The sequence below is a fragment of the Rhodobacter sp. JA431 genome (genome assembly GCF_900217725.1).
Lineage (GTDB): Bacteria > Pseudomonadota > Alphaproteobacteria > Rhodobacterales > Rhodobacteraceae > Rhodobacter > Rhodobacter aestuarii.
In genome coordinates, this window is the sequence record NZ_OBMP01000003.1 from 166408 (window position 1) to 392192 (window position 225785).

The following is a 225785-nucleotide window of genomic DNA, read 5'->3' on the forward strand; positions in this document are numbered from 1 at the left end:
CTCCCTGATCCTCTTACCCTGCCGCAAGTCGCCGCCCTGTCCAGCCTGCCATGCTGCACCGCAACGCGCGCGGCCACCTTTGTTTGCAAGGCCCGAAGCGAAGGCTCGCCGCGGTGCTGGCGAAAGCTTGCCACGAATTTGCGCCCCGAGCGCGCAAAAACCTTTTGATCGCCGCGCGCGCGGTTGCACCCTGTGGTCAGCCCCGCGCCCAAGCGGGGAAGCTCTGGGAGGAGAGAATGTTTCACAAGATCAAGCTGGGCGCGGCGCTGGCCGTTGCCCTGAGCACGGCGGCGCCGATGGCGCAGGCGGGCGACTTCATCAATGTGCTGACCGGCGGCACCTCGGGCGTTTACTACCCGCTTGGCGTGGCGCTGTCGGATATTTACGCCAAGGGGATCGAGGGCGCGCGCACGCAGGTGCAATCGACCAAGGCCTCGGTCGAGAACCTCAACCTGTTGCAGCAGGGCAAGGGCGAGATTGCCTTTGCGCTGGGCGATTCGGTGAAATACGCTTGGGAGGGCAATGCCGATGTCGGCTTCAAGGCGCCGCTGGGCAAGCTGCGCGCGATTGCGGCGATCTATCCCAACGTGATCCAGATTGCCGCGCTCGAGGACACCGGGGCCAGCACGGTCGCCGATCTGAAGGGGCACAGCCTCTCGGTCGGCGCGGCGAAATCGGGCACCGAACTCAATGCGCGGGCGATCTTTGGCGCTTCGGGGATGAGCTATGACGATCTGGGCAAGCTCGAATATCTGCCCTTCGCGGAATCGGTCGAACTGATGAAGAACCGCCAGCTCGAGGCAACACTGCAATCCTCTGGCCTTGGCAATGCCGCGCTGAAGGATCTGGCGTCCTCGCAGCCGATCCGGTTCCTGTCGGTGCCCGCCGAGGTGGCGGCAAGCCTTGGCGCGCCTTATGTGGCGAGCACGATTCCGGCGGGCACCTACGAGGGCCAGACCGAGGATGTGCCCACCATCGCGGTGGTGAATTTCCTTGTCACGCATGAGGATGTCTCGGAGGAGACCGCCTATCAGATGACGAAACTGCTGTTCGAGAACCTCGATGTGCTGAAGGCGGCGCATGCGGCGGCGGGGGGGATTTCGCTGGAGGCGGCGGTGCAGGGCTCGCCCATCCCGATGCATCCGGGCGCCGAGCGGTTCTACAAGGAACAGGGCCTGATGTAAGCGGCCAAAGGCGCGAAACGGCGGCCTGACTCTCGGGCCGCCGTCATGCCGTGGGGAGGCGACATGAAACCGAGCACGCATATCCTGCCCGAGGAAGACCTCGGGCTGCACGATCCGCTGGCCGAGAATTTTCCGCACACGCTGGAGGGCCGGGCGCTGTTCGGCCTTGCGATCGCCTTTTCGGCGTTTCAGATCGCGATTGCCGCGCATCTGCTTGATCTGCCCAGTCAGGTGGTGCGCGCGGTGCATGTGGGCTTTCTGATGGCGCTGGGCTTTCCGCTGCTGGCGATTGCCCGCCATCGCGGCCCGCTGATGAAAGGGCTTTCCTACCTGCTGGCGGCGGCGGGCATTGCCGTCGCGGGCTATCAATGGCTCGACTACACCGATCTTTTGATGCGCGCGGGCGACCCCTTGCCCCGCGACATCGCGATGGGGGTGCTGGCGCTGGTCACCGTTTTCGCGGCGGCGTGGTTTCTGATGGGGCCCGCGCTGCCGATCATCTCGGGGGTGTTTTTGTCCTACGCGCTCTGGGGCGAGCATCTGCCCGCGCCGCTCGACCATCGCGGCTATGACGTGGCGCAGGTGATCGAGCATCTGACCTATGGCACCGAGGGCATCTACGGCATCCCCACCTATGTCTCGGCGACCTATATTTTCCTGTTCATCCTGTTCGGCGCCTTTCTGGAAAAGGCGGGGATGATCAAGCTTTTCACCGATGTCTCGCTGGGGCTGGTGGGGCATAAAATGGGCGGCCCGGCCAAGGTCTCGGTGCTGTCTTCGGGGCTGATGGGCACGATTTCGGGCTCGGGCGTGGCCAATGTCGTCACCACCGGGCAATTCACCATTCCGCTGATGAAAAGCTTCGGCTACCGCCCCGCCTTTGCGGGTGGGGTCGAGGCCACCGCCTCGATGGGCGGGCAGGTGATGCCGCCGGTGATGGGGGCGGTCGCCTTCGTGATGGCCGAGACGCTGGGGGTCGATTACGCCGAGGTGGTAAAGGCGGCGGTGATTCCGGCGGTGCTCTATTTTCTGGGCGTGTTCTGGATGGTGCATCTTGAGGCGGGCAAGCGCGACCTGCGTGGCCTTGCGCGCGATCAACTCCCCTCGGCGGGCGCGGCTTTGCGCGAGGGCTGGTATTTGCTGATGCCGCTTGGCGTGCTGATCTACCTGCTGTTTTCGGGCTACACGCCACTTTTCGCGGGCACGGTGGGGCTGGCGCTGACCGGGCTCTTGATCCTTGGCGGATCGGTGGCGCTGGGCTTGCCCGAGGGCGTGTTGCGCGTCATTTTCTGGGTGTTTCTCGGCCTGATCGCCGCCGCTTTCTTCCAGTTCGGCCTGCCGGTCGTGCTGGCCGCGCTGGGCGTGCTGATCGCGCTCAACGCCTTGTCCAAAGGCGGGCGCGAGACGCTGCTTTTGTGCCGCGACAGTCTGGCCGAGGGCGCCAAGACCGCGCTTCCGGTGGGCATCGCCTGCGCTTTGGTCGGCGTGATCATCGGCGTGATGACCCTCACCGGCGCCGCCAACACGTTTGGGCAATATATCGTCGGCGTCGGCCAGACGAGCCTCTTTCTCTCGCTGGTGCTGACGATGATCACCTGCATCGTGCTGGGCATGGGGATCCCTACGATCCCCAATTACATCATCACCTCGTCGATCGCGGGCCCCGCGCTGCTGGCGCTGGGGGTGCCGCTTCTGGTCAGCCACATGTTCGTGTTCTACTTCGGCATCCTCGCCGATCTGACCCCGCCGGTGGCGCTGGCCTGCTTCGCCGCCGCCCCCATCGCGCGCGAAAGCGGGCTCAAGATCAGCCTCGAGGCGGTGAAGATCGCCGCGGCCGGTTTCGTCGTGCCCTTCATGGCGGTCTACACCCCCGCGCTGATGCTGCAAGACGGCGGCGCGCTCGCCGCAAGTATCGGCTACCTGCCCGCCGTCGCCTATGTGGTGACCAAGGCGCTGATCGCGCTGGGTCTTTGGGGCGTGGCGGTGATCGGCTGGCTGGGGCGTCCGCTGGCGCTGTGGGAAAGGGCGCTGGCGATGGCCGCCGCCTTCACGCTGGTTGCCGCGCTGGCGCTGACCGATGAAATCGGCTTTGCCCTTGTCGGGGCCTTCTTCGGGCTGCACTGGCTGCGCCGCCCGGCGCGAAAGACCAACGCATGAGCGCCTGCCTGATCGCGGGCGCGCTGGTCGTGGCGCTGGGGGCCGAGGGGCGGTTCGCGCTCGAGTGGACCCATTCCGTCGAAAAGCAGGTCTGGCGCGAGGAGTGGCAGGTGCAGGGCGCCCAAATGCACCTGCGCCGCGCCGCGGTGAAGGGTTCGGGCGCGGGCATGGAGCCCGGCCCCGGCGGCTGGTTCGAGGCGGGCTGGTGGGTCTGGGAGCCCGACACGCCCCCGGTTTCCGCGCTGCACCTTGCCGCCTCGGGCGCCACCGGATCGGGCTGGCGGCTCTGCACCGGGGCGCAAAGCTGCTGGCCCCTTGGCGAAACGCCCGGCGCGGCCTTAGACTTGCGCCCCTGCGCCGAGTGACCAAAAGGGGAGGGGCCGCGATGCGCGATCAGACCGCCGGCCTGCGTCGGGCAGCACCTTTGGTGCCGCTTCTGGCCGCCTGCCTGATCGCATTGGCGGCGGGGGCGCTCGCTTGGCGCATGTCGCTGCGCGAGATCGACGCGCGGCTTGACCAGACCCTGATCCTCACCCTGCGCGCGCTCGAAACCGAGATCGACCGCTTTCGCTACCTTCCCCGGGTGACCGGCGAAGATGCCCGGGTGCGCGCCGCCATCGCGCGCTCCGGTGACCCCGCCACCATCGAGGCCGCCAACCTTTATCTGCAAACCGTGACCCGGCTGGCCGGCGCGAGCCATCTTTACCTGATGGATGCTTCGGGCCGCACTTTGGCCGCCTCGAACTGGGATGTGGCGGAGAGCTTCGTCGGTCAAAGCTACGCCTTTCGCCCCTATTTCCGCGAGGTGGTCGAGCGTGGCGCGGGCGGGGTCTATGCGATTGGGGTGACCACGAAAACGCCGGGGTATTTCCTGTCCGCCCGGGTCGATCTGCCGGGCGGGGAAATCGGCGTGCTGGTGGTCAAGCTCGATCTGATGCCGCTGCAACAGGCCTGGGTCAGCGCCTCGCAGGCCACCGCCGTTGCCGATGCCGACGGGGTGGTTTTTCTCTCGGGCGTGGCCGATTGGGTCTATCGCCCGCTACGCCCGCTGAGCGCCGATGCGCTCTCCCGGTTGCAGGCCGAGCGCACCTATTCCGGCATTGCGCTCGACCGCGCCGCGCCGTTGCAGGCGCGCGGCGCGAAATGGCTGTTCGACGGCGCGGGCGAGCGGTTGCGGGCGGGGGCGGCTCCCTTTGGTCGCGACTGGCAGGTGATCGCCGCCGCCCCGGTGCAGGCCGCGATCTGGAGCGCGGCGGGTTGGGGCGCGGGGGCGGCGCTCGCCTTCGGGCTCGGGCTGGGGCTCGCCAAGATCCAGCGCCAGCGCCGACAGTTGATCCGCCTGCAACTGCTTCAGGCAGAGGTGCTCGAGCAGAAGGTGGCCGAACGCACCAATCGCCTTGCGCGCGAGATAGAGGCGCGGCGCGAGACCGAAAAAGAGCTGCGCGCGGCGCAGGAGGGGTTGATCCAGTCCGAGAAGATGGCGGCGCTGGGGCGGATGTCGGCGGCGATCGTGCATGAGATCAGCCAGCCCTTGGCGGCGATGGAGGCGACGCTGGCGGCGGCGGAACTTTCGCTGGAAAGCGCGCCGGAAAAGACTGCGCCCCGCATTGGAACGGCGCGTCAGCTGATCCACCGGATGCAGCGCACGATCAAGCATCTGAAGTCGTTTTCGCGCAAGGAAAGTGGGCCGCGCAGCCTGATTTGCCTCAGCCCCATTCTTGACAGCGCGCTCGAACTGGTGGCGCCGCGCGCGCGGGTGGTCGGCGTGGTGCCTGAGCGCGCCGAGGTCGAGCCGGGGCTCTTTGCCCATGCCGGGCAGGTGCGGCTGGAGCAGGTTCTAGTCAATTTGCTGCTCAACGCACTTGATGCGGTCGAGGGGCAACCCGGCGCACGGGTCTGGCTTGAAGCGCGGCGGCGGGGTGGCGAGATCCGGCTTGAGGTGCATGACACCGGCCCCGGCATCGGCGCCGAGGATATGGCGCGGGTGACCGAACCGTTCTTTTCCACCAAGACGCACAGCGAGGGGCTGGGGCTGGGCCTCGCCATCTCGCAGGCGATTTTGGCCGAGTTCGGCGGGCGGATCGAAATCGCCAGCCAGCCCGGCGCGGGCACGGTGATGGTGGCGGTGCTGCCCGCCGCCGAACAGGGGAGGCGCGGATGAGCGGGTTGATCCATGTGGTCGAGGACGATGCCGACCACCGCGCGGCGCTGTGCGATCTGATCGAGGCGGGCGGCTATTGCGCCACGGGTTTTGCGGGCGGGGCCGAGGCTTTGGAGGCGCCCGAGCGCCCCGATCTGCTGATCACCGATCTGCGAATGCCGCAGATGGACGGCTTTGGGCTCCTTGACGCGCTCAAGGCGCGTCAGCCCGACCTGCCGGTGGTGCTGATCACCGGTCATGGCGACGTGCCCCATGCGGTGCGCGCAATCCGCTCCGGCGCCGAGGATTTTCTGGAAAAACCCTATGATGCCGCGCATCTGCTGGCGGTGGTCGGGCGCGGTCTGCGGGCCTCGGCGATGCGGCGCGAGATCGCGCGGTTGCAGGCGGAACTCGACCGGCGCGAGGGGGCCGAGCTGCTGGGTCAATCCGCGCCGATCCGCCGGTTGCGCCAGCAGATCGCGGCGCTCGCCCCCCTTGGCCTAGATATCATTCTGCGCGGCGAGACCGGCACCGGCAAGGAACTGATCGCCCGTGCGCTGCATGCCGCAAGCCCGCGCGCCACGGGGCCCTTCGTCGCGCTCAATTGCGCGGCGCTGCCCGAGGCTTTGTTCGAGATCGAGGTCTTTGGCCATGCCGAGGGTGCCTTTCCCGGCGCGCGTGAAAAGCCGGGCAAGCTGGAACTGGCCTCGGGCGGAACTTTGGTGCTCGACGAGATCGAGGCGCTGCCCGCTTCGGTGCAACCCAAGCTTTTGCGGGTGCTGCAAGAGCGGCAGGTGGAACGTTTGGGCGAGCATCGGCTGCGCACGCTCGATCTGCGCATCGTGGCGCTGACGAAAACCGACCTGCGGCCGCTGACGCTGGATGGCGGCTTTCGCGCCGATCTGTTCTATCGGCTGGCGGGCGCCGAGATCGTGCTCGAGCCCCTGCGCGCGCTGGGCGAGGATATCCCCCTGATGTTTGCCCATTTCGCCGAACGCGCGGCGCGGCGGCATGGCGGGCAGGTGCCGCCTGTCGGTTATGGGCTGAGGCAACAATTGCTGCGCCGCCCCTGGCCCGGCAATGTGCGCGAATTGCAGGCTTTGGCCGAGCGGTTCGCGCTGGGCCTCGATCTGCCCGAGGAGGCCGCGCCGGGGCTGAGCGCGCCCGAAAGCCTGACCGACAAGGTCGCCGCCTATGAGAGCCGCGAGATCAGCGCGGTGCTGGAGCGCTGCCGTGGCAACACCGAGCGCGCGGCGCAGATGCTGGGGATCGCACGGCGCACCCTGAACGACAAGATGCGCCGCTACGGGCTTTGAGCGGGTTACATCGGGCCCGGCGGTAAAGTGCGATGAAGACCTGACCAACGTGCTGTGCCGGCCCTTACCGGCCGGTCGAGCATGGATTCACGCGACGGCGCCGCTTCCCCGAAGCGGCCGTCGATAGTACGGCGCAGCAAAATCCCGGGCCGAATGTCGCTTATGGTCATTCCTGCCGTTCAACGCGCGTGCGAACGGGCTATCGCGTCGCAACGGAACCGGGACCAGGAGAGGTGGAGATTGCCGTGGCCGCCACGGGGCTCAATTTCCGCGATGCAATGCTTGCACGTGGCCTCCTGCCCGAACGTCTGCTTGACGGGGGTTCATCCAAGGCGAGTTTGGGCATGGAAGTTGCGGGACGCGTGCTGCGCAGCGGCCCCGGTACGAGCCTGAGCGTTGGGACAATGATCACAGGCTTTGCCGCCGAGGCTTTCAGCACGCATCTGACGGTTTCAGAAGCCGCGCTGGTACCCTTACCTGACGGCTTTTCGCCGGAAGTTGGAGCAAGTTTGCCTGTCGCCTTTGCCACGGCTTGGGAAGCGTTGACGCGCGTCGCGCATCTGCAAGCGGGCGAATGGGTGCTTGTGCATGGTGGCGCGGGCGGCGTCGGGCTCGCCGCAATTCAAGTGGCGCGGCTCTTGGGGGCGCGAGTCATTGCCTCCGCCTCAAGCCCGGAGCGACGGGCCTTGGCAAAAGCGTCCGGCGCGGAGGTGGTGGTTGACAGCCGCGATCCGGATTTTGCGCGCGCGGTCCGCGCCTCCACCGACGGGTGTGGCGTTGATGTAGTTCTCAACAGCCTCTCCGGAGCGATGATGCAAGCCTCAGTCGGCTGCCTCGCCCCATTCGGGCGGTTCGTGGAACTGGGTAAGCGCGACTTTCTGGAAAGGACACGGCTTAATCTTTCGCCCTTCGCGGCTGGGCTCAGCTATCACAGTTTCGATCTCGACCGCCGTTTAGCGCGCGACCCACAAGGTGTCCGGGCGAGCCTTTGCGCCGTGATTTCGGCGCTGGAAGAGGGGCGGCTAAGGCCCCTTCCGGTTACGACTTGGCCCGCTACAGACATCGCAGGCGCTATTCGACATATGCTGGCGGCACACCACGTCGGTAAGATCGTGCTCACCCCACCCGCATTGGCCTCTCGGCGAAAAATGCACCCAGTGCCAGTACGCGATGATTGGGTGATCCTTGGTGGGACCGGCGGGCTTGGCCTAGCGCTGGCGCGCGCGCTTATCGATGCGGGGGCAGAGTGCGTGCATTTGGTGTCGCGCAGTGGGAAACCGGGACTTGGCAGTGGCGCAGACGGGATCTGGGCGGAAACCGCGCCAGAAGTGCAAATCCATGCCGCGGATGCCACGGACCCGCAGGCCCTCGCGGCTATCCTCAATCAGATCGCCAAGGCATCGCATCGTCTTGGCGGGGTGATCCATGCCGCGATGATCTTGCATGACCGTCTAATCCGCGATCTTGACCCGGTAGAGACGCGGGCCGTGCTTGATGCCAAACTTGGTGTTGCCCGCGCGCTCGACAAAGCGCTGCGCAATAGCGCGCGGGTTCCCGATCATCTGCTGTATCTTTCCTCAATGGCGGCTTGGGTCGGGAACCCGGGCCAATCAAGCTACGCTGCCGGAAATGCGGCTATTTCGGCGTTCGCCGCCGCGCAGCGTATTGCGGGTCTTCCGACGCAAGTGATCAGCCTCGGTGCCGTTGCGGGCGGTGGGGTTCTTGCGCGCAATGCCGCGCTTGAAGCCCGCTTGTCGCGGCAGGAAGGGATGGCGCTTATGCCACTCCAGACCGCCGTGGCTGAGGTGATGACCGCAATCAGCCGCCCTCCCGCAGAAGATCACCTTTTCACCTGCGTGGATTGGGCGCGTCTCGCACCATTGATACCAGCGATCACGACGACGATTTTCGAACAAGTTATTCCTGTTGGCGCAGCTTCGCGGCGTGCATTGAGCGATATATCTACCCAGATCAGAAAGCTTGACCGGTCTAAGGCATTGGTTCGCGTCGAGGCAGAGCTTGCCGAAATTCTCTGCGCGATTTTGCGTCTTCCGGTTGAGGACTTTGATCCCCACCGGCCCTTTGGTCGCTACGGCATCGATTCCCTGATGGCGATGGAACTACGCCTCGACATCGAACGGCGCTTCGGGCTCGCGCTCGTAAACCTTCCAATTTCAGAGGCAACACCCCCCGCAGGCCTCACAATCGCTCTGCTGGAACAGCTGCACCGTGATGCGGAAGAGAACCATGACTAAGCCTCTGCGAATCCTTTTTTTGCATCGCAATCAGCCCGCACAATTTGAGTTTTTCGGTCGATGGCTGGCGCGCAATGGTTGGGAGGTCATGTTTGCCCATGTCGGCACCCATTCCGATACAACCGACGCGGACGGGATCCGAACTCTGCGGTTCGAGGTGCCACAAAATGACCGCCCCGCGGAAGATTATCGCTATGCGCTCGATCACGCCGCACATACCGCCTTGGGGGCAACGCATCTTTTCATGCGCTTGCGCGATCAGGAGGGATACCACCCCGATCTCGTCATCGCTCATGTTGGATGGGGGATCGGGCTCACGGTAAGGCAAATCTGGCCCCAAACCCGATACATCGCCTATCACGAATGGTATTACACCGATGTCGATTGGGTACGCGGCAGGCGCGAGCGCCCAATGACCGCAGAGGCGATGGTGACCAATCGCTTGCGCGACTTGCCTATTTCAGCCGAATTCGACAGTGCAGACCGTAACTGGTGCCCGACTGAGTTTCAGGCAAGCCGCTTTCCGCCCGCGCTTAAGAAGCGGCTCGAGATCGTGCCGGACGGTGTCGATTGCACCCTACACCGGCCAGACCCGGAGGCACAGATCAGTTTTGACTGGTTGACACTCCCTCCCCGGCAGCGGTTGCTTACCTATACCACCCGCGGGCTGGAACCGCTGCGGGGCTTTCCGCAATTCATGCGCGCAGTCGAACTTCTGCAAAACCGCCGCGAGGATTTTGAAACACTCGTCATCGCGCAAGATAGCGTATCTTATGGCCAACGCCTGCCGAAAGACGACGGATGGGGCAAGCGCGCCCTCAAAGCACTCGACCTTGATCAAACGCGATTACACCTGCATGGGCTCAAACCGCGCGACGAATATCTAAAGGTCCTGCAAGCCTCGACCGCGCATGTCTATTTTACTGAACCCTTCGTAACGTCGTGGTCCCTCTTGGAGGCTATGGCTGCGGGCTGCCTAGTGATCGGCTCCAATACCGCTCCTGTCCGCGAAAAGGTCGACGATATGGAAACAGGGATTTTGGTCGACATGGATGACCGCGACGAGGTCGCGGAGATGATCGAATGGGTCTTTGACAATCCGCTCGAAGCAGCGGAAATACGCGCGCAGGCGCGCGAATTCGTGCTGGAGCATTTTGATGCGCGTAAAGTTTTTGCGAAAAAGGCAGAATATTTACGTGCGCTGGTGGCACTCGACTAGGCGCCAGGCTTCGGAAACGGATTTCTGTCGATCAATTAAGTTCGCCCACGAGATTTGAATCCGCTCGCGGGTTTAGCGTTGGTAGGCCGCCTTAGCGGAAACGCACGGCCCCGAAATCCGCCCTTTCACAACCCCAGTGTCGATCGCGCGGTTTCTCGTGCTCGGCCCAAAGCGGCCCCCCGTCGATTACTTCAGATGCAGTAACAGCACCCCGCTTTGCGGACATTGGCTTCCGTGATCAGTGCTTCTATCATCAGCCGTAGATCCAAGAGGTACGGGCTGTTGGCTCATGTCGCCAACCATTTCGAGCTCGATCCCTTCGATGGCGCCATCTACGTGTTCCGCTCGCGCCGCGCGGACCGGCTGAAACTGCTGGTCTGGGACGGCACCGGCTTGGTGCTGACCATGAAGCGCCTGAACGGCGGGCGGTTCACCTGGCCGAAGCCGCAGGCCGACCCGGTGGTGCTGAGCAAGGTGCAGTTCGAGGCCTTATTTGAGGGGATCGACTGGCGCGCCGTGACGGCGGCATCGGTGCGCAAACCCTCGTTCCTCTGACCAATCCGGAGACCTGAAGATCGCCACCCCCGCAAGGCCCGCGTTGGGCGCAAAGGCGCAGAGCTGTCCCTGATAATCGGAACCGATCACATCCTTTCGCCGATAAAGGGGCTCGTTCCCCTCGGCCAAGGCCTGCTTGATCGGAGCCAGCCCCGAGCCAAAAGCCGTGGCTAGACCAAAGGCCGCCAGCGGGATCATCGTTCAAGGCCAAGCGGTTCGGGCACCAGGGATACGCCCAGACAGGTCAGAATGGCGCGCAGCGAGGCCGCTTCGAAGGAAGCGTCGGCAAGGATCAGATCGTCGCCGTCGGTAAAATACTCTTCGTCGCCCAATTCGTGTTCTGCGTCCTGGCCCAGAGGCCAGAAGGCGCCAAAGGCAGAGGCCAGCAACAACGCATCTTCCAGATCCGAGCCGGGCATTGCCTTGGCGCAGCCCGGGATTTCCAGCCGCTCGCCTTGCCAGACCTCTCCCGCGGCGCCGCCAAGCCAGAACGGATCGAAGGGCTGGGCTGGGCCGTTTCCCGCGCCGTGCAACTCCACCCCTGCCACGGCGGTTTCGAAATCGACGCCTGACCAGAGCGCCCGGGCCTGCGCCGCGTCGCCGTCCAGCGCGTCAAGCAACCGGGCATAGCCTGCGGGATCGGCATTATGCAGGCCGACGGCGATGCGAGTGGAGATCACCAGAAGATCAGGCGGCAGGGACGAGGGCGATTGCAGATGCAGCGCCACGCCTGCCCGCTCGGGCAAGGGCTCGGCGTGGCAGGCAAGCCCCCGCAGCCCCAGAAAGCCGTGCGCGGCCAAGTTTTCGATATGCCGCATCGCATCCCCGACCTTCTCGGCCAGCCCCGCCGCGCGCCCGGTGGCGGCGAAGTCCGCACCGTAGCGCAGCACGATCGCGGCGCGCTCGAGTTGGGCCGGCATCGGCGTGGCGGCGATCTTGCGAGTGTATTTCTGCGTCGTCATCTCAGGCGTCGAACCTCCCATACCAGGCTTCAAGCCGGTCCAGCCCGCTGTTGTCGATCGCACCGCCAAAAAAGGCCTTGCTCGCATAGGGCCAGTCTGCGCGGACCGGGCGCAAGGCGTCGGCAACTGAGCTATAAAGGGAGATGTCCTCTGCTTCGTTCACATCGCCCCAGATCGGCTGCGGCCCCGCCGTGATCGAGGTGAACCGCTCCGAGGCAACGACGCTTAGCCCTTCGGCCCCGGCAAGTCCCGCAAGATCGGGCAACCGTTCCAGAAACTCGCGCCCGACGAGGGTGCGCCAGCCGATATCAGGCACCGAAAGGACCGGCGTCTCGCCAAGGCGCAGCTGCTCGAACGAGGCCTCGCGGCGCAGTGCGCTCTCGACCCGGTCCGGCTGCACTTCGATCGCGCAACGGTAGCGCGTTGCGACACGGGGCAACAAGAATATCAGGCTGTCCAGCGCCACCGGCTGGAACATCCCATAGCCCATTACGCCCCAGATTACGGGCAAGTCAGCGACAATCTGCTGAACCCTTTCGGCAAATATGACGCAGCGGGGGTCATCTGGCGGAAGCTCGATCTGGATCGTCGCAAGATAGGCGCGTTGCTCGAGACGGATGTGCGGCGGACCGGAACAGTCGAAATCATCGAACCAGCGCGCGAACCGTAACGTCGAAGGCCATTGCCATTCGGTTTCGGCGGCCCATTTGACCGCTTTGGCGATCACCTTGTCGTTGATGTATTCGGCGCCCAGTTTCTTGATCCGCCCCCCGGCATGCCCGAAGATCATGTCGGTGTGATCGAGCCCCTCGAGAAACAGTGCGAGCAGCTTGCCCGCGGCGTGCTTCATCGACGGGTCACCCAGCGCGCGATCAATATGCAGCAGAATACGAAAACTCGGGAGCGCATAGACGCGCTCACCATCGCGACGCAAAGGTCCGGGTGTCGTCATGAAATGGGGCCTTTCTTACCAGGTTTACGGTCACATTCGCAGGTTTCGTTATCGACTTTCTCGGGCTCCACCCCGTCAGGCAGGGCTTTCTCATAGGCCTGTTCCTGCATCTGTTTTTCCTGCCAGTCGTCTACATAGCCTGTCTGCGGGGCATCGAATTTGAAATCATAGATCTTTTCCAGCCCGCCCTCGTCGTTCATCACCGCGAAATCCGGTTTGACCTTTATCGCGGTGTCAAAGATCGTGTCGGCGCCCTTGGGATCGGTGCGAAAGCTGTGGGTGCAAAGCGGGTCTGACGCGGATCGGTGCCCTCGGGCGTCAGTCGAGGCAGATCGGTACCCTCGGTAGGGGCATCGCCCAGCCCCAGCGGATTTTCGGCAACCTCAGGCCCGCCAAAGCTGCTGCGCCAATCAAGCGGCACCGGCGCCAGCGGCTGCGCCGCCAATTCGGCCCGCCCGTCGCGCCAGCGCCGCGCTGGCAGCACCTGCACCGCCTTGCGCCAGCCTCCACAGCGCGCCTCGGCCAGCCAGCCGGTCTCGGGGCAGGCGGTGGCGGGCGGCGCGGCGGTGCCGGACACGATCAGATCGACCATCGGACGGGGAAGCCCCGTCTCGGCCTCGGCGATAAGATGCGGGCCGTGGTAAAGCGGGGCCGCGAGCAGCGGCGGTTGCGGCGCCAAAAACAACGGCGCCTGCCCCGGACGCAGCCGGAAATGCGCTTTCAGATGCAGGCTCCACAGCGTACGGTCCTGATGATCGCGCTGGAAACCGGCGTGATGCGGAAAGGGGCTGCGATTTTCGACCTGCCACATGGGCCTGCCTCAGTTCAGATCGATGAAGGCGCCGCGCAGGGCCAACCGCCCGGCACTGTCAAGCGTCACGTCCTCGGCCTTGATCCGAACGCGGCCATCGGGATGCAGCCTGATCTGCGCCTTGCCGGTGCCGATCTCCAGCCAGCCGTCATCGGACGGGCTTGTCTGCGCCTGCGCCACCGCCCGCACCGCCGCCGCGCCTACATAGCCCAACACGACCACTTTGCCCGGCAGGTCTCGACACACCGCAATCTGCCCCGGCACGGGGGTGACCTGCGGCGCAAGATCAAGGATTTCCGTCTCGGGCAAGACGCCGACAAGCAGCGGGCAGCCCGTGCCGGCTCTGCCCAGAACCGGACGCAAAAGCAGATCCGTCGTGGCAGGTTTGGGCAGCGGGGGGGCAAGGGGGGCGATCTTCACACTCGGCTCTCCTGTCTTGGCGGTAGGAAAAGGATCACATCCGGTCGCTGAGCAGCACATAAAGCCTGCCGTCCGGCAGCCGTGACAGCGTGATGCCTGCACCGCTGACGGGATCAAAGCCGATTGCAATTTCAAGACCTTGCCGTGCGGTTGCATCGAACACATCGGGCCATATCCGAAACAGCTCTTCGACCGGCACCTCCTCGGGCGGCGCATAACGGGCAAAGCTCCAGCCCGGCAGCGCCGTTGCCGGATCAAGCTGCACGGCCGCAATCATGTCGCTGCTATAGGCGGTCTTCAGGCAAAGAGGCTCCGCGACAAAGGTCGGCACAGCGCCCAGAACCCGCTGCAACCGTTGTTTAAGGACCGAGCGATTGCCCTCGGTGCAGGGAAGTGCGTTCATCTCTGTCTCCTCGGTTGTCAGGGGCTGGCTTTCAAAGACAAGTGTCCCAATCAACAGCAGTGGCAAGCCGAACAGGAAAATCCGAAAGAGTGGTTTTGCATGGCTCATCGGGTGGTTCCTTCACTGAGCTTGTCCTGATCATTCGTGAATGCTCCGCCCCGGGCGATCATCGCCTTGATCAAGGCGACTTCCCAGTTCTCGAGGGTGTTTCCCCGACGCCGCTTGGTTTTCTTCGGGCCATTGCCCCGGTCTGCCATTCTGAACCTCCCTGATCATGCGTCGCGGACGCCCCGCCGAACACACAAGATACTATTTTCGGGGGATGGCTTCAGAGGCAAGCTTGAGTTCGATCCGTCACACATTGCGGGGGGATTCAGCGATCATGACAGTGCCATACTGCGCGGAGGAACAGGATGGATATGGCCCCCCGCCCTGTCGAATCGGATCCTCGATCTAGCCTAACGGACACGATCTTGGCCGGGCGCGCTCCACAAATAATCCGGATACTAGGGGCGTTTCGGGGGCCTTTGCACCGCTTATTCGAGGGCCACATCACCCCCGAATCATCTGGGTGTGCAAGCTTATGGTGCATTGGCAAATATTCCGCGTTATCTCAATTCATTACGGAATTTTATGGTGCGCTTTGGCGATCTGTTCGCCACGTTGTCTTTCGGTTTCGTTCCGCTGATAAACTCGATTCCCCGCAGCCATCCGGTCGCGGATCGACGCCTATCTATGCTGTGGCACGTCCGAAGGGGGCTTCTACCTGGTGACCACACCAACAACATGCGCCTCCGCCCCAGCCTGCGCCAGTAATTCACGGCCGATGCGGTTGCGGTATCGCGGGCGGATTACGGCCTCGCTTCCATGCCAAACTCTCAAGCCGCTTTGGCCACGCCTTCAAAGATCAGCCCTTCCAGCGGATCGGCGCCGTTCCACGTGCCTTCCGAACCCGTCACCCGCAGCCGGGCATACATATCTTCGGTGAACCATTTGTCGTCATAGGCGGAGCGGATCGCTTGGCCATGCGGGGTTTCTCCGCGTGCGAAAGCGTCCATCGTGGCGCGGTTCGGCCAGATCGAGAAGGTCATCTGGAAGAACAGCGGAAATTCCCCAAGGCCCAGCTTGAAGCGCACATTCGGATCGGCGCCGATCATGGTTTGAATTTTCGGCACGCGGCTCCAAAACGCGACCGCCGAGCCCGGGCGCACTTGCGCTCGGGTCAACGCGACCACCGGGCCATCGGGGGTCATCGCATCATCGGGCACCGGGCGCAGGCGTTCCGCGCCGCCCCATTTGCCACGCGCGCGGGTGGGTTCCATGAACACCGTCCAGCTTTCCGCCGCGCGGCGACGGTAGGCGTTGAAGAACGGATGCGTCATCACCTGTTTGCGGGCGATTTCTTCATCGGGCCAAACGGTCAAAATGCCCCAAACGGCGGTGTTGGGAATGGGGGTGAAGCCCTCTTGCGTGCCTGAGCCCATCAGCCGGTAGAATTCGAGCCCCTTCATCCGCGACAAAGACCAATGCCCCAAGGCCATTTGCCCAACCGCCCAAAGGCGATCCATCACTTTTGGGAAACGAAACACGGTCAAGCAAACAACTTGCATCAAACACCCCCTGCTGATGATTTGCCCCACCCTGTCAACTTCGCCCCCTGAAAGAAAGCGCCGCCCCCGTGATCTGGGCGCGGCATATTGCCGTGTCACCATGTGACAAAGCTCATAGATGGGGCGCGTTTGCGGATTTGGTTCGGCGGAGATGACGCAGCGCGGCGGGGCGCAGAAACCTTGATCGCACGGTTAAATCGCGCGACCCTGCGCCCAATCATTCTCTTGCTCTTTTCGATGCTACCCATTCGGAGGTTTCATGCTGCGCTTTCTTGCCTTGCTGCTTTGTTTGTCGCCCAGCGCGCTTTGGGCTCAGGCACAACCATCGGCCCCCGATGCTCCGCCCGCCACGATCTTGGTGCTTGACGGCTCTGGCTCGATGTGGGGGCAAATTGACGGCGTGGCAAAAATCGAGATTGCGCGCAATGTGATGGCGGATTTGGTCACCAGCCTGCCCGCTAATCAGGCGCTGGGGCTGATGTCTTACGGGCATCGGCGCAAAGGCGATTGTTCGGATATTGAACTGATCTTGTCGCCCGGAACGGATCGCGGGGCGATTTTGTCCTCGGTGAATGCCATCACGCCGAAGGGCAAAACCCCGCTGACGGATGCGGTGATCGCGGCGGCAGAAGCGCTGCGCTATACCGAAGAAACCGCCTCGGTGATTTTGGTCTCGGATGGGATCGAAACCTGCGACCGCGACCCTTGTGCCGTGGGCCGCGCGCTGGAAGCCGCGGGCGTAGGCTTCACCGCGCATGTGATCGGCTTTGATGTGGCCTCAGACCCCGCCGCACAGGCGCAGTTGCGCTGCTTGGCCGAAGAAACCGGGGGCCTTTACCGCGATGCGGGAAACGCCGCAGAACTTGGCCAAGCGCTTGAGGAGGTCGTGGTGGTGGCAGAGCCGCCCAAAGCGGTGGAAGCGCGGCTCAGTTTCCGCGCGATCGAGGGGCCAAATGGCCCGGTCATTCACGAGGGCATCGCTTGGACCGTCACGACCGAGGCGGGTGGCACGCTGCTTTCTGGCTACCCGATGGCGGAACCGACCCTAACGCTGACCGAAACCACCGGCAAAGCCACGGTCATTCGGATGGCGGATGAGGCCGTGGCAGAGGCGAGCTTTACCGTGCCCTTTGCCGGGGGACCGCAAACGATCACGCTTGTCTTGCCCGAATTTCTGCCGCCTGCGAGTGTGTCGGGCCCCGCAACCGCGCCAGCTGGCAGCCGCATCATGGTCGATTGGACCGGGCCGAATGCACCGCAAGACAAGGTGATGATCGTTGCCGTGGGGGAGACCTCTGATCCGCATACCGATCAGGCTTTCACCGCGAAAGGTAGCCCGGTAGAATTGCGCATTGCCACAACGCCCGGGCAATATGAGTTGCGCTATGTCATGAATGCGCGCGGCAAAATTCTGGCCCGTCAGCCGATCACGGTGACCGCCGTAGAGGCCGCGCTCAATGCGCCCGACACAGCGCCAGCGGGCACCGATTTGGAAGTTAGCTGGACCGGGCCGAATGCGAACCGTGATTATATCGCCTTGGTTCCCGCCGGGGAGGATTACCGCGCGCGTGTCGCCTATGCCTATACCGGCAACGGCAACCCGGCGCGCTTCCGCGCCCCGCCCAAGCCGGGAGCCTATGAACTGGTCTATGTCCTGAATGACAATGGCGCCCGCGAATTGGCGCGCCGCCCGATCACCTTGGTCAACGTTGGGGCCACGCTCAGCGCGCCCGCCACAGCCGCGGCAGGCGAGAAAATCCAAGTTGGTTTCACGGCGCCGGGGGATAATCTTGACCGGATCATTCTTGTGCCCGCCGACACCCCGAACGTGAAAGAGGAAGATACCGCCTATCCGCGCACGGGCAGCCCGGTCGATCTGACCATGCCGCTCACCCCCGGTGCCTATGAAATCCACTATATGCTGGGCGGGCTTAACGGTGAGGTCATTGCGAAAGCGCCGATCACCGTTACCCTGCCGACGGCGAACCTTGTCGCACCCACCGCGCCCGTCGCGGCGGGCAGCCGCTTCGAGATCGCCTTTTCCGGCCCCGCTTTTGCCAATGACCGGATTGCGATTGTGCCTGCTGGCGCAGAAGCCAAGGCAGAGGTGGAAAACACCCGCGCCAACCGCTCAAACCCGGCCAAGCTGACCGCACCGAAGACGCCGGGCAACTATGAGGTTGTTTATGCTTTGGGCGGGAAATACGGCCCCGTGCTGGCGCGTGTGCCGCTGACCGTGGAGTGAGGTGAGCGCGGAGTGAAGCGCCAAATCAGCGCGCGGGCACATGCCCGCGCTTTGATGTGCGAAATGCGCAAAATCCGCAAAACAGAGAGACGACCCAAAACGCAAGAAGCGCCGCCTTGTGGGCGACGCTTCCGCTATGATGGTGGGCGATAACGGATTTGAACCGCTGACATCTTCGATGTGAACGAAGCGCTCTACCGCTGAGCTAATCGCCCGGTAGCGGGGCTTTTAGACTCAGTCTTCGCCCTCTGCAAGGGGGTCTTCACCGGAAATTTCATCCTTTTTGTCCGCCGCGCCCGAACCGGGGCGTTTCAGCTTCAGATGAAGCACATCCGCGCCGCCGCGTTCTGCTTGCCGCTGCACCGTGAGTTTGCCCAAAGGCGGCAAAACCAGCGTTTCGCCTGCGGCAAGCGCCTCGGCCAGAACCGCCAAAACCGCATCAGTCATGTCACGCGCCACAGCCTTCTTCGCACCCGAACGCAGGGCGACACGTTCAACAATCTCACGTTTCTTGACTTGCAGGCTCAGCGTGACGGGCGCGGCCTCATCCGCCGGGGGGGCAACGGGCAAAGCCGCCAGCGCCTCAGAAAGGTTTTCGGAAGGGATAGGTTGATCTGTCACCACCGCCAGTTTGACGGGGGATTTGGATTTTGTGCTCGATTTCTTGGATTTGGCCATGTTTGCCCCATCGGTTCAGTTTCTGGCTCAACCTACGGCCCCAGCGCCCAACAATCCATAAACATCCAAAGGAGCGGCCAAAAAACGAAAGGCGCGCCCGGGTGAGGGCGCGCCGTGATTGCGTTCTTGTGCAAAGGCTCAATGCGCGGTTGCGCCTGCGCCCTCAGCTTTGCTCGCTGCAGCCGCTGCGGCCGCCGCTTCTTCGGCGGCTTCGTCCCATTCGACCGCCTCGGGCATCCGCACCAGCGCGCGTTGCAACACTTCGCGCACATGGGTGACGGGAATGATTTCCAGCCCTTCCTTCACATTGTCCGGAATATCGGCCAGATCTTTCTCGTTTTCCTCCGGGATCAGCACGGTTTTGATCCCGCCCCGCAGCGCTGCGAGCAGTTTTTCTTTCAGCCCACCGATCGGCATCGCATTGCCGCGCAAGGAGACCTCGCCCGTCATGGCGATGTCTTTGCGCACCGGGATGCCGGTCAGCACCGAGACGATCGAGGTGACCATCGCCAAGCCCGCGCTCGGCCCATCTTTGGGCGTTGCGCCATCGGGCACGTGGACGTGGATATCGACCTTTTCGAACTTCGGCGGTTTGACCCCGATTTCGGGCGCGATGGAGCGCACGTAAGACGAGGCCGCCTCAATCGATTCCTTCATCACATCGCCCAGCTTGCCGGTCGTCTTCATCCGCCCTTTGCCGGGCAGTTTCAGCGCCTCAATGTGCAACAGATCACCGCCAACCGAGGTCCAGGCAAGGCCCGTCACCACGCCCACCTGATCTTCCGCCTCGGCCAAGCCATAGCGGTGACGTTTCACGCCAAGGTACTCGCCCACCTTTGCCGCATCGACGGTGATCGACTTCACCTCGCCCTTGGCCTTGATAATCTCGGTCACCGCCTTGCGGGCGAGTTTCGCGATCTCGCGCTCAAGGTTCCGCACCCCCGCCTCGCGGGTGTAGTAGCGGATGATGTCGTTCAGCCCTTCGTCGGTGAGGGTGAATTCGCCTTTTTTCAACCCATGCGCCTTGACCTGTTTTGGGATCAAATGCTGCTTGGCGATCTCGCGTTTCTCATCCTCGGTGTAGCCCGCAAGGCTGATAATCTCCATCCGGTCGAGAAGCGGGCCGGGCATGTTGTAGCTGTTGGCCGTGGTCAGGAACATCACGTTCGAGAGGTCATATTCCACCTCAAGGTAGTGATCGACGAAGGTCGAGTTTTGTTCCGGGTCCAACACCTCCAGCATCGCCGAGGCCGGGTCGCCGCGGAAATCCTGCCCCATCTTGTCGATTTCATCGAGCAAGATCAGCGGGTTCGTGGTTTTCGCCTTTTTCAGCGCCTGAATGATCTTGCCGGGCATCGAACCGATATAGGTGCGGCGGTGGCCACGGATTTCGCTTTCATCGCGCACGCCGCCAAGCGAAATGCGGATGAACTCGCGCCCCGTTGCCCGCGCAACCGAGCGGCCAAGCGAGGTTTTCCCCACGCCGGGCGGGCCGACAAGGCACAGGATCGGGCCTTTGAGCTTGGTCGAACGCGCTTGCACAGCAAGATATTCAACGATCCGCTCTTTCACCTTTTCAAGACCATAGTGATCGGTGTCGAGCACTTTCTCAGCCCCGATCAGGTCTTTCTTCACCCGGCTTTTCACGCCCCAAGGCAGCGCCAAGATCCAATCAAGGTAGTTGCGCACCACCGTGGCCTCTGCCGACATCGGGCTCATGGAACGCAGCTTTTTCAGCTCGCCTTCAACCTTGTCGCGCGCCTCTTTCGACAGTTTGGTGGCGGCGATCTTCTCTTCGAGTTCGTTGATCTCGTTTTGACCGTCTTCGCCGTCGCCCAACTCGCGCTGGATCGCCTTCATCTGTTCGTTGAGGTAATATTCGCGCTGGGTCTTCTCCATCTGGCTCTTGACCCGGCTCTTGATCTTTTTCTCGACCTGAAGAACCGAGACCTCGCCCTGCATCAGCCCATAGACTTTTTCCAGCCGGGCGCTGACGTCGAGCGTTTCCAAAAGTTCCTGCTTTTGCGCCACATCCAGACCAAGATGGCCCGAGACAAGATCGGCCAGCTTGTCAGCCGCAGCCGTTTCGGCCACCGCAGCCATCGCCTCTTCGGGGATGTTCTTCTTGATCTTGGCGTAACGCTCAAATTCTTCTGCGACCGAGCGCGACAGCGCCCGGATCGTTTCGACATCGCCTTCGGTTTCTTCGAGGGCTTCGGCCGTCGCCTCAAAGAAGGCGTCATTGTCGATGAATTCGGTGATCTTCACCCGCGTCTTGCCCTCAACGAGCACTTTCACCGTGCCATCGGGCAGTTTGAGCAGTTGCAGCACATTGGCCAGAACGCCAGTGCGGAAGATGCCATCGGTGGTGGGCTCGTCCACGGAAGGGTCGATTTGTGCCGCCAGCAGGATTTGGCGATCCTCGGCCATCACCTCTTCCAGCGCACGCACCGACTTCTCGCGGCCCACAAACAGCGGCACGATCATGTGCGGAAACACAACGATATCGCGCAGCGGCAGGACCGGATGAGAAATGGAATGGGTATCGGTCATATGAGTTCCTCTGTAGCGAAAGGTCCGGCCCCGTTCTTGGCAGCCCGCACCTCCCCTTTGCCCATATCTAGGGGGGGGCGGAGCGCAGTTCAATGCCAGCAACCCCGCGAGACCGCCTCGCCTTCATCGAAACGTTACACTGCGGCACAAACGCCCAGCCCACAAGCGCCGCATCGCTCGAATGCTATGGATAGGTGCAAACTGCGGACCAAGGCGTTTCGTGAGGCTCCCGCGAAGAAGATCCCACGCGGAGCAGTGCAATTCTCAACGGTTCCTTAAAACTTTGGTGTCAATGCTAACGACTGTGTTTCGGGGTATGGTTGTGAGCAGCCGAGGGGGGAAGATAAAATGATGCACGTCGCACTGGTTCCGGACATTTCCCAACCTGTGCACCTCTGCCCCGCTTGTCGCGCGCAGCCAGCGGACAGTTTTCAAAAGCGTGGAGTTGCCGTGAGCGAACCCCTTTACATGAGACTGCCTCCGGGCTGGTGGATTTTGTTCGCCTTAGCCTTTGGCGCGGCCTTCTGGACCGGTCTCTTGATGCTGCTGCTCTAAAGCCTAAAGCGGCAAGATCAATTCCGCAGCAAGTCCCCCCAGTCGCGTACTTTCGCCCAGTTGCAGGCTGCCGCCATGGCCGCGGGCAATATCTGCCGAGATCGCAAGCCCCAAGCCGACGCCTTGACCGCGATCTTGGTTGCGCGCGGGGTCGAGCCTTGTAAAGGGACGAAGTGCCTCTTCACGGCGATCCGGGGGGATGCCGGGACCATCATCTTCCACCACAATCCGCAGACTGCGCGCCCTTGGTGCCAGCGTGACCTCTGCCAAGCTGCCATAGCGCACGGCATTGCCGATCAGGTTTTCCAACGCCCGCCGCAGCGCATCGGGGCGCACCGTCACCTCAACCGGTTCTCCGGGCGCATCGACTAAAGAGACCTTATGACCAGCGCGCTGCGCATCCCCGACCACCTGCGTCACCAAGGGGCCGATATCGATCCGCTCGGCCTCGCCAGAAACCGCTTCTTCCCGCGAAAAGCTCAAGAACGCATCGATCAGCTTGCCCATATCCGTGACGTCGCGTTCCATTGCACGCACCTCGTCACGGGTTTCCTCGTCCTCGGGCAGCATCGAAAGCCCCAGTCGCAAGCGGGTGAGCGGGGTGCGCAGGTCGTGGCTGATCCCCGACAGCATCATCCGGCGTTGTTCAATCTGCCGCTCAATCCGGTCACGCATTTCGATGAAAGCGCGCCCCGCCGCGCGCACTTCCAAGGCTCCCGTCGGCCGATAGGATAGGATTTGCCCCTTGCCAAAGGCCTCTGCCGCGCGCGCAAGCCGTTGGATTGGGCGTAACTGGTTGCGCAAAAACAGATAGGCGATCACCGTCATCAACACCGAGACGAAGACCATCAGCACCAGCAACTGATGCGGGTTAGACGCCGAGACCCAGCCACGTGGAAAACGAATAGAGAGCCAGCCGTTTTGTGTCACGGTCCAAAGCTGCACACTGCCGCCATTGGTCAGATCAATGGCGCGCAATTCTGGCAACCCCTCGCGGAGCGTCTTCATCACAGTGACGCCCGTAAAATCAGCAAATTTACGCGCGTCGCCCGTGGGCACTGGCCCCGGCGCAGGCAGGTCGAGCCTCAGATCCAACGCCTCTTCCAGCGCCCCCATCTGCTTTTGTGCAGAGGCAAGGTCAGGGGCGCTATCGGCACGCTCAATCACCAACACAATTTCGCGCAGCATTGAGCCTGTCATCTGCTCGGTAACGCGTTCGAAATGTCGTTGGATGAAAACAACCGAGACGACAAGTTGGATCGTGATGACGGGCAGCACGAGGATCAACGCGGCACGCCCATAAAGCCCGCGTGGCAGGATGTGTTTGAGCCAGACGAAATTCATGGCACAAAGCCTATCGGGGCATGCGACGGAGGGGAAGCGAAATGGCACTGGAACGGTTGGCGCAAGGTATCCGGCGGATCGTGGCGCCCAATCCTTCACCACTCACCTTCCGTGGCACCAATACCTATATTCTCGGCACTGGCCGTGTCGCGGTGCTGGACCCAGGGCCAGCTATTTCGGAACATCTTGAGGCGATCCTTTCGGGGCTAGAGGCCGAGGAAAGCGTGGCGGCGATTCTGGTCACCCATGCCCATCTTGACCATTCCGAAGGCGCACGCCCCTTGGCACAGAAGACAGGCGCCCCGATCTTTGCCTTTGGTGGGCCGAAGGCGGGCCGGTCGGAGGTCATGCAACAGCTCGCAGCAGGCGGTTTGGCGGGCGGTGGCGAGGGGGTAGATGCCACGTTCACCCCCGACCACCTGCTGGGTCACGGCACGCGGCTTTCGATTGCGGACTGGGCGGTGACCGCACTTTTTACGCCCGGGCATTTCTGTAATCACCTAAGTTTCCGCATGGGGCGGGCGATCTTTACCGGCGATGTGGTGATGGGCTGGTCCAGCACGCTTATCTCCCCGCCGGATGGCGATTTGGGGGATTATTACGAATCGCTTGATGTGTTGGCGGCCGAAAACGCCGAAATGTTCTACCCCGGCCATGGCGACCCAATTGCTGCTCCCGCTACGCGGCTCGCAGAATTGCGTGCGCATCGGCAAGGGCGCACCGAACAAATTCTCGCCGCGCTCGCGCAAGGCCCGGCCTCGGCTTTCGATCTGACCGCCATGATCTACACGGAAACGCCCGCCCCGTTACAGGCGGCCGCGGCACGCAACGTCTTCGCACATTTGGTGGAATTGGAAAAATCAGGCCAAGTCATCGCCGCCCCCGCGCTTGGTGCAGAGGCAATTTTCACCCTGCGCAAAGAAGGCTAAAAAAATCGCATCCCCCCCCTTGCGCAGCCCAAAGACCCTAGCTATACCCCGCCTCGTGTTCCGGCGTAGCTCAGCGGTAGAGCAGTTGACTGTTAATCAATTGGTCGTAGGTTCGATCCCTACCGCCGGAGCCATCTAAACCACTGCAATCATTGGTTTTTCTCGAGAGTGTGTCCAGCGCTCTCGGGCGTTTTCCCCCCCAGTGTGTCCAAAAGTGTGTCCAGAAATACGTGCATTTTTGCTGCTTTTGTCCGACACACTCCTCCAATTACGCCTTGGAATCCGCGAGCAAAACGCTTCCCCAAATAGCGACCTTGCGGCCGAAATTTCCAGCAAGCGTCTGTCCGTTTTGGCGCACAGAGGTCGCGCTAAGTAATTGATATTATGTTTTTTTTCGTGGAGGCGCCACCTTTGACAGCTGCGTCCTGGTGAGCCGATTTTGTCCCCCAACCGAAGCTCGTCGTCGTCACTCAGGGACGACACTCTTCGTTCTCAAAAGCTGTTGGGATGGGCCCAAAGATAGTGTGTCTGTAATCAAGCGTTTCCGGGCATTTTTCGTGCCCAAATCGGACGCCAAAACTATCGCTATGCGTGTGCGGGAAATCAAGGTCGGGTGCTCGAATCACTCAGTTGTTGAGCCTTGCGGGATCTGGAAAGCGCACCGCTCCCACAGCTCACACATTCGGCCGAGCTCATTGGTTTTTTGGCATCAAGAAAATCTTGGCAAATGCAAAGATCACGGTCGGCCAGCTGGGCATCTGCGGTTGTCAGGTTCGTCATCGTTTTTACTTGTTCGAGCGAGCACTTTTCAACCGGAGGTTGGTGTGCCCAAAGTGTGTCTGACCTAGAGTCCCGAAAGTGACCAAAACGGGCCTTTTGTCTCTCAGCCGGAAATCTCGATTCTCAATGGTTTCAGCGGGTTAGGAGGCCGGTAGCCCGTAGGCTCACTACACGACTAATCAATTGGCTGTAAGGTCCATTCTGGCTGCTAGAGGTAAAATCTTAAAGTGTATCAGTGGCTTAATGGGCGCCTCAGCGAGGTGGCTCGGGGGATGTGTGGCATTAGCAAGCAAGTAGTAGGCGGCAGCCGAAACTTGTGAATAACTTCCTAGATCAGCGTAGGCCGCTTAGTTTCAGTGGAGCGCACGCCGATATGTTCGAAGTGCCGATACTCGGGGGGCGCTTGCTTTTGGTCAATCCGGCGGCAATCCGCGCAATCTCGCTCGTTTCAGATGACATTATTGAGATGCCCGCCTTTGACCTCAGTCTGGAACATGACTTTCCAGAAGCCCATCAGGCGAGCGAAGATGATTGCCCATTTGACGGTGATGCCGACGAATACGCGGCGCAAGCAGAGACTTTCCGCGTTACGTTCATTGACGGCAGGTGCTTGTTTTCATGGGAGGGGGAGGGTTGGGCCTGATCGCCACGACACACAGCCCCAAGACCGTCAACGCGGCTTGAGGGAAGGTGGGGATGCGGGGAGGGTGAGAGGGAAGACGACGCCCAAAAGCGTCATCAGTATCTATAAGAGAGGGAAGCTTAGGCTTGGAGCTCAGGCTGGGAAAGCGCAGCGCAACACTGAGCCAAAGCATCAGCTTTGCTGACGATGAATACCATGGGGAGGTGATACGCAGGCAAACGCATCTTGGGGTGGGCCTTGGGCGATAGACCTCCCCATCCCCGCACAATCAAACCCGTTGAGGAGATCGCCCTAGCGGCCTCAGCCAGAAGACCTCACCGCATTGGGTGTCGCTAGAAGATCAACGCTGGCCGTGTGCTTCATGGCTGGGTGGTTGAGGCGAGACCCTGCCACACCACCCCCATCAGGTCTTCCATCCCCAGATTGGTGAGATTGAGGGGACGGGAAGTGGTCAAATTCTCACTATAGCTCAACAGGTTTTTGACTAGATCGGGGAGCCACGGCAACCAACGCCGATCAGGATTGGTCTCATTCCGCGCCGCCAAAAGCACCGTCCGCGCCTCCTGCAGCGTGTAGGAGCGCTCCCCTTGGGGCACATCGTCTTGCTTCACGGGGGGCTGCACAAGCTGCAGCGGATGGCCTGCCGGGAACAGATCGCCCAAGGCCTGCTTGCGCCCCCATTCAATGACGGTCTTGAGGTTCATCAACCGCTGCCGCACCGAGTTTTGGCTTAGGCTTCCTTCATCAAGCATCTGATCAAGCCAAGCTTCGGCCTCTCGCGGCGTCACCGAGGCGACAAGCGGGCTTCCCCGGAACTTCACGAAATCTGCAGCCGCACGGCGATATTTGTCCACCGAGCGCTTATCCATCGGTTTGCCGCCCCGGCCCGTCGCACGGCGTTTGATCTCAGCATCAATGATCTGATCGAAGGTGAGGCCAATCCCCGGTGTGGCGGCAATCTCGGGCTTCGCGGCCTCGCGCTTGAACTCGGGGTAGCGCTTCGTCTCGCCGCTTTCGGAATAGTCGCCTTCGGCCTTTTGCTTGTTGATCCGGGCCGCTTCGATCAGCGCCTTGCCGAACTCAATCATCAACTTCTGGCGGGAGGCCTCATCAGTGACGACACGGTGCCGCTGCAGAATCACATCCACAAACCCGCCAAACCGCGTCTCAAGCGCCTGTGGGTCGATCTGCGTTGATTGTGCCTGCTTGCCCACCATGAGGGATTGCAGAGCGCTGGGCTGAGGCTGCAACACCGCGCGATCCGTCTCCATGACCCTTTCCCAGAGTTCAGGGCTGCCGGGGTCTTCATCCAGCACATCAATGAAGGTGCGATAGATTTCGCCAGCCAGCGCCAGCGTGTCTTTGTGGCTGAGCGGCTTAGGGCCAGCCCTGACAGCATCCCAATGGGCGTTTACTTGGGCCAGAACCGAGGCGTGGCGGCGTTTGGCTTCGGCTGTATCGCGGGTGCGCAAAGACAGCTTGATATCTTCGCCCACAGAAACGCGGACGGGCCGCCCATCAAGTTCGATCTGGAGTGTGGTGCCGCGAACCTTGCTCAAAATATCGGCAGGAACCCGGACTCGGAACAGACAGTTTCGCTTTGCTGTCGCTTTGGTCGGCGTCGGCATCATAAGACCCATGTGTACCACCTCTGTGTCTCACTAGAAGCGGTGCGATCCCCAATGGGGTATAATGTCTTTTGTTTTCAACGGTTTAGGGTGGTGGGTGATGAGAGACTCGAACTCCCGACATCCTCGGTGTAAACGAGGCGCTCTACCAACTGAGCTAATCACCCGACGCGGGTCTGATAGCCTGTGCGAGGGCTGCTGCGCAAGGGCAAAGGTGGCGCGGCGGTGGTGATGGTGGGGCCGTCGGCACGGGGGCGAGAGGGCCAAGGCGCTTGTTGGTCACGCGCCTTATCTGTGGGGGCCGGTCCAGTCAGGAAAAACGGCTAACAGTGGGTGCTCTTGATGAGACGGCCCTAGAACCATTGCCCGGGTTCCATCAGACCAAGGTCCATCAATTGCTGCCCGGTCCAACTGAAGCGTTCGGAATTATGCCAAACGAAGCTCGGAATGTCATAGGTTGAGCCCGGGTTGCGTTTGAGCGCTTTCGCCACGCGGAAAGACACGATCGCCGCCGTCAGGTTGTTGTGCCACGGGCAGGCATAGGTGTTCAGTTCCTCATTGTTCAGTCTGTGGTCGGGGCGCAGTTCCAACCCCGGTGCTGTGCGAAAAAGCGCGATCCGGTCGATTTTGCGCCGCGCCGCGGGAATGTGCTCGTCAAACCGCCAGCGCAACCCGCCAAAGAAATCCAGTTGGCGCTCGCGCGGGTGGTTGTGGTTCGCGGGATCTGGGCGGCCAAGCGCGTAATAGCCTGCGCGGTCCAGCATCGCCTCATCCAAGTTCACCCCATTGGGGTTCTTTACAAGGTCGGGGGCATAAAGGTCGACCACATAGGTCAGCATTGCAAAGCGGCGTTCCTCGGTGTGGAAGGCCAGCATTTCGCGGACGTTGCGGTGTTCGCAAAACGGGTGGAACAGATATTCCGCGTTGAAGCAGTAATAGAGCCATGTGCCGGGGGGCGCCGCCGCAATCAACGGGTTGAGGGCGGCTGTCAGCGCGCCTTCACGGTGCATGTCCCACGGGATGCGGTGGATTTGCGCAGACAGATCCTCGGGCAGCACCAGCGCTTCGGGGGCGTAAACCACCATGGTGCGAAAGCCCGCCGCCAGATGATGGCGCAAGGTGCTTTCGACCTCGACCAAATCCTCCACAAGCACAACCGCCATCGGTCCCTTGGCAAGGGTGGTCTTGGCCGTGGCCAGAAAAGCGCTTTGCGAGGTGTAATCCATTTTCTGCTCGGTTGACCCGTTTGCGCCAATCTCGCCAAAGCTGGGCCTGATTGCAAGCGGCGAGGGGTCGACACGGCCCGTGCGGTGGCGGTTGCGACAGCAGGCCGTTTGCGGTATCGAGCCGCGATCACGGAGAGCCCTTATGACCGATGCGCAAAACGAGCCCAAAAAGCTCTTTATCAAGACCTATGGCTGTCAGATGAATGTCTATGACAGTGAGCGCATGGCCGAGGCCATGGGCGCGAAGGGCTATGTGCTGACCGAGGCTCTGGAAGACGCCGATCTGGTGCTGCTCAACACCTGCCACATTCGGGAAAAGGCGGCCGAGAAGGTCTATTCGGACCTTGGCCGCTTGCGCCCTTACAAAGACGCCAAGCCCGATCTGAAAATCGGCGTGGCGGGCTGTGTCGCGCAGGCCGAGGGCGAAGAAATTTTGAACCGGATGCCCTTGGTTGACTTGGTGGTGGGCTCACAAAACTATCATCGCCTGCCCGATATGGTGGCGGCGGCCGAGCGGGGCGAGCATCCGGTGGATACCGAATTTCCAGCGGAGGATAAGTTCGATCTTCTGCCCGAGCGCCCGGTGCAGGTGCGTCCGACGGCGTTTTTGACGGTGCAAGAAGGCTGCGACAAATTCTGCGCCTTTTGCGTGGTGCCATATACCCGTGGGGCGGAGATCTCGCGCCCGGTGTCGCGGATTTTGTCCGAGGCGCATAAGCTGGTGGAAAAGGGCGTGCGCGAAATCACGCTCTTGGGGCAAAACGTCAACGGCTACCACGGTGAGGGGCAGGGCGGTGCTTGGGGGCTGGGCCGCTTGGTGCGGGAACTGGCGAAAATCGACGGGCTGGACCGCATTCGCTATACGACCTCGCATCCCAATGACATGGCCGATGATCTGATCGCGGCGCATGGCGAAGAGCCGAAACTGATGCCCTATTTGCATTTGCCGGTGCAATCGGGCTCGGACCGGGTGCTGAAAGCGATGAACCGTAAGCACACCGCCGAGGAATATTTGCGCCTGATCGAGCGTATTCGGGCCGCGCGGCCTGATATTATGCTTTCGTCTGATTTTATCGCCGGTTTCCCCGGGGAAACGGATGCCGACCATCAAGCTAGCCTCGATCTGATCCGCGAAGTGGGCTTTGGTGCGGCCTATTCGTTCAAATATTCGCCGCGCCCAGGCACTCCGGCGGCGGGCCGCGAAGGTGTGCCCTCTGAGGTGGGCGATGCCCGGCTGCAAGAGTTGCAAGCGCTGATCACCGCGCAACAAAAGGCCACGCAAGAAAGCATGGTGGGCCGCACTGTGGGCGTATTGTTCGAGAAACCGGGCCGATTGGAAGGCCAGTGGATTGGCAAATCTGATTACCTGCATGCCGTCTATGTGAAGGCCGAGGGGATCGGGCAGGGCACGCTCGCGCAGGTGAGAATCACGGCCGCTGGGCCAAATTCCTTGGCGGGTGAGCTGCTCTGATCTGCTTCGAGCTGCGCGTCGCAAGAGCAAGCGGTGCCGCAATCTGAGGCGGTAAAGTGGTTTCGTCTGGCACCATTCGTGCCAATTTGTCCCCGGTTTGTTTGCGGATCAGACACAATAACAAGGCAAAGCCCCTTCCTTTGTCGCAAGGTTTTGTTACTGTGTGCCAAATTCGTTACCGTTTTGCGCAGTCAAAACGGGTGCTTTCGAGGAGGCTTGGTGGGGATGACTAGATTGATCCGCGAATTCAAACCGGCGGCTTTGCGCCTTGGTGCGGCGGCGGTGGCACTGGTGGCCACACTGGGCACGGCTTCGGCTGATGAAGCCTATGTTCCGACGATCTGGGTTGATCCCGATGGCTGCGAGCATTGGGCGATGGATGACGGGGCGGAGGGCTATATGGACGCCCGTATCACCCGCGACGGTCGCCCGGTTTGCCACCGCGATGTCTGCGGCGTGCTACCCACCGACCAGCTGTTTGCCACCGATAGTTCGCGCATCACCGCGCAAGGCCGTGCCACGCTGCAAAACTTCTTCCAAACCGCACAGGCGCGCAGCTTCATCATCTCGGGCCATACCGACAGCCGCGCCTCGGATGAATATAACATGCGCCTGTCGAAGCGCCGCGCCGAAGCGGTTGCAGGTGTTGCGCAGTCGATCGGGGCGCCGGTTCTCGCGGTCAACTGGTATGGCGAGCGGATGCCGCGCGCGACCAATGGCACTGCCGCGGGCATGGCGCAAAACCGCCGCGTCGAAATCATTTGTGTGAAGTGAGGGCAAGAACATGAACGGTACGAAATACCTTCTGATGGGTCTTGCCGCTGTTGGGTTGGCCGCTTGCGATGATGTTGGCCCCGACAAAAGCTACGACCGTGGTGTCAACGCCCACCATCTGAGCCAGCTTGAGGCCGGGATCTGGATCGACCCGGAAGGCTGCGACCACTGGATCATTGACGATGGCGTCGAGGGCTACCTGACTCAGCGCGTTGACGATTACGGCAAGCCGATCTGTTCGGGCGCTGGCGCCCCCTCGACCGCCGTGGGGCCGTTTAAGCAAGGCTCGCCGATCGCGGACCCGCTCTAACGCGAGTAAAGGGCGCGAAATTCAGCGCCTGCTCAAAAAATAAGGCATTCAGGCCGCGCGATGCTTCGCGCGGCCTCTTTCGTGACGTCTGCGTGAATTTTGGGTCATTGCGCGCGGATTGTGCAAACCATGTCTTGCGTCATTTAAGGGGTAGGTGCACCATATCTTTACCAACGCCAGCCAGGGAGACGCTTTTGGGCTTTAGCGCGATCACCCCCCCGCCCAGCACTCAGGATGCTTACGAGACCCTTCTCGAGTTTCCTGACAACCGATTGCTGATCGACCTTTGCGGAGAATTTGATCGCAACCTCGCGCAGATCGAACACAAGATGTCGGTCCATATCCTGCGCCGAGGGAACCAGCTGGCCGTGGTCGGCACGCCCGAAGCGCAAGAACAAGCCGCCGCCGTGCTCAACACGCTTTATGCGCGGCTTGAACAGGGCAAGGCGATTGATGCGGGCGAGATTGATGGCGCGATCCGGATGTCGGACCTTGGCCACGATGGCGTCTCTGTGGACGAACAGCTTGAGATGTTCGCCGCCGGAAAATACGAAATTCGCACCCGCAAGAAACAGATCGAACCCCGGACCGAGGCGCAAAAAGCCTACGTGCGGGCGCTTTTTGAAAATGAGCTGGCCTTTGGCATCGGTCCGGCGGGCACGGGCAAAACCTATCTCGCCGTTGCCGTGGGCGTGACCATGCTGATTGGCGGGCATGTAGATAAGATCATCCTGAGCCGTCCGGCGGTGGAAGCGGGCGAGCGGCTTGGCTTCTTGCCCGGCGACATGAAGGAAAAGGTCGATCCTTACATGCAGCCGCTTTACGACGCGCTGAATGATTTTCTGCCCTCGAAACAGCTTGCCAAGCTGATGGAAGAAAAGCGCATCGAAATTGCGCCCTTGGCCTTTATGCGCGGTCGCACGCTGTCGAGCGCCTTTGTGGTGCTGGATGAGGCACAAAACGCGACCACCATGCAGATGAAGATGTTCCTGACCCGTCTGGGGCAGGGGAGCCGGATGGTGATTACTGGCGACCGGACGCAGATCGACCTTCCGCGCGGCACGGCCTCGGGTCTGCAAGATGCCGAGCGCATCTTGGACGGGGTGAAGGGAATCGCCTTCAACTACTTCACCGCTTCCGATGTGGTGCGCCACCCGCTCGTGGCGCGGATCATTGATGCTTATGACAAATCCGAAATCGCCTAGCCCGGTTCAGCGGTTCTTTTTGGCGGCTTTGCCCCCGCGCTGGGGGCAGAGCATGATGCGTTCTTCTGAAGCTTGGAAGATGATCTGCCCCAATTGTGGGCATGCGGTTTCGGTTTGGGAGAGCGGCGGCATTCGTTGGGGCGCAAAATCTGTTGGCAAGAGGGTGGCCGGGCGTTGCCCCGCTTGCGGCACGGCAGGCATGATGCCGCTTGAAAAGCGCCCCTGAGCTGGCATGCTTTTTGTCTTGCTGTAACCCCGGGGGCAGAGTAACGCGCGCAGATGCAGATTGAAGTTGATATCGAAGATCCGCGCTGGGAAACCCTTGACCTTGCCGCGCGCAGTGAAGTGGCCGCGCGCGCGGTGCTCGCCGATTTGGGGGTGGCGCCTGAGGGCGTGACGCTTTCGGTTTTGGGCTGCGATGACGCCCGAATTGCTGAATTGAATGAAGAGTTTCGCGGCAAGCCCACGCCCACGAATGTGCTAAGCTGGCCCGCCGAAGAGCGCGGCGCAGAAGCGCCGGGTGGCGTGCCGGAGTGTCCGGTGGCGGATGTTTTTGGTGAGATTGAGCTGGGCGATATTGCCATCGCCTATGAGACCTGTGCGCGTGAAGCCCAAGAAGCGGGCAAATCCGTTCACGATCACGTCACACATTTGATGGTACATGGTGTTTTGCATCTTCTGGGCTATGACCATATCCGCGACGCAGACGCGCAGTTGATGGAAAGCTGTGAAGTGCGTATCTTGGCGGCTCTGGGAATTTCTAATCCCTATGAGCTTTAGCGGCAAAGCCGCTGCATTTGGAAAGGTAAGATGGGACAAGTCGCAGACGGAAGTAATTCCGCCGCCGTGCCCGCTTCGGACCCCGAAGCTGGCGAGAGTAGTTCTGAGCCGCAGTCTAGAGGGTTGTTCGGGCGCATATTTGGCGCGCTTGGAGGCAACTCGGATGACACTGACACAATCTACCATGATGGGGCCGCCAACAGCGCCGCCACGCCTGTAGGCCCGCCGGGGCTGGGCAACCTGCGCAAAATGCGGGTGGGCGATGTCGCTATTCCCAAGGCGGAGATTGTCGCAGTGCCCATCACCACAACCCGTGATGAGCTGGTTGAGGTGTTTCGCGAGCAAGGCTATTCGCGGCTGCCCGTTTTCAAAGAAACGCTCGATAGCCCGATGGGGCTTGTTCACCTGAAAGACCTTGCCCTTGGCTGGGGCTTTGGCGCGGGCTCGGGGCGGTTTTCCCTGCGCAAATTGCTGCGCCCGCTGCTTTATGTGCCGCCTTCGATGCCGATTGGTGTGTTGCTGCAAAAGATGCAGGTGCAACGTATCCATATGGCGCTGGTGATTGATGAATATGGCGGGGTCGATGGGCTCGTCACGCTCGAAGACCTGATCGAACAGGTGATCGGCGAGATCGAAGACGAGCATGACGAGGCCGAGGACGGGCTTTGGAAGCTTGAAAAGCCCGGCCAATGGATCGTGCAAGCCCGTGCGCCGCTTGATGAATTTGAACCCGAGATCGGGATGCAATTGGCCGACCCAGAAGAACATGGAGACGTTGATACGCTCGGCGGTCTGGTTGTCACGCAAATCGGCCGTGTGCCTGCGCGCGGCGAGGTGATCGTGGCCGAAAGCGGCGTTGAATTTGAAGTGGTCGATGCCGATCCGCGCCGCGTGAAGCGGTTGCGGGTGCGTTTGCCTGGCGTGGCCCCGGCTGAGTAATACCTGAATGCGCGTACCTGCTGGCTATAATCCGATTTGGCGTCCGCTTGTCTGGGGGCTCGCCGCCCTTCTTGGTGCCGGTGTGGCGCTTGGGCAGGCCCCCTTTGGGCATTGGTGGCTGGCGCTCATTGCCTTGACCTTCCTCTTCCCGCTCGCGTTGCGCACCGCGCCCTTTAAGGCAGGGCTTGCGGCGGGCATGGGCTATGGCCTTGTGACGATGTTTTGGATCATTGATCCTTTCTTCGTTGAGCCAGAGATTTATGGCTGGATGGCGCCTTTTGCCCTTTTCTTCATGGCGTTGGGCATGGGGGTGTTTTGGGCGCTTGGTATGGTGCTCGGGGCCAAACTTGGCGCGGGTGAACCCTCGCGCGCGCTGGGCATGGTGCTTGGCCTATTTGCCGCCGATTTCGCGCGCAGCTACATCTTTACCGGCTTTCCTTGGGTGCTGTTCGGCCACATCTGGCTCGATACGCCCGTGGCGCAATGGGCCTCGGTCGTCGGGGCCTTGGGCTTGGGGCTGTTGACCTTGGGCATTGCGGCGGCCCCTTGGCTTGTGCCGGTGCCGGGCAAGCGCTGGCTGGCGGATTTGGTCGCAGCGGTCGTTTTGGGGCTTCTTTGGTGGGGTGGCGAGGCGCGGTTGAACGACCCGCTGCCGGAGCGTGAAACGCCTATCAACCTACGCATCTTGCAGCCCAATGCGCCGCAAGACCTGAAATGGGACCCGGACTACGCCGAAGAGTTCTTTTTCCGGCATCTGGACCTGACGGCAGAGCCGCCCGCCGAAGGTAAGCCCAAGCCCGATTTGATCTTGTGGCCGGAAACGGCTGTGCCCTTCTTGCTCAATCGCCCCGGCGCAGGGCTTGAGATGGTGGCCGAGGCGGCGCAAGGCACGCCGGTCGCGCTGGGCATCCAGCGGGGCGAGGGGATGCGCTACTATAATTCGCTGGCTGTGGTGGGGGCGGGCGGCACCGTCAGCGCCACTTACGACAAGGTGCATCTGGTTCCCTTTGGCGAATACATCCCCTTTGGCGATGCGTTCGCGAAAATCGGCATCACCGCCTTTGCCGCGCAGGCGGGCAATGGCTATTCAGCGGGGGCGAACCGCACGCTTTTGGACCTTGGCCCACTCGGCGTGGTGCAACCGCTCATTTGCTATGAGGCGGTCTTTGCCCATGAAATCCAAGGCAAGAACCCGCGCCCCGATTGGCTGTTGCAGATCACCAATGATGCGTGGTTTGGCACCTCTTCCGGCCCCTATCAGCATCTCGCCCAAGCGCGGTTTCGCGCGATTGAGTTTGGCCTGCCGCTCGCGCGTTCGGCCAATACCGGGGTGAGCGCGCTCATTGATGCGCGCGGACGCATGGTCGAAAGCCTGCCCATGGGGGAACAGGGGGTGATTGACGCGCCTCTGCCCCCCTCTGCTCCGGCGACGATCTATGCCGGAATGGGGGATTACCCGTTTCTCGAAGGGCTTGCGATCGTGGCTCTGACACTTTTTGCCACTGCGCGCTTTGCGCGCGTTGACCGCCGTAAAAAGCAGGTCTAGGCAGGATTATCCGTTCCAACGGCTTCCTGGCGGGACGGAGCATTTCTCTAATGGAGCACTTCTCAATGTCTCGCACGAACTACGTTTTCACCTCCGAATCCGTTTCGGAGGGCCATCCCGACAAGGTCTGCGACCGCATCTCTGATGCCGTCCTCGACGCCTTCCTTGCCGAAGAACCCAACGCCCGTGTCGCCTGTGAAACCTTCGCAACCACCAATCAGGTGGTCGTTGGTGGCGAAGTGGGGCTTTCGGACAAGACGCGCCTTGCCGAATTCATGACCCGTATCGACGGGATCGTGCGCGACTGCGTGAAAGATATCGGCTACGAGCAAGATGCCTTCCACTGGGCGACGCTGAACTTCGCCAACTACCTGCACCCGCAATCGGCGCATATCTCGCAAGGCGTCGATAAAGACGGGGCGGGCGACCAAGGCATCATGTTCGGTTACGCCACCGATGAAACCGAAGCGCTTATGCCCGCGCCGATCCAATACAGCCACGCGATCCTGCGTCGCTTGGCCGAGGTGCGCAAATCTGGCGAGGCGGCGACGCTTGGACCGGATGCGAAATCGCAGCTTTCGGTGCGCTATGAAAATGGCAAACCCGTCGGCGTGACCTCGATCGTGCTCTCGACCCAGCACAAATACGAAAGCCAAACCTCGGATGACATCCGCGCCATCGTGGAACCCTATATCCGCGAAGTGCTGCCCTCGGGCTGGATCGACGAAAAAACCGAATGGTGGGTGAACCCGACCGGAACGTTTGTGATTGGCGGCCCCGATGGGGACGCGGGTCTGACAGGCCGTAAGATCATCGTCGACACCTATGGTGGCGCGGCGCCGCATGGCGGCGGGGCGTTCTCGGGCAAAGACCCGACCAAGGTGGACCGCTCGGCCGCTTATGCCGCGCGCTATCTGGCGAAAAACGTTGTGGCTGCGGGTCTGGCGAAAAAATGCTGCATCCAAGTCAGCTATGCGATCGGGGTGGCGAAGCCGCTGTCGATCTATGCCGACACCTATGGCACGGGTGAAGTGCCCGAATCCGAGATCGAGCGGATCGTGGCCCAATGCATGGACCTGACCCCGCGCGGCATCCGCGAGCATCTTGAACTGTGCAAACCGATCTATGCCCGCACCGCCGCTTACGGCCACTTTGGCCGCGCGCCCGAAGCCGACGGCGGCTTCTCGTGGGAGCGCACCGATCTGGTCGAGGCGCTGAAAACGGCGCTCTGATCTGATCAGCCATGTGATCGAAAAGGGGGCCTCGGCCCCCTTTTTCTTTGCGCGTATTGAGGCAGTGCGAGGCGCAACAGCGCAGTATCGCTTGCCTCAGCGCCGCAGTTCAGCAAGCCTTGCCATGGGAGAAATGGGAGGTGCGCATGGGCGAGAGCTTGCGCTACGCGGCCGTGATGCTGGTCGCAGGTATTGGAATTCCGGTTTTGGCGGCGCTCAATGCGCAACTCGGCACACGGATCGGCTCGCCCGTGGTGGCGGCGGTTGTTTTGTTTTGCGTCGCTTTAACGGGCGCGGTGGTGGTGATGCTGGTCACCGCTGGGCCAACGGCGCTGCGCGACGTGCCCGCACAACCGCGCCATCTGTTCTTGGCGGGGCTGCTGGTTTGTTTTTACGTGCTCTCTGTCACCTTTGTTGCGCCGCGCTTTGGCGTGGGAAATGCGGTGTTCTTTGTGTTGATGGGGCAGATGATCTCCGCCGCGCTGATCGACCAATTCGGTCTTTTCGGGGCGATTGCACGCCCGATCAGCCTCGCCCGCGCGGCGGGTCTTGGCCTGATGGCGAGTGGGCTTTTCTTGATCATGCGCGGATAATGCGTCAAATCCCGGGGGCGTTGCCCCGCGCGCCTTGAGGCAAGTCTAAGAGCAGGAGGTGCCTCTATGGCGAACCGATGGAACGTCCCTGCATGGCTTGAGGCAAAGGTGCGGGCGCGCGACCAAGTCTGTGTTTACTGCGGAACGGGTTTCACGCGCTTCAAAGTCTCTGCAAGATCTGCGCCGAGTTGGGAGCATATCATCAATGACGCGACGCTCATCGGTGAGGACAATATTGCGCTTCGCTGCCGTGGCTGTAACGCGAGTAAAGGGCAAAAACGCGTGTCAGATTGGCTTGTGACGCCCTATTGCAAAGATCGAGGGATTTCTGCTCAGACGGTGGCACCAATCATCCAGCGCGCGATCTGCAACGGTCAATAGTTTCAAGAGAGAAGCCGTGGCCCTGCCAAAGCAGCGATTTCAACATTTTAGAAGGTAAAGATTTTATGGAACGCACTGATACATCTGGTTTGACCCAATTGGGCCAATCTGTCGCCGCGCCGACCTCCCCGGAAGAGGCCGTGTTGGAGCGTGTGCCCGCCTCGCATCCGGGCACCGATTACACCGTGCGCTTGACCGCGCCCGAGTTTACCTCGCTGTGCCCGCTCACCGGCCAGCCCGATTTTGCGCATATCGTGATTGATTACATCCCCGGCGACTGGCTGGTGGAGAGCAAATCGCTCAAGCTCTATTTGGCAAGCTTCCGCAATCATGGCGCGTTTCACGAGACCTGCTCGGTCGAGATTGCGCTGAGGCTGGTCGAGCTGCTCGCGCCGAAATGGCTGCGTATCGGCGCCTATTGGTATCCGCGCGGGGGCATTCCGATTGATGTCTTTTGGCAAACCGGGGCGCCGCCCGAAGGCGTTTGGATCCCCGATCAGGGTGTGGCCCCGTATCGCGGGCGCGGTTGAGAAGGCTTGACCGAGGCGCAACAGCCCCCTAAAGGCGCGGCCATGAGCGAAGAGACCAACATCCCCGAGGAAACCGCCGCCGCCCCGCAACCGGAGTGGCGCAATTTCTATGGCCGCCGCGCAGGCAAAACGCTGCGCCCAAGCCAAAAGGTTTACTTGGGCGAAGACCTCGACACGCTGACCCCGCAGGGCTTTTCGCGCGATGAAAACCCCGAGCGGGATCTGGTCGATCCGGCGACGATCTTTGGCAATGATGCGCCGTTTTGGCTGGAGGTTGGCTTTGGCGGCGGCGAGCACATGGTGCATATGGCCGCCACCTATCCGGGGATCAACATTCTGGGCTGTGAGCCGTTCATCAACGGCGTGGCGATGCTTTTGGGCAAAATCCGCGCGGCGGGCGTGGAAAACGTCGCCGTTTGGCCGGGGGACGCGCGTGATGTGATGGATGTGCTGCCCGAGGGCTCGGTTGCCAAAGCGTTTTTGAACTATCCCGACCCTTGGCCAAAGCGCCGACATCATCGCCGCCGCTTTGTCACGCAAGACCATCTTGTGCCGCTTTATCGGTGCCTTGCGCCGGGGGCGGAGTTCCGCGTCGCCACCGATATTCCGGATTACATGCGCCAAGCTCTGCGCGAAGTGCCGAAAGCGGGCTTTGAGCTGACCGCGCATTCCGGCACGGCGTGGGAGGATTGGATCTCGACCCGCTACGAACAAAAGGCGCTGCGCGAAGGCCGCGTGCCCGATTACGCCACTTTCCGCAAACCTTAAGCCGCCCCTTGGGGCTTTTAGGCGGGCGCGGCTTGCGCTATGGGAGGCCGAACCATCAGGGAGGCTTTTCATGTCCGGTCACGGCGATCCTATTTTGATGACCGCGCGCAAGGGCGGGCCGCTTTCGGGCGTGGCCGAGGTGCCGGGCGACAAGTCGATCTCGCATCGGGCGCTGATCTTGGGGGCGCTGTCGGTTGGGCGCACCGAGATCACCGGGCTTTTGGAAGGCCAAGATGTGCTCGATACCGCCAAGGCGATGCAGGCGTTTGGCGCCACGGTCACCCAACATGGCCCCGGCGCTTGGTCGGTAGAGGGCGTGGGCGTGGGCGGCTTTGCCGAACCCGAGGCGGTGATTGATTGCGGCAATTCGGGCACCGGGGTGCGGCTGATCATGGGGTGCATGGCGAGTTCTGCGCTGACCGCCACTTTCACGGGCGATGCGAGCCTGCGCAAACGCCCGATGGGCCGGGTGACGGACCCGCTCGCGCTCTTTGGCGCGCGGGCTTATGGCCGTGAAGGCGGTCGTTTGCCGATGACGGTGGTCGGTGCGGCAGAACCTGTGCCGGTGTGCTACACCACGCCGATGGCCTCGGCGCAGGTGAAGTCTGCGGTGCTCCTCGCGGGGCTCAATGCGCCGGGCGAGACCGTGGTGATTGAGAAAACCCCCACCCGCGACCATACCGAGCGGATGCTGCGCGGCTTTGGCGCCGAGGTGACGGTGGAAGAAACGCCCGAGGGCAACCGGATCACGCTCAAGGGCCAGCCGGAACTGACCGCGCAAAAGGTAGCCGTGCCGCGCGACCCGTCGTCTGCCGCTTTCCCGGTCTGCGCCGCGCTGTTGGTGCCGGGCTCTGACATCATGGTGCCGGGCGTCAGCCAAAACCCGACCCGTAATGGGCTCTTCCTGACGCTCAAGGAAATGGGCGCAAATATCGAATTTCTGAACGAGCGCGAAGAGGGCGGCGAACCGGTCGCCGATCTGCGCGTACGTTATTCGGAGCTGACGGGGATCACCGTGCCCGCCGCGCGCGCGGCAAGCCAAATTGACGAATATCCGGTGCTGGCGGCAGTGGCGGCTTGTGCGCGTGGCACCACCACCATGCCCGGTGTGCATGAGTTGCGGGTGAAGGAAAGCGACCGGATCGACGCGATGGCGCGCGGGCTTGAGGCTTGCGGCGTCAAAATTGAGGAAGACGAGGACACGCTGATCGTGCATGGCCTTGGGCCGGATGGCGTTCCGGGCGGCGCGACGGTGGCAACCCATATCGACCACCGTATCGCGATGAGCTTTTTGGTGCTCGGGCTTGCAAGTCAGCAACCGATCACGGTGGATGACGGCTCGCCGATTGCGACCTCTTTCCCGGTGTTTGAAGAGCTGATGCGCGGGCTCGGCGCTACGATCACGCGCGCAGAGTAAGAAAGCGAGACGTTCTGTGGGGCTATTCCGGCAAGCTGAAAGTGTTTTTCATCTTGCCATAAATATCCCTGCCGGAGGCGCTGCGGAGAAAACGAGAGGGCCGTATGCAGTTCACAGTCGCGATTGATGGGCCCGCCGCGGCGGGTAAAGGCACGCTGTCGCGCGCGGTCGCGGAAAAGTTCGGCTTTGCGCATCTTGATACCGGCGCGCTTTACCGCGCCGTTGGGGTGAAGGCCGAGGCAGAGGGGCTGGACCCGGTCGCGGCCGCGCGCAGCTTGACGCCTGCAGACCTTGCGCGCGCGGATTTGCGCACGCTTGCAGCGGGGCAGGCGGCTTCCAAGGTCGCGGTGATCCCCGAGGTGCGTCAAGCCTTGCTTGACTATCAACGCAATTTTGCCCGGCGTGCGGGCGGTGCGGTGCTGGATGGTCGCGATATTGGCACGGTGATTTGCCCCACGGCGGAGGTGAAGCTCTTTGTCACCGCCTCTGCCGAGGTGCGGGCGCATCGCCGCTGGCTGGAACTGGGGGGCGATGAGGCGCAGGTCTTGGCCGAGGTCCGCGCCCGCGATGAGCGGGATATGAACCGCGCCGATGCGCCACTCAAACCCGCCGAGGATGCGGTGCAGATTGATACCTCTGACATGAGCATCGAGGCCGCCGTGGCCGCCGCTTGTGATTTGATTGCAAAGGCGATGGCGTGAATCGTCGCCAAACCAAAAGATAAAGAGGGTTTCATGAAGGGTATTGGGTCTTCCGTTCTGCTTTGCGGGCTCGCAGCGGCGCTTTCGGCTTGCATGGAGGCGCCATCTGCCCCCGCACCGGTGACCGTGACCCCGCCGCCTGTAGAGGTTGCCGAGCCTCCCGGCACCAGCCCCGCCAGCGCCATTCCGGCCAGCAGCGTTGCCGCCGAATATGCCTATGTTTCGGCGCACTTCCCCGGCTGGCAGGTGCAAACGCAGGGGCTGATGATGCAACCCTCGGGCCGCGCGGTGGATGTGCTGACGCTGGAAAAGGCGGGCGAGAACCGCGATCTTTACTTCGATATCTCCAGCTTCTTCGTGACCGGGCTTTAAGCCTAACTCTGTGCCGCCGCGCATGGGGTCCGTGCGTCATTGCGCAGAACTTGCCATTGTGCGGTTTTTGGGTGCGTCTAATCTGCGGCTCCTTCCAAGATCGCGCAATAAGGACCCCTCATGCTGATCGACACGCTCAACTGGCGCTACGCCACCAAAAAGATGGACCCGGCCAAAGCCGTGCCGGAAGAGAAGGTGGCCCGCATTCTGGCTGCGGCGCAGCTTGCGCCGACCTCTTCGGGGCTGCAGCCCTTTGAAATTTTGGTGATCACCAATGCCGATCTGCGCGCAAAACTGCGCGGGGCCGCCTATGATCAAGCTCAAGTCACCGATGGCTCGCATCTGATCATCTTTGCCGCTTGGGACAATTACACCGACGCGCGCATTGATGCGGTGGTCGATCACACCGTGGCGGAGCGCGGTATTCCGCGCGAGATGGTCACGCCGTACTACGATAATCTCAAGGCGCAGTTTCTGCCTCGCCCGGCGGAGGTGAACTTCGACCATGCCGCGCGCCAAGCCTATATCGCTTTTGGCATCGCGCTGGCCCAAGCCGCCGAAGAAGAGGTGGATGCGACGCCGATGGAGGGCTTTGACCCCGCCAAGGTCGATGAAATCCTTGGCCTGCGCGAAAAGGGCCTGCGCTCGGTCACGTTGATGCCGCTGGGCTACCGCGCCAATGAGGGGGATTGGCTTTTGGGCATGAAGAAAGTGCGCAAGCCGCTGAGCGAGCTGGTCACGCGGATCGACTGAGCGCGCAAAGCCCCTTGTTTTACGAGGCGCTGCCGCAAGGTGGCGCCTTTTATATTGCGGTGTTGCGCGGCAGGGGGATTCGCCACTAGGCTAAACTGCGGCTTGAAGGATCGCGTTCACCCCCGGCAAAACGGAGGAAAATTCTTCATGCCAACCACGCATATCGCACGTTTCACCCAAAAAGTTTCGGCCGCCGCTCTGACATTGGGCTTGGTCTTGAGTTCTATGCCGGTTGCGGCACAGGGCCCTGCGACCCAGATGATGAATGGCCGTCCGGTTTTGGCTTGGGAGGTTGGGCATCCAGAACGGAAAATTTGGTCGACGCGCCTGCGTGAGCGAATTTACAAATACCTCGATAAAATGGGCACACCCGCCGATATTGCAGATTATTGCCCCAATTTTGCGGAGCTCCCGCGCGCGCGCCGGGTGGATGTGTGGGCGCAGATCGCCGTGACGATTGCCGGACAGGAAAGCGACTTCGTGCCCGGTTTGGTGGTGCCTGCGAAATCGCCCCGCGGGAAAGACCGTGCTGGGCTGTTTCAGCTGACCTATGGCAAGTCGAACAAGGTCTGCACCTATGATCCGGCGACGGCCAGCCTGACCAATCCGCTCGAAAGCATTGATTGCGCCGTGTCGCGGATGCAAAGCGGTGTCGCACGCGATGGGCTGGTGGCGCAGGGCGCGCGCTCGGGCGAGTATCGCGGCATCGCGCGGACATGGAAATCGATGCGGATCGGCAAGGACTCCCGCAAGGCGGACGTGCAAGCCGCCGTGCGTGCCTTGCCCTTCTGCGGGTAGGCGCTGGATCGCGCTCACCCTCACATTTGCCAACAAATCCTTGCCCTGAGGGCGATTCGCGCCTATAGGGGCCCGGTCGAAGGGGGTAGCCATGGGCTGCCCCCTTGCGACATTCGCAACGAAAGACCGGCGGAGCCAACCGCATGGCCAGTCAAACCATGATGTAAAGGAAACTGAGACGCATGTGCGCCAAAGCAACAATGGAAGAATTTGAAGCCCTTCTCCAAGAGAGCTTCGAGATCGACACCCCCCAAGAGGGGTCGGTCGTCAAAGGCAAAGTCATCGCCATCGAGGCGGGCCAAGCCATCATCGACGTCGGCTACAAAATGGAAGGCCGCGTTGACCTGAAAGAATTCTCGAACCCGGGTGAAGCTCCCTCGATCGCCGTTGGCGATGAGGTCGAAGTTTATCTGGATCGCGTCGAGAACGCGCGTGGCGAAGCCGTCATCTCGCGTGAGAAAGCCCGTCGCGAAGAAGCTTGGGATCGTCTGGAAAAAGCCTATGCTTCGGAAGAGCGCGTCGATGGCGCCATCTTCGGTCGCGTCAAAGGCGGCTTCACCGTCGATCTGGGCGGCGCTGTGGCCTTCTTGCCCGGCTCGCAAGTCGACGTGCGTCCGGTGCGCGACGCTGGCCCGCTCATGGGTCTGAAACAGCCGTTCCAAATCCTGAAAATGGACCGTCGTCGTGGCAACATCGTTGTGTCGCGTCGCGCCATTCTCGAAGAATCGCGTGCCGAACAGCGCGCCGAAGTCATCGGCAACCTGTCGGAAGGCCAAGTGGTCGACGGCGTGGTCAAGAACATCACCGAATACGGTGCGTTCGTTGATCTGGGCGGCGTGGACGGCCTGCTGCACGTCACCGATATGGCGTGGCGCCGTGTGAACCACCCGTCGGAAATCCTGTCGATCGGCGAAACCGTCAAGGTTCAAGTCGTCAAGATCAACAAGGAAACGCACCGCATCAGCCTCGGCATGAAGCAGCTGCAAAACGACCCGTGGGATTCGGTGGAAACCAAATTCTCGCTCGGTTCGGTGCACAAAGGCCGCGTCACCAACATCACCGACTACGGCGCATTCGTCGAGTTGGAAGCTGGTGTCGAAGGTCTGGTTCACGTGTCCGAAATGTCGTGGACCAAGAAAAACGTGCACCCCGGCAAAATCGTTTCGACCTCGCAAGAAGTCGACGTTATGGTGCTCGAGATCGACACCGCGAAACGCCGCGTGTCGCTTGGCCTCAAACAATGCATGCGCAACCCGTGGGAATCGTTTGCTGACGCCCATCCGGTTGGCAGCATGATCGAAGGCGAAGTGAAGAACATCACCGAATTCGGTCTGTTCATCGGCCTCGACAACGACATCGACGGCATGGTTCACCTGTCGGACCTGTCGTGGGACAAGCGCGGCGAAGAAGCGATCCAAGATTACCGCAAAGGCGACGTGGTCAAAGCCGCGGTCACCGAAGTGGATATCGACAAAGAGCGTATCTCGCTCTCGATCAAAGCGCTCGACGCCGACACCTTCTCGGATGCGGTTGATGGCGTGAAACGTGGCTCGGTGATCACCGTGAACGTGACCGCGATCGAAGACGGCGGCATCGAAGTCGAATACAACGGCATGAAGTCGTTCATTCGTCGTTCGGACCTTGCCCGTGACCGTGCCGACCAACGCCCCGAGCGTTTCCAAGTGGGCGACCACGTGGACGTGCGCGTTGTCAACGTCGACAGCAAAACCCGCAAACTGGGCGTGTCGATCAAAGCGCGTGAAATCGCTGAAGAGAAAGAAGCCGTCGAACAATACGGTTCGTCGGACTCGGGCGCTTCGCTCGGCGACATCCTCGGCGCCGCCCTCAAAGGCCGCGAATAAGCTTCTCCCGAAAGGGAACGGAAAGGCCCCGCGCAAGCGGGGCCTTTTGCTTTTCGATTCGCGCAAAAGGTGTGTTGAAGGGGCGAAAGAGGCGCTTCTGAGCCATATCTGGCCGCTTTCCGCCCCGAGAATGCCGCCTGCAAAGCGAAAAGCGTGCCCAAATCTCCCGCTATCCCCCCTGAATTCCCCGTTTTTCCAAGCCTTTGCTGTTTGAGACGCCGAGAATTCCTCCTATAGTCGGAGAAAGAGAAAATAGGGCTGACAGTCGGATAGCCTACGGGGGGATATTATGATTCGATCTGAATTGATCGCCAAGATTGCCGAGGAAAATCCTAACCTTTTCCAGCGTGACGTCGAAAAGATCGTCAACACGATCTTCGAAGAGATCATTGAAGCGATGGCCCGTGGAGACCGGGTTGAGTTGCGCGGTTTCGGCGCCTTTTCGGTAAAGAAACGCGATGCTAGAACGGGGCGCAACCCGCGCACCGGCACCTCGGTCGCGGTAGAAGAAAAACACGTCCCCTTCTTCAAGACCGGTAAGCTTTTGCGAGACCGGCTGAACGGGGCAGAGGAGTAAGACCCCAGATGATCCGCCTGATCCGCTACCTGTTCCTGTTGGTGCTCGCTGTTGTTTTGGTCGTTTTGGCGATGTCGAACCGCGCCATCGTCGCGCTGCAACTGCTGCCCGCAGAGGCCGAGACCTATCTGGGCATGAACTGGCGCGTGGATGTGCCGCTTTACCTCGTGATCTTTGCGGGGCTCGGCGTCGGGCTGCTGGTCGGCTTCTTTTGGGAGTTTTTCCGCGAGCGGAGCTTCCGCAAAACCGCCCGCAAAGCGACCAAGCGCGCGCAAAACCTTGAACGTGAGCTGGGCCGTTTGAAAGAAAAGACCCAAGGCCCGCGGGATGACGTTTTGGCGCTGCTCGACAAGCCGCGCGCCTAACGCGGCATGGTCACCGTTGCCATCAATAAAGGCCGCCCCGGCGGGGTGCGCTGTAAGATCTGCGGGCTGAAAACGCCCGCAGATGTCGTTTCAGCCTCTGAGGCTGGCGCAGGCTATATGGGGCTTGTTTTCTTCCCGCGCTCGCCGCGCCATGTGGAAATTGCCCAAGCGCGGGAACTGGCGCTGGCTGCGCCCTTGGGGCTTGCCAAGGTCGCGCTGGTGGTGAATGCCGAGGATGATCTGCTTGATGCGATCACCGCCGAAGTGCCGCTTGATATGCTGCAGCTTCACGGCAAAGAAAGCCCAGCCCGTGTGGCCGAATTGCGCGCGCGCTACGGCCTGCCGGTGATGAAGGCAGTGGGCGTGGCCGAGGCCGCAGACCTGAAAGCGATTGCGGATTACGAGGCGGTCGCCGATCAAATCCTGCTTGATGCTAAAGCGCCCAAAGAGGCCACGCTTCCCGGCGGCAATGGGCTCTCGTTTGACTGGCGGCTGATTGCGGGGCGCGACTGGGTGCGGCCTTGGATGCTGGCCGGCGGTCTTACGCCCGACAACGTGGCCGAGGCGGTGCGGCTGACGGGCGCAACGCAGGTCGATGTGTCGTCAGGCGTGGAAAGCGCGCCGGGCGTGAAGGATGCCGCCAAGATCGCCGCCTTCGTGCAGGCCGCGCAAAGCGCCTAAGCCGCCAAGGCCCGCGGTATTTCAGCCTTATCTGCATGGGAAACTTTACCCAGCCCCAAGAGCGCGCTATCTGCGGGGCAAGGGAACAGGGGAATGAGACCAATGGCCGAAGATCTGCCCAACAGCTACATGACCGCGCCGGATGAAAACGGGCGTTTCGGCATCCACGGGGGCCGGTTCGTTTCGGAAACGCTGATGCCGCTCATTTTGGAGCTGGAAGCGCAATACGAACATGCCAAGACCGATCCGACCTTCTGGGCGGAGATGGACTTGCTTTGGCGCGACTATGTGGGCCGCCCCTCGCCTTTGTATTTCGCGCCGCGCATGACCGAGGAATTGGGCGGGGCCAAGGTTTACCTCAAGCGCGAAGAGCTCAACCACACCGGCGCGCATAAAATCAACAACGTGCTGGGCCAGATTCTGCTCGCGCGCCGCATGGGCAAAAGCCGGATCATTGCCGAAACCGGCGCGGGCCAGCATGGCGTGGCGACGGCGACGGTTTGCGCCAAGTTCGGGCTTAAATGCATCGTCTATATGGGCGCGACCGATGTGGAGCGTCAGGCCCCGAACGTGTTCCGCATGAAGCTTTTGGGCGCGGAAGTGGTGCCGGTGACCTCTGGCCGGGGCACGCTGAAAGATGCGATGAACGATGCGCTGCGCGATTGGGTCACCAATGTGCGCGACACCTTCTATTGCATCGGCACGGTGGCGGGCCCCGCGCCTTACCCGGCGATGGTGCGCGATTTCCAATCCATCATCGGGCGCGAAACCCGCTGGCAGTTGGAGCAGCAAGAGGGCGAAGGCCGCTTGCCCGATACGATCATTGCCGCCGTGGGCGGGGGGTCGAACGCGATGGGCCTGTTTCACCCGTTCCTTGATGACAAAGAGGTCCGCATCATCGGCGTTGAGGCCGGGGGCTTGGGCGTGGATGACCGGATGCAGCATTGCGCCTCGCTCACCGGGGGGCGGCCGGGCGTGCTGCATGGGAACCGCACCTATTTGCTGCAAGACGAAGACGGGCAGATTCTCGAAGGCCATTCGATCTCGGCGGGCCTCGATTATCCCGGCATCGGGCCGGAACACAGCTGGCTGCGCGACATCAAGCGGGCGGAATATGTGTCGATCACCGATGCCGAGGCTTTGGAGGCGTTCCAGTTCTGCTGCCGCACCGAGGGGATCATCCCGGCGTTGGAGAGCAGCCACGCGGTCGCCCATGTGATGAAACTCGCGCCCACGCTGCCCAAAGACCATATCATCGTGATCAACCTCTCGGGCCGGGGCGACAAAGACATCTTCACCGTCGCCAAACACCTTGGCGAGGAGATGAAGGTTTAATCCGGCGGTAGGCAGGGATCGGGGCGGATTAAGAAGGGTTCTAGGTAGCGAGCCATCCCGTCTCGATACTGGCAGAGCGTGACGGGTATGGTTGCGGGTAGGCCGATGGGGGGGCTGTCGGCCCAAGCCCAGACGTCGGTGAAATGGGCGGTGTCCAGGCCGACGACCTTGTTGAAATCGGCGCCCGAAATCTGAGCCCGGTCCAGATGCGCGTGCGAAAGGTCGGCCCCCTCCATCTGCGCCTTCCAAAGGGAAGCCTCCTCCAGATGTGCGCCCCGGAGGTCCGCCCCTTCCATCTGCGCCTCCCAAAGCGCCGCCCCCTCCAGATGCGTTTCCCGGAGGCTTGCCTTCTGCAGATACGCGCCTCCGAGCCGCGCCGCCTCAAGATGCGCTTCGAAGAGCCCCGCCCCCTCCAGATGCGCGACTCTGAGGTCTGCCCCTTCCAGGCGCGCCTCCCCGAGGTTCCCACCCGCCAGATGCGCGAGCAAGAGCTTTGCCCCCTGCAGATGCGCGCGGTAAAGGTCCACTCGCTCCCCCTCGGGCGCCTTTGGCGTCAGACGCATCAAATCCACCGGATTGTCACAGGCCTTCTGCGCCTCATCCCAACCGCCGCCCATCTTTTCGCAAGACAGATCAATCCCCCGCAGCGACACGCCCTGCGCCGCCAGATATTCCAGCGCCTCGCGCTTGCCCGAATTGCCGGTGGCCGGGGCGGTCAGGATGCTCCATGCGCGGTTGATCGCTTCCTCCCGGCGGGTGTCGTGTTCCTCCTTCCACGCCCAGATGCCGAAGATCACCGAAACCAAGGTCGCCATCAGCACGACGCGCTCAAACCACTCCCATTTCTCCACAATCTCCCGCCCGCCTGCCGTATGGGCGGGATGCGCGGCCTTTACGTAGCGTAAACCCGGCGCGGGGTGCTGCGGCGCTTGGCGTAGGAAAAGGCGTTTTTGCGCTTTGAAGCGCTTCGAACCGGGCATGAAAAATCCTCGTCACAAATCGCCCCAGCCTAGGCGCGCGTGAAAGCCCGCGTCAATCGGCCTTGGGCGTATATACCGGGGGTTTATAGAAGTGCTTTAAGCTGAAAAACGTCTCTCGCACTGCTTGCTTTCCGTGTGCGGCAGGCGTTTCCTACTCTTGGCCCCGTCCCCCAAAGCGTGGCCAGGTTCCCTCCCAGCCAGCCGACCCCAATCGGTCCGAGGGAGCCAGATTTTCGGCCGGGGGCCCGGGGGCCTCCGTATCCTATCGCTCACGGAAGATGGGGCGGAGCGGGCTCCCGGTCGATTGCAAACAAAGCTGGGGCAGAATTGACGCGCACAGGCGCAAGGCAGGAACGAGATGGATTGGTTGATCGGAACACGTGAAGGCGATCGCAGCACTGGGCAATTGCCGGGCAAATTGGCCTTTGCCACGGTGATGCTGGGCGTGGTCATGGCGACTGCGGGACCGGTGTTGGCCGACCGACAAGAAGAGATCATCTCGGAGCTTGAGGCCGAGGGTTATACCGATATCACCACCTCCAAGACATGGCTGCGCCGCACGCGCATCGTGGCGCAGGGGGAAGAGGGGGAGCGCGAGATCGTGCTCGACCCGCGCAATGACGAAGTTCTCCGCGACTATGTGCGGCCCCCGCGGGAGGGCCAGCGGGGTGGGCCGGGGGGGCGCCCGGCTCCCGATGGGCGTCCGCGTCCCGATGGTCCGCCGCCCGGTGCACCGGGGGAGGGGCGCGGTCCGGGCGGTCCAGCGGGTGATCCGCCGGATCGGCCTTCCGGTCCCTCAGATCATGGTCTTGGGGGATCGCGCGGCGGGGAGGCTTTCAGATGACCGAGCAAATTTACGAATCGGCTCGCCCCTCGCCCGTTGTGCAAAGCTGGCTCCGCTCGCGGGTGATCGTTGTGGCCTTGTTTGTTCTTCAAGCAATCCCGGCGCTCTACTACGTTTCCGATATCGTCTCGGCGCTGATCGGGATCGCTTTGCCGCCGATCCCGTGGGAGCTGCGCGAGGCGTTTGAAATTGGCGCTGCTGTCGCGCTTTTGGTCGGGCTTGGCTTTGGCGCGCATGTGCTGTTGGCGGTGCGGCGTGAAGCGAAAGTGGCGCGCGAAGGTCTGCGGCGCGCGTCGGCGGAATTTGCCGATCTTTTGGAAGAGCGTTTTACCGAATGGGGCCTGACCCCGGCAGAGCGCGATGTGGCGCTTTTCGCGATCAAAGGGCTGAGCTTGGCCGAGATCGCGCAATTGCGGGCCACGTCCGAGGGCACGGTGAAGGCGCAGACGGCCTCGATCTATCGCAAGGCCGGGGTGGGGGCGCGCAGCCAGCTTGTCAGCCTCTTCATCGAGGATCTGATGGAAGTGCCGGAGCAACGCGCCGCAGCGGAGCGTTCGGAGACGCATCCGGTGCCCCGGTCTGCCACCCCAGCGCCCCGTACGGCGGCGAAAGCGGAAAAGACGGGCGCAGAGACGGCGCTGCGCAAAAGCGCCCCTGCTGCGAAAGGCCGTGCGCGTGCGGCGCGGGTAAGTAAGGCCTAAGCCTTACTTGCCGCGCTGGCCTTTCTTCTTTTTCTTCTCGGCTTTGTCGGCGCCCATGAATTGCGCGAAATCGGCGGCATCGCGGCGCAGTTGCCGGGCAAACCAATCCTCGGCCACTGCTGACATTTCGGCCAGCGCCGCAACGCGCGGGTCCGTGTTATCGGTCGCGGCCAGTGTGGCGAGCCTGTCGGTTAAGGGGGCGATTTCGCGGCGGTGGCGGTCTGCCAAAGCGGCGCGCAGCAGCGCCCAAGGGTTTGGGTCAGCCACATAGAAATCACGCCTTGTGCCGGGCGCGCGCGCCACCTGCACGAGCCCCGCTTGGCGCAGTTCTTTCAGCGCGACCGAGACATTGGAGCGCGAAAGCCCAAGCGCGTTGCAAAGGTCTTCGGCAGAGGGGGCCTGCGCCGCGCGCCAGATCGTGCCAAGGCAGGCGCCCGCGGCGCGGCTCATGCCAAAACGGGTGGCGAGATCGGCAAACAGCGCCGTGACGTCGGAGGCGGGCGGGGTGGTCATAGCGCGGTCCTCGCGGGCTTGTCCGTGGAAATGCTACGGCTCAGATGCAATCGGGTTACTTGGCGCCATGTTTCGCCCGGATGGAGCGTAATGGCTGGGAAATCGGGATGTTGCGGCGCATCGGGCCACATCTGCGGCTCAAGTGCAAGACCTGCATGGGGGCCATACGCCGCACCGCTGAGGCCAAGGACTGGGTGCGCGCCCATATGCTGCCCATCATAGACCTGAAGTCCGGGCGCATCGGTTTCAATCGTGAGCGAGACACCCGCGCTGCCGGTCAGTTCTGCTACCGCGCGCAGCCCCGTGCCGGGCAGGCAGTAGTTGTTATCGAGCGGCGGCAGGTCGGCGACACGGCGCGCGTGGTGCAGGTCGTAGACTGTATCCGCGACCGAAATCGGGGCGCGCGGCAGGTTTTGCGCATCGCAGGGCAGCATCTGCTCTGCTGCCACTTTCAAATGATGCGCTGCGGTGGTGGGCGTGCCGTCAAGGTTCCAATAGGGGTGATGCGCAAGGTTCATCAACGTCTCTGCATCGGTTTCTGCGCTGAGCGTGATCTCCAGCGTGCTTGGCGCCACGATCTGATAACTGGCGCGCAGCACCCGGTTGCCGGGGAGGGCGGCCGCCCCATGCGGCAGATCAAGCCGAAAGGTGACGCTGTCAGCATTGGCGGTTTCAATCGCCCAAACTTGCTGCGAGCAGCCCGCATCGCCCGAATGTAACAGGTTTGCCCCGTCATTTGGCGCGGCACGCCAAAGCTGCCCGGCAATTTCGACCTGCGCGCCTGAGAGCCGATTGGCAACGGGTCCGACCACCGCGCCTGCCCAAGCCAGCGCCCCGCTTTCATAGGCGGAAAGGGTATCGGAGCCCAAGATCAGCGGCCAAGGTGTGCCCGCCAGACGCAAATCTTGCAAGCTGGCCCCAAAGGTGATCAGCCGCGCAGTCAATTCGCCCGCGCGCAGCGTTACGGCCTCGACCAAGTCTCCGGTGGATGTGGTGCCGAAACGGCGGATATCGGCTGACATGGCGCCCCCTTGTTCGCCCGGAGCGTTTCACGAATGCCCCGGACGAGCAAGAGCGCGTAAGACCTTATTCGGAAAGGCAATCGCGCAATGTGTCGGCCAAGCCGGTCATCAGCGCGGCGTAAAGCTCGGGGCCATAGGGCAGGGCGGAACCAGACGGGTCGAGCGTGCCGCCGCGCTTGACCGAGGTGCCCTCGAGCAGAGCATCAATTTGCTTCGGGTCATGCTGCGCTTCGGGGAAGGCACAAACAATATGTTGAGCCGCGAATTGGTCGCGCAATTCGGCCAAATGCGCGGCGCCCGGCGCGGTTGCGTCGCTCATATTGACCGACCCCGCCACGCTTAGCCCATAATGGGTGACAAAGTAGCCATAGGCCGCGTGGAAGGTGACAAAGGGTTTCTGCGCAACCGGGGCCAGTTCGGCGGTGATTTGGGCGTCTAGGGCGCGCACGGCTTCCTGCGCGGTGGCGGCATTGGCGGCATAGGTCGCGGCATGTTCCGGATCGGCTGCCGAAAGCTCTTGGGCAATCACGCCCAGCCAAGTTTCGGCGTTTTCGGGCGTCAGCCAAGCATGGGGGTCTAGCCCTTCATGCACATGGTCATGATCGTCGTGATCTGCTTCGCCATGCTCATCATGGCCTTCTTCATGGGCTTCGTGATCCTGCGCTTCTTCGGCGGGGGCGTGCATATGGGCATGGCCGTCAAAATCTTGCAGATGCGTGCCAGGGGCATCAAGCAATTCGAGTTGCGCACCTTTCAAGCTGACACCGTCAATGGCGCGTTCCAGCCACGGGGTCATTTCCGGCCCGAGCCAGATCACCAGATCCGCGTTTTGCAGGGCGGCTGCTTGGCTCGGCTTCATCTGGTAGTTATGCGCATTGCCGCCCTGTTCGAGCAAAACGGCGGGGCTGCCCAGATCGCCCATCACTTGCGCGGTGAGCGAATGCACGGCGGGGATATCTGTCACCACATTCGGCACATCGGCCAAAGCGGGCAGGGGCAAAAGCGCGAGCGCGGGGATCAGTGTCTTCTTCATCGAAACCTCAGAGGAAGGTGAGGGGGAACTTGCGGGTCGGTTGCGGGTTATCTATGTTATACCGTAACAGGTCAAGAGAAATGTGATAAAGTAACATGCCTCACGATACCCCTACCGATCCGGGCTGCGCCTTCGGCCAGCATGACCATGCGCATTGCGCGGGGGCCGTGCTTGAGCGCGCGGCGGCTGAAGCCGAGCGGCGGGGGCTGCGGTTTACGCCCGTGCGCAAGCGGGTGCTGGAGATATTGCTGGAGGCGCATCGGGCGATGGGCGCCTATGAGGTGCTGGATCGTCTTGCGGCGGAGGGCTTTGGCAATCAGCCGCCCGTCGCTTATCGCGCGTTGGAATTTCTGGTCGAGGCGGGGCTGGCGCATCGGGTGCAGCGGCTCAATGCCTTTGCGGCCTGTATGCATCCGGGCGAGGCGCATGCGCCGGTGTTCTTGATCTGCCGGGAGTGCGACACCGTGGTGGAAGCCGAGGCGGCCCCGCTGCGCCAAGCGCTTGATCTGGTTGCCGGGGAGCTTGCGTTCACCGTAGAGCGTGCAAGTTTTGAGGCGCTGGGTCTTTGCCCAGATTGCCGCGCCAAGGCGGAGGCTTCCGCATGAGTGCGTTGATTGCCGCCGAGAACCTGTCAGTGCGCCATGGCGAGGCGACGGTGCTGGGCGGAGTTCAGTTTGCGATTGAGCGCGGCGAAATCGTTACCGTTGTTGGCCCGAATGGCTCGGGCAAATCCACCTTGATCAGGGCCTTGATTGGCCTTGAAGCCGCCGCGACGGGGGCGGTCACGCGCGCGCCGGGGCTGGTAATCGGCTATGTGCCGCAAAAGCTGCATATTGATGCCGGCCTGCCGATGACGGTGCGGCGTTTCCTGTCTTTGCCGCGCCGGGTGAGCGATGCGCAGGCCGAGGCGGCTTTGGCGCGCACCGGTGTGCCGGGGCTTGGCCCAAGGCAATTGGCGCGACTTTCGGGGGGGCAATTGCAGCGCGTGCTGGTGGCGCGCGCGCTTTTGGCAAACCCCGATATTTTGATATTGGATGAGCCAACGCAGGGGCTCGACCAGCCCGGCACGGCGGGCTTTTACCGGCTGATTGAAGAGGTCCGCGCGGAAATGGGTGTCGCGGTGCTGATGGTCAGCCATGATCTGCATGTGGTGATGTCTGCCTCTGATCGGGTGATTTGCCTCAATGGCCATGTCTGCTGCCAAGGCACGCCCAAAGTCGTTTCTGCCGCGCCGGAATATCGCGCGCTTTTTGGCCTTGGCACCGGGGGCGCCTTCGCGCTTTACCGCCATATGCACGACCACGACCATGAGGAAGACGAAGGGCATGGCCATGACCATGGCGCGCCCCATGTTGCCCATCCGCATGAGCCCCACAGCCACGGCCACCATCACGCCGCAGGATGCACCCACGACCATGCTTGACGATTTTCTGATCCGTGCCGCGCTGGCGGGCATTGGCCTGACGCTTGCCACCGGGCCGCTCGGCTCTTTCGTGGTCTGGCGGCGTATGGCCTATTTCGGGGATGCCACCTCGCATGCCGCGATTTTAGGGGTAGCACTGGCCTTTGGGTTTGGGCTGCCACTTTACGCGGGCACGCTGGTTGTCGCGCTTGCAATGGCGCTGACCGTGGCGGCGCTGTCCGGGCGCGGGCATGCGATGGATACGGTCTTGGGCGTGCTCGCCCATGCGGCGCTGGCCTTTGGCCTTGTCGCGGCATCGTTCATTTCGGGGCTGCGGGTCGATCTGACGGCGTTTCTGTTTGGCGATATTTTGGCCGTGAGCCGCACCGATTTGGCCGTCGTTTGGGGCGGCTCTGCCGTGGTTGCGGTGCTTTTGATCTGGCGCTGGCAGGAGCTTTTGACCGCCACAGTGAACGAAGAACTCGCCCAAGCCTCGGGGCAAGATCCGCTGCGCGCGCGGTTGGTGCTGACCTTGGCCTTGGCGCTGACGGTGGCGGTGGCGATCAAGATCGTAGGCGCGCTGTTGATCGCGGCACTTTTGATCATTCCGGCGGCCGCCGCACGCCAACTGGCGCGCGGTCCCGAGTCGATGGCGCTCGCGGCGACGGCGATTGGGGCCGCCTCGGTTCTGGGCGGGCTACAGGCCTCGCTCAATTTCGACACGCCAGCAGGCCCGTCCATCGTCGTTGTTGCGGCGCTGATCTTTGTGCTGAGCTTGGGTGTGAAGCGGCGCGGTTGAGTGGCGCCTCACACCGACCTCTTGCACCCTCTCTGACGCATCAGAGATTTTCCTCAAGCGCTCATTTTTCGCGTCCTGCGGGTGCAAGAAGGGCCGCTTCAAGCCCTTTTATCATGGGTTTTCGGGGGATTTTCTGCAGATGCGTGCAAAACCGCAACACTTCCTTTACGCCACGTGAAAGGGCCCGCGATTTACCCTTTGCAATTCCTAACGCTTGTGCTTTTCTCGCCGTGATGCTGCCGGGCTTGGCGGCTCTCTACAGCAATGACGGAGATTTAAAATGAAAAAGATCGCTACCATCGCCCTGGTTGCCAGCCTTTCGGCTTCCACCGCTTTCGCCGGCGGCTACACCGCCCCGGTCGTCGACGCGACCCCGGTCGTCGCCGAGTCGTCGTCCTCGAACGCCGGCATCCTGATCCCGGTGCTGCTGCTCGTCGGCGTCGCCGTGGCGGCTTCGTCGAACTAAGTTCGACACCGAATTTCGCGGTCTTCGGACCACGAGAAGGCCGGAAAGCGCAAGCTTTCCGGCTTTTTGTTTATGCGCTTGGCGGGGCATCGGTTTAGGTTTCCTTAAGCCTTTGCCACGGTTACGCCACAAACTCTCCGCATTTTAACCACGTGTTTACTTTGCTGGCCCGATTCAGCAGCCTTTGCTTCGAATTTGGGGAGGAATCGTGTATCCATTGGTTATCGAAACCCTAACGCCAGGATGAAACGTAAATGCAAAAGATCTTCCTTCCTGTGGTCGCTCTCATGCTTTCGGTTGCTTCGGTCTCGGCGCAACCGGTCCTTCCGATCATTTCCGCTCTCGCGCCGACCGCCCCCAATGGCATGGTGATCAGCGCGCTCTCTGCTTCGTCCAGCACCACGACTGTGGCGACTGTTGTGGCCTCGGCCATGTCGGAAGCAGGCGGGACTTCGGCCACCGGCACCACCAACTGACGGTCAGAAAGACGTTCAGGGCTTCGGTCAGAATGGCCACCAGCCGCGCTCGCATGAGGGGCGCTTTGTAACGAGTACCAACCGAAAAGGCCGGAGCAGTGATGCTCCGGCCTTTCTAATAGGTTTCGCGACTGTCGGGCCGAGTTAGGGGCGCAGCACTTGCAGCGTGAAATAGCCCAGCTCCGGGGTCACCCATTGGCGTGAGGTGGCGATCTGCCCGCTGCTGGTGACAAGGTAGCTGTTGGTGAAGTCAAACCCTTGCCCGGTGCAATGCTCGGCCATCACCGTGCCGGTCCAGTCGCGCCCGGCGAAGCTGTATTTCGCACCGGTTTGGGCCGGTGCCACCGTGCAGGTGAGCGGAAGCGGGCGTTCAGTGCCCAGCCCATCAAGCAGGCGGATCACGCGTGCGCCCGTCCCGGCGCGGCGCGCATGGATCAGCGTTGCGACCTCGTCCACCTCGGCGGACATCATATCATGCCCCAAGCCGCGGGTGCCGACGATCAACCCGTTGCGCAGCATCAGGGTCTGCATTTGCGGCGTGGCATAGGTGCGCATTGGGCCGTTTTCACCGATCATGCCCAAAACAGCGGGCCCGGCCCCGGCATTTTCGCGGGTTGAGAAGAGCAGTGGCCCTTGGTTGAGCGCCAGCGCCTCGCGCGCCATGGCCTCTGGAGCAGGGGCGGTCACGCCTTCAGATTTTGCGCGCCGCGCGGCAACCTTGCCCTTCAAATCGGCGGTCATCGCGCGAAAGAGGCCGCCTTGGCTATCTTCGCGGGCACTGTCATGGCTACAGCCAGCCGCCACCAAAACGGCCATTGCAAGCGCGCCGAGGCGCCATTTGCGCATCATCGTGCTCACCGCCAGAACCTCCCCCAGTTCTCGTAAAGCGCCCCCATATGGTCGCTGCGCACCGTTTCGTACAAACGTCCGTCAACATCCAGACGGGCGCCGCCATCGCGTTGCAGCGGGCGCAGGACGGTGCTCATCGACGCGCGCGAGGGTTTGCCCGAGAGCCAAGCAATCGGTGCGGTGATGCGGATACCTTTGTCAAACGAGCCTTCGCCGAAATCGGCCGAAGACATATCGGTCACCGTCGCAAAAGCACCAACCTGCCACCCGTTCGAGAATTCGCGTGCGAGCGAGATCGTCGCGCCCCAATCTTTGGCGAGATAACGGCCAAGGTCCAATTCGCCGGTATAGCCGCCGCCGAAATCGTAATAGGCCGAGGCATGGCCGGTGGCGACATCGTAATCTTGGAAGCCAAAGCGTTGGTCATAGTCGCGCTTGGTGACCCAGTTGGCCTCCACGCCGAGTGCCAGCCGGTTGTCGACCGGTTTCCAGAGCAATTCGCCCGAAATACCGCCGTACATCCGCTCCAAATAGCCCACAGTCAGGCGCGAATAAAGATTTTCGGCCGGGCGTCCGTAGTGGGCGAAGGTCAAGCGGTGCAGCGCAAGATCGCCGTTCTTTTGGTATTCGGAACTGTCAGAGCGCACATGCGGCGCGGTCGAGGTCGAGACGCGGTCGCTTTGGTCAAGGTTGCCCAGCAGCGTTTGCCGCAGATCGCCCGACAGCACAAAGCCACTGCCAAGATCATAGCGCGCCTTCAGGCTCAGCCCGACATCGGCACGAAGTGGCGAATCCGGGTCGAAATAAGAGGCTTCCAGATAGGGCCGCAAAGACCATTGGAAGCGCGGGAACAGCCCTTCGGTCACCACTTGGGCAGGGTCTTTCCCGGCTTCGGTGATTTGTGCGACGCTCAGGATGTCGCCGGAGCGACCGTTTTCCAACCGCTCCAGATCGGAGCGGGTCACGGTCACCGACGACACGGCCATGCCTTTTTCCATCAGCGTGACGGTGATCGTCTCGACCGAGGAGGGCAGGGCGCGGGTGGCGATGCGGGCGACACGGCCCACGGCTTGCGGCGCAGCGTTATAGGTTTCGTTGCGCACGCGCAGCTCGGCCCGGGTCGCCGTCAGTGACATCGATTCGAGGATTTGACCGTCTTTGGCCAGCGCCTGCGCGATGGCGCGCTGAATCGCGGGTTGTGCAGTGGGATCGGCGGTCCAAGCCCCCGACCATCCATCAACATCGGCACTTTGCGCCGGGCGCGGGCGCACCGGCAGCGGCGCGCTTTCAAGCCCGGTCGGATAGGCGGGCCGTTTCGGGTCAATCGCATAAGAGAACTGGAAGCCGATCTTGTCGCCATGCAGATAGAACATCTGCAGGTTCGTCGCGGCACCAAGTTTGTAATCCAGCCCCACGTTCACAGCGCTTTGGTGTTCCCAGTCGCTTAGCCGCGTTTCTTGCACGTAAGCGTCAGAGGAATACTCCGCTTTCAGCGTCAGCCGGTCGTTGAATTTGTAGCTCACCCCAAAGAAGGGGGCGACATCGCCGCGGAACCATGCGCCCGAATTGAATTCGCCGCCGTTGGAATTGTAGTCATAAACCGGGCGCGTGCCGGTGGAGCCGATAGAGCCAAAGCTCCCCAAGCGCCCCCAGCCAACGCCCGCCGTGACCCGCAGCGCGCTGCCAAAGCCTTTGGTGGCAACGATATATTCCGAGGAATAGACGCTGGTGCCGACCATGTCGTTAAGGCCGACGGCGAGCGCAGGCGTATAGCGCCCCTCTTCAAGCACTTGCCAGCGAATGTCGAACGAGCGGTCGTAAAGCTCTTTGTAGCCAGAGATGCCGCCAAAGCCATCGGGGATCGGCATCAGGTCGGGCACGCGCGAATAGCGGAACGCGCCGGTCACATGCGGGGCGATCTGGAAGGTGAGCGTGTTGCGCAGCGTGCCGCCCCCCAGCGCCGTGATCGAGACACCAAGCGTGCCATCGCTAAACCCTTCGGCCGTTGGCATGTCGATCAAGCCGGGCATGCCATAGGTGTTGCGCGAGGCGCCGACCATCGGATCGGCGAGCCCTGGCACAGCGGTTGACACGGCACACACAAGGGCAGACGCGCACAAAAGCGCGGCCCGGTTGCGGGAATGAGGCATAGCGGTCCGGGGCAGGGCGGACCGGTTCGGTTGGGCAGACTGCACGCGTTCCTCCGAAGTCTTTGGGCCGTTATACCCAATTTCACCGCAGAGACGAGATGAAACACGTCGCCGCAAGGCAGTTTTGCCCTGCCATGGCACGAATGCCGCAAAGAAAAGACCCGACGACGCGTGAACGCCGCCGGGGAGGTCAATTTCGCGCCCTTACATGCAGGCGGCGAAAAGCGCGCGGGTATTTTCCTGCGTCATTTCGATTGGGTTGCCGCCGCAAGATGGGTCTTCGAGCGCCATTTCGGTGAGCATATCGAGGTCTTCTGCCTTCACGCCCATGTCGGTGAGGGTTTCGGGGATGGAAAGCTCTTTGCGCAGCGCAACAATCGCGGCGCGGAACCCGTCAAACCCGCCCGAAATACCCAAGTAAGCAGCGGCTTTTTCGATCCGCTCCTCAATGGCCGAACGGTTATAATCCAGCACCATCGGCATCACGCAGGCGTTCGTTGTGCCGTGGTGCGTGCCATAAACCGCGCCAACGGGGTGGCTCAGCGAGTGGATCGCGCCAAGGCCCTTTTGGAAGGCCACGGCGCCCATCGCCGCCGCACTCATCATATGCGCGCGGGCCTCAAGGTCAGTCGGGTTGGCATAGACTTTCGGCAGGTTTTCAAACACCAGCCGCATGCCTTCCAGCGCGATGCCTTGGCTCATCGGGTGATAGAAGGGCGAGCAATAGGCCTCAAGGCAATGCGCCAGCGCATCCATGCCAGTGCCTGCGGTGATGAAGGCGGGCATGCCCACCGTCAACTCCGGGTCGCAAATGGTGATTGCGGGCATCAGCTTCGGGTGGAAGATGATCTTTTTCTTATGCGTGTCGGAATTTGTCAGCACGCCTGCGCGGCCCACTTCCGAGCCCGTGCCAGCGGTGGTCGGCACCGCGATGATCGGGGCGATTTTCGACGCATCCGCACGGGTCCACCAATCGCCGATGTCTTCCAATTCCCAAACACTGAGCGTTTCGGGCTGATCGGCCATCAGCGCGATCATTTTGCCAAGATCGAGCGCTGAGCCGCCGCCAAAGCAGACCACGCCATCATGGCCGCCCGCTTTGTAAACGGCGATGCCCGCTTTCATATTGGCTTCGGTCGGGTTCGGGTCCACCTCGCAAAACATCGCGCGGCCAAGGCCCGCTTGTTCCAGCACATCCAGCGCGCCTGCGGTGATCGGCAGGCTGGAAAGCGCCTTATCGGTCACCAAAAGCGGTTTCGCCATGCCCACGGCCTTGCAATGCTCGGCCAATTCGGCAATCCGCCCGGGGCCAAATTTGATCGGCGTGGGGTAGCCCCAGTTCATGCTCGGAACGCTCATTTCGTCACCTTCTTGAGATGGTAGGATTTCGGTCGGGTGACCGAGTAATAGCCAAGCGCCGAAAGCGCCGTGCCGCGCCCGGTGTCTTTGCAGCCGGTCCAGCACAAAGCCGGGTCAAGATAGTCGCAGCGGTTCATGAAAATGGTGCCGGTCTCCAGCCGCGCGCCAATTTCGGCGGCTTTGTCGGGGTCGGCAGTCCAGATCGAGCAGGTCAGCCCATAGGGGCTGTCGTTCATCGCGGCGATGGCTTCTTCATCGTCTTTCACCGACATGATGCCGACCACGGGGCCAAAGCTTTCTTCGCGCATCACCCGCATTTCGTGGTTCACATTCACGAGGATCTGCGGGGCAAGATAGGCGCCGCCATCATCCGCCGGGAAAAGCGCCGGATCAATGAGCGCCTCTGCGCCCTCGGCCACGGCCTCAGCTATTTGGTCGCGCACGATATGGGCGAAGCGTTTGTTCGCCATCGGGCCAAGCGTGCTTTCGGGCTCAAACGGATTGCCCAGTTTGAGCGTTTTCACCCAAGCCACAGCCTTTTCGACAAAGGCGTCATAAAGGCTTTCGTGCACATAGATGCGCTCGATCCCGCAGCAGCATTGGCCCGCGTTGAACATCGCGCCATCCATCAGCCCATCCACAGCGGCATCAAGATCGGCATCGGCCATCACATAGCCCGGGTCTTTGCCGCCCAGCTCCAGCCCCACAGCGGTAAAGGTGCCCGCCGCCGCGCGCTCGATCGTGGCGCCGCCATTCACTGAGCCGGTGAAGTTGATGAAGTTGAACGCGCGCTGGCCGATCAGCGCCTCGGTCACGTCATGCGTCAGATAGACATTTTGGAACACGTCTTCGGGCACACCCGCCGCGTGGAAGGCCTCGGCCAGCCGTTCGCCTACCAGCATGGTTTGCGTGGCATGTTTGAGCACGACCGTATTGCCCGCAATCAGCGCAGGCGCGAGCGTGTTGATCGTGGTCAGATAGGGGTAGTTCCACGGCGCGATGATAAAGACCACGCCCACCGGTTCGCGCGCGAGATAGCGGCGGAATTTATCGCTGTCTTCCACCACTTTCGGGGCCAGCGTTTCGGCGGCGATCTCGGCCATGTAATTGGCGCGGTCATTCACGCCGCCAAATTCGCCGCCAAAGCGGGTGGGGCGGCCCATTTGCCAAGCGAGTTCTTCAACCACGCGGTCTTTCATCTCGTTGAGCTTGGCCACCCCGGCTTGCACCAGCGCGATACGCTCTTCAAGTGGGCGCGCGGCCCATGCGGGTTGGGCAGCGCGGGCGCGCGCGGCCATTTCCTCTGCATCGGGCAGGCTCAGGGCCGGCCGCTCGGCATAGACCCGCCCATCCACGGGCGAGATACACTGGATCATCTTCGTCATGTCGACCTTCCTCTCGTGGCCCCTTCGGCCCCGGTAAACTTGAAATCTTAAGCCCGTTCGAAGCCGCGCATCCGTTCCCAATCGGTCACGACGCGATCATTTTCCTCGATCTCCCAGCGCGCCGCGCGCAGGTAATGCGCCACGACCTCTTCGCCAAGGGCGCGTTTGAGGAAATCAGAATTCTCGAGCGCCGCGGCCGCTTCGGGCAGGGTTTTGGGCACTTCGGGCGCCGCCTCGGCATGATACAAATCGCCCGAGATCGGCGCGCCCGGATCAAGCTTGTTTACGACGCCCTCAAGCCCCGCTGCCAAAAGCGCCGCGCAGGCCAAATAGGGGTTCAGATCGGCCCCGCCGATGCGGCATTCGACCCGCACACCCTTGGTGCCTTCGCCACAAATCCGGTAGCCCGCGGTGCGGTTGTCAAGCGACCAAACCGCCTTGGTGGGGGCAAACAGCCCGACACAGAAGCGTTTGTAGCTGTTCACATAAGGTGCCAAGAAGTAGCTGATATCGCGCGAAAATTCGAGCTGCCCGGCGAGGAAATGGCGCATCAGATCGCTCATGCCATGCGCGGCCTTGGGGTCGTAAAAGGCATTCGCGCCGTCTTTCCAAAGCGATTGGTGCACGTGGCTCGACGAGCCCGCCTTTTCGGTGTGGTATTTCGCCATGAAGGTGGCCGAGGCGCCGTGTTGCTGGGCAATTTCCTTCACGCCTTGCTTGATGAGCGTGTGCATGTCGGCGGTATCAAGCGCTTGGGAATATTTCGCGTTGATCTCTTCTTGGCCGCGTTCGGCCTCGCCCTTGGAGCATTCCACCGGGATGCCCGCACCATAAAGGTAATTGCGGATATCGCGCATGATCGGCTCATCGCGCGCGGTGCCCATGATCGAATAATCGACATTGTAGCGCGCGACCGGTGTGGGGGTTGGGTAATTCGTGTCGAAAAGCTCGGTATAGCTTTGCTCAAAAAGGAAAAACTCAAGCTCCGTCGCCATCATCACGTCAAAGCCCATCGCTTTGGCGCGGTCGATCTGTCGCTTGAGCACCGAACGCGGCGCATGCGGCACGGGTTCATGGGTGTGATGGTCGAGCACATCGCACATCACAAGCGCGGTGCCATCCACCCATGGGATACGGCGAAGCGTCTCCATATCGGGCTTCATGACATAATCGCCATAGCCGCGCGTCCAGCTGGAGGCCTCATAGCCCTCGACCGTGACCATCTCCATATCGGTGGCGAGCAGATAGTTGCAGCAATGGGTTTCTTCCCAAGCGCTGTCGATAAAATGCTGTGCGTGGAAACGCTTGCCCTGCAACCGGCCCTGCATATCGCAAATACATGCGATCACGGTGTCGATCTCGCCCGAGGCGACAGCGGTTTTCAGGGCCTCAAAGGTCAGGTTGGCGGGCATGGTTTCCTCCGTTCAATGGCGCGGTTGTCCCGCCGCGCGCGGGTCGTGGGAGTGGGCCGGGGATGCCCCGGCCCGCACCGATCAGTAGCGATAAGGCACGCCGGCCTTGACCATCGTCTCATTATATTTGCGGATGATGTCCACCACCTTGGCCTTGAGCGGGCTTTCGGCGGCCACCTCATCCCAGAACTTATGCGCGGCTTCTTCAAGCTTGGCATAATCTTCTGTGGGCAGCGAGGTCAGCGTCATATCGGCCCCTTCGACGCGCAGCTTGGCTTCGCCCGCCCAATACCACCATTGGCGGTGATAATGCGATTGGTCGAAGCAGGTTTGCAAAAGCTGCTGCAGGTGGGCGGGAACCGCGTTCCACCGCTCCATATTGGCGAAGAAGTGGCCGATCCACGCGCCCGAGATGTTGTTGGTGAGGAAGTAAGGCGCCACTTTCGACCAGCCCGAGGTGTAATCCTCGGTGATGCCCGACCAGGCCAAGCCATCCAACTCGCCGGTTTGCAGCGCAACTTCCACATCTTCCCACGGGATCGTCACCGGAATGACGCCGAATTGGGCCAGGAAGCGCCCTGCGGTCGGGAAGGTGAAGACGCGCTTGCCGCGCAGATCTTCCAGCGAGTTCACCGGCTCTTTCATGTTGAAGTTGCACGGATCCCACGAGCCTGCCGAGATGTGCTTGATGCCCACCTTGGCATATTCCTCTTCCCAGATTTCCTTCAGACCCCAAGAGTTGAAGAGCGCGGGCACATCAAGCGAATAGCGCAAAGCAAAGGGGAAATAGCCGCCGAAGACGGTGACTTCGGTGGGCGAGGCCATAGAGTCATCATCCGATTGCACGGCATCGATGGTGCCGTTTTGCATCGCGCGGAAAAGTTCGCCCGTCGGCACCAACTGGTCCGAGGTGTAAAGCTCGATCTCCATTTGCCCATTGGCGATGGTGTTGAACGCCTCGATCGCGGGTTTGACCACCTCTTCGGCGAGCGCCGGGCCCGCATAGGTTTGCAAACGCCATTTGATGGTTTCTTGCGCGCGGGCCGGGGCGGCAAGCCCTGCGGCGGCTGCGGCGCCCACGGCACCAGTGGTTAGAAACTTCCGTCTCGTCGTCGTCATTTCTCTCTCCTTGTTGTGGGGTGCCCCGTTCGGGGTCATTTTTCTCAGCGCCCCAGCACCGTTTGCGGCAGCCAAAGCGCAATTTGGGGAAACACCATGATCAGAACCAAGGTCAGCACCATCACGAGCACGAAGGGCAGCACCGAACGGTAGATCACCGGCAAGGTGAACTCGGGCGGGGCGAGCGCCTTCATCAAGAACAAGTTGTAGCCAAAGGGCGGCGTCAGGTAAGCGATTTGGCAGGTGATGGTGTAAAGCACGCCATACCAAATGAGATCAAAACCAAGCGCTTTTGCCAGCCCCACAAAAACGGGGGCAACGATCACCAGCATCGCGGTATCGTCCAAGAACATGCCAAGGAACAAAAAGCTCAGCTGCATCAGCACCAAGATCATCCAAGGCGCGAGCCCCAGATCCGAGGTGAAAAAGTTCTGGATCGCGCGGCCCGCGCCCAAGCCATCGAACACCGCGCCAAACGACAGCGCGGCGGTGATGATCAGCATGAACATCACCGTGATATGCAGCGTTTGCTTGGTGGCGGTTTCAAAGACGCGCCAGCTTAGGCGGCGCTTGATCGCGGCAACGAGCACCGTCGCGGCAACGCCCACGACCGAGGCCTCGGTCAGGCTGGCCCAGCCGTTGATGAAGGGTACCATCATCGCCGCAAAGATGAAGATCGGCAAAAGCCCCGCCCGCAGAAGTTTGTATTTCTCGGCGCGCGGAATGCTGGCGCGTTCCTCGGCGCTCATGCGTGGGGCAAGCTTCGGGTTCAGCCAAGTGCGGATGGTGATATAGGCGATGAACATCACCGCCATCAAAAGCCCCGGCCCAATGCCCGCAAGCCAGAGGTTGGACACCGGCTGGCGCGCAATCAGCGCGAAAAGCACCAACACCACCGAAGGCGGGATCAAAATGCCAAGGCTTGAGCCCGCCTGAATGACGCCAGAAATCATCAGCTTGTCATAGTTGCGCCGCACGAGTTCCGGGAGCGCAATGGTCGCCCCAATTGCCATGCCCGCGACCGAAAGCCCGTTCATTGCCGAAATCAGCACCATCAACAGGATCGTGCCAATCGCCAAGCCTCCCGGCAATGGCCCGAACCAGACGTGGAACATCCGGTAAAGGTCTTCGGCCAAGCGGCTTTCGGACATGACATAGCCCATGAAAACGAACATCGGCAGCGTCAGCAGCGGCGTCCATTTCATCAGCTTCATCACGGCGGAAAAGCCCATATCGGTGCCGCCCGGCCCCCAAAGTGTGAGCGCCGCAATCACCGCAACAAAGCCAATGGCGCCAAAGACCCGCTGCCCGGTGAGCATCATCAACAGCAGCGACGAAAACATCAAAAGCGCGATGGTGTTGTGATCCATCAAATCTTCTCCCCGCGCAAAGTAGCAATGTCGCGGATCAGAAGGGCCGTTGCCTGCAACAGCATCAGCGCGAAACTGAAGGTGATGATCGACTTGAGCGGCCATAGCACGGGCCGCCATGCGGTCGGATTGCGTTCGTTATAGGTGTAGGAATAGACGGTGCTGTCAAAAGCGCCGTAAAGCATGATGCCGAGATAGGTCATCAAAAAAAAGACGGTCAGCGCATCGGTCAGCGCTCTGCCCTTATGCGAAAACCTCGCGTAGATCAGGTCCATCCGCACATTCACTTCGGATTGCATGGTCCACGGTGCGCCGAGCATGTAATAGGCGACCAGCGTGAATTGCGCCATTTCCAGCGTCCAAAGCGCGGGGATATGGGCGAATTTGGTGATCATCGACCAAACCATGATGCCCATCATCACAAACAGCAGATACATGGCCACCCGGCCAAATGTGCGGTTGATCGTTTCTACAATCTGGACATAGCGCACAAGGAACCGCGGCATCACACGACCTCCAGCGGTTTTTGGATCCGCGCCAGCGCCGCTTGCAGCACCGGGGCGAGCAAAGAGGCCATCGCCTTTTGCGCGGCCGCGTCTGGAAGCAGATCGTTGCGCAGTTCCAGCATCACATTCATCAGACCCAGCGGTGTGGCCTGAAGAGCCAGCGTATGGGTCACCTCATCGGCGGCACTATAGGGCTCGTTCAGCCGAGAATCGAGCCTTGTCTGGGCGCGCGCCTCTTCCAGAACGGCGCAGGCAAGGGCGGGGTCCGCATCATGAATGATGCCCAATTCCACATCCCGCGGGCGGCCATAATAAACGGGCGTGAACGAATGCACGGTCACCAAGATCGGGCGCTGCCCCAGCGCCAGCTTTTCGGCCAAAAGCATGCGCAATTCGGCATGGAAGGGCAGGTAAAGCGCCTGCGTGCGGTCTAACCGCTCTTTCGCGCTCAGATCGGTGTTGCCGGGAATGTCATGCAGTTCTGAACGCGCGGGCATTGCGCTTGCAGATTGCGGCGGGCGGTTGAGGTCATAAATCAGCCGCGAGGTGGTGGCGCGCACCAGCGGGCTTTCAAGTTGTACAGACAGCGCGCGGGCAAGCCCCAATGCGCCCGGGTCCCAAGCCACATGCGCGTGGCGTTGCGATGCCGTGAGGCCCAAATCGCCCCAGCGCGCCGGAAAGGCATTGACCGCATGTTCGCATACGAAAACGAACGGGCCTTTGGCTGCGCGTCTTTCAAGGACGACCGCGCCTTCAGTCTCGTCTTCCACAGTCTCCCCCGAGCGTTTCGTCGATTCTGCAAGCTTCGTTCCACAGGCTTGACCGGAGCGGTGAAGCTGTCAACATTATTTCAGGAGAGATAATCTTGTTACAATCTGTTCGGCGGTGCGGCAAAGCGTCCGCAGCAAGGAGTGCCTGTTTTGGTGGCAGTGAAAGGTACGATCGAGGACGAGCTGCGCGCATCCATTGCAACGATGACCCGCGCAGAACGGCAATTGGCCAGCCATATCTTGCGCAATTACCCCGTTTCGCTCTTGGGGTCGGTGACGCAACTCGCCAAAGCCGCGGATGTTAGCTCGCCCACCGTGGTGCGGCTTGCGCAAAAAATGGGCTATGGCGGCTATCCGGGGCTGCAAGCCGCGCTACGTGAAGAAATCGAATCGCGCCTTGTTGGCCCTTTGGCGAAGCACGATCTTTGGGCCGCGCGCGCGCCCGAAGGGCATATGCTGAACCGATTTGCCGATGCGGTGATGGCCAATCTGCATGCCACATTGTCACAGATTGATCAGGCGGATTTCGATGCGGTGGCCGCGCTGCTGGCGGACCCGACCCGTAAGATCTTTGCCACCGGGGGCCGGATCACGCTGGCGATGGCGGAATATTTCGCCACCCATATGAAGGTGATCCGCCCCGATGTGGAGCTGCTGATCCCGCTGTCCAATGCTTGGCCGCCCGCGCTTTTGGAGATTGAGCGGGGCGATGTGCTCTTGGTCTTCGACATTCGCCGCTATGAAAACGCGGTGTTGCAACTGGTGGAAATGGCCTCTGAGCAGGGCGCGGAGATCGTGTTGATCACCGACCCATGGGTGAGCCCGGCGGCGGCGCATGCGCGTATTCGGCTTTCGGCGCAAGTGGAGGTGCCAAGCGCATGGGACAGCACAGTTGCCATTCAGCTTATTGTCGAAACGCTGATGGCTGCTGTGCAAGCGCTGACATGGGACACCACCGCCGCCCGGATGCAGCGGCTTGAAGAACTCTACGAGCGCGCAAGGTTCTTTCGCGGCAAGAAATAAGCGGGGCGAGAGGCGCTGGGCGAGGGGCTCGCACACCGGAGCGGCCCCCGGATTTTCGGTGCCCGGCGCTCTTTTTTCTTTATTTTCGTCACAGAATAAGATGATTTGGATTCATCTTTCGTGATGCAGGCATCGCAAGCGCGATCTTGCCGTTAGCCCGCCTTTCCTCGCTCTTAAAGATGGATTCAGATGACCGCTCTCTTTCCGCATGCCTTGACGGCTTTCGCCTTGGTAGCCCTTTCGTGTGGGGCCGCGCAGGCACAAGATTTTCAACGCACCGATGATCGTTTCTGCCAGCAATATGCCTCGACCACCGCGGCTGTGGCGCAAGAAGCGATTGATCAAAACCCGAACTGCCTCGACTTCAGCCGTGGTGTGCATGGCGTCTATCAGATGCATTACGACTGGTGCATGCAAAACACCCGTGACGAGGTCTGGGGGGCCGCCGATCATATCCGCAATCTGGCGGCGGAATGTACCACCCCCGTCGCGCCGCCGATGCCAGCAGCCCCCGCATGGCAGCCGCAACAAAGCACGCCCGTGGGGCCAACCCAGACCTATGCGCAACTTGGGGCTTGGGAGATTTTGCAATGGGCGCCGGGCTCGTGCAGCGCGCTTTTGATGGATTGGTCAAAGCCCGCGGGCGCAGGCCGGTTGCTGCGCTTTGATGCCGGGCCAGAGGGCTTTATGGTTGTGTCGGATCAATTGTCCGATACTTCGCCCGCAGCGGCTTTGATTGACGGGCAGTTTTACCCGATGGTGCTGAGCCAAATTGGCGAAGTGACCACCTCGCCGATTGATCGCAGCTTTTTGGCGGCGGTGCAGCGGGGCAATCGGCTGAACCTGAACTTTGACCCCGACGGGCCGGAATATGCGCTTTCGGGCTCTTCGGCGGCGATCGACACAATGCTGCAATGTGCAGGCATGGCGCAGCCTGCGCCCGCCGCGCAGCCCTATGTCCTCAACGGCACCTGCAAGCTGATCGTGGATGGGTGGACCTATGTCGATATGAACGGCAACTGCCCGATCTGGATGGCCAATGACGGCACCGGCAGCTTCTGGATCAACACCAACCGCGACACCTATTTGGGCGATTTCTTTGCCGAGATCGTGCCTTCGGGCAATGGGTTCGCCTCGGGTCACTGGAACGCGCAAGCGGGGGCCACCCATGCGCAAGCCCCGCTGGGCGAGGATTTCCGCCAAGTCGGGGGCGGGTGCTGGGTGAATGCCCGCGCCACGGTTTGCGCCGCGCGCTAACGGTTTTGGGGCCGCCGCAAGGGCGGCCTCATTTTTCTTTGCGGAGCTTCTTTGATGCGTTTTCTTATTTTGGCCCTTTGGGCCGTGCTGCTGCCCAGCTTTGCACTTGCCGATACCCGCCCGGTGAATTGTGAAATCACCGTGGGCGGGGTGCGTCATGTCACTGGCCGGTGTTATTTTTCGCCCCGCAGTGGCGGCTCGTTTCAGGTTGGCAATGACAGCTATTTTGCTGATGTTTCCGTGAATACCCCGGGGCAGGCAGATGGGCACTGGAACGCCGATCCGCTCTCCACCCATGCGCAGGCCCCGCTTGGTGCGCTGCGCCAAGAGGGGGCGTGCTGGGTCGCACCGGGCACGCGGATTTGTGCTTGGGCCTTGCCTGCGGCGGAAACGCAGGCGGCCTTGGCCGCCCAGCCCGATGGGGTGATGCTCTCGCCAATCTCGGCCAGTTCGGCCTGTATTGGCGCGGCGGGGCCATTGATGGCGGGGCAGCCGCTCGAGTTGCACAATTGTCGGCTCGGGCAGGATCGTTTGTTCGATATTATGCCGGGCGGGCGGATTACGGTGAACAAGCACCCGGATCTGTGCATTGGGCTTGAGGCGCCGGGGATGATGAAACCTGCCGAATTGGTGCTGCAGCCTTGTGACGAGGTCACGGCTGATTGGTATTGGGTGCAACAGGGCCAATTCGCGTTCGAAGGCATGGTGCGGCGCGGCGGGGACGGCACCTGCTGGACGATCTTGCAAGAGACCCGCGACCCATCAATGAGCTTTCCTTGGCCGGTCAATGCTGTGCCCTGCGATGCGCAGGCAGAGCAAACAGCACATTTCGCCTATTCGCGCGATTGAACGAACGTGATCGGCGGTTTAGCCGCCGATCACCAAAAGATCCGCCGGGTCGAGCCCGAGCGCGACCGATTCCCCCACTTTGGGCGGGGTGGTTTTGGTGGTGTTGAACGTGTCAAAGGCAATCGATTGACCGGCCAAATCTGCCCGCAGCCGGATCACCGACCCTAAGAAATCAACGTCTTTGATCGTGGCTTGCAGTTGCGGGCCGGTGCCATTGCCCAGCCGCACCGCCTCGGGGCGCAGCCCCAGCGTGACCGAACCGGCAGGCAGTGGGCCGGGCAGGGTGATCTCCGCCCCGCCAAGCGCCACTTTGCCCGTAGCGGGATCCAGAACCTTCGCTTCAAGCGTGTTCAGCGTGCCGACAAAACCCGCCACAAACCGCGTGGCGGGGCGGTTATAAATGTCAAACGGCGTACCGACCTGATCGGCAATGCCTTCATGCATCACCACCACCCGGTCCGACATCGACAGCGCCTCTTCTTGGTCATGAGTGACAAAGATCGTGGTGATGCCCAATTCGCGCTGGATTTGGCGAATTTCATTCCGCAGGCTGACCCGCACCTTGGCATCAAGCGCGGAAAGCGGCTCATCGAGCAACAGCACCGAAGGTTTGGGGGCGAGTGCGCGCGCAAGGGCCACCCGCTGTTGCTGCCCGCCCGAAAGCTGGAACGGATATCGGTTGCCAAGGTCCGAGAGGCCAATGAGCGACAGCATCTCTTCCACCCGGCCCTTGATCTCGGCCTTGGGGGTGCCTTTGACCTTCAGCCCAAAGCCCACGTTTTGCGCCACCGTCAGGTTTGGGAAAAGCGCATAGGCCTGAAACACCATGCCGATATTGCGTTGGTTCGGGCGGAGGTGCGTGACGTCTTGCCCTTCAATCGTGATGCCGCCCGAGGTGGGCAGTTCAAACCCTGCCACCATGCGCAAGACCGTGGTCTTGCCGCAGCCCGAGGGGCCCAAAAGCGAGATGAACTCACCCTGTTCCACGGTCAGGTTGAAATCCTTTACCACCCGCGCCGGGCCGAAGCTTTTTTCCAGATGCGATAGCGTGAGATAGCTCATCGGGCGGCCTTGTCGTGTTTGGTGAGCCGGGTCACGAGCTGGATCAGCCCCATGCAGGCCCAAGTGATGATGAAAGCGATGGTGGAAAGCGCAAAGGGCTCATAGGCTTTGTTCGCGCCCATAAGCTGCAGATAGGGCCCAAAGGCGGGCCGGTCCAAAAGCGCAGCGAGCGTGAATTCCCCCATCACGATGGCAAAGGTAACGAAGGCGCCAGAGAGCACCGCCACCAACACATTTGGCATGATGATTTTCGCCAAAATCGTAAACCAGCCCGCGCCAAGCGATTGCGCGGCCTCCGTCAGCGTGGCGACATCAATCGTGCGCAGCCCGGTATCAATGGCGCGATACATATAAGGCAGGCTCAGCATCGAATAGCCAAAGAGCAACAACAGGTTCGTGCCGGTGACAGAGCCCGTCATCGGCAACCAGCTTGAGGTGTTGTAAAGCCGGATATAGCCAAAAACGACGACGATCGCCGGGATCACGAGCGGCAACAGCGTGACGAATTCTACATAGGGCCGCAGACCCGGCAGCTTGAGCCGCACCCAAAACGCCGTGGGCACCACCAAAAGCACGCCAAACAGGATCGTCAGCACCGCCATCAAGACCGAGTAGGAGAAGGTCTGGCGAAACTGCGGATCGGCAAAAACAACGCGATACGCTTCAAAACTATAAACCCCGCGCTTCATCGAGAGCGAGAACTCCACCATGCCGACGAGCGGCAAGACGAAGTAAAGCATCCCAACAAGCAGGATCGACCAAGCGGCAGCACGTTTCATTTGAGCCACCTTTCTGAGCGCATCCGCAGCACGATATAAAGCACATTGGCCAGCGCTGTGACCAAGATCATGCCAAAGGCCATCGCATAGCCCAAATGCGGGTTGCCCAGCACATCACCGCGAATTTGCGCAAAGAGCATGATCGGCACGATGTTGAGGCTAGAACCCGTCAGCGCAATCGCCGTGGCCACTGCGCCAAAGGCATTGGCAAACAGCAGCGCGAAAGTGCCTAAAATGTTGGGGGCCAAAATCGGCAGCGCGACCTGCGTCCAATATTGCGTGGCAGAGGCGCCAAGCGATTGCGCTGCCTCGCGCCATTCGCGTTTCAGCCCATCAAGGGCGGGGGTGATGATCAAGATCATCAAGGGGATCTGAAAGAAGATATAGGTGATCGTCAGACCCCAGAAACTGAGGATGTTGAACCCCATAGCGCGCAGGTTGATGCCAAATTCGGTGCGCAGCCACATGGTCACCAGCCCCAGCGGGCCAAGGGTCGCCAAAAACGCAAAGGCCAGCGGCACGCCCGCAAAATTCGACGCCACGCCTGAAAAGGTCAGCAAGGGGGAGCGGATGAAGCGCGGCAACCCGCCCAGCACCATCGCTGCCGCCATCAAAAAGCCGATCAACGACCCCAAAGCCGAAGAGGCGAGCGAGATTTTGATCGAAACCCAATAGCTTGAGAGGATCGTCGGCGTGAACAGCCCAAAGATGTTTTCAAGCGTGAAGCTGCCATCGGCCCGCTGGAAGGCGCCGATCACGATCTTCATCGTTGGCGCAATCAAAAACAGCGCGACAAAGGCGACGAAAGGCAAAATGCCGATCCAGGCAAGGTTGAGCCTGCGGCGCGGGCGCGGGGGCGGCGGGGGATGCTCTGTCACGCGTGGGTCCATTCGGTCAAAAGCCGCCCCCGGCGCGGGGCCGGAGGCGGCGAAGGGGCAGGGGCCCCGGTTTATTGGACGTTGGCGCCCACGACCGCATCCCAGCCAGCGGTCACGGCTTCTTTGTTCGCGCCTTGCTCGTCAAGAGACGGGAAATAGGCCTTGGCATAGGCTTCTGCCGGGGGCAGCGCGTCGATCAGCTCTTGCGGCACAACGCCCGCTTCGGCCATCGCGTTGAAGCGCGCCGGGTGGCAGTAGCCTTTGAGCCAGAGGTTTTGGCCTTCATCCGAATAGATGTATTCCATCCAGAGTTTCGCGGCATTCGGGTGCGGCGCATGGGCGGAAATCGCCTGCACATAAACGCCCGCCAAAACGCCGGTTTCCGGCACAACGACCTCAACCGGCGGGTTGCCCGCCAGCGTGTCGCGCGCGGCCAAGGCGTTATAGTCCCACATCACGACGATCGGCGTCGCGCCTTGGGCGAGCGTGCCCGCTTTGCCGATGACCGGAACGAAGTTGCCGTTCGCATTCATTTCCTTGAAGTATTCAAGGCCTTTCTCACCGGCTTCTTGGCCAGCCGCACCGCCATTGGCCATGCCCGCGGCGAGAACCGCCAAGATCGCTTGGTTCGAGGCACGCGGGTCACCGGCCAGCGCCACTTGGCCCACGTAATCGGATTTGAGCAGATCGCCCCAATCTTTGGGGGTATCCATCACGAGGTCTTTGTTCACCATGAAGGACATGACGCCGTAATAGTCGCCATACCAATAGCCATCAGCGTCTTTCACGGCATCCGGGATATCGTCCCAGGTGGACACTTTATAGGGTTGGATCAGGCCTTCTTCTTTGGCTTGCGGGCCAAAGGACAGACCCACGTCGATCACGTCGGGCGCTTGCGGGCCGGTGTTGCCGACGTTCGCACGGATCGCTTCCAGCTCATCGGCCGAGCCCGCATCGGGGTTCAACTCGTTGACTTCAATGTCCGGATATTTCGCTTTGAAGCCAGCGATCACATCGCCATAGCCACACCAGCTGTGCGGCAGCGCGATGGTGGTCAGCATGCCTTCTTCTTTCGCGGCAGCTTCCAGCGCGGCTATATCATCGGCATGGACGAGCGCGGTCGAGGCCAGAAGCGCAGCAGCCCCGGCGAGGACGTGGATCGGTTTCATTCTTTTCTCCCCGTTTTCGGAAGGTTGGGCCCACAACGGGCACCAGCCAGCACCTAGGCGCGTTCTGTGACAGTCTTGCGACGTGCGCCCCCCTTCAATGGTCGGTTTTGACCGACCGGGAAAGATTTGCGCGAAATGCGCCGCGTTGCAACAATTCTGTTACGCCCCTGTCATGCGGGGCGTTCGGGGCAGCGGCAGAACGCTGCGGCACGGGCGAAAAGGCTGGATTTTGTGCGGACCTGTGTCATCCTGACGCAAGGGAGACAGGAGGAGAGAGCATGCCAGAGATCAAAGCCGATTTTGATGGCCAGACGGTGATTTGCACCTTCGAGATGACACCGGCCACAGCATCCGAACTGATGGAACATCTGCAAAAAGCCTATACCGAGTGCATCAGCCAAGCGGCGGGCTTTCTGGGCGCTGGGCTGCATATGAATGACGCCCAGACCCGGATCGCCACCTATTCGAAATGGGAAAAGCGTGGCGATTACCAAGCCATGCTCCGCAGCCCGGAAATGATCGCGCGCAACAAGGTGATCGCCACCCTGTGCCGGAGTTTTGAGCCCGTGATGTATGAGGTGGCGGCGGATTATTAAATCCGCCCCATCCTCAAGGCGTTAAAAGCCGGGTTTGCGCGGGAGCTGGCCGCCCGGATAAAGCTTCGCCGCCTCGGGACCGATCACCATTTCCAAGTATTCGGCAACCTGAGCGGCCGCGGCCAAAATCGCTTCCTCTTCCTTGGCGTCGCGGTGTTCTTTTTTCTCCGCGGCGCTCAGGCCCGGACCTTGTGCGGCAAGCCACGCATCGACGGTTTTCATATAGGCGCGCTCGGTTTTTTCATACAGCCCTTCGAGGGCAGGGGCGATTGGCGCGATTTCTTTCCAGTGGCCCGCAAGGATCGCCAACCGTTCCCCAGCCGCGCCTGTTGCATAGTGTTTCAGCACCCGCTCAAAGGCGATATCTATGCCCAGAAAGTCTTTTAGATCCTTATGGTTGGGCGGGTATGGCGGGGCTTTGTCGATCAAAAAGCCTTGCTCGGCGAGATCATAGGCTTGAAAGGCTGCGATGATGTCCAGAATCCAGCGCGTGGTGTCAAAGATATCCGCCCCGGCAGGAAGGGGCTTTTCATAGGCTGGCAGTGCTTTGAGTTGGTTCAGCGCGCGGTCGAAATAGGTCGCATTGCGCTCCAGCATCGCCCGCTCCGGCGTGTTGTTCGGGAGCAGCGCGGTGATGGCATCAATGATCGGGGTAGGATACGAGTTGGAGTGCTGTTCACAGGCGTGAATGAGCTCATGCACAAAGGTCGCGGCCCCGCCACCATCCATCTTGGCTGGGTCAAACCGCACATAAAGCTTTTTCGTGCTCCAGTCATAGCACGCGTTTGGCGGATTTTTCGGATTGCGCTTTTTGCAAAACGCTTCGCCGTCTTTTCCAGTGACGATCTTGGCCGGAAATCCCGCGGCGGCTTCGAATTTTGAGCTATCTCCAAGCGTGACTGCACGCATACATTCGGCGGGGGGCGCGCTTAGCATGCTCATGGCGGCGAAAGCCTTTTTCGCCATATCTTTGGGGGTGAGTGTTGCAACGGTCATATCAACCTCATGTGCCAGACGGGCGACTGCATGTTAGGGGGGCGCAGCCCAGAAACGACTAACTCAAACAACGTGATAAAAACGGTTTGCCGCAGCTTTGGACCGATCTTGGGAGAGCTGCGGGCGAGTTTTAAATTGCGGCGCGCATGGGCGCGTGGGTAAGGGGCGGGAAATGCCGCCCCTATTCTTGGCGTAAGATTCAGCGATGCGGGGTCAGGTCGCGTTCTTTCAGCTTGAGAACTTCGTCAATAACCTCAAGCATTTCACGCACGGCCTTGACTTGACGCGCCAATCTTACGCGTTCCACCCATTCGGCCCGCTTGGGGTCTTTCGCGAGGATCCGTTTGAAGATCGGATCGTCAAAGACGAGCGGATCAGACTGGAAAAGGGGATCGTCATAGCCTCGCGGGATCGGTTCGGGCAGATGCGGCCCTTCGGGGTCTGCGTGTTCAATGAGTTCAAGGATTTCATGCTTTTTGACCATCGACTCGCGCAGGCGCTGCATCTCGTCTCGACGGGCTTTTTCAAGCATCTCGCGCCACCAAGCGCGGTTGTCCGTAGGGGTCGGATGTTTCATGGGGTAACTCCTTCCTCAACACACTTACAATGCGGGGAAGGATACACCAAAATGGCGCGATTTTGAATGTGAAACAGCCCTCGGTTGTGCTCTGGCTAGCGTTTCTTCGGCCTTTTCACGCCACCCCGTTGCCCCGGGCGGCCAGCGGTTGAGCGGCCTGTCGCCTTCGTTGCGGCCTCCACGGCTTCATCCACCGCCGATTGCCGCGCCAGCGGGTCATCGGCCACGGCCAATTCCACCGCTTCCAAACGCTTGACCTCATCGCGCAGACGGGCCGCTTCTTCAAATTCAAGGTTCTCTGCGGCCTTGCGCATTTGCAACCTGAGGGCGTCAAGATGCGCGGCCAAATTGGCCCCGGCTTTCACATTGTCAACTTTTGCGGTGACGCGAGCCATATCGGTGTCGCCCTGCCACAGCCCGGCCAGAACATCATCGACATTCTTGCGCACGGTTTGCGGGGTGATGCCGTGTTCGGTGTTGTAAGCGATCTGCTTTTCGCGGCGCCGGTTCGTTTCATCCAGTGCACGCTGCATCGACCCGGTGATTTTATCGGCGTACATGATCACCCGGCCATCGGCGTTCCGCGCTGCCCGGCCGATGGTCTGAATCAGCGAGGTTTCCGAGCGCAAGAACCCCTCTTTGTCGGCATCGAGAATGGCCACCAGCCCGCATTCGGGAATATCCAAGCCCTCGCGCAGCAGGTTGATGCCAATCAGCACATCAAAGGCCCCGAGCCGCAGGTCTCGCAAAATCTCGATACGTTCGATTGTGTCAATATCCGAGTGCATATACCGCACGCGAATGCCCTGTTCATGTAGATATTCTGTAAGGTCCTCGGCCATCCGCTTCGTCAGCGTGGTGCACAAAACGCGCAAGCCTTTGGCCGCAACTTTGCGGATTTCATCCAAAAGATCATCGACCTGCGTTTCGACCGGACGAATTTCCACCTCCGGGTCCAAAAGCCCGGTGGGGCGGATGACTTGTTCGGTAAAGACGCCGCCGGTCTGTTCCATCTCCCAGCCTGCGGGTGTGGCAGATACAAAGACCGATTGCGGCCGCATCGCATCCCATTCTTCGAACTTCAGCGGTCGGTTATCCATGCAAGAGGGCAGGCGGAACCCGTGTTCGGCCAGCGTGAACTTGCGCCGATAGTCGCCCCGATACATGCCGCCGATTTGCGGCACGGTGACGTGAGATTCATCTGCAAAAACAATCGCATTATCGGGAATGAATTCAAAAAGGGTGGGCGGCGGCTCGCCGGGGTTGCGGCCCGTCAGATAGCGCGAATAGTTCTCGATCCCCGAGCAAACACCGGTCGCTTCCAACATCTCTAGGTCAAAATTGGTGCGCTGCTCCAGCCGCTGCGCTTCCAAAAGCTTGCCTTCGTCATTGAACTGCTTAAGTCGCTGCGCCAGTTCCACCCGGATTTGTTTCGTCGCCTGTTGAAGGGTCGGGCGCGGGGTCACATAGTGGCTGTTTGCATAGATCCGGATCTGCTCAAAACTATCCGTTTTCGAACCTGTCAGCGGGTCAAACTCGGTGATCGCCTCCAATTCCTCACCAAAAAACGACATACGCCAAGCGCGGTCTTCAAGGTGAGCCGGCCAAAGATCTACCGTGTCCCCCTTCACGCGGAATGCCCCACGCTGAAAGGCGGCATCCAATCGTTTGTATTGCTGCGCCACCAGATCGGCGAGGAATTTGCGCTGGTCGTAAAGCTCACCCACCTTCAGATCGAGCGTCATCGCCGAATAGGTCTCGACCGAGCCGATACCATAAATGCAAGACACCGAGGCGACGATGATCACGTCATCGCGTTCCAGCAGCGCCCGAGTGGCCGAGTGGCGCATCCGGTCGATCTGCTCGTTGATCATCGATTCCTTCTCGATATAGGTGTCGGTCCGCGCGACATAGGCTTCGGGTTGGTAGTAGTCGTAGTAGGAAACGAAATATTCCACCGCGTTATCAGGGAAGAAGCCTTTGAATTCCCCATATAATTGCGCCGCAAGCGTCTTGTTCGGCGCCAGGATGATGGCGGGGCGCTGGGTCTGCTCAATGACCTTCGCCATCGTATAGGTTTTGCCGGTGCCGGTGGCCCCGAGCAGCACCTGATCGCGCTCGCCCGCCAGCACCGCCGCCGAGAGTTCCGCAATCGCGCTTGGTTGGTCCCCGGCGGGGGCAAATTCGGTCGCCATCACAAAGCGTTTGCCGCCCTCTAGCTTGGGGCGGGTCAGCACTTCGGGACGGGGAACGGGTTGATTGGTGGTGTTGTGGGGCATCGCGGCATCCTTGGACAGGCCACAATGTCGGTCCCTTTTCGTTCTCTTTCAAGGTCTTGTGGAAAGTGTTGCGAAGAGGTTAAGGTAAACGCTAAAATTTTCGATGCATATCAGTGGCTTGCGGGCGGTAAGCGCTTGCGATTCGAGGTCATATTTCGCATTCTATTCAAGCAAGCAGCATTGGCTACCGGCCGGGGCACCACCCCACCCCTCGCTCCCCAGACCCGGCCGGTAGCATCCCTCCCTCATCAAAGGTGTCGACTAGGTCGATTTCGGCACACATTGGTATGCAAGGCTTGCGCTTTTCGCCCAAAACGCTAAAACCAAGCCTGTCAGCAGAGAGGATTCCCATGCGCGCACGTATCTATCAACCTGCCCGCAACGCCATGCAGTCTGGTCAGGCGAAGACCAAGCTCTGGTATCTGGATTTTCTGCCCGCCGAGGCGCGCGACATTGATCCGCTGATGGGCTGGACCGGCTCGGCCGATACGCAAAGCCAAGTGCGGCTGAAGTTCGACAGCCGCGAGGCGGCCGAGCACTATGCCAAGAGTCACGGCCTTGATTACACCGTGACCACCGCCCACAAACGCGCGGTCAACATCCGCCCGATGGGATACGGCGAGAACTTCCAACCCAACCGCCGGGCGAACTGGACCCACTGAGGGTGTAGAACTAACCTGAGTTTTTCCCAACGAAGGCTAAGTTTTTCCCGAGGTCTATATGTAGGGCGCCCGATGGGCGCCTTTTCTATATGTTGACTTGCGGGGGCGTTCGTTATGCTAGGATGACCTCGGAGATACAAAGGCAGCGCCATGGCCGGAAAACCGCTCAACAAAACCAATCTGATGGCACTCGGCGCCGAGGTTCTGGCCGATCTTCTCCTTGAGACAGTGAAGGGGGATGCCGCGCGGCAACGTCGGGTGCGCATGGCGTTGGCCGCCGATGACGGACCCGAGGCCGTGGCCGCCGATATCCGCAAGCGCTTTGCCGCGATCCGGCGGGCCCAAAGCTTCCTCAACCGTCCCGCACAGAAAAAGCTCGCGCAGGAGTTGACCGGGGTTATCGAGCTGATCACAACCCGCATCGCGCCCACTGCGCCGTCTTTGGCCTTCGATCTGCTCTGGGCGCAGCTGCATCTCGCCGAAGGTATCCACGAGCGCACCGATGACAGCTGGGGCAGCATTGGTGACACGATGCGCGCCGCAATGGAGGCCATTGGCGAGATCGCTCCGCACCTGACGCTCAGCGCAGAGACCTTGGCCGAGCAAATCCTTGAGGCCACGGTCGCGGATGGTTACGGCGCGTTCGACCACGCGATTGACGTTCTTGCGCCGGCGCTTGGCCCGGACGGGCTTGCCGCGCTGAAGGAGAAGGCGACTGCGACTTTTGATACGCCGATCTCTGCCGCGGACCTCGCCCAGCACGACTATGTCCGCCACTCGGAGCGCGAAAGCCGCGCCCGTGCGCATCGCAATAACACGTTGGAGCGCATCTTGCAGGACGTAGCCGACCAGCAAGGCGATGTTGATGGCTGGATGGCGAAATACACGCCCGAGCAATTGACCTATCACACCATCGCCCCCGATGCCGCGAGCCGCCTTTTGGATGCAGGTCGCCCGGAGGAGGCCTTGGCACTGGTCCGCACCGCCATCGCCGCGCAGCGTTCAGACTGGCATGACCCGCGCGAGTTGGACGATGCGCATTTCGCCTGCCTTGCGGCGCTGGGGCGTAAGGAGGAGCTGCGCGACGCGCTTTGGGCGCGGTTCGAGAAGCGGTTGTGCCCCGATGCGCTGCGCCATCACCTGAAGATGCTGCCGGATTTTGAAGATATCGATGCGGCTGACGCTGACCTCGATCTCTGGGCCTATGCCAACGACGTCACGCTGGACTTCTCACGGCCTGGAAAGCCGACCGACAACGGGTTCATCGAAGCCTTCAACAGCAAGCTTCGGTCGGAGTGCCTAAACGCCCACTGGTTCATGAGCCTTGCCGACGCCCGGGAAAAGTTGGAAGGTTGGCGTCGACACTACAATGAAGACCGACCCCATAGCGCGATCGGATACAACGTCCCGATTGCCATGCATTATCCCGATGGCGTCACCAGCCCGTCATCGTGAAACAGCCGGGAAAATCCAGCTTCCGGCGGTCCAGCGTTGGGGAGCGGAGCACAACCCCAAGGACTCTCGTTATGACTGAGGGACGACCGGGGGGCAGGTCATGACCAACAACCCGAAGCGCCGCTGTGACGAACTGAATGCCGGGATCCCGCCAGCGGCCAAGGGGAAGTGGGCGATGCGTCTAACGTCCCAACCATTTCCGGACATGCCGCGCGCCGAGGCTGCCCGACATCGGGCCAGCCATGATATCCAATTGAAGAAGTTTCTGGGTATTGAGGGCACGATCAGCCCGATGATCTGACGGGCTTGCACGGCTTCTGGCGGGGTCATGGCTCGAATTTCGGGCGCAGGCTTTCGATGAAACCGTAGATGTCGGCAGGGGTCACGGCCCAGCGTTTCGGGTCCTTGTCTTCGAAGTCGATATTGAACCGCCCCGAATTGCGGTCGAATTGCAGCAGCAGTTTAAGCGGATAAGGACCGTCCTCGTAAACGCTGCGAAGATAGGCGTCCATCGGCGCCTCAATTGCGAACAGGTCGGCCGAAATCGCCTCGAAATCCCCATCCGGTTTATAGAGGTAGCCGTAGGAATTGTCTGCATCGCCCTCTACATCAAACCCGATCACGACGCTGAAGGCGTCCCACGGCCCTTCAAAACCAGCATCGTTCATAATAATGGTTTGGATGAGGTCGGAAATTTCACTCATTTGACAGCTCCAAAGTTGTCCTGCATGTCTCGCCATGTGATCCGTTTGAAGGCTTAGCCAGCTCTATTCTTGAGCTTGCGGCTATACTTCCGTCTCGACACACTGTCTCTCCAGTTCCTTGGTTGCGGACTTATATCCGTGTCCGCGGAACCGGCAGCAGCTCAGGGCGCTGATGAACGCCGTTCCCGGCGCATAATTCTTGATATCGCGCAACTGCAGCCCGCGGCGGAGCGTCAGCCTCCGCCTTCACCACACTCGTTGAGAAACGCGCGCCAGTTCTGAGCCTTTAAGAAATTCTCCAACTACTGTGGGTTTTCTCCCATCTTGGCCGTTCTGTCACTCTTGCGCGAGATAGGTTGCAATCTCGGGGAAATATTGTGCCACGATCTCCATCGTCGCGGCATCGGGGCGTTTTCCGCGGACGTGCCGCAAGAACCTCAGCGTGTCAGCCGGGCTCGAGACGGGCAATGATCCCAGACCGCGCTGAGGATCATAGCAGGGCGCGTCGAGTTCCAGACGGCCCTGCATCACGCCGTTGATCTGAAAGGCCGAAGAGCAGGCCGTATCTACCAGTCCAGCGCGACGCAATGCGCGCAGCCACTCGAAGGACGGTTGGCAGCTCGCCTGCACCGCACTCAGGGCCGCCCCAGATTGAGCCACACGCGCTTTCGCAGCCCTCAAAACCGGGCCTCCGCACCCCTGTTCCCCGTCCGGACAGTTTCCGCGTGCGCAGAACTCCACGATCTGAGGTGCAAAATGTGACTCGTGCCAGAGCGGCGCTGAATCAAGCATAGGCCCGTCGAACGGACCGCTGGTGGTGGCGACCAGCCCCGGCAAGGTCGCCAAAAATGCCTCTACCGCGGGCGAGCGCAACGCCTCGGGCCAAGACGCAACACTCGCCGCAATGTACGGATCGGCCGAAAAAAAGCCACGGTCCCCCTCTTCGATCGCAGCAGCAACGATCTGCGCAGTCTCGGCCTCACCGATATCGCGCACAAGCAGCGAGGGATAGCCGTAATCCAGCGCAAGCCGCACCCGCGCGTCCCGGTCTGCGACCGGAGCGGTGGCAGCGCAGTCGTAGGAAAACAGCGCTACATATTGCCAAGGGGCTTCCGCCCCAAGCCCTACGGACGTTCCGTCACAGGCGATCCGACCGTCCCGCGCGGGGATTTGGCGCGGGCTGACGATAAAAAACGCTGCAACTGCGGCGACCAAAGCGGCTCCGGCGAAGACGATTGCGGGACGCGACAGGGTCATGCTTTTCCTTCCTCATGGATGCCTCGGGCAATGTGACGATCATCGGCATCAAGTTCAACTTCACCGCCTCGGGCAATGTGCAGATCAATGGCAAGGTCATCGACCTGAACTGAGGCGCACGATGAGTATCCCAAGAGAAGGCAGTCGCGACACGTCAGAGGGGATCATCGTCTCCTGCACGCCCGATGTGTGCAAAACACCGGTGGGTTCAAGCCTGGTGCCGATCTCTGATCCGCTGCTTCTGTGTTTAGCGTGCGCCGGTGCGTTGTTGAACGGCGAGGTATTGCAGGGCCCATCTCCTGCGTTTTGTTCGACACAACATCCGCTTGCTGCGCGTCTCTGTCGCTCCTGGGGCGCGACGCGAACGGCGGCTATCGCGGATTTTCTGCGGATGCGATGCCGCAAACTCAAGGTCCGGAAACCGCCCTTACCACATTCGTGCTTGGTACAGTGCTCGGTCACGGCCCCCTTTCTCGGGCGTCAAACGTTCCTTGAAAATCGTGCCATACCGGGAAGCGACCAGAAAAGAGTCTCCGCATCTTCCAAGCGGCCCCATATGAACTCGCCTCCAAGGCTTTCTAGCCGTTCGCACGAGCGGTCCTTGAACAACGCTTCGACAGCCTCAGCGCGCTGCATGTCCGGAAATGGTTGGGACGTTAGACGCATCGCCCACTTTCCCTTGGCCGCTGGCGGTATCCCGGCATTGAGTTCGTCACAGCGGCGCTTCGGGTTGTTGGTCACACCCACCTTCATGGCGATCGCCTTGTCGCCGAACGCCTTATTTCGACCGAGCAGAGCATGCCCGTCCCCCGCGAACACTGCGAGATACAGAAACGTTTCGCCATCCTCGTAGGTGGCCGTCCGCTCTCCCTTGCTGCCGGGAAAAGCGCGCGAGGGCTTGAAGGCATCGGCAAAGGGCCGCACCGGTGCATCGGGCTCGGTCAAGGGCGGCTCGCCGTACACGCTCACTTCGCGCACCTTCAGCTTTAGCGCCTGTGCGATCTCGTCGTCATCCAGATCAGCCCCGTGGACCGCCAGCGCCTGTCCGGCCTCCGGGCGGTAGGACTTAAACGCAATCTGCCCGATCATCATCTTTTCTTCGGCGCGCCATGCCCGACGGACCGGGATGGCGTGGCTCCATCGGCCCAGCCAGCCTCTTTCGCGTTTGCGCGCCATACCGAAATCCGAGGCTTTGTCCTCGTCGCGGATGGCACGCGCCTCGATCTCAAGAAAGCCCAGCACGTAGGATCGCTCGGCCTTCTTGGTTTCGGAGGTGCTGGCGCCATAGATCATGATCAGGTCGCCGTCGTTCAGCTTGCGCAGATAGGCGTCGCGGTCGGTTTTCTTGGACCAACCGACATAGCCATCTTCCTCGGGGTGGAACCCGTAGAAAGAGCGGATGCGAATGCGCTTTGCGTTGGGCAACCCGTTGCTCATGCCGCGTTTTCCTGTGACGCAGCCGGGTCTAGCGCCTCGTGGAGGAGGGCCTCGAGGAGGCGGGCGCGGGTGGTGTTGGCGGTGGTCAGGGCGGCCTCCAGCCGGTCGCACAGCGCCATGAGGGCGTCGACCTTGACCACGATGCGGTGTTGTTCGGCGAGAGGGGGGATGGGGAAAGGCAGCTTCTCTATCAGGCCCACATTCAAGGTCGGCTGCGCAAGTGTTCTCGTTGCCTCATTGAAATAGGTCTGTGCCAGATCACTACGCAGGAACAGCAGCGTAAACTCACGGGAGATTTCTTCCATGGGGGCGATGCGGGCGACTGCACGCGCAATGTTGGCGCCGGCCCATTTCTTGGGAGCAATGCCGAGTTTGCCTATGCTTCCAACGACACAAAGAAGGATTTCACCGCCCTCAAGTCTTGTTCGAGCGTATTTACACTCAATGTCATGCGCGATGACTTTGCCGGGTTTGTCAGGGTGCCCGGACAGCATCAGATCTTGGGCGCGTACGAAAGGGATGCCTTCGTCCACGTCCGGTCCCGGAACCAGAACGCCATACGAGATCGTTGCGCGCGGATCGATTATGTTTGCAAAGGCTTCCGCGCTCCATTTCTTCGGTAAGCCCATGTTGTCGATGCCATCCAATGGGGCGACCGTTTTCTTCTTTCGGACGCCTGCCTCTTGCCTAAGAACCTCCGCCCGGTGTCTCATCCGCTCCAGCAGCTTTTGGCCTGGTTCATCCGCCGGGTCCTGTTCCACCAGTTTCCCCCGCACGGCGAGGTTGAGGATGGTTTGACGGAGGGTTTTGATTTGGTCGGGGCGCGTGGTGAGGGCGGGGAGCGCCTCAAGGGCGAAGGCGGCGTGGGTGGGGAAGTCCTCTGCCGTGGTCTCGGGGGCGGTCAGGCGGGCGAGGCTGGCAGCTGTGAGTTTGTCGCGCACCTCCTCCCGCGTCTTGCGGGCCTCCTCCAGCCGATCACAGAGCGCCATAAGCTCATCGACCTTGGCGACGATCCGGTGTTGTTCGGCGAGCGGGGGGAGCGGGAAATTGACCGCAGCCAAGTCGCCTTTGTTAAAGCCAGCCTGTGCGGAACGCGATGCGCCCTCTAAATATGTCTGGAAAAGGTCCGACTTTAGCAGAAGGAAACAAAATTCAGAGGTAAGCGCGTCTTCTGGCCATATGAATTTTGCCAAGGCAACATTGTAAGCCCCCGTCTGTGCCCAAAAAATCTTCCCGACCGAAGCGCCATAGCGCCCGATGAGAATTTCGCCTTCCTTGCAGAAACGCTTTGTCGAGTTTTCTGGGATGTATACTGGGACCGGGTTTGAGCCCAAATCGCGTATTTGAAAGAGCCGAACGTAACCATCTTTCGGCTCACTTGAGAACTGACTCTTGGGAGGTTGATTGCCACCTTGGATGTCGCAATGGTACCCAAAGTTGAGAGAGCGCCAATTTTCTGGAAGCCATTCCCACTCTGGGTTGATCTCGTATTTTTCGAGGGGCCTTTCCTCAGGAATGCCTGTGCCGACTTTTCCCCGCACGGCCAAATTCAAAACGAATGTCCGCAGCCGGGCGATGGCATCCGGTGCTTCGCTGATCTGCTCGTAGAGGTCCAGCAACCGCTCCGCGTTCATCGTGCCGCCGCTCATCGGGACAGCGCCTCGGTCAGGATGGCTTTCAACTCGGCCTGCAGGGCCTCAACCGAAGCCTCCGTCCGTTGCAGGTCGGCCAGCAATTCCTCTGGCGCGCCGTGGTCCACGTCTTCGACATGCGGGTTCTTGATGTCGAGGTTGAAGCCGCGTTCGCGGACATCATTGATCGACACTTTCCACGCGCGCTCACTTTCCTGCCGCCCCTCGCGGTTTGGCCCGCCCCACCATGCGGCGCAGTCGTCCAGATGCTCCAGCCGGATCGGCTTGGTCATGGAATAGGCCTTCTGCGTCTGGGGCACGCGGTGTTCCCAATACCAGATGTCTTGCGTGGGCGTGCCCTTTTCAAAGAACAGCAGGTTGGTGCCGATGGAGGCATAGGGTTTGAAGACCGAGTTCGGCAGCCGCACGATGGTGTGCAGGTTGCATTCTTCCAGCAGGTGTTCCTTGAGCCGGGTCTTGATGCCTTCGCCAAAAAGCGAGCCATCGGGCAAAACCACGGCGGCGCGGCCCGTGTTCTTGAGCAGGCGGATGATGAGGGCGAGGAAGAGGTCGGCGGTTTCGCGGGTGCGGAAGGTGGGGAAGTTGTTCTCGATCCCGTCCTCTTCCTTGCCGCCGAAGGGCGGGTTGGACAGGACGATATCGACCTTGTCTGCCTGCCCCCAGCTGACCAGCGGGCGGGCGAGCGTGTTGTCACGGCGGACCCAAGACGGCTCCTCCACCCCGTGCAGCAGCATGTTGGTGACGCAGAGCATGTGGGGCAGGGGTTTCTTTTCGACCGCGCGCAGGGAGGCCTGCATCAGCATCTCATCCTCGGGGCGCTTGATGTGTTTGTCGCGCATGTGGCGCATGGCGCAGGTGAGGAAGCCGCCGGTGCCGCAGGCCGGGTCCATGAGGATTTCGCCGGGCTTCGGGTCCATCTGCTGCACCATGAAGGCGGTGACGGCGCGGGGCGTGTAATATTCGCCCGCGTTGCCCGCGTTTTGAAGGTCGTTCAGCAGCTGTTCGTAAATGTCGCCGAAGTGCTGGCGTTCGGTGAGGTTGTTGAAGTCGACCTCGTTGATCTTGTTGATCACCTGCCGCATGAGCTGGCCGGATTTCATATAGTTGTAGGCATCCTCAAAGACGTCGCGCACGACCTTGGCGCGCGGGCCCTTTTGCGGCGATAGAGTTTTGAGCCCCGGAAAAAGGTCGTCATTGACGAAGGCAAGCAGCGTGTCGCCGGTGATGCCTTCGGGATCGGCCGCCCAAGCGCGCCATTGCAGGGGCTCGGGGATGGGCGAGGTATAGTCGTCTTGCGTGATTTCCAGCGCCTCGTCTTGGTCATCCATGATCTTGAGGAAGAACATCCAGACGAGCTGGGACATGCGCTGAGCATCACCGTCGACGCCGGTGTCTTTGCGCATGATGTCCTGGATGGATTTGACGAGATTGCGGACGGACATGGATCAAGCACTTTCTTCGTAAAGCGCCGCCTGCATTTCATGCACGGCGCGGATGTAGTCGGGTTTCTTGCCGAAAGCGCGGATCAGTTCAACCTCGGTGCCCATGCTGGAGAATGGATTTATTTTCAGGATCTTGGGGTCGTCGATGCTGATGACGCCATCGCGGGAGTATTTCTCAAGCAAGGCTTCGAGCACGGCGCGGGCCTGGGGGCCGTATTTCGTGAACACGTCCCGTTTCTTGACATTGTCGGCGCGTTCCTTGCGGGTCAGCGGCTTTGCGTCAAAAGCGATGTGGCAGATCAGGTCAAAGGGATCGAGGTCGAGTCCAAGTTCGCCAGCGATCATGCTCAGGGGTAAGCCCTGCTCTGCCAGTTCCTCGATGAGCGCATTCTTGCGCTCGGCCTGCTTCCAACGGCGCAAGAAGTCATCAAGGCTTGCGAAGCGCTGGCGCATGGCTTTGCGCGTATAGTCGCGCAAGGATTCTGTCACCAGCTTGCCATTCTCATCGAGGTATTCGACGCGCTCAGCGACGATGTCGGCCCCAACGCCATCGATATAGACCTTGGGGCGCGGGCCGGTGTTGGTATCGTTCGTGAGGGTTTCGTTGCGCGGATCGATCAGAACGGTCTCGTTCGCACCGATGTCATCCGGGATCGACGCGTCATCAATGTTGGGTTGAGTTTCATCGGGCGGGGTCACGGGATCATCCGGTCCGGGCTGATAGATCTGGACTGGTTCACCGTCGAAGTCGGGGTCGGCGAAGTGGCTCGAGGCCCCACGGAAATCCATCAAGGTGAAAAACAGTTTCCGGGTGTCCTCATGCACCCGCGTGCCACGCCCGACAATTTGCTTGAACTCGGTCATGGACCCGACCTCGCGATCAAGAACGATCAGGCGGCAGGTCTGGGCGTCGACACCGGTGGACAATAGTTTGGATGTAGTGACGATCACAGGGTAGGCAGCCTCTGGATCGATGAAGTTCCCGAGTTGGTCGACCCCCTCCTTGTCATTTCCGGTGATGCGCATGACATAACGGGCGTTCTTCGCGACCAGGTCCGCATTCTCGTTGATCAAGGCTTGCCGCATACGCGCGGCGTGTTCCTGATCGACACAGAACACGATGGTCTTGGCCATCGGATCGCCACTGTCGCGGAGGAATTCGGTCACCTTCTTGGCGACGAGCTTGGTGCGATCGTCCAGAACCAGCGTGCGGTCAAAGTCCTTGGCGTTATAAATCCGATCCTCGACCTCTTCTCCGTCGCGATCCAGCTGCCCTTTCTCGGGGCGATATCCTTGCACGTCTCGGTCGATGTGGACCTTGATAACCTTGTAGGGGGCCAAGAAGCCGTCGCGGATGCCTTGTTTTAGCGTGTAACTGTAGACCGGCGGTCCAAAGTAATCGATGTTCGAGGCGTATTCAGTCTCCTTGGGCGTCGCCGTCAGGCCGATCTGAACCGCCGAGGAGAAATGATCGAGGATCTCGCGCCAAGCTGAATCCGCTGAAGCGCTGCCCCGATGACACTCGTCGATGACGATCAAATCGAAGAAATCCTTGGAAAACTCCCGGTATACCTTCTGGCTCTCATTCGGCCCCGTGATCGCTTGATAGAGCCCCAGATAGATCTCGTAGGAGGAATCGATCCGGCGTTTGTTGTCGAGGGCTAGCGTGACGCTTTCCTTGGTGCCATCGGGCCGTTCAATGGTCTTCGACTGGGTCGACAACTTTGCCATCTTGCCGCTGAACGGACGAAAATCGTTGACCATGGTCTGGTCAATCAGCACGTTCCGGTCCGCCAAAAACAACACGCGTTTGCCTGCGAAAGCTTGACGATAACGCCATATAATTTGGAAGGCCGTGTAGGTTTTGCCTGTGCCGGTTGCCATGACCAGCAAGATGCGATCTTGCCCCTTGGCGATCGCCTCCATCGTTTTGTTGATGGCATTGACCTGATAATAGCGCGGTTCTTTTCCAGACCCGTCATCATGGTAGTCCTGAAGCGCGATCTGTTCCGCGGCGTCGGATAAGCTCTTCCAAGCCTTGTAGCGTTGCCAAAGCTCCTGTGGATTCGGGAACTTGTCTAGGCCGAGGTGCTGTTCGACATCAGGTGATGCGCCTGTTCTGTCGTGGAAGATAAATCCGTCGCCGTTGGACGAGAACACGAAAGGAATATCCAAGGTTTCGGCGTAGCCGAGTGCTTGCTGCATGCCCGCCCCGACGGCCTGTTTGTTATCCTTGGCTTCAATGATCGCAATCGGGATATTTGGCTTTGCAGAGAGAATGTAGTCGGCGCGCTTGCCCTCGCCGCGGCTTACCATCTTGCCACGGACGATGATGCGTCCCTTGGTGAAGCTGACTTCCTCGCGGATCTGGCTGGTTATATCCCACCCGGCTGCGACAAGTGCGGGCGTGATGAATTTGGTGCAGATATCGCGTTCGCTCAAACTCCGCTTATCCATATCGCCCTACCGTAATGCTCAACCAAATAGATAACGCCTGACGCTACTGTTCTAACCGTCCAGAGAACAAGTAATAAGGTAATCTGCTCAGATCTGAGCCGGGTTTACCATCGAGAAGTGAGCAATCTCAGATACCGGATCTTCCGTCTATTGTGGGGCAAGGGAGGGTTTCACGTCATCTTCTTTGCGGGCTGCGACGGCTGAGCTTGCCTCTAAGCGCAAGCTAGCTTGAACTTGGGCTCGGCGATACCGCACGCGGGTAATTCCTGGTTGTATTGCGCGACAGCCGGTCCGTCGTGAAACCGTCACGGACGGGCAAGTTGTCCCGAAGTGCCCAACGTCGCATGACGCTCAAAGCATCCATGTCGATCACGCCAAGGTCTCCCGACAAATCGCGTCGGGGGAAGCGGTCCACATGGAGCAACTCTCGGCGACCTTCAACGATGTCGCGTGCCATAGCAGCCAAGCGCAAAATTAAAGGCGGGCGCGTTGGCGGGTATGATCGCAAGATTACGATTTTACCCTTTAATTTCAAGGGTGAGTGGCGGAAGCGGTGGGATTCGAACCCACGGTGGAGTCTCCCCCACGCTGGTTTTCAAGACCAGAGCCTTAAACCACTCGGCCACACTTCCGTGACGCATGCCCTAACCGCTCTCACGCGATTCTGAAAGCACCTGCGTGCCGAAAACCGCCTGAACGTTCTGGCTGCGCTTTTCTTGGCGCAGCGAAGCCGCTACAGTTTCGCCAAAGCGCCCGAACCCGGTCCGAACCTGGTGCGCGGCGGCAAAACGGCGCAGGCAACAGGCGCAAGCTGTGCGGGGCAATGCCGCCTCACAGGCGCAAGAAGGGGCAAAGGGCATGTCGAAATCGATCCATTGGATCTGGACGCTGGCTGCGGTGGCGGCGCTCAGCGGCTGCACCGAAGGCAGTCAACCTTTTGGCTTCCTGAAGGGCGCGCCCAAAGAAGATGGTGCGCCCGAGGCGGCCAGCGCCCCCGCCACCTCTGCGCGCATTGTTGAGCGCGATGTCGAGACGCCCGAGGTATTTAGCGCCAATGAAGACGGGCTTTGGGATGGGCGGCCGTCGCTGGGCGGTGTTTGGGTCGCGCATCCGGGGGTTAAAGACCCTGAGCGCGTGATCATCCGCAACCCGGCAAACGGCAAATTCGTGATTGGCGCCCTGTTCCGGCGCGAGCGGGAAAACCCCGGGCCGCGGTTGCAGGTGTCTTCTGATGCGGCGGCGGCGCTCGACGTGCTTGCCGGTGCGCCAACGAAGCTTTCGGTCGTTGCGCTTCGCCGCGAAGAAGCTCCCGAACCGGCTCCCATGGCGGCGCAAGAAACGGAAACCGGCACCATGCCCGCAGCGGAAACGATTGCCGCTGCCCCGCTGGAGCCGCCGGGCAAAACGGGTGCCCGCCCTGCGCCGAAACCCGTGGCAGACGTAACCGCCACCGCTGGGGCGGCGATTGCCGCCGCCGAGGCCGCGCCCGCGAAACCCGTGCCGCCCAAACCGGCGGCCCCCAAACCCGCCCCCTCGGGCAAGATGTTCTTGCAAATCGGCATCTTCTCGACCGAGGCAAATGCCAAACGGGCCACCGCCCAGCTCGCCCAAGCTGGCGTCACCGCCACGATCCGCACCGAGAAAACCCAAGGCAAGACCTTCTGGAGCGTGGTCGCAGGCCCCGCGGCCTCGGTGGCGGAACGCGACGCTATGCTCAAAAAGATCAAAGGCGTTGGCTATACTGACGCCTATGCCGTTTCGAAATGAGGTTCCCATTCCCCATGACAAACCGTGCCATGCTTTTTGCCCGCCCTTTTGCGATCTTCTGTGCGGCGGCTCTTTCGTTTTGCCTCGCCCTGCCCGCCAGCGCCTTTGACACGCGCGCCCGCGCAGCATGGGTGTATGATCTGACGACCCAGACCGTGCTCTTGGAAAAAGAGGCTGATGTCGCACTGCCGCCCGCCTCGATGTCGAAACTGATGACGCTGAACCTTCTGTTTGAGGCCTTGCGCGAGGGGCGCGTGTCAATGGACACGACCTTTGCCGTGTCGACCCGCGCCAAGCAGATGGGCGGTTCGACGATGTTCCTCAATGAAATGGACCGCCCCACCGTGCGCGATCTGATGCAGGGCATTGTCATTAACTCGGGCAATGATGCCTGTGTGGTGGTGGCCGAAGGGCTTGCGGGCACCGAAGATGCCTTTGCCCAACGCATGACCGAACGCGCCCACCAGCTTGGTATGGCGCATTCGACCTTTGCCAATGCCTCGGGCTGGCCGCACCCCAATCAGCGCATGTCGATGCATGATCTGGGGATTTTGGCAGTGCGCCTGATCACACAATTCCCCGAATATTACCCGCTCTTCTCGGAGACCGAGTTCAACTACAAAAACCGCGCCCCGGCGAATGCGCATAACCGCAACCCGCTTTTGAAAATTTCTGCCGCCGATTGGCACGCCGATGGGCTGAAAACCGGCCATACCGAAGAGGCGGGCTATGGGCTTGTTGGTTCTGCGGTGATGGGCGATCGGCGTATTGTCTTTGTGATTTCGGGGCTGGGTTCTGAGGCCGATCGTGCGCGCGAGGCGGAAGCCGTTGCGAACTGGGCGTTTCGCCAATTTGTTCTGAAAACCGTGGCGGAAAAGGGCACGCGGCTGGCCGAGGCCCCGGTGTGGCTTGGCGAAAGCAAAACCGTGGGGCTGGTGCCGGCCGAGGATGTCTCGCTTCTGTTGCCTGCAGGCGCAGCCGCCGGTGTGACCGCCGAGGCCGTCTTTGATGCGCCGCTGACCGCACCGGTCGCAGCGGGGGCGCAGATCGGGCGGTTGGAGATCACCGTGCCGGGGTTTGACGCGCCGCGTTCGGTGCCGCTTGTCGCCGAGGCTGAAGTGCCCGCAGGCGGCTTCGTGACCCGGTTCACCTCGTCTGCGCTGCGCCTTTTTGAACGCGCAATGGCGATGACGGCCAGCAGCTAAGCGATGTTCATTACCTTTGAGGGCATCGACGGTTCGGGCAAATCCACCCAAGTGCGGCTGTTGGCCGAGGCGCTTGAGGCAGCGGGCCATGATGTGATCCGCACCCGCGAACCCGGCGGCAGCCCCGGCGCGGAAGAAATTCGCGCCCTTGTTTTGCAAGGCGACCCGGAGCGGTGGTCGCCCGAGACCGAGATTTTGCTTTTCACGGCCGCGCGGCGCGACCATTTGGAGCGCACCATCATCCCGGCTTTGGCGGCGGGCAAGGTGGTGCTCTGTGATCGCTTTGCCGATAGCACGCGGATGTATCAGGGGTTGTCACGCGGCGATCTGCGCGCGCAGGTGGATGATCTGCACCGGCTGATGATCGGGCGCGAACCGGATATGACCTTTCTGATCGACATTGACCCTGCCGTGGGGCTTGCCCGTGCCAAGGGGCGGCAGGGCCATGAAGAACGGTTTGAAGATATGGGCGTGGCGATGCAGGCGCGGATGCGCGCGGGGTTCTTGGAACTCGCCCGCGAATTTGCGCCCCGGTTTCGGGTGATTGATGGCGCCCGCGCGCCCGAGGCTGTGGCCGTCGATGTACTTGCGCAAACCCAAGCCGCACTTGCGGGGCGGGCATGAGCGAGGCGGAGTTTCCAGACCCAACGCAGGTGGAAGGTGCGCCCCATCCGCGCCAAACCGCGCATCTGTATGGTCAAGAGCATGCTGAACAGGCGTTCTTGGATGCGTTTAACTCGGGCCGTCTGCATCATGCTTGGATGCTGACCGGTCCGCGCGGTGTCGGTAAGGCGACATTTGCTTGGCGGATTGCGCGGTTTTTGCTGACACAGCCTTTGGAGCAAGGTGGCGGGCTCTTTGGTGCGCCAGAGCCACCCCGCACCCTAGAGACGGACCCAGAGCACCCGGTCTGCCGTCGCCTTTTGGCGGAAGCCGAGCCGCGCGTCTTTCACCTCAAACGCGGGCTCAATGACAAGAAAACCGCGATCTCGGATGACATTCGGGTGGAAGAGGTGCGCAAGCTGACCTCGTTCCTGCATCTCTCTGCGGCCGACGGTGGGCGGCGCGTGGTGGTGGTGGATTGCGCCGATGAATTGGCCACAGCGGGCGCGAACGCGCTTTTGAAACTGCTGGAAGAACCGCCGCCCTTGGTGACCTTTCTTTTGGTCACGCACCAACCCGCGCGGCTTTTGCCGACGATCCGCTCGCGCTGCCGCGAATTGCGGCTCACGACCTTGGCGCCCGATGACCTTGCCCTTGCGCTTGCGGCGGCAGAGGCCGATGCGGAGGGCGAAACGCTGGCCCTCTCTGCCCTTGCCGGTGGCTCGGTGGGCGAGGCGATCCGGCTTTTGAACCTTGAGGGGCTGGAAAGTTACGCCACGCTCGTGGGGCTTTTCGCGACCTTGCCCCGGCTTGACCGGATCAAGGCTTGGGCCCTTGCAGAAAGTGCTGCGGGCAAGGCCAATGCGGCGCGGTTTGATTTGATGCTGCGGCTGATGGATTTGTTCCTCTCACGCCTTGCGCGCGCGGGGCTCACTGGCCCGCCAGAGCCGGAGGCCGCAAAGGGCGAGGCACAACTGATGGCGCGGCTTTCCCCCGATGGCGCGGCGGCGATGAAATGGGCCGGGCTGCATCAAGAGTTGGGCGCGCGCGCACGTCACGGCAAGGCCGTCAACCTTGACCCGGCGGCCTTGGTCATGGATATGGTTCTGGCAATCAATACCGCCGCCTAAACGGCAGGAGACAGCGTGACCAAGCCTCTTCCCCAGATCGTCGACAGCCATTGCCACCTTGATTTCCCGGATTTCGCCGAGGAACTGCCCGAGGTTGTGGCCCGCGCGAAAGCGGCAGGCGTGACCCGCATGGTCACGATCTGCACAAAGCTGCGCAATGTCGATCAGGTGAAAGCGATTTCCGAGGCGCATGATGGCGTTTACTGGGCTGCTGGCACGCATCCGATGAGCGCCGCCGAGGAACCGATGGCCACGGTCGCGGAACTGGTGGCGCTTGCGAGCCACCCCAAATTCGTGGGCATTGGTGAAACGGGGCTAGATTATCACTACACCGCCGAGAGTGCCGAGGTGCAAAAGGTCTCGCTCCGCCTGCACATTGAAGCCGCGCAAGAAACCGGGCTGCCGCTGATCATCCATTCGCGTGCCGCCGATGAAGACATGGCCGAGATCCTGACCGAGGGGATGAAACGCAAGCCCTTTGGCTGCGTGATGCATTGCTTCTCGTCTGGGCCGGAGCTCGCACGCCAAACGCTCGAACTGGGCTGCTATCTTTCCATGTCGGGCGTCGCCACCTTCCCCAAAAGCGGCGAGATCCGAGAGATTTTCGCGCAAGCGCCGCTGGATCGGATTTTGGTGGAAACCGATAGCCCCTATCTCGCCCCGCCGCCGCATCGCGGACGCCGCAACGAGCCCGCCTATACGGTGCATACCGCGCAAGTGGGGGCCGATGTCTTTGGGCTGAGCCTTGAAGAGTTTGCCGCCGCCACGACGGCCAATTTTGATCGGTTGTTTGCGAAGGCGTGCCATGGCTGACCGGTTGCGCTTCACCATTCTGGGCTGTGGCTCCTCGGGGGGCGTGCCGCGGATTGGGGGGCATTGGGGCGATTGCGACCCACAAAACCCGAAAAACCGCCGCTCGCGCTGTTCGATGCTGGTGGAACGGGTCAGTGCAGCGGGCACAACGCGGGTGTTGATCGACACTTCGCCCGATCTGCGCGAACAGCTTTTGCGCGCCGAAGTGGCGGTGCTGGATGCCGTGGCCTTCACCCACCCGCATGCCGATCACATGCATGGGCTCGATGACATCCGCCAGATCACCTTCAACATGCATGCCCGCCTGCCGGTGTGGGCCGATGCGCCCACGCGTGAAGCGCTGCTGAGCCGGTTTGACTATGCCTTCGTGCAACCCAAGGGTAGCAATTACCCGCCGATTTGCGATCTGCACGAGATCGACGGCCCCTTCACCATCACCGGCGCGGGCGGGCCGATCTGCTTTACACCCTTCACGGTGGAGCATGGCAACATTCCTGCGCTTGGCTTCCGCATTGGGGGCTTGGCCTATCTGCCCGATGTCTCGGCCATTCCCGAAGCGGCTTGGGCGCATTTGCAGGGGCTTGAGTGTTGGGTGCTCGATGCTTTGCGCTACAAACCCCACCCGAGCCACGCGCATTTGGCGCAAGCGCTCGCGTGGATCGCGCAGGCGCAGGCCAAAACCGCCGTGCTGACCAATATGCATATCGACCTGGATCACGCGCGGGTGGAGGCGGAAACGCCCGACAATATTCGCGGCGCTTATGACGGTATGGTGCTGGACCTGCCCGCCCCATGAGCGCGCTGATCGACGTTATCCTGCCCGTCTTTTTGGTCATCGGCTTTGGCTATATCGTTGCGTGGAAGGGGCTTTTCTCTGAAACGGCGGTTGAAGGCCTGATGCGCTTTGCGCAGAACTTCGCCGTGCCCGTGCTGCTGGCCCGCTCCATCGCGCGGCTCGATCTTGGGGCGAGCTATGACCTTGGGCTGATGGTCAGCTTTTATGCGGGCGCGCTGATTTCCTTTGCCATCGGCGCTACGCTTGCACGCGGGGTGCTGCGCCGCACCGGGCCCGATGCGGTGGCGATTGGCTTTGCCTGCCTGTTCTCCAACTCGCTCCTTTTGGGCGTGCCGATCACCGAACGCGCCTATGGGCACGACGCGCTTGCGGGCAACTTCGCCATCATCTCGGTGCATTCGCCGTTCCTTTACACGATCGGCATCGTGGCGATGGAATGGGTGCGCAGCAAAGGCACGGGCGCGGGGCTCAGCCGCGTGGGGCTCAATGCACTCATCGGCGTTTTGCGCACCCCCTTGGTGATTGGCATTTTGACGGGTTTTGCCATTCAAGCGGGGCAACATCTGACCGGGATGGCGCTGCCTGCCCCGGTTTGGTCAGCCATGGATATGATCGCGGGCGCGGCCCTGCCTGCGGCGCTCTTTGGCCTTGGCGGCGTGCTGGTGCGCTACCGACCAGAGGGCGATGGCCGCGCGATTGCGATGGTGACGGGGCTGTCGCTGCTGCTGCACCCGGCCATTGCCTATGGGCTGGGCCATTTCGTCTTTGACCTTGGCACGCCCGCGCTGCGCTCGGCCACGCTCACGGCGGCGATGGCGCCGGGGGTGAACGCCTATCTCTTTGCCAATATGTATGGCGCGGCCAATCGCGTGGCGGCCTCCTCGGTACTGGTCGCCACCGCGCTCTCGATCCTGAGCGTCTGGGTCTGGCTCGCCATTTTGCCGTAGCCTTTTCTCCGAAGGGTGTGAGCTTTGAGGGCTATGCTGCGTGCGAGCCGCTGTGGCGGTTTTGGGCCGTGGTGACTTTGGCAAAAGGCGGCCGCTATCTCGTGCTCGCTTGGGCGACGGTTCAGCTTTCATGACCTTATGGCAACGTGATCCAAACCGCCAGCCCACCTTCGGCGCGATTGGTGATCTTGAGAGCCCAGCCATTGGCGCGCGCAAGTTCCCGCACGATTGCCAGCCCTAACCCAGAGCCGCCCGTTTTCGGGCTGCGCGATGGTTCAAGCCGCTCAAACGGTTCGCACATCAGGGAAATGCGATTTTCGGGAATCCCGGGGCCTTGGTCCAGCACGCCAAATCTTAGCGTGTCGCCAGTCTGCTCAGCCCTGAGCACAATTTCACCGCCCGTGGCATGTCGCTGCGCGTTTTCAATAAGGTTCGTCAAGGCGCGCCGCAGCGCTTGCGGGGCAAAGAGACCCTGCGTGGGGGCTTCAATTTCTACCCTTAACTCGGGTGCCTCCGCCACGAAGCTGGCAAGAAATGACGCGATTTCGACTTGTTCTGTTGGCGCCGGATCCAAACCGCGCGCCAGATCAAGGCTTTGCCCGATGAGTGCATCCATGCGCGCGATATCTCGCTCTAACCCATCAATGCGGCCCGCATTCTCCTTTGAACGCGCAAGTTCAAGTCCAAGCCGCATCCGCGCCAACGGGGTGCGCAGATCGTGCGAAATGCCCGCCAAAAGGAGGGTCCGCGCTGCCACCAAATCACGGACCTGCCGCGTCATCGCATTGAAATGGCGCCCCAAAGAGGCAATTTCGCGCGGGCCCGTTTCGGGCACGGGGGGCGCGGTTGCATCGCGCCCAAAGGCATCCATGGCCGCTTCAATTTGCCGGATCGGGCGCGAAAGCCGCCCGGCGAGCCAAGCAGAAAGCACCAAAGCCAGCACCAGACCAATCGTCAAGCCTCCACCAATCGCTACGAGCGGTTGCCCGTTATACCGGCGATGCGGCAAGCCAATGGCCACCTCTTCGGCCCCGGCAGGCAGGTTCACCCAAAACCATGCCTCCCCCTCGACGGTTTCGGCATGGAGATGCACCGTATGCCCAAGGCGCCGTGTCAACGCAGCTTCCAGCAGATAGGCGAAAGGCCGATGCAATTCATCCACCGGCGTGTAATCGACGCGCGGCGCCAAAATCAGCCCGTGCCCGGTGCGCAATTCCTTGATCAACGCGGGGCGCGTTTCGGGCGGCAGTTCGGCCCATGTCTGTGCCGATAGCACCATCAATCCGGCCAAATCATCGGCCGAACGGCGCGACATTGGCAGCGCCATAAACAGCGTGAAGAGGATTGCCAGAACAAATGCATAGGCCACAAAAACGCTCGCCAAACGCGCCATATGCCAGCGGATGAGGCTTGGGGCGTTGCTCATGGTGCGCTTGGTCCGCCAGAGCCCGGTTCTGGATCAAAAAGATACCCCGCGCCACGCAGGGTGCGGATGAAGCGCGGATGGGTCGGATCTTCCTCGATCTTACGCCGCAACCGCGTCACCCGATTGTCGATGCTGCGATCAAAAGGATCGCGCGCGCCGCCGCGGATCAATTCGATCAACTGATCCCGGCTTAGCCCCCGACGGGGATGCGCCAAGAAAGCTTCCAGCAGATCATATTCGGCGGTGGTCAGCGTGATTTCTTCGCCGTCGCGCCACAAAACCCGTGCGCCGCAATCAAGCCGAAACGGACCAAAAGTAAATTGCACGGCACTTTCGGGCGCGGCCGGGGCGCGTCTACGCATCAAGGCCCGCAACCGCGCCAACAACTCACGCGGATTGAAGGGCTTGGCCATATAGTCATCCGCCCCGACTTCAAGGCCAATGATCCGGTCCATCTCATCGCCGCGCGCAGAGAGCATCAGCACCGGAAGGTCCGTTTGCGCCCGCAACCGCCGCAAAAGGCTCAACCCGTCTTCGCCCGGTAGCATCAGGTCTAACACCAAAGCCGCGGGCGGTTCTGGCAATGCCCCAAGCGCGCGCCAAAGTGCTGCGCCATCGGCGGCAGGGGTGGGTGCCAGCCCGTTTTCATGCAGATAGTCGCACAAAAGCGCGCGCAGTTCTGGATCGTCATCCACCACCAACACGGCGGGTTTTCGGGTCATGCTCATGCGCATCTCCGACCCGCCTCACACACCCTTTTGCGACAAACTGCGACACAGCTGGGATCAGGCGGTTACACATATAATCTAACCTGAATACGTCGAAAGGACCATCGCTATGAATGCCGCATGCCGCCTTGGCGCCCTTTTCCTCGCGCTGTGTCTCGGGGCGGGGGGAGCGCAAGCCGGACCGGGACAGGTGCCTGCAACCGAGCCGAAACCACGGCCACATTGGCTGTGGCTACTACTCACGGCGCCGCCAGCCGACCCATCCGTTCCCTACGGGACCGGATACGGGTCACGCTATGGCGCGGGCAAGGGGGCACAGTCGGGAGGAGCCGGTTCCGGCACCGGGGTTGGCGGTGCGGGCGGACATGGCAATGGGAGTGGCCGGGGCAACTAACCCCGGCCCTCCGATCGGCCATTGGTGAACAGGAAAGGAAACGACCATGAAACATTTTGCTATGGCTTTGGCCGCCCTTGCTGCCCTTGCCTTTGTTGCGGGGCCAGTGAGCGCTGGGGATCAAACCCGGGCCCGTGACAAAAGCCAGATCGACAGCCCGACCAAAGATCAAAAGCGCGATAAAACCGGCGATTGCATCAGCGGGTAAGCAACGGGTCGGCGCGAAGGGTCCGGGCACAAATGGGTGCCCGGACCATCAAGAACAAAGGAGTTCCTGAAGATGCGTAAGCTGATCTTGGCGACCATCGTTTGTGTGGCGGCATCCGGTATGGCGTTGGCGGGAAATGGAAATGGTCCCGGCAATGGGCAAGGGAACGGCCAGGGCAATCGCGCTGGCGCTGGGGCTGGTATGGGCGCAGGCACCGGGCTCAAGGCACAACGGCTCACCCGCACGCAGGCCGACATTTCAGCCGTTTTTGCCACGATGGATGCCAATAGCGACGGGCTCGTCACGGCCCAAGAATATATGGCTGTGCGCAATGGAGCGGGTGCGGGCTGGAACGCCGCGCGTGTGGCCACGATGCAAGAGGCCAAAGAAGCGCGGTTTGACGCGCTCGATACGGATAACTCCGGTAGCCTGACAGCCGCAGAATTCGCGGTGCATTTCCGCTGAGCATACGTTTTTTCGAGAGGGCCCCGACTCCCGGAAAAATGTAGAGGCGTCGGTGTTCGGCACCGGCGCCTCGTTGTAATGTGGTGGATAGGCTGGGGGGGCAGGCGGAATATACTTGCCGCGCTAGGTGATGTTTCAATCAGGGCTTGTTGCAAACCATCAAGACATAGCCCTTACAGGCTTTGCCGAAGCCCGATCACTCAGGGCAAACGCACAAGCATCACCCGCAAACGCTCAACAATGGTGAATGCGCTCGTTCAATATGGCCAGATTTGTTCGGATTAGAGCTTAGGAAGCACAGTCGCCGGCATATGGCACGAAGGCCTTTCAACCTCTGCAAGGATATCATGCCCCGGTGCGAAGTAGCACGGCACTACCGGTCCGCACGATCAGCGACATGTCACCAAGGAGTGAAGCACTTTTTCCGTAAGCTTCGTCAAACCGAACACGGTTTTCAAAAGTTGTATCGTTGCGCCCGAAGACCTGCCAAGCACCCGTCACGCCGGGGCGGAAATCATAGTAGGCTTTCCCGCCAACCGCATCATATGCGGATTTCTGCGACGGTAGAAACGGGCGCGGACCAACCAGGCTCATGTCGCCTTTGAGCACGTTGAAAATCTGCGGCAACTCATCGAGGCTTGTCTTACGTATGATCGCCCCAATGCGTGTAATCCGCGGGTCATGCGAAAGCTTGTTATAAGTGTACCATTCGTGCGCCACCTTCGGATCTGTTTCGCACATCTTTTCGAGAACGGCCTCGGCGTCGACCACCATGCTACGGAACTTGTAGCACTTAAAAATCTTCCCGTTCTTCCCGACGCGATCCTGAGTGAATACGGCCGCACCACCATCTGCACGGACGAGTAACCAGATCACCGCGATGACCGGAAGGATGGCAGGCATAAGGAGTACCGCTAGAAAAATGTCTAGCAAACGCTTGCCAAATCGGCGGTAAATGCGCGCCCCCAAGCGAGGTGAGGTTTCGCGCAAATTCCAATTGGTTGAGACAGGTTGCCCCACAAAGTCTACTTCATTAAACGCCATCTCAGCCCCCAGCTTCCGGCAAACAAGTAAATGAAAGGCATTCTGCCTTAACGGCCAGACTGCCTAAACGCGCCCTACAATGGGTGCGATCAGAGACAGTGTAGCGACTGCCGTTAACAACTTGGTAACGCCTATCACCCAATGCGTGAGACTCGCAAGCTTAAGATAGCCACCTGAATGTGCGTATGCGTAATTTGTCGGCAGATATTATCGTTAATGGACATGGTTTGCGCGTTCTTCGCGTCAGCGCACCGAAGTCTTCGGCGCCGTTTCGAGATGAGACGATGATGAACCGGGATCTGCCTCAGCCGAATCGGTCTTGCGTCCGCTATGCAGAGTATGCTTGGAGAGCATCGTGTGAGGCGGTTGAGAATGAAGAGTTTATTGGCGCAGGTGCTGTCCCGGTCGAGGCGTCGTCAGGTGACGACGGTCAAGTCGCGTTCTCCGGAGGTGATTTCGTTCTGCCCACCGGCACCGGAGCGCCCTCTTGCAGTGATTGGCGACGTGCATGGCATGAGCACTCTTTTTGAGCGCATGCTTGAAAATTTGGCGCGTGAAGCGCCTGAGGCTTCGGTTCTTTGTGTCGGCGACTTGGTGGATCGGGGCGAGAACAGCGCCGAGGTCTTGCGGCGCGCTTGGGCCTGCAGTGAGATGCTGACCGTATTATTGGGCAATCACGAGGAGATGCTTCTCAGTTTTCTCGATGCGCCGACGCGTGAAGGGCCGCGATGGCTGCGCAATGGCGGCTTACAAACCCTTGCGAGCTTCGGGGTTGGGGGCGTGAGCGAATCGTCATCGGCGGCGCGTCTCGTAGCGGCGGCAGATGAACTGCGTGAAAAGATGGGCGATGAGCTTGAGCGCTGGTTGCGAGGTTTGCCCCGGATGGTTCAAAGCGGGAACATCGTCGTTACACATGCAGGCGCAGACCCATGGCGTCCGATTTCGCAGCAAAGCGATCATGTTTTGACATGGGGGCATCGAGATTTCGGGCAAAGGCCCCGGACAGATGGTCTTTGGATTGTACACGGTCACACGATTGTTCCAGAACCCGTTTGTGACCGAGGGCAAATTTCGGTAGATACTGGAGCCTATGCGGGGAATGGGCTTACGGCTGCGCTGATCTCGGTCGAGGGGGTGCGGTTTTTAAGGGTGTGAGTGTGGTGCGGGATTGGTTGAAGAGTGGCATCGTAGTTTCATGTTTTGATGCGATGACGTCTTCGGGCCGTTTCGGATCGAATAACCGGATTGGTTTCGTGTATTGGAATGAATGGATGGAATGCGGATGCAGATGAGTACTCCGGTGCAAAAAAGTAATCTGAACGAACAAGATGATGTCATCGACCTCGGGCAGATTCTGATGTCGCTACGGGCGGGTTGGAAGAGTATCGCTATTTCTTTCCTCGTCGCTGTAAGCCTCGGGTTCATCTACGTTCTTTTTGTTGCAACGCCGATCTATACGGCGAAGTCTGTGGTGGTGCTTGATACGCGTAAGCCGCAGGTGATCGACCTCGAAGGGATGATCGGCGGGCTCACCGGCGATTCAAGTGAATTGAATACCGAGGTTGAGGTTCTGCGCTCGCGTGGTCTTGCGAAAAAAGCGGTCGCTGAGCTGGAGTTGATCAACGATCCCGAATTCAATGGCGCTTTGGTGCCGCCTTCCATCATTGGCCGCATCCGCGGTGTTCTATCCGCAGGGGAGCAGACGGAACCGAGCGCCGACGAAATCGAAGCAAATGTGGTCAGCGCGCTCCTTGAGCATGTTTCTGTGCGAAACGTTCCTTCGAGCTATGTCTTTGAAATCTCAGTGCAGTCCGAAAGTGCTGAGAAGGCTGCGCGCATCGCGGACAAAATTGCCGAACTCTACACCCTTAGCCAGATCGAGACGAAGTTCGCCTCGATGGAGCAGGCAACGGCTTGGCTCGCGAACCGCGTCGGGGAACTGAAGACCGAGTTGGAAGTCGCCGAAGAGAAGGTCAAAACCTTCAATGCGCAAACGACGCTGATTTCTTCCGAGGCTCTCGCGGCGATGGAAATTCAGCTCAAAGATTTGCGCGAGCGTGTGGAGCAATCGGGGGCGCAGGTCACATCTGCGCAGGCGCGGGTTGACGCGCTGAAGGCCGCACAGACGCCGCAAGAAAAGCGGCTTGCGGCAAGCGACACGCTACTCGATCAGATTGCGGAAGAGGATTCCGCCGCGTTTAACAGCCGTTATAGTCAAGTTCTGGCCCGTGCCGAATTGGATTTGGCGCGCGCTTCTGATCAGAAGACGGCGCTCGAACGGTCTCTTGAAAATATGACGGCGCAGATCGCGCGGCAGGGCGATGATATGATCACCTTGCAGCAATTGACCCGCGAAGCCGAAGCAAGCCGGACGCTCTATGAGTATTTTCTGTCCCGCCTGAAAGAGACCTCCGCGCAGCAGGGCATTCAGCAAGCTGACAGTCGTTTGCTGTCTGCGGCCGTGGTGCCAACTTCGCCGACCGCGCCACGCAAGAGCCTCGTCTTGGCGATGTGTGGTATTCTTGGTTTGATGGCGGGTATCGGGATCGTGTTGCTGCGTGAAGCAATGCACAATGGCTATCGAACGGCTCGCCAGCTGGAAGAAGAAGCGGGCGTTGTCGTGATGGGGCAAATCCCCTTGATCCCGGCGAAAAACCGTCCGGATATCCTGCGCTACTTGCTCGATAAGCCCACCTCAGCGGTGATGGAATCGATCCGGAACCTGCGGACTTCGGTGCTGCTGTCGAATGTCGACAAGCCGCCGCAAGTGATTTTGATGACATCTTCTATTCCTGAAGAGGGTAAAACCACCAACGCGCTGGCGCTGGCGCTCAATTTCGTGGGGGTTGGGAAATCGGTGCTCTTGGTCGAGGGGGATATCCGGCGCAATGTTCTTGCCGAGTACTTCCCGGGCGAAAGTAAGCCCAAAGGGCTGGTATCGCTTCTCTCCGGTCAGGCCTCGCTTGAGGATGTGATTACGCGCGACGAAGAATTGGGCTTCTCTCGTATCATGGGGGAAAGCTCAAACATCAACGCGGCGGACTTGTTTATGTCGGAGGCTTTCCAAAACTTCGTCGCGCAGATGCGGGAGCTTTTTGACTACGTCATCATCGACGCGCCGCCGGTTCTGGTGGTTCCCGACGCCCGGATCATTGCGCAATCTACCGATGCGGTGCTCTTCACGGTCCGTTGGAACCAAACGAGCCGGGGGCAGGTGCAAGAGGCCGTTCAAATGTTTGAAACGGTGAACCGGCGGATTAGCGGGCTCGTTCTGAGCCAGATCGATAATGAAGAAATGAAGCGCTATGGATACGCTGGAAAACACGGCAGTTATGGTGTTTACGGCGCGAAATATTACACCGAATAAGGTGACTTGGCGCGCCATCAACGCATCGTAACGTCGCTTTAAAGCCGGTCTCTTCGAGAGGCCGGCTTTAAATATATGGCCCGTGTCAGATGCTAAAGAAAAAGGCGATGGGCATATGTGCCACCGCCTTCAAATCTGCTTCGGTTTTCGCAGGAAATTTCTCCCGCAACGGTGATCTTAGTTTCCGGTGCCTGAGGTCGCACCCGTCGCACCGGTGGCGTTTGCCCCGCCGCCACCGCCGCCACCGCCTGCAAGCGCCGCTGCCGCGCTTACGCCAGCACCAGCAATGAGCGGTACGAGGCCCACCACGTTGGTTGCCTCGCCCACCGCCACTTTGCCATTCGGCAGAAGCATGACACCGCAGGTGCCATCATCTTTTTTCTCGGTGTTGGGGTCGTCGCACTCGCATTGGTTGTCTTTTAGCGACTGGCCCTTAGGGCATTGGGGAATCTCAGCATAAGCCGATGCGCTGGCCAAGGTGAAGGCAAGCGAAAGAAGGAAAAGAGAACGCATTATGACCGCCTCGCACTTAGTCAGGAAAACGATGGCTAAAACTACCATGCCTGCCGCGCCCTGCACAGCGCTTTCTGCGGGGCAGCGTGATGTTCTGCGGCACGAAAGTTCTGAGTGATGCATGACTGAGCAAAGTCTTGAAAAACTGTCGCTATGTCCCGCAAAGGCGCAGGGGCAGACGTAAACCTTTCTTAAGTCCCGGCTGATCTACTGATCCCGATGGTGCTGGTGGAGCGCCGTCGCGTCGCGCGGATGCGTGACCGACTATGGGGTGAAAACATATGAAAATCTTCTTCGCACGCCTTCGGGCGCGGCGGCTGAGGCCGCTTGTCTTTGCGTCTGCCGTGATCACGGGGCTTGTGGGTGCGCCCGTTTTGACGGTGTCTGAAGCGGCTGCACAGGCTATTCCGGCGGCCTATGGTCGACAAGCCATCGTTGTTCGCGGCGATTTGGGCGGGGATGTCGGGGCGCGTGCCAATAAGATCCAAGCGATGGCGGCGGCCGGGCAGACCGTTGCAATCAAAGGGGCCTGCTACTCTTCTTGCACCATGTATCTGGGGCTGCCGGGCAGTTGTGTGACCCGTAACAGCAGCTTCGGCTTTCATCGGCCCAGCTTTTATGGAGCCGCGCTGCCGCCGAAGAAATTTGAGTTCTGGTCGCAGCTGATCGCGGCACATTACCCGCCAGCGCTGAAAAGCTGGTATTTGCGCGAGGGGCGTTACAGCGTCAACTTGAAGATGATCTCCGGGGCGCAGCTTATCCGTTTGGGCGTGCCTGAATGCAGCTAAGGCCTTTCGGGGCGCGGAGATGAAAGGCGGAAGGGCTGGCGGGAGGGCTCATCAGTTTTCCTCTGCCGCTGCCCAATCTACGCGAGGCTCGAGAGACTTTCAGAACGCGCCGCCAGCTTTGGGGGCGCGTCTTACTTTGTAAGTAGTGCAGGCAGAGCACTAGTCTTCTTGTCATGCTGCCCTTGCGTTGCTTTCCTTTCAGGCGTCTTATCGCGCTGAAATATTGGTGTTTTTGTCCTTCGTCCGGTTCCCTTGTTCTTCTCCTTGGCGACGGCGGTCCGTCTTACGGCCGTGGCGCCCGATTGAAAGAGACCCCATGCTTGCTGTCCCCAAACCGCTTGGCTTTGCGCTTGCCGCTTGTTTGGCTGTCACACTTTCCACGCCTGCCTTCTCGCAAGCGGTTGGTGATTATGGCTCTGCCGTTCCCGAAAAAGATGCGCTCGACATTCGTTCTGGCCCCGGGCGTGAGGCAACGGTCGTCGGCGCTATTGCGCGCGGCGATGTCGTTCAGCTGTTGGAGCTTCGCAAGGATTGGGCTTGGGTGCAAAGCAGTGCCGGTGCGAGCGGCTGGGTATATTTGCCGCTGATCGCTTTCGATTTCGATGACATTCTGGTCGAGGAGGGCAGTTGCGAAGTTGTGGTGGCCTGGCGGCATACGCTGGAGGGCGCCAAGCAAGTGATCGAAAGCATCACCGACACCCAATTCACTTCGGTTTTCCGCACCGAAGAAGACAAATATGACATCTCCGTCACCAACCTGCCGGTTGAGGATGCTGAGACGGTCATGGCGCAATGGAAGGCAGAGGATCGTATTCCCCCAACCGCGTTTTGCACCACCGGAATGCAGGATATTCGCACCGCGGATTTCGTCGAAGACATGGATTGGCGCAGCGCGCCTTTGCCCGAGGGCATAGAGTTGGGCGATCCGGCCGATTGGCAGGGCAGGGTGCTGGTGGAGGCTTATGAGGAGGTAGACACATTGGGCGAACCCTGAGGGGCGTCCCGGGGCCATCACCGCGAATTCTTGAGCCCTTTTACGAAAAAGCCGGTCGCGCAAGGGCGGCCGGCTTTTCTTCTTTTGTATCGGCGGCTCTTAGAACTGCGATTGCACAGTCACCGAGGCGGCGATTTTGTCTTCCGTGCCGGTGCTTATGCCCGCGCGCAGCGTGGCGTTCAAAGCCTCGATCCGGCGCGTGTAGGCAAGCTGCAGGGCAAGGCGGCGGGTGTGGCGGGTGGCGCTGCCATCAACATCAATTGTCCAGCTTTCGATGCCATCCTCACTCAGGCCCGCAAGCCCGAAGGCAAGCCCGATGCCGCATTCATTGTCCCCGTCGAAATTGCCGGTGCACAGAAGCGAGGGCGTCAGGGTGATTTCCGAGGCCAGCCCATCAAGCAGCCCTTTGCCATCCCCCGCAAGCGACAAGTCGTTGCGGAACTCGCTTTCCAAGAACAGCCGCCAGCTGCCCACAGACCCAAGATCAAAATCGCCGGTTTCGCTGAGCGCGCCTTGCGTGGCGGTGACCGAAACATGCGCGCCGGGGGCATAGGCCAGATCAAAGCCCACACGCGGCGTGACGATCAGATCTTGCCACGCATAGCTGCGCGAAAGCCCGGCGCCTGCCAAAAGTGCGGCATAGGTGTAGGAGCCATCGGCGGTGATCGTCACCGTATGCGGGAAGTCAAAGGTGAAGCTGTGCCGCCCCATCGCACCAGCGAAGTAGTAGTCCAGCATCCCCTCGCCACCGAGCTTGCGCGCGCCGTAAAGGCCGCCATAGATCCCCAGCCCGTCGATGCTGCCATCGGCGGTGCCGGTGGAAATATCGCTATGGCTGGCATAGGCGCCCCAGAACTTCCCGGCAATCCGGTCATCGCCTTTGAGCCGTTCCACACGGTGGGTGTAGCTCAGCAGCGTTTGGTTGCCCGAGAGGTCATCTTGCATGGTGGAGACTTCGACACTGTCGATCCGCCATTCACGTTTCGCGCAGTCATAGACTTCTTTGCCAAGGCTGCCATCGGCGCGCAGGCCGGTGTCGTTCAGCGTTAGCGTGAAGTCATTGTCAGGCGTTTCGTTGTTCAGGCAGCCCTCCGGCGCACCTGCACGCAACCGCCGTGCCGCATCGCGGGCAAAACCCGAGAAGCTGCGGCCAAGCCGATCGAGCGTGCGCGACAGATCATCCCGCAAAATCTCTTCCAACTCGGGGCGGATCACGTCGATCAGACCTTGCAGCGTAACCACGGTGGGCGTGCCATTGCCGGTGCCGAAGGTTCCGTTGCCAAGGGCGCTGCTTTCCAACACCGCCGGTTGGCCCCAAGCATCGGTGCCGCTCAGCGTCGCAAGGTTTTCGATCTGGGTGAGGTTCACACTGGTTGCATCAAGCGTGATCGACGCGGTCCAGACCCAAGTTTCGCCCGGATCAAGGTCGCCGTTCGCGGTTTCGGTATTCGTCGTGTCCAGCGTTTCATTCGCGGTGAGCGGGTCATCCAAACTCACGCCGGTCAGCGGCAACACGCCACCATTCTGCGCGGTGATCGTATAGCTGATCACATCGCCCACCTGCGGGGGGGTAGACAGGCCCGAGGTGTCGGCCACTTTGGTCAGCGTGAGTTGCGTGGCCAAGCCTGACGGGTCCATCGGGATGTGGTTGTGGATCACACCCTTAGAGAGCGTTGTTGCATCACCCCAATCGGGGAAGCTCATGTTGAAGGCAAGATAGTGGGTGGTATCCCCGCCCACGACAGGCGCAGTTGCCGAGGTCACAACCTCTTCCACGCCAAGACCAATGCCCGGGGTCAAGGCCCCGGCTTGGGCCGGGATCAGGGTCGAGGCATCATAGCCCGGCGCGGTGACCTGCAACGTATAGGTGCCGGTTTGCGCCGGATCTTGCAGCAAGAACGAATAGCGCCCATCCGAGCCGGTCACTTTGTTGTTGCTGTCGCCGGTGTTCGAAAGCCAGCTGTTCGGCACGGGGGTGCCATTGTGGAGCAGCGTGACCGTCGCGCCTGCAAGCGGTGCACGCGTGACCGCGTCATAAACCACCCCACTCGGGTCGACCATGACGGCATCAACGCCGGTGATCGCGCGGCCAGACCCCAAAACGATGTCGAGCCCGCAGACTTCGGCGCCATTGGAGCGGCCATTTTCGGCCGAACCAGTGGTTGAAACGACGGCTTCTTCTTCATCATGCACGAAGCTTATGCAGAAAGCGCCTTCATCAAGCCCGATGAAGGCATAGTTGCCCTGCGCATCGGTCGTCACCTCGGCCACGACAGCTTTCGTGATCGGGTCGGTCAGTTGCACGCGCGCACCGCTGCGCGCGCCCGACACATCGGCCACCTTGCCCGCAATCGAGCCAAGGAAGGTGATGGTTTGGGTATCGTCATCGCGGGTCACGCCCGAAACGTCACTGACCGAGCTGCTGGTGCCATATGTGCCCTGCGCGGTGGCTTGGTTTATAACACGGCCCGCCAGCACATCCGCTGCCGTCACCGTGTATTGCGCGGTGAAATGCGTGCCGCTATCGGTCCCCGGTGCGAGCGTGGGCAGCGTTGTGGCGACCGCCCCCCCCAGCATCCAGTCGGTGACGGTAACGTCGTGCAGGGTGACAGAGCCGGTGTTGGTGACGGTGAACACATAATCAATCGTGTCCCCCGCGCTCACCCCCTTGGTGCCATCGTCGTCATTGAGGGGGCCGACTTTGACAAGCGCAACGCCCGCAGGCGCCACCAAAGGCGTGACCGTCGCGTCATCATTCTCGGGCGCAGTGCCCGAGAGGTCACTGACAGGGCTGCCACTCGGCGGTTGGCCCGAAACGGTGGCCGTGTTCGTCACCCCACCTGCGTCGATATCGGCTTGGGTGATGGTGTAGGTCGCGGTGAAGGTCGTGGTGTCGCTTGTGCCCACGGCGAGGCTTGCCAGCGGGCCACCCGAAACCGTCACTTTGTTGTCAGTGAGGGTGATGTCGCTCAGTGCAACACGCCCCGTGTTGGTCACTGCAAAAGTATAGTCGATCGTATCGCCCACGCTCACGCCCGGGGTGCCGTCATCGTCATTGAGCGTCGCGTTTTTCACCAGCGCGAGGCTTGCAGGCGCGGCGAGCGGTGTGACAGTGTCGTCATCATTCTCGGGCGCGGTGCCCGAAGTGTCGGTAATGGGGCCGCCGCTCGGCGGTTGGCCCGAAACGGTCGCCGTGTTGGTCACGCCGCCCGCATCCAGATCCGCTTGCGTGATCGTGTAAGTGGCGGTGAAGGTGCTGCTGTCGCTTGCGCCCACGGAGAGGCTTGCCAGCGGGCCGCCCGAAACCGTCACTTTGTCGTCGACGATGGTGATATTTGTCAGCGTCGTGGCCCCGGTGTTGATCACCGTGAACGTGTAGTCGATGGTGTCGCCCACGCTCACGCCCGACGTGCCGTCGCTGTCGTTGAACGTGGCCGATTTCACCAGCGCAATGCCCGGTGTCGCGCTCAGCGGCGTGACGGTTTGATCGTCATTGTCAGGCGCGGTGCCCGAAGTGTCTCCGACCGGGCCGCCGCTCGGCGGAGAGCCGGTAACGGTCGCCGTGTTCGACACCCCACCCGCGTCAATATCGGCTTGGGTGATGGTGTAAGTCGCGGTGAAGGTGCTGGTATCGCTTGCGCCGACAGCAAGGCTTGCCAGCGGACCACCCGAAACCGTCACTTTGGCGTCGCTGACGGTGATCGCCGTCAGCGTCACGTTACCGGTGTTGGTCACGGTGAACGCATAGTCGATGGTGTCGCCCGCGCTCACGCCAGGCGTGCCATCGTCATCGTTCAGCGTGGCCGATTTCACCAGTGCAATGCCCGGGCTCGCCGCAAGGTCCGTGATGGTGTCATCGTCATTGTCGGGCGCGGTGCCCGAGGTATCTCCGACCGGGGCGCCGCTCGGCGGAGAGCCGGAAACGGTCGCCGTGTTCGAGACACTCCCCGCGTCGATATCGGCTTGGCTGATGGTGTAGGTCGCGGTGAAGGTGCTGCTATCGCTTGCGCCAGAAGCCAAAGTGGCGAGCGGGCCGCCCGAAACCGTCACTTTCGCGTCGGTGATGGTGATCCCCGTCAGCGTCACGGCGCCAGTGTTGGTCACGGTAAAGCTATAGTTGATCGTGTCGCCCGCGCTCACGCCCGGTGTGCCGTCATCATCGTTCAGGCTCGCGGATTTTTCCAAAGCGATGCTGGCGACGCCGGTGAAGCTGTAATCGCTTTCATCATCATCGGTGTTGCCATCGCCATCATCCCCGTCATCGGTCACATCGGTGATCGGCGTGCCGCCCGAATGGGTGGCCGCAGCTGTTGCGGTGTTGGAAATTCCGCCCGCATCCACATCTTCTGCGGTCAGCGTGTAAGTGGCGGTGAAGCTTGTGGTATCCCCCGCGGCAAGGCTTGCCACGCTGGCGGGGCTGAAATCGCCCGCCCCAAAGCCCGCAATCGGCGTGCTATCGGCGCGGGTCATTGTATCCGCGCTCACCGTCACATCGCTCAGCGGCAGGCTGCCGGTATTGGTGACGGTGACGGTCCATGTCACGGTATCACCGATGCTTGGCCCGGTAATCGTGTCCAGATCATTCAACACCGAGGTTTTCACCGCCTTCATCGTGGCGGTGTCATTGTCGGTGATGGTGCCCGTGCCCTGCGTGCCATCAATGTCGAGCGTATAGCCCTCATCGCCTTCGATCAGCGCGTCTTCGGCCCCGGCCAAGGTGATGGTGAAGCTCGAAACGCCCGCCGGAACGGTGAGGGTGGAGCCCGACAGCGTCACCCCATCAGAAAAGCTGAAGCTGCCGTAATCGGCGGCAGAGGTCGTGCCATCGGTCAGGGTGAGGGTAAAGGTTTGCGGCACAACGGTGGTGCCCGAGAGCGTCACCAAATGGGCCAGATCGGTGCCCTCAGCTTCCGTCGCATTTCCGACCGAGCCGATGGTGATGCTGGGCACCCCATCATTGTCGACGATCGTGCCGGTGCCCTGCGTTTCGCGCAGCGTCAGCGTGTATGTCTCGTTGCCTTCGTCATCGGCATCATCAACCGTGGGGTAGGTGATCGTGAAGCTCGATACGCCCGTCGGCACCGAAAGCACGCCATTCGAGAGCGTTACACCGTTTGAGAAGGTCGGCGTGCCGAGATCGGCATCGGAGGTGCCGACGTGGCTGCGCGAAAAGACGATCTGCTCGACGGCCGTCGTGGCACCCGAAAGCGTGACGGTATGCACGATATTGCCGCCTTCTGTCGCGCTCGCATCAGAGACGGACACAACGAAAGCGAAGAAGCTGTCCAACTGACCCGCGATGTCGGTGCCATCGGCGTTCGCCGAGGTCGAGACACTCCCGCCCGTGGTGTAGCTTCCGGCATCGCCGATCACCACAAGCACGAACTCGCCATAATGGCCGTAAAGGGCGGAGCCCGGATCGAGCACAAAGGTCACCGCCGAGATCGTGGTGCTGCCTGTTGGGGCGCGGCGCTCAAAATAGCCCGCACTGCCGCCCGCACCGCAGATGTTCGTGTCGGCGCAGGTGATCACACCGAACAACTCGTTTGAGGTGAGCGAGTTGAGGAAAGTGTCATTGTCAGGGTTCGAGACAAAGCGTGCCTTTTGCCCCGGGGCAAATACGCTGAGTGGCTGGCTGATTGAGATATTCCCGGTCGCGCTGGTCGCTTTATACAGCTCCAACAGATCAAAAGAAGCGGCCCGCGCCGATCCTGCAAAACTCATAACCAAGGCGGCTGCAAAACAAAGCTGCGACAGCCAGCGCAGCAGGATCGTGTTTTTCATCAGGGGACACTCCAGACAAGCGTCCCTGCTTTGCACTTAGGCACTTAATTAAATGCTATTTATCTGCGACGTTTCCGCGCGCCCAAAGGTATCTTTGCGGGCATGGTTAAAAGAGCGTTTCTTTCGCGGGTTTCGATGGGGTTCGGCGGGCGTTGCGCTCAAAAATAAGCCAAGATCCGGCGCACGCCTGCAAGGGGCGCCGAAAGCGCCTTCAGCCCCAGATTGCCCCGGTTAATCGCCCGCCAGCCAAAGCGCGGGCAGAGCCAAGACTGAGGCGAAGATAATCAGAGGCGCGGGTTTGCAGCAGGGGGGCGCACCGCGCCAAAAGAAAAAGGGCACCTGACGCGGTGCCCCTTCATAAGATGATCTTGCAAAGCGTGGTGTCAGAGCTTCGAGAGCTTGGATTGCAGATCCGCCAATTGCTTCTTTATCGCATCCAATTCCTCGCGCCCACCGGAGCCGTCGGCACTGGCGTCTCCCTCGCCAACCGCAGCGCCCCAGCCCGCCATCATGGATTTCAAAAACGCCTCTTGCTGGCGTTGCAGCGCTTCAAACCCCGGCATCGTCGCCATCGGGTTCGGCATGGTGGAGAAATTCTCCATCATTTTCGACTGGCCTTCGCGCAGCATCTCAAAGCTTGCCGCCAAGAATTGCGGCACGACAGATTGCGCCTGCGTGGTGTAGCTGCGCACCAGATCGGTCAGCACATCCACGGGCAGAACATTTTCGCCCCGGCTTTCATGTTCGGCGATGATTTGCAGCAGATATTGCCGCGTCAGATCATCGCCCGATTTCAGATCGACAATCTGCACCTCCCGGCCTTGCCGGATGAAGGAAGCGATGTCTTCCAGCGTCACATAGTCACTGGTTTCGGTGTTATAGAGCCGCCGGCTGGCATAACGCTTGATCAGCAAGGGCTTGGTCTCTTCGGCCATGTTGTTTTCCTCCCCGGACTAATCCTGCCCGCATTTTGGCGACGCAGCAATGTTTAAGCCGCAGCGCCGCAAAAGCAACAAAAGAAAAGGGCGCACCGTAGTGCGCCCTTCAAATACGGTCCGGCAGGGAGGAGGAAGCCGGATCCGTCGAGACGATTATTTCGCAGCCGCAGAAGCCGCAGCGGTGGCTTTTTTCGCCGCCGTGGTCACCTCTTCGGTGGCCTTTTTCATCACCGCAGTGGTTTCTTCGGTCATCTCTTTGCCCGCCGAGAGCATCAGTTCAACCGTTTCCATTTGCACTTTCTTCGCCACTTCAGCGAAAGCGGCGAGGTTCTCGGCCGCCATCTCAGCCGAAGCCGAAGCGAAATCGCTCATCGCTTTGGCATAGTCGGCCGGCTCGGTTTTCGAGGTGGTCAGCGCGCCGAATTTGCCCAGCGTGTCTTTGGTCCATTTCGACGAGATGTCGGTCGATTTTTCAGCGGCTTCGAGAGCCACTTTCGCCATTTTCTCGCCAAGCGCGGTTTGCGCTTTGAAGGCGTCTTGCATTTTCGACATGTCCATCGGCATCGAAGCCATCATGTCTTGCATCATTTTCGTGAAATCTTGCGTCTTCGCCATGGGTCTTGCTCCGGTTTGAGGGGCCCGGGTGTTCACGGCGGGGCCCGTTTCTTGTCCTATTTTATACATGCTGCAGTGCAGCATTTCAACAGGAATTTGCTGCGTCGCAGAAATTTTACATTCGGAGGTTGTGTGAAAAGGAGCTCAGCCGCCCGCTTCCAAAATGCTGCGCGCCACGGCAATGCAGCGTTCGCGCGCATGTGGGCCAAAAAGTGTAAAGACCATCATGACCTTACCCTCATGGCTCCAAACGGTAAGCTGGTGCATCGTCGCTTCCCAAAGCGCGGCAAGGCCCAAATCGAGTTCTTCAAAATTGGGTGGCGGGTTCATGACAGAGGCCAGTTCGTCACGATAGGCGGCAACCAAATCGGCGGGGCTGCGCGTCTCGTCCGAGGTGTCGCGGTAAAGGAGCGCAAGCGAATCGCCGTCCTCTGTCGTGGCGGTGCACAAAGACACGCGGACCGCCGCATTTGTGCGAGAAAATCCGGGGGTAAGCGTGACCGGCGCGCCCAACGTTGCCTCAAGTTCCGCCCGCGCCAGCCAATCGCAGGCGGTCTTCGGCGTATCCCCCCAAACGGGGGTGGCGAGCATGGCAAGGATCATCGCGACACGGATCATTTGCAGATACTTTCCATTTGCACTGGCGGAATCCGGTAGCAAAGCCGCGTCATCCGCGCCGCTTTTGCCCGCTCCGCCATCTGCACGAGAAACGGCGACCTTGGGTAAAGATACCACGCTTCTTGTGACACCATAGGCACGGGTGCCAGCGACAAAAGCGCGCCCTGCGGCGCAGCATAATTTTCTGTGCATAAGCAGCGTAAAAAGGGCTCCCTTACGCGCGCGTTAGCGAAACCAGAATTGCCTTTAGCCCCGTGAACCGTTAACCCGGTGCTGCAACTGCAAAGAGCCGCCCGGGGGAAGCCGGGCCCGAAATCGGGGGTCGATGATGGCGAAAACGATGATGGAACACATGATGAAGGGCGAGGGCTTCATTGCCGCGCTCGACCAATCGGGTGGCTCGACGCCGAAGGCGCTCGGCCTCTATGGCATCACCGAAGACGCCTATTCGAACGAAACCGAAATGTTCGACCTGATCCACGAGATGCGTGCGCGCATCATCCGTTCCTCGGCCTTCACCGGCGAGAAAGTGGTCGGCGCGATCTTGTTTGAACAAACCATGGACCGTGATGTCGAGGGGATCCCGACCGCGACCTATCTGTGGGAAAAACGCGGCGTGGTGCCATTCCTCAAAATCGACAAAGGTCTTGAGGAAGAAAAAGACGGCTGCCAAATGATGAAACCCATTCCGGGTCTTGAAGCGCTGTTGGAACGTGCCGCCGAGCAAGGCATTTTCGGCACCAAAGAGCGTTCGGTGATTTCGGCAGCGGATCCGATGGGCATTGCCTCGGTCGTCGCGCAGCAATTCGAACTCGGCGAAAAAGTTCTGGCCGCAGGCATGGTGCCGATCCTTGAGCCGGAAGTGACGATCTCGATCTCGGACAAAATCGATGCCGAGGCGATGCTGCGCGACGCGCTGCTGGCTGGCCTTGAAACCGTCTCGGCCCCGGTGATGCTGAAACTCAGCCTGCCGACCATCGACAATTTCTACCTGCCGCTGGTCGAGCATCCGAATGTGATCAAGGTTGTGGCGCTGTCGGGCGGCCATGTCCGCGCCGAAGCGAACGAAATCCTTGCCCGCAACAAAGGCATCATCGCCTCGTTCAGCCGCGCGCTGAGCGAAGGGCTGACCGCGCAAATGTCGGATGACGAATTCGACGCCGCGCTGGCCGAAGCGATCGACAGCATCTACCGCGCGTCCATCGCGGGCTGATCTGGCCTCATCGCGAGAATAAAGAAACGCGCCACTTTCGGGTGGCGCGTTTTTTCATTGGCATGACAGGGGCGGGCGCTTGCGCGCCGCGCCTTAAGCCACTTCGGCGAAGACTTTCTTCAGCGCCTTTTCAAGCTTTTCAAACATCTCATCCATCTGCGGCTCGGTCAGGATGAAGGGCGGGCAGAGCACAATGGATTGCCCCAGCGGGCGGCAGATCAGCCCCATATCGGTGCAAGTATTGGCGATCCGCTCCGACACGCTCAGGCTACCATCAAAGGGCGTTTTCGTGGCACGGTCTTTCACCGCTTCAAGCGCCCACATATAGCCCACGCCGCGCAACTCGCCGATGTTCGGGTTCTGCGCGATCTGCGCCAAGCCCGCCTCCAGCCGCGGCGAAAGTCGGTTGACGTTGTCGGCCAGCCCCTCGTTCATCACCACATCAATGGCTTTGAGCGCAATCGCACAGCCGACCGGGTGGCCCGAGGCGGTAAAGCCATGCGGGAATTCTTCAATCGCTTCGGCGGCGGCTTGCACGCGGTCCGCAAGTTCCGGCCCCAAGATCACCGCGCCCATCGGGAAGAAACCCGCCGTCAGGTTTTTCGAGGAAATGATCGCATCGGGCATGAAATCATAGGTTTCACAGCCCCAAGTGTTGCCGGTGCGGCCAAAGCCACAGATCACCTCATCCGAAATGAGCGGGATGTCGTATTTCTTCAAGATCGGCGCAATGGCTTGGAAATAGCCTTTTGACGGCGGAATAACCCCGCCCGCGCCCATCACCGGCTCGGCAAAGAAGGCGGCGATCGTGTCGGGGCCTTCCTTGAGGATCGTCGCTTCCAACTCTGCCGCGAGCCGCACGGTGAATTGCTCTTCCGTCTCGCCCTCTTGGCCAAAGCGCCAGTAATGCGGGCAGGTCAGGTGGATGAAGCCCGGCAGCGGCAGGCCGAAGACCGAGTTGTAAGGCTTCCCGGTCATCGAGGCGGAAACGGCGGTCACGCCATGATAAGCGTTCACGCGGGTCAGGATCTTGCGACGCTGCGGTTTGCCCTCGGCGGCATGCAGGAACCACAGGGTCTTGACCATCGTGTCATTCGCTTCAGAGCCGGAGTTGGTGTAAAACACCCGGCCTCGGTCATAGGGCGAAACCTCGATCAGCTTTTCGCTGAGCAGAACGGTTTGGTCTGACATCCGGCCAAAGAAGGCGTGATAGCCCGGAAAGCGCGCATATTGCGCCTGCGCGGCCTCAATCAGCCCCTTATGGTCAAAACCCGCGACCATGTTCCAAAGGCCCGAGTTCGCATCAAGGTATTTCCGCCCCTTGGTGTCGAAGATGTAAGGCCCCTCGCCATGCGTGACGACCACCGCGCCGCGGTCATGGACCGAGGGCAGGTCGGTAAAGCCGTAGAGGCTGAAATCATCGGCTTTTTGTTCCCAGGAAAGGTCGGTCATGGCGGGGGCTCCTGTAGCGGTTTGGCGACAGGCTAACGGGTGGCGCGGCGGCGTCAATGGGGCGTGCATCACGCTTGGGTGCTTTGGTCAGGTGCGGGGCCTTCGGCCTTGCCAAAACGGGCAGGGGCCGCGCATTGTGCTGCCATGTGGCGGGCAGGGGACCAGATGAGCGGACGCGGTGACAAGATCAGCCTTTGGGCCGTAGAGATGCTGGTGGCCACCGCCGAAGAACGCGCGATCACCGCCGCCGCGCGCAGGCTTGGGGTCTCGCCTTCATCGGTCAGCCAGCAGATCGCCGCGCTTGAAGCCGCGCTTGGTGCGGAATTGGTGGACCGAACCGCGCGCCCCTTTGGGCTGACCGCCGCCGGGCAGGCGTTTTTGCCCCATGCCGAAGCGATGCTCGATGAACTGGCCAAGGGCCGCGCCGGGGTGGGCCTTGCTGACCCTGCGGGCCTGCGCAGCTTTCGGCTCGGCATGATCGAGGATTTCGAGGCCGAGGTGACGCCGCTTTTGCTCGCCGGAATGGGGGCAGAGCTCACAGCCTGTCGGTTCTTGCTCGAAACCGGGCCAAGCCACCGCTTGGCCGCGCAGCTTGAGGCGCGCGCGCTCGATATGGTGGTGGCCGCCGAAAGCGATGGTCCGACCGAGGGGCTTGAGCGGCACGCGCTTTTGACCGAGCCGTTCATTGCGGTTTGGCCAGAGGGGCAGGTGGGCGCGGATTTGCCGTTGTTGCACTATAGCCCGCGCACGGTGATGGGGCGGCAAATTGCGGCGCATCTGGCGCGGACGGGGGCGCAACCCACGCATCGTTTTGAAATTGATAGCTATCCAGCGATTTTGGCACTGGTCGCGGCGGGGCAGGGCTGGTCGATCCTGACGCCCTCGGGCGTGCGCCATGGCAAGCGCGCGGGTGTGACACTGGCCGCGCTGCCCGGCGATGGGCTGGCGCGCCGCATTCAACTCACCGCCCGTGCGGGCGTGATGGGCGATCTGCCCGGCGCGGTCGCTGCGCGCTTGCGGGGGCTTTTGGCCGAACGGATCGTTGCGCCGATGCTCGACGAGGCCCCGTGGCTTGCGGGCGCGCTGCGCGTGGAAGGCTAGGGGGATTGGGCTAAGCAGGGGGCGCTGCCCCCTCGGCTCCTCAGGAGCCTTCACCCCCGGGATATTTGGACAAAGTCGAAGGGGCAGCGAAGTCTTTGAAATGAGAAAAGGCGCTTCACTCGGGCCTCAGAGGGGAGGGTAAGCGAAGCGCCTTCGACTTTGACGGTCATCGGCGTCCCCGCCTGTACCGTGGCTTAAGGCTGGCTGAGTCTGGTTAATGAAACCTTAAGGGCCCAGCCTTTTTAGAGCTATCCGGGGCGGGATGGCCAAAGGGGCAAGGGGGACCGCGGCCCTATTCGGGCCGCATAGCCCCAAAGGCCCCAATTGGAGCGCCCGCCAAAGCGGGCGCAACGCGGTCAGACCAAACGGCTTTGCGCGAGCGCCGCTTTCACAAAGCCCGCGAAAAGCGGATGCGGTGCGAAGGGTTTGGATTTCAGTTCCGGGTGGAACTGCACGCCGATGAACCACGGATGGTCTTTGTGCTCAACGATCTCGGGCAGGCGGCCATCGGGGCTCATACCCGAAAACACCAGCCCGCAGCCTTCCAGCGCCTCGCGATATTTCACATCCACCTCATAGCGGTGGCGGTGGCGTTCCTCGATCTCGGTGGTGCCATACACCTCGGCCACGCGCGACCCCGCTTTGAGCGCCGCCGAATAGGCGCCAAGGCGCATGGTGCCGCCTTTGTCATCGGTCACTTTGCGCTCGACCCGGTGGTTGCCCTGCACCCATTCCTTGAGGTGATAGACCACGGGGGTGAAACGCTTTTCGCCCGCTTCATGGTCAAACTCTTCCGAGCCTGCATCACTCACACCGGCGAGGTTGCGCGCGGCTTCAATCACCGCCATTTGCATACCAAGGCAGATGCCCAGATAGGGCACGCCCTTTTCCCGGGCGAATTGCGCGGCGCGGATCTTGCCTTCGGTGCCGCGCTCGCCAAAGCCGCCGGGCACCAAAATCGCGTGGAAGCGCTCCAGATGCGGGGCCGGATCTTCGTTTTCAAAGATCTCGGCGTCGATCCATTCGGCTTTCACCTTCACCCGGTTCGCCATGCCACCATGGGTCAGCGCCTCGGCAATGGATTTATAGGCGTCTTCCAACTGAACATATTTGCCCACGATGGCCACGCGCACCTCGCCCTCGGCATGGGTCAGGCGGTCCATCACATCTTCCCAACGCGTCATATCCGGGCGCGGCGCGGGCGAAATGCCAAAGGCGTCGAGCACAGCTTGGTCAAGGCCGACACGGTGGTAGGCCAAGGGCGCCTCGTAGATCGAGCGCAGGTCATAGGCCGGGATCACCGCCTCGGGCCGCACGTTACAGAAGAGCGCGATCTTGGCGCGTTCCTTATCCGGGATCGGATGTTCCGAACGGCACACAAGCACATCCGGCTGCAAGCCAATGGAGCGCAGCTCTTTCACCGAGTGCTGGGTCGGTTTGGTTTTGAGTTCGCCCGACGCGGCAAGGTAAGGCAGCAGCGTCAGGTGCATGAAGATGCACTGCCCACGCGGCTTGTCTTGCGCGAATTGGCGGATCGCTTCGAAGAACGGCAGGCCCTCAATATCGCCGACCGTGCCGCCGATCTCGCACAGCATGAAATCCACCTCATCATCGCCAACGCCGATGAAGTCTTTGATTTCGTTGGTGACATGCGGGATCACTTGGATTGTCTTGCCAAGGTAGGCACCACGACGCTCTTTTTCGAGCACGTTGGAATAGATCCGGCCCGAAGAAACAGAGTCGGTCTTGCGCGCGCTCACGCCGGTGAAGCGCTCATAATGGCCAAGGTCGAGGTCGGTTTCCGCGCCATCATCGGTGACGAACACTTCGCCATGCTCAAACGGGCTCATCGTGCCGGGGTCGACGTTCAGATAGGGGTCAAGCTTGCGCAGCCGCACCGAAAACCCACGGGCTTGCAAAAGCGAACCAAGCGCCGCCGACGCCAGACCTTTGCCGAGCGAGGAAACCACGCCACCGGTAATGAAGACATATCGTGCCATGGGACCCCGCGAGCAGCAAAAGTAAGCTTGGACCGGCAGCAGAACCACCAGCATCACGGGACTTAGGTGTTACACGATTCGCGGTCTGCCCGCAACCGGACCGCAAGACCTAGAGGAAACTTGTCAAAGCGGCCCCAAAAGATGGGGACCGCTATGCGTAAGGGCGCTTGCGACTCAGTTCGAGGCAGGCGCGTCAGCGTAAGGAGAAACGCCCAGCGGCAGTTCCGGCATGGCGGGCGCTTCAGGGGCAGCCTCTTCCACCGGGGCCTCGGCAGCGGGTTCTTCCGCGGCAGGGGCTTCTTCAACCGGGGTTTCTTCTGCAGCAGGCGCTTCGGGCGCAGCCTCTTCAACCACCGACGTTTCGGCGGCGGGCACCGGCGGCAGCACCGGTTCATCAGCCGCGGGCGGCGGCGGGGCGAAAGGTTGCGCGGTGCCGGTTGGCAGCGCGGGCGCATCGGCCTCAGCCGGGGTTTCGATGGTCACGGTGTCCAGCACCGACCCCTCTTTCGCGGCGCGCGCGGCAAAAACAGTCAGCGTGACCGAGGTGGCAAAGAATGCCGCAGCAAAGACCCACGTCACTTTGGAAAGCGCATTGGCCGCTTGGCGACCGGTCATCACACCGTTGCCACCGCCGCCACCACCGCCGCCCATGCCAAGGCCACCGCCCTCAGAGCGTTGCAGCAGCACAACCCCGATCAGCAAAAGCGCCAGCACGAGGTGGATGACGAGGATGACGTTTTGGACGTTTTCCATGAGGTGGCCGCGCCTTTGTTCATTCGACGCGCCTATCTAGGCGTATGACTGCCTTCGTGCAACCCGGTTTTCCACCGCAGGGGGCCACTGCGGCAGTTGGGCGGTGAAAAAGCGGTTTCCCCCGCGCCGCGTGACAGCTATATGTCGCTCGGTTTCACACCAGCGGAGAGAAATACATGGCCAACGTGGTGGTTGTCGGCGCCCAATGGGGCGACGAGGGCAAGGGCAAGATCGTCGACTGGCTTTCTGAGCGCGCCGACGTGATCGCGCGGTTCCAGGGCGGCCATAATGCGGGCCATACGCTGGTGATCGGCGGCAAGGTCTATAAGCTGAATGCGCTGCCTTCGGGCGTGGTGCGCGGCGGCAAGCTGTCGGTGATCGGCAACGGTGTTGTGCTGGACCCGTGGCACCTAATCAAAGAGATCGCGACGATCCGCGAGCAGGGCGTGGAAATCACCCCCGAAAACCTGATGATCGCGGAAAATACCCCGATGATCATGCCCTTCCACGGTGAACTTGACCGTGCGCGCGAGGCGCAGGCGACCGGCTCGAACGCGAAAATCGGCACCACCGGGCGCGGCATTGGCCCGACCTATGAAGATAAAGTGGGCCGTCGTGTGATCCGCGTGGCGGACCTTTCCGACGATGCGACGCTGGAAACCCGCGTGGATCGCGCGCTGATCCACCACAACGCTTTGCGCGAAGGTCTGGGCCTTGAGCCGATCGACCGGGACGCGCTTTTGGCCGAGCTGCGTGCGATTGCGCCGGAAATCCTGCAATATGCCAAACCGGTCTGGAAAGTGCTCAATGAGCTGCGCAAGGCGGGCAAACGAATCTTGTTCGAAGGCGCGCAAGGCTCGCTTCTCGACATCGACTTTGGCACCTATCCGTTTGTCACCTCGTCGAACGTGATCGCGGGGCAGGCGGCGACCGGTGTGGGCCTTGGGCCGAATGCGGTCGAATATTCGCTTGGCATCGTGAAAGCCTATACCACCCGCGTGGGTGAAGGTCCGTTCCCGACCGAGCTGAAAGACGATGATGGCGAGCGGCTTGGCACGCGCGGTCATGAATTTGGCACGGTCACCGGGCGCAAGCGCCGCTGCGGTTGGTTTGATGCGGTGTTGGTGCGCCAAACCTGTGCCATCTCTGGCATGAACGGCATCGCGCTGACCAAATTGGACGTGCTCGACGGGTTCGAGACGCTGAAAATCTGCGTCGGCTATGAGGTCGATGGCCAGCGTTACGACTATCTGCCGACGCAAGCCGCGCTCCAAGCCAAAGCCACGCCGATCTACGAAGAGATGCAGGGCTGGTCGGAAAGCACGCAAGGCGCGCGGTCGTGGAATGACCTGCCGGGCGCGGCGGTGAAATATGTGCGTCGCATCGAAGAGTTGATCGGTTGCCCGGTCGCCATGCTCTCGACCTCGCCGGAGCGCGACGACACCATCCTTGTCACCGACCCGTTCGAAGACTGATGGCGCTGTCGTATCGCACCCGTCGGCGTTTGTCGCTATTGGTCCTCGTTCTGGGGCTGCCCGCCTATATCGTGGTGGCGGTTTCGGCGGTGGCATGGGCCGAAGCGCGCTGGGGCATGCTGCCGTGGTGGGGCTCGGTGCTGACCTATTTGGTGCTGGGGGTGCTGTGGATCGTGCCGCTCAAGCCAATTTTCATTGGCGTGGGCAAGCCCGACCCGGATGCGGAAACCCAAGACTGAAATTGAAAACGCGGGGGCCAAGGCTCCCGCGTTTTTCTTTAAGATCATGTGGGTTCTGCCATGCTTTAGGCGCGGCGTTGGTAGAACCGACTTGCCTCGGTAATCGCATATTGGCCGCGTTTGACCTTGGCGATTTTGCCTTGGCGCAGCAGTGTGCCAAAAACCCGCAGCCGGTCTTCGCGGCTGAAGGTCTCTTCTCCGATGGCGGTCACTTTGCGCATGATCTGCGGCGGCGAGAAATGCGGTCGCCCCTCCACCTGCTCGGTATAAGCGGCCGCGGCTTCAAGTAATTCCCCCAATCCCTGCGGGGATCGGCTTTCGGCAAATTCGGCAAAGCTCGTTGCGGCCTCGGCGGAAATGGCTTCGTGTTCAGCGCTGCTTTCCGCGCTTTCCGGTTCAATCTCGCGGTGCAGGCTTGCTGCGGTGATCCGGCGCGGGCGCACGGCTTGCGCGGTGACCGATTCCTCGGGCGTGCTGCGATCCACACGTTGTTCCGAGACCAGAACCAACGGCGCAGGCCGCACTTCAGGGCGTGCGCTTTGCGCCGTAATCCCCTCGGGCCGCTCGGTTTTCGCGGCTGCCACCGGGCGGCGCGGGCGCACCGCGTGGCTCAGGTCTTGGCGGTAGGGTTCGGTTTCATCTGAGCCCTGCTGGCTGTCAGCCCCGGCCTTGCGATCCGCGACCGTGGCGGCGACCGCCGCTTTCAGATGCGCAATGGCCGAGATACGGCGACGATTTTCCGTCACCGCCATTTGCTCATCGGCTTTTTCCAAAAGCCGCGACAAATCCCCTTCCGGCAAGGCACGTTTGTTGGTCGGCGCTTGCGGGGCCTCGCTCGTGGGCTGTTCGGGCGCGGGCGTCACCGGCGTCGGGGCCGCAGCCTCTGGCGCATCGTCCAGATCGCTCTCGTCTTCGTCGAATTCCTCGATAAAGTCTTCTTCGAGATCGTCTTCATAGTCGCTCTCGAGCGCCGCTTCCTCCGCTTCCTCCGCTTGAGCGGCGGGCTCGACTTCGGCCGCCTCAAGCTCGGCGGGTTCAAAGGCCGGTTGCTCTTGCACGGGCGTTTCCGCGACGGTCTCGTCAACGGTTTCGATCGGCGCGGAATCTTCTTCAATCTCGTCTGCTTCGATCGCGTCCAGATTGGTCTGGAGCGAGGTCAGCGTGCCCCAATCTTCGTCATCGGGCAGGTCTTCGGTCAGCGCGGCCAGTTCCGCCAGCAGGGCTTCGTCGGCCTCGTCCGCGGCTTCGACGGGTTCAACCGCGTCTTGTGCCGTTTCTTCGGGGGCCTCATCCAACTGCGCGGCAATCGCGGCCAGCATCGCATCGGCGTCGTCTTCCGCAACCGCTGCCGTTTCGGCCAGTGCTTCTGGCGCTTCCGGTTGGGCGTCTTGCACTGCTTGCGCGATGTCGGAAGCGGCTTCCTCCACCGGCTGGGCGCGGCGCAGTTTGATCACGCGGGCGCGCACCATCGGGCGCGCCGGTTCCACCACCGGGGCTTCGACGGTTTCGGGCTCGGAGGCTTCCGCTTCTAGCTCTTGCGCAGCCTCGGCAATGAGTGCGTCCGGCTCTTCGGAAACGGTTTCAACCGGAGCGTCTTCCGTCACGTCTTCTGCCGGGGCTTCAACCGCCTCGGTGGAAACAAGCGGTGCTTCCTCAAGCTCAGCGGCTTCAGGCTCTTGCGGCGCGTCTGCGGCACTTTCTTCTTGCGCGTCGGCTTCCGATTCCGCTTTTGCGGCTTGCGCTTTTTCGGCCTCAATCTGTGCAAGGCGCGCGGCGCGGCGTTCCGCACGGCGGCGCTGACGAACCTGGCGCATCTCTTCTGCCGCCGCAATCGCGGCTTCTTCGGCAGCTTCTACCTCGGTGATCGTCGCGGCGTCATCATGCGCTTCGGCGGGGGCTTCCGGTGCGGCTTCGGGCGCAATTTCTGCCTCCGGTGCTTCCGCAGGTTCCGGTTCAGGCTCTGTTTCCGGGGCCTTTGCCGATTCCGGTTCTGGCGCCACCTCGGGCTCGGAATGAACTTCAGCCTCAGCCTCGGGCGTCTCGACCTCGCCAATCTCGGCGGTTTCTTCGTCGCTCAGCGGGCCAGAGATATCGAGTGCAAAGCCAAAATCTCCCTCGGCGCTGTCGGCCTCGGGCGCTTCTTGCGGGGCCACAAACCCCGTGGGTTCGGCAATCGCTTCCGGCTCGGCTTCAAACTCCGCAGTTTCCTCAACCGCTTGGCTTGCACGCGCCTGCGCCACGGCGGCGCGGATACGCTGCAGCTTGGCGGCAACCGATTCCGTGACCGGATCATGCGGCATCGCTTCTTCGGCCACAGGATCGGGGCGCGGCACCGGGATCGACACCTGCGTCAGTTGTGGTTGCGGCGCTTCCGGCACCGGTTGGGCAAAGGGCACACGCACGCTCGGCGTGCTGGCCGGCGCTTCCGCGACGGGCGGTTGTGGGGCCTCAAGCTGTGCTTCGGCCTCGCTCGGGCGCAGCACAATGCCGTTTTTCTGGATCTTCGCCTCAACCCGGCGCTGAATCTCGCGCTCGGCGATTTTGTGCAGCATCTCGGCATCCGGCTGCGGTGGTTCCGCGCCGAAATAGCGGTCATCAGCAGCAAGATCGCGGAAATACTCCGCAATCGCCTTCATCGTGTTAAACGGCTGCTCGAACCCCTCAAGGGTGCACGAGAAGGTCCCGTAGGACACGGTGAGAATCTTGCTCGCTCCAACCATCGACCATCGCCTTCTACCAAAACTTCTGGCGTTCACCATGAACGCGTAACTGGTTCTTTCCGGTGAACGAAAAAAGGAAAATCTGTGAAATCTTAGCGATTGCGCTTGAGTTTCCTTGCCTTAATCGTAACCAATCATGCCATGTCCACAAGAATTGTCCAATGCCATGGCGGGGTCACGTTGCTGGGAGGCGGGGCCGTAGACCCAACAGATGTTGCCCTTTGCGCGACAATCACCCCCGATCTGGTCGCCGCCGATGGGGGGGGCGACCGAGCCTTGGCGCTTGGGTGCGCACCTTTGGCGGTGATTGGCGATCTCGACAGCTTGTCTCAAAATGGACGAAGAATTTTGTCCGACCGGTTGATGCCGATTCTCGAACAGGACAGTACGGATTTTGGCAAGTGCCTGCGCCATGTGAAGGCGGACTTCTATCTATGCCTTGGGTTTACGGGGATGCGGCTCGATCACACGCTGGCCGCATTGACCGAACTTGCAGCCCGCCCTGATCAGACAATCTTGCTGATTGCTGAAGATGAGGTGATTTTTCTCGCCCCGCCAAGCCTCACGCTGGATCTTCCCATCGGCACACGGTTTTCGCTTTACCCGATGGGCGCAGCCTCGGGGCGGTCAGAAGGGCTGCGCTGGCCAATTGACGGGCTCGCCTTCACGCCTGCGGGCCGGGTCGGCACCTCAAACGAAGTGACGGGCGTGGTTAAGCTCGAGATGAGCGGGCCAATGTTGGTTATGGTACCAAAGGCGCATCTGGCAGCGGTGCTTTGCGCGCTTTGGCCGCCAGCCGCTCGCGGTGAATGAGGTAAAGCCCCGAACCGGTGATGATTGCTATGCCTACCCAAGTCAGCGCATTGGGGAAATCGCCAAAGACCAGATAGCCAAACAAGGTCGCGGTCAGGATCTCAAAGTAATGCAGCGGCGCAAGCGTTGAAGAGGGGGCAAATTTCAGCGCGTAGCTCATCGACATATGGCTGATGGTCGCGGCAAGCCCGACACAAAAACACCACAGCCAAAAGATGCCGGTGGGGGGGACGAGCTGGAATTGGCCGATCTCGAACGTGCCGCCAAGCGCAAGCACGGGCAGCATCAGCACCACCGCCGCCCAAGCGGTGTGCAATTGCATCGGGATCGGGTGCATATGGCGCGAGAGCGCGCGGGTCAGCAGAATATAAAGCGCAAAGCTGATGGCCGAGCCCAGCGGATAAAGCGCGACAGCCCCAAACCGCGCGAAAGAGGGCTGGATCACGCACAAAACGCCCATGAACCCCACGACCGAGGCTCCAATCCGGCGCGGGCCCACCTCTTCGCCCATAAAGAAATAGCCAATCAGCAAGATGATGAAGGGCTCAACAAAGGCAATGGCGAGCGCATCGGCAATCGGCATGTGCTGGATGGCGGCCACAAAAGTATAAGTTGCGGCAATTGAAACGGCGGCGCGGGCAAACGTCAGCCAAAGCGCGCGGCGGGTCATGCCAAACGGCTGGCCCATCAAAGCGACGATCGGCAGCATCAACAGCATTTGCGCCACATAGCGCCCCAGCGTGACCGTGCCCACCGGCACGCCTTGCGCCGCCAGTTTCGAGGCCACATCAATCAATGGTGCGATGGTGCAAAAGCCAAGCATCAGCATGATGCCGGGCAGGATCCGGTCTTGGTCACTCATGCGCTTGGCGTAACTTGGCCCAAACTTTCCGTCCATCCTGAAAGCGACCGGGGCCCGCGTCGTTTCGCGCGCCTTGAGGTGGGCGGGGCAGGGCGCTAGGCTCGCCCCATGCAACCGCAGGAGTTCCCATGACTGATGTCTTCACCACGCCCGAAGGCCACCGCATCGCCTATAAAAAGCGCGCAGGCTCCGGACCGGGGGTGCTGTTCTTGCATGGGCTGCATTCCGATATGAATGGCGACAAAGCCGAGGCGCTTGATGCTTGGGCGGCAGAAAAGGGCCGGGCGTTTTTGCGCTTTGATTGCTCGGGGCATGGCGAGTCGTCGGAAGCCTATCCTGACACGTCGATTGCCGATTGGTATGCTGATGCCAAAGCGGTGCTGAATGACCTAGCCGAGGGGCCGCAGGTGCTGGTGGGCTCGTCGATGGGCGGCTGGCTTGCGCTGCTTTTGGCGCGCGAATTCCCCGAAAAAGTCGCCGCTTTGGTGACGGTCGCCGCCGCGCCCGACTTTACCGAAGATGGCTATTTCGCTTCTTTCACCGAGGAACAGAAAACGCTCTTGATGGAGCAGGGCTATGTCGATCTGCAATATGGCCCGCAACCCTACCGCATCATGAAGAAATTCATCGTCGATGGGCGCGATCACTTTGTCATGCGCGATCCGCTGCCGCTGAAAATGCCGGTGCGGCTGTTGCAAGGCTCCGAAGATCGCTCGGTTCCGCCGGATTGGGCGGTGAAGCTGTTCCATCATGCCGATGGCCGCAACATTCGGCTCACGATGGTGAAAGGCGCTGATCACCGCTTCTCGGCGCCCGAGAACATCGAGTTGATCAAGGCGACGCTCGACGAAGTGCTCGCCTAAGCTTTCGGATAGGCTGGCCTCGCCTTTGTGCGGAAGGGGATTCCCCTTTCGCGCGGATCGCGCTACCCTGCGACCAAATGCACCAAAGAGTGCAGGTTTGAGGTGAGCGAATGTCTGTTCCGTTGGTTTTTCTGCCGGGATTCATGTGCGATGCGCGTCTGTTCTGGCACCAGATCCTAGAGTTTTCGGCCGATCGCGGGGTGGTCACCGCGCCTTTGCAAGGCGCGACGATCGAGGAAATGGCGTCTGCCGTTTTGGCGATGGCCCCGCCCAAATTCGCGCTTGTGGGCCATTGGCTTGGCGGGCTGGTGGCGATGGAGATTTTGCGTCGCGTGCCCGAGCGCGTCAGCGAAATCGCTTTGATGAATGTCTCGCCCTTGGCCGAGCCGCCTGCGGTGGCGGGGCAGCGCGAGCCGCGGATCATTCGCGCACGCACGGGGCGGCTTGATGAGGTGATGCTCGAAGAAGTGCCCGAAGCGGCGCTTGCCCCCGGCGAAGGGCGGACCGAAGTGCAAGCCATGCTCTTGGATATGGCGGGCACTTTGGGGGCAGAGACCTTCACTCGGCAATCGCGCGCCTTGATGCGCCGCCCCGATCAGCAGCGGGCTTTGCGCAATACGCGGCTGCGCGCGATGCTGATTTGCGGTGAATATGACACGATCTGCCCGCCAAGGCGGCATGAGTTTTTGGCCGAATTGATGCCCCATGCCGAATATCGGCTGATCATGGGGGCGGGGCATCTGAGCCCGCTGGAACAGCCCGTAAAAGTGAGCCGCGCGCTGCGCGATTGGCTCGACGCGCCGCTTTTGCTGCGCTGAGGGCACCAAGCCCGGAATAGCCGCTTTAGCGGCCCGGGCAGCGCTCGACCGCCCCCTCGAGCGGGCGCTTTGCGGCCTTCGCGCGGGGATCGGCGTAGGACGTGCTTGAACCATAAACTGCATCATTCCGGCGATGGACGCCCACCCGGCGGTCAGTCGCTGCCCTGAGCACAACAAAAAAGGCCGCCCCGAAAGGCGACCCTTTATTCCGTAAAGCCCTTTGGCCTTAGATACCTTCGCCGACGAAGGCCTTTTCCACCACGAATTCGCGCGGCTCAGAGTTTGCCCCCTCGCGCAGCCCGTAGCTTTCGAGCACTTTCATCACGTCAACGTTGAACGCGAGCGAGCCGCAGACCATCGCGCGGTCGGTCTCGGGGCACATCGGTTCAATGCCAAGGTCTTCAAACACTTTGCCCGAGGCAAGGTTGTCGGTGATCCGGCCCATGTGATGGAATTCTTCACGGGTGGTGGTCGGGTAGTATTTCAGCTTGCCCTCGACCATTTCGCCGATCAGCGGGTCATCTTGCAGCGCCTCAACCAGTTGGCGGCCGTATTCCAGCTCGGCCACGGTGCGGCAGGTGTGCATCATGATGACTTCGTCAAACTTCTCGTAGGCTTCGGGCTCACGCATCAGCGAGGCAAAAGGCGCAATCCCGGTGCCGGTGGCAAGGAACCACAGCCGTTTGCCCGGCAGCAGCGCATCAATCACCAGCGTGCCCACGGGTTTGGGGCGCAGAATGATTTGATCACCGGGCTGAATGTGTTGCAGCCGCGAGGTCAGCGGGCCGTCTTGCACTTTGATCGAATAGAATTCGAGTTCTTCATCCCACGCGGGCGAGGCAATCGAATAGGCGCGCATGATCGGCTTGCCATTGTCGTCCAGCAGGCCAATCATCACAAACTCACCCGAGCGGAAACGCAGGGTTTGCGGGCGGCTCACCCGGAAGGAAAACAGCGTATCGGTCCAGTGCTTGACCTCGGTCACGGTCTGGGCATCGGGCAGGATTTTGGCGGGCGCAATGGGGGAAGTCACGTTCACGGTCGTCTCGTCTTTCGGGGCCCAAGGGCCAGTGAACAGTCACCGACGGGCGGCGGGCAGGGCTGCTGCGGGCCACGGGTCGGAAAGAAACATGTCTTGCGGATATCATAATTCCGCGGGTCATGCCATCTTTCCGGCAATGGCCCGCGGGAGGCTGCGAGTCAAGCGAGCAGGCTGTCGCAACCCTTAAAACCAAGGCGTTTACGGTAGTCATGGGCCTGCCAATCGGCTCTGGAAAGCCAATCTGCTTCGCTTTGCCGCGCCGCGATCTCGGGAGGAATCTCCACCTCGTCAAAGCCAGCGCGGCGTGCCATCGCATATTGATCGGCAATCAAAGGGCCGCGCGCGCGCAACCGCCCGGTGTAGCCCGCCGCTCGCACAAGGCGGCCCAGCGTGAAGCCCCGGCCATCGGCGAAGCTGTCAAACCGCACCACCACCAGACCGGCACTGGCGATCAGCGTGGCAATTTCGTCGGGCTTTGTGGTGGGGGCAAGCTCGACCGCCAGCCCGTCAAAATCCTCGGTGTGAAAGCCGTCATCGCGGACCAAAACACTCATGCCACTTTCTCCGACTTCTCTGCTTCAAGGCTGCCCGGCCGCACGATGCGCCCATTGACGAAATGGATGCCGCATTCGGTCTTTTCTTGACCGCGCCAGCGGCCCGCGCGCGGGTCTTCGCCCGCCGCGACGGGCGAGGTGCAGGGCGCACAGCCAATCGAAGGGTAGCCGCGCGCCACCAGCGGATGCCGCGGCAGGTCATAGCGGTCCATATAATCGGCAATCTCGGTCCGGCCCCAATGGGCAAGCGGGTTGATCTTCATCCGGGTGGGCGTTTCCACCTCGAAATGGTCAATATCGGCCCGGGTTTGGCCTTGGTAACGCTTGCGCCCGGTCATCCAGCCGTCAAATTCCGCCAAAGCGGCCTCCAGCGGCGCGGTTTTGCGCAGGGCACAGCACGCATCGGTGTCGGTTTTGTGCAGCTTGTTCTCCGGGTCCTGCGCCGCCAGATCCGCCTCAGAGGCACGGATCACCCGCAGGTCTTTCAAGCCAAGTGTTTCGGCCACTTCGCGCTGATAGGCGAGCGTTTCTTCAAAGAGCATCAGCGTATCGACAAACAGCACCGGCGTTTCCGGCGCACGGGTGGCGACCATATGCAGAAGCACAACCGATTCCGCCCCAAAGGACGACACAAGCGCCACCCGCCCGGTATCTGGGTCATTCAGCGTCGCGGCGACCAGCGCCGCCGGGTCATGGCTGCGGTAGCGGTGGTTCAACCCCGCCACACGTTGGGAAAGCTCAAGCCGCATCGCGTACCTCTGCGTAAAGTGCCGCCCGGAAGGGCGCGAGGCCCAGCCGCTTCACGGCATCCAGAAAGGTTTCCTCTGCTCCGTTGCGCAGATCCAGATAGGTGCGCAACAGCCGTTCCAGCGCCGGAACCACTGCCTCATAGGCAAAGCCCGGCCCCATTTTCTCGCCAATCGCGGCGGGGTGCTTTTGGTCACCCTCGTGCCCGCCAATGGTGATCTGGTAGTTTTCTGCGCCTGCACGGTCAAGCCCGAGGATGCCAATATGCCCCAAGTGATGGTGCCCGCAGGCATTGATGCAGCCCGAAATTTTCAAATTCAGCGCGCCGATCTCTTCTTCCAGCCCAAGGGTCTGGAAATGTTGCGCGATTTCTTGCGCAAGCGGGATCGAGCGGGCCGTTGCCAGCGCGCAGTAATCCATGCCGGGGCAGGCGATGATATCACCAAGCCTGCCCATATTTGCCGCAGCCAAACCGGCGCGCAAAAGCGCGGCATGAACGGCGGGCAGGTCTTCACGCGCCACATGCGGCAGCACCACGTTTTGGCTGTGGGTGATGCGCAGCTCGTTATAGCCATACCGCTCTGCAATATCGGCCAGCGCGCGCATCTGCGCGGCAGAGGCATCGCCCGGCTCTTCGCCCGCGACTTTCAGCGCTACGGTGACGCTGGCATGATCGGCGCGCTTGTGGTCCGTCACTGCGCGCGCCGCCCAAGCCGCATAAAGCGGGTCCACCGCGCGGGTGGTGGCGTCAAACTCGGCCAAGTTCTCGCGCAGATCGGGCAGCGCGAATTGCGCAGCGATCTCGGCCAGAAGCGCTTGATCCTCGCCCGTATAGGCGGGGCGGATCTTGGCGAATTGTTCCTCAACCGCCGCGCGGAACGTGTCGATCCCGTGCTCGAACACCGTGATCTTGATACGCGCTTTATATTTATTGTCGCGCCGCCCGATCAGGTTATAGGCCGACAAAATGGCCTCTAAATAAGGCAGGAGCTCCGCTGAGGGGAGGAAGGCGCGAAGCTCCTGCGCGAGCATCGGCGTGCGGCCAAGGCCGCCCCCCACCAACACCCGAAACCCGATTTCGCCGCCTTGCTCGACCAGTTGCAGCCCCACATCATGCGCGGCAATCGCGGCACGGTCCTCGGGCGAGCCGGTGACGGCAATCTTGAACTTGCGCGGCAGGAACTGGAATTCGGCGTGATCAGTGGACCATTGCCGGATCAGTTCCGCATAGGGGCGCGGATCGGCCAGTTCATCGGCACTTGCGCCCGCCAAAGCATCGGCGGTGGTGTTGCGAATGCAGTTGCCCGAGCTTTGGATCGCATGCATCCCCACCTCGGCCATACGGTCGAGAATATCGGGAATGTCAGTCAGCGCGACCCAGTTGAACTGGATGTTTTGGCGCGTGGTGAAATGGCCGTAGCCCCGGTCCCACCGCTCGGCCACCTCGGCCAGAACGCGCATTTGATCGGCAGACAGCGTGCCATAGGGAATGGCGACGCGCAGCATATAAGCGTGCAGTTGCAGATAGACGCCATTCATCAGCCGCAGCGGCTTGAACTCGTCTTCCGTCAGGCTGCCCGACAGGCGGCGCTCTACCTGAGACCGGAATTGCGCATTGCGGTTGCGCAAGAAGGCTTGGTCAAAGTCATTATGCTGATACATGGCGGGCCTCCGCGCGGGCGGTTTGCTTGCTGGGGTGGATCGAGGGGCCTTGCGCGCGGAAGCGTTCGCGCAACGCCACCGGCACCGGGCCATTCGCGCCCGGTTCCACATCGACGAGATAGGCGCCGACCACGACAGTGGCATGACCAATCGCGTCAAGCAGGCGCAATTGCGCCTCGGCTTCATCGGTGATCAGTTCGGCTTGGGTGATGTAACGGCTCCAGCCGCCATTGGAGGTCAGATAGACCGTATGTCCCGCGCGCAGATCATTGGCGGAGACGACTTTTGCATGGGTGCGGCTCATTGGGCGGCTTCCAGAATTTCAGCAGTTTCGGCGGCGCGGGGGGCAAGCCCCCACAAAATCACGGCGGGGCCATCCAGTTGGGCGGCAAGCGCGGGCAGATCGGCCAGCGTGCCCGAAAGGCGGCGTTCTTCGGGGCGCGAGGCGTTTTCAACCAGCGTCACCGGGGTGGTGGGACAGCCGCCATGCATCATCAGGCGGCCCTGAATGAAGCGCGCGGCTTTCTTGCCCATGTAAATCGCGGCCACTGTGCCGGGGCGGGCAAGGCTTGCCCAATCGGCCTCGGCAAAACCATCCGCGCCATGCCCGGTCAGCAGGCGAAACTCACGGTTGCGGCCCCGCTCGGTCAGGCTTTGGTTCAGGCTTGCGGCAGCGGCCGCAGCAGCGGTGATACCGGGCAGCACGGTGTAGGCAATGCCCGCCGCATCCAGCGCATCCAACTCTTCGCCCAAACGCCCGAAAAGCCCCGGATCGCCCGATTTCAGCCGCAGCACATTGCGGCCCGCCTGCGCAAAGCCGACCATCAGCGTTTCAATATGCGATTGCGCCATCGAGGGGCCAAACCCCTCTTTGCCGGTTTCCACGAGCGTCGCTTGCGGGCCAGCGAGCGCCAGAACCTCGGCCGAAACCAGCTTATCATGCAGCACGATATCGGCGCCTTCCAAAGCGCGCGCGACAGCCAGCGTCAAATGCCCCACAGCGCCGGGGCCGGCGCCCGCAAGGGTGACATGTCCGAAGGGGAGGGGATGTGTCATGGCGGTCTCCTTTGGTGGGCAATATAGAAAAATATTCCCCTAAATCGCCAGTATCCCTTGCGAATAAGGAATTTTGTTTCATATCCTTGCGTCGAGGGAAGCAGTTTCCCAAGGAACGGGAGTTTTCGCGAATGGCGGTCCGGCTAGACGAGATGGATCGGAAGATTTTGTTTCAGCTTCAGGAAGATGCGAGCCAATCGCTCGATGAAATCGCGCGCAAGGTGGGCTCTTCGAAGACCCCGGTCTGGAACCGGATTCGCAAGATGAAGGATCTCGGTGTGATCGGGCGGCAGACGGTGCTGCTGGATGCCGAGGCTTTGGGGCTGGAGGCGTGCTTCTTCGTGCTGATCCGCACCTCGGAACATGAGGCGGATTGGCAAAACAAATTCCTCGCCACCCTGCGCGCCCGGCCCGAAGTGTTGGAGGCGCATCGGCTTGCGGGCGAGATCGACTATATCTTGAAAGTGCGGGTCAAAAACGCCCGCGCCTATGACACTTTCTATCAGGCGCTGATCTCAGAGGTGCGGATTTACAACGTCACCGCGCTTTTGAGCATGGAAGAGATCAAATCGACCACAATCTTGCCGGTGTGAAGGGGGGGGCGAAGCTGCCCCCATCCTGCGGGATATTTGCCCCAAGTCGAAAGGGCTGGACAGGAAAAAGGGCGCCTCTCTGAGCGCCCTTTGGCTTCGACTTTGTCGAAATATCTCGGGGGTTTGGGGGCGGAGCCCCTATTTTTCCCCTAGGCCGCGTCAAGTGCTGCGATGATCGCGCCGAAATCGGCGGCTTTCAAGCTCGCACCGCCGACCAAAGCGCCATCCACATTCGAGGTGGCAAAGATTTCGGTCGCGTTCGAGGGTTTGACCGAGCCGCCGTAAAGCAGGCGGATGCCCTCGGCAGCCTCGCCAAAGCGGGCCACCAGTTCGGCGCGCATGAAATCATGCACTTCGGCAATTTGCTCAAGCGTGGGCGTGCGCCCGGTGCCGATCGCCCAAACGGGTTCATAGGCGATCACCGTGTTTTCGCCATTGGCGCCTTCGGGCACCGAGGTATGGAGCTGCTTGCCCACCACCTCGAGCGTGTCGCCCGCATCGCGTTGCGCTTCGGTCTCGCCCACGCAAATCACCGCCACAAGCCCCGCTGCTTTCGCCGCTTCGGCCTTGGCGCAGACCATCGCGCTGCTTTCATCATGGTCCGCACGGCGTTCCGAATGGCCCAAAATCACGTAAGTGGCGCCGCAATCTTTGAGCATTTCGGCGGCCACATCGCCGGTATGCGCGCCCGATTGCTTCATATGGCAATCTTGCCCGCCGACCGCGATTTTACCGCCAGCGGTTTGCGCCATCGCTTCCACCAGCGTGGCGGGCGGGCAGAGCAGAACTTCGGATTTCGGATCGGGATGGGCCGCAATCAGCGCCGTGACCTCGCCAAGGCTTGCCTTGGTGCCATTCATCTTCCAATTGCCTGCGGCCAGTTTCTTGCGCATGCGCCCCTCCGTTAATCAATTCCGGGGCAGATTAGGCCGCTCACGGGCGCGCGCAAGCCGTAAAACGCGCGACCCGGGCTTGCGTTGGGCTCAGCCCTCGGCCGTGTCGCGGAATTTGACGGATTCGCCGCAGCCGCAGCTATCGACCACATTGGGGTTGCGGAACTTAAAACCCGCTTCAAGCAGGCTTTCTTCATAGTCGATCTCGGTGCCAAGCAAGAACATTTGCGCCAGCGGCGCAATCAGCACCCGCGCCGCGCCTTCTTCGACCACAATATCCATCGGGTCGGCTTCGGCCGCGACCTCCATCGTGTATTCCATCCCCGCGCAGCCGCCCTTTTTTACACCAATGCGAAAGCCCGCCGCGCCCTCGCGCGCCATCAGGGCGGCGATTTGGGTGACGGCAGCAGGGGTGAGGGTGACGGGGGCTTGGCCGGGAATGGCGAACATGGGGCGGCTCCTTAGAGCGAAAGCTGTTTTTACAAAGATAGGTTTTGCGGGGCGCGCTCGCAAGGCACCCCGCGTGGTTTGGCTTTAGCGAAGCGTTGGGTAGTCGGTATAGCCCTCGGCCCCGCCGCCGTAAAAAAGCTCAACCTTCGGCGGCGTCAGCGGTGCATCTCGCTGCAGCCGTGCAGGCAGATCGGGGTTGGAGATGAAGGCCTTACCAAAGGCCACCGCCGTGGCATTGCCGCTGCGCACCGCATCCAGCGCCATATCGCGGCTGTAGCCATTGTTGGCGATATAGGGGGCCGCCACCATTGCGCGCAGCTTTTCCAATTCGCCTGCGGGCCAATCACGCGCGCCGCCGGTTTGGCCCTCGACCAAATGCACGAAAGCAAGCGGGCGGGCGTTCAACTGCCCAATCGCATGGCCGAAAAGCTCCAGTGTATGGCTGTCGAGCCCCACGTTATTGGCGTTGGAATAGGGCGAAAGCCGCACGCCAACGCGCCCCGGCCCCCAAACGCCCGTCAACGCATCCACCGCGCCCAGCAAAAAGCGGCAACGGTTGGTGATCGAGCCGCCCCAATCATCGGTGCGGGTGTTGGAGCTATCGCGCAGGAATTGGTCGATTAGATAGCCGTTGGCGGCATGCAACTCGACCCCGTCAAAACCGGCTTGCTTGGCCAATTGCCCGGCATGGGCGTAATCAAGGAAGGTGCGCTCAATGTCCTCGGCACTCATTTCGCGGGGCAGGGCGGTTTCGACAAAGCCTGTGCCGTCAAAGGTTTTGGCCGCAGCAGAAAGCGCAGAAGGGGCCACCGGCGTTGCGCCATCAATAATGCTTGGATGCGAGACACGGCCCACATGCCACAGCTGGATCACGATTTTGCCGCCCGCCGCATGCACCGCCGATGTGACCTTGGCCCAGCCGTCGGCCTGTTCTTCGGTGTGAATGCCCGGCGTCCAAGCATAGCCTTGCGCCACGGGCGAAATTTGCGCGCCCTCGGTCACAATCAACCCCGCCGTCGCGCGCTGGCGGTAATATTCCACCATCAAATCGGTGGGCACACGGTTCGGCGCGCGGTTGCGGGTGAGCGGCGCCATCACAAGGCGGTTGGCAATGGAAATTTCGCCCAATTGCCCGGGCGAAAACAGCGTGTCGGTCATGAAACCCTCGTCAGACAGCGGTATCTTTGGCCCCTAGGGTAGGCGCGCGGGCCGCTGCGACAAGGGCAAAGCTTACATGAAGCCGAGTTCAAGCCGGGCTTCTTCGGACATCATATCCATGCCCCAAGCCGGATCGAAGGTCATGTCAATCTCGCAGCGCTGCACGCCGTCAAGCGCCTCGACCGCATCCACCACCCATTGCGGCATCTCGCCCGCCACCGGGCAGCCCGGAGCGGTCAGCGTCATGATGATCTTCACCACGCCATCATCGCCAATCTTGATCGTATAGATCAGGCCAAGATCGTAGATATTGACCGGAATTTCCGGGTCATAAACAGTGCGGCAGGCATCAACCACCGCATCGTAAAGCGGATGGTCAAGATCGGAAGGGGCAATCAGCGGCGTTCCCTCGGGAAGCGGTTGCGCATCGGTGGTCATGGGTCATCCCTGCAAAATCCAAGCATTTATATAAGGTATCTAGGCGCAAGGTAAAGCCCGCGAACCGTCGCGCGGGTGCGGAATGCGAATGCCGTGCCAAGTGCGGATGAAAAAGCGTAGCCCTGCCGCGCCAACACGCGGTTTTGCCTGCAAGATATGCGGGGTTTGTGCGAGCTGGCGCGGCCGGGCGGATCGCCCGCGCCACTTAGGGTGCTCAGACTTGGACGACCCGAACCGCGCCGCCCGCAGCGGTCAGCGCAATTTCGCCCGCCGCCAAGCGCAGCGCGTCGATGCCGAAAACTTCTTTGCGCCAGCCCGAAAGCGCGGCCACATCGCGCTTGCCCGCGGCGATCCGGTCTAGGTCCGAAGCGGTGGCAATCAGCTTTGCTGCCACGCCCGCCTGTTCCGATTTCGCCTTCAAAAGCACGCGCAGCAAATCGGCCAAAGCGGTATTGACCTGCAGTTGCGCCTCTTCGCTGTCGGTGCGGGGGAAGTCTTCGGGCTTCACCTCAAGACCCGCTTTCACAGCGGTGATAATCCCTTCGGCAATCTCGCCGCGCCGGGCCTCACGCAGCAAAAGCCGTGATTTGCCAAGCTCTTCCATCGAGGTGGGCTTGGTCGAGGCCAGTTCAAGGAGCGCATCATCTTTGAAAATGCGCGAGCGCGGAATGTTCTTGGCCTGCGCAAAGCCTTCGCGGAATTTAGCCAATTCGCGCACTACGGCCATGAAACGCCCCGAATTGGTGCGCGTTTTCACCCGCATCCAAGCCTCTTCCGGGCGGTTGATATAGGTTTCGGGGTTCAGAAGGATCGCTTCTTCTTCCTCAACCCAGCTTTCGCGGCCCGATTTCGACAGTTCCTTGGACAGGAATTCGTAGATCACCCGCAAATGAGTCACATCGGCGATGGCGTAGTTCTTTTGCGCCTCTGTCAGCGGGCGGCGCGACCAATCGGTGAAACGCGAGGTTTTATCGAGCGATTGCTTGGCGATCTTTTTCACCAGCGTCTCATAGCCCACCTGCTCGCCAAAGCCGCACACCATTGCCGCGACTTGCGTGTCAAACAGCGGATGCGGGAAGACTTTGGCCTCGGTGAAGAAAATCTCTAGGTCTTGGCGCGCCGCATGGAAGACCTTCACCGTCGCCTCATGGCGGAAGAGGTCGTAAAGCGGCTCAAGCGAAAGCCCGTCCGAGAGCGGGTCGACCAGCACCGCGTCGCCCTCTTTGCCGGGCAGCGCCATTTGCACAAGGCACAGCTTCGACCAATAGGTGCGCTCGCGCAAAAACTCGGTATCGAGCGTTACATAGGGCGCGTCTTTCGCACGGGCGCAAAACTCGGCCAAGGCTTCGGTGGTGGTGATCGTGTGCATTCGCGCCCTCTCTTTCGCGGGGTCATCCCGCCTGAATGCACTTCCCTTAAGCGCTGCGCGGCCTAAAGGAAAGTGCGGATTCGCTGTGTTTGGGGCGGTTTTGGCCCGCGCTTAGGCCAAAAACAGCGGTTCGCGATTGCCCGCGAGGAAGCGGCGCAGCACGGCGGGGTAAAGCGCGTGTTCTTGGCCAAGCACCCGCGCGGCCAATGTTTCGGCAGTGTCGCCCGCCTGCACCGGCACCCGCGCTTGGCCCAAGATCGGCCCATCATCCAAAACCGGCGTCACCTCATGCACGGTGCAGCCTGCTTCCGCATCGCCTGCGTCGAGCGCGCGTTGATGCGTGTGCAGCCCCGGATATTTCGGCAAAAGCGAGGGGTGGATGTTGAGCATCCGCCCCTCAAATTCTTTGACGAAATCGGGCGTCAGCACCCGCATAAAGCCTGCGAGACAAACCACATCGGGCTTGGCGGCCAAGATCGGCTTCAAAAGTTCCGCCTCAAAGGCCGCGCGGTCTTTGCCAAAGGGGCGATGGTCGATCACCGCTGTCGGCACGCCTTTGCGCGCGGCTTTCTCGATGCCGCCCGCGCTCGGGTCATTTGAGGCGACCAGAACCGGTTTGGCATAGGCAAGGGTCTTCATGTCCTCGACAAGGCGCAGCATGTTCGAGCCGCCCCCCGAGATGAGGATGGCAACGCGTTTCACAGCAATTTGCCTTCGTAAGCCACACCCGCGCCTGCGGTGATGGTGCCAAGCTTGGTGACGGTTTCACCCTCGGCTTCCAAAAGCGCTTTGAGCGTGTCGGCTTGGTCTGCCGCCACAACGCAAATCATGCCAATGCCGCAGTTGAAGGTTTTGAGAAGCTCCGCCTCTTCCATATTCGCGGTTTCGGCCAACCAGCGGAACACGCCCGGCAATTGCCATGCGCCAAGGTCGATGGTCGCGCCCATGCCCTCCGGCAAAACGCGGGGCAGGTTTTCGGTCAGCCCGCCGCCGGTGATATGGGCCAGCGCATGAACGCCGCCCGCCCGCACCGCCGCCAGCGCTTGTTTGACGTAAAGCCGGGTGGGGGCAAGGAGCGCTTCGCCGAGGCTGCCATCGCCAAAGGGAGAGGCCGCATCCCAGCCAAGGCCCGAGAGGTCCACCACTTTGCGCACGAAGCTATAGCCGTTCGAATGCACGCCATTGGAGGCCAGGCCCAACAGCACATCGCCTTCCTGTACGCCTGCGGGCAGATCGGCCCCGCGTTCCATTGCGCCCACGGCAAAGCCGGCAAGGTCAAAATCATCCTTGGCATACATGCCCGGCATTTCCGCCGTTTCGCCGCCAATCAGCGCACAGCCCGATTGCGCGCAGCCCTCGGCAATACCCTCGATGATGCGGGCGGCCTGATCGACCTCCAGTTTGCCGGTGGCGAAGTAATCCAAAAAGAACAGCGGCTCCGCGCCTTGGCAGACAAGGTCATTCACGCACATCGCCACAAGGTCGATGCCGATCGTATCGACATTGCCGGTATCAATCGCGATGCGCAGCTTGGTGCCCACGCCATCGGTGGCGGCGACCAAGATCGGGTCTTGGTAGCCCGCGCCTTTGAGGTCGAACAAAGCGCCAAAGCCGCCAAGGCCCGACATGGTGCCGGGGCGGGTGGTGCGTTTGGCGGCGGGCTTGATGCGTTCGACAAGGGCATTGCCCGCGTCGATATCGACCCCCGCTTGCGAATAGGTCAGGCCGGGTTTGCGCTCGCTCATGGCTGTCTCCTCGGGGTGCGTCGCGGGGGGATTCGTCGCGCGAAGCCCTAGCGCAAAGCCGCCAATCCCGCAACGGCTTGCCGCAGACAAACAAAACGCCCCACCCGATCAGATCGGATGGGGCTATACTCGCTACGAACAAACGACCATGGCGCTGCGCGCATCAGGGCGACCTGTTTGGTCGACCTGATGCGCTGCAAGTCATGGGTTAGCTCCAGCCGCTAGTGTCGGTGGGAGGGGTGTATTCGTTGCTGGGAGGGGTGTATTCGTTGCTGGGCGGGGTGTAGTCTTCAGTTTCCGGCCCGTTCTTACCCGTGCCCATCGATTTTGCCCGCGCTTGGGCGGCGCCTCCGGCAGAACCCGTGACGGATTTGTCACCGCCCTCGCCAAAAATCATGGAGCCCGGACCGCAACCTGCAAAAAAGGCTGTCGCTGCAAAAAGGGCGGTCAGTTTAACGGTTGTGCGAACCGGCGCCGTGAACAGAGTTTTCACGCGTATCTCCTCATAAAAAGCGGGCATAAACCTAAGTGATATGCCTGCATGGCCAATGGATTGGCTGATTTCGCGCGTGCCCAGAAAAAGTGTCAAGTTTACGAGGCCAAGAAAGCGACGGCATTCCCCAACGGGGGGATGCGTCGCACCGCCTCCAAGAGCGGCGATCGCCTCTTTCAAGCGCCTTCGCTTCTCAAAAGGCGCCGAATTGCTTAAAATTTGATCAGGTGGTTTGATGTATTTATCGGCTTGGCGCGTGGCTCAACCGCGCGCCGATTCTGGCGCTTTCGCGACCAGTGCCCGCGAAAGTTTGTCAGCTTGAATGCTGTTTGAAGGGCCTCAGCGGCTGACTGCGCGCTGGTTGCTGGCGCCAATCACCACGACCTGTTTCACCTGCGCAAGCTTCACATTGTTGATGAAGGCGGCGGCGGTGATCTCGCGCGATTCGGGGGTGCTGGTGCGTTGGCCTGCGGGGCTGCCCGGGTTCGGCCAAGCGGCAACGAAGCGATAGGTCATCACCCCATCGACCGGGTTACCATCATTTTCCGCCAGCAAATCGGCGCCCCACCAGCCCTGCGTCGGCGGCATGCCGGTGGCGGCGACAATCGCGCCGCCTTGGGTGCGCTTGATCTCCAGCTTGGTCACCGTGGCAACCAGTTCGCGTGGGTCATTGGCGATCTCCGGATAGCCTTCCTTCGGCGCGAGCGTGGTCACCTCTTCTTGCGAGAACCAGTTCCACGGGTTCATCTTGCTGTCTTTCCAGCCACAGCCCGAAAGCGCCACAGAACTGGCCAACAGCAGAGCCACGGGGGCGAAACGGCGGATCTCGGTCATGGTCACTCCGGTCGGGCAGAAATGGTCCCTGTCTGGGTAGCTTATTGCGCAGGCTTTGAAAAGCGGCACATGGCGCACTGGACGCAAGCAACGTCGCAGGCTACCCATGTTGCAGCGCAGCAATACCGGAGAGAGCCATGGCCAGCCCCGCCTTCGAAGAGATCGCCGAAACTTTCGACTTCCTCGATGATTGGGAAGACCGCTACCGCCATGTGATTGAAATGGGCAAAGCGCTGCCGCCGCTGGATGAGGCGCTCAAAGTGCCCGCGACCAAGGTCGAAGGCTGCGCGAGCCAAGTGTGGTTGATGCCGCGCATCGAAGGCACTGGTCCCCAGGCGGTGTTTGATTTTGAAGGCGCCTCGGATGCGATGATCGTGCAAGGGCTGATCGCGCTCTTGCACACGCTTTATTCGGGCCTGACGGTGACCGAGGTGGGCGCGGTCGATGCCAAGGCGGAAATGGGGCGGCTTGGGCTTGATGCGCATCTAAGCGCGCAACGCTCGAACGGGTTGGCGGCGATGGTTGAGCGCATTCGCAAACTCGCCGCCGAAGCCGCCGCCACCTGACCCTGCGCGCATGCACAAAAGCTGCGCATGCCGAAAGGCTTGCGCATTGGCGCTGAGCCATTAGCTTGAGTGCAAAGGAGCACGTCATGGCAAGCGCAGCACATCGCCCGGTCGTCGGGATCATTGGAAACAGAGGTCTTCTGAACGACCATTACCCGATCCATGAAGGCGGGCAGATGAACTCTTGCGCGGTGGCGCGTGTGTCGGATTGCATCCCGCTTTTGATCCCTGCCGATCCTGAAATGGTTGCGGTCGAGGAATTGATGGAGGTCTGCGACGGCTTTCTGTTCACCGGCGGGCGCCCGAACATCCACCCCGAGGAATATGGCGAGGCACCGACCGAGAAACACGGCGCCTTTGACCGTGCGCGTGATGCCATCACGCTGCCCTTGGTGCGCGCCTGTGTGGAGCGTGGTCAGCCGTTTTTTGGCATTTGTCGCGGCTTTCAAGAGGTCAACGTCGCGATGGGGGGCACGCTGCACCCTGAAATTCGCGAGTTGCCGGGCCGGATGAACCACCGCATGCCGCCCGATGGCACGTTGGAGGAATCTTTTGCGTTGCGCCACAAGGTGCATTTGGAGCCCGGCGGGCGGTTCGCGCAATTGTTCGGCGCAGATGAGGTTCTGACCAACACGCTGCACGGGCAGGGGATTTGCCAACCGGGGCCCCGCATCGTGATTGAGGGCCGCGCCGAAGATGGCACGCCCGAGGCGATTTATGTGAAAGATGCGCCCGGCTTCACGATGGCTGTGCAATGGCACCCCGAATGGAATGCCGCGCAAGACCCGGTCTCGCGCCCGCTGTTTGAGGCCTTTGGCAATGCCGTCCGGGATTGGGCGGCGGCGAAACGCAGCTAAGCCCTTACTTCAGGTGTTTTGCAGCCTCTTTGCGCGCGAAAGGTTTGAGCCTCTCGCCATGCTGGGCGAGCCAATTGCGCACGGCTGCCGCATCATGCTTTGAAAGCTCGCGCAGCCACCAGCCAATCGCCTTTTGGATGAACCATTCGCGCTCCGGCGCGAGGGTTTCACACCAGCCCAGAACGCGGGTTCTCGCTGCTTGTTCTTCTTCGCTCGGATTGTTCGATTTTGTAAAGGGCAGCGTGATAACCAGCGCGGCGCGCCGGGTCCACATGTTCGAATTCTGTAGCCAGACCTCAACTTGATCGAGCCGTTCGGGGGCTGCAATCAGCCTCCGACCACCTGCATTGCAGGCGTGATCGGCGACGGCCCAGCCGTTGAAACCGGGCGCCCATCCGGCGATGGTTTCCCAGACCGCGTCATCGGGGCGGATGCGCGCTTGGGTGAGCAGTTTTGTCGCCGCAACCATTGCCTCATGCACCTCAGAGCGCCACAACCCCTCGGCCAGTGCGACGCGTTCCTCAAGCGTGCATTGCGCGCGCCATAGCCGCGCCATGTCTTCAATCAGTGGCACGGTAATGCCCAAATAGCGCCGCTCGACCTTGTGATAGGCCGCCGCGCTTTCGGCACGCTCCGCGTCAGCGCAGCTTTCCAGCGTGGCAATCGCCTCTTCCACGCTTGGCGGTGGGCCAAGGTCTTCCTCTTCGGCCTCCGCATATTGCGTATATTCTGCGTCGGAGGCCGCATAGGCGGCGGCTTCGGCTGCCAGTTGCGCCTCTTCTTCGGTCATCGGGCGATCTTCAGCCACAATCACCCGGCTGCGGCGCTTGCGGGCCATTATTCCACCGTCACCGATTTGGCGAGGTTGCGCGGCTGATCGACATCCGTGCCCTTCGCGATCGCGGTGTAATAGGCCAAAAGCTGTGCGGGCAGGGCGTAAAGCAGCGGTGCAAAAGGCTCGGCCACTTCGGGCATGCGCAGATGCGCCCAAGTCCCCTCTGCCGCGCTTGCCACGCCTTTGCCATCGGTCACCAACAGCACTTTGCCGTGGCGCGCCATCACCTCTTGCATGTTCGACACGGTCTTGTCGAAAAGCTTGTCATGCGGGGCCATCACAATCACCGGCACGGTCCGGTCAATCAACGCGATCGGCCCGTGCTTCAGCTCGCCCGAGGCATAACCCTCTGCATGGATGTAGCTGATTTCCTTGAGCTTCAGCGCGCCCTCCAAGGCGAGGGGATACATCGGCCCACGCCCCAAGAACAAAATATCCTGCGCTTCGGCAAGTTGTTCGGCAAGCTTGGCAATGTCATCCGCCGTGGTCAGCGCGGCATTCATCAGCCCCGGCATTGCGCGCAGAGTATCGAGATGCCCGTCGAACTGCGCCTTGGCCAAATGCCCTCGGTCGCGCCCGGCTTTGAGCGCCATCACAGCGAGTGCCAGCAATTGGCAGGTGAAGGCTTTGGTGGATGCCACGCCCACCTCAACGCCCGCCAAAATCGGCAGCGCCAGATCGGCCTCGCGCGCGATGGACGAGCTTGGCACGTTCACCACCGCAACGGTTTTGGCGACCTTGCCCGCACAATAGCGCAAAGCCGCCAGCGTATCGGCGGTTTCCCCCGATTGGCTGACAAACAGTGCATAGCTTTGAATGGGCATCGGCGGTTCGCGGTAGCGGAACTCGGAAGCCACATCAATTTCGCACGGAATACCGGCGAGCGTTTCAAACCAATACTTGGCCACAGAGCAGGCATAGAAAGCCGTGCCGCAGGCCACGAGCGTCAACCGCTCAATGCTGGAAAAGTCCAACTCTGGCGGCAAATTCACCCCGTCGAGGGTCAGATAATGTCGCAAAGCGTCACCCAAAACCACGGGCTGCTCTGCGATTTCTTTCGCCATGAAGTGCTTGTAACCCGCTTTTTCCACCTGCGTGGCGCTGCGGTCGACCTTGGTTTCGCCCCGATGCACCACCACGCCCGCTTGGTCGAAAATCTCAACGCCCGCGCGGGTGACAAAGGCGTAATCGCCCTCTTCCAGATAGGTGATCCGGTCGGTGAAGGGCGAGAGCGCAATCGCATCCGAGCCCACAAACATCTCGCCCTCGCCATGGCCAATCGCCAGCGGCGAGCCTTTGCGGGCGGCGATCATCAGATTGTCTTCGCCCTCAAAGATCCACAAAAGCGCAAAGGCCCCCTCAAGCTTATGCAGCGTCGCAATGGCGGCCGCATGGGGGCCCATACCGCGCTCCATATGCATCCGGGTGAGCAGGGCCACAGTTTCCGTATCAGTCTGCGTTTCGGGGGTGATGCCTGCTTCGGCCAGTTCTTCGCGCAAGTCGCGGAAGTTTTCGATGATCCCGTTATGCACCACCGCCACCGGGCCAGAGCGATGCGGATGCGCATTGCCCGTGGTCGCGGCGCCATGCGTGGCCCAACGGGTGTGCCCAATGCCCAGACGCCCGGCCAGCGGCTCATGCACCAGCAAATCTGACAGATGCACCAGCTTGCCGACGGCGCGACGCCGATCCAGCACGCCCTTGCTCACCGTGGCAATCCCGGCGCTGTCATAGCCGCGATATTCGAGCCGTTTGAGCGCCTCAACCAGCAGGGGGGCAACCTCGTGGTGGCCCAAAATGCCAATGATCCCACACATCTATCCGACCCTTTACTTCAACGCGGCTTTCTTGGCGCGCAGCATTTCAAACAGTTTCACCGCCAGCCCCGGTTTGTTCACCTGCTTTGCCCGGGCGAGCGCCACGGCGCCCGCTGGCACATCTTCGGTGATTGTGGAGCCAGAGCCCGTCAGTGCGCCATCGCCCACCGTGACCGGCGCGACCAGCATCGTATCCGAGCCGATGAAGACATTCGCACCAATCGTCGTGCGGTGCTTGAACACGCCATCATAATTGCAGGTGATCGTGCCCGCGCCGATATTGGTGTGCTCGCCCACATTGGTATCGCCCAAATAGGTGAGGTGCCCGACCTTCACCCCTTCGGCCAGAAGCGAGTTTTTCACCTCGACGAAGTTGCCAATATGCACATCTTCGGCCAGTTCCGCGCCGGGGCGCAGCCGCGCAAAGGGGCCAATCGTCGCCCCGCGCGAAATGTGGCAGCCTTCCAAATGGCAAAACGCTTCAATCGACGCGCCGCTTTCCACCGTTACGCCGGGGCCAAAAACCACATTCGGCCCCACCGTAACATCGCGCCCAAGCCAAGTGTCCAGCGCGAAATAGACCGTCGCCGGGTCCACCATGCTGACGCCGTTTTCCAGCGCCTCGGCCCGCGCGCGGGTTTGAAAGAGCGCCTCGGCCCGCGCCAGTTCGGCGCGGGTGTTGATGCCAAGGGTTTCCTCTTCGGGGCAGCGCACGACCTCGGCCACGAGGCCCTTGGACCGCGCGCCTTCGATGATATCGGTCAGGTAGTATTCCCCCGCCGCATTGTCATTTTTCAACTCTCGCACCAAAAGCGCGAGCAGCGAGGCATCGCAGCAGATCACGCCCGAATTGCACAGGGTGAGCGCACGCTCTTCTTCGCTAGCGTCTTTAAATTCAACGATCTTTTCAAGCCGATCACCTTCCACCACCAGCCGCCCATAGCGGCCCGGATCGGCGGCTTCAAAGCCCAAAACCACCACATCAGCGGTGCTTTTCACAAGCGCTTCAAGGGTTTCTGGCCGGATGAAGGGGGTGTCGCCGTAAAGGACGAGAATCTTCCCCTCAAAACTGGAAATTTGCAACAAAGCCTGCGCCACGGCATGGCCGGTGCCAAGCTGTTCGGGTTGATAGGCAATCTCGGCTTCGGGGTCGAATTTGCCCACCGCTTTCGCCACGGCTTCGGCCCCATGGCCGACCACCACCACCGATTTCTCCGGCGCAAGCCGTTGGCCGGCCGCCAAAGCATGCGCCACCAGCGGCGCGCCACCGATTTGGTGCAGCACTTTGGGGAGGTCGGAATTCATACGGGTTCCTTGACCTGCGGCCAGGATCACGAGGGCAAGTGCCATTGGGGTGCCTTTTCTTCTGCTCCAGCCTGTTTTACCGATACCATATCTTCTCGCAAGAGGGCGGGCATCACACAATCTTTCGGGGGCGTAACAGTGCAAACCGTGGTTTTCGATCTTGATGGCACATTGGTGGACACAGCCGCCGATTTGGTGGCGGCGGCCAATGCGTGTTTTCGTGCGCGCGACATGGGGGATCTGCTGGACCCGGTGGCGGATGCGCGCACGGCCTTTCATGGGGGGCGAGCGATGCTCGCTTTGGGCCACGCGCGCGCGGGGACAGCGGATGCCGCGCAATTGATTGAGGAAGATTATCTGCGCCTTTTGGGGCATTACGCAGATCATATCTGTGTGCATTCAAGGCTTTACCCCGGGGCTGCGGGCGCGGTTGCGGCGTTGCGCACGGCAGGGTATCGCACCGCGATTTGCACCAATAAGCCCGAGGGGCTTGCGCGCAATCTGCTCGATAAGCTGGGGGTGACGGGACTCTTTGATGCGCTGATTGGCGCCGATACCCTGCCCACCCGGAAGCCTGACCCGGCCCCCTATCATGCGGCGGTGGAACGGGCAGGGGGCGCGGTTGCGCAGTCGCTTTTGATTGGGGATACAAAAACAGACCGAGAGACGGCTTTGGCCGTGGGTGTGCCTTGCGTTTTGGTCAGTTTTGGCCCCGAGGGGCGCGATATCGCGCGCCTTGACCCCGAGGCGATGCTCGATAGCTACGCCGATTTAAGCGCGCTGATCGCGCGTTTCCTACCGCTTCATGTCTGAAATCACGGCCCCTCAACACAGCAACCGCCGCGCCACCGCCTTTATTCTGGCGGTGGTGTTTTTAGACATGGCGGGGCTGGGGCTGATCGTGCCGGTGCTGCCGCGCCTGATTGAAGAGGTTGGCGGAATTGCGCTCTCGGAGGCGGTGCAGGTCGGCAGCTGGCTTTATGCAAGCTATGCGCTCGCGCAGTTTTTGGCCGCCCCTTTGATGGGCGCGATCTCGGATCGTTTTGGCCGCCGCCCGCTGCTGTTGCTCGCGCTGGCGGGCCTTTGCGTGGACTATCTGCTTTATGCGCTCGCGCCGAGCCTTGCTTGGCTTTTTGCCGCGCGGATCACGGCGGGGATTTGCGGTGCGACCCCGGTGATTGCCAATGCCTATATCGCCGATATCACGGTGCCCGCGCAGCGCGCGCGTGCCTTTGGCTGGCTCGGTGCGGCCTTGGGGCTTGGCTTTGTCATGGGGCCCGCCTTGGGCGGCTTGCTGGGCGCGCTGGGGCCGCGCGTGCCATTCTGGGTGGCCGCCGGCCTTGCGGGCGCGAACCTGATCTGGGGCTTTTTCTTTTTGCCAGAAACGCTTGCGCGGTCCAAACGCCGCGCGATTGTATGGCGCGAGGCCAACCCCTTTGGCGTGTTTGCCGTCTTTCGCCGCGCAAAAGGTGTCACGCGGTTGATCGTCGTTTTGGGGATCTATGCCTTTGGTTCCGCCGTCTACCCAGCGATTTGGCCGTTTTGGGGGATCGCCAAATTCGGCTGGTCAGAGGCGGTGATCGGCCTTTCACTCGCCGCTTTCGGGCTTGTCTGGGCATTCTTTCAAGGCGTGCTCACTGGCCCGGCGGTCGCTTGGCTTGGGGAGCGGCGCGCAGCGCTGTTGGGGCTCACCATCTCGTTCGTCGCGGCAGCGGGCTACGGCTTTGCGGGCGGCATTGGGGCGGTGATCTTACTGTTGATCTTCCACGGCCCTGAAGGCTTCGCCCAACCCACGTTGATCGCGATGATGTCGCGCGCAGTGCCGGAGGAAGAACAAGGCGCGTTGCAAGGCGGTATCGGCGCGCTCGAAAGCCTTGCGATGTTGGTGGGCACGCTGTTCTTCGCCCAAGTCTTCGGCTATTTCCTCACCGATGCCGCCCCGGTGCAAAGCCCCGATGCGGCCTATTTCATTGCCGCACTGGTGTTGGCTCTCGCTTGCGCGCTGTTTGCCTTGAACAAGGATAAGACCGATGGATGAGATCGAGGTTTTCACCGGCAATTTCACCCAGCAAGAGCCGATTTCAGAGGCCGGGATCGCCGCAGCCCTGGCGGTTTTGCAATCGGGACGCTTGCACAGATACAACGTCGCGCCGGGTGAAATGGGCGAAACAGCGGCGCTAGAAGTTGATTTTGCAACATATACCGGCGCGGCTTACTGTTTGGCCGTGGCGTCGGGTGGCTATGCGATGGGCTGTGCGTTGCGTGCCCTTGGCGTGGCCCCGGGCGACCGGGTTTTGACCAATGCCTTCACGCTCGCCCCGGTGCCGGGCGCGATAGCGGCATTGGGGGCCGAGCCTGTTTTCGTCGAGGTCACCGAGGATCTGGTGATCGACCTTGATGATCTGGCGGACAAAGCCACCAGCGCAGGCGCCAAGGTGCTGCTGCTGTCGCATATGCGCGGGCATGTCTGTGACATGGATCGGCTGATGGACATCGCCGACGGGGCCGGGCTCAAGGTGATCGAGGATTGCGCGCATACGATGGGCGCGGCGTGGTGCGGTGTGCCCTCTGGTCGCCATGGGGTGGTGGGCTGCTATTCTACCCAGACCTACAAGCACATGAATTCCGGCGAGGGCGGGCTTTTGATTTCAGATGACCCGGTGGTGATGGCGAAAATGATCCTGCTGTCGGGCAGTTACATGCTCTATGATCGCCACCGCGCCGCCCCCCCGCCGGAGGTGTTTGAGGGGCTGAAATACCACACGCCCAATGTCTCTGGCCGGATGGACAATTTGCGTGCCGCGATCTTGCGCCCGCAAATTGCCGAACTGCCGCAAAAGATTACCCGCTGGAATGGGCTCTATCGGGCGCTGGAAGCGGGACTTTCTGCCACGCCGGGGCTGCGGATCATCCCGCGTCCCCAAGAAGAGGCCGTTGTGGGCTCCTCTTTCCAGTTTTTGCTGCCCGATTGGACAGAGCCGCGCATTCTGTCGCTTATGGCACGCTGCGCTGCCCGTGGGGTCGAGCTGAAATGGTTCGGGGCGGAAGAGCCCGTCGCCTTCACCTCGCGTCACGAAAGCTGGCGCTACGTGCCTGCGCAACTTCTGCCGCGCACCGATCGCATTCTTGCGGGACTGCTCGATCTGCGTCTGCCGCTCACCTTCTCTGAGGTGGATGCAGCGACGATCGCCCGTATTCTGGATCAGGAAATCCGGCGCGCTTAATTGCCCGAGGCCATACTGGCTTCGGCCATACGCTCTTGCCAGATGGCGTTGTTGATCGGTGCTTCGGCCAGCGCGAATTCGAAGCTCGCGAAAGCACAGGGCAGGCGCAGCGTGATATCGGCGAGCGCCAGACGCTCCAGACCGAAATCATGGCCCGCGACTTCCTCAGACAGAAGCACGATCGAAATATCGGGGCGGCCTTCGCGCAGCCGCATCAGGCTTTCGGCCATCACCGCCACGCCACCCAGCGTATCAAGGTCCACCAACAGCAGCGCCCCATGCGGCGCCGACCAGATCGGCGAGGTGGGCTGCAGCGCGGCGATCCGGCGGAACGGCAGGCCATGTTCCGAAATCCATTCGACGCAGGGCAATTCAGAGCCCGCGCGCCGCGACAGAAGCAGAACAAGAGAGATTTCATCCGCATCCACGGCGTGGAACTTCGGCGCCGCCCGGACAGACGACGCCGAAGCCAGTTGGGTGGTGCTGCTCGTCGCGGAGAACTCGGCGGTGGGGGCCGCCTCGGGGGAATGCTCGGAGGAGAGTTCCGCGATATTTGCCGGGGCCGAGGGCATCGGCAACCGGCTCAGGGGGGCAACACGGGTGAAGCCCGCGCTGAACCCTTCGCTAAACCCCCGATTGTAGGCGGCGCGCTCTGCATGCGTGCGGCCAGCCGGGGGCGCGGAGGTCGAGAAGGGGGCGCGCAGACGCGCGATCACACGGCCGAGCCACGGACCGAGCGCAGAACCGTTTTGCGCGGGGTGCGGGGTGATATGGAGCCAGACCATGGGAATTTCCTTCCTTAACCTCTTTGCAAGGTTAACTGGCGTTAGGGAAATTCAACAATGTGTCGGAGGTGTGGCGATACACTCATAAGTATAGTTTCACACGGCTAAAGGTAGAAAATCAGCTTTAATCCCTTCGTTTATGCCTCTGCTCCGGCTTGATTTTCTCTTTGTGGTGGGATTTTCGCACTTTGGATAGGCGCAACCCGGGCGCGAGTGGTGGACCAGACCGCTGGCAAAGCGATCAGCGCAGCCACCACCGGGTCGGGGGGCGTCGCACCGGGCACAGCGTGGCGCAGCGGTGTGTCGATGGCCTTAAGCGTGCGGTGGAGACGCTCAGCGCCCATCAACGCGGCGGAGCCTGCGAGTTTATGCGCAAGCGCGGCCGTCGCGGCAGGTTCGGCCTGTGCCGCAGCAATGGTAAGGCGCGGCAACATCGTCTCCGCCTCACTGAGGAATTGGCGCAGGGTTTGCGCCATCAGCTCTTCACCCAAAGATTGTGCCAGATCGGTATGGGTTTCGATGTTGAGAAGCGGCGCATCGGCGGCAGGCGCCTTCGCGGGGGAGCCTCCGGCAGGGCTGCGGCCAGGCGCAATGCGCGGCGGGGCGGCTTTGGGGGCGGCGGGCGCGGGGCTGAGCGGGCGCAGCGTTAGCGGCTCTGCTGCGGTCGCGGGGGGCGTGGCTGTGGCTGGCGCAGGGGCGCGTTGCGCGGCCATCGCCATCCGGCTTTCGCACAGCTCATCCGATAGAACCTGCTCAAGAATTTTGCGCGTGATCGGTTTGGAGATCACCCGGCAGACCCCGGCAGCCTCAAGCCGCGCCCGCGCCTCGGGCAGAACGTTGGCGGTCACCGCAATCACCGGCGTGTGCTTGTTCGGGCCATTGCCCGCGCGGATCGCCTCGGTCGCTTCAATCCCATTCATGCGCGGCATGTTGAGGTCGATCAAGATCACGTCAAAGCGATGTTTCTCTGCCGCCTCAACACCTTCGCGCCCGTCGCGGGCCTCATCAAACTTGTGGCCACCCCGGCGCAGCATTTCGCAAAGCACGACGCGGTTGATGTCATTGTCTTCCACCACCAACACTTCGACCGGGCCCTGCAGATGCGGTTTGCCATCGGTGCCCATGCTGCAGGGGGGCACGGCAGCGGCATCGGGCGGCGGCAGGGGGCGGCGCGGTTTGAGCACCAGCGGCGCATCCGCCGAAACATGGATCGTCGGTTCCGGCTCATCACCCCATTTGAGCGGGGCCTGCGGGCGCGGCGGCACCGTAAGGTCCAGATCTCTGGGCGGGTGCGTCAGCTCTTCGGGCATCGACAAAACCACCGGGACGGGGACGGTGATCCAGAAGGCAGAGCCTTTGCCCTCTTCGCTTTCAACGCCAATTTCGCCGCGCATCGCCCGCACAAGGCGGCGCGCAATCGAAAGCCCCAAGCCGGTGCCTGTCGCCTCGCGCGACAATTCCGGGTCGAGCGTCACGAAGTCATCAAAAATCCGCTCGGTCTGGTCGGGCGGAATACCAACGCCGGTGTCGATCACCCGATATTCCAAAAGCCCCTGATCGCGATGATATTCCACCTCGATCGAGACGGTGCCGTTTTCGGTGAATTTGATCGCATTGCCGACGAGGTTGATCAGCACCTGCCGGATGCGCAGTGCATCGCCCTCTACCGCGGTGGGCAGATCGCCTTCGACATGGGCGATCAATTGGTTGCCGCGCGCGGCTGCCGTGCCCGATTGCATCTGCACCACCTCATCGGCCAGTGCGATGGGCGCAAAGGGCGCGCGCGTGAGCGAGAATTTCCCGGCATCGAGCCGTTCCACATCAAGCGTGTTGTTGACGTGGCTCAGCAGGATTTCCCCGGCCTTTTGCATCGAATCCACAAAGCGGCGCTGGGTATCGTCAAGCTCGGTTTCGCTCAACAAATCGACGGTGCCCAAAAGCCCGTTGAGCGGGTTGCGCATTTCATGGCTCATCACCGCCACGAATTCCGACTGCGCCCGCTCGCCCGCCATCGCTTGGTCGCGCGCGTCGATCAATTCTTGCTCTGCGGCCACCCGGTCAGTGATGTCGCGCAGATAGCCCACGAAAATCTCGTGTTTGCCGATCCGTGTCGCTGTGACAGACAGCTCTGCCGGGAACAGATCGCCGTTCTTGCGGCGCGCTTGCAGCCCGATCAGCCCATGGCCCGCAATCCGCGGTACGCCGCCCGCACGGTAGCGTTTGAACCCGGCGTCATGCGCCGTTTTCATATGATGCGGCACAATCAGATCGGTCATCGGCGCGCCGATGGCCTCGTTCCTACTGTAGCCAAAGACCTTTTCCGCCGCGCCGTTAAACTCCACGACGCGGGCTTCTTGGTCGACCACGATCACCGCGTCAATCGAGGTGGAAATCACCGCTTCAAGCCGCGCTTTCGCGAAATAAAGCGAGCGGGTCTGGTTGCGGCCATAGCGCCAAAGCCACCACGTCGCGACGAAGCCCCCCGACAGCGTCACGAGTAGCGCGGCGGTCAGGCTCGCGAGCCGGATCAGCGAGGCAAAAACCTGTTCGCGCTGCGCCATTGAGCGTTCGGCAAAGGCGCGCACACCGCCGAGCGAGAGGTCCCGCACGATCGGCATGATCTCGTCCGTCGCATCGCGCAGCGCGGGCAGGGCTTCTGTCAGCGCTTCGGGGCCAGCATCGAAAATCTTTGCGGTTGTATCGGTATAGGTCGCAATCCGGGTGATCGCAGTGATCGCGGGGGCCGAGGTCAAAACCTCGCGGAACCCTTTGCCCTCTCTGATCGTATTCACGCGGGCATAGAAAATATCGAAATCCCGCGAAAGATCGCTTAGCGTTTTCGGCACTGCCGGATCGGCGCGCGTCATCGCCGCCTCAAGGTGAAAATACTCGACCTCAAGCTGCGCCAGCGTCCATTGCAAACTGTCAGAATTGGCGATGGCGAGCGTGTCAATCTCGCTGCGCACCGAAACGCCGTAGCGATAGAGCCCCGCCACCGCGCCGAAAATCAATACCACAAGACCCGCGAACAGGATATTGCGCCAAACCTGCGGGCGTTCGCGAAAAGGGTTTGAGGTGTCGGACATCAGACTTCGGCCAAGCCTTGTTTGAAGGGGCGGTGGAACAGCGCGCGTGCGCCGGGCACTCTAAGGGAGAACCTCGATGCGGTCCACCTGCCACACAGAGCGCGCATAGGCCACCTCATTGCGATACTCTGGCATGCTATCATAAGGATAGACCAACCAAAGTGGCCCCTTTTCCCGGATCGACATTGGCTGGCCATCGCGCCGGTCCGCCAAAAGCGGGCTGCCGGGGCGCAATTCGTCCACGGGAATCTCTGCGATGTAGTCATTGATGGCGCGAATACGCAACCGCCCGTCGGTCACGCCGAGCCGGTTCATCAGGGTGAGCAAATCGACCCCTTCAAACTCAATCACGCCGCTGGTCCAGATCGTCGAGGTAGAAAAGCTGTTGCGCGGCATTTCAGCGAGCATCTGGTCATCAAAGCGGGCTTGCCGCAGCGGGGGGGCATCGCCAACCGAGGAGGCCATGGCATTGCTGACGGCCAGCGCGCCTTGTACGGTCAAAAGCACCGGGCCTTGCGGTTGCATCAGCGGGGCCAGTGCCGCGTCGCTGCCAATATCTTGGGGCAGGGCGGTTTGCGCGCGTGCAACTGTTGCGGGCAAGGGCAGACCCATCCCTGTACCAACCAACAAACACACAAAAGCGATGGTAAACGCCCAAATTTTCAAACTGCGCACTCTTCTCCCCCCTCGAACACGCATGATCGCAGGAGTCTTACACAGAGCCTTTGATGCACCACCTAGGAAAAAGAATAAAGACTTATGCCAAAGTATGGCGTTTCTTCTACCTTGGGTGGTATATCTGGTGATTAGGGCGAGAATGCGCAAAACAGTCCCAGCGTTCGCTTGCAATGGCTCTAGTTCTTTAAGAATACGAAAAGGATGGCTGGGGGCCATGGGTAGGGTAAACGTCGCAATCGTGGCCGGGGGGCTGAAGAAAAAATATCGGAGGTGGGCGTGAAACTGTTGATTGCCGACGACCATGACCTTGTGCGCGACGCCATTGCTGCGCTGCTGCGGTCCGGCGGATGCGAAGAAGTCGATGTGGCCGGGAACCTTTCGGAGGCGCTCGAAGAGGTGGCGGCCCGTGGTCCCTTTGATCTTGTGCTGCTCGATTATGATATGCCCGGAATGGATGGGCTGCGGGGCCTGACCGAAATGAAACGCCAATACCCCGATCAGGCGGTGGCGATCATTTCCGGCGTGGCGCGGCCCGCTGCGGCGCGTGAGGCGCTGGATGAAGGCGCGATTGGCTTTGTGCCGAAGGCTTTGCCCGCGCGCTCGATCATTGGGGCGGTGACGCTGATGGCCTCTGGCTCCGTCTTCGCGCCCTTCGATTTCCTCAAGCAAGATGATGCGCCCACGATGGGCGGCTTGTCGCCGCGTGAGACCGAGGTGTTGCGGGGCATTTGTGCGGGCCGCACCAATAAGGAAATCGCGCGCGAAATGGATCTTCAGGAAGTCACCGTGAAGCTGCATGTGCGCACGCTGACCCGCAAGATCGGGGCGCGTAACCGCACCCATGCCGCGATGATCGCGCGGGAACATCACTGGTTCTGATTTTCCGTTTTTCGGTGTGATTGCGCATCCGCGAAAATTAGCGGAGGCGGTGCCTGGGACACCGCCTCCTGCCGCCGGATCGAGTTTATCGGCGGGTTCCCGGACCTCTGGTTGGGACGGCGAGAGCCGGAAATTCGGTTTCAGCGGGGCGAGGGGAAACTCACCACTTCGGCAGAGCGTACAGGGGTGCACTCCGCCAACGTCCGGCCCAGAGAAATACGGGGAAACACCACCGGCTCCATCCGTTCGATGGCTTGTTGGAGCGAAGCTGCCACTTCTTCCAGGCCCTCGTTGCGGCAATAATCATTCATTTCGATGAGCACGGCATACATCCAAGCGTGCTGACTGGCTTTGGCGATCGTGCTCACGGCGTCCTCGGTCGTCGGAATGTCCCTTTTATCGTTATTTACCAAAAATTTCTGGGCCTTCTTTGAATCGAGAGGGTAGCCTGTTAACGCAAAAGTGCACGACCTATCCAAAAGGCGTGTGACGTACCGTCAATTTCCCTTGCCCCTTTGCCGTGCTTGACGGAATCGGTTTCCCCTTCCCATAAATGAACAGTCGTTCAGTAATGGCGGTTCATAGCTCTGGGGAGGAGAGGATGTTCGCAGGATCGATGCGGTTTGATCTGGGGGAAGACATTGGTGCGCTGCGCGATATGGTGCAGGGCTGGGCGCGTGACCGGCTGGCCCCGATTGCCGCAAAAGTAGACAAAGACAACCTCTTCCCCAATGAACTTTGGGCAGAAATGGGCGAATTAGGTCTTTTGGGGGTCACTGTTCCCGAAGAATACGGCGGTTCTGGCATGGGCTATCTGGCGCATGTGGTGGCGACCGAAGAAATCGCCCGCGTCTCGGCCAGTATTTCGCTATCTTATGGTGCGCATTCAAACCTTTGCGTCAATCAGTTGAAGCTGAATGGCAGCGCGGCGCAAAAGCAAAAATACCTTCCCGATCTGGTGACGGGGGCCAAAATCGGTGCGCTGGCAATGAGCGAAAGCGGCGCGGGCTCGGATGTGGTGGGTATGAAGCTGCGCGCTGAAAAGCGCGGCGATGTCTACATTCTCAAGGGCCATAAATACTGGATCACCAATGGCTGCGACGCCGATACTTTGGTGGTTTATGCCAAGACCGACCCCGAGGCGGGTTCCAAAGGCATCACCGCTTTCATCGTTGAAAAGGGGATGGCCGGATTTTCCACTTCGCAACATTTTGACAAGCTCGGGATGCGCGGATCGAACACAGCGCAGCTCTTTTTCGACAATTGCGAAGTGCCTGCGGAAAACGTGCTCGGCCAAGAGGGCAAGGGCGTGCGGGTGCTCATGTCGGGGCTCGACTATGAGCGCGTCGTGCTGTCGGGCATCGGCACGGGCATCATGATGGCCTGCTTGGATGAGGTCGTTCCTTACGCGAAAGAGCGGCATCAATTCGGCCAGCCAATTGGCAATTTCCAACTTATGCAGGCGAAAATCGCCGATATGTATGTCGCGACCAACACCGCGCGCGCCTACACCTATGAGGTGGCCAAGGCCTGTGATCGGGGCGAGGTCACCCGTCAAGACGCCGCCGCCACCGTGCTTTACGCCTCTGAACAGGCGATGGTGCAGGCGCATCAGGCCGTGCAGGCGCTTGGCGGCGCAGGGTTCTTGAATGACTCCGTGGTTTCACGGCTTTTCCGCGATGCGAAATTGATGGAGATCGGCGCAGGCACGAGCGAAATTCGGCGTATGCTCATCGGACGCGAACTCATAGGAGCGATCTGATGTATAAGTCATTTTTCTGCGCCGTCCTTGCGGCTTTTCCCCTGACCGCCCAAGCCGATGAGGCTTTCCCGATACATTACGACGGTCAAGTGCTCGACAGGTGTTTGGCGAATACGGCCCCCGAGGCGCGGCGCGACTGTATCGGGAAGGCGGCTGATGCCTGCATGCAGGCCACGCCCGAAGGCGCCTCCAATGCCGGGATGGGCCTTTGCGCCGGGTTCGAGCATGATGATTGGGATGCGCGGCTCAACGCGGCCTATCAATCCTTGATGGCGGTCGAAAAGGCGCAAGATGCCGAAATGGCCGATCTGGGCAGTTCGGTGCCGCAAATGGCGCCTGCGCTGCAAGAGATGCAGCGCGCATGGATCGCCTATCGCGATGCGGCTTGCACCTATGAGGTGAGCCAATGGGGCGGTGGCACCGGCAGTGGTCCGGCTTGGGCGTTTTGCACCATGCAAATGACGGGCGAGCAGACGCTCGTGTTGCTGGCGCGTCTGGCAGATAAGGGGCAATAGGGCATGAAGCTTGGCTCGTCTTATATGGCGGGGTCCGAGGCGGCGCAAAAGAACCGCGCCGCCCACCTCGAGATGCTCGCCGTCGCGCGAGAGGCGGCGGAATGGGCCGCCGCAGGGGGCGGGGCCGAGGCGACGGCGCGCCATGTTGCGCGCGGCAAGATGGCCCCGCGTGAACGGGTTGCGGCGCTGCTCGACCCCGGCAGCCCGTTTCTGGAGGTGGGCGCCACCGCCGCACATGGGCTTTATGAGGGTGCAGCCCCTTGCGCGGGGGTGATTGCGGGCATCGGGCAGGTGATGGGCCAAGAGGTGATGGTGGTCGCCAATGATGCCACCGTGAAGGGCGGCACCTATTACCCGATGACGGTGAAAAAACACCTGCGCGCGCAAGAGATTGCCGAGGAATGCGCGCTGCCCTGCCTCTATCTGGTTGATAGCGGTGGCGCGAACCTGCCCAACCAAGATGAGGTCTTTCCCGATCGCGATCACTTTGGCCGCATCTTCTACAATCAGGCGCGGATGTCGGCCAAAGGTATTGCGCAAATCGCTGTGGTGATGGGGTCTTGTACGGCGGGCGGGGCTTATGTGCCCGCCATGTCGGATGTGACGATCATCGTGCGCGACCAGGGCACGATCTTTCTGGCAGGTCCGCCCTTGGTGAAGGCGGCGACGGGCGAGGTGGTCACGGCCGAAGACCTTGGCGGCGGCGATGTGCATACGCGGCTTTCGGGCGTCGCGGATTACTTGGCCGAAGATGATGCCCATGCGCTGGCGCTCGCGCGGCGCGCGGTGGGCAACCTTAACCGCACCAAACCCGCAATGGTCGCATGGCAAAGCCCCGAAGAGCCCGCCTATGACCCCGAAGAGATTTTGGGCGTGGTGCCTGCCGATCTGCGCACCCCCTATGACATCCGCGAGGTCATTGCCCGCGTGGTGGATGGCTCGCGGTTTGACGAGTTCAAAGCCCGCTTTGGCGAAACCATCGTCACCGGCTTTGCCCATGTGATGGGTTGCCCGGTGGGGATCGTGGCCAATAATGGGGTGCTATTCTCGGAAGCCGCGCAAAAGGCCGCGCATTTCATCGAGCTGTGCTCCACCCGCTCTATCCCCCTCGTATTTTTGCAAAATATCACCGGCTTCATGGTCGGGCGCAAATATGAAAACGAGGGCATCGCGCGGCATGGGGCAAAAATGGTGACCGCCGTGGCCACCACCTCGGTGCCGAAAATCACCATGCTGGTGGGCGGGTCTTTTGGCGCAGGCAATTACGGTATGGCCGGGCGTGCCTATGGCCCGCGCTTTCTCTGGACATGGCCGAATTCGCGCATTTCGGTCATGGGCGGCGAGCAGGCGGCGGGCGTGCTGGCTACCGTGCGGCGCGATGGGATCGAGCGCAAGGGCGGCACGTGGTCGGCAGAAGATGAGGCCGAGTTTAAACGCCCGACGATCGAGATGTTCGAGCGCCAAAGCCATCCGCTTTATGCCTCTGCCCGGCTTTGGGATGATGGCATCATCGACCCGCGCAAAACCCGGCAGGTGCTGGCGCTGAGCCTTTCTGCAAGCCTGAATGCAGCGATAGAGCCAACGAAGTTCGGTCTGTTCCGAATGTAACGAATGCAACTTTCTGTCGGGTCTTTTGCGCAAGATGGAGTCAATTCCTTTCATCTTGCCACAAATATCCCGGCGGAGCGGGGGCAGAGCCCCCGTCATGGCCAAGGGAGAGCGCCATGTTTTCCAAGATCCTGATCGCAAACCGTGGCGAGATCGCTTGCCGGGTGATCGACACTGCCCGCCGCTTGGGCGTGGCGACGGTGGCGGTTTATTCCGAAGCCGATGCAGGCGCGCGCCATGTGGCACTGGCCGATGAGGCGGTGGCCATCGGTGGCCCGCGCCCGGCGGACAGCTACCTTCGGGGCGATGTGATCATTCAAGCCGCCCTGCAAACCGGTGCGCAGGCGATCCATCCGGGCTATGGGTTTCTGAGTGAAAACCCGGAGTTTGTCGAAGCGGTAGAAGCCGCAGGGCTGACCTTCATCGGCCCATCGGCCCAAGCGATCCGCGCGATGGGGCTCAAAGATGCCGCAAAGGCGCTGATGGCCAAGGCGGGCGTGCCCGTGGTGCCGGGCTATCACGGCGAAAACCAAGACCCCGAGCATTTGGCGGGGGCGGCAGAAGCCGTGGGGTACCCGGTGCTGATCAAGGCGGTGGCGGGCGGCGGCGGCAAGGGGATGCGCCGGGTCGAGCGGGCACAAGATTTCATGGAGGCCCTTCAAAGTGCGCAGGGAGAGGCGCAAACCGCCTTTGGAAACCCCGCCGTTCTCATTGAAAAATATATCGAAATGCCGCGCCATATCGAGGTTCAGGTGTTTGGCGATGGCACCCAGGCGGTGCATCTTTTTGAACGCGATTGCTCGCTTCAACGCCGCCATCAAAAGGTGATCGAAGAGGCGCCTGCACCGGGCATGACCGAGGAAATGCGCGCCGCGATGGGGCAGGCCGCCGTGCGTGCCGCTGAGGCGATTGGCTACAGCGGCGCAGGCACGGTCGAATTTATCGTCGATGGGGCCGAGGGGCTGCGCCCGGATCGGTTTTGGTTCATGGAAATGAACACCCGCCTGCAGGTTGAACATCCGGTGACCGAGGCGATCACCGGCATAGATCTGGTGGAATGGCAATTGCGGGTGGCCAGTGGCGAGCCGTTGCCAGCGCGCCAAGAAGATATTCAAATTCAAGGCCATGCTTTTGAAGCGCGGCTTTATGCCGAGGATGTGCCCGCCGGGTTTTTGCCCGCCACGGGGCAGTTGGCGCATCTTGCCTTTGCGCCGGGGGTGCGGGTGGAAACGGGCGTGCGGCCGGGCGATGTGACCAGCCCGTGGTATGACCCGATGATTGCCAAAATCGTCACCCATGCGCCCAGCCGTGCGGCGGCGCTCAACCGTTTGGCGGTCGCGCTTGAGGCGACCGAAGTGGCTGGAACTACGACCAATCTTGCCTTTTTGGCCCGGCTTGCGCGGCATCCCGGCTTTGGTGCGGGGCAGGTGGACACCGGTTTGATTGGGCGCGAGATCGCGGCGCTTTCTGCGCCTGCCGAGGTGCCCCCGCATGCGCGAGCCTTGGCGGTGATTGCGGCAGCGGGGTTGCACGAAATGCCCACCTCTGGCTTCACTCTTTGGGCGCCGCTGCGCCGCGCGGTGGCCTTTGAAGACCCCGCCTTTGTGCAGGTCACCGGGCCGAACCGGATCACCGTAGAGGTTGGCGGCGGCAGTTATGATTGCGCGCTGCACCCCGATGGCTGGTGGGTGGGGGGCGTTAAAACCAAGGCGCGGTTCCATGTGGCGCCTGATGCAGTGACCGTGTTTATGCAAGGCGCGCATGTATTCGCGCGGCCCGATCCGCTGGATCGCCAGGCGCATGGTCCGGCCTCTGATCTGACATTGGCGCCGATGCCGGGATTGGTGAAGGCGGTCTTCGTGGCGCCGGGGCAAAGGGTGGAACCGGGCGACCGCTTGGCGGTGCTGGAAGCGATGAAAATGGAGCATACGCTCTGCGCCGCGCGGGCGGGCGAGGTTGCACAAGTGCTGGTTTCGCCCGGCGCGCAGGTGGAGGCAGGCGCGCCCCTTATTCAACTGGCCGAAGAGGAGGCAGCGGCATGACCATCTTGCATCACGTGCCCGGATCGCGCTCGCATCGGGTGCTTTGGCTTTTAGAAGAACTGGGGGAACCGGTCGATTTGCGCCTTTGGTCCTTGACCGGGGCCGATCTGCGCAGCCCCGAATTTCGCGCGCTTTCCCCCGCGGGGCGCATTCCGGCGCTTGAGATTGATGGGCAGGTGATCTTCGAATCCGGGGCCATCGTGCAATACCTGACCGAGAGCCGTGGGCGCTTTGCACCCGCGCCCGGCACAGCGGAGCGGCTGGCCTATCTCGAATGGCTGAACTTCGCCGAAACGCAAGCCAACATCCTGCAAGCGCTCAACATTCACCACATCTTTTTGCGCCCGGAGGCGGCGCGCTCTGTGCCGTTGATGAAGCTTGATACCAAACGCCTTGCCGTCACCATGCAAGCCCTCGAAACACATCTGACGGGGCGCGAGTGGCTCTTGTCTGAGTTTTCGGCCGCCGATTGCATGTTTGGCTTCAATATCGATGCGATGTTTCGCTTCGTGCCGCGCGACGGTTTCCCAGCGCTAGGCGCTTGGGTGGCGCGGGCGCAGGCGCGGCCCGCCTATCAGCGCGCGGTCGAAAAGGGCGGGGCGAGCCTTTACGCGCAAGACTTTTACGAGTTGCCCGATGCGTGAGCGTGTTGAAATCGTCGAAATGGCGCCGCGCGACGGGTTGCAAAATGAAAAGCGGCTGATCGCGACGGCGGATAAGATCGCGCTCGTCGATGCGCTTTCCCAAGTGGGGTTTGAGCGGATCGAGGTGGCGTCTTTTGTCAGCCCCAAATGGGTGCCGCAAATGGCCGATGGGGCAGAGGTTCTGGGGGGCATTACCCGTGTGCCGGGGGTGCGCTACAGCGCGCTGACACCCAATATGAAAGGGCTGGAAGGTGCGATGGCCGCGCGGGTCGATGGCGTTGCGGTGTTTGCCTCAGCCTCCGAGGGGTTCTCGCAGGCCAACCTGAATTGTTCGATTGCGGAAAGTTTGGAACGGTTTCGCCCGGTGGTGGAGGCCGCAAAGGCTGCAAATCTGCCAGTTCGCGGCTATGTCTCTATGGTGACCGATTGCCCCTTTGATGGGCCGACGCCGCCCGCAAAAGTCGCACGGGTTGTGGCGCATTTGCGGGTGATGGGCTGCAGTGAGGTCAGCCTTGGCGATACCGTGGGCCAAGCGCGCCCCGAAAGTATCACCGGGATGCTGGAGGCGGTGCTGCAAGAGATGGAGCCTTCACAATTGGCCGGGCATTTCCATGACACGGCGGGCCGCGCATTGGAAAATATCGCGGCGAGTTTGGCGCTGGGCCTGCGTGTCTTTGATGCGGCGGCGGGCGGTTTGGGGGGCTGCCCCTATGCGCCGGGGGCCGCGGGCAATGTCGCCACCGAAGCGGTGGCCGATCATCTGGCGCGGCTTGGCTTTGACACCGGGCTTGACCGCGAAAAGCTCGCCCAAGCCGCCGCGCTTGCGCGCGCGATCAAGGGAGGAAAAGCATGACCGAAACGATCCGGCTGGAACGCGATGCGCGCGGCGTGGTCACCCTGTGGCTTACCCGCATGCAAAAGCACAATGCGCTTGATGCGCAGATGATTTCGGAAATCACGCAAGTGATCCGCCATTTGGGCCATGATGCGAGCGTGCGCGTGGTGGTGCTGGCGGCAGAGGGCAAAAGCTTTTGCGCGGGCGGCGATCTGCGCTGGATGCAGGCCAATATGACCGCGAGCCCCGAAGAACGCGGCGCTTCCGCCCGCGCTTTGGCGGAAATGCTTGAGGCGGTGGACATCTGCCCCAAGCCGGTGATTGGGCGCGTGCATGGCAATGCCTTTGGCGGCGGCGTGGGGATGATTTCGGTGTGCGATGTCGCGGTCGGGGTGCAGGGCGCACGCTTTGGGCTGACCGAAACCAAGCTCGGCCTGACGCCAGCAACGATCTCGCCTTACGTTGTGGCGCGGATGGGCGCCGCAAAGGCGCGGCGGGTTTTTATGTCGTCACGGCTTTTTGAGGCAGAGGAGGCGGTAGCGCTTAATCTGCTCGCCAAAGTGGTGCCTGAAGCGGATCTGGATGCCGCCGTAGAGGCCGAAGTGGTGCCCTATTTGGCCTGTGCGCCCGGCGCGGTGGCCGAGGCAAAAGCGCTTATTCGGATGCTTGGGGGGCGGTCCGACTCATCTCAGCAAGACGCGACCATCGCCGCACTGGTCAAAAGGTGGGAAGATGAGGAAGCAAAAGCCGGAATCGCCGCCTTTTTTGCCAAGGAACCGCCGCCATGGGCACTATGACCTTGTGAAGTGACGGAATCACAATACACTTTCACCAAGACGCTGATTCTCGACCTTTTCCTGCCTTTTGCGGGGGTGAGACTTGATGCCGCATTGCAGAATTCAGATGCTGCGGTTGCGACGGGCGCAAAAAACAGTGTGCATCGGTATACAAATTGTGCTTTACCCCCCGAAACTGGGCTGCGCTCGGTTGACCGGCATGGGGGGGAAGGCTATTCCTCGCATCAATCGGAAGCCGCACAAGCTGTGGCGGTACGCGACAAGGAGGGGGTCATATGCCAGAGGTGTTGATGCAAGGAATGTTGCGGGAATACCTGCCAATCCTCGTGCTTCTTGCAATGGCGATCGCATTGGGTCTGGTTTTGATCCTTGCAGCCGCAGTGATTGCCGTGCGCAACCCTGACCCGGAAAAGGTCTCGGCCTATGAATGCGGCTTCAATGCGTTTGACGACGCGCGCATGAAATTCGACGTGCGGTTCTACCTTGTGTCGATCCTGTTCATCATCTTCGATCTGGAAGTGGCCTTCTTGTTCCCTTGGGCGGTATCGTTCGGGGAAATTTCGATGACGGCCTTTTGGTCCATGATGGTGTTCTTGGGCGTGTTGACCGTCGGCTTTGCCTATGAATGGAAGAAGGGGGCGTTGGAATGGGCGTGATGACCGGGCCGAACACGGCCGCCGCCGATATGGATGTGGCGGCAGCCGCGCTCAACCGCGACCTGCAAGATAAGGGCTTCTTGCTCACCACCGCCGAAGACATCATCAACTGGGCGCGCAACGGCTCGCTGCACTGGATGACCTTTGGTCTGGCCTGCTGCGCGGTGGAAATGATGCATACCGCGATGCCGCGCTATGACGTGGAACGTTACGGCTTCGCGCCGCGCGCCTCGCCGCGCCAATCGGATGTGATGATCGTTGCGGGCACGCTGACCAACAAAATGGCCCCGGCTCTGCGCAAGGTTTACGACCAGATGCCCGAGCCGCGCTACGTGATCTCGATGGGGTCCTGCGCGAATGGCGGCGGGTATTACCACTACAGCTATTCGGTGGTGCGTGGCTGCGACCGCATCGTTCCGGTGGATATCTACGTTCCCGGTTGCCCGCCCTCGGCAGAGGCGCTGATGTATGGTATCTTGCAATTGCAGCGCAAGATCCGCCGCACCGGCACGCTGGTGCGCTGAGGAGGGCAGAGGATGAGCGAACTGCTGCAAGAACTGGCTGCGCATATCGAATTGAAGCGCGCCGATGATGTTGTCTCGACCAAGGTCGAGTTTGGCGAACTGACTGTCACCGTCACGCCGGCGGGGATTTTGCGCTTTATCGAATTTCTGCGCGATGATCCGACCTGCAAGTTTTCGACGTTGATTGACATCACTGCGGTGGACTGGCCCGAGCGTCAGGCCCGGTTTGAGGTGGTGTGGCACTTCCTGTCGATGTGGCGCAACCAGCGCATCCGCGTGAAGGCGAGCGTGCGCGAAGACGAGATGTGCCCCTCGATCGTCGATGCTTTCCCGGTGGCCAACTGGTATGAGCGCGAAATCTTCGACATGTTCGGCGTGATGTTCTCGGGCCACCCCGATCTGCGCCGCTTGCTGACGGATTATGGCTTCCGCGGCCATCCGCTGCGCAAAGACTTCCCGACCACGGGCTATGTTGAGCTGCGCTATGATGAAGTGCTCAAACGTGTGGTCTATGAGCCGGTCAAGCTGACGCAAGAATACCGGCAATTCGATTTCCTGAGCCCCTGGGAAGGCGCGCATTATGTGCTTCCCGGTGACGAGAAACAGGGCTGAGCCGTGGCGAAGGCCCTGGCGGTGACGGAAGAAAGGTGAGGAGCATGGACGGCGACATCCGGCAGAATACCTATGACGACGGTTCGCACGATGTGCTGACTGGCGAGCAGAGCATTCGCAACTTCAACATCAACTTCGGCCCGCAGCACCCTGCAGCGCACGGCGTGCTGCGGATGGTGCTGGAGCTTGATGGCGAGATCGTCGAACGGGCGGACCCGCATATCGGGCTTTTGCATCGCGGCACTGAAAAGCTGATGGAAAGCCGCACCTATCTGCAAAACACGCCCTATTTCGACCGGCTCGACTATGTGGCGCCGATGAACCAAGAACATGCTTGGTGCTTGGCGATTGAGCGGCTGACGGGCACCGTGGTGCCGCGTCGCGCCTCGCTCATCCGCGTGCTGTTTTCGGAAATTGGCCGCGTTTTGAACCATCTTCTCAACGTCACCACGCAAGCGATGGACGTTGGCGCGCTGACGCCGCCGGTCTGGGGCTTTGAGGAACGCGAGAAGCTGATGATCTTCTACGAGCGGGCCTGTGGGGCGCGTCTGCACGCAAACTACTTCCGCCCCGGTGGCGTGCACCAAGATCTGCCGCCCGCGTTGATTGATGACATCGAGCAATGGGCGCATGAATTCCCGCAAAAGCTTGATGATATCGAAGGGTTGTTGACCGAGAACCGGATCTTCAAGCAGCGCAACGCCGATATCTGCATCATCACCGAAAAAGAGATCACCCAATGGGGCTATTCGGGTGTGATGGTGCGCGGTTCGGGGCTGGCATGGGATTTGCGTCGTTCGCAACCCTATGAATGCTATGATGAATTCGACTTCAAAGTAGCCGTCGGCAAAAACGGCGACTGCTACGACCGCTATCTTGTCCGCATGGCCGAGATGCGCGAGTCGACCAAGATAATCTTGCAAGCCGTTGAGAAACTGCGCGCGCCGGAAGGGCAGGGCGATATCCTCGCCCGTGGGAAAATGACGCCGCCGAAACGCGGCGACATGAAAACCTCGATGGAATCGCTGATCCACCACTTCAAGCTTTACACCGAGGGCTTCAAAGTGCCTGCGGGTGAGGTTTACGCCGCCGTTGAGGCGCCGAAGGGCGAATTTGGCGTCTATCTGGTGGCCGATGGCACCAACAAGCCCTACCGGGCGAAGATCCGGGCACCGGGCTATGCCCATCTTCACTCGATGGATGCCGTGGCCAAGGGCCACCAACTGGCCGACGTTTCGGCCATCATCGGCACGATGGATATCGTGTTCGGGGAGGTCGACCGCTAATGCTGCGCCGCTTGCATCATGAACAACCCGAAAGCTTTGCTTTCACGCCCGCGAACTTGGCTTGGGCCGAAGCGCAGATGACGAAATATCCCGAGGGTCGGCAGGCCTCGGCGATCATTCCGCTGCTGTTCCGCGCGCAAGAGCAAGAAGGCTGGCTGTCGAAACCGGCGATTGAATATGTCGCCGATATGCTGGGCCTGCCCTATATCCGCGCGCTGGAAGTGGCGACTTTCTACTTCATGTTCCAACTGCAACCCGTTGGTTCGGTGGCGCATATCCAGATTTGTGGCACGACCTCGTGCATGATCTGCGGTGCCGAAGACCTGATGGCGGTGTGCAAAAGCAAGATTGCCGCGCATCCGTTTGAACTGTCGGAAGATGGCAAGTTCTCGTGGGAAGAGGTCGAGTGCCTTGGCGCTTGCGCGAACGCACCGATGGCGCAAATCGGCAAGGATTACTACGAAGATCTGACCGAAGAGAGCCTTGCTGGGCTTCTTGATGCGCTGGCCAAAGGGGAAACCCCGCGCGCGGGCTCGCAAACCGGGCGCTTCTCCTCGGAACCGGCGGGCGGTTTGACCGCTTGCATGGAAACCGCAGGCGAGAAAGAGGCGACGAACGGCTCCGTGACGCGTGCACTGTCGATTGGCGATGGCGTGAAGCGGATTGATGGCACCGAAGTGCCGCTGTCCGCGCCGTGGCAAGCCGGTGGTCAGCTTGGCCCCATTGGCATGATGACCGCGCGCCCGAAAACGGCGGCGCAGCAGGCCGAAGAAAAGGCGAAAGCTGAAGCGGCGCCCGCCCCGAAGGCAGCGGCCCCCGCGCAGAAAGCGGAGCCTGAGCCGGTGGTGCATGTGGCCAAGGAAGAGGCGCCGAAACCGGCCGCCCCCAAGGCCGAAGAGCCGAAGGTGGAACCGACCCCGGAACCCGCCCCCGCCAAGGCGAAAAAAGGCCCGGTGGTGCTGGAAGTGGATGCCGGTGAAGGTGTGCAGCCGCAAGGGCTCGATGCGCCGCGCGGCGACAAAGCCGATGATCTGAAAACGATCGAAGGCATTGGCCCGGTGCTGGAAGCTTTGTGCAATGACCTTGGCATCTATCATTTCGATCAGATCGCCAAATGGGGCGCCGATGAGATTGCTTGGATGGACAGCAACCTCAAAGGCTTCAAGGGCCGTGTGACCCGCGACGAATGGGTGGCCCAAGCCAAAATCATTACAGAGGAAGGCGTTGCGCGCTTCCTCGAACGCGCCAAGACCAACGATTACTAAGACGGAAGACTGAACTGACGAAAGACTTGGAAGACTAAATCAAACCACAAGAGCGGGGGCGAGACGTCCGCCCCAGCGCTCAGGAAGAGGGAAAGGAAAGGCAAAATGTCGATGAACGACGCTGAATGCCAAACTAATGCCCGGAAATTTGGGGGTGTCGTCGGTGCCATTATTTTTGTGGCGCTGTGGCAACTCGGCTCCAACTCGGTCGGCGCCGCCTTCGTGGCTGGCGTGGCCTCTGCGCTGATTGTTGCGCGCACCACCTGCTTCATCATGGGCTGCTTGCCCAAGAAAACCGAAATGACCCCGGACGAGGTGGCCGCCCTGCGCCGCTCGACCCCGGCGCCTGTTGCTGCCGCTGCCACGGCCCCGAAACCCGCCGCGCCCGCGAAACCGGCGGCGCCCGCCCCGAAACCTGCGCCTGTGGCTGAAAAGCTGGCTCCGGCGCCGAAGCCCGCTCCGAACCCGGAAGCCGTGCCGGCCCCGATGGCCAAGGTCGCGCCCGCGCCCGAGCCTGCAAAACCGGCGCCGCAACCCGCACCCGCGCCGAATCCTGCGCCCGCAGCGGTGAAACCGGCAGCGCCCGCGGCTCAACCGGCACCGAAGCCCGCGCCTGCGGTGGCCGCAAAGCCCGCTCCGGCGCAACCCGCCAAGCCGGTTGAACCGGTTGGTGCGACGCCCGCGCCTGCGCCGAAATCGCCCCCGGCGGGTGGCGGTGCCAAGCGCAAGGGCCGCAAACGCTGACGCGCCAAGCTGCAGCGTAAGATAGCGCCGCTTGCGCCCCTCGGGGCGTGGCGGCACCCCGGGCAGGCGCCCGGTTCCGATCGGGCTTCGGCCCGGAACGGAGAGAGACATTCGCATCGGGCAACCGGTGCGGCGATGGCCGGACCCCGGCCGCGCGTTAATCGAGGGAACAGACATGCTGAAAGATCAGGACCGGATCTTCACCAACATCTACGGGATGCACGACCGCTCCTTGAAGGGCGCGATGGCGCGTGGGCACTGGGATGGCACGGCGGCGATTTTGGCCAATGGTCGGGACTGGATCATCGAGCAGGTCAAGGCCTCGGGGCTGCGTGGCCGCGGCGGTGCGGGCTTCCCCACCGGGTTGAAGTGGTCCTTCATGCCCAAGCAATCGGATGGCCGCCCGGCCTATCTGGTGATCAACGCCGACGAATCCGAGCCCGGCACCTGCAAAGACCGTGAGGTCATGCGCCACGATCCGCATACGCTGATTGAAGGCGCGCTGATTGCGGGTTTCGCGATGGGGGCTTGTGCGGCTTACATCTACATTCGTGGCGAATATGTGCGCGAGAAAGAAGCGCTCCAAGCCGCGATTGACGAATGCTATGACGCTGGGCTGATCGGCAAAAACGCCTGCAAATCGGGCTATGACTTTAACGTCTATCTGGCGCATGGGGCCGGGGCCTATATCTGCGGCGAAGAAACGGCCCTTTTGGAAAGCCTTGAGGGCAAGAAGGGCATGCCGCGGATGAAACCGCCGTTCCCGGCGGGTTCGGGCCTTTATGGCTGCCCGACCACGGTGAACAACGTGGAATCCATCGCCGTTGTGCCGACGATCCTGCGCCGCGGCGCGGATTGGTACGCTTCGTTTGGCCGCCCCAACAACACCGGCGTCAAACTCTTTGCCATGTCGGGCCATGTGAACACGCCCTGCGTGATCGAAGAAAGCATGTCGATCTCGATGAAAGAACTGATCGAGAAACACGGCGGCGGCGTGCGTGGTGGCTGGTCGAACCTGAAAGCGGTCATTCCCGGCGGCGCGTCTTGCCCGGTGATCCCGGCGCATCTGTGTGAAGATGCGATCATGGATTACGACGGGATGCGCGAGCTGCAATCGAGCTTTGGCACGGCTTGCCTGATCGTCATGGATCAGCAGACTGACATCATCAAAGCGATCTGGCGGCTGTCGAAATTCTTCAAACACGAAAGCTGCGGCCAGTGCACGCCCTGCCGCGAAGGCACCTCATGGATGATGCGGGTGATGGATCGTTTGGTGCGCGGCGAGGCCGAGATCGAAGAGATCGACATGCTCTTTGACGTGACCAAACAGGTGGAAGGCCACACGATCTGTGCGCTTGGCGATGCGGCGGCTTGGCCGATCCAAGGCCTGATCCGGCATTACCGTGAAGAGATCGAAGACCGGATCAAAGCACGCAAAACGGGCCGTATGGGCGCGATGGCGGCGGAGTAAGCGATGCAGTTCGGGGTCGGCATCACAGCAGGGATCGGGGGTGCGGCTTTGGCCGCTGCGCTCGCATGCCCCGCTTTGGCCGGTGCCGATCTGCGCGAGGGCGAATATTTCTTTGCCAACGGCCAATCTTACGTGGTGGCCGCGCAGCAAGAAGAAGACCAGGTTGAGGTGGTTGAGCGCTCCTCCAACGGTTTGTTTGCGGGGCCGGTGACGGTCTTTGTAACCCGCGGCAATGGCGGCTTTTTCACCGAAGCCGACCGGGCCGAGGCATTGGCCGTGGCGAAGCTTTATTGCGCGCGCTACGGACTTGGCATCTCGGATACACCCGAAGAGATCGTGATGAAGCGCGCCACCGCGCATGACAATCCGGCCTTTGGCATGGTGGGTCTGTGCACTTGGGAAGGGGGGAATTGATGCGTTTTCCTTCTGCCCTGATGGCTCCCGTGCTGGTTGCCGCGCTCGCCACCCCGGCGCTCGCGGAGTACCACCCGCAAAGCGAGGGCGCGCGCGGCCATGAACCCGCGCTCAACCGTCATATCCGTATGAAGGAAGGCGCGACCGGCGCGCAGGTGCAGTATTTCAACAATATCATCACTGGCGGGATGGAGTGCCCAGAAGGCTCCACCAATGATGAAGGCTGCATCTACTGGGACGGTTGGCGCAACGTGTTTGAAGTGACGCTGGAAGGCGTGACCGAAACCGATGAGACCGAGCTGAAACTGGGCGTGATTTCCGCCATCGGCGCGGCCTGTCCCGGTGCCGAGGGTTTCTTGGCCGATGCCGCGCATGTGCAGGTGTTTGACGGGCATTTCTACACGCTGGAAGCCAATTGCCCGAAGATCGACGCAAAGGGGGGCAACTGATGCGCGCCTTGGCTTTGACCTTGCCGCTTGCCGCCTGCGCGCTGCCCGTCGGGCCCGATAGCATCGGGCCGTTGGCGGCGGTTGAGGGCTATACCGGGGCGATTATGGCGGACCATGCTTTGGTGGTCAGCCGCACCGCTCAGCCCTTTGGCTATGACGAAGGGGCCGAGGCGAAACGCGCTGCGAATGCGCTTTGCCGCGGTGCCGTGGCCTCTGGGCCCGAAGATAATTTCAGGGAGGGTCAATGGATCTTCCCGAGGGGCTGCGCATGAGCACCCAAAACGCCATTCACCGCGCGGCCCGCCGCGCCCAAGCCAAGTGACGGACGAGACCATGTCGAACACGCGCAAGATCATCATCGACGGTATCGAGGTCGAGGTCGATCCCAGCCTGACGATCATTCAGGCCTGTGAGCAAGCGGGCATTGAGGTGCCGCGTTTTTGCTACCACGAACGGCTGTCGATCGCGGGCAACTGCCGGATGTGCCTTGTCGAAGTGGTGGGCGGCCCGCCCAAGCCCACGGCCTCTTGTGCGATGCAGATCAAAGACCTGCGTCCCGGCCCCGATGGCGCGCCGAGCGTGATCAAGACCAATTCGCCGATGGTGAAAAAGGCCCGCGAAGGGGTGATGGAGTTCTTGCTCATCAACCACCCGCTCGATTGCCCGATTTGCGACCAAGGCGGCGAATGCGATTTGCAAGACCAAGCCGTGGCTTATGGCGCCGATTTCTCGCGCTACCGCGAGCCGAAGCGCGCGTCGGAAGACCTCAATCTTGGGCCGCTTGTGTCCACCTGCATGACGCGCTGCATCTCCTGCACCCGTTGCGTGCGCTTCACCACCGAGGTGGCAGGGATCACGCAAATGGGCCAAACCGGGCGCGGCAATGACAGCGAGATCACCAGCTATCTGAACTGCACGCTCGACAGCAACTTGCAGGGCAACATCATTGACCTGTGCCCGGTGGGCGCGCTGACCTCGAAACCCTATGCCTTCACCGCGCGGCCTTGGGAACTGACCAAGACCGAAAGCATTGATGTGATGGACGCGCTTGGCTCCAACATCCGAATTGATGCCAAAGGCCGCGAAGTGAAGCGGATCGTGCCGCGCAACCATGATGGCGTGAACGAGGAATGGCTGTCGGATAAAGGCCGTTTCATTTGGGACGGTCTGCGCCGCCAGCGTTTGGACACGCCTTACATCCGTGAAAACGGCAAGCTGCGCAAAGCGAGCTGGGGCGAGGCGCTCGCCGCCGCCGCCAGTGCGATGAAAGGCAAAAAGGTTCTGGGGCTGGTGGGCGATCTGGTCTCCACCGAAGCCGCGTTCAGCCTGAAAACCCTGATCGAAAGCCTTGGGGGCAAGGTCGAATGCCGCACCGATGGCGCGCGTCTGCCGGTCGGCAACCGCTCGGCCTATGTGGGCAATGTGGCGATTGAAGACCTTGATGACGCCGAAGAGATCATCTTGATCGGCACCGATCCGCGCGTCGAAGCGCCGGTGCTCAATGCCCGCATCCGCAAGGCTTGGGCGAAGGGCGCGCGGGTTCGCGTGATCGGCCCCGCCGTTGATCTGACCTACGATTACGAACACGTCGGCACCGATCGCGCCGCGCTGGCGGGCCTGAAAGCTGCGCCGGGGGCGATTGTGATTGTGGGGCAAGGCGCTGTGTCGGAAGCCGATGGCGAGGCGGTGATCGCCAATGCGATGGCGCTGTCGGGCAAAATGCTGATGCTGCACACCGCAGCGAGCCGAGTGGGCGCGCTGGATGTGGGCGCGGTGACCGAAGGCGGGCTTCTCGCCGCGCTCGAAGGTGGCGTTGAGGTCATTTACAACATGGGCGCCGATGAGGTGGAAATCACCCCGGCCTCCGAAGGTGGCCCCTTCGTGATCTACCAAGGCAGCCACGGGGACCGGGGCGCTTCGCGCGCTGATGTGATTTTGCCGGGCGCGGCTTACACCGAAGAGCACGGGCTGTTTGTGAACACCGAAGGCCGCCCGCAGCTCGCCTTCCGCGCGACCTTCGCGCCGGGCGAAGCGAAAGAGAACTGGGCGATCTTGCGGGCGCTTTCCGCCGAACTCGGCGCGAAACAGCCGTGGGACAGCCTTGCCGGCCTGCGCCGCGCGATGCTTGAGGCGGTGCCGCATCTGGGCCAAGTGGATCAGGTGATTGCCAATGATTGGACCCTGCTGGAGCGGCGCGACATGGGCAAGGCGAGCTTCCGGCTCGCTTTGGGCGATTACTACTTCACCAACCCGATCGCGCGCGCCTCTGTGGTGATGGCCGAATGTTCGGCGCTTGCCAAATCGCGTGGCACCGAAGCGGTGGCGGCGGAGTAAAGCATGAGCCGTTCGCCCCTGATCCTCGCGGCACTGCTTCCCGGCCTTCTGGCCGGGCTGAGCGCCTGCGCGGCCACGGGGGAGGGCGCGACAATCACCTATGAGGGGGTCGAGACGCGTTTGCTCGACAACGACCTTGTGGGGTTTGAGGTGGCGCTTTCGGGCACCACCAACCGGGCAAAGGCCACCGCCTATGCCACCTGTGCCGCCGCGCAATATGCGCAAATCCGCGGCTATGGGTTCGCGCGCCATGTGCGCACGACGGTGCAAAAGCGCGGCAACGGCCTAAGCGCCGACGCCGTATACCTAATTTCGGACGCAATCCCGCGGGGGCTGCGCACGATCGACGCGGAAGTGACGCTCGCCGATTGCGTTGAGCGCGGCATTCCGACGGTTTGAAACGATGAAAGCAAGACGGGCTGAGGGACAACATGGCTGAGTTTTTCGCAACACCGCTGGGCACGGCCTTGTTGATGGTCTTGCAGGGGCTGGGGATCATCGCCTTCGTGATGATTGGCCTTCTTTTCCTTGTCTGGGGCGACCGGAAGATTTGGGCCGCCGTGCAGATGCGTCGGGGGCCGAACGTGGTGGGGGCCTTTGGCCTTCTGCAATCGGTGGCGGACGCCGCGAAATATGTGTTCAAGGAAATCGTCGTGCCCGCAGGCTCGGACAAGGCGGTTTACTTCCTTGCGCCGATGCTCAGCCTTGTGCTGGCGATGGTCGCTTGGGTGGTGATCCCGTTCAACGAAGGCTGGGTGATGGCGGATATCAACGTCGCCGTGCTTTTCGTCTTCGCCGCTTCCTCGCTTGAGGTTTATGGCGTGATCATGGGCGGTTGGGCTTCGAACTCGAAATACCCGTTCTTGGGCTCCCTGCGCTCCGCCGCACAGATGATCTCTTATGAGGTCTCGATGGGCCTGATCATCATCGGGGTGATCTTGTCCACGGGCTCGATGAACCTTTCGGCCATTGTTGAAGCGCAACGCGGCTCGTTTGGGTTCCTGAACTGGTATTGGCTGCCGCATCTGCCGATGGTGTTCTTGTTCTTCATCTCGGCTTTGGCAGAAACCAACCGCCCGCCGTTTGACCTTCCCGAAGCGGAATCCGAACTCGTTGCGGGCTTCATGGTTGAATATTCCTCGACCCCCTATCTGCTCTTCATGGCGGGCGAATATATCGCTGTTTGGCTGATGTGCGCGCTCACCTCGATCCTGTTCTTCGGGGGTTGGCTCTCGCCCATTCCGGGCATCCCGGATGGCGCGCTGTGGATGTTCATCAAGATGGTGCTGGTGTTCTTCGCCTTCGCCATGGTGAAGGCCATCGTGCCGCGCTACCGCTACGACCAACTGATGCGGATCGGTTGGAAAGTGTTCTTGCCGCTCTCGCTCGGCTGGGTCGTGATCGTGGCCTTCTTGGCGAAGTTTGAAGTGTTGGGTGGTCTGTGGGCCCGTTGGGCGATTGGAGGCTGATATGGAAGACAATCGCGTAACCCTGAGCCTGAAGCTCGACGACCGCGAGGTCCGGCTCGTTCCCGTGATCATCGAAGGCTACCAGCTTGAGATTGATGGCAAAAATGTAACCTCCTTTCTGTCGCATGATCCGCCGCTGATGCGGGCTGTGGCCGCGCTTGAAGCGCGTGGCGATTTCGGCGTGGGGGATTTGGAGACCGCCTCTGAACGGGGCAAATGGAAAGTGTCCGGCAACGGCCAGACCGAACCGGCGGAGAACGACTGATGGCTTTCGATTACGTTCGCGCAGCGAAATATTTCGTCCTGTGGGACTTCATCAAAGGCTTTGGGCTGGGTCTGCGGTATTTCGTTGGGCCGAAGCCGACGCTGAACTATCCGCATGAAAAGGGCCCGCTGTCGCCGCGTTTTCGCGGTGAGCACGCGCTGCGCCGCTACCCCAATGGCGAAGAACGCTGCATTGCCTGCAAGCTGTGCGAAGCGATCTGCCCGGCGCAGGCAATCACCATCGACGCCGAGCCGCGCGATGATGGAAGCCGTCGCACCACGCGCTACGACATCGACATGACCAAATGCATCTTCTGCGGCTACTGCCAAGAAGCCTGCCCGGTAGATGCGATCGTCGAAGGGCCGAACTTTGAATATGCCACCGAGACGCGCGAAGAGCTGTTCTACACCAAGGAAAAACTCCTTGAGAATGGCGCGCGCTGGGAGGCCGAGATCGCCCGTAACATCGAATTGGATGCGCCTTACAGATGACCACGGAGTTTCAGAAGCTTCTCGCGGCGATGATGGAGCAGGGGACCGAGATGGCCCGCCTGTTCAACCCCGCGTTGGAAAGCTTCAACCCCAAGGCCTTTGAGAAGATGTTCCCGACCATGCCAGCAGACATGCTGGAAATGTGGTTTGGCAAGACCTTCAACCGCGATGGGCTGGATGCCCGGACCCGGCTGCTGGTTACGCTGGCGGGGCAGGTGACGCTGGGCGCGCAGGCAGAGGCGGCCTTGCGGCTCACCATCCGCCACGCGCTTGAGGCCGGGGCAACCGAGCGGGAGATCGCCGAGGTGATCTTTCAGATGAGCATGTTCGGCGGCGTGCCCGCCATGACCAAGGCGCTGGAACTGGCGCGCGAGGTCTTCGACGAGAAATCGGGAGAAAACACATGACGGTGTTCGTATTCGCCTTCTACCTCTTTGCCGTGGTGGCAGTGGTGGCCGGGCTCATGGTGGTTCTCTCGAAGAACCCGGTGCACTCGGTGCTCTGGCTGATTTTGACCTTCCTCACGGCGGCGGGGCTGTTCGTGCTGATGGGGGCGGAATTCGTCGCCATGCTGCTGATCATCGTCTATGTCGGCGCGGTCGCGGTGCTATTCCTCTTCGTGGTGATGATGCTCGATGTCGATTTCGCCGCGCTGCGGGGCCAGATGGCGCGCTACGCGCCGATTGGTGGGCTGATCGCGGTCGTGATGCTCGCCGAACTCGCCACCGGCTTCATGGCCTGGCAATCGGCTGAAGGTGCGGCGGCGCTCCATGCCCTGCCGATGTCGGCTGAGGTCGAAAACAGCCGCGCGCTGGGGCTGATCCTTTACGACAAATACCTCTACCTCTTCCAAGGCGCGGGTCTGGTGCTGTTGGTGGCGATGATCGGGGCCATCTTGCTGACGCTGCGCCACCGCACCGATGTGAAACGGCAAAATGTGATTGCCCAGATGCACCGCGACCCGGCGAAGGCGCTGGAAATGATCGACGTCAAACCGGGGCAGGGGCTGTGAGACAAGAAAAAGCGAAAACGGGGTCGGGCCCGGAGGGAAAGCGATGACGATCGGACTTGAACATTACCTTGCTGTGGCGGCGATCTTGTTCGTCACCGGCATTTTCGGGATCTTCGTGAACCGCAAGAACGTGATCGTCATCCTGATGTCGATCGAACTGATGCTGCTCGCGGTGAATATCAACATGGTCGCCTTCTCCACCCATATGGGCGACCTTGTGGGACAGGTTTTCACCATGTTCGTGCTGACAGTGGCAGCGGCTGAAGCGGCCATCGGTCTGGCGATCCTCGTCGTGTTCTTCCGCAACCGCGGCTCGATCGCGGTGGACGATGTCAACGTGATGAAGGGGTAAGCCATGACGACGATCATCCTTCTGGCGCCTCTATTGGGCGCGATCATCGGCGGCTTCGGCTGGCGTTACATTGGCGAGAAGGGCGCGATGGTGCTGACCACCGGCCTTCTGTTCCTGTCCTTCCTGCTGAGCTGGGTTGTGTTCCTGACGCTTGATGGCGACACGCAGCACATCCACCTTCTGAACTGGATCCAGTCGGGCACGCTCGACACCGCTTGGTCGATCCGGCTCGACCGTCTGACCGCGATCATGCTGATTGTGGTCACCACGGTCTCGGCCTTCGTGCACCTGTATTCGTTTGGCTACATGGCGCATGACGACAACTGGACCCATCACGAAAGCTACAAGGCGCGCTTCTTCGCCTATCTTTCGTTCTTCACCTTCGCCATGCTGATGCTGGTCACCGCCGATAACCTCGTGCAGATGTTCTTTGGCTGGGAAGGCGTGGGCGTTGCCTCTTATTTGCTGATCGGCTTCTACTACAAGAAACCCTCGGCCAACGCGGCGGCGATCAAAGCTTTCGTGGTCAACCGGGTCGGTGACTTTGGCTTTTCGCTGGGCATCTTCGCGCTCTTCTTCTTGGCGGGCTCGATCAAGATGGACGATGTCTTCGCCTATGCGCCGACGCTCGCCGATACCCAGCTTCATTTCCTGTGGACCGAGTGGAACGCGGCCAACCTGATTGCGGTGCTGTTGTTCATCGGTGCAATGGGTAAATCGGCGCAGCTTTTCCTGCACACTTGGCTTCCCGACGCGATGGAAGGCCCGACGCCGGTTTCCGCCCTCATCCACGCCGCCACCATGGTGACCGCGGGTGTGTTCTTGGTCTGCCGGATGTCGCCGCTCTTTGAATATGCGCCCGAAGCGAAGATGTTCGTGGTCTATATTGGTGCTGCGACGGCGTTCTTTGCCGCCACCGTGGGCCTTGTGCAAAACGACATCAAGCGCGTGATCGCCTATTCGACCTGTTCGCAGCTGGGCTATATGTTCGTGGCCGCGGGCGTGGGCGTTTACTCTGCGGCGATGTTCCACCTGCTGACGCACGCCTTCTTCAAAGCGATGCTCTTCCTTGGCGCGGGCTCGGTGATCCATGCGATGCACCACGAGCAAGACATGCGCAACTATGGCGCGCTGCGGAAGAAAATCCCCTTCACCTTCTGGATCATGATGATCGGCACCTTCGCCATCACCGGCGTGGGTATCCCCTTCGTGACGCTGTTTGGCATTCCGGTCGGCTTTGCGGGCTATCTGTCGAAAGATGCGATCATCGAAAGCGCTTTTGCCTCGGGCAGCGGTTTTGCCTTCTGGTCGCTGGTGATCGCGGCAGGTATGACCTCGTTCTACTCGTGGCGCCTGATCTTCATGACCTTCTTCGGCAAGGAACGTGGCGATCATCATGCGCATGACCACGCGCATGAAAGCCCGCGCGTGATGTTGATCCCGCTCGGTGCGCTGGCGGTTGGCGCGGTGCTTTCGGGCATGGTGTTCTACCCCTCGTTCTTTGGCGATCGGGTGAACAGCTTCTTCAACCTGCCGGAAACGGCGGCGGCGCATGGCACCGAACATGGCGACGCACATGCCACCGAAGCGGTGGAACATGCTGCCGTGGATCATGACGAGGCGATGGAAAACCACGAAGCCGCGATGGCGGGCACGATGGCGGATGACGCTCATGGCGCTGGCCACGAGGCGGAGGCGGTGCAAATCGCGGAAGCCGATCACGGTGTGGTGGAAAATGCCGAGGCCGGGCATGACGCGGTTGTTGCCGTCGCCCCGCAAGGCGCGATCTTCATGGCGGAAACCAACCACGTTCTGCATGAAGCCCACCTTGTGCCGGCTTGGGTGAAAATCTCGCCCTTCATCGCGATGATCACCGGCTTTGTGCTGGCGTGGGTGTACTACATCGCCGTGCCGCGTCTGCCGGCGATGACCGCGAATGCGATGCCTTGGGCGCATCGGTTCTTGCTCAACAAATGGTACTTCGACGAGCTTTACGACATGATCTTCGTGAACCCCGCCAAGGCGCTTGGCCGGATGCTGTGGAAGGGCGGTGACGGTGCCGTCATCGACGGGGCGATCAATGGCCTTGCTTTGGGCTGGATCCCCTTCTTCACCCGTGTCGCTGCACGCCTGCAATCGGGCTATCTCTTCCACTACGCCTTCGCCATGGTGATTGGCATCGTCGGCCTCATGTTCTGGGTCATGCAGGTCGGGGGGACGAACTGATGAACAACCTCCTTTCCATCATCACCTTCATGCCGCTGGCGGCGGCGGCGATCCTTGCGGTCGTCTCGCGCTCGGGCACGGAGGCGGCGGACCGCAATGCCAAATGGCTGGCGCTCACCGCCACCACGGTGACCTTTCTGGTGTCGCTCTTTTTGCTGGCGGGCTTTGACCGCCACGATACGGCGATGCAATTCGTGGAAGACCGCGAATGGATCATGGGTCTGCGCTACAAATTGGGCGTCGATGGGATCTCGATCCTGTTTGTGCTGCTGACCACCTTCTTGATGCCGCTCACCATTGCCAGCGCTTGGCATGTGAAAAGCCGCGTCAAGGAATACATGATCGCCTTCTTGGTGCTTGAAACGCTGATGATCGGCGTCTTCGTGGCGCTGGATCTTGTGCTCTTTTACCTGTTCTTTGAAGCGGGCCTCATTCCGATGTTCCTGATCATCGGCATCTGGGGGGGCAAAGATCGCATCTATGCCAGCTTTAAGTTCTTCCTCTACACCTTCCTTGGCTCGGTGCTGATGCTGGTGGCGATGGTTGCGATGTATATGATGGCGGGCACCACCGACATCGTGCAGCTGATGGCCTTCGACTTCCCGCACCAAGACCTGCCCTATCTGCGCTATGTGCTGCCGGGCGGGGTGCAAACGCTCTTGTTCCTTGCGTTCTTCGCCTCTTTCGCGGTGAAAATGCCGATGTGGCCGGTGCACACTTGGTTGCCCGATGCCCACGTGCAGGCCCCCACCGCAGGTTCGGTCGTGCTGGCGGCGGTGCTGTTGAAAATGGGCGGTTACGGCTTCTTGCGCTTTAGCTTGCCGATGTTCCCGGTGGGCTCGGAAGCGATGACCGGCTTTGTCTTCACGCTTTCGGCCATTGCGATTGTTTACACCTCGCTGGTGGCGCTGGCGCAGGCCGATATGAAGAAGCTGATCGCTTATTCCTCGGTCGCGCACATGGGCTATGTGACGATGGGGATTTTTGCCGCGAACCAACAAGGGATTGATGGCGCGATCTTCCAGATGCTGAGCCACGGCTTCATCTCGGGCGCGCTCTTCCTTTGCGTTGGCGTCATTTATGACCGGATGCATACCCGCGAGATCGAGGCCTATGGCGGCCTTGTGAACCGGATGCCCGCTTACGCGCTGATCTTCATGTTCTTCACCATGGCGAACGTTGGCCTTCCGGGCACGTCGGGCTTCATTGGCGAGTTCCTGACCTTGGTCGGTATCTTCCAAGTCAACACTTGGGTGGCGGCCGTGGCGACCTCGGGCGTGATCTTGTCGGCGGCCTATGCGCTGTGGCTCTACCGCCGCGTCGTCTTTGGCGAACTGGTCAAAGAAAGCCTGAAAACGATCACAGATATGACCACCCGCGAAAAAGCGATCTTCGCGCCGCTTGTCGCCATGACGCTGATCTTGGGCATCTATCCGAGCCTCGTGACCGGGCTGATCGGGCCTTCGGTGGAAAGCCTTGTGACCACCTATCATGCCGACATCGCCGCTGCGGCGATGGTTGCGGGCAACTGAGGAGAAACACCGATGACGTCTTCTGATTTCTCCATTGTTCTGCCCGAGTTCTTGCTTGCGGCCTTTGCAATGGCCGCGCTGCTTGGCGGGGTTTGGACGGGCAAAGATAAGGTTGCCAAGCCGATCTTGTGGATCTCCACCGCGGTCATGCTGATCTTGGGCCTGACCATCGCCGTCGCGGGCGGCGGGGCGGACAGCGCCTTTGGTGGGCTGTTCATCTCCGATGGCTTTGCGCGCTTTGCCAAGGTGATCATTCTGGTCTCGGCGGCTGCCGTCTTGGCCATGAGCGCCGATTACCTCGACCGTCGCGGCTTGCTGCGGTTTGAGTTCCCGGTGCTGATCGTGCTTGCGGTAACCGGCATGATGATGATGGTTTCGGCCAATGATCTGATGTCGCTTTACATCGGGCTCGAACTCCAATCGCTCGCGCTTTATGTGGTCGCCGCGCTGCGCCGCGACTCCGCGCGCTCCTCGGAAGCGGGTCTGAAGTATTTCGTGCTCGGCTCGCTCTCCTCGGGTCTGCTGCTTTACGGGGCCTCGCTGGTTTATGGTTTCGCGGGCACGACCTCGTTTGCGGGCATCATCACCGTGGTCGAACAAGGGCATCTGCCGATTGGCCTGCTGTTCGGTCTGGTGTTCTTGCTGGCCGGGCTTGCCTTCAAAGTCTCCGCCGTGCCGTTCCACATGTGGACGCCCGATGTTTACGAAGGCTCGCCCACCCCGGTGACCGCTTTCTTCGCGACCGCGCCGAAACTGGCCGCGATGGCGCTGATTGCGCGGGTTGTGCATGACGCCTTTGGCCAAGTGCCGGGTGAATGGGGCCAAGTGCTGGCCGCGCTCGCGCTCGCCTCAATGTATCTGGGCTCGATTGCCGGTATTGGGCAAACCAACATCAAGCGCCTGATGGCCTATTCCTCCATCGCGCATATGGGCTTTGCGCTCATGGGCTTGATGGCGGGCACTGTGGCGGGTGTGGAAGCGATGCTGCTTTACATGACGATTTACATCGTGATGAACATCGGCACCTTTGCTTTCATCTTGTCGATGGAGCGGGATGGCGCCCCGGTGACCGATATTGCCGCGCTCAACCTGCTGTCCAAATCTGAACCGCTAAAAGCGGCGGCGCTGATGGTGCTGATGTTCAGCTTGGCCGGTGTGCCGCCGATGCTGGGCTTCTGGGCCAAGTTTTCGGTGCTGAAAGCGGCTGTGGATGCGGGCTTTGTTTGGGTGGCCGTGGGCGCGGTGATCGCCTCGGTGATCGGTGCCTTCTACTACCTGCGCATCGTCTACTACATGTATTTCGGCACCGAGACAGATCCGCTCGACCGCCGCATGCCGTTCGTGCAACTGGCAATGCTGGTTTGTGCGGCGCTGATCATGGTGGTGGGCTCGATCTCGATGTTCGGGCTTGAGGGTGCGGCCACGGCGGCGGCAGTGTCTCTTGTCAACTGAGCCTGATTGGCCCGAGGGGGTGGCGCGCCACGTCCTTGGGCAAACCGACAGCACAATGTCTGAAGCTTCCCGACTGGCTCCGCATCTTGCGGGGCCAGCTTGGGTTTTTGCGCATCGTCAAACGGCGGGGCGGGGGCGGCGCGGGCGCGGCTGGCTCGCGCCTGAAGGCAATTTTGCCGCCACTTGCGTGTTTCGCCCGGCGGTGAGCCCCCCCATTGCCGCGCTCTATTCCTTTGTGGCGGCCCTTGCGCTGTATGACGCGCTGGCCGAGCTCGCGCCGGGGGCGGATTTGGCGATCAAATGGCCCAATGATGTGCTTCTGAGCGGCGCGAAGGTCGCCGGGATCTTGCTCGAAAGCGTCTCCTCTGGCGCTTCGGTCAGCCATTTGGCGATTGGCATTGGCGTGAACCTTGCCGCCGCGCCACCTGTGGAAGCATTGGAGGAAGGGGCGCTTCGCCCCGTCTCGCTGCGCGGTGAAACTGGGCAGGTGATCGCGCCGCTCGATTTCCTCTTCCCGCTTGCGCGCGCTTTCGCGCGCCATGCCGCGACCTTTGAACGCGACGGATTTGCCCCCATTCGGGCTGCATGGCTTGCCCGCGCCGCGCGGATCGGGCAAAGGGTGACCGCCCGCACCGGAACCGAAACCCGCACGGGCCTATTTGAAACGATCGACGAGACCGGCGCGCTGATCTTGAACACCGGAGAGACGCGCCTGCCGATCGCGGCGGCGGATATCTTCTTTTAAGGGGGCGACATGCTTCTGTGCATCGACTGCGGCAACACCAATACGGTCTTTTCCGTCTGGGACGGGGCCGCGTTTCGCGCCACATGGCGGATTGCCACCGATGCGCGGCGCACGGCGGATGAATATTTCGTCTGGCTCTCCACGCTGATGGGCCTCAAGGGGCTGACCATCGACGCGATCCATGAGGCGATCATTTCCTCCACCGCGCCGCGCGTCGTGTTCAATTTGCGGGTGCTGTGCAACCGCTATTTTGATTGCCGCCCGCTCGTTGTGGGCAAGCCCGATTGCGAACTGCCCGTGGCCCCGCGCGTGGATGTGGGCACGACCGTTGGGCCGGACCGCTTGGTTAACACCGTTGCGGGCTATGACCGCCATGGCGGTGATTTGATCGTGGTGGATTTTGGCACTGCGACCACCTTTGACGTGGTCGCCCCCGATGGCGCGTATATTGGCGGGGTGATTGCGCCCGGTGTCGCGCTCAGCCTTGAGGCGCTGCATATGTCAGCGGCGGCGCTGCCGCATGTCGATGTAACCAAACCGCAAGGTGTCATTGGCACGAATACGGTGGCCTGTATACAATCGGGGGTGTATTGGGGCTATATCGGCCTTGTCGAAGGCATCGTGCGGCAAATTCGGATGGAACGAGACCGCCCGATGAAGGTGATTGCAACGGGTGGGCTTGCCTCGCTCTTCGATCTGGGGTTCGATCTATTCGATAAGGTCGAAGACGACCTGACCATGCATGGGCTGCGTCTGATCTTCGATTATAACAAGGGGCTTGAGGCGTGAGCGACAGACTGATCTATCTTCCCTTGGGGGGTGCCGGCGAAATCGGCATGAACACCTATGTCTACGGCTATGGGCCGGAAGGGAAGGAGCGGCTGATCGTCGTCGATCTGGGGGTGACCTTCCCGGATATGGAAAGTTCGCCCGGTGTGGACCTTATTATGGCCGATGCGGCTTGGCTTGAGGCCAATGTGAACCGCATCGACGCGATTTTCCTCACCCACGGCCATGAAGACCACATCGGCGCAATGGCCCATCTGTGGCCGAAGCTGAAAGCGCCGGTTTACGCGCGCCGCTTCACCGCGCATCTGGTGCAGTTGAAGATGGAGGAGGCGGGGCTGCCTTCGGATATGATCCGCATCGTCGAGCCGCGCCCGAAAGCGGTAGAAATTGGCCCGTTCACTGTGCAGTTCGTCCCCGTCAGCCACTCGATCCCGGAAAGCTCGGCTTTGGTGATTGATACGCCCGCGGGCCGCGTTGTGCATACGGGCGATTTCAAGCTTGATGGCAACCCGGTGGTGGGCGAGGCGTTTGACCCGCTTGAGTGGCACGAGATCGCGCATGAAGGCGCGGGCATCAAAGCGCTGATCTGCGATTCCACCAACGTCTTCACGCAAACGGCGGGGCGGTCTGAATCGACGCTGGTTTCGCCGCTGAAAGATTTGATTTCGGAGCAAAAAGGGATGGTGGTCGCCACCACCTTTGCCTCCAACGTCGCGCGTCTGAAAACGCTGGCTGAGGCCGGGCGTGAGGCGGGCCGTTCTGTGTGCCTTTTGGGCCGCGCGATGCGCAAAATGGTGCATGTGGCCGAAGAGACCGGGGTTTTGAAAAACTTCCCCAATGTGCTTAGCCCTGAAGATGCGGTTGAGGTTGGCCGGGACAATCTGATGCTGATCGTCACCGGCAGCCAAGGCGAGCGCCGCGCCGCGACCGCGCAGCTTAGCCGGGGCAAGTATTTGGGCTTTGAGATGAAAGACGGGGATACGTTCCTGTTTTCATCGAAAACCATTCCGGGCAATGAACGCTCGGTCATTCGCATCATGAACGCGCTTTCGGAAATGGGCGTGGATGTGGTGGATGAGAAAGGCGGGCTCTATCACGTTTCGGGCCACGCGAACCGCCCCGATCTTGAGGCGGTGCACGACCTTCTGCGCCCGCAAATGCTGATCCCGATGCATGGCGAACACCGCCATCTGCGCGAACACGCCAAGATTGCCGCCGCCAAGGGCATTGCCACCGAAGTGGCGACCAATGGCACGATGATCGACCTCACCGGCGTGGTGCCGAAAGTGGTCGAATATATTGAAACCGGGCGGCATTATCTGGATGGCACGGTGCTGATTGGCGCGCTGGATGGCGTGGTGCGTGAGCGGATCCGCATGGCGCTGAACGGCCATGTGCTGATCACCGTAATCATCGACGAAGATGATGTGCCGCTGGGCGATGCTTGGGTCGAGGTGATGGGCCTGCCCGAGCGTGGCAAATCGGGCGGCGATATGGTGCGGATCGTTGAAGACGAGCTTTCCGCCTTCCTTGAAAGCGCGCCTGATAAGGTTGTGCGCAACGATGACAAGCTTGACGAAGCGCTTCGCCGCATCGCGCGGCAGGTGGCGATGGAAGAAGTGGGCAAAAAGCCCGAGGTCACCGTGGTCGTCAGCCGCTTGATGGCGGAATAAGGGGCGTTCCACGCAGCGGGGCGATCCATTGGGGGCTTTGCCCCAAAAACCCCCAGGATATTTGAACCAAGTCGAAGGGGGCACGGAGAGTGCCCCTTTTTGTTTGCGGCTTAAAACGTCGTCTGGCCTTAAAACGGCACGTCATCCGCCGCATTGGCGGGTTTCAAAAAGCCCGCTTTGACGTGCTTAGAGCCCGCCTTTTCAAATTCGACCATCGCCGTATCGCCCTCAAGGTCGATCACTTCGCCATAGCCGAATTTGACATGAAAGACCCGGTCGCCCACGCCAAAGGCCACGGAATCCACCGTGGTGACGGTGCGCGCCTTGGGTTTGGGGGCGCCTGTGGCGCGGCTTTCCATCCGCTTCCAGCCCGGCGAATTGTAAACATCGGCCCGCGCGGCGCGGTTTTCTAGGCTGCCAAAACCGGTGACCGGTGCCGCTGCCCCCGCGCCGCCACCATAAAGGCCGGGTGGGGTGAGCACTTCCACATGGCGCGCGGGCAATTCATCAATGAAACGCGAGGGGAGTTGGCTTTGCCATTGCCCATAGACGCGGCGGTTGCCGGCAAAGGAAATGGTGCAAATTTCCTCCGCGCGGGTGATGCCGACATAGGCCAGCCGCCGCTCTTCCTCCAAGGCACGTTGGCCGCTTTCATCAAGCGCGCGCTGGCTCGGAAACAGCCCCTCTTCCCAGCCGGGTAGGAAGACGGCAGGAAACTCCAAGCCCTTGGCGGCATGAAGCGTCATGATCGAGACTTTGTCTTCGGATTCAGACTTATCATTGTCCATGATCAGCGCGACATGTTCGAGAAACCCTTGCAGGTTTTCAAACTGTTCGAGCGCTTTGACCAGTTCCTTGAGGTTTTCCAGTCGTCCGGGTGCTTCGGGCGTTTTGTCGTTGAGCCACATTTCGGTGTAGCCCGATTCCTCCAAGATCGTCTCGGCCAGCCGCACATGATCGGCGTCTTCCAGCACCGCCGCATGCCAGCGCCCGACGCCTTCAATGAAGTTGCGCAAGCCGCCCGCCGCTTTGCCGCCAAGCGCGCCCTGCTGCAACACGGCCTTCGCCCCCATCACAAGGCCCGATTGCGCCGCGCGCGCCTCGGTCTGGATTTTCGCCTGCGCCTTGTCGCCCAAACCGCGCTTGGGCACATTCACCACCCGCTCAAATGCAAGATCGTCGTCGGGCGAAACAGCAAGCCGGAAATAGGCCATCGCATCGCGAATTTCTTGCCGCTCATAAAAGCGCGGGCCGCCGATCACGCGATAGGGCAGGCCGATGGTCAAAAAACGGTCTTCAAAGGCGCGCATCTGATGGCTGGCGCGGACCAAAATCGCTTGGCCGTTGAGCGGTACCGGATCATGCCCGCGCGTGCCACGCGAGAGCGCCTCAATCTCTTCGCCGATCCAGCGCGCCTCTTCTTCACCATCCCAATGGCCAATCAGCCGGACCTTTTCACCGCCCTGTTCCTCGGTCCAGAGCTCCTTCCCCAAGCGGTCGCTATTGGCCGCAATCAGCCCCGAGGCGGCGGCCAGAATATGTTCGGTCGAGCGGTAGTTTTGTTCCAGCCGCACCACGACCGCGCCCGGAAAATCCTTTTCAAACCGCAAGATATTGCCCACTTCAGCGCCGCGCCAGCCGTAGATCGACTGGTCGTCATCGCCCACACAGCAGACGTTGCGGTGGCCTTGCGCCAAAAGCCGCAACCACAGATATTGCGCGGTATTGGTGTCTTGGTATTCGTCAACAAGGATGTATTTGAACCAGCGCTGATATTGTGCAAGCAGATCTTCGTGACGCTGGAAGATCGTCACCATATGCAGCAGCAAATCACCAAAATCGACCGCGTTGAGCGTTTTGAGGCGCTCTTGATAGGCGGCATAGAGTTCGCTGCCACGGTTATTGAAATGCGCCGTCTCCGCGCCGCGCACCCGCTCAGGCGTCAGCGCACGATTCTTCCAGCTGTCGATCAGATTGGCCAATTGCCGCGCGGGCCAGCGCTTTTCATCCATATTGGCCGCGATGATCAGCTGCTTGAGCAGGCGGATTTGGTCATCGGTGTCCAAAATGGTGAAGTTCGACTTCAGCCCCACAAGCTCCGCATGGCGGCGCAACAGCTTTACGCAAACCGCGTGGAAGGTGCCAAGCCATGGCATGCCCTCAAGCGTTTGGCCGAGCAGGCGCCCGACACGCTCTTTCATCTCGCGCGCGGCCTTGTTGGTGAAGGTCACGGCCAGAATTTCATTGGGGCGCGCGCGGCCAGAATGGATCAGATGCGCGATCCGCGTGGTGAGCGCCTTGGTTTTGCCGGTGCCCGCACCGGCAAGCATCAGCACCGGGCCATCCATCGCCTCAACCGCGCGGCGCTGTTCGGGGTTTAGCCCTTCAAGGTAGTCGGGCACACCCATGGCGGCGCGCGCGCCCATCATGGCGCGCTGCGAGAGGCTCAGGTCGCTGAAATCGTCGTCATCATCCAGAATGCTCATGCCCGCACTTTATCTTGCGGCACGGCCAAGGGAAAGACCCATGTTCTAGCTCTGTTCTTGTTTTTGCCGAGGCAAAAGGAGGGGGCTGCTCGCCCCCAGACCCCGTTAGCCGCGATGGATGAGCGTGCCGAAAAGCTGCGGATCAAGGCTCGTTTGCGCAAAGGTCGGGCCTTCGGTCAACAGCGCCACCGCATCATGGCTGTGCAGGCTTTCTTGGTGGCTCGCAATCACGCGGAAGTCGCCCACGCGCGGTTCCGCCATCAGCCCTGCTGCAAAGGCGCGCACGGCATCTTCTACGAAGATCGGGTTCGCGGCATTCAGTTCCGCAAAGGCTTGTTCGTCTTCGCGCTTCACCATCACCTGCGTTTCGGTGGGTACATTGGCGCGGGCAAGGTCGATCAGGTCTTCAAACCAAAGCGTTTTCCCCGGCTCAATCACCGCCGAAATCCGCGCGACCGAGCGTTGCGAATGCGGCGTCGCCAAACGGCCCCGGCGGATGCGCGCATCTTCGGAAAGTTCGAGCGAGCAGGGGCAGGTTGAGGAATAGACGAAATCGAGATGCACGATCTTGGTGCGCACGCCCGCCTGTTCAACAAGCTCAAGCGCGATATCGTAATATTGCCAGCCGGTGAGGCCCGAGCGCAGGCTATCCACTTGCAACGGCAGCGAAAACCGCATCATCAGACGCGCGTCAAAGCTTTCAAGGTTTTCAACATAATCATCAAGCGCGGCGGCCATCACCTCAAACGAGAACTCGCGTTCCGCATGGGTGTAGAAGCTGCGCAGGATGCGGCTCATGTTGATGCCTTTTTTCTCCGCCTCAAGGCTCACTGAGCCGGTGACCGAGGTTTCCAGCACCACTTCGCCACCGTCGCGCAGCCGATATTTGATCGGCAGGCGGAAGTTGGAAATGCCCACATGTTCAATGCGGGTCTTCGCGCCGACGATCAGCGAAGAGGGCCCGTTTTGTAGATCGGGCATCGCGGCCTTATAGGCGGCGTCGGGGCGGAATTCGGCATCATAGCTGCGCGCGAGTTCGGGGTAGCTGTCCGGCGCGCCGGGCAAGAGCCGCGCAATGGCCGGATCAAGTGCCGTGACCTCTGCCGGATGGGCCTCGGCAGCCCAGAGGCGCAGTACCTCCAGCGCGGCTTTCGCCTCGTCGGTGTCGGGGGTTCCGATGCGTCCCTGAATATTCATGGCCTCTCCCTTTCGCCTCTTGGCGCATGGTTTCGATATGGGAGTGAGACGGGGAAAGTCCAAGGGAAGTTGCACCCGAAACGACATTATTGCCCGAATTTGCGGCGGGGCAGGCGTAAGGCCTTAATTTTTCAAATCACTGGCGGCATTGGAGAGGCTGACCTGTGCCTCAAGGCAATTTGCCAAAAGATCCGTGTAGCGCTTGAGCGCATTGATATCGAACGCCCCGGCGTCGCGCCCTTTGGTGTTTTCCGCGCGCGAGGGGCTGAGGTCGATTGCATCGGTCATGGCGGTGACAAGGACTTTGTAATCGGCCACCTCGCGCACCAGCCCCTCGCGGGTGGTGATCATCACCTCTTGCACCGCACCAAAGGTAAAGGCGCGGGCGGCGCGGATTGTGGTGGCGTCTTCGCTGCTCAAAAGCGGCACGCCCACTTGCGCGACGGTGGCCACGCAATTGAGCCGTTTTGCCCCGGTGTAAATGCCCTGAATCGCGGTTTTGGGCACCGTGCGTTTGGCGCCTTGCTGGAGCGTGGCCCCGGTGATGGCGCGCCGCGCCACAACCGTATCGCTTGCCGTGCCAATCGCGCCATCTACGGCCGAGGCGGCGGCCAGAAAGACCCCAAAGGAGGCCACGTCTTGCGCGGTGGTGGTGCGGCGCGCGGCGCTGACATAGGCGCTGGACATGCGGCGCGCGAAATCGGCTTGGGCGGAAAGCGTGCTGTTGGCGGTGATTTGGCCGGTGGCCACCACGCTGGCCTCGCTTTCATCCAGATAGCGATCGGCGCAAGCAGAAACGGCCAAAAGGCCCGCAAGGGCCAGAAAGATCGGTTTCATGATGTCCTCCCCGGCGGGGTCCGCCACCTTCAGGAAAGGCAGGGGGGCGGATTCGGGCAAGGAAAAAGGCCCTTGCCCGGTTTGGGCGTGACATCGCGCCGCAGTTTAAGCGGCGTCGAGCGCAGTCTTGATATCGGCCAGCAAATCGGCGGTATCTTCGATGCCGAAGGAAATCCGCACCAGCCCCGGCGTGATGCCAATGGTGGCGCGTTCTTCTTCCGACAGGTTCTTATGCGTGGTCGTGGCCGGGTGGGTAGCGATCGACTTCGCATCGCCCAAGTTGTTGGAGATGCTCACAATCTCAAGCGCATTGAGGAAGCGGAAGGCCGCCTCTTTGCCGCCGGCCAGATCCAGCGCCAGCATCGTGCCGCCCGCGCCCATTTGCGCCATCGCCAGCGTGTGTTGCGGATGGCTCGGCAGCCCGGGGTAGAGGCAACGGGCAAGGCTTGCGTGGCCTTCCACCGCTTCGGCCACGGCGGCGGCACTGGCGGCTTGCGCGCGCACGCGCAGATCAAGCGTTTGCAGCCCCGATAGCAGCACCCAAGCATGGAACGGGCTCATCGCGCCGCCGGTGTGTTTGACGTAAGTTTCAAGCGGGCCGCGAATGAACTCTTTCGTGCCGCAGACCACACCGCCGAGCACGCGCCCGCCGCCATCAATATGCTTGGTGGCCGAATACACCACCACATCGGCGCCCAGCTCCACCGCGCGCGAATAGATCGGCGAGGCAAAAGCATTGTCGATCACCACAAGCGCGCCAACGGCATGGGCAATCTCGGCCACGCCCTTGATGTCGATCACCTCCAACCCGGGGTTGGAGACGCTTTCAAAGAAGCAAATCTTGGTGTTTTCGCGCACGGCGGCACGCCAGTTTTTCAAATCGGCCCCGTCGATGATTGTCACATCCACGCCAAAGCCGGCCAGAACCTTGAGCACATGCAGGCAGGAGCCAAACATCTGCCGCGCGCCCACGACATGGTCGCCCGATTTGAGCGTGCACATCAGCGCGCCATTGATCGCCGCCATGCCAGAGGCACAGGCAAAGGCGTCTTCGGTGCCCTCAATCGCGGCCATGCGGTCTTCAAACATTCGCGTGGTCGGGTTGCCGTAGCGGGCATAGATGAATTCGTCATCGGTCGAGGAAATGAACCGCGCTTCGGCGGCCTCTGCCGAGGGGTAGATGAAGCCTTGGGTCAGGAACATCGCCTCGGCCATCTCGCCATACTGGCTGCGGCGAATGCCCTCATGCACCAGTTTCGTGCGGATTTTACGGTCGGCCATGTCTTTCTCCTGCGCTCCTGCGGCGGTCTGTCACGCAGTGCCCGATACGCTCCAGTTTGGCATGGGTCAAGGTGGGGGGGGATTCGGCGCGCTAAGAATAAAGTGAAGCGCCCCGCAATTTGGCGCGGCGCGGATCCAGTCGAGGAGGATTCCCAAATGAAAGTCGTCTCCATCGTAGGCCCATCTCAGGCCGGCAAATCGACGCTGGCCGATGCCCTGGCGACCCTGGAAGGCGGGAAGCCGCGCAAGCACACCCTTTTCGGCGATGCCGCCGTGACCAAGTTTAGCTTCATGGAGGAAGACTGGGCGATTTTGGATGCGCCCGGCGGTGCGGATCATCTGCCGCAATTGGCGCCGATGCTGGCCGCATCTGATGCGGTGGTGCTGTGTGTGCCCGCCGATGCCGAAGCGGCGGTGCTGGTGGCCCCCTATCTGCGGCTGGTGGAAGAGGCGGATCTACCGACCTTTATTTTTATCAACAAAATCGACACCGCGCAGGATCGCACCAGCGAGATTGTGGCGGCGTTGCAGAATTTCTGCCCGCATGGGATCGTGCTGCGGCAAATCCCGATCCGCGAAAACGGGCAGGTGATTGGCGCGGTCGATCTGATTTCCGAACGCGCTTGGGAATATCATGATCATGCGCGTTCCTCGCTGATGGAGCTGCCCGCCTCGGTCAAAGACCGCGAGGAAGAGGCGCGGACCGAGCTTTTGGAACATCTGGCCGATTTTGATGAAGTGCTGCTGACGGAACTGATCGAAGATCAGGCCCCGATGACCGATGAGGTCTATGACGTTTCGACCAAGGTCTTGCAACACCACGATCTTTTGCCCGCGCTTTTGGGCTCGGCCAGCCACGGCAATGGCATGATGCGGCTGATGAAAAGCCTGCGCCACGAAGTGCCGGGCGTCGACGAAACCGCCGCAAGGGTGGGGGCTTTGGCTGTTGGCGCTTTGGCTGATAACGTCAAACACCTTGGCAAAACCGTGCTGGTGCGGGCTTTGGGCGAAGGCGTTGCTCCGGGGGCGAAGCTTGCGGGGGCGAATATCGGCTCGATCACCGATATTGATGCCAAAACGCAACTTAGCGCCTTGGCGCCCGGTGAAATTGGCCTCACCGTGAAGACCGATCACCTGTCTTTGGCCGCACCGCTTTACACTGCCGAGGGCAGCCTTGAGAGCCTGCCTTGGATGGCCTGCCATGCCGCGAACCATGCGCTGTTGATCGAGCCTGAAAATGAGCGGGACGAAACCCGGCTTGCCGCCGCTTTGCCGAAGCTGAGGGAAATTGACCCGGGGCTTTCGGTGCAAACCGACCCGATCACCGGCAAAACGCTTTTGGGCACGCAAGGCCCGCTGCATCTGCGCCGCGTGCTCGAAAAGCTGGAGGGCGACTTTGGCATCAAAGCCGTCACCGCGCCGCAAGGCACCGCGCTTTGCGAAACCATCACCGGCACCGCGCAAAAGCAATATCGCCACCGCAAGCAATCGGGCGGTGCGGGGCAATTTGCCGATGTGGTAATTGAGGTCAAACCGCTGGGCCGGGGCGAGGGCTTCCAGTTCACCGAAACGGTGAAAGGCGGGGCCGTGCCGCGCAACTATATCCCCTCGGTCGAGGCGGGCGCGCGCGATGCGCTTACCGCCGGGCCGAAAGGGCATCCGGTGGTCGATTTGGCGGTGAACCTTTCGGATGGGAAACACCATGCGGTGGATAGTTCGGACCATGCCTTCCGCACGGCGGGCAAAATGGCCCTGCGTGAGGTGCTGACGGAACTGGGCACGGTGGTGTTGCAGCCGGTGTGCAAGGTCACGATCTCGGTGCCTTCGGTCTATTCGGGCGGGCTGTCGCCGCTGGTTTCTGGCCTCAAGGGGCAGGTGCTCGGCTTTGAAGCCGATCCGGGCGCGAAAGGCTGGGATTTGTTTGAGGCGTTGATGCCCGCCTCTTCGCTGACGGAATTGTTCCAAAGCCTTGGCGGGGCGACGCGCGGCACGGCGAGTTTCACCGCCACGCTCGACCATTACGAGGAACAATACTGAGCCAAAGCTTCGGGGGCGCAAGCATGGGCGCGCCCCCGTGTGTCGGGCGGGGCGGTTCACCTGAGCCGCCCCCTTCGGCACGTCTGCTCAAATTTTGAGCGGCCAATATATCCTATTCGAACAATATGTTGCACGGCGCGTGCTGCGGTCGTTCTGCCTTGCGCCCATCTTTTAAACGCGTCACCTTGTCCCAAGGCATGGCGGCCACTTGGCACGGTTCATGCAAGAAACTGACAGGGAGTCCCCTTATGACCTCACCCCGTATCGTTCCCAAAGCGCTTGCCGTTGCCGCGCTGATGGCCTGCACCGCGCCCGCCGCGCTGTTTGCGGAAACCCCCGCCAACACGCTCGTTGTCGCGGATGCGATTGACGATATCGTCTCCATCGACCCGGCCGAAGCCTTTGAATTTTCGGGCACGGACCTGACCAACAACCTTTATGACACGCTGATTGAACTGGATCCGGCGCGTTCAGGGGAATTGGTGCCGGGGCTGGCCGAAAGCTGGAGCGTGGCGGATGACGGGGTGACCTATACGTTCAAGATCAAAGAAGGTGTCACCTTCTCTTCGGGCAATCCGGTGACGGCGCAAGTCGCGGCCGACTCGCTCAAACGCGTGGTGAAGCTGAACAAGACCCCGGCTTTCATCCTGACCCAATTTGGCCTTTCGGTTGAAAACATGGATCAAACGATCCGGGCCGAGGGGGACAGCGTGATCATCACCACCGACAAACCCTATGCGCCGAGCTTTGTGTACAACTGCTTGACCGCGGGTGTGGCCGAGATCGTCGATATGGAGACGGTGATGGCGCATGATGTCGATGGCGACATGGGCAATGCTTGGCTGCAATCCAACTCGGCGGGCACGGGGGCTTATGTGTTGCGCAGCTTCAAGCCGAATGAAGGCTATATGCTGGAAGCCCGCGAAGGCCATTGGCGGGGCGATGCGCCGATGAAATACGTGATGATGCGCCACATCCCCGAAGGCGCGACCGAGCGGCTGCTGTTGGAAAAAGGCGATATCGACGTGGGCCGCAAGCTGAGCCCGACCGATATTGCAGGCGTTGAGGGCAACCCCGAGATCACCGTGCAAAATGACGTGGGCGGGCAGATCTACTACCTCGCGCTGAACCAAAAGGTTGAAGCGCTGACCAACCCGAAAGTGCGCGAAGCGATGCGCTGGGCGGTGGATTACCAAGGCATGACCGACACGATCTTGAAAGGTCAGTGGGTCGTGCACCAAGCCTTCTTGCCGCAAGGTTTCTTGGGCGCGGTCAATGAAACGCCCTATCACCTTGATCTCGATAAGGCGAAAGAACTGCTCGCCGAGTCCGGTGTGGAATTGCCGCTGACCTTCGCGATCAACGTGCGCAACGTGCAAGAGCGGATGGATATCGCGCAATCGGTGCAAAACACCTTTGGCCAGATTGGCATTGAAGTGACGCTTGATGCCGCCGATGGCAAACAGGTGCTTGGCAAATATCGCGCCCGTCAGCACGATATTACGCTGCAATCTTGGGGCCCGGATTATCCTGACCCGCATACCAACGCCTCCACCTTCGCCGAAAACCCCGATAACTCGGATGAGGCGAAAGCCACCGGCTATCTGGCATGGCGCACGGCATGGGATCCGGGTGAGTTGGGCGCGATGGCCGAAGCCGCTGTGACGGAACGCGACACCGCCAAACGCGCCGCGATCTACGAAGAGATGCAGCGCATCCACCGTGACAGCTCGGCCTTTGTGCTGATGTTCCAGCAAGCCCGCCAAAGCGCGATGCGCGCGAATGTGTCGGGCTTCTACACCGGTGGCGCGACCGATTCCGCGACCTACTGGCTCGTGACGAAGTAAGAAAAGACATTCCCGCCGCGCGGTTTTTCGCGCGGCGGGGCCTTCCCCTCATGTCCGTATCCGAGACCACAGCCCCCGCCGCGTCTCGCTGGCCCGACCTTTTGCGTCGTGTGGCTGGCGGGATTGTCACCCTTGCCATTACTGTTTTGGGCCTGTTGCTGGTCACCTTTGTGATCGGCCGCGTTGTGCCGATTGACCCGGTGTTGTCGATCGTTGGCGAGCGCGCCACGCAGGAACAATATGAGGCCGCGCGTCAGGCGCTGGGCCTTGATGCGCCGCTTTGGCAGCAGTTTTACATTTATGTCCGCGATGCGCTGCACGGCGATCTGGGCACTTCGATCCGCAGTCAGCAACCGGTGCTGACGGAAATTGCCCGCCGCTTCCCCGCGACGTTGGAACTGGCCACGCTCGGCACGATCCTTGGTGTGATTTTGGGTGTGCCTGCGGGCGTGCTGGCCGCCACCAAACCGGGCTCGATTGCCGACCAAGTGGTGCGGCTGGTGGGCCTTGTGGGCTATTCGATGCCGGTCTTCTGGCTTGGCTTGATTGGGCTTTTGGTCTTTTACGGCAAGCTGGATTGGGTCGGCGGGCCGGGTCGGCTCGACGCCAGCTATGAGATGATGCTCGAATTCACACTGACGCGCTACACCGGGGCGATTTTGATCGATTCCGCGCTTAATGGCGCGTGGGATATGTTTGCCAATGCGGTCACCCATATCATCCTGCCCGCCGGGCTTTTGGGTTATGTGTCCATGGCTTACGTCAGCCGGATGACGCGCAGCTTCATGCTGGGCGAGTTGAGCCAAGAATATATCACCACCGCGCGGGTCAAAGGGATGCCCGAATGGCGGGTGATCTGGGTGCATGCGATGCGCAATGTCTCGGTGCCGCTGATCACCGTTGTGGCGCTTTCGTATGCCTACCTGCTTGAGGGCTCGGTGCTGACCGAGACGATTTTCGCGTGGCCGGGCTTGGGCAGCTATATCACAGATGCGCTTTTTGCCGCCGATATGCCCGCTGTGCTGGGCGGCACCGTGGTGGTGGGGGTGGTTTTTGTCACGCTCAACATGGTGTCTGACATCGTCTATCGCCTTGTCGACCCGAGGGCGCGCACATGACCCAATCGCTTTTTCAGTGGCTCTCTGACCCGTCGCCTTCCTCGCGTGCGCAGGCCCGTTTGGGGCAAGCTTGGCTCGCGTGGCTGCGGCTAAAACGCAATCATTTGGCGATGCTGGGGCTGGCCATCATCGTGCTCTTGTGCGCGATGGCAGCTTTTGCGCCACTCTTTGCCACGCATGACCCGTTTGTGCAAAACCTCGCGCAACGGCTGTTGCCGCCCGGCACGCCGGGCCATTGGCTCGGCACCGATGATTTTGGCCGCGATATCTGGTCACGCATCGTCTATGGCGCGCGGATCACGCTTTACATCGTTGCGCTTGTCGCGGCGACGGCCCCGGTGATTGGGCTTTTGATCGGCACGGTCGCCGGCTATTTCGGCGGCATCGTCGATACCGTTTTGATGCGGATCACCGATATCTTTCTGGCTTTCCCGCGGCTGATTTTGGCGCTTGCCCTTGTGGCGGTGCTGGGGCCGGGGATTGTGAATGCCGTGCTTGCCATCGCGCTCACCGCTTGGCCGCCCTATGCCCGTGTCGCGCGGGCCGAAACGCTCACCGTGCGCAATTCGGATTACATCGCCGCGGTGCGGCTGCAAGGTGCGGGCGCGGGGCGGATCATTTGGGGTCATGTGATGCCGATGTGCCTGCCGTCCGTGATCATCCGCGTCACGCTGGATATGGCGGGGGTGATCTTGATCGCGGCTGGGCTTGGGTTCTTGGGCCTTGGCGTGCAGCCGCCGCTGCCCGAATGGGGGCTGATGATCTCTTCGGGGCGCAAGTTCCTGTTTGAGCAATGGTGGGTCGCCACCATGCCGGGCCTTGCGATCTTTGCCGTGTCGCTTGGCTTCAACCTTTTGGGCGACGGTCTGCGCGATGTGCTGGACCCGCGGAGTGCCTCGCGATGAGCTTGCTAGAGATTGAAAACCTGCGCGTCACCTTTGAAACCGAGACTGGCCCGGTGCAGGCGGTGCGCGGCGTCAGCTTTGGCCTTGGCCGCGAACGGCTTGGGATCGTGGGCGAAAGTGGCTCGGGCAAAACCATCACCGGCCGATCGGTCCTGCGGCTCATTCGCCCGCCGGGGCGGATTGAGGCGGATCGGATGCTCTTTGACGGGATTGATCTGACCACCGCGTCTGAGAAGCAAATGCGCGCCCTGCGCGGGCCTCGGCTCGCAATGGTGATGCAAGACCCGAAATATTCGCTCAACCCGGTGATGCGGGTGGGCGCGCAGCTGATGGAGGGGCTTTTGCGCCGTGACCGGCTGGGCCGGGCCGAGGCGCGCAAAAAAGCCATTGCCGCGCTCGAAGCCGTCCAAATCCGCGACCCGGAACGGGTGATGGAGGCTTGGCCGCATGAACTTTCGGGCGGCATGGGCCAGCGCGTGATGATTGCGATGATGCTGATCCCGGAACCAGATCTGTTGATCGCCGATGAGCCGACCTCGGCGCTTGATGTCACGGTGCAAGCCGAGGTGATGGCGATTTTGGACAATCTGGTGCGCGAGCGCGGCATGGGGCTGATTTTCATCAGCCACGATTTGCGGCTTGTCGCGCAGTTCTGCGACCGGGTGTTGGTCATGTATCACGGCCGCATTGTCGAGGAATTGGCGGCGGGCGATCTGATGAATGCACGCCATCCCTACACGCAGGGGCTGTTGAATTGCTTGCCAAAAATCGGCGGCAGCCGGGAGCCTTTGCCGGGGCTTGACCGCACGGGGGACTGGGCCAATGTCTGATTTTATCGAGATCGACAACCTCTCCGTCACCTTCGCGGCCAAGGGGCGGCAGGTGCAGGCGGTGAAAAACGTCAGCCTCAGCGTCGGTGCCAAGGAAAGTTTTGGCCTTGTGGGCGAAAGCGGTTCGGGCAAATCCACCATTCTGCGTGCGATTTGCGGCCTTGCGCCAATCTCGGGCGGTGAGATTCGCATTGCGGGCGAAAGGCTGACCGAGAAGCGGGCGAAAAACTTCGTCACCCGTGTGCAGATGGTGTTCCAAGACCCTTATGCCAGCCTGCATCCGCGCCACACGATTGACCGCACGCTTTCTGAGCCGCTGGCGATCCACGGGATCGGCAATTCCGATGCCCGCGTGGTGCGCGCTTTGGAAGATGTGGGGCTGCCGAGTTCGTTCCGGTTTCGCTACCCGCACCAGCTTTCGGGCGGGCAGCGCCAGCGTGTGGCGATTGCCCGTGCGCTGATGCTGGAGCCAGAGATTTTGCTGCTCGATGAACCGACCTCGGCGCTGGATGCTTCGGTTCAAGCCGAAGTGCTGAACCTCCTTAATCGGCTGCGCGATGAACATGGGCTGACCTTCTTGATGGTCAGCCATGACTTGGCCGTGATCGACCATATGTGCGACCGGATTTTGGTCATGCAACATGGTGGCGCGGTGGAAGAACTGGCCCGTGCAGACCTTGCCAGCGCCAATATGAAGACAGACTACGCCCGCTCCCTCTTTGCCGCTTCGGCGAACCGGATGCTGGAAACACCCCCGAAGGAAACCGCATGACGCCCGTGTTTGATGGCCATAACGATATTCTCTACCGCATCCTGCAAGTGCCCGAAAAGCGTGAAGAAATTTGGCTGACGGGGGAGGGGAAAGGGCATCTGGACCTGCCGCGGATGCAGGCGGGCGGTTTTGCGGGGGGCTTTTTTGCGATCTATGTGCCGTCCCCCGTTTCGCATGATTTTGCGGAGGTCATGACGCAGATGGACAACCCGCCCTATGCGCTGCCGCTGCCCGATTTGATTGATTTTGAAGGCGGTCTTCCGGTGGCTTTTGCGGCGGCGGGGCATCTTTTGTGGATGGAGCGCGCCGCGAAGGGCGCGTTCCGGCTGTGCCACACGTCGGGGGAGATTCGCGCCGCGATGGCCGAGGGGGTCATTGCGGGCCTGATGCATATGGAAGGGGCCGAGGCGATTGATGAAGACCTTGATGCGCTGCACAGTTTCCATGCGATGGGGCTGCGCTCGCTCGGCCCGGTCTGGTCGCGGCCCACGATCTTTGGTCACGGCGTGCCGTTTTGCTTCCCCTCCTCGCCCGATACTGGGCCGGGGCTGACGGAGGCAGGCAAGCGGCTTGTCAAAGAATGCAATGCGCTCAAAGTTTTGGTGGATTTAAGCCATCTCAACGAAAAAGGCTTTGACGATGTGGCGCGGCTTTCTGATGCGCCGCTGGTCGCCACCCATTCCAATGCCCATGCAATCTGCCCCTCGTCGCGCAACTTGACCGATCGGCAGTTGAAGATGATCCGTGAAAGCCGCGGCATGGTTGGGGTGAATTACGCGGTCAACTTCCTCAATGAAGATGGGTTGAAGGCGGCGGATCGCGGCTGGGTACCCACCTTGCGCCACCTTGATTACCTGCTCGAACGGCTGGGCGAGGATCATGTGGGCCTTGGCTCCGATTTTGATGGGGCCGATGTGGCCGAGGTTCTGGGCGATGTGGCGGGGCTGCAAGGGCTGATTGGCGCAATGCGCGAACATGGCTATGGCGAAGAACTGATCGCCAAAATCGCCCATGAAAACTGGCTTGGCGTGTTGGAGCGCACCTTCGGCGCGTGATCTGCGGCACCCTGTCGTGTGGCGCAGCCGCCCGCATGCGCCACACTGCATCGAAGCGATGGAGGGCAGGATGGACAAGATTGGTGTGATCGGGCTGGGCCGGATGGGCGCAGCCATTGCCGAACGGTTGGCGGGGCAGGGCGGCACGGTTTGTGGCTGGACCCGCAGTGGCCGCGCGGTGGAGGGCGTGCCCTTTGCCGCGACCTTGGCCGATCTGGTGGCGCAAAGCACGGTTTTGGTGCTGAGCCTTTATGACGATGCCGCCGTGGGCGCGGTGCTGGATGCTTTGCTTGATGTGCCGCTGGAGGGGCGGTTGATCATCGACACGAGCACCGCGAACCCGCAAGTGTTGCAGGCCCGCGCCGCTGCGCTGGCGGCCAAAGGTGCGCGCGCGGTGGATGCGCCAATTTCGGGCGGGCCGGAACTGGTGCGCGCGGGCAATTGCGGCATTTTCATTGGCGGCACAGAGGCGGATGCCGAGTCCGCGCGCGCGGTGCTGACGCCGCTTTCCGCGCGCATCTTCCACACCGGGCCTTTGGGCGCGGGGCTGGTGATGAAAGTGATCAATAACGGGATGTTGCAAGCCTATTGGGCGGGCCTTGCCGATATGATGCCGCTTGCGCGCCGCGCCGGCCTGCCGCTGGAAACGGTGCTGAATATCTTGGCGGGTGGCCCCGCAGGCATGCCCGCTTTGCGCGATCGTCTTCCCAAAGTGCTGGGAGAAGATGAGGCTGTGGGCTTTCCGGCCCGTGGCGTTTTCAAAGACAACGCGCTTTTCCGCGCGATTGTGCAGGCGCATGGGCTAACGGCCCCTACGCTTGAACGGCTGGCAGCGGAGCAAGAGGCCGCCACAGAAACCGGGGTGATCGACCAAGACCTCGCCCGTCTGATCTGGCTCGCCTATGACCGCGGCGCGGAGAATCTGTCGCAGCCGTGAACGCTTGACTGAAACGGTAAATTATTATCCCTTGTGTGCGTTCAAGTTCCGGTGGGAGCCGGATGAAAAGGGAACACGGAACGGCCCCAAGCCGAAGCCGTGGCTGCCCCCGCAACTGTGAGCGGTGAGCGACATCGACATGCCACTGGGCAATGCCCCGGGAAGGCCGATGAAGCGACGACCCGTGAGCCAGGAGACCTGCTTGAGCGATCACCCTTTCCGGGCGCGGGGCGTGCCATGGAAGCGGCTTGATCCGCAGTGGTGACATGTCGCCGTCTGCGGGTTTTTTCCCCGCAGCATTCGCATTGCAGGCCCTTGGCCTGCGCTTGTCATGTCGGGCCGTTGGGGGCCCGGGGGGAATGGTCTATGACGTTCTATCCAGCGCTTCGGCGCTTTCTTTGCGTATCCACCTGCCTAAGCTTGCCGGGGCTTGCGGTGGCGCAAGACTTTATGATGCTTGATGATATTTTGGTGCGCGCCAATTTGGAGGCGACCGACCCGGACCGTTCGGGCAGCACGGTGCATGTGGCAACGGGCGAAGATTTGGCCACGGCGCCTTACACGCGACTTGGTGCAGCGCTGGCGCAAATGCCGGGGCTCAGCTTCAAATCCAACGGCCCGGCGGGAACGGCTTCGACCATCACTTTGCGCGGCGCGCCGGCGCAATATGTGCCTGTTTTGCTGGATGGGATCGAGATGGGTGATCCCGCCGCGGGCAAGGGCGATTTTGACTTTGGCACTTTGGGGGTGGCAGGGATTGACCGGGTCGAAGTGCTAACCGGCGCGCAATCGGCGCTTTACGGGTCAAACGCGGTCGGCGGCGTGATCAACCTGACAAGCTTCCGCGCGCAAGAGCTTGGCACTGCGCAGCGCTTTGCGGTGGAATACGGCAGCTATGCCACGCAAAAGATCAGCTATGCCTATGCGGCCAAAACCGAACGGGGTGAGGTTTCGGTTACGCTGTCGCATCTGTCTTCAAACGGCTTTTCCGCCAAGGAGGAAAACGACGGGAATTTTGAGCCCGATGGCTTCCGTGCGAACCGGATTGGCTTCTTTGGGCAATATCAGGTGACCGATGCGGTGACGGTGGGGCTCAATGGCTTTTTTGAAGACAGCCGGGGCGAGAATGATGTCTGGTCGGGCGATACCGCAGCCAATATCGGCCAAGATTACACCGACCGCCGCGCCACCGGGTTGCGCGCTTTTACCGAAATCACCGCAGGCGCTTTCGACCATAAGATCGAGGCGAGCTATTACCGATCAGACCGGCAAAGCTATTCTTACGGGGCAACAGCCCCTTCGGATTTTGACGGCAAACGGGTGAAACTGTCTTACACGGGGGCGGCCGATCTCGGCGCCTCTGCACGGGTGATCTTTGGGGCGGATCGCAAGCGGGAGTCGGTGGAAGGCGAGGGCAGCGTCACCACTTTGGGCGTGTTTTCTGAGTTGAACTGGGCGGTGAGCGACCGGGCGGACCTTTCGGCCACGCTGCGCCATGACGACCATGAAACTTATGGCGGTTTCACCTCGGCGCGGCTCTCTGGTGTTTATCGACTGCAAGAAGATCTGCTGTTGCGGGCTTCGCTTGGCAATGGCTTCCGCGCGCCCTCGCTTTATGAGCTTTACGGCCCCTATGGCGATGCGGCGATGGCGGTTGAAAAAAGCACCAGCGCCGAGCTTGGGGTCGAAAAACGCTGGGGAGAGGCGGCCAGCCTGCGCGCGACGGCGTTTTGGCTTGAGGCAAAAAACCTGATTGGGTTTGACTATGCCGCGACCTCTTGCGGGCAGGCTTTTGGTTGCTATGCGCAAGTGCCCGGCACCACCCGGCGCAGCGGACTAGAGCTTGAGGCCGAGGCGGCGGTGACGGAGCGGCTCACGCTCAAGGGCAATTACACCTATATCCAAAGCGCGGGCACAGGCATGGCGGCCAATGCTTGGGCGGGCGTTGCGCGCCATGATCTGAACCTGAGTGCCGAAATGGCGCTGACGCCGGATTGGACCGGGCTTCTTACGGTCGAACGGGTGATCGACCGGCCCGGAACGCTGGCCAATTACACCGTCGCCAACGCAGGCGTCCGCTATGACTTTGGCGCCGGGAAACAGGCTTACCTGCATATCGAAAACCTCTTCGACGAAGAATATCAAACGATTAGCGGCTATGGCGCCTCGGATCGGGCGGTGTATGTGGGTTTCCGTGCGCAGTTCTAGTTTGGCTTTGATGCTGGCGGCGGGGCTCGCCGCCAGTGTTCCCGCTTGGGCAGAGCCTGCGCCTGCGCGCGTGGTCTCCATCAACCTGTGCACCGATCAATTGGCGATGCTTTTGGCTGCGCCGGGGCAATTGCGCTCGGTCACGATGCTGGCGCGCGATCCCTCTGTTTCGGTGCTGGCCGAGCTGGCGCAGGGCTACAAGGTGAACCACGGCAAGGCGGAAGAGATCTATCTGGACCGCCCCGATCTGGTGCTGGCGGGGCGGTATACGGCGCAAACCACCGTCAACATGCTGCGCGATCTGGGTATCCGGGTGGAGATTTTTGAACCCGCGCAAAGCTTTGCCGATCTGCGCGCGGATATCCTGCAGATGGGGCAGGTGTTGGGGCGTGACCGGGCCGCGGCGGAGATCGTGGCGGCTTTTGACACACGGCTGGCGCAGTTGCAGGCCAAGCAGCCCGAGGGGCCGCGCCCGGTTGCCGCGACTTGGTCGGCGCGGGGCTATATGTCGGGCAGCCAAAGTCTGGCGGCAGAGATCATTTCCACCGCCGGATATGATCATTTGGCGGAACGCTTGGGGCGCAAAGGGGGGAGTTTTCTACCGCTAGAGGCCTTGGTGCTGGCCGACCCCGATCTGGTGATTGAGGGGCATAGCCGCGCAGGTCATGCCCGCTCAGAAGAGGTCATGGCCCATCCCGCGTTGCATGTGCTGACCGGGCGCAAGGCGGCGGTGCAAACGCCCGATTGGGTGTGCGGCCTGCCTGCTGTTTTGGACGCGGTCGAGGGGCTGCGCACTGGGCAGGAGGGCGCACAGTGAACCGTAAGCTTTTGGCTGCGCTGACCTTTGCCGTTTTGGCACTGTTTCTTTTGTCGCTTTTGACGGGCGTTGCCGATGTTGGACCGATCCGCAGTCTGAAGGCGCTGATTTGGGGCGGCGAAGGCCCGCTTGATATTGTGATGCGCGAAATTCGGCTGCCGCGCGCGATTTTGGCGGTGATGGTGGGGGGGAGCCTTGGCTTGGCGGGCGCGGCGATGCAGGGGCTTTTGCGCAACCCTTTGGCCGAGCCCGGGGTGATTGGCATTTCCGCAGCGGCGGCTTTCGGGGCGGTGCTGGCGCTGCAAACCGGGCTGGCCGCCACTGTACCGCTCGCTTTGCCGGGGGCGGCGCTTTTGGGCGCGCTTCTAGACGTTGGCGCGATCTTGTTTTTGGCGGGCGCGGGTGGCGGCACTTTGGCGCTGATTTTGGCCGGGATCGCGCTTTCGGCGCTCGCCTCGGCGCTGACTGCTTTGGTGCTTAACCTCTCGCCCAACCCCTTTGCCGCGCATGACATCGTGTTTTGGATGATGGGCTCGCTTGCCGATACCTCTTTTACGCAGGTGGCGGTTGCCGCGCCGGCGATGGCGCTTGGCTGGCTTTTGCTGGCGCAGTCTGCGCATGGGCTTGAGGCGCTGACCTTGGGGGAAGAGGCGGCTGCCTCGATGGGGGTGAACCTTCGGCGGTTGCGGCTGGCAATTACCCTTGGCACGGCAGCCGCAGTGGGGGCGGCCACGGCGGTGGCGGGCACGGTGGGCTTTGTGGGGCTGGTGGTGCCGCATGTTCTGCGCCCGCTTGTTGGCGCGAACCCGGCGCGGCTTTTGCCAGCTTCGGCTTTGGGCGGGGCGCTTTTGGTGCTGGCGGCCGATATCGCGGTGCGCAAGGTGCTGCCGGGGCAGGATCTGAAACTTGGCGTCCTGATGGCTTTGGTCGGCGCGCCGGTTTTCTTTCATTTGATCTGGCGGATGCGGGGGGCAGCATGACCGATCTGGTGCTTGAAAACCTCTCTGTTTTGCGGGGCAAACGGCGCGTGCTCCAACAGACCAATTTGCATTTGCATCCGGGGGAGTTTGTCGGGCTGATTGGCCCGAATGGCGCGGGCAAATCCACGCTGTTGCGCGCGGCGCTCGGCTTGGTGGGGGCTGAGGGGCATAGCTCGCTTGCACGCCTATCGCCAGCCGTGCGCGCGCGCATCGCGGCATGGCTGCCGCAGGCGCGCGAGATCGCTTGGCCGATGCCGGTGATTGACCTTGTCGCTTTGGCGCAAAACGGGCGTCGCGATGCGCCGCAGGTGCAAGCCGCGCTGGCACGAATGGATGTGGCGCATCTGGCTGAACGACCCGCTACCGCGCTTTCGGGCGGGGAACAGGCGCGGGTGCTGATGGCGCGAGCTTTGGCGCAAGACACGCCGATTTTGCTGGCGGATGAGCCGATCGCCGGGCTCGACCCGGCGCATCAGATTGCCTGCATGAAGCTTTGTGCCGCCCGCGCCGCTGAGGGGCGGGTGGTGATGGCCTCGCTGCATGATCTGGGGCTGGCGGCGCGGTTTTGTGCGCGGATCGTGGTGCTAGATCACGGCCAGATCGTTGCCGATGGTGCGCCCGAAAAGGTGCTGACGCCCGATCTGTTGGGCCGCGTCTTTGGCATTCATTGCCACATCGCCACGGTCGAGGGTGGTCTTGTTCTGCACCCCCTTGAGAGCTGTAACCATTTGACGTTGAAGGAGGGTTCCGATGCCGGTTGATATGATGTTGATCGCGGTTCTGGAGCGTTTAGGCCTAGGTGCCGTGGCAAGTGCCCTGCGCGGCGCGCAGGAGGCCGAGGCGCTCACCCCCTTGGCGATGTTCATGGCGGCGGGTGATCTGGTGCAACTGGTGATGCTGGGGCTGATCGCGGCCTCGGTTCTGGTGTGGGCGCTTTGGGCGGGCAAGCTGCTGCAGATCGCCATGGCGCGCCGGGCGCTGGCGCGGGATTATCGCGCGCTTGCCAAAGCGGGGCAGCTGGAGTTGCGCTTGCCGCGTGGGGGGATCGTGGCGCGGATGCTGACGGCGGCGCAGGCGGAAATGCAAGCCTCGCAAGGGCTGCCCGGCGCGGGGGTGAAAGACCGCGCGGCAAGCGAACTCGCCCGGATCGAGGCAGGGGCCGCGCGGGCGATGCAATCTGGTGCAACGGTGCTGGGGTCTGTGGGGGCGACTGCGCCTTTTGTGGGGCTGTTCGGCACGGTTTGGGGAATTATGGGCGCTTTTGTGGGGATTGCGCAAAGCGGCTCTTCAAGCCTTGCCGTGGTCGCGCCCGGCATTGCTGAAGCCTTGATGGCCACCGCTTTGGGCTTGGTGGCGGCGATCCCGGCGGTGCTGCTTTACAACCATCTGACGCGGGCTTTGGGCGGTTATCGCGTGGCGCTCGCCGATTGTCGCGCGCTGGTTGAACAGCACTTGTCGCGGGATTTGGACCGGGCGCGGATGCTCGCCCGCCCCGCTGCGCTGCATCTGGTGGCAGAGTGATGGAGGATGATCTTTCTCCTGCGGTGGGGATCAACCTCACGCCGTTCATTGATGTGATGCTCGTGCTGCTGATCGTTTTCATGGTGGCGGCACCGCTCTCCACCGTGGATGTGCCGGTTGATTTGCCCTCCGCTTCCGCTAAACCCATGCCGCGTCCGGCAGAGCCGGTGCTGGTGAGCCTGCAAGAGGATGGGCAACTGATGCTGGGGCGGAATGTGGTGAGCGCCGAGGACTTGCCGAAGCGGCTGGCCGAGGCGATGGCGCGCGACCCTGAGGCGCGGATCTACGTGTCTGGCGACAAGGCCGTGCCCTATGGTGAAATGATGCGCCTGCTTGATACCTTGCGGGCGGACGGGTTTACCCGCATCGGCCTTGTCGGGTTGGAGCAGGCTCCGTGAGTTTGGCTTTGGGCGCAGAGCGGCCCGGTAGCAGCGGGCGGGTCGTGCTCTTGGGGCTGGGGCTTTCACTTGCGCTGCATGGGGCGGTGATGGCGGGATTTGGCGCGCGCACGGTGGTGCCGGAGGGGGCCGAGGCGGCGGGCGCGGGCGGTGCAGAGCTTGCCAGCCTTGCCGCAGTGGCTTTTGTTGATTTGATGCCCAAGATGCGCTTGCCCGCGCCAGCGATGGTTTTGCCGCTTGCCCCGCCCGTGGTCGCCGCGCCCGATCCTTTGCTCCTCGCGGAACCTGCGCAGGAAGTGCCGCGTAAACCCATGCCGAAGCCCCGAGCAAAGCCCGAGCCTCAGGCGGAAATGCGCGCTGAAAGTCGGGCAGCGGGGCAGGGCGGTGGTGCGCAAGCGGGGCGTAAGGCGCCCGCCGCCGCGCACGCGCGCCTTGCGCCGGGGCAAGAGCAACGCCTGTTGCGGCAATGGGGCGCAGAGTTGCGCGCGCGGATTGAGCGGCGCAAAAGCTACCCCAAAGCGGCGGGTCGGGCCTCGGGCCGGGTGGTGGTGCAGGTGACGGTAGGGCGCGATGGGCGGCTTATTGCGGCACAGGTCGCGCGCAGTTCGGGCCATGCGGCGCTGGATACGGCGGCACTTTCTGCTGTGAAACGCGCGGGGCGGTTTCCCGCCGCGCCCAAAGGGCTGAGCAAGCCCAGCTATGGATTTGCGGTGCCGATCAGCTTTGCACGCTAGGCCTTGGCCCGGACGGGCGCCCGGACCAAGGGGTGCAGCGGTGCTTAGAGCTTCATGTGGCGCACGCGCGCGCCCCATTCGATGGCCACGGCATGCAGCCGATCAATCGCCAGTTCGGAGCGGATTTCCTCAAGCATGCGCAATTCGGGCTGGTGCAAAATACCATCCGCCGCCGCCACATCGCAGGCGAGCGCATAGGCGGTTTCAAAGTATTTTTCGGGCAGGGCTTCGCGGACAAGGCCAAACAAAGCCTCTAGCCCTTCTTCTTCTTCAAACAGCGCATAGACCGTTTGCGCAACGACGCGGATGCGGTCGATGTCGTAGCTGGCGAAAATCGGCATGTGGTTCACCATCCGCTCGATGGCAATCAGTTCCGAGGTGCGGATCGCTTCGTCGGAGACCGAGACCGCCACCATCACGGCGACGAGCGCATCTTGCGGCGAAAGCGAGGGAAGGGTGTCGGTCACGGGCGTTGATCCTTATGCTGTGTCCCCAAGAATTATTGACCTTCGCGCGCCCGTTCAATAGTGCAAGCGCGAGGCGCATGGGGCGCCTGTATGAGGATAGACCATGACCACCCTGCGCGACGCTGCGATGAACTCCAAAGCCTGGCCTTTTGAGGAAGCGCGCCGGGTGCTGAAACGCTACGAAAAGGAACCGCCCAAGAAGGGCTATGTTCTGTTCGAAACGGGCTATGGCCCGTCGGGTCTGCCGCATATTGGCACCTTTGGCGAGGTGCAGCGCACCACGATGATCCGCCGCGCCTTTGAGATTATCTCGGATATTCCGACCAAACTTTTGTGCTTTTCCGACGATATGGACGGGATGCGCAAAGTGCCGGAAAATGTGCCGCAGCAGGATTTGCTGAAAGCCAATATCCAAAAGCCGCTGACCGCCGTGCCGGACCCGTTTGGCGAGTTTGACAGCTTCGGCAACCACAACAACGCGATGTTGCGTCGGTTCTTGGATACGTTCGGGTTTGAGTATGAATTCGCAAGCGCGACCGATTACTACAAATCGGGCAAGTTCGATGACATGCTGATGCTGTGTGCCGAGCGTTATGAACAGATCATGGCGATCATGCTGAAATCGCTCCGTGAGGAACGTCAGCAGACCTATTCGTGCTTCTTGCCGATCCACCCGGAAACGGGGCGCGTGCTTTACGTGCCGATGAAAAACGTCGATGCGAAGAACGGTGAGATCACCTTTGACGATGAAGAAGGCCGCGAATGGACGCTGCCGGTCACCGGCGGCAATGTGAAGCTGCAGTGGAAGCCCGATTTCGGGATGCGCTGGGCCGCGCTTGATGTCGATTTTGAGATGTATGGCAAGGACCACTCCACCAACACGCCGATTTACGATGGCATTTGCCGCGTGCTTGGGGGGCGTGCGCCGGAGCATTTCACCTATGAGCTGTTCCTTGATGACCAAGGCCAGAAGATTTCCAAGTCGAAAGGCAATGGCCTGACGATTGACGAATGGCTGAGCTATGCGGCGACGGAAAGCCTTGGCTATTTCATGTATCAAAAGCCGAAAACCGCGAAACGGTTGTGGTGGGATGTGATCCCGAAAGCGGTGGATGAATACCACCAGCAACTCCGCGCCTTCCCGACGCAGGACGTTGCCAAGCAAATCGATAACCCGGTGTGGCACATTCACGGTGGTCAGCCGCCCGAGTCGAATATGGTGGTGCCGTTTGCGATGCTGCTCAACCTCGCCTCGGTTGCGGGGGCGACGGATAAGGCCGGGCTTTGGGGCTTTATTAAACGCTATGCGCTGGAAGCGAGCCCCGAAACCCACCCCGATCTGGACGCCGCCGCAGGCTATGCGGTGCGCTATTTCCAAGATTTTGTCGCGCCGACGCTGACCTTCCGGCTGCCCAATGACCAAGAGCGCGCGGCGATTGAAGACCTGCTTGCGCGGCTTGAAGCGCTGCCGGCGACCGATCTGCATGAGCAGTTTGAAGATCCGGCGGATGCGCTGCAAACGATGGTGTTTGCCGTGGGCAAAGACCATGCGTTTGAGCCGCTGCGCAACTGGTTCACCGCGCTTTACGAGGTGCTGCTGGGGCAGTCCCAAGGCCCGCGTTTTGGGGGCTTCATCGCGCTTTATGGGGTGACTGAGACCATTGCGCTGATGCGCCGTGCTTTGGCGGGGGAATTGGCGAATAAAGCCTGATCAGCGCGGCGCGGTTTCGCGCCGCCACAGCTTATACCATTTGCCCCACCGCGCGGCGAGCGCCTCTGGCGGGTCGGCAAAAAGCCGGGCGCCGATGGCAAAGCTTTGAAGTTCCAAGATATCCTTGCGCGCGGTGATTGCCGCGCCAAGGGCCATGGCCTCTGCTTCGGTCAGCGGGCCGGGGAGGGCGGCTTCCAGCGCGCAGAGGTCATGATGCAGGCCCAAAGCCTCTCCCAATGTGTCGGCAGCGCTGGCTTGGGCGGCCATCATCTCGGGCCAGATCGGCGTGAGCAGCCGCGTGTGATACCAGTGATGCTTCACCCGCGAACGCCAGGCATGCAGGTTTTCGGCCGTGGGGTGCTTGCGCGCCACTTTCATCCGGCGTTGCGCTTGATGCAGTGTGCGGGTGAGCCCTTGAGAGAGCAGATCCCAGCCCTCGGCCTCAAATTCCCACGATTTTACGCGCGATTGGATCGCCTCAACCTGTTCGGCAAATTGGATGATGGCTTCCGGGTCGGGGGCGGTCACTGGCGCGGGCAGGGCGCGCGAGAGCTTGCGCGCGGCCGTGTCGTTTGCCGGATCGCCCATGAAAAAGCCGAGCGTCACATGCAGCACCTCTGCATCGCGCAGGTTTGAGATGCCCGCAGCCGCCTCCCGCAGGGCTTTGTTTTCGATGTCGAAATCCGAGAAGGCAGGGGCGGTGAGCCGCAATAGGCCACGGGTTTTCTTGATATGTTTGCGCAGCCGATGCAGCGGCGAGCTGTTCGGTTTGGCGTTGCGCGCACGCTTGGCAGCAAGGGTCAGTTCCGTGCAGGCAAGGGCGCGGATCGTGTCGGAAACCGTGTGCGTATCAGGGGTAAAAACGAAGGCCATCAACCAATCCTTGGGTCTTTTGGCGCGACCCCATCATGACGCTGTGACGCTCATGTGACAAGCGCGCGACAGATGCGCAAAGGCCGCAGGCGCACGCTGGTCTCAGAAGTTCTTTAACCTTTCTCGCTAGTTCTGCTGGAGCCGAGTGCGGGGTGCGCCCGGCAAATTTCCAGATCAGATGTGGCCCAAAGGGCTGCGCGGGGCCCTGTGGCGCCGCGCTCGGAGCCGTTTGCCATTTGGCAAAGCCAAGCAAGAGGAGAGGCGGATGAATATTGCGATTACCGACGGAGTGACACTTATGCCGCCCCTGTTTGAAGCGGGGCTTGATCAATGGTCGAGCGAAAACGGGACGGCGGGGTCGGCCACTTATGCCGGGGCGGCCAATGCGGCTTTGGTGGCGGCGGATGCCAATTTTGGCTCCTGCCTTGAGATGGTGAAGACGCAAACCACGCAAAAGCTACGCTATATGGGGCAAACGCCGATCCTGCCCGGCGTTTATTTGCGGATCACGGCCAAGGTGAAGGCGGTTTCGGGCAACCTTTGTTCGGTGCGGATTGCGGGCTATGCGATGAGCGCATCGGGCACCCATGTCAGCGGGCTGGATGAGGTCGGGCCAAGCGTCGATCTGACGGCCTATGGGCGGGTTGAAACGGTGAGCGCGATTGTCGGCACCGGCGCGCGCGGCGGCGTTGATATGAACTGGGGCACCGGGGTGGCTTATGGCCATTTTGGGCTTGATCTGACCGGGCTCAACAACGGCGTGGTGCGGATTGAAGACATCGAGATTGAAGACATCACCGAGGCGTTTTTGCGCGAGATGATGGATTGGGTCGATGTGCGCGATTTTGGCGCTGTCGGCGATGGGGTGACCAATGATCGGGCGGCTTTTGCCGCCGCCGATGCTGCCGCCGCAGGGCGCGCAATTTTGGTGCCGGAGGGGAGCTATTACATCGGCTCGTCGCTGTTTCTGAACGCGCCGATGCGGTTTGTCGGCACTTTGGTGATGCCCGATGCGGCGCGGCTTGCATTGGCGGGCAGCTTTGATTTCCCGACCTATGCGCGCGCCTTTGGCGATGAGGAACTGGCGCTGAAAAAGGGGATACAGGCGCTTTTGGGCTATACCGATCACAACAGCTTTGATCTGTGCGGGCGCCGGGTGGAATTGAGCGGGCCGATTGATGTAGCCGCGATCTGCCCCGATGTGACGAGTTTTGCGAATCGCCGGGTGATTACCAATGGCCAGATCAATGTGATTGAAGATCCGGCTTGGGTGTCGAGCGTTGTGACCTCGCAGGCCACCTATAATAGCGCGCAGGCTTATCAACTGACCGGGGTTGCGAATATCGCCAATATTCCGGTGGGGGCGCGGATCTCCGGCACCGGCGTTGGGCGCGAGGTTTATGTGCGGGCGCGCAATGTGGGGGCGGGGTCGCTCACCTTGTCGGAACCGCTTTATGGCGGCTCGGGCACCCGGACACTGACCTTCACGCGCGACCGCTACATCTTTGATTTTTCGGGCTTTGATGCGCTGTCGCGCTTCACGCTCGATAATATCGAGTTTTTGTGCAACGGCTGGGCCAGCGTGGTGATGCTCGCACCCAATGGCGAAAACTTTCAGATGCGCGATTGCTGGGTGGTGCGGCCCAAAGACCGGGTGATTAGCTCGCCCGGGCGGGGCTGCCAGAACCTGACAGTGGATCGGTGCAATTTCCTGTCAAACGAGATGTCGGTGCCTGCGCAGGACCGCACCAGCGTGGCGCTCAACGTCAATGCCAATGACGCGAAAATCCGCGAGTCTGTATTTGTGCGCTTTGGGCTGACGATGATCTTCAACGGCTCGGGGCATTTGATCATCGGCAATCACTGGTTTCAGGGCGATGATGAAAGCAATGCCACCCGGCTGCCGGGGCTCGTGTTCGCCCAGACCAATGTGCAATCGGCGGTGACAGGCAATTACATCGACGACAACATCATCGAATGGACGAACGAATATGATGCCACGCCCGATCTGGGGACGGATTATTCCTTTGGCGGGCTGACCGTGACGGGCAACACTTTCGTGCATATCAATTGCGCGCCTTGGGTGACGTGGTTCTCGGTCAAGCCCTATGGAACCGGGCATTTCGTGCATGGGTTGAGCGTGACGGGCAATGTGTTCAAATCGCTCAATGGGGCGATTGACCGGATTGAGAAGGTCGATACCAGCTTTGCCACGCTCGACTATTGGCGGATGCGCAATGTTGTTTTTGAAAACAATATGTTCAACGCGGTGAACCAGATCACGGTGAACCCGGTCTTTGTGCAGACCACTGTGGCAAGTGTGCAGGCGGTTTGGACGGTGGATGCGGCGGCCTATTTGCCCTTTGGCGGTTGGGCGCGCAATGTCGAAAGCTTGGTGGCGGTTGGCGCAGTGACCAATGGGGCGAATGCGCGGGTGACGGCGATGCCTTATGTGACTGTGGAGCAAGGGGCGAACCATGATTTGGTCACCGTCACGTGGCCCGAGGCGGCGAAGGGCAAGATCAACACCGTGATCCGCATGGATACACCGAATTAAACGGGCGAGATAATCGCGCAAGCGTGAGTTGTGCGTGCTTGACAAGGGCGGGGGCGGGGCGTTTGGTCCCGCCATCCTGAACGAAAGCACCGTCCATGCATACCACCCGTTCGCCTGCCAAGGCTGGGGTTGAGCCCCTTTTACCGATGTCTGTCACTGCTTTTGCCGAGGGCTATGGGCTGGCGGCGCTGCGCAAGGATGTGGTGGCGGGGCTGACGGTGGCGATTGTGGCGCTGCCGCTTTCGATGGCGATTGCGATTGCCTCGGGTGTGGGGCCGGAGCGCGGGCTTTTCACCGCGATTGTGGGCGGCTTTCTGATTTCAGCGCTGGGCGGGTCGCGGTTTCAGATCGGCGGTCCGGCGGGGGCGTTTATCGTTTTGGTGCTGGCCTGTGTGACGCAAACCGGGGTGTCCGGGCTGGTGCTGGCGACCTTTCTGTCTGGCATTATGCTGGCGATTTTGGGGCTGCTAAGGCTTGGGCAGACCATTCGCTACATGCCTTACCCGGTGACGGTCGGTTTCACGGCGGGCATCGGCGTGATTATTTTCGCAAGCCAAATCAAAGACATGATGGGGCTGACGCTGGCGGGCGGCGAGCCGGGGCCGATTTTGGAAAAGCTGGGGGCGCTTTGGGCGGCGCGCGATACCGTGACGCCCGCCGCGATTGGAGTCGCGCTTACGACCGTGGTGGTGATTGAGGCGATCAAGCGCTTTGCGCCGCGCCTGCCCAGCCTGTTGTTGGGGATTACGCTGGTCACCGTGGTGGCGACGCTTTTGCATTTGCCGATTGAGACGATCCATTCCCGCTTTGGCGCCTTGCCGCGTTTGCTGCCCGCGCCGAGCCTACCCGATTTCAGCCTTGAGGCGTTGCGCGCCGCGCTGCCTTGGGCGGCGAGTTTCACGCTGCTGGGGGCGATTGAATCGCTTCTGTCGGCGATTGTGGCCGATGGTATGTCGGGCACGCAGCACCGTTCCAATACCGAACTTGTCGCGCAGGGCGTGGCCAATATGGGCGCGGCGCTGTTTGGTGGGTTTTGCGTCACCGGCACGATTGCGCGGACAGCGACCAATGTGCGCGCAGGCGCGCATGGACCGGTGGCGGGCGTGTTTCATGCGCTGTTCATTCTCGCCTTCATGCTGATTGCCGCGCCTTTGGCGGGGTATATTCCGCTTGCCGCTTTGGCGGGGCTTTTGGGCATTGTCGCTTGGAACATGATCGAGCGGCATGAGATGGCGGCGCTGATCCGTTCATCGCGGGGCGATGCTTTGGTGCTGATTGTCACCTTCTTGGTGGTGACCTTCCGCGATCTGGCCGAAGGGATTGTGATTGGCTTCGCGCTGGGCGGGCTCGTCTTCATTCGGCATATGGCAGAGATGACGCTTTTGGCCGAGGGCGCGACCCATGCAAGCGATGCGGAGACCCAGCGCCCGGATGTGGTGACCTATCACCTACGCGGCGCGGTTTTCTTTGGCTCGGTCGCGCGGTTGGGCTCTGTGCTGGATCGGATCGTGCAGCACCCGCGCGCGATTTTGCTCGATATGTCCGAGGTCGGCTTTGTCGATAGCACCGGGGCGCGGATGATCTTGCAACTGGCGCAAAAGATGGCGCGCAAGGGCGGGCATTTGGTCATTGTGGGCGCGGCTCCTGGGCTGGAGGCGGCGATGCGTGCGCAGGGGCTTGAAGAGCCCGCTTTGCGCTATAGTGCCGATGCCGGGGCCGCCTTGGCGCAACTCGACGGCTAGGGCCGAATCACCTGCGAATCTGCTGGAAAACCGCCACGCGCCCCATATGGGTTGGCCGGGGGCTGCGATACTGTGCTTGCCGCACATGCAGTGCTGCATCGCAGCGGTTGCGCTATCGACTTTTGCCACCCGTGAAGGGCGAAACGGCAAAGGGTTGAAACGCAATGCCAAATCTCTGCGCCTTTTCAAAAAATTTACAAGCTTATCGCCTCCTCAGTCAATAAATTTACAAAAAAAGTCATTGCACGTAGGGGCTTACATGAACGCTCACAATTGGTTTACAGTGTGTGTGGGGTAGAGCGCCGCGGGAGTGACCTTGCGGCAGACGGCGGCCACGGGCCGCATCATCTTGGGAGGAGAGGCCATGAACACCCAGACGCAGCCCATCACCGCGCCCGAAATGCGCGAGGTTCCGGCAGGGTTCGAGAACGCGCATGCGGATCATCAGAAATACCTAGAGATGTATCGGGAATCGATCGAGAACCCGGACGCCTTCTGGGCCCGCGAAGGCAAGCGTCTTGATTGGATGACGCCTTACACCAAGGTCAAAAACACCGATTTCACCTTTGGCAAAGTCTCGATCAAATGGTTCGAAGATGGCGTGCTGAACGCCTCGGTGAACTGTGTGGACCGCCACCTGAAAGACCGCTCGCTGCAAACCGCGATCATCTTTGAACCCGATGATCCCAATGAGCCCGCCCAGCACATCACCTACAAGGAGCTGTCCGAGAAGGTGAACCGGATGGCAAACGTGCTGTTGTCGCAAGGCATCATGCGCGGCGACCGGGTTGTGATCTATCTGCCGATGATCCCCGAAGCCGCCTATGCGATGCTGGCTTGTGCGCGGATCGGTGCGATCCACTCGATCGTGTTCGCGGGCTTCTCGCCGGACGCGCTGGCGAACCGGATCAACGACTGTAATGCGAAGCTGGTGATCACCGCCGACACCGCGCCGCGCGGGGGCCGCCGCACGCCGCTCAAAGCCAACACCGATGCCGCGCTTCTGCACTGCTCGGACAAGGTGCGCTGCTTGGTGGTGAAACGCACCAATGACCAAATTTCGTGGGTGCATGGCCGCGACGTTGACCTGCTCTACCTCATGGATCACGTCTCGCCCGAATGCCCGCCGCGCCCGATGAACGCCGAAGATCCGCTGTTCATCCTCTACACCTCGGGCTCGACCGGCAAACCGAAGGGCGTGGTGCACACGACCGGCGGCTATCTCGTTTATGCCGCGATGACGCATCAATACACCTTCGACTACCATGACGGCGATGTGTTCTGGTGCACCGCCGACGTGGGTTGGGTCACGGGCCACAGCTACATCATCTACGGGCCGCTCGCGAATGGCGCGACCACGGTGATGTTTGAAGGCGTGCCGACTTACCCGGATGCGGGCCGGTTCTGGGCCGTGTGTGAAAAGCACAAGGTGAACCAGTTCTACACCGCGCCGACCGCGATCCGCGCGCTGATGGGCCAAGGTCCGGAATGGGTTGAGAAATATGACCTTTCCAGCATCAAAGTGCTGGGCTCGGTGGGCGAACCGATCAACCCCGAGGCGTGGACTTGGTATGATACCTATGTCGGCAAAGGCAAATGCCCGATCGTCGACACCTTCTGGCAGACCGAAACCGGCGGCCACATGCTGACGCCGCTGCCGGGCGCCACGGCGACCAAGCCGGGCTCGGCCACCAACCCGTTCTTTGGCGTGAAGCCGGTCGTGCTTGACCCGCAAACCGCTGTGCGGATTGGCGAAGTGGAATGCGAAGGCGTGCTGTGCATCTCCGACAGCTGGCCGGGCCAAATGCGCACCGTTTGGGGCGACCATGACCGGTTCCAAGAAACCTACTTTGGCCAATATCGCGGCTACTACTTCACCGGGGACGGCTGCCGCCGCGACAAAGACGGCTACTACTGGATCACCGGCCGCGTCGATGACGTGATCAACGTCTCGGGCCACCGGATGGGCACCGCCGAGGTCGAAAGCGCGCTGGTGGCGCATCAGCAAGTGGCCGAGGCCGCCGTGGTGGGTTACCCGCACGACATCAAGGGCCAAGGCATCTATGCTTATGTCACGTTGATGAACGGCGTCGAACCGAGCGATGAGCTGCGCAAGGATCTGGTGAAATGGGTCCGCACCGAAATCGGCCCGATTGCCTCGCCGGATCTCATTCAATGGGCGCCGGGCCTGCCGAAGACCCGCTCGGGCAAGATCATGCGCCGCATTCTGCGCAAGATCGCCGAGAACGACTATGGCGCGCTTGGCGACATCTCCACCTTGGCCGATCCCTCGGTGGTGCAAGAGCTGATCGACAACCGTATGAACCGGGGCTGATCCGGTGGACGCACAGGCGACCACCAAACCCGCCGTGCTGATCTTGCTCGGGCCTCCGGGCGCGGGCAAGGGCACGCAGGCGCGGATGCTGGAACAGCGCTTTGGCCTGATCCAGCTGTCCACCGGGGATTTGTTGCGCGCGGCGGTGGCCGCGGGCACGCCCGCGGGCCTTGCGGCGAAAGCGGTGATGGAAGCGGGCGGGCTTGTCAGTGACGAGATTGTGCTCGCGATCTTGCAAGACCGCATGGCCGCGCCGGATGTTAAAGCCGGTGTGATTTTGGATGGCTTCCCCCGCACCGCGGGGCAGGCTGCCGCTCTTGACGATTTGCTGGCCGCTGCGGGGCAGGGCGTGACCGCCGCGATCAGCCTAGAAGTCGATGATGCGGCGATGATCGCCCGCGTGGCGGGGCGCTATACCTGCGCCATTTGCAGCGAGGGCTATCACGATCAATTCAAGCTGCCCGTGGAGCCGGGCACTTGTGACAAATGCGGCGGCACGGTGTTCAAACGCCGCGCTGACGATAATGCCGAGACGGCGCGGGCCAGGTTGGAGGCCTACCACGCGCAAACGGCGCCGCTGATTGCCCATTATCGGGCGCTCGGCGTTTTGGAGACGGTCGATGCGATGGCACCCATCGCGACGGTTGCCTCCGACCTTGGGTCGATCGTGACACGCGTCTCGGCCTGATTTGGGGAGGGATGGGCTCCGGGAGGGGGCCCGTCTGGAGAGATAAAAACAGGGAGTAACGCTCATGGCGGACAATTCTTCGTCCAATGCCTATTGGAAAGCGAACATCCAGACGATCTTGGTCTTTCTGGTGATCTGGTTCGTCTGTTCGTTCGGCTTCGGCATCTTGCTGCGCCCGATGCTCGCGGGCATCGGTATTGGCGGCACCGACCTTGGCTTCTGGTTCGCCCAGCAAGGCTCGATCCTCGTGTTCCTCGTGCTGATCTTCGCTTACGCGTTCCGCATGAACAAACTCGACCGTGAACACGGCGTGGATGAGTAAGGGAGGCTCGGAAACATGGATCAATTCGTTCTTAACCTGATCGTTGTGGGCGCGACCTTCGCGCTTTACATCGGTATCGCGATCTGGGCCCGTGCGGGCTCGACCGCTGAGTTCTATGCCGCGGGCCAAGGGGTTCACCCGGTGCTCAACGGTATGGCCACCGGTGCGGACTGGATGTCTGCGGCCTCCTTCATCTCGATGGCTGGTATCATCGCCTTTGGTGGCTATGACACCTCCGCCTATCTGATGGGCTGGACCGGCGGCTATGTGCTGCTCGCCATGCTGCTTGCGCCTTACCTGCGCAAATTCGGCAAATTCACCGTGCCGGAATTCATTGGCGACCGCTTCTACAGCCAAGCCGCGCGGACTGTGGCCGTTGTCTGCCTGATCATCGCGTCGATCACCTATGTGATCGGTCAGATGACCGGTGTGGGCGTTGCCTTCTCGCGCTTCTTGGAAGTGTCGAACACCACCGGCCTCTTCATCGGTGCGGCGATCGTGTTCATGTATGCCGTTCTTGGCGGCATGAAGGGCATCACCTACACGCAGGTTGCGCAATATGTCGTGCTGATCATCGCCTACACGATCCCGGCGGTCTTCATCTCGCTCAACCTGACCGGCAACCCGATCCCGGCGCTGGGCCTGTTCTCGAACGACGTTTCGACCGGTGCGCCGATCCTCTCGACGCTTGAGGGCCTTGTCACCGATCTGGGCTTCAAATCCTACCTTGATCAGTCCGACACCACGCTGAACATGTTCTTGTTCACCGTTTCGCTGATGATCGGTACCGCGGGTCTGCCGCACGTGATCGTGCGCTTCTTCACCGTGCCGAAAGTGGCCGATGCGCGCTCGTCGGCGGGCTGGGCGCTGGTCTTCATCGCGCTGCTTTATCTGACGGCCCCGGCCGTGGGGGCGATGGCGCGTCTGAACCTGATCAACACCTTCTACCCGAACGGGATTGACGGCCAAGCTCTGTCGCTGGCGGAAATCGAAGCCGGTCAAGATGCTTCGGGCGCTGATCTGGAGTGGGTCAACAACTGGGCCAAAACCGGCCTGCTGACCTTCGACGACAAAAACGGCGACGGCCTGATCACCTATGTCGGCAATGCCGATGCCAACGAACTGACCGTGAACCGCGACATCATCGTGCTTGCCAACCCGGAAATCGCCCGTCTGCCGGGCTGGGTGATCGCGCTTGTTGCTGCCGGTGGTCTTGCGGCCGCTCTGTCGACCGCTGCGGGTCTGTTGATGGCGATTTCCTCGGCCGTGTCGCACGACCTCATCAAAGGGCAAATCAACCCCAACATCTCGGAAAAAGGCGAGCTTATGGCTGCCCGTGTCGCGATGGCGGTGGCGATTGCTGTGGCCACTTACCTTGGCCTCAACCCCCCGGGCTTCGCGGCGCAAACCGTGGCTCTGGCCTTCGGCCTTGCCGCTGCCTCGATCTTCCCGGCGCTGATGATGGGGATCTTCTCGAAGAAGGTGAACAACGTGGGCGCTGTGGCGGGGATGCTCGCCGGTCTGTTGACCACCGTTGTCTACATCTTCTTGCACAAAGGCTGGTTCTTCATCGCCGATACCGCCAGCTTCTCGGATGCGGACCCGCTGCTGCTTTCGATCAAATCGACCTCCTTCGGTGCCGTGGGTGCGGCGATCAACTTCGCGGTGGCCTTCATCGTGTCGTCGATCACCAAACCGGTCCCGGCCAATGTGGTCGAACTGGTGGAATCGATCCGCGTGCCGAAAGGCGCTGGCGCGGCCACCGGCCACTAAAAACCAAGGCGGGCGGGGCATTTGCCTCGCCCGCACCCTCTACGAACGAATGCCTTTTCACTAAGGGAGCTGTCATGGAAACCGATCGTGCGGCCATCATCGCCTTTCTCGAAACGGTTCACCCCTACGACACCCTGCCGCGTGACGAGCTGGTCGATGTGGCCAGTTCCTTCCGCCGCATGGAATTCCGCCCCGAAGCGCTGATCTATGTCTATCAAACGCCGATTGGCGGGCTTTACCTGATCAAACAAGGCGCGGTTGAAATTACCGATGGCAATGGCGGGCTGGTCTCGCTGCTTGGTCCGCGCAACTCTTTTGGCGAGCGGGGCATCATGCGTGACGGCTTGGCCGCGACGCAGGCAAAAGCGACCGAGCAGACGGTTTGCCTTGTGCTGCCGACCCCCACGTTCAAACGGCTGATCGAGACCTATCCCTCGTTCGAGCGGTTCTTCAACCGCAAGCGCGGCGAAAAGGTTTCCAACGATATTGCCACGCAAAAGGTCGCTGACCTCATCGCCCGTAAGCCGCTGTCTTGCCCGCCGGAAACGACGGTTGTGAGCGCGGCGCAAATGATGCGCGATGCGCATGTGTCTTCGCTGGGCGTGGTTGGTGGCGATGAAAAGCTGCATGGCATCATCACCGTGCGCGACTTGGCCAATAAGGTGTTGGCGGGAGAAATGCCGGGCACGACGCCTGTGAATGCGGTGATGACGCCCGATCCGGTGAGCCTGCCGCCGACGGCTTTGGGCTCCGACATTCTCCACATCATGCTCGAGCGCCGCATCGGCCATTTGCCGATCACCGAAGAGGGGCGCTTTGTCGGCATGATCACGCAAACCGACCTGACGCGCTTCCAAGCCGTTTCTTCGGCGGTGCTGATCCGCGATGTGGTGAGCGCGGACAATGTATCGGAAATGGCGGCGGTCACTGCGCGCATTCCGCAACTGCTGACCCAATTGGTGGGCGGGCACCATAGCCATGAGGTGGTGACGCGGCTGATCACCGATATCGCCGATGCGGTCACCCGGCGCTTGTTGGTGATGGCGGAGCGGGAATTGGGCGCGCCGCCGGTGCCCTATCTGTGGCTTGCCTGCGGCTCGCAAGGCCGGCAAGAGCAAACCGGGGTCTCGGACCAAGACAATTGCCTGATCATTGATGATGCCGCGACACCCGAGGATATGGAATATTTCCAGGCGCTTGCGAAGATCGTCTGCGACGGGCTCAACACCTGCGGCTATGTCTATTGCCCCGGTGACATGATGGCGACGAACCCGCGCTGGTGCCAGCCCGCCCGCGTTTGGCGCGACTATTTCAACGGTTGGATCAACACGCCCAACCCCGAGGCGCAAATGCTCGCCTCGGTGATGTTTGACCTGCGCCCGATCGGCGGTGGCGGCATTGCGATGTTTGAAGAAATTCATGCGCAAACGCTTGGCATGGCGGCGAAAAATTCGATTTTCGTCGCGCATATGATTTCCAATTCGCTCAAGCATACTCCGCCTTTGGGCCTTATTCGCGGCTTTGCCACGATCCGCTCGGGCGAGCATCGCAATCATATCGACCTGAAGATGAACGGCGTGGTGCCGGTCGCCGATTTGGCCCGCGTCTATGCGCTGCAAGGCAAGCTGACCGAGGCCAACACCCGCGCGCGGCTCAAAGCCGCCGAAGCAACAGGGGTGATCTCGGCCTCGGGCGCGCGCGATCTGATTGAGGCTTATGATCTGATCGCGACGATGCGGCTGGAAAACCAAGCCACGCTGATCAAATCGGGCCGCGCGCCGGATAATTTCCTCGCACCCTCTGATCTGAGCGATTTTGAGCGCGCGCATTTGCGCGATGCCTTTGTCGTGGTGCGCACGATGCAATCGGCCGTGGGCCATAATAAGGCGGTGGTGAGCTGAAATGACCAATGATTTCATTATCATGCTCGCCGCAGGTGCGTTTGCGGGGTTGATGGCCTTTTTGATCCGCCATTCCGCGCGCAAGCTGCTGCGCCTTGAGGTGCCGAAATGGATCATGCCTGCTGCCGCGGGCCTTGCGATGCTCGGCATCACGATCTGGGGCGAATACAATTGGTACGCGGCAGCCCGCGACGGCCTGCCCGAAGGCACGGTGGTGTTGCAAACCAACTCTGAATCGATGCCCTGGCGCCCATGGAGCTATATCTGGCCGGTGACGAACCGTTTTGTTGCGCTTGATACAGCCAACCGGGCCAAGCCCGCCCCCGATGTTGTGGTGGCCAATCTTTACCTCGTGGCGCGCTGGCGGCCGGTCCAGCCTGTCACTGTTGCTTACGAGTGTACCGGCCACCGCCAAGCCATTCTGGGAGGAGAGGCGGCGGTGAACGCGGATGGGTCTTTGAGTGCAGGCGAATGGTTGCCCGCGCCGATGCCAGACGCGGGGTTAAATGCCGCCTGCACGGGAGGATAAGATGGCAGACGGGGGGAGAAAACGGCGCGTTTTGATTGTCGAAGATGAAGACAATATCGCGATTGCGCTGGACTATCTGATGAGCCGCGAAGGGTTTGAGCATGACCGGATCGCAAGTGGCCGGGGCGCGCTGGAACGCATTCGCACCGAACAGCCCGATTTGGTGCTGCTTGACGTGATGCTGCCCGAGGTGTCGGGCTATGAGATTTGCCAAGAAGTGCGCGCGGATCGCGGCTTGGCAGATGTGAAAATCCTGATGATGACGGCGCGCGGCTCGGCGATGGAGCGGCGCAAAGGTTTGGCGCTTGGGGCCGATGGCTTCATTGCAAAACCCTTTGAGCTCAAGGAACTGCGCGACGAGGTGCATAGGCTTTTGGACGCAGAGGGGGCGTGAGATGAACCTTGCCCGGTTGAGCCTGCGTCTGCGCGTGTTTTTGTTTTTCGCGGCGCTCGCCTTGGGCAATATTGCGGCGCTGGTGGCGGGGCTGGTCTTTGGCTTTGAAAAGCTGGGCGAGCCAGAGGCGCTGGATGGGTTCATCATTGGCGGCGTGGTGGCGGGCTTTGTGATCACCGGGCTGATCACCGCTGTCTGGTTCTTGTTCGATGAAAACCTTGCCAAGCCGATTGAGCGGCTTGCTGGTGGCATTCGCGCGCGCACCCATGCGCAGGTGGAAACCGAGCTTGATGCCGAAACCGCGCGCTATTTGGGCGATTTGGCCCCGGCAGCGGCGGCGATCACCCAGCATTTGAACGAAACGCGCTCTGCGCTGACCGAATCCGTGCAACGCGAAACCACGCGTCTTGCGCAGGAAAAAGAGCGGTTGGAGACGCTCTTGAGCGACGTGCCGGTGGGGGTGCTGCTTTGCACCGCCGAGCATCAGCTTGTTTTCTATAACGGCCAAGCGACCGATCTTTTGGGCGGCACCCATGCGCCGGGGCTCGACCGCCGGGTGTTTGATTATTTGCACCGCGCGCCGATTTGCCATGCCTATGAGCGGCTTTTGGAAACCGATGACCCGGATGCCGCCTCGGATCTTTTGTGTGCCAGTGTGGCGGATGGCAAAACGCTTGCCGCGCGGATGCGGCTTATTTCTGAGGGCGAAGACCATCACGTGACCCGCCGCGCGGGCTATGTGCTGACGTTGCGCGATGTGTCCTCGGACATGCGCGCCCATGCGAGCCGCGAAGCGCTGATGGATGAGTTGTTTGACCGCATCCGCCGCCCGGCTGCCGCGTTGCAATCGCTAACTGGCGTGTTGATTGCCGATGATGGCCCGACGGAACCTGAGGCGCGCGCGCAATTGCGTGGCGCTGCGCGGGCCGAAGCGGCCAACCTTGGCGCGGCGATCCATACCTTGTTTGAGCGACACGAGGCGATGCGCGCCGATTGGTGGCCGCTTGCGATGATCCGCGCCTCGGATTTGGGCGAAGCGGTGCGGGCGCGCATCGCCGCGCAAGAGGGCCCCGATCTGATGGCGGTGACCGCGCCCTTGATGCTGCGGCTTGAAGGGTTCGAGATGGTCTCGCTTTTGGCCATGCTGGTCGCACGGCTGGGGCCGGAGCGGGGCGATATGCGCCTTGAGATCACCGAAGAGGGCGCGGGTGCGTTGATCGCGCTGGAGTGGCGCGGCCCGCAGGTGCCGATTTCCGAGCTGGAAAGCTGGCTCGATGATCCGCTGCAGGTGGGGATGGAAGATGTCACCGGGCGGCGGGTGATTGCGGCCCATGCCTCTGAAATCTGGCCCGAAAATATGGGCGATGGGCGCGGGCGGATTTGCCTGCCGCTGCGCGAGGCGCGGCGCGTGTCCAAACGCCCGCCGCCGGTGCCGCGCGCGGTGGTTTATGACTTTGACCTGCTTGGCCGCGCGCGCGAGGGCGAGGTGGCCAAGACGCCGCTGGAGAACCTGAATTTTGTGGTCTTTGACACCGAGACCACTGGGCTCTTGCCCAGCGAGGGCGACGAGATCGTGCAAATCGCGGCGGTGCGGATTGTGAATGGCCGCCGGGTCGAGACCGAGGTGTTTGACACTTTGGTCAATCCGGGCCGCCATATCCCCGAAGTGTCGACCGCGGTGCATGGCATTTCCGATGCGATGGTGGCCGAGGCCCCGGATATTGTTGATGTTGGGCGGCGGTTTCACAAATTTGCTGAAGGCGCCGTGCTCATTGCCCATAACGCCCCGTTCGATATGGAGTTTTTGCGCCGCAAAGAGGGCGCGATTGGGCTGAGTTTTGACAACCCCGTGCTCGATACGGTGTTGCTTTCGGCGGTGGTGTTTGGCCAGTCAGAGGTGCATAGCCTTGATGCGCTGACCCATCGGCTCGGCATCACCATTCCCGAAGAGGCGCGCCATACCGCGATTGGCGATACCGTCGCCACGGCGGATGCGTTTTTGAAACTGCTGCCCGCGCTCAAATCGCGGGGGCTGTTGACCTTTGGCGATGTGGTGGCCGAGGTGCGCAAACACGGGCGCTTGCTGAAAGACCTGAACGGCTAGGGCGCGCGGCGCCTTAAAGCCAGCGGTCGCGCCCGGTGCCCACCGCCTCAGACAAATTGGCAAAACCATCACGGGCCAGCAGCGCATCGAGCCCGCGCGCAATATCGCCCGCAAGGCTGAGGCCGTGATAGACCATCGCAGAATAGATCTGCACGGCACTCGCACCAGCGCGGATTTTTTCATAGGCATCTTCGGCTGAACCAATGCCGCCCACGCCGATGATCGGCAATTTGCCCTCGGTCAGTTTGGACAGTTGCGCAAGGATCCGAGTGGACTTTTCAAACAAAGGCGCGCCCGAAAGCCCG

At 61.3% G+C, this 225785-nt stretch carries 211 protein-coding genes, 4 tRNA genes, 2 pseudogenes and 2 riboswitches (1 of these 219 running past the window's edge); of the genes and pseudogenes, 133 read left to right on the plus strand and 84 right to left on the minus strand.

The genetic code is table 11. The annotated features are described in order from the left end of the window. Positions 1-236 precede the first annotated feature (236 nt). The 8 genes from CRO18_RS07640 to tnpB all read left to right on the plus strand — a co-directional run bounded on the left by CRO18_RS07640 (position 237) and on the right by tnpB (position 10826). Positions 237-1184, plus strand: coding sequence for a TAXI family TRAP transporter solute-binding subunit (locus tag CRO18_RS07640; RefSeq protein WP_097081909.1), 948 nt, complete (start codon positions 237-239; stop codon positions 1182-1184). Between the two features lie 63 nt (positions 1185-1247). Then, entirely contained in the window at positions 1248-3341 is a 2094-nt protein-coding gene (locus CRO18_RS07645) for a TRAP transporter permease (RefSeq protein ID WP_212710078.1), read from the plus strand. Beyond that, a complete protein-coding gene (locus CRO18_RS07650) occupies positions 3338-3706 on the plus strand; it encodes a DUF1850 domain-containing protein (protein WP_097081689.1) in 369 nt (122 codons plus the stop codon). Before CRO18_RS07645 ends, CRO18_RS07650 begins: the two co-directional genes overlap by 4 nt. 20 nt (positions 3707-3726) lie before the next feature. After that, on the plus strand, positions 3727-5502 hold the full coding sequence (locus CRO18_RS07655; RefSeq protein ID WP_249276012.1) for an ATP-binding protein: 1776 nt from the start codon (positions 3727-3729) through the stop codon (positions 5500-5502). Beyond that, entirely contained in the window at positions 5499-6797 is a 1299-nt protein-coding gene (locus tag CRO18_RS07660; protein ID WP_097081690.1) for a sigma-54 dependent transcriptional regulator, read from the plus strand. Before CRO18_RS07655 ends, CRO18_RS07660 begins: the two co-directional genes overlap by 4 nt. 233 nt (positions 6798-7030) lie before the next feature. Beyond that, entirely contained in the window at positions 7031-9052 is a 2022-nt protein-coding gene (locus CRO18_RS07665) for an SDR family NAD(P)-dependent oxidoreductase (protein ID WP_097081691.1), read from the plus strand. Between the two features lie 88 nt (positions 9053-9140). Next, positions 9141-10271 carry a glycosyltransferase gene (locus CRO18_RS07670; RefSeq protein ID WP_170952598.1) on the plus strand — a complete coding sequence of 377 codons (1131 nt, stop codon included), beginning with the start codon at positions 9141-9143 and terminating at the stop codon, positions 10269-10271. Positions 10272-10505: 234 nt separating this feature from the next. Continuing rightward, positions 10506-10826 carry an IS66 family insertion sequence element accessory protein TnpB gene (gene tnpB, locus CRO18_RS07675; protein WP_283234889.1) on the plus strand — a complete coding sequence of 107 codons (321 nt, stop codon included), beginning with the start codon at positions 10506-10508 and terminating at the stop codon, positions 10824-10826. Positions 10827-11020: 194 nt separating this feature from the next. Here the strand turns inward: tnpB and CRO18_RS07680 are convergent, their stop codons facing one another. The 8 genes from CRO18_RS07680 to crtA all read right to left on the minus strand — a co-directional run bounded on the left by CRO18_RS07680 (position 11021) and on the right by crtA (position 16086). Then, entirely contained in the window at positions 11021-11788 is a 768-nt protein-coding gene (locus tag CRO18_RS07680) for a hypothetical protein (protein ID WP_097081694.1), read from the minus strand. 1 nt (position 11789) lies between these two features. Continuing rightward, positions 11790-12740, minus strand: a complete 951-nt coding sequence (locus CRO18_RS07685; RefSeq protein WP_097081695.1) for a DUF3396 domain-containing protein — start codon at positions 12738-12740, stop codon at positions 11790-11792. After that, the gene (locus CRO18_RS07690) at positions 12737-12940 is read right to left on the minus strand and encodes a hypothetical protein (protein WP_097081696.1); all 204 of its coding nucleotides are present in this window, start codon (positions 12938-12940) and stop codon (positions 12737-12739) included. The genes CRO18_RS07685 and CRO18_RS07690 overlap by 4 nt, the downstream gene beginning before the upstream one ends. Positions 12941-12963: 23 nt before the next feature. Further along, positions 12964-13551 carry a DUF2169 domain-containing protein gene (locus CRO18_RS07695; protein WP_097081697.1) on the minus strand — a complete coding sequence of 196 codons (588 nt, stop codon included), beginning with the start codon at positions 13549-13551 and terminating at the stop codon, positions 12964-12966. 9 nt (positions 13552-13560) lie between these two features. Beyond that, positions 13561-13971, minus strand: a complete 411-nt coding sequence (locus CRO18_RS07700) for a hypothetical protein (RefSeq protein ID WP_097081698.1) — start codon at positions 13969-13971, stop codon at positions 13561-13563. Between the two features lie 34 nt (positions 13972-14005). Next, complete coding sequence (locus CRO18_RS07705) at positions 14006-14374, minus strand: hypothetical protein (RefSeq protein WP_143128613.1); 369 nt, start codon at positions 14372-14374, stop codon at positions 14006-14008. 104 nt (positions 14375-14478) lie between these two features. Continuing rightward, positions 14479-14631: a hypothetical protein gene (locus CRO18_RS18780; protein ID WP_170952587.1), complete on the minus strand. Its 153-nt coding sequence runs from the start codon at positions 14629-14631 to the stop codon at positions 14479-14481. 621 nt (positions 14632-15252) lie between these two features. Then, positions 15253-16086 (minus strand): spheroidene monooxygenase, encoded by an 834-nt coding sequence (gene crtA / locus CRO18_RS07710; RefSeq protein WP_394341445.1) that lies wholly within the window; start codon positions 16084-16086, stop codon positions 15253-15255. A gap of 157 nt (positions 16087-16243) precedes the next feature. Between crtA and CRO18_RS07715 the strand changes: the two genes are divergently transcribed. Further along, entirely contained in the window at positions 16244-18229 is a 1986-nt protein-coding gene (locus CRO18_RS07715) for a VWA domain-containing protein (protein WP_097081701.1), read from the plus strand. Positions 18230-18369: 140 nt separating this feature from the next. Here the strand turns inward: CRO18_RS07715 and CRO18_RS07720 are convergent. From CRO18_RS07720 to CRO18_RS07740, 4 genes are all read right to left on the minus strand, one after another. Beyond that, positions 18370-18444 (minus strand) — tRNA-Val (locus CRO18_RS07720). Between the two features lie 19 nt (positions 18445-18463). Next, on the minus strand, positions 18464-18907 hold the full coding sequence (locus CRO18_RS07725) for an HU family DNA-binding protein (RefSeq protein WP_097081702.1): 444 nt from the start codon (positions 18905-18907) through the stop codon (positions 18464-18466). Between the two features lie 138 nt (positions 18908-19045). After that, positions 19046-21460 (minus strand): endopeptidase La, encoded by a 2415-nt coding sequence (gene lon / locus CRO18_RS07730; RefSeq protein ID WP_076485880.1) that lies wholly within the window; start codon positions 21458-21460, stop codon positions 19046-19048. A gap of 558 nt (positions 21461-22018) precedes the next feature. Beyond that, positions 22019-23359 (minus strand): ATP-binding protein, encoded by a 1341-nt coding sequence (locus CRO18_RS07740; protein WP_097081704.1) that lies wholly within the window; start codon positions 23357-23359, stop codon positions 22019-22021. Positions 23360-23400: 41 nt separating this feature from the next. Here CRO18_RS07740 and CRO18_RS07745 point away from each other — a divergent pair, with 41 nt between their 5' ends. From CRO18_RS07745 to CRO18_RS07755, 3 genes are all read left to right on the plus strand, one after another. Then, complete coding sequence (locus tag CRO18_RS07745) at positions 23401-24288, plus strand: MBL fold metallo-hydrolase (RefSeq protein ID WP_249276014.1); 888 nt, start codon at positions 23401-23403, stop codon at positions 24286-24288. Positions 24289-24347: 59 nt separating this feature from the next. Further along, positions 24348-24422, plus strand: a tRNA-Asn gene (locus tag CRO18_RS07750). Positions 24423-25441: 1019 nt separating this feature from the next. Further along, positions 25442-25711 carry a hypothetical protein gene (locus CRO18_RS07755; protein WP_097081705.1) on the plus strand — a complete coding sequence of 90 codons (270 nt, stop codon included), beginning with the start codon at positions 25442-25444 and terminating at the stop codon, positions 25709-25711. Positions 25712-26070: 359 nt separating this feature from the next. On the opposite strand, the gene CRO18_RS07760 is transcribed toward CRO18_RS07755, so the two are convergent. From CRO18_RS07760 to CRO18_RS07770, 3 genes are all read right to left on the minus strand, one after another. Beyond that, the gene (locus CRO18_RS07760) at positions 26071-27351 is read right to left on the minus strand and encodes a DUF6538 domain-containing protein (protein ID WP_097081706.1); all 1281 of its coding nucleotides are present in this window, start codon (positions 27349-27351) and stop codon (positions 26071-26073) included. A gap of 79 nt (positions 27352-27430) precedes the next feature. Next, positions 27431-27506: transfer RNA gene (locus CRO18_RS07765), tRNA-Val, on the minus strand. A 186-nt stretch (positions 27507-27692) separates the two neighbouring features. Continuing rightward, a complete protein-coding gene (locus tag CRO18_RS07770; RefSeq protein WP_097081707.1) occupies positions 27693-28565 on the minus strand; it encodes a hypothetical protein in 873 nt (290 codons plus the stop codon). A 142-nt stretch (positions 28566-28707) separates the two neighbouring features. Here CRO18_RS07770 and miaB point away from each other — a divergent pair, with 142 nt between their 5' ends. The 22 genes from miaB to trpB all read left to right on the plus strand — a co-directional run bounded on the left by miaB (position 28708) and on the right by trpB (position 47955). Then, on the plus strand, positions 28708-30036 hold the full coding sequence (gene miaB, locus CRO18_RS07775; protein ID WP_097081708.1) for a tRNA (N6-isopentenyl adenosine(37)-C2)-methylthiotransferase MiaB: 1329 nt from the start codon (positions 28708-28710) through the stop codon (positions 30034-30036). Between the two features lie 225 nt (positions 30037-30261). After that, a complete protein-coding gene (locus tag CRO18_RS07780; protein WP_076485724.1) occupies positions 30262-30810 on the plus strand; it encodes an OmpA family protein in 549 nt (182 codons plus the stop codon). A 10-nt stretch (positions 30811-30820) separates the two neighbouring features. Then, the gene (locus tag CRO18_RS07785) at positions 30821-31120 is read left to right on the plus strand and encodes a hypothetical protein (protein ID WP_076485723.1); all 300 of its coding nucleotides are present in this window, start codon (positions 30821-30823) and stop codon (positions 31118-31120) included. A gap of 194 nt (positions 31121-31314) precedes the next feature. Next, positions 31315-32325, plus strand: coding sequence for a PhoH family protein (locus CRO18_RS07790; protein WP_076485722.1), 1011 nt, complete (start codon positions 31315-31317; stop codon positions 32323-32325). A gap of 52 nt (positions 32326-32377) precedes the next feature. Then, entirely contained in the window at positions 32378-32551 is a 174-nt protein-coding gene (locus tag CRO18_RS18785) for a hypothetical protein (RefSeq protein ID WP_170952602.1), read from the plus strand. 53 nt (positions 32552-32604) lie between these two features. Continuing rightward, a complete protein-coding gene (gene ybeY, locus CRO18_RS07800; RefSeq protein ID WP_097081710.1) occupies positions 32605-33105 on the plus strand; it encodes an rRNA maturation RNase YbeY in 501 nt (166 codons plus the stop codon). A 30-nt stretch (positions 33106-33135) separates the two neighbouring features. Next, entirely contained in the window at positions 33136-34044 is a 909-nt protein-coding gene (locus CRO18_RS07805) for a hemolysin family protein (RefSeq protein ID WP_076485719.1), read from the plus strand. 7 nt (positions 34045-34051) lie between these two features. Beyond that, positions 34052-35590 (plus strand): apolipoprotein N-acyltransferase, encoded by a 1539-nt coding sequence (lnt, locus tag CRO18_RS07810; RefSeq protein ID WP_097081711.1) that lies wholly within the window; start codon positions 34052-34054, stop codon positions 35588-35590. Positions 35591-35597: 7 nt separating this feature from the next. Then, a riboswitch (SAM-SAH riboswitch) is annotated at positions 35598-35648 on the plus strand. Between the two features lie 7 nt (positions 35649-35655). Continuing rightward, positions 35656-36822, plus strand: coding sequence for a methionine adenosyltransferase (gene metK / locus CRO18_RS07815; RefSeq protein WP_097081712.1), 1167 nt, complete (start codon positions 35656-35658; stop codon positions 36820-36822). Positions 36823-36968: 146 nt separating this feature from the next. Then, positions 36969-37415 carry a DMT family transporter gene (locus CRO18_RS07820; protein WP_097081713.1) on the plus strand — a complete coding sequence of 149 codons (447 nt, stop codon included), beginning with the start codon at positions 36969-36971 and terminating at the stop codon, positions 37413-37415. A gap of 446 nt (positions 37416-37861) precedes the next feature. After that, a complete protein-coding gene (gene queF / locus CRO18_RS07830; RefSeq protein ID WP_097081715.1) occupies positions 37862-38326 on the plus strand; it encodes a preQ(1) synthase in 465 nt (154 codons plus the stop codon). A 42-nt stretch (positions 38327-38368) separates the two neighbouring features. Then, positions 38369-39094 carry a tRNA (guanosine(46)-N(7))-methyltransferase TrmB gene (locus tag CRO18_RS07835; protein WP_097081716.1) on the plus strand — a complete coding sequence of 242 codons (726 nt, stop codon included), beginning with the start codon at positions 38369-38371 and terminating at the stop codon, positions 39092-39094. Positions 39095-39164: 70 nt separating this feature from the next. Continuing rightward, positions 39165-40511 carry a 3-phosphoshikimate 1-carboxyvinyltransferase gene (gene aroA, locus CRO18_RS07840; RefSeq protein ID WP_076485713.1) on the plus strand — a complete coding sequence of 449 codons (1347 nt, stop codon included), beginning with the start codon at positions 39165-39167 and terminating at the stop codon, positions 40509-40511. Positions 40512-40615: 104 nt separating this feature from the next. Continuing rightward, positions 40616-41212: a d(CMP) kinase gene (locus tag CRO18_RS07845; protein ID WP_097081717.1), complete on the plus strand. Its 597-nt coding sequence runs from the start codon at positions 40616-40618 to the stop codon at positions 41210-41212. 33 nt (positions 41213-41245) lie between these two features. After that, positions 41246-41584, plus strand: a complete 339-nt coding sequence (locus tag CRO18_RS07850) for a hypothetical protein (protein ID WP_097081718.1) — start codon at positions 41246-41248, stop codon at positions 41582-41584. Between the two features lie 120 nt (positions 41585-41704). Further along, positions 41705-42337, plus strand: a complete 633-nt coding sequence (locus tag CRO18_RS07855; protein ID WP_097081719.1) for an NAD(P)H-dependent oxidoreductase — start codon at positions 41705-41707, stop codon at positions 42335-42337. 147 nt (positions 42338-42484) lie between these two features. Continuing rightward, the gene (locus tag CRO18_RS07860; protein WP_076485709.1) at positions 42485-43135 is read left to right on the plus strand and encodes a transglycosylase SLT domain-containing protein; all 651 of its coding nucleotides are present in this window, start codon (positions 42485-42487) and stop codon (positions 43133-43135) included. A gap of 182 nt (positions 43136-43317) precedes the next feature. After that, positions 43318-44997 carry a 30S ribosomal protein S1 gene (rpsA, locus tag CRO18_RS07865; RefSeq protein ID WP_076485708.1) on the plus strand — a complete coding sequence of 560 codons (1680 nt, stop codon included), beginning with the start codon at positions 43318-43320 and terminating at the stop codon, positions 44995-44997. Positions 44998-45286: 289 nt separating this feature from the next. Continuing rightward, the gene (ihfB, locus tag CRO18_RS07870) at positions 45287-45574 is read left to right on the plus strand and encodes an integration host factor subunit beta (protein WP_097081720.1); all 288 of its coding nucleotides are present in this window, start codon (positions 45287-45289) and stop codon (positions 45572-45574) included. 8 nt (positions 45575-45582) lie between these two features. Then, positions 45583-45939 carry a LapA family protein gene (locus tag CRO18_RS07875; protein ID WP_083952257.1) on the plus strand — a complete coding sequence of 119 codons (357 nt, stop codon included), beginning with the start codon at positions 45583-45585 and terminating at the stop codon, positions 45937-45939. A gap of 6 nt (positions 45940-45945) precedes the next feature. Further along, a complete protein-coding gene (locus CRO18_RS07880) occupies positions 45946-46620 on the plus strand; it encodes a phosphoribosylanthranilate isomerase (RefSeq protein ID WP_076485706.1) in 675 nt (224 codons plus the stop codon). Between the two features lie 102 nt (positions 46621-46722). After that, on the plus strand, positions 46723-47955 hold the full coding sequence (gene trpB, locus CRO18_RS07885; RefSeq protein ID WP_076485705.1) for a tryptophan synthase subunit beta: 1233 nt from the start codon (positions 46723-46725) through the stop codon (positions 47953-47955). On the opposite strand, the gene CRO18_RS07890 is transcribed toward trpB, so the two are convergent. Continuing rightward, a complete protein-coding gene (locus CRO18_RS07890; protein ID WP_097081721.1) occupies positions 47952-48935 on the minus strand; it encodes a pentapeptide repeat-containing protein in 984 nt (327 codons plus the stop codon). The two genes, trpB and CRO18_RS07890, sit on opposite strands and share 4 nt — an antisense overlap. 358 nt (positions 48936-49293) lie before the next feature. On the opposite strand from CRO18_RS07890, the gene CRO18_RS07895 reads away from it, so the two are divergent. Together CRO18_RS07895 and CRO18_RS07900 are read left to right on the plus strand one after the other, a co-directional pair. Then, positions 49294-49779, plus strand: coding sequence for a hypothetical protein (locus CRO18_RS07895; protein WP_097081722.1), 486 nt, complete (start codon positions 49294-49296; stop codon positions 49777-49779). Next, complete coding sequence (locus CRO18_RS07900; RefSeq protein WP_097081723.1) at positions 49776-50480, plus strand: LuxR C-terminal-related transcriptional regulator; 705 nt, start codon at positions 49776-49778, stop codon at positions 50478-50480. The genes CRO18_RS07895 and CRO18_RS07900 overlap by 4 nt, the downstream gene beginning before the upstream one ends. A gap of 3 nt (positions 50481-50483) precedes the next feature. Here CRO18_RS07900 and CRO18_RS07905 read toward each other — a convergent pair whose 3' ends face one another. The 3 genes from CRO18_RS07905 to CRO18_RS07915 all read right to left on the minus strand — a co-directional run bounded on the left by CRO18_RS07905 (position 50484) and on the right by CRO18_RS07915 (position 53048). Next, positions 50484-50993: a GbsR/MarR family transcriptional regulator gene (locus CRO18_RS07905; protein WP_097081724.1), complete on the minus strand. Its 510-nt coding sequence runs from the start codon at positions 50991-50993 to the stop codon at positions 50484-50486. Continuing rightward, positions 50990-52015, minus strand: coding sequence for an aldose epimerase family protein (locus CRO18_RS07910; RefSeq protein WP_097081725.1), 1026 nt, complete (start codon positions 52013-52015; stop codon positions 50990-50992). Before CRO18_RS07910 ends, CRO18_RS07905 begins: the two co-directional genes overlap by 4 nt. Positions 52016-52079: 64 nt before the next feature. Beyond that, a complete protein-coding gene (locus tag CRO18_RS07915; RefSeq protein WP_097081726.1) occupies positions 52080-53048 on the minus strand; it encodes a zinc ABC transporter substrate-binding protein in 969 nt (322 codons plus the stop codon). Between the two features lie 95 nt (positions 53049-53143). Here CRO18_RS07915 and CRO18_RS07920 point away from each other — a divergent pair, with 95 nt between their 5' ends. The 5 genes from CRO18_RS07920 to CRO18_RS07940 all read left to right on the plus strand — a co-directional run bounded on the left by CRO18_RS07920 (position 53144) and on the right by CRO18_RS07940 (position 56191). Beyond that, positions 53144-53653 carry a Fur family transcriptional regulator gene (locus tag CRO18_RS07920; protein WP_076485698.1) on the plus strand — a complete coding sequence of 170 codons (510 nt, stop codon included), beginning with the start codon at positions 53144-53146 and terminating at the stop codon, positions 53651-53653. Further along, positions 53650-54471, plus strand: a complete 822-nt coding sequence (locus tag CRO18_RS07925; RefSeq protein ID WP_076485697.1) for a metal ABC transporter ATP-binding protein — start codon at positions 53650-53652, stop codon at positions 54469-54471. The genes CRO18_RS07920 and CRO18_RS07925 overlap by 4 nt, the downstream gene beginning before the upstream one ends. After that, positions 54464-55249, plus strand: a complete 786-nt coding sequence (locus CRO18_RS07930; protein ID WP_097081727.1) for a metal ABC transporter permease — start codon at positions 54464-54466, stop codon at positions 55247-55249. Before CRO18_RS07925 ends, CRO18_RS07930 begins: the two co-directional genes overlap by 8 nt. 280 nt (positions 55250-55529) lie before the next feature. Next, positions 55530-55715, plus strand: a complete 186-nt coding sequence (locus CRO18_RS07935) for a hypothetical protein (protein WP_076485695.1) — start codon at positions 55530-55532, stop codon at positions 55713-55715. 254 nt (positions 55716-55969) lie between these two features. Further along, complete coding sequence (locus CRO18_RS07940; protein ID WP_076485694.1) at positions 55970-56191, plus strand: hypothetical protein; 222 nt, start codon at positions 55970-55972, stop codon at positions 56189-56191. 144 nt (positions 56192-56335) lie between these two features. On the opposite strand, the gene CRO18_RS07945 is transcribed toward CRO18_RS07940, so the two are convergent. From CRO18_RS07945 to CRO18_RS07985, 9 genes are all read right to left on the minus strand, one after another. Then, positions 56336-57040: a YjbF family lipoprotein gene (locus CRO18_RS07945; RefSeq protein WP_249276027.1), complete on the minus strand. Its 705-nt coding sequence runs from the start codon at positions 57038-57040 to the stop codon at positions 56336-56338. Positions 57041-57045: 5 nt separating this feature from the next. Next, entirely contained in the window at positions 57046-59121 is a 2076-nt protein-coding gene (locus CRO18_RS07950) for a YjbH domain-containing protein (protein WP_170952603.1), read from the minus strand. A gap of 273 nt (positions 59122-59394) precedes the next feature. Further along, a complete protein-coding gene (locus tag CRO18_RS07955) occupies positions 59395-60549 on the minus strand; it encodes an iron-containing alcohol dehydrogenase (RefSeq protein ID WP_097081730.1) in 1155 nt (384 codons plus the stop codon). Beyond that, a complete protein-coding gene (locus tag CRO18_RS07960) occupies positions 60546-61934 on the minus strand; it encodes an aldehyde dehydrogenase family protein (protein WP_097081731.1) in 1389 nt (462 codons plus the stop codon). The genes CRO18_RS07955 and CRO18_RS07960 overlap by 4 nt, the downstream gene beginning before the upstream one ends. A 47-nt stretch (positions 61935-61981) precedes the next feature. Next, the gene (locus CRO18_RS07965) at positions 61982-63346 is read right to left on the minus strand and encodes a glutamine synthetase family protein (protein WP_076485689.1); all 1365 of its coding nucleotides are present in this window, start codon (positions 63344-63346) and stop codon (positions 61982-61984) included. Between the two features lie 81 nt (positions 63347-63427). Next, positions 63428-64465 (minus strand): TRAP transporter substrate-binding protein, encoded by a 1038-nt coding sequence (locus CRO18_RS07970; protein WP_076485688.1) that lies wholly within the window; start codon positions 64463-64465, stop codon positions 63428-63430. Between the two features lie 44 nt (positions 64466-64509). Next, the gene (locus CRO18_RS07975) at positions 64510-65835 is read right to left on the minus strand and encodes a TRAP transporter large permease subunit (RefSeq protein WP_097081732.1); all 1326 of its coding nucleotides are present in this window, start codon (positions 65833-65835) and stop codon (positions 64510-64512) included. After that, on the minus strand, positions 65835-66341 hold the full coding sequence (locus tag CRO18_RS07980) for a TRAP transporter small permease subunit (protein ID WP_076485686.1): 507 nt from the start codon (positions 66339-66341) through the stop codon (positions 65835-65837). The genes CRO18_RS07975 and CRO18_RS07980 overlap by 1 nt, the downstream gene beginning before the upstream one ends. After that, positions 66341-67111, minus strand: a complete 771-nt coding sequence (locus tag CRO18_RS07985; protein ID WP_097081733.1) for an N-formylglutamate amidohydrolase — start codon at positions 67109-67111, stop codon at positions 66341-66343. The genes CRO18_RS07980 and CRO18_RS07985 overlap by 1 nt, the downstream gene beginning before the upstream one ends. A gap of 150 nt (positions 67112-67261) precedes the next feature. Here CRO18_RS07985 and CRO18_RS07990 point away from each other — a divergent pair, with 150 nt between their 5' ends. The 3 genes from CRO18_RS07990 (at position 67262) to CRO18_RS08000 (ending at position 70240) form a co-directional block, all read left to right on the plus strand. Continuing rightward, complete coding sequence (locus CRO18_RS07990) at positions 67262-68134, plus strand: MurR/RpiR family transcriptional regulator (protein WP_076485684.1); 873 nt, start codon at positions 67262-67264, stop codon at positions 68132-68134. Positions 68135-68323: 189 nt separating this feature from the next. Beyond that, positions 68324-69391 (plus strand): hypothetical protein, encoded by a 1068-nt coding sequence (locus tag CRO18_RS07995; RefSeq protein WP_097081734.1) that lies wholly within the window; start codon positions 68324-68326, stop codon positions 69389-69391. Between the two features lie 54 nt (positions 69392-69445). Further along, complete coding sequence (locus CRO18_RS08000; RefSeq protein ID WP_097081735.1) at positions 69446-70240, plus strand: hypothetical protein; 795 nt, start codon at positions 69446-69448, stop codon at positions 70238-70240. 18 nt (positions 70241-70258) lie between these two features. Here CRO18_RS08000 and CRO18_RS08005 read toward each other — a convergent pair whose 3' ends face one another. The 4 genes from CRO18_RS08005 to CRO18_RS08020 all read right to left on the minus strand — a co-directional run bounded on the left by CRO18_RS08005 (position 70259) and on the right by CRO18_RS08020 (position 74128). Next, positions 70259-71302 carry an ABC transporter ATP-binding protein gene (locus tag CRO18_RS08005; RefSeq protein WP_097081736.1) on the minus strand — a complete coding sequence of 348 codons (1044 nt, stop codon included), beginning with the start codon at positions 71300-71302 and terminating at the stop codon, positions 70259-70261. Beyond that, positions 71299-72081 carry an ABC transporter permease gene (locus CRO18_RS08010; RefSeq protein ID WP_097081737.1) on the minus strand — a complete coding sequence of 261 codons (783 nt, stop codon included), beginning with the start codon at positions 72079-72081 and terminating at the stop codon, positions 71299-71301. Before CRO18_RS08010 ends, CRO18_RS08005 begins: the two co-directional genes overlap by 4 nt. Further along, positions 72078-72959, minus strand: coding sequence for an ABC transporter permease subunit (locus CRO18_RS08015; RefSeq protein WP_212710083.1), 882 nt, complete (start codon positions 72957-72959; stop codon positions 72078-72080). The genes CRO18_RS08010 and CRO18_RS08015 overlap by 4 nt, the downstream gene beginning before the upstream one ends. A 71-nt stretch (positions 72960-73030) precedes the next feature. After that, entirely contained in the window at positions 73031-74128 is a 1098-nt protein-coding gene (locus CRO18_RS08020) for an ABC transporter substrate-binding protein (protein WP_097081739.1), read from the minus strand. Between the two features lie 278 nt (positions 74129-74406). On the opposite strand from CRO18_RS08020, the gene CRO18_RS08025 reads away from it, so the two are divergent. Continuing rightward, positions 74407-74724, plus strand: a complete 318-nt coding sequence (locus CRO18_RS08025; RefSeq protein WP_076485676.1) for an antibiotic biosynthesis monooxygenase — start codon at positions 74407-74409, stop codon at positions 74722-74724. Between the two features lie 21 nt (positions 74725-74745). Here the strand turns inward: CRO18_RS08025 and CRO18_RS08030 are convergent, their stop codons facing one another. The 3 genes from CRO18_RS08030 to uvrB form a co-directional block, all read right to left on the minus strand. After that, positions 74746-75720, minus strand: coding sequence for a hypothetical protein (locus tag CRO18_RS08030; RefSeq protein ID WP_097081740.1), 975 nt, complete (start codon positions 75718-75720; stop codon positions 74746-74748). 199 nt (positions 75721-75919) lie between these two features. Continuing rightward, positions 75920-76297 (minus strand): hypothetical protein, encoded by a 378-nt coding sequence (locus CRO18_RS08035; protein WP_097081741.1) that lies wholly within the window; start codon positions 76295-76297, stop codon positions 75920-75922. A 95-nt stretch (positions 76298-76392) separates the two neighbouring features. After that, on the minus strand, positions 76393-78576 hold the full coding sequence (gene uvrB / locus CRO18_RS08040) for an excinuclease ABC subunit UvrB (RefSeq protein ID WP_097081742.1): 2184 nt from the start codon (positions 78574-78576) through the stop codon (positions 76393-76395). Between the two features lie 350 nt (positions 78577-78926). Here uvrB and CRO18_RS08045 point away from each other — a divergent pair, with 350 nt between their 5' ends. The 4 genes and pseudogenes from CRO18_RS08045 (at position 78927) to CRO18_RS18965 (ending at position 80994) form a co-directional block, all read left to right on the plus strand. Continuing rightward, positions 78927-79238, plus strand: a complete 312-nt coding sequence (locus CRO18_RS08045) for an ETC complex I subunit (protein ID WP_076485672.1) — start codon at positions 78927-78929, stop codon at positions 79236-79238. A gap of 150 nt (positions 79239-79388) precedes the next feature. Then, positions 79389-80429: pseudogene (locus CRO18_RS19210) on the plus strand (DUF6880 family protein); the annotation flags it as partial. Beyond that, a pseudogene (locus CRO18_RS18510) lies at positions 80424-80693 on the plus strand (transposase); the annotation flags it as partial. The pseudogenes CRO18_RS19210 and CRO18_RS18510, both read left to right, overlap by 6 nt. Before the next feature lie 100 nt (positions 80694-80793). Beyond that, positions 80794-80994 (plus strand): hypothetical protein, encoded by a 201-nt coding sequence (locus CRO18_RS18965; RefSeq protein ID WP_097081744.1) that lies wholly within the window; start codon positions 80794-80796, stop codon positions 80992-80994. Positions 80995-81019: 25 nt separating this feature from the next. Here CRO18_RS18965 and CRO18_RS08060 read toward each other — a convergent pair whose 3' ends face one another. From CRO18_RS08060 to CRO18_RS08090, 7 genes are all read right to left on the minus strand, one after another. After that, positions 81020-81397, minus strand: coding sequence for a hypothetical protein (locus tag CRO18_RS08060; RefSeq protein WP_076486461.1), 378 nt, complete (start codon positions 81395-81397; stop codon positions 81020-81022). 336 nt (positions 81398-81733) lie between these two features. Beyond that, positions 81734-82654, minus strand: a complete 921-nt coding sequence (locus CRO18_RS08065; RefSeq protein ID WP_097081745.1) for a hypothetical protein — start codon at positions 82652-82654, stop codon at positions 81734-81736. 480 nt (positions 82655-83134) lie between these two features. Then, positions 83135-84091, minus strand: a complete 957-nt coding sequence (locus CRO18_RS08070) for a GIY-YIG nuclease family protein (RefSeq protein WP_249276015.1) — start codon at positions 84089-84091, stop codon at positions 83135-83137. Further along, positions 84088-85740: a restriction endonuclease subunit S gene (locus CRO18_RS08075; RefSeq protein ID WP_097081746.1), complete on the minus strand. Its 1653-nt coding sequence runs from the start codon at positions 85738-85740 to the stop codon at positions 84088-84090. Before CRO18_RS08075 ends, CRO18_RS08070 begins: the two co-directional genes overlap by 4 nt. Further along, entirely contained in the window at positions 85737-87185 is a 1449-nt protein-coding gene (locus tag CRO18_RS08080; protein ID WP_097081747.1) for a class I SAM-dependent DNA methyltransferase, read from the minus strand. Before CRO18_RS08080 ends, CRO18_RS08075 begins: the two co-directional genes overlap by 4 nt. Before the next feature lie 3 nt (positions 87186-87188). Next, positions 87189-89642, minus strand: a complete 2454-nt coding sequence (gene hsdR / locus CRO18_RS08085) for an EcoAI/FtnUII family type I restriction enzme subunit R (RefSeq protein ID WP_097081748.1) — start codon at positions 89640-89642, stop codon at positions 87189-87191. A 542-nt stretch (positions 89643-90184) separates the two neighbouring features. Beyond that, positions 90185-90274 (minus strand) — tRNA-Ser (locus CRO18_RS08090). A gap of 226 nt (positions 90275-90500) precedes the next feature. On the opposite strand from CRO18_RS08090, the gene CRO18_RS08100 reads away from it, so the two are divergent. The 7 genes from CRO18_RS08100 to CRO18_RS08130 are packed head-to-tail and all read left to right on the plus strand — an operon-like array spanning position 90501 to position 96903. Continuing rightward, positions 90501-91409, plus strand: a complete 909-nt coding sequence (locus CRO18_RS08100) for an SPOR domain-containing protein (RefSeq protein WP_097081750.1) — start codon at positions 90501-90503, stop codon at positions 91407-91409. Between the two features lie 14 nt (positions 91410-91423). Further along, positions 91424-92614 carry a D-alanyl-D-alanine carboxypeptidase family protein gene (locus tag CRO18_RS08105; RefSeq protein WP_373455183.1) on the plus strand — a complete coding sequence of 397 codons (1191 nt, stop codon included), beginning with the start codon at positions 91424-91426 and terminating at the stop codon, positions 92612-92614. A gap of 3 nt (positions 92615-92617) precedes the next feature. After that, the gene (tmk, locus tag CRO18_RS08110) at positions 92618-93238 is read left to right on the plus strand and encodes a dTMP kinase (protein ID WP_097081751.1); all 621 of its coding nucleotides are present in this window, start codon (positions 92618-92620) and stop codon (positions 93236-93238) included. Further along, a complete protein-coding gene (locus CRO18_RS08115) occupies positions 93235-94347 on the plus strand; it encodes a DNA polymerase III subunit delta' (RefSeq protein ID WP_076485666.1) in 1113 nt (370 codons plus the stop codon). Before tmk ends, CRO18_RS08115 begins: the two co-directional genes overlap by 4 nt. A 15-nt stretch (positions 94348-94362) precedes the next feature. Beyond that, positions 94363-95160 carry a TatD family hydrolase gene (locus tag CRO18_RS08120; protein WP_097081752.1) on the plus strand — a complete coding sequence of 266 codons (798 nt, stop codon included), beginning with the start codon at positions 94363-94365 and terminating at the stop codon, positions 95158-95160. After that, positions 95153-95956: an MBL fold metallo-hydrolase gene (locus tag CRO18_RS08125; protein ID WP_097081753.1), complete on the plus strand. Its 804-nt coding sequence runs from the start codon at positions 95153-95155 to the stop codon at positions 95954-95956. The genes CRO18_RS08120 and CRO18_RS08125 overlap by 8 nt, the downstream gene beginning before the upstream one ends. Then, positions 95953-96903: an AEC family transporter gene (locus CRO18_RS08130; RefSeq protein WP_097081754.1), complete on the plus strand. Its 951-nt coding sequence runs from the start codon at positions 95953-95955 to the stop codon at positions 96901-96903. The genes CRO18_RS08125 and CRO18_RS08130 overlap by 4 nt, the downstream gene beginning before the upstream one ends. Before the next feature lie 136 nt (positions 96904-97039). Here the strand turns inward: CRO18_RS08130 and CRO18_RS08135 are convergent, their stop codons facing one another. Together CRO18_RS08135 and CRO18_RS08140 are read right to left on the minus strand one after the other, a co-directional pair. Beyond that, positions 97040-98329 carry an ATP-binding protein gene (locus CRO18_RS08135; RefSeq protein ID WP_097081755.1) on the minus strand — a complete coding sequence of 430 codons (1290 nt, stop codon included), beginning with the start codon at positions 98327-98329 and terminating at the stop codon, positions 97040-97042. Continuing rightward, the gene (locus tag CRO18_RS08140; RefSeq protein ID WP_349290220.1) at positions 98326-99057 is read right to left on the minus strand and encodes a response regulator; all 732 of its coding nucleotides are present in this window, start codon (positions 99055-99057) and stop codon (positions 98326-98328) included. Before CRO18_RS08140 ends, CRO18_RS08135 begins: the two co-directional genes overlap by 4 nt. A gap of 440 nt (positions 99058-99497) precedes the next feature. On the opposite strand from CRO18_RS08140, the gene CRO18_RS18790 reads away from it, so the two are divergent. Next, positions 99498-99659, plus strand: coding sequence for a hypothetical protein (locus tag CRO18_RS18790; RefSeq protein WP_170952604.1), 162 nt, complete (start codon positions 99498-99500; stop codon positions 99657-99659). A gap of 72 nt (positions 99660-99731) precedes the next feature. After that, the gene (locus CRO18_RS08145; protein WP_097081756.1) at positions 99732-100124 is read left to right on the plus strand and encodes an EF-hand domain-containing protein; all 393 of its coding nucleotides are present in this window, start codon (positions 99732-99734) and stop codon (positions 100122-100124) included. Positions 100125-100469: 345 nt separating this feature from the next. On the opposite strand, the gene CRO18_RS08150 is transcribed toward CRO18_RS08145, so the two are convergent. Continuing rightward, the gene (locus CRO18_RS08150; RefSeq protein ID WP_097081757.1) at positions 100470-101168 is read right to left on the minus strand and encodes a sugar transferase; all 699 of its coding nucleotides are present in this window, start codon (positions 101166-101168) and stop codon (positions 100470-100472) included. Positions 101169-101540: 372 nt separating this feature from the next. Between CRO18_RS08150 and CRO18_RS08155 the strand changes: the two genes are divergently transcribed. Both CRO18_RS08155 and CRO18_RS08160 read left to right on the plus strand, forming a co-directional pair. After that, complete coding sequence (locus CRO18_RS08155; protein WP_097081758.1) at positions 101541-102323, plus strand: metallophosphoesterase; 783 nt, start codon at positions 101541-101543, stop codon at positions 102321-102323. 121 nt (positions 102324-102444) lie between these two features. After that, complete coding sequence (locus CRO18_RS08160; RefSeq protein WP_249276018.1) at positions 102445-104535, plus strand: polysaccharide biosynthesis tyrosine autokinase; 2091 nt, start codon at positions 102445-102447, stop codon at positions 104533-104535. 177 nt (positions 104536-104712) lie between these two features. Here the strand turns inward: CRO18_RS08160 and CRO18_RS08165 are convergent, their stop codons facing one another. Then, positions 104713-105048, minus strand: a complete 336-nt coding sequence (locus tag CRO18_RS08165) for a hypothetical protein (RefSeq protein ID WP_076485659.1) — start codon at positions 105046-105048, stop codon at positions 104713-104715. 281 nt (positions 105049-105329) lie between these two features. On the opposite strand from CRO18_RS08165, the gene CRO18_RS08170 reads away from it, so the two are divergent. Together CRO18_RS08170 and CRO18_RS08175 are read left to right on the plus strand one after the other, a co-directional pair. Beyond that, positions 105330-105836, plus strand: coding sequence for a hypothetical protein (locus tag CRO18_RS08170; RefSeq protein WP_083952251.1), 507 nt, complete (start codon positions 105330-105332; stop codon positions 105834-105836). 316 nt (positions 105837-106152) lie between these two features. After that, positions 106153-106830, plus strand: a complete 678-nt coding sequence (locus CRO18_RS08175) for an SH3 domain-containing protein (RefSeq protein WP_097081759.1) — start codon at positions 106153-106155, stop codon at positions 106828-106830. Between the two features lie 99 nt (positions 106831-106929). Here the strand turns inward: CRO18_RS08175 and CRO18_RS08180 are convergent, their stop codons facing one another. The 4 genes from CRO18_RS08180 to CRO18_RS08195 form a co-directional block, all read right to left on the minus strand. Beyond that, positions 106930-112614, minus strand: coding sequence for an S-layer family protein (locus CRO18_RS08180; RefSeq protein WP_097081760.1), 5685 nt, complete (start codon positions 112612-112614; stop codon positions 106930-106932). A gap of 383 nt (positions 112615-112997) precedes the next feature. After that, on the minus strand, positions 112998-113549 hold the full coding sequence (gene phaR / locus CRO18_RS08185; RefSeq protein WP_076485655.1) for a polyhydroxyalkanoate synthesis repressor PhaR: 552 nt from the start codon (positions 113547-113549) through the stop codon (positions 112998-113000). A 156-nt stretch (positions 113550-113705) separates the two neighbouring features. Further along, positions 113706-114167: a phasin family protein gene (locus tag CRO18_RS08190; RefSeq protein WP_076485654.1), complete on the minus strand. Its 462-nt coding sequence runs from the start codon at positions 114165-114167 to the stop codon at positions 113706-113708. A gap of 144 nt (positions 114168-114311) precedes the next feature. Further along, positions 114312-114785, minus strand: a complete 474-nt coding sequence (locus tag CRO18_RS08195; protein WP_097081761.1) for a hypothetical protein — start codon at positions 114783-114785, stop codon at positions 114312-114314. A gap of 328 nt (positions 114786-115113) precedes the next feature. Between CRO18_RS08195 and CRO18_RS08200 the strand changes: the two genes are divergently transcribed. After that, complete coding sequence (locus tag CRO18_RS08200; RefSeq protein WP_097081916.1) at positions 115114-115998, plus strand: fructose bisphosphate aldolase; 885 nt, start codon at positions 115114-115116, stop codon at positions 115996-115998. 93 nt (positions 115999-116091) lie between these two features. On the opposite strand, the gene CRO18_RS08205 is transcribed toward CRO18_RS08200, so the two are convergent. Continuing rightward, on the minus strand, positions 116092-117450 hold the full coding sequence (locus CRO18_RS08205; protein ID WP_097081762.1) for an aminotransferase: 1359 nt from the start codon (positions 117448-117450) through the stop codon (positions 116092-116094). A gap of 165 nt (positions 117451-117615) precedes the next feature. Here CRO18_RS08205 and CRO18_RS08210 point away from each other — a divergent pair, with 165 nt between their 5' ends. Next, complete coding sequence (locus CRO18_RS08210) at positions 117616-118551, plus strand: LysR family transcriptional regulator (RefSeq protein WP_097081763.1); 936 nt, start codon at positions 117616-117618, stop codon at positions 118549-118551. A gap of 356 nt (positions 118552-118907) precedes the next feature. Here CRO18_RS08210 and CRO18_RS08215 read toward each other — a convergent pair whose 3' ends face one another. Beyond that, on the minus strand, positions 118908-120551 hold the full coding sequence (locus CRO18_RS08215) for a CTP synthase (protein ID WP_076485743.1): 1644 nt from the start codon (positions 120549-120551) through the stop codon (positions 118908-118910). 174 nt (positions 120552-120725) lie between these two features. Next, complete coding sequence (gene secG / locus CRO18_RS08220) at positions 120726-121304, minus strand: preprotein translocase subunit SecG (protein WP_097081764.1); 579 nt, start codon at positions 121302-121304, stop codon at positions 120726-120728. Between the two features lie 176 nt (positions 121305-121480). Here secG and CRO18_RS08225 point away from each other — a divergent pair, with 176 nt between their 5' ends. After that, positions 121481-122779, plus strand: coding sequence for an adenylosuccinate synthase (locus CRO18_RS08225; protein ID WP_097081765.1), 1299 nt, complete (start codon positions 121481-121483; stop codon positions 122777-122779). Next, on the plus strand, positions 122779-123018 hold the full coding sequence (locus CRO18_RS08230) for a DUF2842 domain-containing protein (RefSeq protein WP_076485647.1): 240 nt from the start codon (positions 122779-122781) through the stop codon (positions 123016-123018). Before CRO18_RS08225 ends, CRO18_RS08230 begins: the two co-directional genes overlap by 1 nt. Before the next feature lie 65 nt (positions 123019-123083). Here the strand turns inward: CRO18_RS08230 and CRO18_RS08235 are convergent, their stop codons facing one another. Next, complete coding sequence (locus tag CRO18_RS08235) at positions 123084-125711, minus strand: hypothetical protein (RefSeq protein WP_143128615.1); 2628 nt, start codon at positions 125709-125711, stop codon at positions 123084-123086. A 168-nt stretch (positions 125712-125879) separates the two neighbouring features. On the opposite strand from CRO18_RS08235, the gene CRO18_RS08240 reads away from it, so the two are divergent. Then, positions 125880-126551 (plus strand): thiamine diphosphokinase, encoded by a 672-nt coding sequence (locus CRO18_RS08240; protein WP_097081917.1) that lies wholly within the window; start codon positions 125880-125882, stop codon positions 126549-126551. Here CRO18_RS08240 and CRO18_RS08245 read toward each other — a convergent pair. Further along, positions 126481-127413 carry a DMT family transporter gene (locus CRO18_RS08245; protein ID WP_097081767.1) on the minus strand — a complete coding sequence of 311 codons (933 nt, stop codon included), beginning with the start codon at positions 127411-127413 and terminating at the stop codon, positions 126481-126483. The two genes, CRO18_RS08240 and CRO18_RS08245, sit on opposite strands and share 71 nt — an antisense overlap. A gap of 128 nt (positions 127414-127541) precedes the next feature. On the opposite strand from CRO18_RS08245, the gene CRO18_RS08250 reads away from it, so the two are divergent. Further along, positions 127542-128276: an alpha/beta fold hydrolase gene (locus CRO18_RS08250; protein ID WP_076485644.1), complete on the plus strand. Its 735-nt coding sequence runs from the start codon at positions 127542-127544 to the stop codon at positions 128274-128276. Between the two features lie 110 nt (positions 128277-128386). Then, complete coding sequence (locus CRO18_RS08255) at positions 128387-129094, plus strand: alpha/beta fold hydrolase (RefSeq protein WP_076485643.1); 708 nt, start codon at positions 128387-128389, stop codon at positions 129092-129094. A 226-nt stretch (positions 129095-129320) separates the two neighbouring features. Here CRO18_RS08255 and CRO18_RS08260 read toward each other — a convergent pair whose 3' ends face one another. The 6 genes from CRO18_RS08260 to cobA all read right to left on the minus strand — a co-directional run bounded on the left by CRO18_RS08260 (position 129321) and on the right by cobA (position 134155). After that, positions 129321-130127: a ferredoxin--NADP reductase gene (locus tag CRO18_RS08260; protein ID WP_076485741.1), complete on the minus strand. Its 807-nt coding sequence runs from the start codon at positions 130125-130127 to the stop codon at positions 129321-129323. Between the two features lie 167 nt (positions 130128-130294). Further along, entirely contained in the window at positions 130295-130690 is a 396-nt protein-coding gene (locus tag CRO18_RS08265) for a DUF934 domain-containing protein (protein ID WP_097081768.1), read from the minus strand. Next, positions 130687-131439: a phosphoadenylyl-sulfate reductase gene (locus CRO18_RS08270; protein ID WP_097081769.1), complete on the minus strand. Its 753-nt coding sequence runs from the start codon at positions 131437-131439 to the stop codon at positions 130687-130689. The genes CRO18_RS08265 and CRO18_RS08270 overlap by 4 nt, the downstream gene beginning before the upstream one ends. After that, complete coding sequence (locus tag CRO18_RS08275) at positions 131429-133099, minus strand: nitrite/sulfite reductase (RefSeq protein WP_097081770.1); 1671 nt, start codon at positions 133097-133099, stop codon at positions 131429-131431. The genes CRO18_RS08270 and CRO18_RS08275 overlap by 11 nt, the downstream gene beginning before the upstream one ends. Further along, on the minus strand, positions 133086-133403 hold the full coding sequence (locus CRO18_RS08280; protein ID WP_097081771.1) for a DUF2849 domain-containing protein: 318 nt from the start codon (positions 133401-133403) through the stop codon (positions 133086-133088). The genes CRO18_RS08275 and CRO18_RS08280 overlap by 14 nt, the downstream gene beginning before the upstream one ends. Further along, the gene (gene cobA, locus CRO18_RS08285) at positions 133400-134155 is read right to left on the minus strand and encodes a uroporphyrinogen-III C-methyltransferase (protein WP_097081772.1); all 756 of its coding nucleotides are present in this window, start codon (positions 134153-134155) and stop codon (positions 133400-133402) included. Before cobA ends, CRO18_RS08280 begins: the two co-directional genes overlap by 4 nt. A 131-nt stretch (positions 134156-134286) precedes the next feature. Here cobA and CRO18_RS08290 point away from each other — a divergent pair, with 131 nt between their 5' ends. Next, entirely contained in the window at positions 134287-134748 is a 462-nt protein-coding gene (locus CRO18_RS08290) for an Lrp/AsnC family transcriptional regulator (protein ID WP_076485637.1), read from the plus strand. Positions 134749-134897: 149 nt separating this feature from the next. On the opposite strand, the gene tpiA is transcribed toward CRO18_RS08290, so the two are convergent. The 9 genes from tpiA to CRO18_RS08335 form a co-directional block, all read right to left on the minus strand. Continuing rightward, a complete protein-coding gene (gene tpiA / locus CRO18_RS08295; protein WP_097081773.1) occupies positions 134898-135641 on the minus strand; it encodes a triose-phosphate isomerase in 744 nt (247 codons plus the stop codon). A 90-nt stretch (positions 135642-135731) separates the two neighbouring features. Next, positions 135732-136091, minus strand: coding sequence for an iron-sulfur cluster assembly accessory protein (locus tag CRO18_RS08300; RefSeq protein WP_076485635.1), 360 nt, complete (start codon positions 136089-136091; stop codon positions 135732-135734). Between the two features lie 84 nt (positions 136092-136175). Continuing rightward, positions 136176-137249 (minus strand): alkene reductase, encoded by a 1074-nt coding sequence (locus tag CRO18_RS08305; RefSeq protein WP_097081774.1) that lies wholly within the window; start codon positions 137247-137249, stop codon positions 136176-136178. Between the two features lie 72 nt (positions 137250-137321). After that, a complete protein-coding gene (locus CRO18_RS08310; RefSeq protein ID WP_076485633.1) occupies positions 137322-137687 on the minus strand; it encodes an SUF system Fe-S cluster assembly protein in 366 nt (121 codons plus the stop codon). Between the two features lie 214 nt (positions 137688-137901). Further along, positions 137902-139056, minus strand: coding sequence for a ribonuclease D (rnd, locus tag CRO18_RS08315; protein ID WP_076485632.1), 1155 nt, complete (start codon positions 139054-139056; stop codon positions 137902-137904). Positions 139057-139167: 111 nt separating this feature from the next. Further along, positions 139168-139758: a phosphoribosylglycinamide formyltransferase gene (gene purN / locus CRO18_RS08320; RefSeq protein ID WP_097081775.1), complete on the minus strand. Its 591-nt coding sequence runs from the start codon at positions 139756-139758 to the stop codon at positions 139168-139170. Continuing rightward, positions 139755-140801, minus strand: coding sequence for a phosphoribosylformylglycinamidine cyclo-ligase (gene purM, locus CRO18_RS08325; protein ID WP_097081776.1), 1047 nt, complete (start codon positions 140799-140801; stop codon positions 139755-139757). Before purM ends, purN begins: the two co-directional genes overlap by 4 nt. Positions 140802-141009: 208 nt before the next feature. Next, on the minus strand, positions 141010-141474 hold the full coding sequence (locus CRO18_RS08330) for a hypothetical protein (RefSeq protein ID WP_143128616.1): 465 nt from the start codon (positions 141472-141474) through the stop codon (positions 141010-141012). A gap of 159 nt (positions 141475-141633) precedes the next feature. Then, positions 141634-142128, minus strand: coding sequence for a hypothetical protein (locus CRO18_RS08335; protein WP_097081778.1), 495 nt, complete (start codon positions 142126-142128; stop codon positions 141634-141636). A 137-nt stretch (positions 142129-142265) separates the two neighbouring features. Between CRO18_RS08335 and CRO18_RS08340 the strand changes: the two genes are divergently transcribed. Further along, positions 142266-142694 (plus strand): SufE family protein, encoded by a 429-nt coding sequence (locus tag CRO18_RS08340; RefSeq protein ID WP_097081779.1) that lies wholly within the window; start codon positions 142266-142268, stop codon positions 142692-142694. 86 nt (positions 142695-142780) lie between these two features. After that, positions 142781-143551: a gamma-glutamyl-gamma-aminobutyrate hydrolase family protein gene (locus CRO18_RS08345; protein WP_097081780.1), complete on the plus strand. Its 771-nt coding sequence runs from the start codon at positions 142781-142783 to the stop codon at positions 143549-143551. A 4-nt stretch (positions 143552-143555) separates the two neighbouring features. On the opposite strand, the gene CRO18_RS08350 is transcribed toward CRO18_RS08345, so the two are convergent. From CRO18_RS08350 to glmU, 3 genes are read right to left on the minus strand one after another with little or no spacing between them, the layout of a single operon-like run. After that, positions 143556-144389, minus strand: a complete 834-nt coding sequence (locus tag CRO18_RS08350; RefSeq protein WP_349290221.1) for a DNA alkylation repair protein — start codon at positions 144387-144389, stop codon at positions 143556-143558. Then, entirely contained in the window at positions 144389-146203 is a 1815-nt protein-coding gene (gene glmS, locus CRO18_RS08355) for a glutamine--fructose-6-phosphate transaminase (isomerizing) (RefSeq protein WP_097081781.1), read from the minus strand. The genes CRO18_RS08350 and glmS overlap by 1 nt, the downstream gene beginning before the upstream one ends. Positions 146204-146215: 12 nt before the next feature. Then, complete coding sequence (glmU, locus tag CRO18_RS08360) at positions 146216-147553, minus strand: bifunctional UDP-N-acetylglucosamine diphosphorylase/glucosamine-1-phosphate N-acetyltransferase GlmU (protein ID WP_097081782.1); 1338 nt, start codon at positions 147551-147553, stop codon at positions 146216-146218. 93 nt (positions 147554-147646) lie between these two features. On the opposite strand from glmU, the gene CRO18_RS08365 reads away from it, so the two are divergent. From CRO18_RS08365 to CRO18_RS08375, 3 genes are read left to right on the plus strand one after another with little or no spacing between them, the layout of a single operon-like run. Further along, positions 147647-148321, plus strand: coding sequence for an HAD-IA family hydrolase (locus CRO18_RS08365; RefSeq protein WP_097081783.1), 675 nt, complete (start codon positions 147647-147649; stop codon positions 148319-148321). Beyond that, the gene (locus CRO18_RS08370) at positions 148314-149546 is read left to right on the plus strand and encodes an MFS transporter (RefSeq protein ID WP_097081784.1); all 1233 of its coding nucleotides are present in this window, start codon (positions 148314-148316) and stop codon (positions 149544-149546) included. The genes CRO18_RS08365 and CRO18_RS08370 overlap by 8 nt, the downstream gene beginning before the upstream one ends. Next, complete coding sequence (locus CRO18_RS08375) at positions 149539-150732, plus strand: DegT/DnrJ/EryC1/StrS aminotransferase family protein (protein WP_097081785.1); 1194 nt, start codon at positions 149539-149541, stop codon at positions 150730-150732. The genes CRO18_RS08370 and CRO18_RS08375 overlap by 8 nt, the downstream gene beginning before the upstream one ends. On the opposite strand, the gene CRO18_RS08380 is transcribed toward CRO18_RS08375, so the two are convergent. The 3 genes from CRO18_RS08380 to CRO18_RS08390 form a co-directional block, all read right to left on the minus strand. Beyond that, positions 150729-151517 (minus strand): hypothetical protein, encoded by a 789-nt coding sequence (locus CRO18_RS08380; protein WP_097081786.1) that lies wholly within the window; start codon positions 151515-151517, stop codon positions 150729-150731. The genes CRO18_RS08375 and CRO18_RS08380 overlap by 4 nt on opposite strands. Positions 151518-151654: 137 nt before the next feature. After that, positions 151655-154603 carry an ATP-binding protein gene (locus CRO18_RS08385; protein ID WP_097081787.1) on the minus strand — a complete coding sequence of 983 codons (2949 nt, stop codon included), beginning with the start codon at positions 154601-154603 and terminating at the stop codon, positions 151655-151657. 60 nt (positions 154604-154663) lie between these two features. Next, the gene (locus tag CRO18_RS08390; protein WP_143128617.1) at positions 154664-155278 is read right to left on the minus strand and encodes an oxidoreductase; all 615 of its coding nucleotides are present in this window, start codon (positions 155276-155278) and stop codon (positions 154664-154666) included. A gap of 279 nt (positions 155279-155557) precedes the next feature. Between CRO18_RS08390 and CRO18_RS08395 the strand changes: the two genes are divergently transcribed. Beyond that, positions 155558-156160 (plus strand): response regulator transcription factor, encoded by a 603-nt coding sequence (locus tag CRO18_RS08395; RefSeq protein ID WP_076485735.1) that lies wholly within the window; start codon positions 155558-155560, stop codon positions 156158-156160. Between the two features lie 140 nt (positions 156161-156300). Here CRO18_RS08395 and CRO18_RS08400 read toward each other — a convergent pair whose 3' ends face one another. Beyond that, positions 156301-156528 carry a hypothetical protein gene (locus CRO18_RS08400; protein ID WP_139327838.1) on the minus strand — a complete coding sequence of 76 codons (228 nt, stop codon included), beginning with the start codon at positions 156526-156528 and terminating at the stop codon, positions 156301-156303. Between the two features lie 233 nt (positions 156529-156761). Here CRO18_RS08400 and CRO18_RS08405 point away from each other — a divergent pair, with 233 nt between their 5' ends. The 31 genes from CRO18_RS08405 to CRO18_RS08555 all read left to right on the plus strand — a co-directional run bounded on the left by CRO18_RS08405 (position 156762) and on the right by CRO18_RS08555 (position 186124). Further along, the gene (locus CRO18_RS08405; protein WP_097081789.1) at positions 156762-157922 is read left to right on the plus strand and encodes an acyl-CoA dehydrogenase family protein; all 1161 of its coding nucleotides are present in this window, start codon (positions 156762-156764) and stop codon (positions 157920-157922) included. After that, on the plus strand, positions 157922-158437 hold the full coding sequence (locus CRO18_RS08410) for a lysozyme inhibitor LprI family protein (RefSeq protein ID WP_097081790.1): 516 nt from the start codon (positions 157922-157924) through the stop codon (positions 158435-158437). Before CRO18_RS08405 ends, CRO18_RS08410 begins: the two co-directional genes overlap by 1 nt. 3 nt (positions 158438-158440) lie before the next feature. Then, the gene (locus CRO18_RS08415) at positions 158441-160045 is read left to right on the plus strand and encodes a carboxyl transferase domain-containing protein (protein WP_097081791.1); all 1605 of its coding nucleotides are present in this window, start codon (positions 158441-158443) and stop codon (positions 160043-160045) included. A 116-nt stretch (positions 160046-160161) separates the two neighbouring features. Further along, positions 160162-162087 (plus strand): acetyl/propionyl/methylcrotonyl-CoA carboxylase subunit alpha, encoded by a 1926-nt coding sequence (locus tag CRO18_RS08420; RefSeq protein WP_097081792.1) that lies wholly within the window; start codon positions 160162-160164, stop codon positions 162085-162087. After that, positions 162084-162731, plus strand: coding sequence for a glutathione S-transferase family protein (locus CRO18_RS08425; RefSeq protein WP_097081793.1), 648 nt, complete (start codon positions 162084-162086; stop codon positions 162729-162731). Before CRO18_RS08420 ends, CRO18_RS08425 begins: the two co-directional genes overlap by 4 nt. After that, entirely contained in the window at positions 162724-163584 is an 861-nt protein-coding gene (locus CRO18_RS08430) for a hydroxymethylglutaryl-CoA lyase (protein ID WP_097081794.1), read from the plus strand. The genes CRO18_RS08425 and CRO18_RS08430 overlap by 8 nt, the downstream gene beginning before the upstream one ends. Next, positions 163581-164363 carry a crotonase/enoyl-CoA hydratase family protein gene (locus CRO18_RS08435; RefSeq protein WP_097081795.1) on the plus strand — a complete coding sequence of 261 codons (783 nt, stop codon included), beginning with the start codon at positions 163581-163583 and terminating at the stop codon, positions 164361-164363. The genes CRO18_RS08430 and CRO18_RS08435 overlap by 4 nt, the downstream gene beginning before the upstream one ends. A 290-nt stretch (positions 164364-164653) precedes the next feature. Next, a complete protein-coding gene (locus CRO18_RS08440) occupies positions 164654-165019 on the plus strand; it encodes an NADH-quinone oxidoreductase subunit A (RefSeq protein ID WP_076485734.1) in 366 nt (121 codons plus the stop codon). Next, positions 165010-165543: an NADH-quinone oxidoreductase subunit B family protein gene (locus tag CRO18_RS08445; protein ID WP_076485612.1), complete on the plus strand. Its 534-nt coding sequence runs from the start codon at positions 165010-165012 to the stop codon at positions 165541-165543. The genes CRO18_RS08440 and CRO18_RS08445 overlap by 10 nt, the downstream gene beginning before the upstream one ends. A 12-nt stretch (positions 165544-165555) precedes the next feature. Further along, positions 165556-166155 (plus strand): NADH-quinone oxidoreductase subunit C, encoded by a 600-nt coding sequence (locus tag CRO18_RS08450; RefSeq protein ID WP_097081796.1) that lies wholly within the window; start codon positions 165556-165558, stop codon positions 166153-166155. 44 nt (positions 166156-166199) lie between these two features. Beyond that, entirely contained in the window at positions 166200-167441 is a 1242-nt protein-coding gene (locus CRO18_RS08455) for an NADH-quinone oxidoreductase subunit D (protein ID WP_076485610.1), read from the plus strand. Continuing rightward, the gene (locus tag CRO18_RS08460) at positions 167441-168706 is read left to right on the plus strand and encodes an NADH-quinone oxidoreductase subunit E (protein ID WP_097081797.1); all 1266 of its coding nucleotides are present in this window, start codon (positions 167441-167443) and stop codon (positions 168704-168706) included. The genes CRO18_RS08455 and CRO18_RS08460 overlap by 1 nt, the downstream gene beginning before the upstream one ends. 105 nt (positions 168707-168811) lie before the next feature. Continuing rightward, positions 168812-169450: a hypothetical protein gene (locus CRO18_RS18795; RefSeq protein WP_170952606.1), complete on the plus strand. Its 639-nt coding sequence runs from the start codon at positions 168812-168814 to the stop codon at positions 169448-169450. A gap of 175 nt (positions 169451-169625) precedes the next feature. Beyond that, positions 169626-170921 carry an NADH-quinone oxidoreductase subunit NuoF gene (gene nuoF, locus CRO18_RS08470; RefSeq protein WP_076485607.1) on the plus strand — a complete coding sequence of 432 codons (1296 nt, stop codon included), beginning with the start codon at positions 169626-169628 and terminating at the stop codon, positions 170919-170921. A 3-nt stretch (positions 170922-170924) separates the two neighbouring features. Beyond that, positions 170925-171335, plus strand: a complete 411-nt coding sequence (locus CRO18_RS08475) for a hypothetical protein (protein ID WP_097081798.1) — start codon at positions 170925-170927, stop codon at positions 171333-171335. Beyond that, on the plus strand, positions 171335-171784 hold the full coding sequence (locus CRO18_RS08480; protein WP_097081799.1) for a hypothetical protein: 450 nt from the start codon (positions 171335-171337) through the stop codon (positions 171782-171784). Before CRO18_RS08475 ends, CRO18_RS08480 begins: the two co-directional genes overlap by 1 nt. Beyond that, a complete protein-coding gene (locus CRO18_RS08485; protein ID WP_076485603.1) occupies positions 171784-172056 on the plus strand; it encodes a hypothetical protein in 273 nt (90 codons plus the stop codon). Before CRO18_RS08480 ends, CRO18_RS08485 begins: the two co-directional genes overlap by 1 nt. Before the next feature lie 61 nt (positions 172057-172117). Beyond that, positions 172118-174118 carry an NADH-quinone oxidoreductase subunit NuoG gene (gene nuoG / locus CRO18_RS08490; protein WP_097081800.1) on the plus strand — a complete coding sequence of 667 codons (2001 nt, stop codon included), beginning with the start codon at positions 172118-172120 and terminating at the stop codon, positions 174116-174118. A 3-nt stretch (positions 174119-174121) separates the two neighbouring features. Next, positions 174122-174517, plus strand: coding sequence for a hypothetical protein (locus CRO18_RS08495; protein ID WP_076485601.1), 396 nt, complete (start codon positions 174122-174124; stop codon positions 174515-174517). A gap of 32 nt (positions 174518-174549) precedes the next feature. Beyond that, the gene (gene nuoH / locus CRO18_RS08500) at positions 174550-175587 is read left to right on the plus strand and encodes an NADH-quinone oxidoreductase subunit NuoH (RefSeq protein ID WP_076485600.1); all 1038 of its coding nucleotides are present in this window, start codon (positions 174550-174552) and stop codon (positions 175585-175587) included. A gap of 1 nt (position 175588) precedes the next feature. Next, complete coding sequence (locus CRO18_RS08505) at positions 175589-175852, plus strand: hypothetical protein (protein ID WP_076485599.1); 264 nt, start codon at positions 175589-175591, stop codon at positions 175850-175852. Beyond that, positions 175852-176343 carry an NADH-quinone oxidoreductase subunit NuoI gene (nuoI, locus tag CRO18_RS08510; protein ID WP_076485598.1) on the plus strand — a complete coding sequence of 164 codons (492 nt, stop codon included), beginning with the start codon at positions 175852-175854 and terminating at the stop codon, positions 176341-176343. Before CRO18_RS08505 ends, nuoI begins: the two co-directional genes overlap by 1 nt. Next, entirely contained in the window at positions 176340-176750 is a 411-nt protein-coding gene (locus tag CRO18_RS08515) for a carboxymuconolactone decarboxylase family protein (protein WP_076485597.1), read from the plus strand. The genes nuoI and CRO18_RS08515 overlap by 4 nt, the downstream gene beginning before the upstream one ends. Further along, positions 176747-177355, plus strand: a complete 609-nt coding sequence (locus tag CRO18_RS08520; protein ID WP_097081801.1) for an NADH-quinone oxidoreductase subunit J — start codon at positions 176747-176749, stop codon at positions 177353-177355. Before CRO18_RS08515 ends, CRO18_RS08520 begins: the two co-directional genes overlap by 4 nt. Before the next feature lie 43 nt (positions 177356-177398). Continuing rightward, the gene (nuoK, locus tag CRO18_RS08525) at positions 177399-177707 is read left to right on the plus strand and encodes an NADH-quinone oxidoreductase subunit NuoK (RefSeq protein ID WP_076485595.1); all 309 of its coding nucleotides are present in this window, start codon (positions 177399-177401) and stop codon (positions 177705-177707) included. Positions 177708-177710: 3 nt separating this feature from the next. Beyond that, entirely contained in the window at positions 177711-179933 is a 2223-nt protein-coding gene (gene nuoL / locus CRO18_RS08530; protein ID WP_097081802.1) for an NADH-quinone oxidoreductase subunit L, read from the plus strand. After that, positions 179933-181465 carry an NADH-quinone oxidoreductase subunit M gene (locus tag CRO18_RS08535; protein WP_097081803.1) on the plus strand — a complete coding sequence of 511 codons (1533 nt, stop codon included), beginning with the start codon at positions 179933-179935 and terminating at the stop codon, positions 181463-181465. Before nuoL ends, CRO18_RS08535 begins: the two co-directional genes overlap by 1 nt. 12 nt (positions 181466-181477) lie before the next feature. Next, positions 181478-182917 carry an NADH-quinone oxidoreductase subunit NuoN gene (gene nuoN / locus CRO18_RS08540; protein WP_097081804.1) on the plus strand — a complete coding sequence of 480 codons (1440 nt, stop codon included), beginning with the start codon at positions 181478-181480 and terminating at the stop codon, positions 182915-182917. After that, positions 182907-183662 carry a biotin--[acetyl-CoA-carboxylase] ligase gene (locus CRO18_RS08545; RefSeq protein ID WP_097081805.1) on the plus strand — a complete coding sequence of 252 codons (756 nt, stop codon included), beginning with the start codon at positions 182907-182909 and terminating at the stop codon, positions 183660-183662. Before nuoN ends, CRO18_RS08545 begins: the two co-directional genes overlap by 11 nt. Before the next feature lie 9 nt (positions 183663-183671). Then, positions 183672-184451, plus strand: a complete 780-nt coding sequence (locus CRO18_RS08550) for a type III pantothenate kinase (RefSeq protein ID WP_076485590.1) — start codon at positions 183672-183674, stop codon at positions 184449-184451. A 47-nt stretch (positions 184452-184498) separates the two neighbouring features. Beyond that, on the plus strand, positions 184499-186124 hold the full coding sequence (locus CRO18_RS08555; RefSeq protein ID WP_097081920.1) for a ribonuclease J: 1626 nt from the start codon (positions 184499-184501) through the stop codon (positions 186122-186124). 128 nt (positions 186125-186252) lie between these two features. Here CRO18_RS08555 and CRO18_RS08560 read toward each other — a convergent pair whose 3' ends face one another. From CRO18_RS08560 to metZ, 4 genes are all read right to left on the minus strand, one after another. Continuing rightward, positions 186253-188610: an ATP-dependent helicase gene (locus CRO18_RS08560; RefSeq protein ID WP_097081806.1), complete on the minus strand. Its 2358-nt coding sequence runs from the start codon at positions 188608-188610 to the stop codon at positions 186253-186255. 105 nt (positions 188611-188715) lie between these two features. After that, the gene (gene folE2, locus CRO18_RS08565; protein WP_097081807.1) at positions 188716-189807 is read right to left on the minus strand and encodes a GTP cyclohydrolase FolE2; all 1092 of its coding nucleotides are present in this window, start codon (positions 189805-189807) and stop codon (positions 188716-188718) included. A gap of 123 nt (positions 189808-189930) precedes the next feature. Next, the gene (locus CRO18_RS08570; RefSeq protein ID WP_097081808.1) at positions 189931-190644 is read right to left on the minus strand and encodes a hypothetical protein; all 714 of its coding nucleotides are present in this window, start codon (positions 190642-190644) and stop codon (positions 189931-189933) included. 105 nt (positions 190645-190749) lie between these two features. Continuing rightward, complete coding sequence (metZ, locus tag CRO18_RS08575) at positions 190750-191925, minus strand: O-succinylhomoserine sulfhydrylase (RefSeq protein ID WP_097081809.1); 1176 nt, start codon at positions 191923-191925, stop codon at positions 190750-190752. A 156-nt stretch (positions 191926-192081) separates the two neighbouring features. Between metZ and CRO18_RS08580 the strand changes: the two genes are divergently transcribed. The 15 genes from CRO18_RS08580 (at position 192082) to CRO18_RS08650 (ending at position 208084) form a co-directional block, all read left to right on the plus strand. Next, positions 192082-193962 (plus strand): elongation factor G, encoded by a 1881-nt coding sequence (locus CRO18_RS08580; protein WP_097081810.1) that lies wholly within the window; start codon positions 192082-192084, stop codon positions 193960-193962. 248 nt (positions 193963-194210) lie between these two features. Continuing rightward, positions 194211-195809 carry an ABC transporter substrate-binding protein gene (locus tag CRO18_RS08585; RefSeq protein WP_097081811.1) on the plus strand — a complete coding sequence of 533 codons (1599 nt, stop codon included), beginning with the start codon at positions 194211-194213 and terminating at the stop codon, positions 195807-195809. A 50-nt stretch (positions 195810-195859) separates the two neighbouring features. Continuing rightward, on the plus strand, positions 195860-196927 hold the full coding sequence (locus CRO18_RS08590; protein WP_097081812.1) for an ABC transporter permease: 1068 nt from the start codon (positions 195860-195862) through the stop codon (positions 196925-196927). Then, on the plus strand, positions 196924-197832 hold the full coding sequence (gene nikC / locus CRO18_RS08595) for a nickel transporter permease (protein ID WP_097081813.1): 909 nt from the start codon (positions 196924-196926) through the stop codon (positions 197830-197832). Before CRO18_RS08590 ends, nikC begins: the two co-directional genes overlap by 4 nt. Beyond that, on the plus strand, positions 197829-198662 hold the full coding sequence (locus CRO18_RS08600; RefSeq protein WP_097081814.1) for an ABC transporter ATP-binding protein: 834 nt from the start codon (positions 197829-197831) through the stop codon (positions 198660-198662). The genes nikC and CRO18_RS08600 overlap by 4 nt, the downstream gene beginning before the upstream one ends. After that, positions 198655-199434 (plus strand): ABC transporter ATP-binding protein, encoded by a 780-nt coding sequence (locus CRO18_RS08605; RefSeq protein ID WP_097081815.1) that lies wholly within the window; start codon positions 198655-198657, stop codon positions 199432-199434. Before CRO18_RS08600 ends, CRO18_RS08605 begins: the two co-directional genes overlap by 8 nt. Beyond that, positions 199431-200489 (plus strand): dipeptidase, encoded by a 1059-nt coding sequence (locus CRO18_RS08610; RefSeq protein WP_097081816.1) that lies wholly within the window; start codon positions 199431-199433, stop codon positions 200487-200489. The genes CRO18_RS08605 and CRO18_RS08610 overlap by 4 nt, the downstream gene beginning before the upstream one ends. 70 nt (positions 200490-200559) lie before the next feature. After that, positions 200560-201426: an NAD(P)-dependent oxidoreductase gene (locus CRO18_RS08615; protein WP_170952607.1), complete on the plus strand. Its 867-nt coding sequence runs from the start codon at positions 200560-200562 to the stop codon at positions 201424-201426. Between the two features lie 26 nt (positions 201427-201452). Continuing rightward, a riboswitch (cobalamin riboswitch) is annotated at positions 201453-201647 on the plus strand. A 145-nt stretch (positions 201648-201792) separates the two neighbouring features. Continuing rightward, the gene (locus tag CRO18_RS08620; RefSeq protein ID WP_097081818.1) at positions 201793-203634 is read left to right on the plus strand and encodes a TonB-dependent siderophore receptor; all 1842 of its coding nucleotides are present in this window, start codon (positions 201793-201795) and stop codon (positions 203632-203634) included. Further along, positions 203609-204451 carry an ABC transporter substrate-binding protein gene (locus CRO18_RS08625; protein WP_170952608.1) on the plus strand — a complete coding sequence of 281 codons (843 nt, stop codon included), beginning with the start codon at positions 203609-203611 and terminating at the stop codon, positions 204449-204451. Before CRO18_RS08620 ends, CRO18_RS08625 begins: the two co-directional genes overlap by 26 nt. After that, the gene (locus CRO18_RS08630) at positions 204448-205431 is read left to right on the plus strand and encodes an iron ABC transporter permease (protein WP_097081820.1); all 984 of its coding nucleotides are present in this window, start codon (positions 204448-204450) and stop codon (positions 205429-205431) included. Before CRO18_RS08625 ends, CRO18_RS08630 begins: the two co-directional genes overlap by 4 nt. Further along, positions 205428-206192, plus strand: coding sequence for an ABC transporter ATP-binding protein (locus tag CRO18_RS08635; RefSeq protein WP_097081821.1), 765 nt, complete (start codon positions 205428-205430; stop codon positions 206190-206192). The genes CRO18_RS08630 and CRO18_RS08635 overlap by 4 nt, the downstream gene beginning before the upstream one ends. Beyond that, entirely contained in the window at positions 206182-206952 is a 771-nt protein-coding gene (gene exbB, locus CRO18_RS08640; RefSeq protein ID WP_097081822.1) for a tonB-system energizer ExbB, read from the plus strand. The genes CRO18_RS08635 and exbB overlap by 11 nt, the downstream gene beginning before the upstream one ends. After that, positions 206952-207350, plus strand: coding sequence for a biopolymer transporter ExbD (locus CRO18_RS08645; protein WP_097081823.1), 399 nt, complete (start codon positions 206952-206954; stop codon positions 207348-207350). Before exbB ends, CRO18_RS08645 begins: the two co-directional genes overlap by 1 nt. Next, on the plus strand, positions 207347-208084 hold the full coding sequence (locus CRO18_RS08650) for an energy transducer TonB (protein ID WP_143128618.1): 738 nt from the start codon (positions 207347-207349) through the stop codon (positions 208082-208084). The genes CRO18_RS08645 and CRO18_RS08650 overlap by 4 nt, the downstream gene beginning before the upstream one ends. 44 nt (positions 208085-208128) lie before the next feature. On the opposite strand, the gene CRO18_RS08655 is transcribed toward CRO18_RS08650, so the two are convergent. Next, entirely contained in the window at positions 208129-208551 is a 423-nt protein-coding gene (locus CRO18_RS08655; protein ID WP_076485569.1) for a tellurite resistance TerB family protein, read from the minus strand. Positions 208552-208654: 103 nt separating this feature from the next. Here CRO18_RS08655 and CRO18_RS08660 point away from each other — a divergent pair, with 103 nt between their 5' ends. Then, entirely contained in the window at positions 208655-210262 is a 1608-nt protein-coding gene (locus CRO18_RS08660) for a lysine--tRNA ligase (protein WP_097081825.1), read from the plus strand. On the opposite strand, the gene CRO18_RS08665 is transcribed toward CRO18_RS08660, so the two are convergent. Then, entirely contained in the window at positions 210263-211135 is an 873-nt protein-coding gene (locus CRO18_RS08665; protein WP_097081826.1) for a CHAD domain-containing protein, read from the minus strand. It abuts the gene before it with no gap. 265 nt (positions 211136-211400) lie between these two features. Between CRO18_RS08665 and CRO18_RS08670 the strand changes: the two genes are divergently transcribed. The 10 genes from CRO18_RS08670 to CRO18_RS08715 all read left to right on the plus strand — a co-directional run bounded on the left by CRO18_RS08670 (position 211401) and on the right by CRO18_RS08715 (position 225480). After that, the gene (locus tag CRO18_RS08670; protein ID WP_097081827.1) at positions 211401-213692 is read left to right on the plus strand and encodes a glycosyl hydrolase family 28-related protein; all 2292 of its coding nucleotides are present in this window, start codon (positions 211401-211403) and stop codon (positions 213690-213692) included. 146 nt (positions 213693-213838) lie between these two features. Next, entirely contained in the window at positions 213839-215434 is a 1596-nt protein-coding gene (locus CRO18_RS08675) for a SulP family inorganic anion transporter (RefSeq protein WP_249276020.1), read from the plus strand. Positions 215435-215798: 364 nt separating this feature from the next. Continuing rightward, positions 215799-217769 carry an acetate--CoA ligase gene (acs, locus tag CRO18_RS08680; RefSeq protein ID WP_097081829.1) on the plus strand — a complete coding sequence of 657 codons (1971 nt, stop codon included), beginning with the start codon at positions 215799-215801 and terminating at the stop codon, positions 217767-217769. 4 nt (positions 217770-217773) lie between these two features. Continuing rightward, a complete protein-coding gene (locus CRO18_RS08685) occupies positions 217774-218457 on the plus strand; it encodes an adenylate kinase (protein WP_076485564.1) in 684 nt (227 codons plus the stop codon). A 64-nt stretch (positions 218458-218521) separates the two neighbouring features. Then, on the plus strand, positions 218522-218779 hold the full coding sequence (locus tag CRO18_RS08690) for a DUF4212 domain-containing protein (RefSeq protein WP_076485563.1): 258 nt from the start codon (positions 218522-218524) through the stop codon (positions 218777-218779). Positions 218780-218794: 15 nt separating this feature from the next. Then, complete coding sequence (locus tag CRO18_RS08695) at positions 218795-220552, plus strand: sodium:solute symporter family protein (protein ID WP_097081830.1); 1758 nt, start codon at positions 218795-218797, stop codon at positions 220550-220552. Between the two features lie 74 nt (positions 220553-220626). After that, a complete protein-coding gene (locus CRO18_RS08700; protein ID WP_097081831.1) occupies positions 220627-222453 on the plus strand; it encodes a DUF294 nucleotidyltransferase-like domain-containing protein in 1827 nt (608 codons plus the stop codon). Position 222454: 1 nt separating this feature from the next. Beyond that, positions 222455-222982 carry a hypothetical protein gene (locus tag CRO18_RS08705; protein ID WP_076485560.1) on the plus strand — a complete coding sequence of 176 codons (528 nt, stop codon included), beginning with the start codon at positions 222455-222457 and terminating at the stop codon, positions 222980-222982. 1 nt (position 222983) lies between these two features. Continuing rightward, positions 222984-223376 (plus strand): response regulator transcription factor, encoded by a 393-nt coding sequence (locus CRO18_RS08710; RefSeq protein ID WP_076485559.1) that lies wholly within the window; start codon positions 222984-222986, stop codon positions 223374-223376. Position 223377: 1 nt separating this feature from the next. Continuing rightward, a complete protein-coding gene (locus CRO18_RS08715; protein WP_097081832.1) occupies positions 223378-225480 on the plus strand; it encodes an exonuclease domain-containing protein in 2103 nt (700 codons plus the stop codon). A gap of 13 nt (positions 225481-225493) precedes the next feature. On the opposite strand, the gene CRO18_RS08720 is transcribed toward CRO18_RS08715, so the two are convergent. Further along, positions 225494-225785: the 3' portion of a quinone-dependent dihydroorotate dehydrogenase gene (locus tag CRO18_RS08720; RefSeq protein WP_097081833.1), read on the minus strand. The gene runs 767 nt beyond the window's last position; only the last 292 of its 1059 coding nucleotides appear in the window; its start codon lies off the right edge, out of view; the stop codon is at positions 225494-225496.

Excerpts from the sequence above, each read along its gene's own strand:
- CRO18_RS08300 (WP_076485635.1), bottom strand. The coding sequence starts at position 136,091 with ATGTTCGCCATTCCCGGCCAAGCCCCCGTCACCCTCACCCCTGCTGCC.
- CRO18_RS08555 (WP_097081920.1), top strand. The coding sequence starts at position 184,499 with ATGAACACCTATGTCTACGGCTATGGGCCGGAAGGGAAGGAGCGGCTG.
- CRO18_RS07850 (WP_097081718.1), top strand. The coding sequence starts at position 41,246 with ATGAAGGGTATTGGGTCTTCCGTTCTGCTTTGCGGGCTCGCAGCGGCG.
- CRO18_RS07905 (WP_097081724.1), bottom strand. The coding sequence starts at position 50,993 with ATGACCACCCCGCCCGCCTCCGACGTCACGGCGCTGTTTGCCGATCTC.
- CRO18_RS07970 (WP_076485688.1), bottom strand. The coding sequence starts at position 64,465 with ATGACGACGACGAGACGGAAGTTTCTAACCACTGGTGCCGTGGGCGCC.
- CRO18_RS08580 (WP_097081810.1), top strand. The coding sequence starts at position 192,082 with ATGAAAGTCGTCTCCATCGTAGGCCCATCTCAGGCCGGCAAATCGACG.
- CRO18_RS08005 (WP_097081736.1), bottom strand. The coding sequence starts at position 71,302 with ATGAGCTATCTCACGCTATCGCATCTGGAAAAAAGCTTCGGCCCGGCG.
- CRO18_RS08275 (WP_097081770.1), bottom strand. The coding sequence starts at position 133,099 with ATGTATCAGCATAATGACTTTGACCAAGCCTTCTTGCGCAACCGCAAT.
- nuoF (WP_076485607.1), top strand. The coding sequence starts at position 169,626 with ATGCTGAAAGATCAGGACCGGATCTTCACCAACATCTACGGGATGCAC.
- glmS (WP_097081781.1), bottom strand. The coding sequence starts at position 146,203 with ATGTGTGGGATCATTGGCATTTTGGGCCACCACGAGGTTGCCCCCCTG.
- CRO18_RS07745 (WP_249276014.1), top strand. The coding sequence starts at position 23,401 with ATGGCACTGGAACGGTTGGCGCAAGGTATCCGGCGGATCGTGGCGCCC.
- CRO18_RS08710 (WP_076485559.1), top strand. The coding sequence starts at position 222,984 with ATGGCAGACGGGGGGAGAAAACGGCGCGTTTTGATTGTCGAAGATGAA.
- folE2 (WP_097081807.1), bottom strand. The coding sequence starts at position 189,807 with ATGAATATTCAGGGACGCATCGGAACCCCCGACACCGACGAGGCGAAA.
- CRO18_RS08570 (WP_097081808.1), bottom strand. The coding sequence starts at position 190,644 with ATGAAACCGATCTTTCTGGCCCTTGCGGGCCTTTTGGCCGTTTCTGCT.
- CRO18_RS08170 (WP_083952251.1), top strand. The coding sequence starts at position 105,330 with ATGAAAATCTTCTTCGCACGCCTTCGGGCGCGGCGGCTGAGGCCGCTT.
- CRO18_RS08115 (WP_076485666.1), top strand. The coding sequence starts at position 93,235 with ATGAGCGAGGCGGAGTTTCCAGACCCAACGCAGGTGGAAGGTGCGCCC.
- ihfB (WP_097081720.1), top strand. The coding sequence starts at position 45,287 with ATGATTCGATCTGAATTGATCGCCAAGATTGCCGAGGAAAATCCTAAC.
- nuoG (WP_097081800.1), top strand. The coding sequence starts at position 172,118 with ATGTCGAACACGCGCAAGATCATCATCGACGGTATCGAGGTCGAGGTC.
- CRO18_RS08145 (WP_097081756.1), top strand. The coding sequence starts at position 99,732 with ATGCGTAAGCTGATCTTGGCGACCATCGTTTGTGTGGCGGCATCCGGT.
- CRO18_RS08190 (WP_076485654.1), bottom strand. The coding sequence starts at position 114,167 with ATGGCGAAGACGCAAGATTTCACGAAAATGATGCAAGACATGATGGCT.
- CRO18_RS07880 (WP_076485706.1), top strand. The coding sequence starts at position 45,946 with ATGGTCACCGTTGCCATCAATAAAGGCCGCCCCGGCGGGGTGCGCTGT.
- CRO18_RS07910 (WP_097081725.1), bottom strand. The coding sequence starts at position 52,015 with ATGTCAGCCGATATCCGCCGTTTCGGCACCACATCCACCGGAGACTTG.
- CRO18_RS08625 (WP_170952608.1), top strand. The coding sequence starts at position 203,609 with ATGTGGGTTTCCGTGCGCAGTTCTAGTTTGGCTTTGATGCTGGCGGCG.
- trpB (WP_076485705.1), top strand. The coding sequence starts at position 46,723 with ATGGCCGAAGATCTGCCCAACAGCTACATGACCGCGCCGGATGAAAAC.
- CRO18_RS07945 (WP_249276027.1), bottom strand. The coding sequence starts at position 57,040 with ATGATGCGCAAATGGCGCCTCGGCGCGCTTGCAATGGCCGTTTTGGTG.
- CRO18_RS07685 (WP_097081695.1), bottom strand. The coding sequence starts at position 12,740 with ATGACGACACCCGGACCTTTGCGTCGCGATGGTGAGCGCGTCTATGCG.
- CRO18_RS07770 (WP_097081707.1), bottom strand. The coding sequence starts at position 28,565 with ATGGATTACACCTCGCAAAGCGCTTTTCTGGCCACGGCCAAGACCACC.
- nuoN (WP_097081804.1), top strand. The coding sequence starts at position 181,478 with ATGACGTCTTCTGATTTCTCCATTGTTCTGCCCGAGTTCTTGCTTGCG.
- CRO18_RS08550 (WP_076485590.1), top strand. The coding sequence starts at position 183,672 with ATGCTTCTGTGCATCGACTGCGGCAACACCAATACGGTCTTTTCCGTC.
- CRO18_RS08425 (WP_097081793.1), top strand. The coding sequence starts at position 162,084 with ATGACCATCTTGCATCACGTGCCCGGATCGCGCTCGCATCGGGTGCTT.
- CRO18_RS07915 (WP_097081726.1), bottom strand. The coding sequence starts at position 53,048 with ATGAAGAAGACACTGATCCCCGCGCTCGCGCTTTTGCCCCTGCCCGCT.
- queF (WP_097081715.1), top strand. The coding sequence starts at position 37,862 with ATGGAACGCACTGATACATCTGGTTTGACCCAATTGGGCCAATCTGTC.
- CRO18_RS08695 (WP_097081830.1), top strand. The coding sequence starts at position 218,795 with ATGGATCAATTCGTTCTTAACCTGATCGTTGTGGGCGCGACCTTCGCG.
- CRO18_RS08075 (WP_097081746.1), bottom strand. The coding sequence starts at position 85,740 with ATGAGCGGCGGCACGATGAACGCGGAGCGGTTGCTGGACCTCTACGAG.
- CRO18_RS08460 (WP_097081797.1), top strand. The coding sequence starts at position 167,441 with ATGCTGCGCCGCTTGCATCATGAACAACCCGAAAGCTTTGCTTTCACG.
- glmU (WP_097081782.1), bottom strand. The coding sequence starts at position 147,553 with ATGGCACTTGCCCTCGTGATCCTGGCCGCAGGTCAAGGAACCCGTATG.
- CRO18_RS08430 (WP_097081794.1), top strand. The coding sequence starts at position 162,724 with ATGCGTGAGCGTGTTGAAATCGTCGAAATGGCGCCGCGCGACGGGTTG.
- CRO18_RS08415 (WP_097081791.1), top strand. The coding sequence starts at position 158,441 with ATGAAGCTTGGCTCGTCTTATATGGCGGGGTCCGAGGCGGCGCAAAAG.
- CRO18_RS08020 (WP_097081739.1), bottom strand. The coding sequence starts at position 74,128 with ATGAAACCGATCCACGTCCTCGCCGGGGCTGCTGCGCTTCTGGCCTCG.
- CRO18_RS07640 (WP_097081909.1), top strand. The coding sequence starts at position 237 with ATGTTTCACAAGATCAAGCTGGGCGCGGCGCTGGCCGTTGCCCTGAGC.
- CRO18_RS08250 (WP_076485644.1), top strand. The coding sequence starts at position 127,542 with ATGACTGATGTCTTCACCACGCCCGAAGGCCACCGCATCGCCTATAAA.
- CRO18_RS08240 (WP_097081917.1), top strand. The coding sequence starts at position 125,880 with ATGTCCACAAGAATTGTCCAATGCCATGGCGGGGTCACGTTGCTGGGA.
- nuoH (WP_076485600.1), top strand. The coding sequence starts at position 174,550 with ATGGCTGAGTTTTTCGCAACACCGCTGGGCACGGCCTTGTTGATGGTC.
- CRO18_RS08445 (WP_076485612.1), top strand. The coding sequence starts at position 165,010 with ATGGGCGTGATGACCGGGCCGAACACGGCCGCCGCCGATATGGATGTG.
- CRO18_RS08175 (WP_097081759.1), top strand. The coding sequence starts at position 106,153 with ATGCTTGCTGTCCCCAAACCGCTTGGCTTTGCGCTTGCCGCTTGTTTG.
- CRO18_RS08505 (WP_076485599.1), top strand. The coding sequence starts at position 175,589 with ATGGAAGACAATCGCGTAACCCTGAGCCTGAAGCTCGACGACCGCGAG.
- CRO18_RS08590 (WP_097081812.1), top strand. The coding sequence starts at position 195,860 with ATGTCCGTATCCGAGACCACAGCCCCCGCCGCGTCTCGCTGGCCCGAC.
- nuoL (WP_097081802.1), top strand. The coding sequence starts at position 177,711 with ATGACGACGATCATCCTTCTGGCGCCTCTATTGGGCGCGATCATCGGC.
- exbB (WP_097081822.1), top strand. The coding sequence starts at position 206,182 with ATGCCGGTTGATATGATGTTGATCGCGGTTCTGGAGCGTTTAGGCCTA.
- CRO18_RS07715 (WP_097081701.1), top strand. The coding sequence starts at position 16,244 with ATGCTGCGCTTTCTTGCCTTGCTGCTTTGTTTGTCGCCCAGCGCGCTT.
- CRO18_RS08000 (WP_097081735.1), top strand. The coding sequence starts at position 69,446 with ATGCGTTTTCTTATTTTGGCCCTTTGGGCCGTGCTGCTGCCCAGCTTT.
- CRO18_RS08515 (WP_076485597.1), top strand. The coding sequence starts at position 176,340 with ATGACCACGGAGTTTCAGAAGCTTCTCGCGGCGATGATGGAGCAGGGG.
- CRO18_RS08715 (WP_097081832.1), top strand. The coding sequence starts at position 223,378 with ATGAACCTTGCCCGGTTGAGCCTGCGTCTGCGCGTGTTTTTGTTTTTC.
- crtA (WP_394341445.1), bottom strand. The coding sequence starts at position 16,086 with ATGGTGACACGGCAATATGCCGCGCCCAGATCACGGGGGCGGCGCTTT.
- CRO18_RS08060 (WP_076486461.1), bottom strand. The coding sequence starts at position 81,397 with ATGAGTGAAATTTCCGACCTCATCCAAACCATTATTATGAACGATGCT.
- CRO18_RS08615 (WP_170952607.1), top strand. The coding sequence starts at position 200,560 with ATGGACAAGATTGGTGTGATCGGGCTGGGCCGGATGGGCGCAGCCATT.
- CRO18_RS07705 (WP_143128613.1), bottom strand. The coding sequence starts at position 14,374 with ATGAACGCACTTCCCTGCACCGAGGGCAATCGCTCGGTCCTTAAACAA.
- CRO18_RS08340 (WP_097081779.1), top strand. The coding sequence starts at position 142,266 with ATGGCCAGCCCCGCCTTCGAAGAGATCGCCGAAACTTTCGACTTCCTC.
- CRO18_RS08140 (WP_349290220.1), bottom strand. The coding sequence starts at position 99,057 with ATGAGCATGACCCGAAAACCCGCCGTGTTGGTGGTGGATGACGATCCA.
- CRO18_RS07875 (WP_083952257.1), top strand. The coding sequence starts at position 45,583 with ATGATCCGCCTGATCCGCTACCTGTTCCTGTTGGTGCTCGCTGTTGTT.
- acs (WP_097081829.1), top strand. The coding sequence starts at position 215,799 with ATGAACACCCAGACGCAGCCCATCACCGCGCCCGAAATGCGCGAGGTT.
- CRO18_RS07785 (WP_076485723.1), top strand. The coding sequence starts at position 30,821 with ATGAACGGTACGAAATACCTTCTGATGGGTCTTGCCGCTGTTGGGTTG.
- CRO18_RS08475 (WP_097081798.1), top strand. The coding sequence starts at position 170,925 with ATGCAGTTCGGGGTCGGCATCACAGCAGGGATCGGGGGTGCGGCTTTG.
- CRO18_RS08485 (WP_076485603.1), top strand. The coding sequence starts at position 171,784 with ATGCGCGCCTTGGCTTTGACCTTGCCGCTTGCCGCCTGCGCGCTGCCC.
- CRO18_RS08635 (WP_097081821.1), top strand. The coding sequence starts at position 205,428 with ATGACCGATCTGGTGCTTGAAAACCTCTCTGTTTTGCGGGGCAAACGG.
- CRO18_RS07895 (WP_097081722.1), top strand. The coding sequence starts at position 49,294 with ATGGATTGGTTGATCGGAACACGTGAAGGCGATCGCAGCACTGGGCAA.
- CRO18_RS08265 (WP_097081768.1), bottom strand. The coding sequence starts at position 130,690 with ATGAGTGTTTTGGTCCGCGATGACGGCTTTCACACCGAGGATTTTGAC.
- CRO18_RS08645 (WP_097081823.1), top strand. The coding sequence starts at position 206,952 with ATGGAGGATGATCTTTCTCCTGCGGTGGGGATCAACCTCACGCCGTTC.
- nikC (WP_097081813.1), top strand. The coding sequence starts at position 196,924 with ATGACCCAATCGCTTTTTCAGTGGCTCTCTGACCCGTCGCCTTCCTCG.
- rpsA (WP_076485708.1), top strand. The coding sequence starts at position 43,318 with ATGTGCGCCAAAGCAACAATGGAAGAATTTGAAGCCCTTCTCCAAGAG.
- CRO18_RS07930 (WP_097081727.1), top strand. The coding sequence starts at position 54,464 with ATGCTTGACGATTTTCTGATCCGTGCCGCGCTGGCGGGCATTGGCCTG.
- CRO18_RS08135 (WP_097081755.1), bottom strand. The coding sequence starts at position 98,329 with ATGAGCAACGCCCCAAGCCTCATCCGCTGGCATATGGCGCGTTTGGCG.
- CRO18_RS08520 (WP_097081801.1), top strand. The coding sequence starts at position 176,747 with ATGACGGTGTTCGTATTCGCCTTCTACCTCTTTGCCGTGGTGGCAGTG.
- CRO18_RS08105 (WP_373455183.1), top strand. The coding sequence starts at position 91,424 with ATGACAAACCGTGCCATGCTTTTTGCCCGCCCTTTTGCGATCTTCTGT.
- CRO18_RS07760 (WP_097081706.1), bottom strand. The coding sequence starts at position 27,351 with ATGGGTCTTATGATGCCGACGCCGACCAAAGCGACAGCAAAGCGAAAC.
- CRO18_RS18785 (WP_170952602.1), top strand. The coding sequence starts at position 32,378 with ATGATGCGTTCTTCTGAAGCTTGGAAGATGATCTGCCCCAATTGTGGG.
- CRO18_RS07920 (WP_076485698.1), top strand. The coding sequence starts at position 53,144 with ATGCCTCACGATACCCCTACCGATCCGGGCTGCGCCTTCGGCCAGCAT.
- CRO18_RS08080 (WP_097081747.1), bottom strand. The coding sequence starts at position 87,185 with ATGTCCGTCCGCAATCTCGTCAAATCCATCCAGGACATCATGCGCAAA.
- CRO18_RS07845 (WP_097081717.1), top strand. The coding sequence starts at position 40,616 with ATGCAGTTCACAGTCGCGATTGATGGGCCCGCCGCGGCGGGTAAAGGC.
- cobA (WP_097081772.1), bottom strand. The coding sequence starts at position 134,155 with ATGACACATCCCCTCCCCTTCGGACATGTCACCCTTGCGGGCGCCGGC.
- CRO18_RS08620 (WP_097081818.1), top strand. The coding sequence starts at position 201,793 with ATGACGTTCTATCCAGCGCTTCGGCGCTTTCTTTGCGTATCCACCTGC.
- ybeY (WP_097081710.1), top strand. The coding sequence starts at position 32,605 with ATGCAGATTGAAGTTGATATCGAAGATCCGCGCTGGGAAACCCTTGAC.
- CRO18_RS07955 (WP_097081730.1), bottom strand. The coding sequence starts at position 60,549 with ATGAGCGTTCCGAGCATGAACTGGGGCTACCCCACGCCGATCAAATTT.
- CRO18_RS08045 (WP_076485672.1), top strand. The coding sequence starts at position 78,927 with ATGCGCGCACGTATCTATCAACCTGCCCGCAACGCCATGCAGTCTGGT.
- CRO18_RS08480 (WP_097081799.1), top strand. The coding sequence starts at position 171,335 with ATGCGTTTTCCTTCTGCCCTGATGGCTCCCGTGCTGGTTGCCGCGCTC.
- CRO18_RS07650 (WP_097081689.1), top strand. The coding sequence starts at position 3,338 with ATGAGCGCCTGCCTGATCGCGGGCGCGCTGGTCGTGGCGCTGGGGGCC.
- CRO18_RS08675 (WP_249276020.1), top strand. The coding sequence starts at position 213,839 with ATGTCTGTCACTGCTTTTGCCGAGGGCTATGGGCTGGCGGCGCTGCGC.
- CRO18_RS08405 (WP_097081789.1), top strand. The coding sequence starts at position 156,762 with ATGTTCGCAGGATCGATGCGGTTTGATCTGGGGGAAGACATTGGTGCG.
- CRO18_RS08350 (WP_349290221.1), bottom strand. The coding sequence starts at position 144,389 with ATGGCCCGCAAGCGCCGCAGCCGGGTGATTGTGGCTGAAGATCGCCCG.
- CRO18_RS07925 (WP_076485697.1), top strand. The coding sequence starts at position 53,650 with ATGAGTGCGTTGATTGCCGCCGAGAACCTGTCAGTGCGCCATGGCGAG.
- CRO18_RS08165 (WP_076485659.1), bottom strand. The coding sequence starts at position 105,048 with ATGCGTTCTCTTTTCCTTCTTTCGCTTGCCTTCACCTTGGCCAGCGCA.
- CRO18_RS07755 (WP_097081705.1), top strand. The coding sequence starts at position 25,442 with ATGTTCGAAGTGCCGATACTCGGGGGGCGCTTGCTTTTGGTCAATCCG.
- CRO18_RS07690 (WP_097081696.1), bottom strand. The coding sequence starts at position 12,940 with ATGAACGACGAGGGCGGGCTGGAAAAGATCTATGATTTCAAATTCGAT.
- CRO18_RS07965 (WP_076485689.1), bottom strand. The coding sequence starts at position 63,346 with ATGCCCGCCAACCTGACCTTTGAGGCCCTGAAAACCGCTGTCGCCTCG.
- CRO18_RS08385 (WP_097081787.1), bottom strand. The coding sequence starts at position 154,603 with ATGTCCGACACCTCAAACCCTTTTCGCGAACGCCCGCAGGTTTGGCGC.
- CRO18_RS08690 (WP_076485563.1), top strand. The coding sequence starts at position 218,522 with ATGGCGGACAATTCTTCGTCCAATGCCTATTGGAAAGCGAACATCCAG.
- CRO18_RS07960 (WP_097081731.1), bottom strand. The coding sequence starts at position 61,934 with ATGACGAAGATGATCCAGTGTATCTCGCCCGTGGATGGGCGGGTCTAT.
- CRO18_RS08605 (WP_097081815.1), top strand. The coding sequence starts at position 198,655 with ATGTCTGATTTTATCGAGATCGACAACCTCTCCGTCACCTTCGCGGCC.
- tpiA (WP_097081773.1), bottom strand. The coding sequence starts at position 135,641 with ATGCGCAAGAAACTGGCCGCAGGCAATTGGAAGATGAATGGCACCAAG.
- CRO18_RS08130 (WP_097081754.1), top strand. The coding sequence starts at position 95,953 with ATGAGCGCGCTGATCGACGTTATCCTGCCCGTCTTTTTGGTCATCGGC.
- CRO18_RS07855 (WP_097081719.1), top strand. The coding sequence starts at position 41,705 with ATGCTGATCGACACGCTCAACTGGCGCTACGCCACCAAAAAGATGGAC.
- CRO18_RS07940 (WP_076485694.1), top strand. The coding sequence starts at position 55,970 with ATGCAAAAGATCTTCCTTCCTGTGGTCGCTCTCATGCTTTCGGTTGCT.
- CRO18_RS08535 (WP_097081803.1), top strand. The coding sequence starts at position 179,933 with ATGAACAACCTCCTTTCCATCATCACCTTCATGCCGCTGGCGGCGGCG.
- CRO18_RS08030 (WP_097081740.1), bottom strand. The coding sequence starts at position 75,720 with ATGACCGTTGCAACACTCACCCCCAAAGATATGGCGAAAAAGGCTTTC.
- CRO18_RS08205 (WP_097081762.1), bottom strand. The coding sequence starts at position 117,450 with ATGACCGACCTTTCCTGGGAACAAAAAGCCGATGATTTCAGCCTCTAC.
- CRO18_RS08335 (WP_097081778.1), bottom strand. The coding sequence starts at position 142,128 with ATGACCGAGATCCGCCGTTTCGCCCCCGTGGCTCTGCTGTTGGCCAGT.
- uvrB (WP_097081742.1), bottom strand. The coding sequence starts at position 78,576 with ATGCCCCACAACACCACCAATCAACCCGTTCCCCGTCCCGAAGTGCTG.
- CRO18_RS08230 (WP_076485647.1), top strand. The coding sequence starts at position 122,779 with ATGGCGCTGTCGTATCGCACCCGTCGGCGTTTGTCGCTATTGGTCCTC.
- CRO18_RS08290 (WP_076485637.1), top strand. The coding sequence starts at position 134,287 with ATGGCGGTCCGGCTAGACGAGATGGATCGGAAGATTTTGTTTCAGCTT.
- CRO18_RS08440 (WP_076485734.1), top strand. The coding sequence starts at position 164,654 with ATGCAAGGAATGTTGCGGGAATACCTGCCAATCCTCGTGCTTCTTGCA.
- metK (WP_097081712.1), top strand. The coding sequence starts at position 35,656 with ATGTCTCGCACGAACTACGTTTTCACCTCCGAATCCGTTTCGGAGGGC.
- CRO18_RS08450 (WP_097081796.1), top strand. The coding sequence starts at position 165,556 with ATGAGCGAACTGCTGCAAGAACTGGCTGCGCATATCGAATTGAAGCGC.
- CRO18_RS07860 (WP_076485709.1), top strand. The coding sequence starts at position 42,485 with ATGCCAACCACGCATATCGCACGTTTCACCCAAAAAGTTTCGGCCGCC.
- CRO18_RS08225 (WP_097081765.1), top strand. The coding sequence starts at position 121,481 with ATGGCCAACGTGGTGGTTGTCGGCGCCCAATGGGGCGACGAGGGCAAG.
- rnd (WP_076485632.1), bottom strand. The coding sequence starts at position 139,056 with ATGCACACGATCACCACCACCGAAGCCTTGGCCGAGTTTTGCGCCCGT.
- CRO18_RS08155 (WP_097081758.1), top strand. The coding sequence starts at position 101,541 with ATGAAGAGTTTATTGGCGCAGGTGCTGTCCCGGTCGAGGCGTCGTCAG.
- CRO18_RS07835 (WP_097081716.1), top strand. The coding sequence starts at position 38,369 with ATGAGCGAAGAGACCAACATCCCCGAGGAAACCGCCGCCGCCCCGCAA.
- CRO18_RS08035 (WP_097081741.1), bottom strand. The coding sequence starts at position 76,297 with ATGAAACATCCGACCCCTACGGACAACCGCGCTTGGTGGCGCGAGATG.
- CRO18_RS07935 (WP_076485695.1), top strand. The coding sequence starts at position 55,530 with ATGAAAAAGATCGCTACCATCGCCCTGGTTGCCAGCCTTTCGGCTTCC.
- CRO18_RS08180 (WP_097081760.1), bottom strand. The coding sequence starts at position 112,614 with ATGAAAAACACGATCCTGCTGCGCTGGCTGTCGCAGCTTTGTTTTGCA.
- CRO18_RS07995 (WP_097081734.1), top strand. The coding sequence starts at position 68,324 with ATGACCGCTCTCTTTCCGCATGCCTTGACGGCTTTCGCCTTGGTAGCC.
- CRO18_RS07680 (WP_097081694.1), bottom strand. The coding sequence starts at position 11,788 with ATGACGACGCAGAAATACACTCGCAAGATCGCCGCCACGCCGATGCCG.
- hsdR (WP_097081748.1), bottom strand. The coding sequence starts at position 89,642 with ATGGATAAGCGGAGTTTGAGCGAACGCGATATCTGCACCAAATTCATC.
- CRO18_RS08125 (WP_097081753.1), top strand. The coding sequence starts at position 95,153 with ATGGCTGACCGGTTGCGCTTCACCATTCTGGGCTGTGGCTCCTCGGGG.
- CRO18_RS08455 (WP_076485610.1), top strand. The coding sequence starts at position 166,200 with ATGGACGGCGACATCCGGCAGAATACCTATGACGACGGTTCGCACGAT.
- purM (WP_097081776.1), bottom strand. The coding sequence starts at position 140,801 with ATGAGCGAGCGCAAACCCGGCCTGACCTATTCGCAAGCGGGGGTCGAT.
- CRO18_RS08410 (WP_097081790.1), top strand. The coding sequence starts at position 157,922 with ATGTATAAGTCATTTTTCTGCGCCGTCCTTGCGGCTTTTCCCCTGACC.
- CRO18_RS07975 (WP_097081732.1), bottom strand. The coding sequence starts at position 65,835 with ATGGATCACAACACCATCGCGCTTTTGATGTTTTCGTCGCTGCTGTTG.
- CRO18_RS07655 (WP_249276012.1), top strand. The coding sequence starts at position 3,727 with ATGCGCGATCAGACCGCCGGCCTGCGTCGGGCAGCACCTTTGGTGCCG.
- CRO18_RS08345 (WP_097081780.1), top strand. The coding sequence starts at position 142,781 with ATGGCAAGCGCAGCACATCGCCCGGTCGTCGGGATCATTGGAAACAGA.
- CRO18_RS08585 (WP_097081811.1), top strand. The coding sequence starts at position 194,211 with ATGACCTCACCCCGTATCGTTCCCAAAGCGCTTGCCGTTGCCGCGCTG.
- aroA (WP_076485713.1), top strand. The coding sequence starts at position 39,165 with ATGTCCGGTCACGGCGATCCTATTTTGATGACCGCGCGCAAGGGCGGG.
- CRO18_RS08610 (WP_097081816.1), top strand. The coding sequence starts at position 199,431 with ATGACGCCCGTGTTTGATGGCCATAACGATATTCTCTACCGCATCCTG.
- CRO18_RS08195 (WP_097081761.1), bottom strand. The coding sequence starts at position 114,785 with ATGATCCGTGTCGCGATGATCCTTGCCATGCTCGCCACCCCCGTTTGG.
- CRO18_RS07645 (WP_212710078.1), top strand. The coding sequence starts at position 1,248 with ATGAAACCGAGCACGCATATCCTGCCCGAGGAAGACCTCGGGCTGCAC.
- CRO18_RS08660 (WP_097081825.1), top strand. The coding sequence starts at position 208,655 with ATGACCACCCTGCGCGACGCTGCGATGAACTCCAAAGCCTGGCCTTTT.
- CRO18_RS08280 (WP_097081771.1), bottom strand. The coding sequence starts at position 133,403 with ATGAGCCGCACCCATGCAAAAGTCGTCTCCGCCAATGATCTGCGCGCG.
- CRO18_RS07670 (WP_170952598.1), top strand. The coding sequence starts at position 9,141 with ATGTTTGCCCATGTCGGCACCCATTCCGATACAACCGACGCGGACGGG.
- CRO18_RS08495 (WP_076485601.1), top strand. The coding sequence starts at position 174,122 with ATGAGCCGTTCGCCCCTGATCCTCGCGGCACTGCTTCCCGGCCTTCTG.
- nuoI (WP_076485598.1), top strand. The coding sequence starts at position 175,852 with ATGGCTTTCGATTACGTTCGCGCAGCGAAATATTTCGTCCTGTGGGAC.
- CRO18_RS07890 (WP_097081721.1), bottom strand. The coding sequence starts at position 48,935 with ATGCCCGGTTCGAAGCGCTTCAAAGCGCAAAAACGCCTTTTCCTACGC.
- CRO18_RS07780 (WP_076485724.1), top strand. The coding sequence starts at position 30,262 with ATGACTAGATTGATCCGCGAATTCAAACCGGCGGCTTTGCGCCTTGGT.
- CRO18_RS08025 (WP_076485676.1), top strand. The coding sequence starts at position 74,407 with ATGCCAGAGATCAAAGCCGATTTTGATGGCCAGACGGTGATTTGCACC.
- secG (WP_097081764.1), bottom strand. The coding sequence starts at position 121,304 with ATGGAAAACGTCCAAAACGTCATCCTCGTCATCCACCTCGTGCTGGCG.
- CRO18_RS08380 (WP_097081786.1), bottom strand. The coding sequence starts at position 151,517 with ATGGTCTGGCTCCATATCACCCCGCACCCCGCGCAAAACGGTTCTGCG.
- miaB (WP_097081708.1), top strand. The coding sequence starts at position 28,708 with ATGACCGATGCGCAAAACGAGCCCAAAAAGCTCTTTATCAAGACCTAT.
- lon (WP_076485880.1), bottom strand. The coding sequence starts at position 21,460 with ATGACCGATACCCATTCCATTTCTCATCCGGTCCTGCCGCTGCGCGAT.
- CRO18_RS08255 (WP_076485643.1), top strand. The coding sequence starts at position 128,387 with ATGTCTGTTCCGTTGGTTTTTCTGCCGGGATTCATGTGCGATGCGCGT.
- CRO18_RS08600 (WP_097081814.1), top strand. The coding sequence starts at position 197,829 with ATGAGCTTGCTAGAGATTGAAAACCTGCGCGTCACCTTTGAAACCGAG.
- CRO18_RS08305 (WP_097081774.1), bottom strand. The coding sequence starts at position 137,249 with ATGACCGACACGCTGTTTTCGCCCGGGCAATTGGGCGAAATTTCCATT.
- CRO18_RS18795 (WP_170952606.1), top strand. The coding sequence starts at position 168,812 with ATGTCGATGAACGACGCTGAATGCCAAACTAATGCCCGGAAATTTGGG.
- tmk (WP_097081751.1), top strand. The coding sequence starts at position 92,618 with ATGTTCATTACCTTTGAGGGCATCGACGGTTCGGGCAAATCCACCCAA.
- CRO18_RS18965 (WP_097081744.1), top strand. The coding sequence starts at position 80,794 with ATGACCAACAACCCGAAGCGCCGCTGTGACGAACTGAATGCCGGGATC.
- CRO18_RS07695 (WP_097081697.1), bottom strand. The coding sequence starts at position 13,551 with ATGTGGCAGGTCGAAAATCGCAGCCCCTTTCCGCATCACGCCGGTTTC.
- CRO18_RS08370 (WP_097081784.1), top strand. The coding sequence starts at position 148,314 with ATGTCTGAAATCACGGCCCCTCAACACAGCAACCGCCGCGCCACCGCC.
- CRO18_RS07740 (WP_097081704.1), bottom strand. The coding sequence starts at position 23,359 with ATGAATTTCGTCTGGCTCAAACACATCCTGCCACGCGGGCTTTATGGG.
- CRO18_RS08310 (WP_076485633.1), bottom strand. The coding sequence starts at position 137,687 with ATGACCACCGATGCGCAACCGCTTCCCGAGGGAACGCCGCTGATTGCC.
- phaR (WP_076485655.1), bottom strand. The coding sequence starts at position 113,549 with ATGGCCGAAGAGACCAAGCCCTTGCTGATCAAGCGTTATGCCAGCCGG.
- nuoK (WP_076485595.1), top strand. The coding sequence starts at position 177,399 with ATGACGATCGGACTTGAACATTACCTTGCTGTGGCGGCGATCTTGTTC.
- CRO18_RS07980 (WP_076485686.1), bottom strand. The coding sequence starts at position 66,341 with ATGCCGCGGTTCCTTGTGCGCTATGTCCAGATTGTAGAAACGATCAAC.
- CRO18_RS08670 (WP_097081827.1), top strand. The coding sequence starts at position 211,401 with ATGAATATTGCGATTACCGACGGAGTGACACTTATGCCGCCCCTGTTT.
- CRO18_RS08100 (WP_097081750.1), top strand. The coding sequence starts at position 90,501 with ATGTCGAAATCGATCCATTGGATCTGGACGCTGGCTGCGGTGGCGGCG.
- CRO18_RS08560 (WP_097081806.1), bottom strand. The coding sequence starts at position 188,610 with ATGAGCATTCTGGATGATGACGACGATTTCAGCGACCTGAGCCTCTCG.
- CRO18_RS07820 (WP_097081713.1), top strand. The coding sequence starts at position 36,969 with ATGGGCGAGAGCTTGCGCTACGCGGCCGTGATGCTGGTCGCAGGTATT.
- CRO18_RS08435 (WP_097081795.1), top strand. The coding sequence starts at position 163,581 with ATGACCGAAACGATCCGGCTGGAACGCGATGCGCGCGGCGTGGTCACC.
- CRO18_RS18790 (WP_170952604.1), top strand. The coding sequence starts at position 99,498 with ATGAAACATTTTGCTATGGCTTTGGCCGCCCTTGCTGCCCTTGCCTTT.
- CRO18_RS08700 (WP_097081831.1), top strand. The coding sequence starts at position 220,627 with ATGGAAACCGATCGTGCGGCCATCATCGCCTTTCTCGAAACGGTTCAC.
- CRO18_RS08070 (WP_249276015.1), bottom strand. The coding sequence starts at position 84,091 with ATGAGCAACGGGTTGCCCAACGCAAAGCGCATTCGCATCCGCTCTTTC.
- CRO18_RS07725 (WP_097081702.1), bottom strand. The coding sequence starts at position 18,907 with ATGGCCAAATCCAAGAAATCGAGCACAAAATCCAAATCCCCCGTCAAA.
- CRO18_RS08665 (WP_097081826.1), bottom strand. The coding sequence starts at position 211,135 with ATGGCCTTCGTTTTTACCCCTGATACGCACACGGTTTCCGACACGATC.
- CRO18_RS08215 (WP_076485743.1), bottom strand. The coding sequence starts at position 120,551 with ATGGCACGATATGTCTTCATTACCGGTGGCGTGGTTTCCTCGCTCGGC.
- CRO18_RS07805 (WP_076485719.1), top strand. The coding sequence starts at position 33,136 with ATGGGACAAGTCGCAGACGGAAGTAATTCCGCCGCCGTGCCCGCTTCG.
- CRO18_RS07900 (WP_097081723.1), top strand. The coding sequence starts at position 49,776 with ATGACCGAGCAAATTTACGAATCGGCTCGCCCCTCGCCCGTTGTGCAA.
- CRO18_RS08245 (WP_097081767.1), bottom strand. The coding sequence starts at position 127,413 with ATGAGTGACCAAGACCGGATCCTGCCCGGCATCATGCTGATGCTTGGC.
- CRO18_RS08010 (WP_097081737.1), bottom strand. The coding sequence starts at position 72,081 with ATGAAACGTGCTGCCGCTTGGTCGATCCTGCTTGTTGGGATGCTTTAC.
- CRO18_RS08705 (WP_076485560.1), top strand. The coding sequence starts at position 222,455 with ATGACCAATGATTTCATTATCATGCTCGCCGCAGGTGCGTTTGCGGGG.
- CRO18_RS08200 (WP_097081916.1), top strand. The coding sequence starts at position 115,114 with ATGGCGAAAACGATGATGGAACACATGATGAAGGGCGAGGGCTTCATT.
- lnt (WP_097081711.1), top strand. The coding sequence starts at position 34,052 with ATGCGCGTACCTGCTGGCTATAATCCGATTTGGCGTCCGCTTGTCTGG.
- CRO18_RS08270 (WP_097081769.1), bottom strand. The coding sequence starts at position 131,439 with ATGCGGCTTGAGCTTTCCCAACGTGTGGCGGGGTTGAACCACCGCTAC.
- CRO18_RS07660 (WP_097081690.1), top strand. The coding sequence starts at position 5,499 with ATGAGCGGGTTGATCCATGTGGTCGAGGACGATGCCGACCACCGCGCG.
- CRO18_RS08065 (WP_097081745.1), bottom strand. The coding sequence starts at position 82,654 with ATGACCCTGTCGCGTCCCGCAATCGTCTTCGCCGGAGCCGCTTTGGTC.
- CRO18_RS18780 (WP_170952587.1), bottom strand. The coding sequence starts at position 14,631 with ATGGCAGACCGGGGCAATGGCCCGAAGAAAACCAAGCGGCGTCGGGGA.
- CRO18_RS08420 (WP_097081792.1), top strand. The coding sequence starts at position 160,162 with ATGTTTTCCAAGATCCTGATCGCAAACCGTGGCGAGATCGCTTGCCGG.
- CRO18_RS08375 (WP_097081785.1), top strand. The coding sequence starts at position 149,539 with ATGGATGAGATCGAGGTTTTCACCGGCAATTTCACCCAGCAAGAGCCG.
- CRO18_RS08160 (WP_249276018.1), top strand. The coding sequence starts at position 102,445 with ATGCGGATGCAGATGAGTACTCCGGTGCAAAAAAGTAATCTGAACGAA.
- metZ (WP_097081809.1), bottom strand. The coding sequence starts at position 191,925 with ATGGCCGACCGTAAAATCCGCACGAAACTGGTGCATGAGGGCATTCGC.
- CRO18_RS08150 (WP_097081757.1), bottom strand. The coding sequence starts at position 101,168 with ATGGCGTTTAATGAAGTAGACTTTGTGGGGCAACCTGTCTCAACCAAT.
- CRO18_RS08210 (WP_097081763.1), top strand. The coding sequence starts at position 117,616 with ATGAGCGGACGCGGTGACAAGATCAGCCTTTGGGCCGTAGAGATGCTG.